This is a genomic window from Methylocystis sp. ATCC 49242 (genome assembly GCF_000188155.2).
Lineage (GTDB): Bacteria > Pseudomonadota > Alphaproteobacteria > Rhizobiales > Beijerinckiaceae > Methylocystis.
Map to the genome: position 1 here is coordinate 662,287 of NZ_KE124774.1, position 222,540 is coordinate 884,826.

The 222,540-nt window shown below is 61.9% G+C and carries 232 protein-coding genes, 8 tRNA genes, 7 pseudogenes and 1 riboswitch (1 of these 248 only partly in view); of the genes and pseudogenes, 92 read left to right on the forward strand and 155 right to left on the reverse strand.

Annotated features, from left to right (window positions below; genetic code table 11):
* Nucleotides 1-158 precede the first annotated feature (158 nt).
* Nucleotides 159-494, reverse strand: a pseudogene (locus tag MET49242_RS05025) (transposase); the annotation flags it as partial.
* Between the two features lie 120 nt (nt 495-614).
* On the opposite strand from MET49242_RS05025, the pseudogene istA (MET49242_RS05030) reads away from it, so the two are divergent.
* Nucleotides 615-1,394 (forward strand): annotated as a pseudogene (istA, locus tag MET49242_RS05030) (IS21 family transposase); the annotation flags it as partial.
* Between the two features lie 17 nt (nt 1,395-1,411).
* Here the strand turns inward: istA (MET49242_RS05030) and MET49242_RS23170 are convergent.
* The 7 genes from MET49242_RS23170 to MET49242_RS05065 form a co-directional block, all read right to left on the reverse strand.
* The gene (locus MET49242_RS23170; RefSeq protein ID WP_144259470.1) at nt 1,412-1,975 is read right to left on the reverse strand and encodes a hypothetical protein; all 564 of its coding nucleotides are present in this window, start codon (nt 1,973-1,975) and stop codon (nt 1,412-1,414) included.
* Between the two features lie 49 nt (nt 1,976-2,024).
* Nucleotides 2,025-2,594, reverse strand: a complete 570-nt coding sequence (locus MET49242_RS05040) for a recombinase family protein (RefSeq protein ID WP_036281133.1) — start codon at nt 2,592-2,594, stop codon at nt 2,025-2,027.
* A 151-nt stretch (nt 2,595-2,745) separates the two neighbouring features.
* A complete protein-coding gene (locus tag MET49242_RS23175) occupies nt 2,746-3,003 on the reverse strand; it encodes a hypothetical protein (RefSeq protein ID WP_192815632.1) in 258 nt (85 codons plus the stop codon).
* Nucleotides 2,963-3,247 (reverse strand): recombinase family protein, encoded by a 285-nt coding sequence (locus tag MET49242_RS26545; RefSeq protein WP_051134016.1) that lies wholly within the window; start codon nt 3,245-3,247, stop codon nt 2,963-2,965. Before MET49242_RS26545 ends, MET49242_RS23175 begins: the two co-directional genes overlap by 41 nt.
* Nucleotides 3,241-4,029, reverse strand: a complete 789-nt coding sequence (locus MET49242_RS05050) for a TonB-dependent receptor plug domain-containing protein (protein WP_244430708.1) — start codon at nt 4,027-4,029, stop codon at nt 3,241-3,243. Before MET49242_RS05050 ends, MET49242_RS26545 begins: the two co-directional genes overlap by 7 nt.
* Nucleotides 4,030-4,398: 369 nt before the next feature.
* On the reverse strand, nt 4,399-5,718 hold the full coding sequence (locus MET49242_RS05060; protein WP_084678895.1) for a PepSY domain-containing protein: 1,320 nt from the start codon (nt 5,716-5,718) through the stop codon (nt 4,399-4,401).
* A gap of 68 nt (nt 5,719-5,786) precedes the next feature.
* The gene (locus tag MET49242_RS05065; RefSeq protein ID WP_084678896.1) at nt 5,787-8,141 is read right to left on the reverse strand and encodes a TonB-dependent siderophore receptor; all 2,355 of its coding nucleotides are present in this window, start codon (nt 8,139-8,141) and stop codon (nt 5,787-5,789) included.
* A gap of 738 nt (nt 8,142-8,879) precedes the next feature.
* Between MET49242_RS05065 and MET49242_RS05070 the strand changes: the two genes are divergently transcribed.
* The 3 genes and pseudogenes from MET49242_RS05070 to istA (MET49242_RS05085) form a co-directional block, all read left to right on the forward strand.
* Nucleotides 8,880-9,560: a response regulator transcription factor gene (locus MET49242_RS05070; RefSeq protein WP_036281137.1), complete on the forward strand. Its 681-nt coding sequence runs from the start codon at nt 8,880-8,882 to the stop codon at nt 9,558-9,560.
* The gene (locus tag MET49242_RS05075; protein WP_036281140.1) at nt 9,554-10,924 is read left to right on the forward strand and encodes a HAMP domain-containing sensor histidine kinase; all 1,371 of its coding nucleotides are present in this window, start codon (nt 9,554-9,556) and stop codon (nt 10,922-10,924) included. The genes MET49242_RS05070 and MET49242_RS05075 overlap by 7 nt, the downstream gene beginning before the upstream one ends.
* Nucleotides 10,925-11,441: 517 nt before the next feature.
* Nucleotides 11,442-12,692, forward strand: a pseudogene (gene istA / locus MET49242_RS05085) (IS21 family transposase); the annotation flags it as partial.
* 144 nt (nt 12,693-12,836) lie between these two features.
* Here istA (MET49242_RS05085) and istB read toward each other — a convergent pair.
* The 9 genes and pseudogenes from istB to MET49242_RS05125 all read right to left on the reverse strand — a co-directional run bounded on the left by istB (nt 12,837) and on the right by MET49242_RS05125 (nt 23,405).
* A complete protein-coding gene (istB, locus tag MET49242_RS05090; RefSeq protein ID WP_036281142.1) occupies nt 12,837-13,679 on the reverse strand; it encodes an IS21-like element helper ATPase IstB in 843 nt (280 codons plus the stop codon).
* Entirely contained in the window at nt 13,676-15,172 is a 1,497-nt protein-coding gene (istA, locus tag MET49242_RS05095) for an IS21 family transposase (RefSeq protein WP_192815616.1), read from the reverse strand. Before istA (MET49242_RS05095) ends, istB begins: the two co-directional genes overlap by 4 nt.
* A 171-nt stretch (nt 15,173-15,343) precedes the next feature.
* A pseudogene (locus tag MET49242_RS05100) lies at nt 15,344-15,496 on the reverse strand (transposase); the annotation flags it as partial.
* A gap of 64 nt (nt 15,497-15,560) precedes the next feature.
* Nucleotides 15,561-15,656: pseudogene (locus MET49242_RS24750) on the reverse strand (IS630 family transposase); the annotation flags it as partial.
* Between the two features lie 99 nt (nt 15,657-15,755).
* Nucleotides 15,756-16,568, reverse strand: coding sequence for an IS5 family transposase (locus tag MET49242_RS05105; RefSeq protein WP_036279258.1), 813 nt, complete (start codon nt 16,566-16,568; stop codon nt 15,756-15,758).
* A 44-nt stretch (nt 16,569-16,612) separates the two neighbouring features.
* Complete coding sequence (locus MET49242_RS05110) at nt 16,613-17,731, reverse strand: IS630 family transposase (RefSeq protein ID WP_036281145.1); 1,119 nt, start codon at nt 17,729-17,731, stop codon at nt 16,613-16,615.
* 343 nt (nt 17,732-18,074) lie between these two features.
* Complete coding sequence (locus MET49242_RS05115; protein ID WP_084678899.1) at nt 18,075-19,949, reverse strand: extracellular solute-binding protein; 1,875 nt, start codon at nt 19,947-19,949, stop codon at nt 18,075-18,077.
* Nucleotides 19,950-19,983: 34 nt separating this feature from the next.
* Nucleotides 19,984-20,889 carry a cation transporter gene (locus MET49242_RS05120; RefSeq protein WP_158497259.1) on the reverse strand — a complete coding sequence of 302 codons (906 nt, stop codon included), beginning with the start codon at nt 20,887-20,889 and terminating at the stop codon, nt 19,984-19,986.
* A gap of 65 nt (nt 20,890-20,954) precedes the next feature.
* The gene (locus MET49242_RS05125; RefSeq protein WP_036281147.1) at nt 20,955-23,405 is read right to left on the reverse strand and encodes a TonB-dependent receptor domain-containing protein; all 2,451 of its coding nucleotides are present in this window, start codon (nt 23,403-23,405) and stop codon (nt 20,955-20,957) included.
* Nucleotides 23,406-23,648: 243 nt separating this feature from the next.
* Here MET49242_RS05125 and MET49242_RS24755 point away from each other — a divergent pair, with 243 nt between their 5' ends.
* From MET49242_RS24755 to MET49242_RS05135, 3 genes are all read left to right on the forward strand, one after another.
* Nucleotides 23,649-23,891, forward strand: a complete 243-nt coding sequence (locus MET49242_RS24755) for a hypothetical protein (RefSeq protein ID WP_144259472.1) — start codon at nt 23,649-23,651, stop codon at nt 23,889-23,891.
* A 157-nt stretch (nt 23,892-24,048) separates the two neighbouring features.
* Entirely contained in the window at nt 24,049-24,726 is a 678-nt protein-coding gene (locus MET49242_RS05130; RefSeq protein WP_036281149.1) for a response regulator transcription factor, read from the forward strand.
* 83 nt (nt 24,727-24,809) lie between these two features.
* Nucleotides 24,810-26,174 (forward strand): HAMP domain-containing sensor histidine kinase, encoded by a 1,365-nt coding sequence (locus tag MET49242_RS05135; protein ID WP_244430710.1) that lies wholly within the window; start codon nt 24,810-24,812, stop codon nt 26,172-26,174.
* Nucleotides 26,175-26,359: 185 nt separating this feature from the next.
* Here MET49242_RS05135 and MET49242_RS05140 read toward each other — a convergent pair.
* A pseudogene (locus MET49242_RS05140) lies at nt 26,360-27,547 on the reverse strand (IS3 family transposase).
* Nucleotides 27,548-27,653: 106 nt separating this feature from the next.
* Between MET49242_RS05140 and MET49242_RS05150 the strand changes: the two are divergent.
* A complete protein-coding gene (locus MET49242_RS05150; RefSeq protein WP_051134020.1) occupies nt 27,654-28,826 on the forward strand; it encodes a hypothetical protein in 1,173 nt (390 codons plus the stop codon).
* Nucleotides 28,827-28,860: 34 nt separating this feature from the next.
* Here the strand turns inward: MET49242_RS05150 and MET49242_RS05155 are convergent, their stop codons facing one another.
* Nucleotides 28,861-29,583, reverse strand: coding sequence for a DUF3142 domain-containing protein (locus MET49242_RS05155; protein WP_244430712.1), 723 nt, complete (start codon nt 29,581-29,583; stop codon nt 28,861-28,863).
* The gene (locus MET49242_RS05160; RefSeq protein ID WP_244430713.1) at nt 29,580-31,007 is read right to left on the reverse strand and encodes a hypothetical protein; all 1,428 of its coding nucleotides are present in this window, start codon (nt 31,005-31,007) and stop codon (nt 29,580-29,582) included. The genes MET49242_RS05155 and MET49242_RS05160 overlap by 4 nt, the downstream gene beginning before the upstream one ends.
* 174 nt (nt 31,008-31,181) lie before the next feature.
* On the opposite strand from MET49242_RS05160, the gene MET49242_RS26080 reads away from it, so the two are divergent.
* The gene (locus MET49242_RS26080) at nt 31,182-31,430 is read left to right on the forward strand and encodes a hypothetical protein (RefSeq protein ID WP_244430715.1); all 249 of its coding nucleotides are present in this window, start codon (nt 31,182-31,184) and stop codon (nt 31,428-31,430) included.
* Nucleotides 31,431-31,840: 410 nt separating this feature from the next.
* On the opposite strand, the gene MET49242_RS05165 is transcribed toward MET49242_RS26080, so the two are convergent.
* Nucleotides 31,841-32,350, reverse strand: coding sequence for a hypothetical protein (locus MET49242_RS05165; RefSeq protein ID WP_144259473.1), 510 nt, complete (start codon nt 32,348-32,350; stop codon nt 31,841-31,843).
* 846 nt (nt 32,351-33,196) lie between these two features.
* Here MET49242_RS05165 and MET49242_RS26550 point away from each other — a divergent pair.
* A complete protein-coding gene (locus MET49242_RS26550; RefSeq protein WP_371212541.1) occupies nt 33,197-33,481 on the forward strand; it encodes an integrase core domain-containing protein in 285 nt (94 codons plus the stop codon).
* 392 nt (nt 33,482-33,873) lie between these two features.
* Here MET49242_RS26550 and MET49242_RS05175 read toward each other — a convergent pair whose 3' ends face one another.
* From MET49242_RS05175 to ubiG, 10 genes are all read right to left on the reverse strand, one after another.
* Nucleotides 33,874-34,209, reverse strand: coding sequence for a hypothetical protein (locus MET49242_RS05175; RefSeq protein WP_036281155.1), 336 nt, complete (start codon nt 34,207-34,209; stop codon nt 33,874-33,876).
* 17 nt (nt 34,210-34,226) lie between these two features.
* The gene (locus MET49242_RS05180) at nt 34,227-35,486 is read right to left on the reverse strand and encodes a site-specific integrase (protein WP_051134021.1); all 1,260 of its coding nucleotides are present in this window, start codon (nt 35,484-35,486) and stop codon (nt 34,227-34,229) included.
* Nucleotides 35,487-35,572: 86 nt separating this feature from the next.
* On the reverse strand, nt 35,573-35,908 hold the full coding sequence (locus MET49242_RS25460; protein WP_036281157.1) for a hypothetical protein: 336 nt from the start codon (nt 35,906-35,908) through the stop codon (nt 35,573-35,575).
* Between the two features lie 154 nt (nt 35,909-36,062).
* A tRNA-Thr gene (locus tag MET49242_RS05190) sits at nt 36,063-36,138 on the reverse strand.
* A gap of 37 nt (nt 36,139-36,175) precedes the next feature.
* Complete coding sequence (rlmB, locus tag MET49242_RS05195) at nt 36,176-37,012, reverse strand: 23S rRNA (guanosine(2251)-2'-O)-methyltransferase RlmB (protein ID WP_036287020.1); 837 nt, start codon at nt 37,010-37,012, stop codon at nt 36,176-36,178.
* Entirely contained in the window at nt 37,009-37,875 is an 867-nt protein-coding gene (locus MET49242_RS05200; protein WP_036281160.1) for a 4-(cytidine 5'-diphospho)-2-C-methyl-D-erythritol kinase, read from the reverse strand. The genes rlmB and MET49242_RS05200 overlap by 4 nt, the downstream gene beginning before the upstream one ends.
* Before the next feature lie 40 nt (nt 37,876-37,915).
* A tRNA-Gly gene (locus tag MET49242_RS05205) sits at nt 37,916-37,990 on the reverse strand.
* A gap of 160 nt (nt 37,991-38,150) precedes the next feature.
* Nucleotides 38,151-38,318: a hypothetical protein gene (locus MET49242_RS25710; protein ID WP_192815573.1), complete on the reverse strand. Its 168-nt coding sequence runs from the start codon at nt 38,316-38,318 to the stop codon at nt 38,151-38,153.
* A gap of 549 nt (nt 38,319-38,867) precedes the next feature.
* Entirely contained in the window at nt 38,868-39,554 is a 687-nt protein-coding gene (locus MET49242_RS05215) for an invasion associated locus B family protein (protein WP_051134022.1), read from the reverse strand.
* A 50-nt stretch (nt 39,555-39,604) separates the two neighbouring features.
* Nucleotides 39,605-40,378 (reverse strand): bifunctional 2-polyprenyl-6-hydroxyphenol methylase/3-demethylubiquinol 3-O-methyltransferase UbiG, encoded by a 774-nt coding sequence (ubiG, locus tag MET49242_RS05220; RefSeq protein ID WP_036281164.1) that lies wholly within the window; start codon nt 40,376-40,378, stop codon nt 39,605-39,607.
* Between the two features lie 180 nt (nt 40,379-40,558).
* Between ubiG and MET49242_RS05225 the strand changes: the two genes are divergently transcribed.
* Together MET49242_RS05225 and MET49242_RS05230 are read left to right on the forward strand one after the other, a co-directional pair.
* Complete coding sequence (locus tag MET49242_RS05225) at nt 40,559-41,791, forward strand: aspartate kinase (RefSeq protein ID WP_036281166.1); 1,233 nt, start codon at nt 40,559-40,561, stop codon at nt 41,789-41,791.
* 91 nt (nt 41,792-41,882) lie between these two features.
* A complete protein-coding gene (locus MET49242_RS05230) occupies nt 41,883-42,314 on the forward strand; it encodes a hypothetical protein (RefSeq protein WP_036281168.1) in 432 nt (143 codons plus the stop codon).
* A gap of 39 nt (nt 42,315-42,353) precedes the next feature.
* On the opposite strand, the gene MET49242_RS05235 is transcribed toward MET49242_RS05230, so the two are convergent.
* The gene (locus MET49242_RS05235; protein ID WP_036287026.1) at nt 42,354-43,358 is read right to left on the reverse strand and encodes a DUF4424 domain-containing protein; all 1,005 of its coding nucleotides are present in this window, start codon (nt 43,356-43,358) and stop codon (nt 42,354-42,356) included.
* A gap of 144 nt (nt 43,359-43,502) precedes the next feature.
* On the opposite strand from MET49242_RS05235, the gene MET49242_RS05240 reads away from it, so the two are divergent.
* Nucleotides 43,503-43,886 (forward strand): hypothetical protein, encoded by a 384-nt coding sequence (locus tag MET49242_RS05240; protein WP_036281170.1) that lies wholly within the window; start codon nt 43,503-43,505, stop codon nt 43,884-43,886.
* A 6-nt stretch (nt 43,887-43,892) separates the two neighbouring features.
* Here the strand turns inward: MET49242_RS05240 and murJ are convergent, their stop codons facing one another.
* Nucleotides 43,893-45,428 (reverse strand): murein biosynthesis integral membrane protein MurJ, encoded by a 1,536-nt coding sequence (murJ, locus tag MET49242_RS05245; protein WP_036281172.1) that lies wholly within the window; start codon nt 45,426-45,428, stop codon nt 43,893-43,895.
* Nucleotides 45,429-45,596: 168 nt separating this feature from the next.
* Between murJ and MET49242_RS05250 the strand changes: the two genes are divergently transcribed.
* Nucleotides 45,597-45,947 carry a DUF2845 domain-containing protein gene (locus tag MET49242_RS05250; RefSeq protein ID WP_158497260.1) on the forward strand — a complete coding sequence of 117 codons (351 nt, stop codon included), beginning with the start codon at nt 45,597-45,599 and terminating at the stop codon, nt 45,945-45,947.
* Between the two features lie 4 nt (nt 45,948-45,951).
* Here the strand turns inward: MET49242_RS05250 and MET49242_RS05255 are convergent, their stop codons facing one another.
* The gene (locus MET49242_RS05255) at nt 45,952-46,365 is read right to left on the reverse strand and encodes a hypothetical protein (protein WP_051134024.1); all 414 of its coding nucleotides are present in this window, start codon (nt 46,363-46,365) and stop codon (nt 45,952-45,954) included.
* Nucleotides 46,366-46,429: 64 nt separating this feature from the next.
* Entirely contained in the window at nt 46,430-47,413 is a 984-nt protein-coding gene (locus MET49242_RS05260) for a glycosyltransferase family 2 protein (RefSeq protein ID WP_036281176.1), read from the reverse strand.
* Between the two features lie 68 nt (nt 47,414-47,481).
* Between MET49242_RS05260 and MET49242_RS05265 the strand changes: the two genes are divergently transcribed.
* Nucleotides 47,482-48,345 carry a ChbG/HpnK family deacetylase gene (locus MET49242_RS05265; protein WP_036281178.1) on the forward strand — a complete coding sequence of 288 codons (864 nt, stop codon included), beginning with the start codon at nt 47,482-47,484 and terminating at the stop codon, nt 48,343-48,345.
* 22 nt (nt 48,346-48,367) lie between these two features.
* Here MET49242_RS05265 and nadC read toward each other — a convergent pair whose 3' ends face one another.
* The 4 genes from nadC to nadA all read right to left on the reverse strand — a co-directional run bounded on the left by nadC (nt 48,368) and on the right by nadA (nt 52,515).
* Nucleotides 48,368-49,219 carry a carboxylating nicotinate-nucleotide diphosphorylase gene (nadC, locus tag MET49242_RS05270; RefSeq protein WP_036281180.1) on the reverse strand — a complete coding sequence of 284 codons (852 nt, stop codon included), beginning with the start codon at nt 49,217-49,219 and terminating at the stop codon, nt 48,368-48,370.
* Nucleotides 49,219-50,760 carry an L-aspartate oxidase gene (locus MET49242_RS05275; RefSeq protein WP_036281182.1) on the reverse strand — a complete coding sequence of 514 codons (1,542 nt, stop codon included), beginning with the start codon at nt 50,758-50,760 and terminating at the stop codon, nt 49,219-49,221. Before MET49242_RS05275 ends, nadC begins: the two co-directional genes overlap by 1 nt.
* Before the next feature lie 3 nt (nt 50,761-50,763).
* Complete coding sequence (locus MET49242_RS05280) at nt 50,764-51,384, reverse strand: DUF4202 domain-containing protein (RefSeq protein WP_036281184.1); 621 nt, start codon at nt 51,382-51,384, stop codon at nt 50,764-50,766.
* Nucleotides 51,385-51,450: 66 nt separating this feature from the next.
* Nucleotides 51,451-52,515 carry a quinolinate synthase NadA gene (gene nadA, locus MET49242_RS05285; protein WP_051134025.1) on the reverse strand — a complete coding sequence of 355 codons (1,065 nt, stop codon included), beginning with the start codon at nt 52,513-52,515 and terminating at the stop codon, nt 51,451-51,453.
* 421 nt (nt 52,516-52,936) lie between these two features.
* On the opposite strand from nadA, the gene MET49242_RS23180 reads away from it, so the two are divergent.
* From MET49242_RS23180 to MET49242_RS05300, 3 genes are read left to right on the forward strand one after another with little or no spacing between them, the layout of a single operon-like run.
* On the forward strand, nt 52,937-54,988 hold the full coding sequence (locus MET49242_RS23180) for a bifunctional diguanylate cyclase/phosphodiesterase (RefSeq protein ID WP_158497261.1): 2,052 nt from the start codon (nt 52,937-52,939) through the stop codon (nt 54,986-54,988).
* Between the two features lie 57 nt (nt 54,989-55,045).
* Nucleotides 55,046-55,996: an aspartate carbamoyltransferase catalytic subunit gene (locus MET49242_RS05295; protein ID WP_036281188.1), complete on the forward strand. Its 951-nt coding sequence runs from the start codon at nt 55,046-55,048 to the stop codon at nt 55,994-55,996.
* A gap of 41 nt (nt 55,997-56,037) precedes the next feature.
* Nucleotides 56,038-56,382, forward strand: coding sequence for a hypothetical protein (locus MET49242_RS05300; RefSeq protein ID WP_036281190.1), 345 nt, complete (start codon nt 56,038-56,040; stop codon nt 56,380-56,382).
* Between the two features lie 51 nt (nt 56,383-56,433).
* Here the strand turns inward: MET49242_RS05300 and cysK are convergent, their stop codons facing one another.
* Nucleotides 56,434-57,414 (reverse strand): cysteine synthase A, encoded by a 981-nt coding sequence (gene cysK, locus MET49242_RS05305; protein WP_036281192.1) that lies wholly within the window; start codon nt 57,412-57,414, stop codon nt 56,434-56,436.
* Between the two features lie 26 nt (nt 57,415-57,440).
* Entirely contained in the window at nt 57,441-58,244 is an 804-nt protein-coding gene (locus MET49242_RS05310; protein WP_036287035.1) for a sulfite exporter TauE/SafE family protein, read from the reverse strand.
* Nucleotides 58,245-58,545: 301 nt separating this feature from the next.
* On the opposite strand from MET49242_RS05310, the gene MET49242_RS05315 reads away from it, so the two are divergent.
* The 5 genes from MET49242_RS05315 (at nt 58,546) to MET49242_RS05335 (ending at nt 62,634) form a co-directional block, all read left to right on the forward strand.
* Nucleotides 58,546-59,019, forward strand: coding sequence for an Rrf2 family transcriptional regulator (locus MET49242_RS05315; RefSeq protein ID WP_036281194.1), 474 nt, complete (start codon nt 58,546-58,548; stop codon nt 59,017-59,019).
* A 65-nt stretch (nt 59,020-59,084) separates the two neighbouring features.
* On the forward strand, nt 59,085-59,801 hold the full coding sequence (locus tag MET49242_RS05320) for a protein-L-isoaspartate O-methyltransferase (RefSeq protein WP_051134027.1): 717 nt from the start codon (nt 59,085-59,087) through the stop codon (nt 59,799-59,801).
* A 127-nt stretch (nt 59,802-59,928) separates the two neighbouring features.
* A complete protein-coding gene (locus MET49242_RS05325) occupies nt 59,929-61,383 on the forward strand; it encodes a TolC family outer membrane protein (RefSeq protein ID WP_036281196.1) in 1,455 nt (484 codons plus the stop codon).
* 138 nt (nt 61,384-61,521) lie between these two features.
* On the forward strand, nt 61,522-62,232 hold the full coding sequence (locus MET49242_RS05330; protein WP_036281199.1) for a PopZ family protein: 711 nt from the start codon (nt 61,522-61,524) through the stop codon (nt 62,230-62,232).
* A gap of 69 nt (nt 62,233-62,301) precedes the next feature.
* Entirely contained in the window at nt 62,302-62,634 is a 333-nt protein-coding gene (locus tag MET49242_RS05335) for a septum formation initiator family protein (RefSeq protein ID WP_036281200.1), read from the forward strand.
* Between the two features lie 6 nt (nt 62,635-62,640).
* Here the strand turns inward: MET49242_RS05335 and MET49242_RS05340 are convergent, their stop codons facing one another.
* The 11 genes from MET49242_RS05340 to MET49242_RS05390 all read right to left on the reverse strand — a co-directional run bounded on the left by MET49242_RS05340 (nt 62,641) and on the right by MET49242_RS05390 (nt 74,979).
* The gene (locus MET49242_RS05340) at nt 62,641-63,525 is read right to left on the reverse strand and encodes an MBL fold metallo-hydrolase (protein ID WP_036281201.1); all 885 of its coding nucleotides are present in this window, start codon (nt 63,523-63,525) and stop codon (nt 62,641-62,643) included.
* A gap of 115 nt (nt 63,526-63,640) precedes the next feature.
* The gene (locus tag MET49242_RS05345) at nt 63,641-64,135 is read right to left on the reverse strand and encodes an SH3 domain-containing protein (protein WP_244430717.1); all 495 of its coding nucleotides are present in this window, start codon (nt 64,133-64,135) and stop codon (nt 63,641-63,643) included.
* Nucleotides 64,136-64,261: 126 nt separating this feature from the next.
* Complete coding sequence (locus tag MET49242_RS05350) at nt 64,262-67,486, reverse strand: error-prone DNA polymerase (RefSeq protein ID WP_084678903.1); 3,225 nt, start codon at nt 67,484-67,486, stop codon at nt 64,262-64,264.
* Nucleotides 67,487-67,680: 194 nt separating this feature from the next.
* Nucleotides 67,681-67,881: a hypothetical protein gene (locus tag MET49242_RS05355; RefSeq protein WP_036281202.1), complete on the reverse strand. Its 201-nt coding sequence runs from the start codon at nt 67,879-67,881 to the stop codon at nt 67,681-67,683.
* 161 nt (nt 67,882-68,042) lie between these two features.
* The gene (locus MET49242_RS05360; protein ID WP_084678904.1) at nt 68,043-69,740 is read right to left on the reverse strand and encodes a methyl-accepting chemotaxis protein; all 1,698 of its coding nucleotides are present in this window, start codon (nt 69,738-69,740) and stop codon (nt 68,043-68,045) included.
* Nucleotides 69,741-69,956: 216 nt separating this feature from the next.
* The gene (locus MET49242_RS05365) at nt 69,957-70,499 is read right to left on the reverse strand and encodes a hypothetical protein (RefSeq protein ID WP_144259476.1); all 543 of its coding nucleotides are present in this window, start codon (nt 70,497-70,499) and stop codon (nt 69,957-69,959) included.
* A 184-nt stretch (nt 70,500-70,683) separates the two neighbouring features.
* Nucleotides 70,684-70,759 (reverse strand) — tRNA-Ala (locus MET49242_RS05370).
* Between the two features lie 230 nt (nt 70,760-70,989).
* Nucleotides 70,990-71,559, reverse strand: a complete 570-nt coding sequence (locus tag MET49242_RS05375) for a nucleoside deaminase (RefSeq protein WP_244430718.1) — start codon at nt 71,557-71,559, stop codon at nt 70,990-70,992.
* Between the two features lie 160 nt (nt 71,560-71,719).
* On the reverse strand, nt 71,720-73,057 hold the full coding sequence (gene clcA / locus MET49242_RS05380; protein ID WP_036281203.1) for a H(+)/Cl(-) exchange transporter ClcA: 1,338 nt from the start codon (nt 73,055-73,057) through the stop codon (nt 71,720-71,722).
* 68 nt (nt 73,058-73,125) lie between these two features.
* A complete protein-coding gene (locus tag MET49242_RS05385) occupies nt 73,126-74,400 on the reverse strand; it encodes a cation:proton antiporter (protein WP_051134031.1) in 1,275 nt (424 codons plus the stop codon).
* 147 nt (nt 74,401-74,547) lie between these two features.
* A complete protein-coding gene (locus tag MET49242_RS05390) occupies nt 74,548-74,979 on the reverse strand; it encodes a hypothetical protein (protein WP_051134464.1) in 432 nt (143 codons plus the stop codon).
* A gap of 643 nt (nt 74,980-75,622) precedes the next feature.
* On the opposite strand from MET49242_RS05390, the gene MET49242_RS05395 reads away from it, so the two are divergent.
* Nucleotides 75,623-76,042, forward strand: a complete 420-nt coding sequence (locus MET49242_RS05395; protein WP_144259477.1) for a hypothetical protein — start codon at nt 75,623-75,625, stop codon at nt 76,040-76,042.
* A 206-nt stretch (nt 76,043-76,248) separates the two neighbouring features.
* On the opposite strand, the gene MET49242_RS05400 is transcribed toward MET49242_RS05395, so the two are convergent.
* Nucleotides 76,249-76,324: transfer RNA gene (locus tag MET49242_RS05400), tRNA-Ala, on the reverse strand.
* A gap of 156 nt (nt 76,325-76,480) precedes the next feature.
* Here MET49242_RS05400 and MET49242_RS05405 point away from each other — a divergent pair.
* From MET49242_RS05405 to MET49242_RS05425, 5 genes are all read left to right on the forward strand, one after another.
* Nucleotides 76,481-76,777, forward strand: a complete 297-nt coding sequence (locus MET49242_RS05405) for a YggT family protein (protein ID WP_036281205.1) — start codon at nt 76,481-76,483, stop codon at nt 76,775-76,777.
* On the forward strand, nt 76,764-77,096 hold the full coding sequence (locus tag MET49242_RS05410) for a DUF167 family protein (RefSeq protein WP_036281208.1): 333 nt from the start codon (nt 76,764-76,766) through the stop codon (nt 77,094-77,096). The genes MET49242_RS05405 and MET49242_RS05410 overlap by 14 nt, the downstream gene beginning before the upstream one ends.
* 3 nt (nt 77,097-77,099) lie before the next feature.
* Complete coding sequence (locus tag MET49242_RS05415) at nt 77,100-78,158, forward strand: MaoC family dehydratase (protein ID WP_036281210.1); 1,059 nt, start codon at nt 77,100-77,102, stop codon at nt 78,156-78,158.
* Nucleotides 78,159-78,201: 43 nt separating this feature from the next.
* Nucleotides 78,202-78,618, forward strand: a complete 417-nt coding sequence (locus MET49242_RS05420; RefSeq protein ID WP_036281212.1) for a PRC-barrel domain-containing protein — start codon at nt 78,202-78,204, stop codon at nt 78,616-78,618.
* A gap of 200 nt (nt 78,619-78,818) precedes the next feature.
* Nucleotides 78,819-79,766: an IS630 family transposase gene (locus MET49242_RS05425; RefSeq protein ID WP_036281214.1), complete on the forward strand. Its 948-nt coding sequence runs from the start codon at nt 78,819-78,821 to the stop codon at nt 79,764-79,766.
* Between the two features lie 99 nt (nt 79,767-79,865).
* Here MET49242_RS05425 and MET49242_RS05430 read toward each other — a convergent pair whose 3' ends face one another.
* The 5 genes from MET49242_RS05430 to MET49242_RS05450 form a co-directional block, all read right to left on the reverse strand.
* Nucleotides 79,866-81,377 (reverse strand): replicative DNA helicase, encoded by a 1,512-nt coding sequence (locus MET49242_RS05430; protein ID WP_036281216.1) that lies wholly within the window; start codon nt 81,375-81,377, stop codon nt 79,866-79,868.
* A gap of 288 nt (nt 81,378-81,665) precedes the next feature.
* Complete coding sequence (rplI, locus tag MET49242_RS05435; protein WP_036281218.1) at nt 81,666-82,229, reverse strand: 50S ribosomal protein L9; 564 nt, start codon at nt 82,227-82,229, stop codon at nt 81,666-81,668.
* A gap of 49 nt (nt 82,230-82,278) precedes the next feature.
* Nucleotides 82,279-83,286: a DUF2232 domain-containing protein gene (locus MET49242_RS05440; protein ID WP_084678905.1), complete on the reverse strand. Its 1,008-nt coding sequence runs from the start codon at nt 83,284-83,286 to the stop codon at nt 82,279-82,281.
* 185 nt (nt 83,287-83,471) lie between these two features.
* Nucleotides 83,472-86,030, reverse strand: a complete 2,559-nt coding sequence (locus tag MET49242_RS05445) for an ABC transporter permease (RefSeq protein ID WP_036281220.1) — start codon at nt 86,028-86,030, stop codon at nt 83,472-83,474.
* A complete protein-coding gene (locus MET49242_RS05450; protein WP_036281222.1) occupies nt 86,030-86,707 on the reverse strand; it encodes an ABC transporter ATP-binding protein in 678 nt (225 codons plus the stop codon). Before MET49242_RS05450 ends, MET49242_RS05445 begins: the two co-directional genes overlap by 1 nt.
* Before the next feature lie 102 nt (nt 86,708-86,809).
* On the opposite strand from MET49242_RS05450, the gene MET49242_RS05455 reads away from it, so the two are divergent.
* Both MET49242_RS05455 and thpR read left to right on the forward strand, forming a co-directional pair.
* The gene (locus MET49242_RS05455; RefSeq protein WP_192815574.1) at nt 86,810-87,418 is read left to right on the forward strand and encodes an arylesterase; all 609 of its coding nucleotides are present in this window, start codon (nt 86,810-86,812) and stop codon (nt 87,416-87,418) included.
* Between the two features lie 32 nt (nt 87,419-87,450).
* Nucleotides 87,451-88,020 carry an RNA 2',3'-cyclic phosphodiesterase gene (gene thpR / locus MET49242_RS05460; RefSeq protein WP_036281223.1) on the forward strand — a complete coding sequence of 190 codons (570 nt, stop codon included), beginning with the start codon at nt 87,451-87,453 and terminating at the stop codon, nt 88,018-88,020.
* 83 nt (nt 88,021-88,103) lie between these two features.
* Here the strand turns inward: thpR and MET49242_RS05465 are convergent, their stop codons facing one another.
* From MET49242_RS05465 to ftsE, 4 genes are all read right to left on the reverse strand, one after another.
* Nucleotides 88,104-88,880: a 1-acyl-sn-glycerol-3-phosphate acyltransferase gene (locus MET49242_RS05465; RefSeq protein WP_036281225.1), complete on the reverse strand. Its 777-nt coding sequence runs from the start codon at nt 88,878-88,880 to the stop codon at nt 88,104-88,106.
* Between the two features lie 67 nt (nt 88,881-88,947).
* Nucleotides 88,948-89,625 (reverse strand): YdcF family protein, encoded by a 678-nt coding sequence (locus MET49242_RS05470; RefSeq protein ID WP_244430721.1) that lies wholly within the window; start codon nt 89,623-89,625, stop codon nt 88,948-88,950.
* A 111-nt stretch (nt 89,626-89,736) separates the two neighbouring features.
* A complete protein-coding gene (locus MET49242_RS05475) occupies nt 89,737-90,705 on the reverse strand; it encodes an ABC transporter permease (RefSeq protein WP_051134032.1) in 969 nt (322 codons plus the stop codon).
* A 5-nt stretch (nt 90,706-90,710) separates the two neighbouring features.
* Nucleotides 90,711-91,373 carry a cell division ATP-binding protein FtsE gene (gene ftsE, locus MET49242_RS05480; protein ID WP_036281226.1) on the reverse strand — a complete coding sequence of 221 codons (663 nt, stop codon included), beginning with the start codon at nt 91,371-91,373 and terminating at the stop codon, nt 90,711-90,713.
* Nucleotides 91,374-91,550: 177 nt separating this feature from the next.
* Between ftsE and MET49242_RS05485 the strand changes: the two genes are divergently transcribed.
* From MET49242_RS05485 to MET49242_RS05495, 3 genes are all read left to right on the forward strand, one after another.
* Complete coding sequence (locus tag MET49242_RS05485; RefSeq protein WP_036281228.1) at nt 91,551-92,174, forward strand: hypothetical protein; 624 nt, start codon at nt 91,551-91,553, stop codon at nt 92,172-92,174.
* A gap of 68 nt (nt 92,175-92,242) precedes the next feature.
* Nucleotides 92,243-93,547, forward strand: a complete 1,305-nt coding sequence (pyrC, locus tag MET49242_RS05490; protein WP_036281230.1) for a dihydroorotase — start codon at nt 92,243-92,245, stop codon at nt 93,545-93,547.
* Between the two features lie 181 nt (nt 93,548-93,728).
* Nucleotides 93,729-93,923 (forward strand): hypothetical protein, encoded by a 195-nt coding sequence (locus MET49242_RS05495; RefSeq protein ID WP_036281232.1) that lies wholly within the window; start codon nt 93,729-93,731, stop codon nt 93,921-93,923.
* 26 nt (nt 93,924-93,949) lie between these two features.
* Here MET49242_RS05495 and MET49242_RS25465 read toward each other — a convergent pair whose 3' ends face one another.
* The gene (locus tag MET49242_RS25465; protein WP_051134033.1) at nt 93,950-95,074 is read right to left on the reverse strand and encodes a DUF3611 family protein; all 1,125 of its coding nucleotides are present in this window, start codon (nt 95,072-95,074) and stop codon (nt 93,950-93,952) included.
* Nucleotides 95,075-95,278: 204 nt separating this feature from the next.
* On the opposite strand from MET49242_RS25465, the gene MET49242_RS25470 reads away from it, so the two are divergent.
* Nucleotides 95,279-95,626 carry a hypothetical protein gene (locus MET49242_RS25470; protein WP_036281234.1) on the forward strand — a complete coding sequence of 116 codons (348 nt, stop codon included), beginning with the start codon at nt 95,279-95,281 and terminating at the stop codon, nt 95,624-95,626.
* Between the two features lie 133 nt (nt 95,627-95,759).
* Nucleotides 95,760-96,950: an elongation factor Tu gene (gene tuf, locus MET49242_RS05510; RefSeq protein WP_036281236.1), complete on the forward strand. Its 1,191-nt coding sequence runs from the start codon at nt 95,760-95,762 to the stop codon at nt 96,948-96,950.
* Nucleotides 96,951-97,004: 54 nt separating this feature from the next.
* On the opposite strand, the gene MET49242_RS05515 is transcribed toward tuf, so the two are convergent.
* The 3 genes from MET49242_RS05515 to MET49242_RS05525 form a co-directional block, all read right to left on the reverse strand.
* A complete protein-coding gene (locus tag MET49242_RS05515) occupies nt 97,005-97,280 on the reverse strand; it encodes a TonB-dependent receptor plug domain-containing protein (RefSeq protein WP_051134467.1) in 276 nt (91 codons plus the stop codon).
* Between the two features lie 71 nt (nt 97,281-97,351).
* Complete coding sequence (locus MET49242_RS05520; protein WP_036281240.1) at nt 97,352-98,248, reverse strand: metallophosphoesterase; 897 nt, start codon at nt 98,246-98,248, stop codon at nt 97,352-97,354.
* Nucleotides 98,249-98,302: 54 nt separating this feature from the next.
* Nucleotides 98,303-98,515, reverse strand: a complete 213-nt coding sequence (locus MET49242_RS05525) for a hypothetical protein (RefSeq protein ID WP_036281242.1) — start codon at nt 98,513-98,515, stop codon at nt 98,303-98,305.
* A gap of 223 nt (nt 98,516-98,738) precedes the next feature.
* Here MET49242_RS05525 and MET49242_RS05530 point away from each other — a divergent pair, with 223 nt between their 5' ends.
* The 6 genes from MET49242_RS05530 (at nt 98,739) to MET49242_RS05550 (ending at nt 104,390) form a co-directional block, all read left to right on the forward strand.
* Nucleotides 98,739-99,518, forward strand: coding sequence for a DUF1499 domain-containing protein (locus tag MET49242_RS05530; RefSeq protein ID WP_036281244.1), 780 nt, complete (start codon nt 98,739-98,741; stop codon nt 99,516-99,518).
* Between the two features lie 96 nt (nt 99,519-99,614).
* The gene (gene pdhA, locus MET49242_RS05535) at nt 99,615-100,616 is read left to right on the forward strand and encodes a pyruvate dehydrogenase (acetyl-transferring) E1 component subunit alpha (RefSeq protein ID WP_036281246.1); all 1,002 of its coding nucleotides are present in this window, start codon (nt 99,615-99,617) and stop codon (nt 100,614-100,616) included.
* Nucleotides 100,617-100,628: 12 nt separating this feature from the next.
* Nucleotides 100,629-102,023, forward strand: a complete 1,395-nt coding sequence (locus tag MET49242_RS05540) for a pyruvate dehydrogenase complex E1 component subunit beta (protein WP_036281248.1) — start codon at nt 100,629-100,631, stop codon at nt 102,021-102,023.
* Nucleotides 102,024-102,025: 2 nt separating this feature from the next.
* Nucleotides 102,026-102,979 carry a 2-oxo acid dehydrogenase subunit E2 gene (locus MET49242_RS05545; protein ID WP_051134034.1) on the forward strand — a complete coding sequence of 318 codons (954 nt, stop codon included), beginning with the start codon at nt 102,026-102,028 and terminating at the stop codon, nt 102,977-102,979.
* Nucleotides 102,976-103,188 (forward strand): GDCCVxC domain-containing (seleno)protein, encoded by a 213-nt coding sequence (locus MET49242_RS23940; RefSeq protein ID WP_084678907.1) that lies wholly within the window; start codon nt 102,976-102,978, stop codon nt 103,186-103,188. The genes MET49242_RS05545 and MET49242_RS23940 overlap by 4 nt, the downstream gene beginning before the upstream one ends.
* A 77-nt stretch (nt 103,189-103,265) precedes the next feature.
* Complete coding sequence (locus MET49242_RS05550) at nt 103,266-104,390, forward strand: Mrp/NBP35 family ATP-binding protein (RefSeq protein WP_036281250.1); 1,125 nt, start codon at nt 103,266-103,268, stop codon at nt 104,388-104,390.
* 78 nt (nt 104,391-104,468) lie between these two features.
* Here MET49242_RS05550 and MET49242_RS05555 read toward each other — a convergent pair whose 3' ends face one another.
* From MET49242_RS05555 to MET49242_RS05570, 4 genes are all read right to left on the reverse strand, one after another.
* Nucleotides 104,469-105,809, reverse strand: a complete 1,341-nt coding sequence (locus tag MET49242_RS05555) for an OmpP1/FadL family transporter (protein WP_036281252.1) — start codon at nt 105,807-105,809, stop codon at nt 104,469-104,471.
* A 191-nt stretch (nt 105,810-106,000) separates the two neighbouring features.
* Nucleotides 106,001-106,228 (reverse strand): sulfurtransferase TusA family protein, encoded by a 228-nt coding sequence (locus MET49242_RS05560; protein WP_036281254.1) that lies wholly within the window; start codon nt 106,226-106,228, stop codon nt 106,001-106,003.
* Between the two features lie 11 nt (nt 106,229-106,239).
* Complete coding sequence (locus tag MET49242_RS05565; protein WP_036287072.1) at nt 106,240-106,743, reverse strand: DsrE/DsrF/DrsH-like family protein; 504 nt, start codon at nt 106,741-106,743, stop codon at nt 106,240-106,242.
* A gap of 23 nt (nt 106,744-106,766) precedes the next feature.
* Nucleotides 106,767-109,253: a cation-translocating P-type ATPase gene (locus tag MET49242_RS05570; protein ID WP_036281256.1), complete on the reverse strand. Its 2,487-nt coding sequence runs from the start codon at nt 109,251-109,253 to the stop codon at nt 106,767-106,769.
* 233 nt (nt 109,254-109,486) lie between these two features.
* Nucleotides 109,487-109,580, forward strand: a riboswitch (TPP riboswitch).
* A gap of 86 nt (nt 109,581-109,666) precedes the next feature.
* Between MET49242_RS05570 and thiC the strand changes: the two genes are divergently transcribed.
* Complete coding sequence (thiC, locus tag MET49242_RS05575) at nt 109,667-111,493, forward strand: phosphomethylpyrimidine synthase ThiC (protein WP_036287074.1); 1,827 nt, start codon at nt 109,667-109,669, stop codon at nt 111,491-111,493.
* 269 nt (nt 111,494-111,762) lie between these two features.
* On the forward strand, nt 111,763-111,990 hold the full coding sequence (locus tag MET49242_RS05580) for a hypothetical protein (protein WP_144259479.1): 228 nt from the start codon (nt 111,763-111,765) through the stop codon (nt 111,988-111,990).
* A gap of 89 nt (nt 111,991-112,079) precedes the next feature.
* On the opposite strand, the gene MET49242_RS05585 is transcribed toward MET49242_RS05580, so the two are convergent.
* Nucleotides 112,080-112,742 (reverse strand): carbonic anhydrase, encoded by a 663-nt coding sequence (locus MET49242_RS05585; protein ID WP_051134035.1) that lies wholly within the window; start codon nt 112,740-112,742, stop codon nt 112,080-112,082.
* A 573-nt stretch (nt 112,743-113,315) separates the two neighbouring features.
* Here MET49242_RS05585 and MET49242_RS05590 point away from each other — a divergent pair.
* From MET49242_RS05590 to MET49242_RS05635, 10 genes are all read left to right on the forward strand, one after another.
* The gene (locus MET49242_RS05590; RefSeq protein ID WP_051134036.1) at nt 113,316-115,001 is read left to right on the forward strand and encodes a SulP family inorganic anion transporter; all 1,686 of its coding nucleotides are present in this window, start codon (nt 113,316-113,318) and stop codon (nt 114,999-115,001) included.
* A gap of 66 nt (nt 115,002-115,067) precedes the next feature.
* Entirely contained in the window at nt 115,068-115,613 is a 546-nt protein-coding gene (mog, locus tag MET49242_RS05595) for a molybdopterin adenylyltransferase (protein WP_036281260.1), read from the forward strand.
* A 143-nt stretch (nt 115,614-115,756) separates the two neighbouring features.
* Nucleotides 115,757-116,572, forward strand: a complete 816-nt coding sequence (gene dapB, locus MET49242_RS05600; RefSeq protein WP_036281262.1) for a 4-hydroxy-tetrahydrodipicolinate reductase — start codon at nt 115,757-115,759, stop codon at nt 116,570-116,572.
* A 16-nt stretch (nt 116,573-116,588) separates the two neighbouring features.
* A complete protein-coding gene (locus tag MET49242_RS05605) occupies nt 116,589-117,215 on the forward strand; it encodes a 2,3-bisphosphoglycerate-dependent phosphoglycerate mutase (RefSeq protein WP_036281264.1) in 627 nt (208 codons plus the stop codon).
* A gap of 169 nt (nt 117,216-117,384) precedes the next feature.
* Nucleotides 117,385-118,422 (forward strand): hypothetical protein, encoded by a 1,038-nt coding sequence (locus MET49242_RS05610; RefSeq protein WP_036281266.1) that lies wholly within the window; start codon nt 117,385-117,387, stop codon nt 118,420-118,422.
* An 84-nt stretch (nt 118,423-118,506) separates the two neighbouring features.
* Complete coding sequence (locus tag MET49242_RS05615) at nt 118,507-119,130, forward strand: alpha-ketoglutarate-dependent dioxygenase AlkB (RefSeq protein ID WP_036287084.1); 624 nt, start codon at nt 118,507-118,509, stop codon at nt 119,128-119,130.
* A 219-nt stretch (nt 119,131-119,349) separates the two neighbouring features.
* Nucleotides 119,350-119,748, forward strand: coding sequence for a cytochrome c-554 (locus MET49242_RS05620; RefSeq protein ID WP_036281268.1), 399 nt, complete (start codon nt 119,350-119,352; stop codon nt 119,746-119,748).
* A gap of 296 nt (nt 119,749-120,044) precedes the next feature.
* Nucleotides 120,045-122,492 (forward strand): TonB-dependent siderophore receptor, encoded by a 2,448-nt coding sequence (locus MET49242_RS05625; RefSeq protein ID WP_084678908.1) that lies wholly within the window; start codon nt 120,045-120,047, stop codon nt 122,490-122,492.
* 186 nt (nt 122,493-122,678) lie between these two features.
* Nucleotides 122,679-124,088 (forward strand): siroheme synthase CysG, encoded by a 1,410-nt coding sequence (cysG, locus tag MET49242_RS05630; RefSeq protein WP_036281271.1) that lies wholly within the window; start codon nt 122,679-122,681, stop codon nt 124,086-124,088.
* A gap of 45 nt (nt 124,089-124,133) precedes the next feature.
* A complete protein-coding gene (locus MET49242_RS05635) occupies nt 124,134-125,684 on the forward strand; it encodes a serine hydrolase (protein WP_036287089.1) in 1,551 nt (516 codons plus the stop codon).
* On the opposite strand, the gene MET49242_RS05640 is transcribed toward MET49242_RS05635, so the two are convergent.
* Together MET49242_RS05640 and hemC are read right to left on the reverse strand one after the other, a co-directional pair.
* Nucleotides 125,681-126,379 carry a uroporphyrinogen-III synthase gene (locus MET49242_RS05640; RefSeq protein ID WP_036281273.1) on the reverse strand — a complete coding sequence of 233 codons (699 nt, stop codon included), beginning with the start codon at nt 126,377-126,379 and terminating at the stop codon, nt 125,681-125,683. The genes MET49242_RS05635 and MET49242_RS05640 overlap by 4 nt on opposite strands.
* Entirely contained in the window at nt 126,376-127,302 is a 927-nt protein-coding gene (gene hemC / locus MET49242_RS05645; protein WP_036281275.1) for a hydroxymethylbilane synthase, read from the reverse strand. The genes MET49242_RS05640 and hemC overlap by 4 nt, the downstream gene beginning before the upstream one ends.
* 80 nt (nt 127,303-127,382) lie before the next feature.
* Between hemC and MET49242_RS05650 the strand changes: the two genes are divergently transcribed.
* Nucleotides 127,383-128,603: an MFS transporter gene (locus MET49242_RS05650; RefSeq protein WP_036281277.1), complete on the forward strand. Its 1,221-nt coding sequence runs from the start codon at nt 127,383-127,385 to the stop codon at nt 128,601-128,603.
* On the opposite strand, the gene MET49242_RS05655 is transcribed toward MET49242_RS05650, so the two are convergent.
* A complete protein-coding gene (locus tag MET49242_RS05655; RefSeq protein WP_036281280.1) occupies nt 128,575-128,814 on the reverse strand; it encodes a hypothetical protein in 240 nt (79 codons plus the stop codon). The genes MET49242_RS05650 and MET49242_RS05655 overlap by 29 nt on opposite strands.
* Nucleotides 128,815-128,936: 122 nt before the next feature.
* Here MET49242_RS05655 and MET49242_RS05660 point away from each other — a divergent pair, with 122 nt between their 5' ends.
* Both MET49242_RS05660 and metG read left to right on the forward strand, forming a co-directional pair.
* Nucleotides 128,937-129,383 (forward strand): hypothetical protein, encoded by a 447-nt coding sequence (locus tag MET49242_RS05660; RefSeq protein WP_036281282.1) that lies wholly within the window; start codon nt 128,937-128,939, stop codon nt 129,381-129,383.
* A gap of 56 nt (nt 129,384-129,439) precedes the next feature.
* A complete protein-coding gene (gene metG, locus MET49242_RS05665) occupies nt 129,440-131,002 on the forward strand; it encodes a methionine--tRNA ligase (RefSeq protein ID WP_084678910.1) in 1,563 nt (520 codons plus the stop codon).
* A gap of 3 nt (nt 131,003-131,005) precedes the next feature.
* Here the strand turns inward: metG and MET49242_RS05670 are convergent, their stop codons facing one another.
* A complete protein-coding gene (locus MET49242_RS05670) occupies nt 131,006-131,374 on the reverse strand; it encodes a VOC family protein (protein WP_036281287.1) in 369 nt (122 codons plus the stop codon).
* A gap of 204 nt (nt 131,375-131,578) precedes the next feature.
* Between MET49242_RS05670 and MET49242_RS05675 the strand changes: the two genes are divergently transcribed.
* From MET49242_RS05675 to MET49242_RS05710, 8 genes are all read left to right on the forward strand, one after another.
* Nucleotides 131,579-132,124, forward strand: a complete 546-nt coding sequence (locus tag MET49242_RS05675) for a hypothetical protein (protein WP_036281290.1) — start codon at nt 131,579-131,581, stop codon at nt 132,122-132,124.
* A 100-nt stretch (nt 132,125-132,224) separates the two neighbouring features.
* Complete coding sequence (locus MET49242_RS05680) at nt 132,225-133,034, forward strand: class I SAM-dependent methyltransferase (RefSeq protein WP_036281292.1); 810 nt, start codon at nt 132,225-132,227, stop codon at nt 133,032-133,034.
* Nucleotides 133,031-133,510, forward strand: a complete 480-nt coding sequence (locus MET49242_RS05685) for a hypothetical protein (protein WP_036281294.1) — start codon at nt 133,031-133,033, stop codon at nt 133,508-133,510. The genes MET49242_RS05680 and MET49242_RS05685 overlap by 4 nt, the downstream gene beginning before the upstream one ends.
* 140 nt (nt 133,511-133,650) lie before the next feature.
* Nucleotides 133,651-134,442: a TatD family hydrolase gene (locus MET49242_RS05690; RefSeq protein WP_036287091.1), complete on the forward strand. Its 792-nt coding sequence runs from the start codon at nt 133,651-133,653 to the stop codon at nt 134,440-134,442.
* Entirely contained in the window at nt 134,439-135,233 is a 795-nt protein-coding gene (locus MET49242_RS05695; protein ID WP_036281296.1) for an MBL fold metallo-hydrolase, read from the forward strand. The genes MET49242_RS05690 and MET49242_RS05695 overlap by 4 nt, the downstream gene beginning before the upstream one ends.
* Before the next feature lie 586 nt (nt 135,234-135,819).
* The gene (locus MET49242_RS05700; RefSeq protein WP_036281299.1) at nt 135,820-136,494 is read left to right on the forward strand and encodes a cold-shock protein; all 675 of its coding nucleotides are present in this window, start codon (nt 135,820-135,822) and stop codon (nt 136,492-136,494) included.
* 128 nt (nt 136,495-136,622) lie between these two features.
* Nucleotides 136,623-137,453, forward strand: a complete 831-nt coding sequence (gene mazG, locus MET49242_RS05705; protein ID WP_036281302.1) for a nucleoside triphosphate pyrophosphohydrolase — start codon at nt 136,623-136,625, stop codon at nt 137,451-137,453.
* Between the two features lie 74 nt (nt 137,454-137,527).
* Nucleotides 137,528-138,106, forward strand: a complete 579-nt coding sequence (locus tag MET49242_RS05710; protein WP_036281305.1) for a cytochrome b — start codon at nt 137,528-137,530, stop codon at nt 138,104-138,106.
* Here MET49242_RS05710 and MET49242_RS05715 read toward each other — a convergent pair.
* The 5 genes from MET49242_RS05715 to MET49242_RS05735 form a co-directional block, all read right to left on the reverse strand.
* On the reverse strand, nt 138,084-138,404 hold the full coding sequence (locus MET49242_RS05715) for a multidrug efflux SMR transporter (protein ID WP_036281307.1): 321 nt from the start codon (nt 138,402-138,404) through the stop codon (nt 138,084-138,086). The two genes, MET49242_RS05710 and MET49242_RS05715, sit on opposite strands and share 23 nt — an antisense overlap.
* 19 nt (nt 138,405-138,423) lie before the next feature.
* The gene (gene hflX, locus MET49242_RS05720) at nt 138,424-139,758 is read right to left on the reverse strand and encodes a GTPase HflX (RefSeq protein ID WP_036281308.1); all 1,335 of its coding nucleotides are present in this window, start codon (nt 139,756-139,758) and stop codon (nt 138,424-138,426) included.
* A 5-nt stretch (nt 139,759-139,763) separates the two neighbouring features.
* Nucleotides 139,764-140,027 carry an RNA chaperone Hfq gene (hfq, locus tag MET49242_RS05725; protein WP_036281310.1) on the reverse strand — a complete coding sequence of 88 codons (264 nt, stop codon included), beginning with the start codon at nt 140,025-140,027 and terminating at the stop codon, nt 139,764-139,766.
* Between the two features lie 249 nt (nt 140,028-140,276).
* A complete protein-coding gene (locus tag MET49242_RS05730; RefSeq protein WP_036281312.1) occupies nt 140,277-141,641 on the reverse strand; it encodes a sigma-54 dependent transcriptional regulator in 1,365 nt (454 codons plus the stop codon).
* On the reverse strand, nt 141,641-143,917 hold the full coding sequence (locus MET49242_RS05735) for a PAS domain-containing sensor histidine kinase (protein WP_036281315.1): 2,277 nt from the start codon (nt 143,915-143,917) through the stop codon (nt 141,641-141,643). Before MET49242_RS05735 ends, MET49242_RS05730 begins: the two co-directional genes overlap by 1 nt.
* A 257-nt stretch (nt 143,918-144,174) precedes the next feature.
* Here MET49242_RS05735 and MET49242_RS05740 point away from each other — a divergent pair, with 257 nt between their 5' ends.
* Nucleotides 144,175-146,034, forward strand: a complete 1,860-nt coding sequence (locus tag MET49242_RS05740; protein ID WP_036281317.1) for a DUF563 domain-containing protein — start codon at nt 144,175-144,177, stop codon at nt 146,032-146,034.
* 38 nt (nt 146,035-146,072) lie between these two features.
* Here MET49242_RS05740 and ntrC read toward each other — a convergent pair whose 3' ends face one another.
* From ntrC to dusB, 3 genes are read right to left on the reverse strand one after another with little or no spacing between them, the layout of a single operon-like run.
* Nucleotides 146,073-147,551 carry a nitrogen regulation protein NR(I) gene (gene ntrC / locus MET49242_RS05745; RefSeq protein ID WP_036281320.1) on the reverse strand — a complete coding sequence of 493 codons (1,479 nt, stop codon included), beginning with the start codon at nt 147,549-147,551 and terminating at the stop codon, nt 146,073-146,075.
* Nucleotides 147,552-147,579: 28 nt separating this feature from the next.
* Nucleotides 147,580-148,752 (reverse strand): nitrogen regulation protein NR(II), encoded by a 1,173-nt coding sequence (locus MET49242_RS05750; protein WP_036281323.1) that lies wholly within the window; start codon nt 148,750-148,752, stop codon nt 147,580-147,582.
* Nucleotides 148,749-149,783, reverse strand: coding sequence for a tRNA dihydrouridine synthase DusB (gene dusB, locus MET49242_RS05755; protein WP_036281325.1), 1,035 nt, complete (start codon nt 149,781-149,783; stop codon nt 148,749-148,751). The genes MET49242_RS05750 and dusB overlap by 4 nt, the downstream gene beginning before the upstream one ends.
* Before the next feature lie 103 nt (nt 149,784-149,886).
* On the opposite strand from dusB, the gene MET49242_RS05760 reads away from it, so the two are divergent.
* From MET49242_RS05760 to MET49242_RS05775, 4 genes are all read left to right on the forward strand, one after another.
* A complete protein-coding gene (locus MET49242_RS05760; RefSeq protein WP_036281328.1) occupies nt 149,887-151,101 on the forward strand; it encodes a bifunctional 2-C-methyl-D-erythritol 4-phosphate cytidylyltransferase/2-C-methyl-D-erythritol 2,4-cyclodiphosphate synthase in 1,215 nt (404 codons plus the stop codon).
* A gap of 343 nt (nt 151,102-151,444) precedes the next feature.
* Nucleotides 151,445-152,548, forward strand: a complete 1,104-nt coding sequence (locus tag MET49242_RS05765) for an acyltransferase family protein (protein WP_244430726.1) — start codon at nt 151,445-151,447, stop codon at nt 152,546-152,548.
* An 88-nt stretch (nt 152,549-152,636) separates the two neighbouring features.
* Nucleotides 152,637-153,059, forward strand: a complete 423-nt coding sequence (arfB, locus tag MET49242_RS05770) for an alternative ribosome rescue aminoacyl-tRNA hydrolase ArfB (RefSeq protein WP_036281331.1) — start codon at nt 152,637-152,639, stop codon at nt 153,057-153,059.
* Nucleotides 153,060-153,077: 18 nt separating this feature from the next.
* Nucleotides 153,078-153,560 (forward strand): CinA family protein, encoded by a 483-nt coding sequence (locus tag MET49242_RS05775; protein ID WP_371212542.1) that lies wholly within the window; start codon nt 153,078-153,080, stop codon nt 153,558-153,560.
* A gap of 1 nt (nt 153,561) precedes the next feature.
* Here the strand turns inward: MET49242_RS05775 and MET49242_RS05780 are convergent, their stop codons facing one another.
* Entirely contained in the window at nt 153,562-154,032 is a 471-nt protein-coding gene (locus tag MET49242_RS05780; protein WP_036281334.1) for a ubiquinone-binding protein, read from the reverse strand.
* 144 nt (nt 154,033-154,176) lie between these two features.
* On the opposite strand from MET49242_RS05780, the gene MET49242_RS05785 reads away from it, so the two are divergent.
* Entirely contained in the window at nt 154,177-154,671 is a 495-nt protein-coding gene (locus MET49242_RS05785) for a hypothetical protein (protein ID WP_036281335.1), read from the forward strand.
* A 94-nt stretch (nt 154,672-154,765) separates the two neighbouring features.
* Here the strand turns inward: MET49242_RS05785 and MET49242_RS23945 are convergent, their stop codons facing one another.
* The 5 genes from MET49242_RS23945 to MET49242_RS05805 form a co-directional block, all read right to left on the reverse strand.
* Nucleotides 154,766-154,930: a Flp family type IVb pilin gene (locus tag MET49242_RS23945; RefSeq protein ID WP_084678912.1), complete on the reverse strand. Its 165-nt coding sequence runs from the start codon at nt 154,928-154,930 to the stop codon at nt 154,766-154,768.
* Between the two features lie 283 nt (nt 154,931-155,213).
* Nucleotides 155,214-156,206: a lipoyl synthase gene (lipA, locus tag MET49242_RS05790; protein ID WP_036281337.1), complete on the reverse strand. Its 993-nt coding sequence runs from the start codon at nt 156,204-156,206 to the stop codon at nt 155,214-155,216.
* Between the two features lie 23 nt (nt 156,207-156,229).
* Complete coding sequence (locus MET49242_RS05795) at nt 156,230-156,559, reverse strand: hypothetical protein (RefSeq protein WP_036281339.1); 330 nt, start codon at nt 156,557-156,559, stop codon at nt 156,230-156,232.
* A gap of 433 nt (nt 156,560-156,992) precedes the next feature.
* Complete coding sequence (gene dnaE / locus MET49242_RS05800; RefSeq protein WP_036287097.1) at nt 156,993-160,454, reverse strand: DNA polymerase III subunit alpha; 3,462 nt, start codon at nt 160,452-160,454, stop codon at nt 156,993-156,995.
* Between the two features lie 230 nt (nt 160,455-160,684).
* Nucleotides 160,685-161,023, reverse strand: a complete 339-nt coding sequence (locus tag MET49242_RS05805) for a phasin family protein (RefSeq protein ID WP_036281340.1) — start codon at nt 161,021-161,023, stop codon at nt 160,685-160,687.
* Between the two features lie 266 nt (nt 161,024-161,289).
* On the opposite strand from MET49242_RS05805, the gene MET49242_RS05810 reads away from it, so the two are divergent.
* Entirely contained in the window at nt 161,290-163,068 is a 1,779-nt protein-coding gene (locus MET49242_RS05810) for a serine hydrolase (protein ID WP_036281341.1), read from the forward strand.
* A 60-nt stretch (nt 163,069-163,128) separates the two neighbouring features.
* Here MET49242_RS05810 and MET49242_RS05815 read toward each other — a convergent pair whose 3' ends face one another.
* Both MET49242_RS05815 and MET49242_RS05820 read right to left on the reverse strand, forming a co-directional pair.
* Nucleotides 163,129-163,845 carry a DnaJ domain-containing protein gene (locus MET49242_RS05815; protein WP_036281342.1) on the reverse strand — a complete coding sequence of 239 codons (717 nt, stop codon included), beginning with the start codon at nt 163,843-163,845 and terminating at the stop codon, nt 163,129-163,131.
* A gap of 3 nt (nt 163,846-163,848) precedes the next feature.
* Nucleotides 163,849-164,562 (reverse strand): hypothetical protein, encoded by a 714-nt coding sequence (locus MET49242_RS05820; protein WP_036281343.1) that lies wholly within the window; start codon nt 164,560-164,562, stop codon nt 163,849-163,851.
* Between the two features lie 163 nt (nt 164,563-164,725).
* Between MET49242_RS05820 and MET49242_RS05825 the strand changes: the two genes are divergently transcribed.
* Entirely contained in the window at nt 164,726-165,256 is a 531-nt protein-coding gene (locus MET49242_RS05825; protein ID WP_036287099.1) for a DUF2478 domain-containing protein, read from the forward strand.
* A 133-nt stretch (nt 165,257-165,389) separates the two neighbouring features.
* Nucleotides 165,390-166,265: a hypothetical protein gene (locus MET49242_RS05830; RefSeq protein ID WP_036281344.1), complete on the forward strand. Its 876-nt coding sequence runs from the start codon at nt 165,390-165,392 to the stop codon at nt 166,263-166,265.
* A gap of 130 nt (nt 166,266-166,395) precedes the next feature.
* On the opposite strand, the gene MET49242_RS05835 is transcribed toward MET49242_RS05830, so the two are convergent.
* On the reverse strand, nt 166,396-167,433 hold the full coding sequence (locus MET49242_RS05835; RefSeq protein WP_036281346.1) for a transporter substrate-binding domain-containing protein: 1,038 nt from the start codon (nt 167,431-167,433) through the stop codon (nt 166,396-166,398).
* A gap of 87 nt (nt 167,434-167,520) precedes the next feature.
* Between MET49242_RS05835 and metC the strand changes: the two genes are divergently transcribed.
* Nucleotides 167,521-168,702, forward strand: a complete 1,182-nt coding sequence (gene metC / locus MET49242_RS05840) for a cystathionine beta-lyase (RefSeq protein ID WP_036287102.1) — start codon at nt 167,521-167,523, stop codon at nt 168,700-168,702.
* On the opposite strand, the gene MET49242_RS05845 is transcribed toward metC, so the two are convergent.
* The 52 genes and pseudogenes from MET49242_RS05845 to MET49242_RS06105 all read right to left on the reverse strand — a co-directional run bounded on the left by MET49242_RS05845 (nt 168,699) and on the right by MET49242_RS06105 (nt 197,907).
* Nucleotides 168,699-169,169 carry an NUDIX hydrolase gene (locus MET49242_RS05845; protein WP_036281347.1) on the reverse strand — a complete coding sequence of 157 codons (471 nt, stop codon included), beginning with the start codon at nt 169,167-169,169 and terminating at the stop codon, nt 168,699-168,701. The genes metC and MET49242_RS05845 overlap by 4 nt on opposite strands.
* Nucleotides 169,166-170,164 carry an inorganic phosphate transporter gene (locus tag MET49242_RS05850; RefSeq protein WP_036281348.1) on the reverse strand — a complete coding sequence of 333 codons (999 nt, stop codon included), beginning with the start codon at nt 170,162-170,164 and terminating at the stop codon, nt 169,166-169,168. Before MET49242_RS05850 ends, MET49242_RS05845 begins: the two co-directional genes overlap by 4 nt.
* Nucleotides 170,165-170,174: 10 nt before the next feature.
* Complete coding sequence (locus MET49242_RS05855) at nt 170,175-170,819, reverse strand: DUF47 domain-containing protein (protein ID WP_036281349.1); 645 nt, start codon at nt 170,817-170,819, stop codon at nt 170,175-170,177.
* Nucleotides 170,820-170,924: 105 nt separating this feature from the next.
* Nucleotides 170,925-171,722, reverse strand: a complete 798-nt coding sequence (locus MET49242_RS23950) for a DUF2865 domain-containing protein (protein ID WP_084678913.1) — start codon at nt 171,720-171,722, stop codon at nt 170,925-170,927.
* 14 nt (nt 171,723-171,736) lie between these two features.
* Nucleotides 171,737-171,813 (reverse strand) — tRNA-Arg (locus MET49242_RS05865).
* 197 nt (nt 171,814-172,010) lie between these two features.
* Nucleotides 172,011-172,087: transfer RNA gene (locus MET49242_RS05870), tRNA-Arg, on the reverse strand.
* 21 nt (nt 172,088-172,108) lie between these two features.
* Nucleotides 172,109-172,420, reverse strand: coding sequence for an ETC complex I subunit (locus MET49242_RS05875; RefSeq protein WP_036281350.1), 312 nt, complete (start codon nt 172,418-172,420; stop codon nt 172,109-172,111).
* 359 nt (nt 172,421-172,779) lie between these two features.
* Nucleotides 172,780-172,856, reverse strand: a tRNA-Pro gene (locus MET49242_RS05880).
* Nucleotides 172,857-172,892: 36 nt separating this feature from the next.
* A complete protein-coding gene (locus tag MET49242_RS05885; protein ID WP_036281351.1) occupies nt 172,893-173,960 on the reverse strand; it encodes a site-specific integrase in 1,068 nt (355 codons plus the stop codon).
* A 26-nt stretch (nt 173,961-173,986) separates the two neighbouring features.
* A pseudogene (locus tag MET49242_RS26555) lies at nt 173,987-174,142 on the reverse strand (hypothetical protein); the annotation flags it as partial.
* A 124-nt stretch (nt 174,143-174,266) separates the two neighbouring features.
* On the reverse strand, nt 174,267-174,479 hold the full coding sequence (locus MET49242_RS05890; RefSeq protein WP_036281353.1) for a hypothetical protein: 213 nt from the start codon (nt 174,477-174,479) through the stop codon (nt 174,267-174,269).
* 1,122 nt (nt 174,480-175,601) lie between these two features.
* Nucleotides 175,602-175,769, reverse strand: a complete 168-nt coding sequence (locus tag MET49242_RS25475; RefSeq protein WP_158497262.1) for a hypothetical protein — start codon at nt 175,767-175,769, stop codon at nt 175,602-175,604.
* Nucleotides 175,766-176,092 carry a hypothetical protein gene (locus MET49242_RS05895; protein WP_036281355.1) on the reverse strand — a complete coding sequence of 109 codons (327 nt, stop codon included), beginning with the start codon at nt 176,090-176,092 and terminating at the stop codon, nt 175,766-175,768. The genes MET49242_RS25475 and MET49242_RS05895 overlap by 4 nt, the downstream gene beginning before the upstream one ends.
* A complete protein-coding gene (locus tag MET49242_RS05900; RefSeq protein WP_036281358.1) occupies nt 176,092-176,586 on the reverse strand; it encodes a hypothetical protein in 495 nt (164 codons plus the stop codon). Before MET49242_RS05900 ends, MET49242_RS05895 begins: the two co-directional genes overlap by 1 nt.
* A 1-nt stretch (nt 176,587) precedes the next feature.
* Entirely contained in the window at nt 176,588-176,884 is a 297-nt protein-coding gene (locus tag MET49242_RS05905; RefSeq protein WP_036281360.1) for a hypothetical protein, read from the reverse strand.
* A 98-nt stretch (nt 176,885-176,982) separates the two neighbouring features.
* Nucleotides 176,983-177,357 carry a hypothetical protein gene (locus MET49242_RS05910; RefSeq protein WP_036281363.1) on the reverse strand — a complete coding sequence of 125 codons (375 nt, stop codon included), beginning with the start codon at nt 177,355-177,357 and terminating at the stop codon, nt 176,983-176,985.
* 17 nt (nt 177,358-177,374) lie between these two features.
* Nucleotides 177,375-178,184, reverse strand: a complete 810-nt coding sequence (locus tag MET49242_RS23190) for a hypothetical protein (RefSeq protein ID WP_051134038.1) — start codon at nt 178,182-178,184, stop codon at nt 177,375-177,377.
* Nucleotides 178,184-180,304: an ATP-binding protein gene (locus tag MET49242_RS05920; RefSeq protein WP_036281365.1), complete on the reverse strand. Its 2,121-nt coding sequence runs from the start codon at nt 180,302-180,304 to the stop codon at nt 178,184-178,186. Before MET49242_RS05920 ends, MET49242_RS23190 begins: the two co-directional genes overlap by 1 nt.
* Before the next feature lie 65 nt (nt 180,305-180,369).
* Nucleotides 180,370-180,714, reverse strand: coding sequence for a hypothetical protein (locus MET49242_RS05925; RefSeq protein ID WP_144259481.1), 345 nt, complete (start codon nt 180,712-180,714; stop codon nt 180,370-180,372).
* A 13-nt stretch (nt 180,715-180,727) separates the two neighbouring features.
* Nucleotides 180,728-181,210, reverse strand: a complete 483-nt coding sequence (locus tag MET49242_RS24765; protein ID WP_036281370.1) for a metallophosphoesterase — start codon at nt 181,208-181,210, stop codon at nt 180,728-180,730.
* Nucleotides 181,211-181,660: 450 nt separating this feature from the next.
* On the reverse strand, nt 181,661-182,116 hold the full coding sequence (locus MET49242_RS05935) for a hypothetical protein (RefSeq protein ID WP_036281372.1): 456 nt from the start codon (nt 182,114-182,116) through the stop codon (nt 181,661-181,663).
* An 81-nt stretch (nt 182,117-182,197) separates the two neighbouring features.
* Entirely contained in the window at nt 182,198-182,458 is a 261-nt protein-coding gene (locus MET49242_RS05940) for a hypothetical protein (protein ID WP_144259482.1), read from the reverse strand.
* Complete coding sequence (locus MET49242_RS24770; protein WP_144259483.1) at nt 182,424-182,624, reverse strand: hypothetical protein; 201 nt, start codon at nt 182,622-182,624, stop codon at nt 182,424-182,426. The genes MET49242_RS05940 and MET49242_RS24770 overlap by 35 nt, the downstream gene beginning before the upstream one ends.
* Complete coding sequence (locus tag MET49242_RS05945) at nt 182,621-182,809, reverse strand: hypothetical protein (protein WP_036281377.1); 189 nt, start codon at nt 182,807-182,809, stop codon at nt 182,621-182,623. The genes MET49242_RS24770 and MET49242_RS05945 overlap by 4 nt, the downstream gene beginning before the upstream one ends.
* Nucleotides 182,793-183,041, reverse strand: coding sequence for a hypothetical protein (locus MET49242_RS05950; protein ID WP_051134040.1), 249 nt, complete (start codon nt 183,039-183,041; stop codon nt 182,793-182,795). Before MET49242_RS05950 ends, MET49242_RS05945 begins: the two co-directional genes overlap by 17 nt.
* Before the next feature lie 2 nt (nt 183,042-183,043).
* The gene (locus tag MET49242_RS05955) at nt 183,044-183,313 is read right to left on the reverse strand and encodes a hypothetical protein (protein WP_036281381.1); all 270 of its coding nucleotides are present in this window, start codon (nt 183,311-183,313) and stop codon (nt 183,044-183,046) included.
* A gap of 3 nt (nt 183,314-183,316) precedes the next feature.
* Nucleotides 183,317-183,694 carry a DUF6876 family protein gene (locus tag MET49242_RS05960; protein WP_036281383.1) on the reverse strand — a complete coding sequence of 126 codons (378 nt, stop codon included), beginning with the start codon at nt 183,692-183,694 and terminating at the stop codon, nt 183,317-183,319.
* Nucleotides 183,691-183,864, reverse strand: a complete 174-nt coding sequence (locus MET49242_RS25480) for a hypothetical protein (RefSeq protein ID WP_158497263.1) — start codon at nt 183,862-183,864, stop codon at nt 183,691-183,693. The genes MET49242_RS05960 and MET49242_RS25480 overlap by 4 nt, the downstream gene beginning before the upstream one ends.
* A gap of 267 nt (nt 183,865-184,131) precedes the next feature.
* The gene (locus tag MET49242_RS05970; RefSeq protein ID WP_036281387.1) at nt 184,132-184,317 is read right to left on the reverse strand and encodes a DpnD/PcfM family protein; all 186 of its coding nucleotides are present in this window, start codon (nt 184,315-184,317) and stop codon (nt 184,132-184,134) included.
* Complete coding sequence (locus MET49242_RS05975; RefSeq protein ID WP_036281389.1) at nt 184,314-184,697, reverse strand: hypothetical protein; 384 nt, start codon at nt 184,695-184,697, stop codon at nt 184,314-184,316. The genes MET49242_RS05970 and MET49242_RS05975 overlap by 4 nt, the downstream gene beginning before the upstream one ends.
* Nucleotides 184,694-185,503 (reverse strand): hypothetical protein, encoded by an 810-nt coding sequence (locus MET49242_RS05980; protein ID WP_036281392.1) that lies wholly within the window; start codon nt 185,501-185,503, stop codon nt 184,694-184,696. Before MET49242_RS05980 ends, MET49242_RS05975 begins: the two co-directional genes overlap by 4 nt.
* A 78-nt stretch (nt 185,504-185,581) precedes the next feature.
* Complete coding sequence (locus tag MET49242_RS05985) at nt 185,582-185,785, reverse strand: hypothetical protein (RefSeq protein WP_036281394.1); 204 nt, start codon at nt 185,783-185,785, stop codon at nt 185,582-185,584.
* Nucleotides 185,782-186,030: a hypothetical protein gene (locus tag MET49242_RS05990; protein WP_036281396.1), complete on the reverse strand. Its 249-nt coding sequence runs from the start codon at nt 186,028-186,030 to the stop codon at nt 185,782-185,784. Before MET49242_RS05990 ends, MET49242_RS05985 begins: the two co-directional genes overlap by 4 nt.
* 465 nt (nt 186,031-186,495) lie before the next feature.
* Nucleotides 186,496-186,831, reverse strand: coding sequence for a hypothetical protein (locus tag MET49242_RS26560; RefSeq protein ID WP_051134041.1), 336 nt, complete (start codon nt 186,829-186,831; stop codon nt 186,496-186,498).
* A gap of 246 nt (nt 186,832-187,077) precedes the next feature.
* Entirely contained in the window at nt 187,078-187,314 is a 237-nt protein-coding gene (locus MET49242_RS06010; protein WP_036281399.1) for a hypothetical protein, read from the reverse strand.
* A gap of 10 nt (nt 187,315-187,324) precedes the next feature.
* Nucleotides 187,325-187,528, reverse strand: coding sequence for a hypothetical protein (locus MET49242_RS06015; protein ID WP_036281401.1), 204 nt, complete (start codon nt 187,526-187,528; stop codon nt 187,325-187,327).
* Nucleotides 187,525-187,782 (reverse strand): hypothetical protein, encoded by a 258-nt coding sequence (locus MET49242_RS06020; RefSeq protein ID WP_036281403.1) that lies wholly within the window; start codon nt 187,780-187,782, stop codon nt 187,525-187,527. The genes MET49242_RS06015 and MET49242_RS06020 overlap by 4 nt, the downstream gene beginning before the upstream one ends.
* Nucleotides 187,783-188,313: 531 nt before the next feature.
* A complete protein-coding gene (locus MET49242_RS06030) occupies nt 188,314-188,691 on the reverse strand; it encodes a ribosomal protein L7/L12 (RefSeq protein ID WP_202804158.1) in 378 nt (125 codons plus the stop codon).
* Nucleotides 188,688-189,131 (reverse strand): hypothetical protein, encoded by a 444-nt coding sequence (locus MET49242_RS06035; protein WP_144259484.1) that lies wholly within the window; start codon nt 189,129-189,131, stop codon nt 188,688-188,690. Before MET49242_RS06035 ends, MET49242_RS06030 begins: the two co-directional genes overlap by 4 nt.
* Nucleotides 189,132-189,228: 97 nt before the next feature.
* Nucleotides 189,229-189,594: a hypothetical protein gene (locus MET49242_RS06040; RefSeq protein WP_036281412.1), complete on the reverse strand. Its 366-nt coding sequence runs from the start codon at nt 189,592-189,594 to the stop codon at nt 189,229-189,231.
* A gap of 39 nt (nt 189,595-189,633) precedes the next feature.
* A complete protein-coding gene (locus tag MET49242_RS06045; RefSeq protein WP_036281414.1) occupies nt 189,634-190,137 on the reverse strand; it encodes a hypothetical protein in 504 nt (167 codons plus the stop codon).
* Nucleotides 190,138-190,252: 115 nt separating this feature from the next.
* Nucleotides 190,253-191,088 (reverse strand): IS5 family transposase gene (locus tag MET49242_RS23955; RefSeq protein WP_144259444.1). Its coding sequence is split into 2 segments (ribosomal slippage): nt 190,253-190,704 and nt 190,704-191,088, totalling 837 coding nucleotides; the frame shifts between segments, so codons are not numbered across the junction.
* A 233-nt stretch (nt 191,089-191,321) separates the two neighbouring features.
* On the reverse strand, nt 191,322-191,510 hold the full coding sequence (locus MET49242_RS06060) for a hypothetical protein (RefSeq protein ID WP_036281417.1): 189 nt from the start codon (nt 191,508-191,510) through the stop codon (nt 191,322-191,324).
* Between the two features lie 65 nt (nt 191,511-191,575).
* The gene (locus MET49242_RS06065; RefSeq protein WP_144259485.1) at nt 191,576-192,160 is read right to left on the reverse strand and encodes a hypothetical protein; all 585 of its coding nucleotides are present in this window, start codon (nt 192,158-192,160) and stop codon (nt 191,576-191,578) included.
* 173 nt (nt 192,161-192,333) lie between these two features.
* Entirely contained in the window at nt 192,334-193,713 is a 1,380-nt protein-coding gene (locus tag MET49242_RS23200) for a hypothetical protein (protein ID WP_051134043.1), read from the reverse strand.
* Nucleotides 193,694-194,221: an HNH endonuclease gene (locus tag MET49242_RS24775; RefSeq protein ID WP_144259486.1), complete on the reverse strand. Its 528-nt coding sequence runs from the start codon at nt 194,219-194,221 to the stop codon at nt 193,694-193,696. Before MET49242_RS24775 ends, MET49242_RS23200 begins: the two co-directional genes overlap by 20 nt.
* Entirely contained in the window at nt 194,218-194,616 is a 399-nt protein-coding gene (locus tag MET49242_RS06080) for a hypothetical protein (RefSeq protein ID WP_036281423.1), read from the reverse strand. Before MET49242_RS06080 ends, MET49242_RS24775 begins: the two co-directional genes overlap by 4 nt.
* Nucleotides 194,617-194,795: 179 nt before the next feature.
* Nucleotides 194,796-195,143, reverse strand: a complete 348-nt coding sequence (locus MET49242_RS06085; protein ID WP_036281426.1) for a hypothetical protein — start codon at nt 195,141-195,143, stop codon at nt 194,796-194,798.
* Nucleotides 195,140-195,691, reverse strand: coding sequence for an HNH endonuclease (locus MET49242_RS23960; RefSeq protein ID WP_084678914.1), 552 nt, complete (start codon nt 195,689-195,691; stop codon nt 195,140-195,142). The genes MET49242_RS06085 and MET49242_RS23960 overlap by 4 nt, the downstream gene beginning before the upstream one ends.
* A gap of 296 nt (nt 195,692-195,987) precedes the next feature.
* Nucleotides 195,988-196,443: a hypothetical protein gene (locus tag MET49242_RS06095; RefSeq protein ID WP_036281429.1), complete on the reverse strand. Its 456-nt coding sequence runs from the start codon at nt 196,441-196,443 to the stop codon at nt 195,988-195,990.
* 352 nt (nt 196,444-196,795) lie between these two features.
* Complete coding sequence (locus tag MET49242_RS06100) at nt 196,796-197,290, reverse strand: DUF192 domain-containing protein (protein ID WP_084678915.1); 495 nt, start codon at nt 197,288-197,290, stop codon at nt 196,796-196,798.
* Nucleotides 197,291-197,319: 29 nt separating this feature from the next.
* Nucleotides 197,320-197,907, reverse strand: a complete 588-nt coding sequence (locus MET49242_RS06105; RefSeq protein ID WP_051134044.1) for a cold-shock protein — start codon at nt 197,905-197,907, stop codon at nt 197,320-197,322.
* A 471-nt stretch (nt 197,908-198,378) separates the two neighbouring features.
* Between MET49242_RS06105 and MET49242_RS06115 the strand changes: the two genes are divergently transcribed.
* The 3 genes from MET49242_RS06115 (at nt 198,379) to MET49242_RS06125 (ending at nt 201,075) form a co-directional block, all read left to right on the forward strand.
* Nucleotides 198,379-199,833 (forward strand): aspartate aminotransferase family protein, encoded by a 1,455-nt coding sequence (locus MET49242_RS06115; protein ID WP_036281436.1) that lies wholly within the window; start codon nt 198,379-198,381, stop codon nt 199,831-199,833.
* Nucleotides 199,834-199,986: 153 nt separating this feature from the next.
* A complete protein-coding gene (locus MET49242_RS23205) occupies nt 199,987-200,562 on the forward strand; it encodes a hypothetical protein (RefSeq protein WP_051134045.1) in 576 nt (191 codons plus the stop codon).
* A 48-nt stretch (nt 200,563-200,610) separates the two neighbouring features.
* Nucleotides 200,611-201,075 (forward strand): hypothetical protein, encoded by a 465-nt coding sequence (locus tag MET49242_RS06125; RefSeq protein WP_144259487.1) that lies wholly within the window; start codon nt 200,611-200,613, stop codon nt 201,073-201,075.
* Nucleotides 201,076-201,123: 48 nt separating this feature from the next.
* Here the strand turns inward: MET49242_RS06125 and MET49242_RS06130 are convergent, their stop codons facing one another.
* A complete protein-coding gene (locus MET49242_RS06130; protein WP_036287130.1) occupies nt 201,124-202,008 on the reverse strand; it encodes a branched-chain amino acid aminotransferase in 885 nt (294 codons plus the stop codon).
* 147 nt (nt 202,009-202,155) lie between these two features.
* On the opposite strand from MET49242_RS06130, the gene MET49242_RS06135 reads away from it, so the two are divergent.
* From MET49242_RS06135 to MET49242_RS06145, 3 genes are read left to right on the forward strand one after another with little or no spacing between them, the layout of a single operon-like run.
* Complete coding sequence (locus MET49242_RS06135) at nt 202,156-202,740, forward strand: MarR family transcriptional regulator (protein WP_036281441.1); 585 nt, start codon at nt 202,156-202,158, stop codon at nt 202,738-202,740.
* Between the two features lie 7 nt (nt 202,741-202,747).
* Nucleotides 202,748-203,518, forward strand: a complete 771-nt coding sequence (locus tag MET49242_RS06140; RefSeq protein WP_084678916.1) for a response regulator — start codon at nt 202,748-202,750, stop codon at nt 203,516-203,518.
* Nucleotides 203,519-203,529: 11 nt separating this feature from the next.
* A complete protein-coding gene (locus MET49242_RS06145) occupies nt 203,530-204,900 on the forward strand; it encodes an ATP-binding protein (RefSeq protein ID WP_036281444.1) in 1,371 nt (456 codons plus the stop codon).
* A 3-nt stretch (nt 204,901-204,903) separates the two neighbouring features.
* Here MET49242_RS06145 and MET49242_RS06150 read toward each other — a convergent pair whose 3' ends face one another.
* From MET49242_RS06150 to MET49242_RS06165, 4 genes are all read right to left on the reverse strand, one after another.
* The gene (locus tag MET49242_RS06150; RefSeq protein ID WP_036281446.1) at nt 204,904-205,566 is read right to left on the reverse strand and encodes a TetR/AcrR family transcriptional regulator; all 663 of its coding nucleotides are present in this window, start codon (nt 205,564-205,566) and stop codon (nt 204,904-204,906) included.
* Nucleotides 205,567-205,648: 82 nt separating this feature from the next.
* Entirely contained in the window at nt 205,649-206,482 is an 834-nt protein-coding gene (gene proC, locus MET49242_RS06155; RefSeq protein ID WP_036281449.1) for a pyrroline-5-carboxylate reductase, read from the reverse strand.
* Entirely contained in the window at nt 206,479-206,982 is a 504-nt protein-coding gene (locus MET49242_RS06160) for a YbjN domain-containing protein (RefSeq protein WP_036281452.1), read from the reverse strand. The genes proC and MET49242_RS06160 overlap by 4 nt, the downstream gene beginning before the upstream one ends.
* A 432-nt stretch (nt 206,983-207,414) precedes the next feature.
* Nucleotides 207,415-207,978, reverse strand: coding sequence for a L,D-transpeptidase (locus tag MET49242_RS06165; RefSeq protein WP_051134046.1), 564 nt, complete (start codon nt 207,976-207,978; stop codon nt 207,415-207,417).
* Nucleotides 207,979-208,224: 246 nt separating this feature from the next.
* Between MET49242_RS06165 and MET49242_RS06170 the strand changes: the two genes are divergently transcribed.
* From MET49242_RS06170 to MET49242_RS06185, 5 genes are all read left to right on the forward strand, one after another.
* On the forward strand, nt 208,225-209,094 hold the full coding sequence (locus MET49242_RS06170) for a methyltransferase domain-containing protein (protein ID WP_036287139.1): 870 nt from the start codon (nt 208,225-208,227) through the stop codon (nt 209,092-209,094).
* A 245-nt stretch (nt 209,095-209,339) separates the two neighbouring features.
* Nucleotides 209,340-209,552, forward strand: a complete 213-nt coding sequence (locus MET49242_RS06175; protein WP_036281454.1) for a cold-shock protein — start codon at nt 209,340-209,342, stop codon at nt 209,550-209,552.
* A gap of 148 nt (nt 209,553-209,700) precedes the next feature.
* A complete protein-coding gene (locus MET49242_RS25715; RefSeq protein ID WP_192815575.1) occupies nt 209,701-209,847 on the forward strand; it encodes a hypothetical protein in 147 nt (48 codons plus the stop codon).
* A 75-nt stretch (nt 209,848-209,922) separates the two neighbouring features.
* Nucleotides 209,923-210,165, forward strand: a complete 243-nt coding sequence (locus tag MET49242_RS06180) for a hypothetical protein (protein WP_036281456.1) — start codon at nt 209,923-209,925, stop codon at nt 210,163-210,165.
* 32 nt (nt 210,166-210,197) lie between these two features.
* On the forward strand, nt 210,198-210,449 hold the full coding sequence (locus tag MET49242_RS06185; protein ID WP_036281459.1) for a hypothetical protein: 252 nt from the start codon (nt 210,198-210,200) through the stop codon (nt 210,447-210,449).
* A 25-nt stretch (nt 210,450-210,474) separates the two neighbouring features.
* On the opposite strand, the gene MET49242_RS06190 is transcribed toward MET49242_RS06185, so the two are convergent.
* Complete coding sequence (locus MET49242_RS06190) at nt 210,475-210,834, reverse strand: protease inhibitor I42 family protein (RefSeq protein WP_144259488.1); 360 nt, start codon at nt 210,832-210,834, stop codon at nt 210,475-210,477.
* Nucleotides 210,831-212,138, reverse strand: a complete 1,308-nt coding sequence (locus tag MET49242_RS06195; RefSeq protein WP_036281463.1) for a glycosyltransferase — start codon at nt 212,136-212,138, stop codon at nt 210,831-210,833. The genes MET49242_RS06190 and MET49242_RS06195 overlap by 4 nt, the downstream gene beginning before the upstream one ends.
* 118 nt (nt 212,139-212,256) lie before the next feature.
* On the opposite strand from MET49242_RS06195, the gene rlmN reads away from it, so the two are divergent.
* Both rlmN and MET49242_RS06205 read left to right on the forward strand, forming a co-directional pair.
* Nucleotides 212,257-213,435 (forward strand): 23S rRNA (adenine(2503)-C(2))-methyltransferase RlmN, encoded by a 1,179-nt coding sequence (gene rlmN / locus MET49242_RS06200; protein ID WP_036287142.1) that lies wholly within the window; start codon nt 212,257-212,259, stop codon nt 213,433-213,435.
* Nucleotides 213,436-213,510: 75 nt separating this feature from the next.
* Nucleotides 213,511-214,128: a hypothetical protein gene (locus MET49242_RS06205; protein WP_036281465.1), complete on the forward strand. Its 618-nt coding sequence runs from the start codon at nt 213,511-213,513 to the stop codon at nt 214,126-214,128.
* A 21-nt stretch (nt 214,129-214,149) separates the two neighbouring features.
* Here the strand turns inward: MET49242_RS06205 and MET49242_RS06210 are convergent, their stop codons facing one another.
* Both MET49242_RS06210 and MET49242_RS06215 read right to left on the reverse strand, forming a co-directional pair.
* Entirely contained in the window at nt 214,150-214,656 is a 507-nt protein-coding gene (locus MET49242_RS06210) for a disulfide bond formation protein B (protein WP_036281467.1), read from the reverse strand.
* Nucleotide 214,657: 1 nt separating this feature from the next.
* Nucleotides 214,658-215,236, reverse strand: a complete 579-nt coding sequence (locus MET49242_RS06215) for a YqaA family protein (protein ID WP_036281470.1) — start codon at nt 215,234-215,236, stop codon at nt 214,658-214,660.
* A 150-nt stretch (nt 215,237-215,386) separates the two neighbouring features.
* Here MET49242_RS06215 and MET49242_RS06220 point away from each other — a divergent pair.
* From MET49242_RS06220 to MET49242_RS06235, 4 genes are all read left to right on the forward strand, one after another.
* Nucleotides 215,387-215,471: transfer RNA gene (locus tag MET49242_RS06220), tRNA-Leu, on the forward strand.
* Between the two features lie 282 nt (nt 215,472-215,753).
* A complete protein-coding gene (locus tag MET49242_RS06225; RefSeq protein WP_036281472.1) occupies nt 215,754-216,965 on the forward strand; it encodes a serine protease in 1,212 nt (403 codons plus the stop codon).
* 323 nt (nt 216,966-217,288) lie between these two features.
* Entirely contained in the window at nt 217,289-218,314 is a 1,026-nt protein-coding gene (locus MET49242_RS06230) for an AraC family transcriptional regulator (protein WP_036281476.1), read from the forward strand.
* 220 nt (nt 218,315-218,534) lie between these two features.
* Nucleotides 218,535-219,557, forward strand: coding sequence for an AraC family transcriptional regulator (locus tag MET49242_RS06235; RefSeq protein ID WP_158497264.1), 1,023 nt, complete (start codon nt 218,535-218,537; stop codon nt 219,555-219,557).
* Nucleotides 219,558-219,575: 18 nt separating this feature from the next.
* Here the strand turns inward: MET49242_RS06235 and MET49242_RS23210 are convergent, their stop codons facing one another.
* On the reverse strand, nt 219,576-219,959 hold the full coding sequence (locus MET49242_RS23210; RefSeq protein ID WP_210162334.1) for a response regulator: 384 nt from the start codon (nt 219,957-219,959) through the stop codon (nt 219,576-219,578).
* 26 nt (nt 219,960-219,985) lie between these two features.
* On the reverse strand, nt 219,986-222,540 hold the 3' portion of the coding sequence (locus tag MET49242_RS23215) for a PAS domain-containing protein (RefSeq protein WP_244430729.1). It continues 76 nt past the right edge of the window; the window shows 2,555 of its 2,631 coding nt (coding positions 77-2,631); the start codon falls outside the window, past its right edge; it ends in the stop codon at nt 219,986-219,988.

Consider the following 222,540-nt stretch of genomic DNA (forward strand, 5'->3'; position numbering starts at 1 on the left):
ACCCGATATGAGCCCAGTCGCGCATGCCGATTGACGTGATCGTTTCGGGCTGTGCGGTAAGCCTTCGCCATGCGTCGTAAGCGGCGTCGATAATCGCATCGTAATTGTCGAAGACCCGGTTGGAGAGCCAGTTCTGGGTAAGCGTCCGCCGCGCCCCGTCAGCCTCGAGAGAAATTCCATGGCAGGAGCGCGTCGATATTTTTGTTTGGCCAGCCCGCGGCGATACGCTCCAGAGTTTGCGTGAGCCACGCGTTGGGATCGACGTCGTTGAGGCGCGCAGTCGCAAGGAGAGAGGCGATCGTCGCCCAGGTCTGGCCGCCTGCTTCGGATCCTGCGAACAGCGCGTTTTTCCGGGTGATCGTCTGGGGCCGGATGGCGCGTTCGACGCTGTTGTTGTCGAGTTCGACGCGCCCGTCTTCGAGGAAGCGGCGGAACTCGGCCTTTCGCGACAGGCCATATCGGATCGCCTCGGCGAGTTTGGATTTACTATGAACATCGGCGCCAAAGTGTACCACTGAACCGGCTTTGGGGGCTGCTTTGACGGCGGCGCAAAAGTGTACCGGTCCTGATAGGCCGAACTCGATGTCATCGACTGGCATGGAGAGGCCGAAAGGATGTTCACAGTGGAACTCTATGCCCGGGTGAGACGCGCGGTGATGGCGGAAGGGCTGAGCCGGCGGGAAGCGGCCAGGCGCTTCGGCGTGCACCGCAATACGATCACGAAGATGCTTCAATATTCGGTTCCGCCGGGGTATCGGCGTCGGGAGCGGCCGATCTCGAAGAAGCTGGGGCCGTATATGGCGTGGATCGACAAGGTCCTGGCGGATGATCGGCTTGTTCACGCCAAGCAGCGTCATACGGCACGGCGGATATTCGAACGGCTGCGGGACGAAGAAGGGTTTTCGGGCGGCTACACGATCGTCCGGGAATATGTCGCGCAGGCGCAGTTGCGGTCGCGCGAGATGTTTATTCCACTCAGCCATCGACCGGGGCATGCGCAGGCGGATTTTGGCGAGGCGGACGCCTACATCGCCGGCAAGAAGGTCCGCTTTCATTATTTTTGCCTGGACCTGCCGCATTCGGACGGCTGCTTCGTCAAGGCCTATCCGGCGGAGACGGCGGAAGCCTTCTGCGACGGCTATGTCGCGGCCTTCGCTTTTTTCGGCGGCGTGCCGCAATCGATCTTGTATGACAATACGCGACTTGCCGTGGCCAAGATTGTGAATGGCGGGCAGCGCCTGCGTTCGCAGATGTTTGCGGAGCTTCAGAGCCACTACCTTTTTGCCGATCGCTTTGGCCGGCCCGGCAAGGGGAACGACAAGGGCAAGGTCGAGGAGCTTGTCGGCTATGTCCGGCGCAACTTCATGACGCCACAGGCGGCGGCGGGGCTTTTCAACAATATAGGTCAAAATCAGCTGCTCGCGGGCGGGCCTTGTACGCGTTGACGCCTCGCCTTATGAACGACCGTTCGCCACAGCTGCGCCCACAAGAGCGCGTCGACGTGGGCGCGGTGGCGACGATTTTGTTCGGCTTCATCCCGGGCGTCACGGTATCGCCGAACATCGAAATTCCGCTCGGCGACCGCTTTCTCGAGCAAATGATCGGCGCTAGTCTGGCGCACGGTGAATGAGGGTTCGATGCCGGCGCCTTCGAATATCTGCACTAGCCAACTCTCATCAAACGGGCTGTCGGAATATAGTTCGCGCCCGGCGAGGGCGTGGTTCATGGCGTTGGCGATGTCGTGGACTGGAACCCCTCGCGCATAAAGGTCGGCAAGCGAAATCCCGTGCAGCTCCCCGGCGTTTTCGTCCCAAGAGGTCTCGATCCGCCACTCAGACAGGGGGCGCACCAAATACGAGGCCGAGACAATTTGCCCATTGCTCGGATTGACGAATGCCCAGCCGATTTCGATCACAAACCCGTCGAGACCGGACGCCTCGCAATCGTAGAACACGGGCACGGAACTGCTGATCAAGATGGCTTCTCCCCTTGACCGTCGCGGCGGGGCGCGCGCCTTTGCCGACTCAGGAGTCGACGCCTTGGGCCGAGCGCTCGCCGGCAAGGACTCGATACACGTGCATACGTGAGCAGCCCATTGCCTTTGCAATGGCGGCCGGGCCATGGCCCTTCGCGGCCAGTTCCGTTAGCTGATTGCGGTCGATGCGACGCTTGCCGCCCCGATAAACGCCCTCCGCCTTGGCCTTTTCGATGCCCTCGCGCTGACGCTCTTTGATGAAGCGCCGTTCCAATTGCGCCACCATGCCGAGCACCGTCATGACAATTCGGCCGGTTTCGCCACGCGTGGTCACGTGTGGGTCGAGAACGGTTACGAACGCCTGCCGTTGGTCGCATTCGTGGACAATATTGAGGACGTCGCGAGTGTCCCGACCCAGACGGTCAAGGCGTGTGACGATCAGTTCGTCACCGGGCCGCAGGAATTCAATAATCGTCATCAGTTCAGCGCGACCTTCGCGGCTGCCGCCAGAAGCTTTTTCCGAGCGAATGACGCCACAACCTTCAGCTTTGAGCCGGGCTAGCTGGGTGTCGAGGTCCTGATCAATCGTGCTGACGCGGGCGTAACCAATGCGGGCCATGGCTGTCACCTCAGGGTTTTAGGCCCGACCCTACATTGTCACAAATAGTCGCTGTCAACCCAGATGTTACAAGGGGGTAGCAGCCCTCGGTTACGTCGCATCAGGGTATGCCCTGATATGACTCAGGTTGCGTCAGCTAGCTTGTACGTGATCAAAATGTGAATTTATCCGTGGCCGGGTAGCGCGCCTGTGGAATTTTCATCGTTCCATAAGGCCGTCGGGCCTTCTTTCGCCCCCTTTTTTCGCCGCGCACTAACGCGGCGAAAAAGGGGGCTTGGGTGCACTCCCGGATGAACTCGCGGTCGAAATCGGCAAAGACCCCGTGATCGAATATCGAATAGAGCAACTGCCCCTCGGGGGTGGTGGTGTCAATCGAGAGCACGAGACAGCGGAGCCCGATACCAGGCATGCCCAAATCCCCCCAGCACCAGCACCAACTGATTGAGGGACCGCGCCAGGCGGTCCAGCTTTCTCACTACCATTGCCTCGCCCTTGCGGGCGTGGTCTAGCAACCGAGCGGGATCCGGCCGGTCTTCCTTCGCGCCGGACGCCTTTACCTCAAAGATTCGCTCGTGACCGGCCGCCTTCAGGGCACCGAGCTGCAAGGCCAAGTCCTGGTCAGTGGTCGAGACGCGAACGTATCCGATCAGCATTGTCCGAAAAATGCAGCACAATCGTTCTTTCTGTGCAATGGATATTCGGACGCGTTTTTGAACAAAGAAAGGTTAGGTAGGAAGAGCGGCATTTCATGTTCATTGGCGGGAAGGCCGGCGTAGAACTCGCTCGGAATATGTAGAAAGGCCGGATCCACGGGAACTCCATCGCGCCAAACGAGCCTTCCACCGTTATGTTCGGCGCGTAGGCTGAGGCGATCTCCGTTATCGGCGTTAAAGGCTAGCATAGGCGCGACGTCGAAACTGCGCGCGCGCACGAAGTTGACAAAGCTGCCGGAACTCTGCACCGATCCAGTCATTCGAAAGAGCAGGCTTTTCTCATCGTCAAGTGGGGCGTTGACGTCGACGGTTAGGCGGCGCACGCTGAAACTGGCGAGCGTCGAAACCGCGCGTGCGAAAGCTTCCCGCGTGGGGCTCTTTCTGATGTAATTAGCCGCGCCTCCATAGCCCCCGAGCGCCTTGCCCAATAGCATGGCGCTCGGTCCCTTGTAGAACTCGACATGATCGACGGTGGAGAGATCGACGTCCTGTGCGGTGAAGCCATGCGAGGCACCGTCGAAGAGCGTCACTCCGGTAGGAAAGCCGCGCATGACGAAGGTAGGCGAATAAGCGGTATTAGCCGCTGGCGCGTTTACATAGACGCCGCTTTGGTCGCGCCCGAGCGTCTGCGCATTCGGGGCCGCCGCGGCGTGCTGTTCGATTTCTCGCCGCTCTTTGGCGGGAGCTATGTCTTTGCTGTGTCGCTTGCCGCTGTTCTTCAATCCGTCCCTGCGCCCGCCTTCCCGCGCCTCCTCGGCGAGAGCCTGGACGGCTCCGAAGCAGGCAAAAAGCAAGGCGAGCGCAATCCTCATGGCGCTCCCGGAGCCGCTGTCTCTCCCCGGCGCCCGGGGCGCAACCGGTCTATTAAATACCGGCGGTCGAGCGCGACCTGCGCGAGCGGTGCAATGAAGCCGGAGGCTTCTTCATTATTAGCGACGGAGAAACGGCACATCAGGCCGCCCGCCGCGCCTGCGTCGAAAACGTTGAGAATGACAAGCCTCGGCGAACCATGCCCAACGATGCCGCGTTCGCGCAAAAACGCGGTGAGTTTCGGCCTGGGACGCGCCGAAAGCGGCAACGCGCGGCACAGACTATGGATGAGACTTATTCGCGTGACCCGATCGTGATCCATTTGTCGCCTCGTCAGTTGAAAATGCAAGCGCGTCAGAATCAATCGCTCGCCCGTTTGGCCGACGCAGTCTGCGCCATGCTCTCCCGACATGTTGGCTTCTCGCCGAACGCTTTTTCCACCAAATATAGACGCCGGTGCCGGAAAGCATCACAATGAGAAACCCTAGCCCGCAGACGAAGACGCGGTACGGAAGACCGAACAGATTGGCCATATGAAGTTCGATCAACCACGTCGTAATCGAATTCCCTGGCCGATGACCGGTTGGGAGAATCACATTCTGCAGGGCTCCGGTGTAAGCATCAAAAAAAATGGAGGTCTGGCCTGTGATCATGCCGATATCGCGCGACGAGCGCACGCGATATTCGGCGTATCCGTCATCGGGTAGGATATAGAGCGCGAGTTCTCGCTCCACCGTGAACTTATGTCGATCCGCTTCTTCAGCCATCAACTTGCGCCCAATCGCTTGGGCGTCATCCCAGGTGAGAGGCAGCTTTCCTTCCACTGCATGCTGCGGCGGCGGCAGCGCCCAGGCGGGCGGCTGATACTCGAACAACATTTGCATTGTCGTGCGATATAGAGTTGGCAGTTTGAAACTGACGCTCGACCACGCAAAGATGAGTAAAGGAATCCATAACCATAGACCGCCTGCGCGGTGGAGATCGAAGTTGACGCGAAAAAAAGATGATCGAAACTTAATCGACCAAGCGCACTTCCATCTCGTGAAAAAATTGCTTAAGCCAAAGGCACCCGCCGGCAGCGTAAGATAAAGCGCGACAAAACAATCGAGCGTCCAAATCAGCGCAAAAATCCCGAGAATCCATGCGCCCACATTCCCCAGCGCGAGTGTCATATGCAGATCGTAGATGAAAGGCATAATTGCGCTTAGAGTCGTGGGGAAGACGCCGAACAACGCAGTCGGGGGTCCGCCAGATTTTATGCGTCCTAATTCGCGCCCATCGGTTGGGTCCAGAAAAAGGGTGTCGAAATCGAGGGGCGCCGCGCCTGGCCGAGGACCCATTCCTATGAGGGCCGTACCCGGATAGCCAATGTATACCGTCTTGGCTCGACCTTGCGGCGCGAGGGTTTCGGCGCGATGGGCCAGTGCGGCGGGCTCGATGAGCGGCCCGGGACGCGGTTCGGGATAGAGTTCAGGCGTCAGCCAATGATTCAGTTCTTGCTGGAAGGCGAGCAAACTGCCGGTCGTTCCGGCAAGTATCAGGAAACCCGCCATAGCGAGGCCGGCCCACCGATGCAGCCTCACAAAGAATGAACGGTTCATTGTCTAGATCCACAGTGGATTGGTTTGTGAAAGGGTTAGGGCGGCCTGCCGCCGCCCAGCCCAAGCGGTCAAAAATCCACCCTGATTGTGCCGAGAGCTGTAAACGGCTTGGCCGGAATTAGAGGCGGCGGTGGCACAGGGCCTGGTTGGAAAAAGTTATCGGCCCCCTCAAAGTACTGTACGTTATTGAGATTACGCAGATTGAGCTGCGCGGTCAGTTTGCGGCCTTCTATCAACGTCGCGTAACTCGTCATGACGTCGAGTCGCGCCCATCCGGGCTGCAAGATCGTGTTCCAAATATCGCCCCAGGCGCGGGTCGACGCGGTTACGCCCCCACCAACTCGCCAGCCAAGTCCGTTGTCACCAAAATCGTATGTCGCGAAAATTTTACCGGAATGGCGGGGGACGTTATCGAGGTGGTTGCCATAAAGTCCGCTCGCTCCGTTGAAATTGAAGGGATCGAACGGGTCCCTGAGATTGTCGGCGATCACCTTCGCGTCGATATAGGCATAATTGGCGATGAGGCTCAGACGGTCCGTGATACGGCCAACGACATCGAGTTCAATGCCGCGACTGCGTTGAACGCCGGCAAGCTTCACTGCGCCTGGCAAAGCGAAATCCTGTATCGGAACGTTCGATTTCGTGATTTGAAAGAATGCGAGGGTCGCGGACAGGCCTTCGAACGCCTGCGCCTTTAAACCCGCCTCCCATTGCAGAGCTCTTTGCGCAGGAAGCACGTCTCCGTTGGCGGTCAGTCCGTTATTCGCGCCAAATGAACGAGAATAGCTGGCATAAGCGCTCACTTCGGATGTGAGATCGACGACCACGCCGGCGCGCGGAGTCCATCCGCTATCGACGCGTTCTCGGGCTTGCAAGCGATCGGCGATCGCGCATTCCTTGCTTGCGCTAAAGTCATTGGCGAAACCAAAGCTGGAACACTGTCCTCCGACGACGCTTGCAATATCATATCTTGCTCCAATCAGCAGGTGCAGTCGATCAAACCACGTCGCATGCTCCTGAACGTAAAGCCCTCTTTGGCGAGTCAAAAAAGATGTGTGCTGTTTGAAAGTCGATCCTGCTTGAGCGTCCCAGAAGGCAAATTGCGGCACCGTGCCGTAGACTGGCGCATACAAATTGATGGGATGGACATCTCCCACGCCCAGAAAATAGTTGTAATTACTATTTAGATAATCGAGCCCCATCAAAAAGTCGTGCTTTGCGCCGAGCGCGTGAAATTTCCCCTCAATGTTTAGATTAGTTGAGACTACTCTCGCATCGATGTTTTGCGCATTGGTGATCCGGTCGTAAATGACGTTGTTTTGTTCGACGCCTGCATTGATAATGTTTCGCTTGTTGAACCAGCCTTGGCTGTAAAGGAAATTGTTCGTAAATTTCCAGTCCTCGTTGAGATTTTGCTTGAACACATAGCTTATATTGTAATTGCTCGCGCTATCCCGCGGATCGTTGGGCTCCTGATAGGAACGACTCAATGGGATGGGTGCCGGGAGCGGTCCAAATGGTCCAGAGGCGGGCACTCCCGCGTCGCTCTGCGCCCGTGTTCCCAGAAACTGCGTGTCGACGGTAAACTCTGTCCACGCAGAAGGCTTATAGGTGACGACAGGCGCGACCAGCAGCCGCTCCCCGCCTTGGAACCTCCGGAAAGAGCCGTTGTTCTGATAGGCGCCTGAGACACGATATGCGAGACCTGGAACCTCTTTGATGGGTGCGGTCAGATCCCATTCCGTTCGATAGTGGTCGTAGGATCCGAACTGTTGTTCAACCCGATATAGTTCGCGATCCAGAGGCCGTTTGGTGACGAAATTAATGAGTCCTCCGGGCTCCATGCGGCCATAAAGTACAGAAGCGGGCCCTTTGAGGACCTCGATGCGTTCCATATTCGCGGTGTCGAAGGTCGACGTGCCCGAATCGCTCAACGCAAGGCCATTTCGAAAAATGACTAGGCTCTGAAATCCACGAATCTTGAAGTTGTAGCCCTCTAACTCGTTATTGTTCGAACGTACGCCCGACACGTTTTCCAGCGTATCTTTCAGTTGCGTGTCTTGCTGGTCTTGGATCACTTGCCTTGGAACAACGGCAATGGAGGCCGGCGTTTCCCTGATGGGTACATCAGTTCGGGTAGCCGTCGTTGCGTCGGTGACGACATAGCCCTCGGCTGGCGTTTTTGGATCGCGGGTTTCATGAACGCCCTGCGACGAAGAGCCGGGAGCATGGCCGGAATTGGTTGACGTTGGGCCAGTGCCGCCCGGAGTTTGCGATCCATTGCCGGACGCGTGTCGGGTCGCCGCTCGTCGAGCGGAACCGACTTCAATTGTCGGCAGCGACTGCTGCGCTTCGGCGGCCATTGAGAATAGGACGAGCGTAATCGCCCCGCCAGAGGCGGCGTGGAGCTTGATAGGTAACATAGTGCCTGTCTCCCGGCGCGACTCTACCGTCACGCTCGAACAAGGTCGGGTTGAAGTTGCGGCCTAAGGCCGTTTCCCAATCGAGTTAGGAGACATAGGGAGGCGCGCGAGGAGATCGTGACAAAATCTGCGCAGTCGCGCTTTTCGAAGCAGGTATAGAAAACGTGTAAACTAAAGTTAAATCTGGATTTTGATCAGGAAATGACAATATCCTTGTAGGCGTATTGGTATAATGCGACAGATCTTCATCGACTCTGTTAGAAGAGCATAATCCACAACATTTCGGATGAGAGGATCTTCTTTCAGTAGGCACCTGGCCATTAATCTCAGCGCTACAAAACACTTTTGCGATTAGCGTGGTGGCTTCAAAGTGGCGCTTTCCGCCCTCCGTCGGTCCCGTGGCAAGCACCAGGCTCTGCAACATGAATAGGCATGCGACCACAACGGCGAGCGCCTTCCTCGCCCCAGCTTTTTGATTTGCCCACCTGCTTATCATGCCGCTTCGATACGTTCCGATGCCAGCCCTATGCTCACTTGCTCGCACGCTTACGGTCACGCGAATGTTTCCTAGCGGCGCCGCTTTTAAATTTCCAGCCCTGTGGCGTTTCTGCAACAGGTCAGCGCCTCGATTTTAGTTGTCCTTGCGCTTTATGAGGGCTGACGAAATATTGGTCCGGCCCGACGACCAAGTGGTCGATCGGTCGGGGATACCGATGCGAGTGGCGAGGAGCGGCGCCTATGCGAATTCTGTTGGTCGAAGATCATGAGGAGTTGGCGTCGCAGATTGCGAAGCAAATCAAGGGAGCAGGCTTTATCGTCGATCGCGTTGACTCAATTGAGAAAGCTGAGCTCGCGCTATCCGATTATACCTATTCGGTCACGCTGCTGGATCGAAGATTGCCCGACGGGGACGGATTGTCGTTGGTTCCGAAAATCCGCAGGCGTCAGCCGGATAGCCGCGTCCTGATGCTAACTGCACTCGACGCCATCGATCAAAGGATTGAGGGGCTTGATGCCGGAGCTGACGATTATCTCACAAAGCCGTTCAATCTCCATGAATTGATGGCGCGCATCCGCGCGAACCTGAGGCGACACGAGGGAGACCCAAGTCCTCCGGTCGAGATTGCTTCCCTCTCATTCGATTTCAATACGCATGTTGTGACCGTCGCCGGTCAACCCGTAATGCTCCATCGACGGGAGCTGTCGCTTCTCGCCGCGCTGATGCGGCGAGCGGGTCGAGTCGTTAAGCGCCAAACGCTGATGGCCGAAATTTACAGCATCGACGAAGAAATTCAGCCGCACGCACTAACGATCCTGGTTTCACGCTTACGGACCCACCTCGACGAGGTAGAAGCAGGCGTCGATATCCACTCGGCAAGAGGGGTTGGTTATGTTATCGCGAAGCGCCATCCGTGCTAAAAATTCGTTCGCTGACAAACAAGCTTCTTGTCTACCTACTGCTATCGCAAGCAGTGGCATTCCTTGTAACCTGGGTAGCGATCCAGATACTTATTGCGATCGGCGCGGCATTTGTATTCGATTTTCAGAAAGATGACTTCGCGTATTTCGAAGCAAGCGATCTGGTGGTGCAATCGCTCGTCAAAGAGTCTGATGGAAAGCTCGTGATCGCGCCATCCCCGTCGTTGCAGGCGCTTGCGGATGAAATACCCACTTTTAGGTATGCGGCGATCGCGCCTGAAGATAGTCGAGCATTGCCTGGTTCGTCGCCCGAGCTTGTCGACGCGCTATCTGATATGGGCAAAGTGAGATCTAGATATATGGAATTCAGCATCGACGGAGGCTCACGCTCGTCGCTGCGAGGAATAAAGGAAAAACAAAGAACGCCATTCGGATTGCTGTATATCGTCGTCTACGGCTACCAATTTCGACCAGCCTCTCTCTTTTATTTCTTAAAAGATGAGCTGATCAGGCCTGGGACATTTTTTCTCGGAATGTTTTTCGCATCCGTGGCGGCAGCTTGGATTTCCATTCGCCAGGGTTTGAAGCCACTAAACGTAATTGCCCGGCAAGCGGCGCGGATCGATTTGGATTCTCTTGGCCAATCCATCGTCGCGGCACATGTCTCAAAAGAGGTGGAGCCTTTGATCGACTCGATTAACGGCGCGCTGCGCAGATTAGACGCAAGCACTACGCGCATGCGCCGATTTATTGCCAACGCCGCACACGAATTGCGAACGCCGGTGGCGATAATGCGTGCACGGCTCGAGAATACGAGGGAGCCTACGTTCGACAACGATCTATTGCGAGACGTTAGCCATCTGCAATCGCTCGTTGAGCAACTGCTCATCGCGTCTCGCATCGCCGAAAGGCAATCAGAGCTTGAGCAAGATCTCGATTTGGGCGAGACGATTTGGCAGGTTGTGGCGGATTATATGCCCCTCGTCGCCGCTGGCGGAAGAAAAATCGAACTAGAGAGTGGAGATTCGGTAGTTCGAGTGCGCGGCAATGAACGCGCCATCCAGTGTGTCGTCGCAAATTTGCTTGACAATGCATTGCGTGCTGAGCCGCTGGGAGGGACTGTTCGGGTTCGCGTCGAAGACGATGGCATCGTGGAGATCGCGGATCATGGCGAGGGCATTGCCGCAGAGGATATGGAGAAGATATTCGAGCCGTTTTGGCGCAAGAGCGAACGAACGCCGGGAACCGGTCTTGGTCTTGCGATTGCGAGGGAATTGATAGGGAAGCTCGGGGGCCGAATATGGGTGGAACATACCCCCGGAGGAGGCGCCACTTTCAAGGTGCGCTTTCCCGTCCAAGTATGATCGTCTCCCGCGGAGCCGACTTTTCCGTTCTCAGTAGCCAAAGATGGCAAGCTGATATCTGGGTGGGGTGGGGCACATCCAGTTCGTCCGGTGACGGATCGCGTCTTACCGATATGATACCCGCACTATGTACGCGTTATTGTTTAGGCTCAGCATGGTTCATCCATTCCGCTAACATAGTGCTACCTATTTGCTGCCTAGCGCATATTGGCTGGTGTCAATTTTTGCCATAACTATTTGATTTTATTGGTGCCGGTTGAGGGATTCGAACCCCCGACCTACTGATTACAAATCAGCGGTCATACCCTGACACAGCCGGACGCGAGGCGACAATCGTTGCGACCGATCCGACTGTTTATACTTGCAAAATTTGGCGTTGTCCATCATTGTTATGAACAGCGGCGGCAAAGTGTACCACTGAAGCGGCTTTGCGGGCTGCTTTGACGGCGGCGCAAAAGTGTACCGGTCCTGATAGGCCGAACTCGATGTCATCGACTGGCATGGAGAGGCCGAAAGGATGTTCACAGTGGAACTCTATGCCCGGGTGAGACGCGCGGTGATGGCGGAAGGGCTGAGCCGGCGGGAAGCGGCCAGGCGCTTCGGCGTGCACCGCAATACGATCACGAAGATGCTTCAATATTCGGTTCCGCCGGGGTATCGGCGTCGGGAGCGGCCGATCTCGAAGAAGCTGGGGCCGTATATGGCCTGGATCGACAAGGTCCTGGCGGATGATCGGCTTGTTCACGCCAAGCAGCGTCATACGGCACAGCGGATATTCGAACGGCTGCGGGACGAAGAAGGGTTTTCCGGCGGTTACACGATCGTCCGGGAATATGTCGCGCAGGCGCAGTTGCGGTCGCGCGAGATGTTTATTCCACTCAGCCATCGACCGGGGAATGCGCAGGCGGATTTTGGCGAGGCGGACGCCTATATCGCCGGCAGGAAGGTCCGCTTTCATTATTTTTGCATGGACCTGCCGCATTCGGACGGCTGCTTCGTCAAGGCCTATCCGGCGGAGACGGCGGAAGCCTTCTGCGACGGCCATGTCGCGGCCTTCGCCTTCTTTGGCGGCGTCCCCCAGTCCATTCTTTACGACAATACGCGTCTCGCGGTCGCCAGGATCGTGAAGGGTGGAGAGCGTCTGCGTTCGCAAATGTTTGCGGAACTCCAGAGCCATTACCTTTTTGCTGATCGCTTTGGCCGGCCCGGCAAGGGGAATGACAAGGGCAAGGTCGAGGGGCTTGTCGGCTATGTCCGGCGCAACTTCATGACGCCACTGCCCGTGGCGGAGAGTTTCGAGGCGCTGAACGCGAGGTTCCTGGACGCCTGCACGAAACGACGGCGGGCGATCCTGCGCGGCCAGTCGACGCCGATCGGCGAACGCATGCAGGCGGATATGGCGGCATTCCTGCCGGCGCCGCCGGCTCCCTATGACGCCTGTCACAAGGTCGCGACGCGCGTGTCGTCGATGGCGCTGGTGCGCTACCGCAACAACGATTACTCGGTCCCGACGCGCTTCGGCCATCGGGAGGCGCTGGCCAAGGGCTATGTCGATCGGGTCGAGATTGTCTGCGGCGGGGAGACCATCGCCGTGCATGCGCGCAGCTACGGCAAGGCCGAGTTCATCTACAACCCGCTGCATTATCTCGCCCTGCTCGAACACAAGAGCCGCGCGCTCGATCAGGCCGCGCCGCTCGACGACTGGCGGCTTGCCGACTGCGTGCATCGTCTGCGGCGGCTGATGGAGGCGCGCATGGGTGTCAATGGCGGGGACAAAATGTGCATGAAGGCGGGGTAAAAGTGTACCGGTCTGGTTTCGAGAAAAGGGCCGCACGGCCCTTGTAGTTTAGTTGACGCGGGCGTTGAGGCGCGCGGAGCGTAGCGCAGCGCGGTTCAACGCGCGCGACGGCGATCAGTTCGTCGTGTCGGCGCCTCCTTTGTCGATTGCGGGCGCGTCGGGGAGATCGCGGTTTCGCCGTTGCACTTTCTTTGCGGTCGAGAGCCGATAGCTCTCGCCGTTCATTTCCAGAATGTGGACATGATGGGTGAGCCGGTCGAGCAATGCGCCGGTGAGACGCTCGGAGCCAAACACCGACGTCCATTCATCAAAGGGCAGATTGCTGGTCACCAGCGTCGCACCGCGTTCATAGCGCTGGCTGAAGACCTCGAAGAGCAGCTCTGAGCCGACCGCCGTGAACGGCGCATAGCCCAGTTCGTCGACGATCAGCAGTTTGACGGTGTTGAGATGCTTTTGCAGCGCGCGCAGGCGGCGCTCGTCGCGAGCCTCCATCAGTTCGTGCACAAGAGCCGCGGCGGTCGTGAACGCGACGCTGAACCCCTTCTGGCAGGCGGCGAGCCCCAGGGCGAGCGCGACGTGGGTCTTCCCCGTTCCGCTTGGCCCAAGGGCGATGCAGTTCTGTCGCTTCTCGATCCATTCGCACCGCGCCAGCTCCAGCACGAGCGGCTTGTTGAGTGAAGGCTGGGCGGTAAAGTCAAATGTGTCGAGGCTTTTGACCTGCGTAAAGCGCGCCAGCCGGATGCGGCGCTCGACATTGCGCCGCTCGCGATCAATGCGCTCCAGTTCGCACAGGCGTAGCAGATAGCGCGGGTAATCGGCGCGGTCCTGCGCCGACTCCAGCGCCACCTTCTCATATTCGCGCGCGAAGGTGGGAAGCTTCAGCGCCTTGAGATGATTACCCAGCAGCACCTGCGGCGCGACGATCGTCTGCGAACCTGGCTCATGCGAGGTGGTCATGCCGGACCTCCCGCGGTCGTCTCCATGACGCCCGCGATGACGCTCGCGCCGGCGACGAGCCCGAGATAGGCGCGCGGATCCGTCGCGCCGACCGTAGCCGCCGGCAGGTAGGGGTAGAATGTCAGATCGAGCCGCGCGGGCCGGTTCTCCAGCCTGGCCAGCAGCAGCATCTTCACTGCGTCAAAGCTGATCGCGCCAAGACGCAGCGCCTCCGCGACCGCCTGTTCGACCTGATGCTGATGAAAGTCCTCCATCAGCCGCAGCACTTGGATGAACTCGCGGCGCCCGCTATTCCCCATGCGCGCCTCCATCAGCCGCCGCAGACGATGCACGCAGTCGGCAAGCCGCCAGTCGTCGAGCGGCGCGGCCTGATCGAGCGCGCGGCTCTTGTGTTCGAGTAGGGCGAGATAATGCAGCGGGTTGTAGATGAACTCGGCCTTGCCGTAGCTGCGCGCATGCACGGCGATGGTCTCCCCGCCGCAGACAATCTCGACCCGATCGACATAGCCCTTGGCCAGCACCTCCCGATGGCCGAAGCGCGTCGGGACCGAGTAATCGTTGTTGCGGTAGCGCACCAGCGCCATCGACGACACGCGCGTCGCGACCTTGTGACAGGCGTCATAGGGAGCCGGCGGCGCCGGCAGGAATGCCGCCATATCCGCCTGCATGCGTTCGCCGATCGGCGTCGACTGGCCGCGCAGGATCGCCCGCCGTCGTTTCGTGCAGGCGTCCAGGAACCTCGCGTTCAGCGCCTCGAAACTCTCCGCCACGGGCAGTGGCGTCATGAAGTTGCGCCGGACATAGCCGACAAGCCCCTCGACCTTGCCCTTGTCATTCCCCTTGCCGGGCCGGCCAAAGCGATCAGCAAAAAGGTAATGGCTCTGGAGTTCCGCAAACATTTGCGAACGCAGACGCTCTCCACCCTTCACGATCCTGGCGACCGCGAGACGCGTATTGTCGTAAAGAATGGACTGGGGGACGCCGCCAAAGAAGGCGAAGGCCGCGACATGGCCGTCGCAGAAGGCTTCCGCCGTCTCCGCCGGATAGGCCTTGACGAAGCAGCCGTCCGAATGCGGCAGGTCCATGCAAAAATAATGAAAGCGGACCTTCCTGCCGGCGATATAGGCGTCCGCCTCGCCAAAATCCGCCTGCGCATTCCCCGGTCGATGGCTGAGTGGAATAAACATCTCGCGCGACCGCAACTGCGCCTGCGCGACATATTCCCGGACGATCGTGTAACCGCCGGAAAACCCTTCTTCGTCCCGCAGCCGTTCGAATATCCGCTGTGCCGTATGACGCTGCTTGGCGTGAACAAGCCGATCATCCGCCAGGACCTTGTCGATCCAGGCCATATACGGCCCCAGCTTCTTCGAGATCGGCCGCTCCCGACGCCGATACCCCGGCGGAACCGAATATTGAAGCATCTTCGTGATCGTATTGCGGTGCACGCCGAAGCGCCTGGCCGCTTCCCGCCGGCTCAGCCCTTCCGCCATCACCGCGCGTCTCACCCGGGCATAGAGTTCCACTGTGAAACATCCTTTCGGCCTCTCCATGCCAGTCGATGACATCGAGTTCGGCCTATCAGGACCGGTACACTTTTGCGCCGCCGTCAAAGCAGCCCCCAAAGCCGCTTCAGTGGTACACTTTGCCGCCGCTGTTCATACGGAGACGTCCATGCCGCCATATTTGGCCTTCCAGTTGTAAAGCGTCGTCTCCGACACAGCATATTTGCGAGCCAGATCCGCCGCCTTCGCGCCCGCCTCGTGCTCCCGCAAAATCCCGATGATCTGCTCTTCCGTGAACCGCTTCTTCTTCATCTCGTCCGTCCCGATATGGCCGGACTCTAATCGCATCTGGTCGAGTTTCTCAGGGGCAGGTCACCACGCCAAAGCGCAAAGCCACGGCGCGGCAACTCTCGCCAGCCAAAACCGACGCAACCACACGCTCTCGAAGATCATTGGAGAGAGGTCGAACCATTGGATGCTGGCCTCCGCCCAGCCAGCATCTTGAATCACACTCCTGCTAAAACAGGAATCCCTCCCGATTCAGAAATACAGGGAAATGCTCTAGAGGGTGTTATGCACCTTGGATCATGAAATCTGCTGCGCGCTTGAGCATGAGACATGCGAAGGCGACGACGTGGAGTCCTGCGAGGGTCTGAGCATAGCGCTCGTAGTCTTTGACGAGCCGCCTGCATCGCGTCGCCCAGGCGAATGAACGCTCGACCACCCATCGCTTGGGCAACAGCACGAAGCCCTTCTTCGCTTCGGCAAGTTTGACGACGCACAGTTCGGCGCCTTGCGCCTTCGCCGCCTCGGACGCCTTTTCGCCGGTGTAGCCCTGATCGACATAAACGAGTTCGACGCTTTCGCCTGTCACATCCTGCACGGCTGCGATGAGCTTGCCGACCTCGGCGCGGTCATCGACATTCGCCGGCGTGACATGCAACGCCAGCAAATGGCCCAATGTGTCGACTGCCATGTGCAGCTTCGAGCCGCGCTTTCGCTTCGCGCCGTCATAGCCCGCTCGTGGGCCGCTCTCAGGGGTCGAGCGCAAGGTGCGGCTGTCGATGATCGCCGCCGTCGGCTCCGCCGCCCGCCCGGAAGCGACGCGCAACTGGGCGCGCAGATCCTGCGCAAGCGCCTCGAACACGCCCGCCGACAGCCAGCGCTGCGATTGCTGATACACGGCGAACCATGGCGGCAGATCGTTGGGCATGGCGCGCCAGGCGATGCCGTAGCGCAGCACGTAACGCAGGCCGTTGAACAGCTCGCGCAGCGAATGTTGACGCTGCGGCGCGCCTTCGTCCATGAGCGTCAGATAAGGCGCAACCAGCGACCATTCTTCGTCGCTGACGTCAGACGGATAAGGTTTGCGAATCGGAGACATCCGATTCTACTAAGACAATCAATCACCAAAGTACATAACACCCTCTAGTCACGTGAATCTGAAGTTCGCAGCATAAGGGTCGTCTCCGTCTTCTGGCAGAAGCGTTTGACGGAGGCGAGGATTTCGTCGGCGGATTTGGTCCAACGATACGGCTTCGGGTCTTCGTTGTGTCGCTCGATGAATGCGAGGATGTCCGCTTCGAGCTGCTTCGTTGAGGTATGGACGCCGCGACGGATCTGTTTGCGGGTGAGTTCAGCAAACCAGCGCTCGACTTGGTTTATCCATGACGCGGAGGTCGGCGTGAAGTGCACATGATAGTGAGGCCGTCTCGCCAGCCAGTTTTTTACCAGAGCCGTTTTGTGAGTGGCGTAGTTGTCCATGATAATATGGATATCGAGGCCCTCCGGAACACGCGCATCGATTTGCTTGAGGAAGTCCAGGAACTCCGCGGCTCGGTGGCGCTTGTAACATTTGCCGATCACAAAGCCCGAAGCGATATCCAGAGCCGCGAAAAGCGACATTGTGCCATGGCACACGTAAGAATGGGTCCGGCGCTCTGGAATGCCCGGCATCATCGGCAGGACCGGTTGCTCTCGATCAAGAGCCTGTATCTGGCTCTTTTCGTCGACGCTCAGCACCAGCGCCCGAGTTGGCGGCGATAGATAAAGCCCGACGATGTCGCGCACCTTGTCAACGAACAGCGGGTCGCTTGAAAGCTTGAATGTCTCGGTGCGATGCGGCTGCAAGCCAAAGGCGTTCCAGATCCTTCGGATCGTCGTATGCGAAAAGCCTGTCTGCGTCGCCATCGACCGGATCGACCAATGCGTGGCGTCCTTTGGCGTAGACCGTAGCGTGCGCTCAATGACGGCAGCAACCTGGTCATCGTCGATCGTCCGGGGCCGGCCAGGGCGCGCTTCATCCAGTAGCCCTTCAATTCGGTCCTTCAGAAAGCGTCGCCGCCATTTGCCTACCGTGGGCTCATGCATCCCCAACTCAATCGCAACGGTTTTGCTGCGCACTCCGTCCGCGCATCGCAGGATGACGCGGCAGCGTTCGGAAAAAGACCGTCCAACTCGATGCCGGCGAACCTGCCGTTCAAGGTAGGCGCGTTCTTCCGGACTCAGTATCAAGGGAGCAATCGGACGTCCCGTCGCATTGGCCATAAACTCGCTCCCACTCCCAGCTGGGGAGAGGATATAATGAATCGAACTTCGGTTCCAGATGACAAGCATCGCGCTGGCAGCCGCAAAGAGTGCCGTGAGTGGCCGTCGATGTCGATCTTATAGCCGCTCTGAATGAGTTGGACGTCAGCTCGAAATGCATTCTTCACCGTGCGGAATCGTGTCGGATCGTCGACCATTGTGTTGAAGTGCTTTCGACGTTTTGGCCTCTGTTCGAAAGCAGGCATGACCGCGTAGTGAGATCCCGCTTTTGGCGCGTCGACCGCTTCTCGCCAGTCAGCGCGTCTCATGCATTGAATGTTCCTATGTGTGGGGAAGCAGGCTCCTAGTCGTTACGAATTTCTTCGCTTTTCCACCACCACTGCTCGAGCGTGAAACCGAACGGATACATCGGGTAATGCGGAAGATATGACGGCCGCTCGAGTGTAGCGCTATGAGCGGTCCAAATTTCGTCGACAAAAAACAGCGGAACGAAATAAAAGCCCGAGAGCAACGCCCGATCAAGCGCGCGCGCCGCATCGACATGCTCTTCCGGCGTCTTTGAACCAATGAGCGCCTCGATCAGCGCGTCCAATGCGAGCGATGAGGCGCCAGCGAGATTGGTTCCTTTTTGGTTGTCTAGGCTCGCGGAACTCCATCTTCCTGCCTGCTCGGCTCCTGGAACGGCGGAGGGGAGCCATTGGCCAATCATCATGTCATATTCGAACTTCCGCCGACGTTGCTGATACTGCGTCTCGTCATATAGTCTGGGCTGCGCGTTGATTCCGATGCGCTTCAGTGACGCCGAAAAATTCAAGGCAAGCCGCTCTTCGTCGCGATCGCGGATCATGATCTCGAATGCGACCGGCCGACCGTCCTTCTCCAACCCCTTGTCGGTCAGCTTGTACCCGGACTGCGAGACAAGCCGGATGGCCCGCCTCGCGATTTCGCGATCACGTCCGCTGCCGTCATGAATGGTGGGGCGCCAGCTACCGTCTAGCGCATCCTGTCGAACCGTGTCGGGGAAGCGCGCGAGTAGCGCGCGTTCTCCCTCGCTGGCGGGGCGGCCGAATGAAGAAAAGGGTGACCCTTCGAAATAGCTTGTCGTCCTCTTGTAGAGGCCGCCATAGAAATTGGCGTTGACCCATTCGAAATCGAACATCATCGCCATGGCTTCACGCAGCGCGACGTCTTCGAAAAGCTTGTTACGGAGATTAAAGACGAAGCCGGACATGCCGACCGGCCGTCCCGGGCGCAGCGTATCCTTGACAATCCTTCCGTCTCGCTTGGCGGGAAAATCGTATGCCGTTAGCCAGCGCGCGGCGCTCGATTCTTCGCGATAGTCGATGAGCCCGCCCTTCAATGCTTCAAACAGAGCGCCGCCGTCCCGATACCATGAGACGTCGATCTCATCGAAATTATAGAGTCCGCGTTGGCTCGGGATATCCTTTGCCCAGTAGTCTGAATCTCGCGCGAGAACCAGCCGCTCGCCAGCTTTCGCTTCCTTGACAAGGTAAGGGCCGGATCCGACTGGAATATCCATTCGAACATCGTCGAAATGCGCGCTGTCGACCGCTGTCTTCGAGAGGATTGGCATCGCCGCCAGCAGCAGCGGCAATTCGCGGTCTGCGCCTTTGCCCAAATCAAAGCGGACCGTATGGGTGTCGGCTGCTTCGCTTCTTGTCACGCGCGAGAAGGCGTCGCGTTGGCCGGGGCGGCCTTTCGCCTTCAGGAGCTCGAAGGAGAACAAAACGTCTTCCGCAGTAATTGGCCTGCGGTCGGAAAAGCGCGCGCGTGGATCGAGGCGAAAAATGACGTATTCTCGCTCGGGTCCGAGTTCCACCGACTGTGCAATGAGCGCATACATGCTATAGGGCTCATCCTGCGAGCGAGCCATCAGGCTTTGATAGACATTTCCGATGAGAAGCTGCGGCGCTGCGGCGAATTTGAAATTGAACGGATTGAGGCTCTCGTATCCACCCGCCATTCCGAGCCGCAATTTTCCCCCTTTTGGCGCGCTCGGATTGGCGTAAGGGAGATGATCGAAACTATGGGGAAGCGCAGGTTCTCCATACAGGGCGAGCCCATGCTTCGCCGCTTCGGCGCCGGAGGTCTGCGCAAAAAGCGCGATGAGACAAGTGACGACGAGCGCAAAGGCGGCCGGCGGCCATTTGGAAGGAAGCGCAAGCAAGGCGCCCTTTGGATGACCGCGATGACGCATGGCGTTTCCTTGTTAAAAGGCAGCTTTGCACAGCTTACGCTTTTGACCGACCGAACAGGGCGCGCCAACGGCGCGAAAGACATCCCTGCTGAGGGATGTCGTCGAGTTCCAGTAACTTCAAGCCGTCGACGGCGAGACTTTCGATTTCGCCGCGCGTCAGCGGCCGCCATGGCGTGGCCTGAGGCTCATTCGCTTCTCGCGCAGAGGAAATGACGAGCAGGCGCCCGTCGGGCGCGACCATCGACGCGAGCGCCTTTGCCGCGTCCGCCGTCGATTCGGGTCGAAGTGTCTGCAAAGTGTAGCATTCGTGCACGAGATCGAAAGCGCCGACCCATTCAGGCGGCGGCGCGAAAAGATTGGCGACGCGGTAGTCGACCGCAGTATGGGGGAAACGCTGCTTCGCCCATGCAACGGCGCGGCCAATATAGTCGAAAGCGCTGACGCGAGCCCCGGCGGTAGACAAAGCCTCCGCATTGTCGCCGAGCCCACAACCGACGTCGAGCGCGCGCTTGCCGCCAATATCCTGCTTGGACAGCCAATCCGTAAGCAGGGAGTTCGCAGAGAGCGTCGCCCAGGGAATATTGGCTGCGTCGTCGCCGGCAAGCTCATAGACCTTCGTAAACCATTGATCTCCTTTTGGGTCGCCAGGATCTCCGCCTGGCTGCATGCGCGGGTTGATCGCGTTCAGCCGCTCCCGAGCCATGGTTCGGCGCGCGAAAAAGTCGGCGTCGGTCTCCTGCACGACACGCGCCTTGTATCCGGCCTTGTCGATCGCGCAGAGAAGCGCATGCAAATCAGCAGGGGCGGGATCGATCGACACCTGCTTCGCGGGAAGATCGACGGAAACTCCCGCGTTGGACTTCAGGGCGTGCACGGCCTCGACGACATGCTGCGCGCATCCTTTGCAATGCATATTCTCTACGAACAGGACTATCGGCATTATCCGCTCCATCTGCGCGTGGTCGAACGACCGCCCCGCAATAAGCGAGGCGGTTACGGCGACAATCAGAATTTCAGCTTAACGCCGCCAACCAAGGCCCGCGGCGAGCCAGCAAGAATCCCCGCGCCTTGCGCCGTGGAGAGGAGGAGCGTTGGCGTCTGGATAGGCGTGCCAGCGATCAGCGTGTTGCCCATCACAAATGAACCAGCAATATAGGTGCGATCGAAGACGTTGTTGAGATTGAGATACATCTCTAGATTCTTGATGAAGAAATTCGCGATGTCGCGATTGTAGTGCAGGTTCAGATTGACCAGCCCATAGCCCGGAAGGGATGTGAAGTTGGCGTTGTCGATCGTGTAGCCCGCCTTGAAGACATATTCGGCGTAAGCGCCCAGCCCCTTGAAATCGCCGGTCGACTGATCGTAACCCACGCGCGCCGTCAGCGTATGCGGAGACACGTTGGGGATCCTGTTGCCAGAACGATTATACATAACGAACCGGCCGTTCAAGGCGCCGAGATTGTCCCAGTAGTTCGTGAAGAACTGATCGTTCAGCGTATATGCTGCAAGGAAGCGCCAGCCGTCGAAGGGGCGCCAATCGATATTGGCTTCGAGACCACGATGGATCGAGGCGGGCACGTTAGCCTGATAGCTGACGAGCCCATTCGACAGGGTCAGAATTTCGTTGCGATACCACTCGTTGAAGCCGGTGAGGCTTACAAGCACGTTGTGGCTCGGCGTCCAGTCGATCCCGACATCGACGCCCATATTAGTCTGCGCCTGTAGGCCGGTATTGCTCCCGGCGCCTGTCTGCGTCGACGTCAGATAGAGGAAGGACGGCGTGCCGTAGCCCGCCGCGTAACGCGCCCGGACCTGCCATTCCGGGCTGTAGCGGTAGGTCAGCGACGCTTCCGGCGCAGTGTTCCAATAGTCATTGTCCACACCGACCTGCTGTGGCAGCCTCCATGTCCCGTTCGCGTTGTAATTATAAACGGTATTGACGCCCCAGACGCGATTCCAGTTTGTGCTGAAGCCGATAACGCCGGTCAATTGCGGCGTCAGCGCGATTTCCTCGCGAGCACGAAGTCCGATATTGGACGTGTAGCTGTCGATCTTACCGACGGCTGCGCCAACTGCGCCGTAATTCCAGATGTTGGGGAGCTGGTTGAAGAGGGGATTCGTGGTTTTGACGTTGCTATAGAAGAAGCCCAGATAATGCGTGGCTGGTATGCCAAAAAGCGGGGCGTGGCTGGTGATGTCCGTGCTGGCGTCGATGCCGACGGAAGGTCCGCGGATCGCGACCGGTCCGCCAAGCCCGCCCAGAAAGGCCGGCCCCACTTTCGGCGGCGGCCAGGTGCCGTTGATGTAGTCGAAATGGTTATAAGTGAATTGGCTTCGCCAGGTCGTCGCATTGTCGAAATCATGCTCATAGCGGACGCCGCCGATCATCTGCTGCGAATGCAGATGCGAGCCGAGTTGCCAGACGCTCTGATTGACTAGCGGAGCCAACGCTGAGGTGAAGATCCCGTTCCTCGGCACGTTGAGATTGTTGCAAAACGGCAGATTGGCCGGGGTCGCAATGGCGCAGCCGAAGCTTGTGCCGTATGGGTTCCAATAATACTGATTTTGAGAACTTCGGTTCATGAACGTCGAGAACGAATCGTTGAACAGATACTTAAGCGTGAAGCGATCATTGGGCGTCGGCGCCCATCTCGCAAGAAGGCGCGCCTGGTCACCCGAAAATGCGCTCCGCGCGAGATAGCCATCGCCACGGGCGTCCGAGGCGAAGATCGAGATGTCGAACTCGCCGAGGCTCGCGGTCGCTGCCTTCTTGCCCGCGCGGATGTAATTATTGATGTAGCCGAAACTGCCGAATTCGGACCCGGTGTCCAGTCCGTCGATTTCCGCGCCCGAAAATGTCCGGAAATTGATCGCGCCGCCGAGAGCGTAATTGCCGAAGAGCGCCGATGAGGGGCCGCGATAGACGTCCGTGCCGTTATAGGCGTGCGGGTCGAGGATATCCGTTCGGCCTGTGCCGTCAGCGGTCGTGATCGGAAATCCGTCCTCGTAGAGCATGATGTTGCGGACGCCGAGCGGAAAGCCAACCCCGAATCGGGAACCCGAGCCGCGGATCGAAATGTTGACCTCTCGCGGGGTGTTGCCTTCCTGAATCTGGACGCCGGGGCTGTATTGCAGCATCTCCCGAACGGTGAACATGGGCGTTGGCCTGAGGAACTTGTGATCGACCGTCGTGACCGTTTGCCCCGGCGGCTCTCGATAAATAGGCAGCTTGGCCCGCGGGAGCTGGAAGCCCGGCGCGGCGTTTGTCGATTGTGTCCCATTGGTCCCGATCGCGGGTACGGCGGCGGGCGCGGGGCTCGATGCGCGAGGGGCGGCCCGCCGGGCGACGCCGACTTCAATGGTCGGCAGCGTCTGCTGTGCATCGGCGACTACAGGAACAAAGGCGAGCAAGAGTGACGCGACGGATGCGCCGCGCAATAGGCTTGAGCGTGACATGAATAGCTCCTGGGCGGCCGATCGGCCGCTACCCTAATGGTTTAGCTGGGAGAACAGGCTGTTTGGCCTATGCTGAGATCAGTTTGCCAGAGGCGGTGATCTCGGAGACTGCGATCCAAGCCGATCAAAGGTCCCGAAGGGAGGAACCTGCCAGGAAAGCCCCGCAAGGCGGGCAGGAGGTGGCGGCGAGGGAACCATGAGCGCGTCGTTCGCGCCCAGAACGGGTCTCGGCGCGCCGCCGACATGATCGGTCGCACACGCATCGCAGTGATGCCGCCACAGGTCATTTCGCGGCGCGTTCTCTCCCGCATCCCTGCCCGTGCAATTCACGCCAGTGAAGGCTTTGCCTATGCCCAAGGCGGCTCCGTGCCCGTTCGACGTTCCCGTCGCCGACAGGGTGGCCCCCTGAAGGGTCAGACAGAGCAGGAAAATCCAAAGGGCGCGGAACACGGTTCGACCTCGATCAAAGACTTCCTGATCGATTAGCACTTCAAGGTAACGCGAACGCAACCGCAGGAGCGATACCCAGGGGCCCGAAGTAGAAGGCGTTTTACTGTTGCAATAGCGCAACAATAGCGGATAGCCTGAGGCTTGGAGGCGCGTTCGATTTGTAATCCAAGCGCGAGATGCGGAAAATCCTCCGATGAGAATATTGGTCGTCGAAGACCAGATCGACATGGGCATTCTGATGTCCGACCGACTTGAGCGGTCGGGATATCTCGTCGACCGCGTGGGCAGGATCGCCGACGCGCGGGAGGCGCTGCACGCATTCGACTATCCCATCCTGCTGCTGGATCGACGGCTGCCAGATGGCGACGGCTTGGATTTCCTGCCGGAAATCCGCACTTTGCGGCCAAATATTCGCGTGCTCATGGTCACCGCGCTGCGTTCGCTCGACGATCGGGTCAATGGCCTCGACGCCGGCGCGGACGATTATTTGATCAAGCCCTTCGCGCCTGACGAGCTTCTCGCGCGGATACGCGCCAGCCTGCGTCGGCCCGGCGCCGCCCCGATTCCTCCCGTCGTGCTGGGCCAATTGTCTTTTGACCTCAATCTGCATGAAGCACAGGTGCGGGGCCGAGCGTTGGCGCTCCACAAGCGCGAACTCCTGTTGCTGGAGACGTTGATGCGGCGCGCCGGTCGCGCGGTGACCTATACGGTCCTCATCGACGAAATTTATGGTCTGGACGAGCAGGTTCAAAATGACGCGCTCAAAATGCTGGTGTCGCGCCTTCGCCAGAAGTTGAGAGACGCCGATGCGGGCGTCGAAATCTATGCGACGCGGAGCGTGGGCTACATGATCGTGCAGGCGCGCGCCTGATGCGACCGCGCTCCCTCAAGTCCCGGTTGATCCTGTTTTGGATATTGGGTTCGCTTCTCGCCTATTTTTCGACGCCCATCACCGTGCAAATTCCGCTGGCTTTTTTTTGGGGTCGCGACCATCGCCAGGCGCTCGAAGTCTGGACGACGAAGCACGCGCGAGACGTCGTGATCGACGCGCTCAGACGCGGCGACGACGGCAACCTCTATATCGAGTCGACCCCGCAGTTGCAGAGACATCAAGAACGCAACCCGGATTTTCTCTTCGCCGTTTTTGATCCAGTAGGCGGCGCGTTGCTGCCTGGGTCTTCGCAACGGCTGGCCGCGCATTTCAGACCTCTCCTTGGCGACGTCGAAGTGTTCGGCTCGCTTTTCCATCTGGAGAACGATCCAAATCCGAATGCGCGCGGTTACGTGCGCACGACGCTAACCCGCTTCGGCAAAATCGAGACGATTGTGTATGGCTCGACCTTTCACTGGGACGACGTCTTCTACCAGTTGAACGCCTATCTCGTTGCAGAGAATATTCTCGCGTATCTCCCGCTTTGCGCGATCATCTCGCTGATCGGCTTTTTCGTGGTTCGCAAAAGTTTGGCTCCTTTGAGCGTTGCCGCCCGCAATATCAAGAAGATCAATGTAGATACGCTGAACTGGCGTGCGCCGGACGGTAATCTCCCCTCAGAAATCGCGCCTTTTGTCGAGGAAGTAAACGCCGCCTTCCAACGCGTTCGAGACGGGGTTGCCCGGCAGCGACGTTTCACGGCGAACTCGGCGCATGAACTCCGCACGCCAATCGCAATTCTGTGCGCAAGGCTCGAGAAAATGATCGATTGCCCGCTCAAGGCGGAATTGCAGCGGGACGCGGCTCGAATAAAAACAATTCTAGAGCAACTTCTCGTCTTGGCTCAGATTGAGGAGCGCGCCCAGGAAAAAGAAATGCCGAAGCTCGATCTGCGGGAAGCGATTCTTACAGCAATCGCGGATTTGATGCCCATCGCCTATCATAGTAATCGTCAAATCGAGTTCGAGGCCCCTGATAATCCGGTTCCCGTCTACGCTTTCCGCTGGGCCGTCGAGAGCGTCGTTACAAATCTCATTGAGAATGCCCTGCGCGCGGAGCCGCTCGGGGGCTTCGTTGTCGTTCGCTTATCGCCAGACGGAGTCATCGACGTCATCGACCACGGCCCGGGCATTGCGCCACAGGAGCGCGACATAATTTTTGAGCCGTTTTGGCGAAAGAGCGACGCTACGCCAGGCACTGGACTGGGCTTGGCGATCGCCAGAGAATTGATGGAAAAGCAAGGCGGACGTCTGTGGGTGGCCGAAACGCTTGGTGGCGGGGCAACATTCAGGGTTGCTTTCGCCCGTCCGCTCACCTCCGCTCACCCTCCAGGCCTATATGGAGATCGGCAACGAAAGGAAGCAGGCCGCTTTATCCAAAGCCAATAGGGGATACATTGATCGGCGTGGTCACCATGTAGTCACCAATCCGACATCAGCGTTGCCATCTAGACCCTCAACGCCTTGATTTTATTGGTGGGCGCACAAGGGCTCGAACCTTGGACCCGCTGATTAAGTGTTACCCTGTCCTTGTCGGAAATTAAATCCGGACATATTGACCTGCCCCTGAACTTTCATCCAGCGGCGGGTTGAGTCCTTCCGGTTGATACGCCCGAGGGCGCGAATGGAGCAACAGGCGATCGGCGGAGTTGGTCCGGGTTGCGCAGCCGATCGCCTGTTGCGGTGAGATTGGCCGCGAAGGCGGCGGGCGTCGCATAGCCGAGGGCCGAATGCGGGCGGCGGTGATTGTAGTCCTGGGCCCAGGCGCTGATCTTCTCCCGGGCATGGTCGAGCCCGAAGAACAGCGTCTCGTTCAGCAGTTCGTCGCGCATGCGCCCGTTGAAGCTCTCGCAGAAGCCGTTCTGCATCGGCTTGCCCGGCGCGATATAGCGCCACTCGATCCTGTTCTCGCTCGACCACGACAGCACGGCGTTCGAGGTGAACTCCGTGCCGTTGTCCGAAACGATCATGCCGGGCCTGCCGCGCCATGCGATCAGCGCCGACAGTTCCCGCGCCACGCGTTGGCCCGAGATGGATGTGTCGGGGATCGCCGCGAGGCATTCACGCGTCACGTCGTCGACGATGTTCAGGATGCGGAACCGGCGTCCGCAGGCGAACTGGTCATGCACGAAGTCCAAAGACCAACGCGCATTCGGCCGCGCCTCGACAGGAATGGGCGCCCGCGCGCCCGACAGCCCTTCGGCGGGCGCGCCGCTTTCTCACCGTCAGCCCTCCCTCGCGATAGAGCCGGTAGATGCGGTTCTTGCCCGACGTCTCGCCCTCCTGCCGCAGCAGCACGAACAGCCGCCGATAGCCGAAGCGCCGGCGCTCGTTGGCGAGTTCCCGCAGCCGCTCCCGTAACGGCTTGTCGGTCGGCCGCTTCGAGATGTAGCGGACGGTCGCGCGATCGACGGCGACAATCTGGCAGGCCCGACGCTCCGACAGAGCCATGGCGGCTCGCAGATGCACAACGGCTGCGCGCTTGGCGGCGGGCCCTACCATTTTTTTGACAAAAGCTCCTTCAGCGCCGCGGCTTCCAGCATCTGATCGGCCAGAAGCTTCTTCAGCCGCGCATTCTCTTCTTCGAGCGCTTTCAACCGCTTGGCCTCGGAGACGTCCATGCCGCCATATTTGGCCTTCCAGTTGTAAAGCGTCGTCTCCGACACAGCATATTTGCGAGCCAGATCCGCCGCCTTCGCGCCCGCCTCGTGCTCCCGCAAAATCCCGATGATCTGCTCTTCCGTGAACCGCTTCTTCTTCATCTCGTCCGTCCCGATATGGCCGGACTCTAATCGCATCTGGTCGAGTTTCTCAGGGGCAGGTCAGTCGTCTCATAGTTTCTCTGAAGCAACAAGAGGAGATTTTTCCATGCCGTATTTCAAGCTCAGCCTTTTACCGGTCGTCGCGATCTTCGGAATAGTCTGCGCCGCTGCGCAGGCGAAAGAAATCACGCCAACCGAGAAGTTGATCGAGCGGCAGGGTAAGCTCTGTTTCGCCCGCGTCTATGACGCGGCCCATCTGAAGGCGCATCCCCGCCAAAGGGTCGAGCGCGTTTTCTTCTTGATCGGCAAAGGCAAGGCCGCCTCCTATTGGGAGGACCCCAATCTGCGCCACAGCGAGGAAAGCCCCAACAAACACGCCAATCCGGCCGCCGATGATCCGGAGCGCGACACGACCCGTGTCGTCGCGCTCGTCACCCTGCGCGGCGCGCGAAAACCCGAGTATGTCGCTGGCTGGTGTTCTTCCGAAGCACATCTCGACTCGCAAAGCAAAAAATTGTCCTGCGGCGGCGAATGCGATCACCATATTGGCGCGATCTATTCGGACGAGGCGGCGCATCTCATGCTCGAAGACGTCGAGCAAGCCGTCCTTCTCGACTCCGAAGCCGAGGAGGCCGGCGACAAGTCGCGCCTGCTTGGCCCGGACGACAAGAAGTTCCGGCTCGACGCGCGCCCTCTTTCCGATTGCGTCGCCGAAGCGAACAAGACGAATCCACGCTACGCCGGTCTCGGCGCACCTTTGCGCGAGCGTCTCAAGCCGGACGCACCCTTCTGCTATGGGCGCGATTATTCGACGCAACATCTGACTTCGCATCCACAGCAGCTCACCAATTCGATCCGCGTATCGCGCGACGACGGCCAAATCGCCGTAGATCGCGCCAAGGGGCTGCTCGTCGATTGGCCGGATGGCGTCGGGCTATCCATCTCCGTGACGACGCGCAAGCAACCAAAGCCAGTGCGCCTGCATTATGTTTGCACGCCCCTGGAGGATCAATGGGAGTGCAGCGCGTCCTTTTGTAAGTCCGGGATGGCGAACTGCAGTGAAGCGGAACGCGAGAACGCCAAAGCGACGGCATGCGACAAGGACGATTCGCGCACGGTCTATTTACGGCGCGGCCAGGCCGAGTTCGTGATGCTCGGCAACCCGATCGCTGGCCTGCCGCTCGACGGATCATGCGCGCAGAAGGACAAAACGGCGAGCGACGACAAGGTCTATCGTCTCGACTCCATGCCGCTCGCGGCCTGTGAGAGCCCCGATTGAACAGGCCGGGGTTCAAGTCGTACGGGAGGCAATTCTATAGGGGCGGATTGCGCAAGAAGACGATATAGCCGCGAAAATACGGATGACGCGCAAGGACGGCGGGAGGCGACCAAGCGGCTCCCTCGGCGAGGCCGAGGCGGAAGGGAATGCGCAACCGGCCAAGTCGCCCCAGATAAACGTCGACGTCCCTGACAGTTTCGCGGCCGCGATAGGTCTGGAAGACGAGTTCATCAACGCTTCCCGACAACGCATCTAAGTCCTCCGGCGTCGCCTGCGACGCCCAGTCCATGAGGCCGGTCACGCTGAGGGCGCAATCCTTTGGCAGAGACTGGCGCAAATTGCGCAGGAAAACCGCATAATTCTTCAGGCCGTGGGTCGATGCGTCGAAGTCGATCTGTATCCCTGCCACCGCGCCCGGCTGCGCGCGCCACACGGCCAGTCGGCGGGCGATCCCGGCGACAATTTCCGGCGTCCAATCGAGGCTACGCACGCGATAGGCGAGCCAGATCGTCGCCGCATGAGGGCCGGGCTCCGTTGCGCCCTGCGCCTTCAGTCGGACGGCGCTGCCGCCATCCGGCCCGATTTCGCCCGTGTGCAGATAGATCGTCTTGGCCTTTTCCAATTCCGGACGGCTTCTGACGCCCGCCCAGAGCCAGTAGGCGTCATGATCGGCGGCGCGCACAGTTTGACCGGCGGCGGCCGGAGCCGGCGCGCCAAGCGCGAACAGAATGGGGAGGAGGAGGAGGATCGATCTCACCAGTAATATTTCAGGCTTCGCGCCCAGGCGGTGGCTCCGTAACGGGACTTCAGCATGGTGTGCCACGCCTTGCGTTGTGCCAATTCAACATCCTTTCCGCCGCAGCCGTTGACGCCGCTTGGTTCATAGCACCTGACGGCGCGATAGAGCGCATAGGCCCGGTCGATGTCCGGCGTCGAAGGGGAGTTGATCAGCTTCTTATAGATTTCGCCTCTCGAAAAAGCCTGGCCTGGAAAGATCGGTTTACCCCCGCCCAATTCGTCTGGCGCCGGCGGGTTGCTTTCGAAATCGTCAAGGTACTCGGTGCGGATGAATTCGCCTAGACACAACAATCCGTGTGAGGAGCCGGGATTGGCGGCAAGCTCGCCGATCACCGCCTTCAGTGCGGGACACTGATACGGTTCGCTCGATCCCTCCCACAAAAAGGCTGAGGATTTCAGATAGTCGACCTGCGGCGCCTGGGCATCATCGCCGGTCAGGCCATCAGGCGAATAATCGCGCAAGAAGCCGGCGTACTGGCCGCGCGTCGCTTCCTTGAAGAGCAGGACGAAACGAGCCAATTTCCTTTCGTCCGCCCGTGACTGGGGGTCCGCCACCGCCATGCGCAGAAGAATTGGTCCTGCTGAATGGCGCAGGAGAAGCGCTCGAATGCGCGGCGATGCAATGCGCGTCTCGGGCAAAAACACCTTGTTGAGCGTTCCGGCGCGTTCCCAACTCATGCCGAGGCCGAGCTCGACCGCCTCCCTTTGCCAAGGTTCGGCGGCGAGGGGCAAGAGCGTTTTCCAATGGAGGATCGCCGCTTCGAAACGTCCCGACGCCATCAACGCCTGACCGCGCAAGGTTTCGCGGCTGAAGGCCAGATAGGGCGGCGAGAGGGGGCCGGGGCTGGCCGGGCTGAGCAACTGCAGCGTCTCGACAAAATCGCCATCGGCATAATAGGCGCGCGCCGCTTTCAGGAACGCGAACATCTCCTCGTGACCCACGAAATCGGGCGCCTGGGCCTCGAGCTCAGCGGCAGGGAATTTGGGCCTGACAGGGTCAGACGACCGCAGCCTCATCAAATCCTCAACGGCGATCAGGTTCGGGTCGTGGCTCTCGCCCGCGGCGGCGCCCAGATATTTGGAATCGATCTCCTGCGCCAGCACGGAATTGCCGAGATTGGCCTGGAGAGAGTTGCAATGGGTTATCTGCCAGCCATATTCGGCGGCGAGCCGCGTTTTGTCGCCCCCAAGCCAGTAGATCCGGCGCAGCAGCCCGCGCGCCGAGGCGGCGTATCGCCCCGCGGGATAGTCGGCAAGATATAACTTCAGCTCCGCTTCCGAGGCGCCCAGAGATGTCCTGTCGGTCACTTTCGGTTCCGCGACGCCGTCGAGGGACGCGAACGCTCCAACCTGCGCTTTGTTAAGCAGGGTGCGGCCGATCATGTAGCGTGCGGTCTCGCGTAGCCATCCATCTTGCGCCTTAACTATTTTCTGGAAATGATCGATGGCCTGATCGAAAGCGCCTCCGTAAAAGGCATTGGCTCCCGCCAGATATTCTGCGAATTCGCGCGCAGCGACTGAGGGCTCGGAGATCCCGGCCAAAGGATCCTTCTGAGAATGATCTCCCGTACCCATATTGAGGCAGACGGTCGTTCGATTCCGCGCCTCCACCAGAACATTCCGCTCGGCGGCGGAAAGACCGGACTCGGCCTGAACGGCCGCAATGAACGCAAGCTTCCCTCCCTCGAAGGAAATGCAGCGGGTGCCTTCGCCATCTGCGAAAGTCACAGGCTTTCCACCCACTACACTGCCGCGTTCAGGCGGCGACGCGTTCGCATCGGCGTTGAACGCCGTCTCGATGTCTGATCTCGAAAATAGCACGGGGGAATTGAAGTCGATTTTTGTGTCAGCTTCGAAAATCGAGCCCGCCTTCGAAACCTGTCGAGGATACGCGTCTCTCATCAGGAGCTGAAGATTGATGCGGCTGTCGTTGCCCGGGCTGAGGAAGGGCAAACCGTTGTTGCCGGAATATTCCGTGTGATCCAGAGCCCATCGTCTCGATGGCTCGAGACCGCCACCACAGGCATGGGCCTGATCCGCGGCAAGCAAAACGACGATGCACGCGACGCCAGAGAGAAACGAGCGCATGATGACACCCCGAGCCTGAAAAATGAGTTCACAAAGGATAACGCGTCTACATCTGGCACGAAACCGGGATTATCCGTTCTTGGTCTCTCGCTCCAGCGCGCGCCACCCTTCCGTGCGAGGTCACCCCGTCAACTTGACGGCGCCGCCTGTGAAATCACACAGAAATGTCTCGACAGACGCGCGATTTTCCAGAAGATCCGCGCGGCGATCGGGGCGATGATGATGATCGCAGTGATTTCGCCGGCGAAATCAATTTCCTTGATCCCGAGTCCAAGATGGACCTGCAGAGGCAGAAGCGTCATCGCGAATATTATTGCCGCGCCGAAGCTCACAAGGGCGCGGGTTCGCTTCGAGATCGGCTTTGCCACGCGAGCGATTAGCAGGTTGGCGAGGTAGAAGAAAACTATTGAAGGAAGGCTGATGATTATGCTGACGATCGCCCCGATCATTCCGACGAACAGTAGGAATTTCAGCGCCTCGGGATCCATGCGTGCTAGAGCCGCCAGGAATTGATAATCCCCGCTGATGGTCATTAAACGGATCGCCTCGACGCAGCCTGCGGCGAATGCGCCCGCCACCGAAAAGATAAGTGCCGCTGCGCCTCCGAGAAATAGTCTGGCAAAAGCTTGTTTCGTCACGAGTCTTCCTTTCGAATATCCATTGCTGGCGTGCGCTCCAGGTCAATGAACGTAAGGCGCAATATGGAACCTGAAGCCCGCCTCTCCGGCAGGAGCACATCTATCAAGAACCCCCGTTTCTCGCCCAAAAACGCTGCAAGGAAATGTGCGTTTCGACACGCGTGAAAAATCTGCGAAATTCTCCGGTGTCAGCGCGGCGACATTCTTGAGTATCGGCCCGAAGAAAAGCCGGCGCTCGAAAGCGAGCCTGCGCCGCATGCCGCCGGGGCACGTTTTCCCTCGTGAAAAGATCGGTCAATGCCGAGATTTCGGCATTTGCTTTCTGAGCCCTTCGTCGTGCGCTGGCGCGGGCGGGTCAGGCCCGCGAAGCGCCCCGAAGGGGCCGCCTTGAAGCGGCCGCGACGGCGTAGCCCAACCCTTTGGTAAAGACTCTGGCGGCGGATTTCCGCCGCTTCCGATTCGGACAGTTTTTGTCCCCGTCCTGTGCCAGGATTCCCGAAACGAGACAGCACGCGACGCACACTCCTGGTTCTGTCGCAAATTTTGCTTAAGGCCGAGACGCGCGGCATCAGGGCTCTCGAGGCTTACGCCGCGAGAGCGTAGAACTGCTTCGCTGGGCGCATTTTACCCGTCGTTCCGACCATCAGCTTCGATTTGCTCTGCGCCTTCGTCATTATCCGGCTCGACCGCAGAGCCCTCGTCTGAATCGACGTCACCCGGCATCCGACAGCGGAATGGGTTGCGCGTCAGATCAACGAAGCGTTCCCCTGGAGCGAGGCGCCGCGTTATCTCATTCGTGACCGGGATGGCGTCTTTGGCCCCATCGTCAGGCGTCGCTTGCGCGCTATGGGCATACGAGACAAGCCGATCGCGCCGGCCTCGCCTTGGCAGAATGCCTTCGCTGAACGATTGATCGGATCGATCCGTCGCGAGTGTGTTGACCACCTCATCGTCTTGGGCGAGCCGCATCTGCGGCGGCTTCTGCGATCTTACGCGGGTTATTATAATGAGATCCGCACTCATCGGACGTTAAACAAGGATGCGCCGATCTCTCGCGCCGTTCAGCGGATTGGAGCCATCAAATCTCGCGCGGTCCTCGGCGGACTTCATCACCATTACGCCCGGATGTAATTTTTGGCACACACAGGTATCGTTAGCGATGTGTCGCAGGGCAGACCGACCATTGCAATGTGGCTCATCGCTATCGATACGCAGACGCGCGTTCCATAGTTGCTCATGAACCGTCTCCGGCGCGCGCGATCAAGCCAAAGATTCGCTCAACGAACCATTAACGCGGCAGCACTTTGAAGCCCAGATCGCGGTCGATCCTGAGAACACTCTCGACGACGAAAGGGTTGAACGCCCCCTTGTCGACGAGCTATAGCGCCACGCTGAACGCGCTGGACCGAAACTCGAAGGCTGTGCTGTCAGCGGCGTCGGTCATTCCGCACGCTAATCTTGTACGCGGAACAAGAGAGCGGCTCGAATGCGGATGTAGCGGCGGGGCCGCCTTCGCAACGATGTCAACCGTTGTCGTCATCGGCCGAGCGCTTCCTTTCTCTCGCTCGTTTTTCCATTATCGCGTTCGCGAAGTCGGCGAATGATTCCCCGCCATCCATCACCATCGGATATGACTTCGGCGGTTTGCCGTCGTCATCGGCTTTCGGCGGAAGGTCGCCCGCCGGCTTCGGCCTCAACGGTTTCTTGCGCGCCATTTCGTGGAAATTCTCCAATTCTTTCGGCGTCGCCGGCCGTCCCTTCAACGCCTCGAACATCTTGACAATGCCTTCAAGCGTCGGCTTGGCGATGAATTTCGTCTTCAGCGCCGGCGTGTCGGGCCGGTCGTCGTCGTCAACCATGTGCTCGCTCCCTGTGGTTACGCCCACCGCGACAGCGGGACGATATTTGCGCCGGTCAGCGCCGCGATATGCGCCGCCAGCGCCTGCAACGCGTCGCGCCGTTCGGCGAAATATTCGTGGCGCTGATAAATCGAGACAATGCCGCGAAATGTTCCGCTGGCGTGATTCAACAGCTTCTCGACGACATGCGCGGCGACGCCGAGCGACTGAAGATTGGTCGCCGCCGTCCGTCGCAAATCATGCGGCGTCCAATGCGCAAGCGGCGCGCCGTCAAACCGCGCAATCTCGGCGTCGATACGGTCGCGGATGCGCGAGAATGACGAACGGAACACGCGGCCGTCATCAGTGACGCGCGCGGCGTGCAGCCGTTGCAGGATGCGCAGCGCGGGCGCGGAAAGCGGCGTCACGTGCGCCTTGCGGTTCTTGGCGCGCGCCGCCGGCAAGGTCCAAACGCCGTTGTCCAAATCGACTTCGCGCCATTCGAGGCGGGCGACTTCGCTGAAGCGCGCGGCCGTCAGAATCAAGAGCCGGATGAAATCGCCGTCTTCGCCGTCAAGGCGTTCGGCGGCGCACCACACGCTGGCCAGCTCGCGGCCGTCAAGCACGCGCTCGCGCGGCGTCTCGGCGTGCGGCGGCTCGATTCCGGCGGCGGGATTGCGCGCAATCAATTCTTCGTCGACGGCATGGGCGAACAGGCGGCGCACGGTCGACAACAGCCGATTGGCCATGACCGGCGCGCGTTCGCCGACGCATTCGAGTAACGCGCGCACGTCGGCGCGGGAGACTTCGGCAATCGGCCGCGCGCCCCAAGCGGCGACGACTTCGCGCCGCAACAGGCGCCCGGTTGCGTCGACCGTCTTCGGGCTGGCCTTGCGGGACATGCGCTGAAGGAAACCGTCGACAAGCTCGGCGACCGTCTCGCGCTGGGGTGTCTTGGCCTGTCGCTTCGCCTCCCGTTGTTTGGCGATTTCGGCCTTGGCTTGACGCTTGGCCTCCCGCTTCTCGGCGGCCGGGTCTTTGCCTTGCATTAGCTCCAGCCGCGCCTTAGCGGTGAGCTTTCGCGCCCCGTCGACGCCAATCGAGGCCGGACCGAGCGTCAGATTGCGCGATGCGCCGCCGAAGCGATAGCGTAAGCCGAAGGACTTCGCGCCGGACGGGCGGATGACGACGCGAAGGCCGGACTCGACGGGCAGCTCGTAAGGCCCGGCGCGAGGCGACAGCTTGGCAATGCGCGCATTGGTCAGCGGCTTTGTCTTTGCGGGAGATTGGGCGGACATTGGCGGGCGTCCTTTCGAAAAGTAACGGCGGCGGCGGCACTGCGCCGACGGATCGGGCAAGCTGGCGCGCGGCGCAACGGCGGCGATTAAGTTGCAAGCCCTGAATTGCTTGACGGCGGCCGGCGCGACACGTCGCTGCACATTGTCTGGCGGACAGCGCGCAGTTTCTGCACGGCCTTCTCCACGAAGCTTTCGCCGCCGTCCATGACGAGCGACGGAACGCCGCCGCGCTGCGCCTTCGCCCGCGCCCATGAGAAGGCGAGACAGCGCGACCTGCTCCAGCCGTGCGACGCCATAAGGCGAAGCTGACGATGGGCGTCGGACATGATGGCGGCGCGATCGAATGCGCCGGCGGGCGTGAGAAGGGGACGGCGGGCGGCGAGGGACGCGCCGGGGGGAGGGACGGCTTTGGGCGTGGCCATGGTCAATCCTTTCGAGATTGATCGTCCGCCGAATGCGCGTCGCGAGGGGCTGTGAAGGGCTTCCGAAAATTCCGAGTGTTACGTCAGTGCATACATCAGCTCGGATTTACTTCGGATCAGCAGCCAAAAAACCAACCTAACTCGTTGATTTTATTGGTGCCGGTTGAGGGATTCGAACCCCCGACCTACTGATTACAAATCAGTTGCTCTACCAGCTGAGCTAAACCGGCGTCTGCGCTCTTCTAATCGTCCAAGGGCGCTGCAAGGTCAATCCTGCATCGCAATACGCAGCCGAAAATGCGCGACGCTCAGCGCCGCGGCGCAGGCGTTGGAGACGTTGAGGCTCTTGATCGGACCGGGAAGGTCCAGGCGGGCGATCGCGTCGCAGCGCTCGCGCGTGAGCCGGCGCAGGCCTTTTCCCTCGGCGCCGAGGACCAAAGCCAGCGGCTTCGGCAGCGCGATCGTCTCCAGCGGTTCTGCGCCCTCAGAATCCAGCCCGACGACGCCATAGCCGGCCCCGCGCAACTCGTCGAGCGCGCGGGCGAGGTTGACCACGGAGACGATCGTCACATGCTCCAGCGCGCCGGATGCCGCCTTGGCGAGCACGCCGGTGAACTCGGGGCTGTGCCGCTCCGTAATGATCAGCGCGTCGACTCCGAAGGCGCAGGCGGTGCGCAGAATGGCGCCGACATTGTGCGGATCGGTGATCTGGTCGAGCGCGAGGACGATCCCGCTTTTCGGCTCGATATCGCCGACGCCGGCTTCCGGCAGGGGGCGCGCCTCGAGCAGCAGGCCTTGATGCACGGCCTCGTCGCCGAGATGGCGCGAGAGGTCGCGCCCATCGACAAGACGCGGCTCGACCCCGGCCCCCCGGGCGAGGTCGGCGATTCGGGGCAGGGCGGTCTCGGTGGCGTAGAGCGCCAGCAGCTTGCGGCGGCGCGCCTTCAGCGCCTCACGAACCGCATGGGCGCCGTAGATCGTCACCACCTCCGGCGAGGGGCCGCGAAACGGAACGCGCGAGGGGTCTCCTCGCGGTCGATCCCGGACGGGCCCCGGGCGTTCGCGGCGCGGCTGGCGGTCCTTTGGCGGCGGGCGGCGGCTCATCGCAGCGCCGCCGTCTTCACCCACCATTCGGGGTGCTGGGCGCGAATCGCGCAGGCCGCCCGCGCCGCGGCCCCTGGCGCAGCGAATAGCGCGAAGCAGGTGGCGCCGGAGCCCGACATGCGCGCCAGCTTGCAGCCGCGCGCCGCGCGCAGCACTGCGAGCACATCGACGATGACAGGCGCCTGGAGGCAGGCGGCGTCTTCGAGGTCGTTGCGGCCTTTGGCGAGATTTGACCACAGCTCCCCGGCCGAAGCGCCGCACGCAATTTCAGGATGTGCAGCGCCGCCGAGTCGCTCCCCGGGCTGCAGGCCCAGGCGGGCGAAGACGGGGCGTGTCTCCACCGGGACGCCGGGATTGATGAGCACCGCCGGCAATAGCGGCAGTCGAAGAGCCTCGCCGAGCGTTTCGCCGGCGCCGCGCATCATGCGAGCCCGCGCGCCGAGGCAGACGGGCACATCGGCGCCAGTGGCGCGGGCGGCGTCATGCAGCCGGGGATCGTCGGGGGCAAGGCCATTGGCGCGGGCGAGAAGTCGCAGCGCGGCCGCCGCGTCCGATGAGCCGCCGCCGATTCCGGCCGCTACGGGCAGCCGCTTTTCGAGACGAAAGGCGCCGAGCGTCAGGCCGTCGATTCGGGCAGCGAGATTTCGGGCGGCGCGAAGGACCAGATTGTCGTTGCCGCCGCCAGCGGCAGGGGCGGTCGGACCGGAAATATCCAGCGAGAGCTCTGGGCCGGGGAGGAGCGTCAGCGTGTCCCCCGCGCCGGTGAAAGCGACGAGGCTTTCAAGCTCATGATAGCCGTCGCCCCGACGGCCGAGAATGTGGAGAGTGAGATTTATCTTCGCGGGGCAGCGCGCAACCAGCATTTACCCCGACCTCCGCTTTGGGTTATCGCGGAGCTTCATTTGGAGCGGGCGAAGGGATTCGAACCCTCGACCCCAACCTTGGCAAGGTTGTGCTCTACCCCTGAGCTACACCCGCATCCGTTTACGACGTCGTGTGTCCGTCGCGGCGTCCTTATGGCTCAAACCGATTTGGTTTGCAACAGCCTTCGGCGCTTTTTTTCAAACGAGTTCAGCGCCGTCAAAAAACAGCAACGTCCCGGGAGGGACGGCTCCCGGGACGTCGCTGTCAACCAGGATCAGTTGATCATACGAGCCGTGGAGCCCGTGTTGCCGGTGATGTTGGCGCTGTCCGGCGAAATCCACTCCGGCACCCAGGTCAACGCGACAACGACGAAGGCCGCGAAGCCCGCGACGTAGAGCAGGATTTTGCCGAGCTCGGCCGCACCGTGAACATTGTGAGCCATGTGTTCCTCCCTTTGCTTTTTTGCTGAACACAGCCCGGCTTTCGTAGCCCAGCGCTCAAAATAACGCAAATAAAAAATTGCTAATGGCGCCAAATTGTCCTGATATTTTTTGATCTGGTCTCATATTTATTCTGAAATATAAATAAACTGGACTTATTATGCTGAACAGCAAAAGCATTATATGAATTTATATACCATAAAATACGTATAGGTATTCCGCCGTCATGGAACGGCAGAGCACAAATACGAAAATAATACGGGCGACGCCGGCGGACAGCTTGGCCTCTGCCACGCCGCCGTCGCTCTCCATGATAGCAACAGGGGGAAGCCATCGTGGATGTACGGGAAATGCCGGTACGAGCCATGATCCTCAAGGACCACTGGCGCTCAAATCGGTGGTAATTTGTTTGGTCTTATGAAATTTATACTGACTGGTCCGAAGATTTGACTGCGCGCAAGACCACTGAATGCGCGGATTGATCGCGCATTGGTCCTGCGAGCGGAAGCTTGACCGGGGAGAATCGAATCGTAAAGGCGACGTGATCGCGCCTATTTACACTCCTGCGCCACGCGAGCGAGGGCGTCGGAAAGGCCCTTGAGGGAGTAGGTGTCGGTCGTCGAAGTGCCTTTGGCCGAGGAGGCCTTTACGACGAGCTTCGAGCCGCCGCGCAACGCGCCGACAAACTCTTTCTCTTTCGACTGGTCCTTGATCCAGGCGTTGTTGCCCTTGGTGATCAGCTCCCAGCCGTCGCCGTCGATGTCGGCGGAGGCTGCGGAGCCATCCTTGGTGGCGTAGCCGAGATCGATCGCAACTTCGTTGCGGACTCCTTCGCCGGGTCGGGTGGATATGAAGATGTGTGCAGCCGTGTCCTTGAGCTTGGCTTTCGGCTGCCGCTCTTTGGGTTGACCGAGGGCGTAGCAGGTCTTGTCCTTGCTGCCTTCCGCCGCATAGGCGCCCCAATCGCCATAGGAGCCGAGCTGTTCGGGCTTGGCGGCGCCCTTGTCGCCCGATTTGTCGGCCTTGCCGTTCTTACCCTTCTGGTCTTTCTTGTCGGTCTTATCCTTGGACGCGTCGGTTGCGGCTTCCTCGGTCTGCGCGGGCGCAGCCTTGGATTTGGACTCGGTCTTCGATTTCGCGAAAGCCGGGTGCGGCGCCGTGGAAAGGCTCGCGCAGGCCGCGAAGACCGCGGCGAGGGCGAAAAGGGAAAAGCGGTAGGACGACGATTCGTTGCGCATCGGCCAGAAGTTTACTGTTGACCTCCAGCGTGAACAAGACGCTTCGCGCGTCACCCCTGCTTTTTGGCGGCCATCAGGTAATTGACGTCCGTGTCGTGGCTCTTGCGCCAGCTTCGCGTGAGCGGCTGGAAGCTCATGCCCGCGCGGTCGATCTCCCGCATTCCGGCGCGGCGCAGCCAGGCGGACAATTCGTCCGGACGGATGAACTTGTTGTGGTCATGTGTGCCTTTTGGCACCCAGCCGAGCACATATTCCGCCCCGAGAATGGCGAACACGTAACTCTTCATCGTCCGGTCGATGGTGGCGAGGAACAGCAGGCCGCCCGGCCGCACCAGCCGTCCCAGCATGCCGATGAAATCCGCGGGGCCTTCGACATGCTCGATCACTTCCAGCGCGGCGACGGCGTCAAACTGCTCGCCCGTTTCGGCGAGCGCCTCAGCGGTGATGTTGCGATAGTCGATGTCCAGGCCGGATTTCTCGGCGTGACGGCTCGCGACGGCGATATTGTTCGGGGCCGGGTCGATTCCCGTCACCCGGGCGCCGAGCTCGGCCAGCGATTCGCTGAGGATCCCGCCGCCGCAGCCGATGTCGGCGATGCGCACGCCTTCGAGGGGCCGCTCGCCGGATTCATTCAGGGCCTTCGGATCATTGAGCAGGAGCCGGCGAATGTGGTCGCGGATGTAGGTCACGCGGATGGGGTTGATGTCATGCAAAATCCCCATCTTTCCGGACTTGTCCCACCACAGCTCGCCGAGGCGGTTGAACCGCGCGACATCCTCGGGATTGACGCTGGCGGAGTGGGGGGACGACGCCTCTGTAGACACGGGAACCTCTTCGAGAGCGGGAGTTTCAACTGCCCGTATAGGATAGGGCGGGCGCCGCCGTTGACAGGGGCGCGGGCGCGGTCACATATACGCCCGCTTTCAACGAATGGCGAATGACGATTAGGGCTTCTCCTCGTCAATCGCCATGCGTAATTCGCCTCCCCGTTTGTAGCGGTTCACATGTCACGCCTGGTCATGAAATTCGGCGGCACGTCCGTCGCCAATGTCGAGCGCATCCATAATGTGGCGCGCCATGTGAAGCGCGAGGTCGAGGCCGGGCGCCAGGTCGCCGTCGTCGTCTCCGCCATGGCCGGCAAGACCAATGAGCTGGTCGCGTGGTGCAAGGAGGCGTCCCCGCTCTACGACCAGCGCGAATATGACGCCGTGGTCGCCTCGGGCGAGCAGGTGACTGCGGGACTTCTCGCCATCGCCCTTCAGAAGATCGGGATACCAGCGCGCTCCTGGCAGGGCTGGCAGACGCCGATCTGCACCAACGGGACGCATGGCTCGGCGCGCATCGAATCGATCGACGGCGCGGGGATCATCGACGGATTCTCGCGCGGCGAGGTCGCCGTGGTCGCCGGCTTCCAGGGCGTCCACAAGGAGACCGGCCGCATCACCACGCTCGGCCGCGGCGGCTCGGACACGAGCGCCGTGGCGCTTGCGGCGGCCATCCACGCCGACCGCTGCGACATTTATACGGACGTCGACGGCGTCTACACGACCGACCCCCGCGTGGTGCCTAAGGCGCGTCGAATGGACCGCGTGGCCTTCGAGGAAATGCTGGAGATGGCGTCGCTCGGCGCCAAGGTTTTGCAGGTTCGCTCGGTCGAGGTGGCGATGGTGCACAAGGTGCCGACCTATGTGCGCTCCAGCTTCGACGATCCCGACAGCCCGGGCGAGGGGACGCTGATCTGCAACGAGGAGGATATTGTGGAAGCCCAGGTCGTCACAGGCATCGCCTTCTCGCGCGACGAGGCGCAGATCACATTGCGCCGCGTGGCCGACAAGCCCGGCGTCGCCGCCGCAGTCTTCATGCCGCTGGCCGAGGCGGGCATAAACGTCGACATGATCGTGCAGGTGGTCTCGGAGGACGGTATGACCGACATGACCTTCACTGTCGGCACGGCGGATTACGAACGCGCCTTCGCCATCCTCGAGAAGATCAAGGACGACATCGGCTTTTCCAGCATGGCGGGCGAGAAGGAAGTCGCCAAGGTTTCCGCCATCGGCATCGGCATGCGCAGCCATGCCGGCGTCGCCGCCCGCGCCTTCCGCGCGCTGTCGGAAAAGGGCGTGAACATCCGCGCGATCACTACCTCGGAAATCAAATTCTCCGTGCTGATCGACGAAGCCTATACCGAACTCGCCGTGCGCACGCTGCACACGCTCTACGGGCTGGACGCGGCTTAGTTAACATTAATTAGCGTGGGCGATGGTTGAAGTCGTCGCTGGCTCTCACATGTAACCGCTCCAGAGAGGCTCTCTCCTGGAGGGTTGCCACATGGAAGAGTTAGCAAGGCGCGTTGTCTATACGACGACGCTTGAACCAGCAGTCGCCAAGGCCGCCATCGGCCACGTGCTGTTGTTTCTTAGAGACGAGGTTCCCGGCGGTCACGTCGGTGAATTCATCGACAAGACGCCGCTTGCGCAGGAGTTCGTCATAGCGGCGCGCGCTTCCGGCGACGGCGGCGTGACTCAGGTAATCGAGGGCCTGACGAGCTTCATGGGCCGCGGCCGGGCCGACCTCAACATCCTCGTCGGAAAGCTGGAAAATCTCGGTCTCAAGGACGCGCAGATTGAAGGGCTGATCAAAGAGATCGTCGCGCGTTCCGATGTCCTCATCGGCGCAGAGGGCGCGGCAAAAATCCGGGAAATCCTGCCCGCGATGAGTGAGCGAATGCCCACAATGGAAGAGATGCGGCGCAGCGCCTGACCACGGTGACGCGGAAACTGACGCGGCCGAAGGGCCGCGTCATTTCCTGTTCCACCAGTCTATGATCAGAATGTCGAGGTCGCGGTCGGGCGTGAAATTCTTGCGGCGCACCTCGAAGCGAGTGGGCGAAATTTTCTTCACGCCGTCCATGCAAAAACTTACAAGCGAGTCGGCTTTACCCTTGTCGACGACAAGCCGGAAATCGCCTATCGGGCCTTTCCAGTTTGCGCCGGTCTTCAACACATAGCCAAGCCAGACCTCCGAATAGGCGCCCATATCCGTGCGCTTTGTCTTTTCGATGCGGTCGAAGCTCGCGAGCCACTCCTTGTCGATGCAATATCTGCTCAGCGTCTGGTTGAATTCTTTTTCGAGTTCCTTGTCCTTGCGCCGCCACGCGTCGAGATTGCCGCCGACGCTGCCGCCCGCGAGCGGCTTGTATTCATGCTCCACCGTCACGGTCGCATTCGCCGGGAAGGTCTGATGTCGCGTGATGGTGGTGCGCAGCGACCAGTTCGCCACCCAATTGGGGTATTCCTCGGAGCCCGTGTTTTCCATGAGGCCATCGGCGACAAGTTTCGCGACTTCCGCTTTCGGGACTTTTTTCAGCGCGTCCTCGAAATCCTTCGCGAGGCGATTGAGCGGAAGTTTCAGCGCCGTCAGTCGCGCGCTGACGTCCTTGTCCTTGAAGATCGCCTGCTCGACGGTTTCGAAGTCGATCGGCTTTCCATCAATCTTCGTCTTGAATTTTATGCCGCCTTTTTCGCTCCAGTAGCTGGTGTTTTCCGCGTCGGTCGGGGGAATGTCGGGCAGGGGGAAGGCGACGAGCGTTTCGATCGGCGCGTCGCTTTTGTTGGTAAAGCGATATTTCACGCGCACAAGGTCGCGCGAGATGAACAGGTCTTCGCTGTCCATCGAAATCGAATCGGATTTGACGAGAGTGAGACCACCCACCGCCGTCTCCGCCTCCGAGTCATTGGCGCAGGCAGGTTGGGCGCCGACGAGAGCGAAGAAAATGGCGAATGTCGTATAACATTGAGGTCGCATTGCCTGTTTCCAGATAATTCCGGCGAGGACAGTCGCCGCGATCACACATAGCTTACCGGACGTAGGGACCGGGCGCTTGATTTTCAATTTTTCCGCGGCGACAGTCGCAAAGCTCAAGAGAACAGGACCACAGGGGAGAATCACATGGATGAATTGATCGAGCGCGTTTCCGCCGCGATCGGGGTCGACGCCGAAGTCGCCAAAAGCGCGATCGGCCATGTGCTCGCCTTCCTGCAAAAGGAGCTTCCCGACGGACCGGTGGCCGAGTTCCTCGATAAGGTCGCAGGAGCGCGTGACGCCGCCAACGCGGCGACGGCGGACAGCGAGAGCGGCGGCGGCGGTTTGCTCGGCGGTCTTTTGAGCGGGGGCCTCATGGGTCTGGCCGGCAAGCTCAACGCCCTCGGGCTGGACATGGGCCAGATCCAGAAGCTCGGCCACGAAATTTTCGGCTATGCGGAGACGGTCGTCGGCAAGGAGAAAGTCCAGCAGATCGCAAATTCGATTCCGGGGCTGTCACAGTTTCTGTGACCCGGATCATCGTCGGCGTCTGAGGTTTCCAAGCCTGACGCCGACGACATGAAGGACCCCGACCAGCGCCGCGCCGTAAACAATTGCGCCTGCGCCGCCCAGCGCGATCAGCGCGACGAGATTGGCCAGCGAACCGAAATGCAGCCCCAGCGCAAGGGCCGGCGCACGGCCGTAGACGGCGACAAGGGTCAGGACCGCGCTCGCCACGAGGGTCGCCAGCAGCGTCTTGCCGAAGACCTCGTCGAAATCCATCGCGTCCCGGGCGATGGCCAGCGCGACGAGCGCGCCGAGATTGATCCACAGGCCAACCGAGGTCGCCGTCGCGAGCCCCACCGCCCCCAGCGGGCGGAACAACGCGACTTTCAGCGCGACATTCGCCGTCAGCGCGATCAGCGCGATGGTCATGGGCGTCCTGGTGTCGCCGCGCGCCTGAAAGCTCGCGCGCGCGGAGGCGATCAGCACCAGCGCCATCAGCCCGCCGCCATAGGCCGCGAGCACGTCGCCGGCGGCATAGGCGTCGGCGGCCGTGAACTTGCCGCGCATGAAAAGCCCGCTGACGATCAGCTCCGGAATCGTGTCGAAGGCGATGAAAAAGGGCGCCGCGAGCGCGATCGTGAGCGCCATGGTGCGGCTCTGCGCGCGATGGGCGCCTTCGACGTCACCGGCGGCGAGGCGGCGGCTCATCTCGGGCAGGAGCACCGTGCCCGCCGCGATGCCGATGACGCCGACGGGCAACTGGTAAAGGCGCTCGGCGTATGAAATCGACGACACGCCCCCGTCCGCGAGCATTGACGAGAGGATGGTGTCAGCAAAGACGGCGATTTGCGGACTGGCTGATCCGATCACAGCGGGGCCGAGCTTGATGAAAAAATCGCGGACCCGGCTCCAATGCGGCTTGCGTAGCCCCCTCAAGACGCCGATGCGCCGTGCGTCCCACATCAGAAGCCCCAGCTCCAGCGCGCCGGAAACGGTGACGCCCCAGCTCGCCGCATAGCCGGCGTTGGGAAACAGAAACGCCACCGCGAGCGCCGCCATGACCGTCAGATTCATCAGATTTGGCGCGAAGGCGGGAAGCGCGAAGCGCCCGCGCGCGTTGAGCGCGCCCATGTGCAGCGCGAAGAGCGTCATGAACAGAAGGTATGGGAATGTGATCCGCGTAAGATTGACCGCCAGCGCGAATTTCTCCGGGCGGTCGTCGAGGCCCGGCGCGAGCAGCATGACAAACTGTGGGGTGAAGACCCAGACGATCACCAGCAGCACGATCTGCGAGGCGAGCAGCAGCGTGTAGATCTGGCCGGCCAGTTCCTCCGCCGACTCGTCGCCCTCCTGCTCGATCGCCATGGAGTAGGACGGCACGAAAGCGGCGTTGAACGCGCCTTCGCCGAAGATGGCGCGAAAGCTGTTCGGCAGGCGCTGTGCGATGAAGAAAGCGTCCGAGACGACTCCGGCGCCCATGATCGCCGACTGCATCGCGAGCGAGAGGAAGCCCGTCACGCGCGAGAGCAGGGTGAAGCCGCCGACCGAGAGGAGATTTCGAATCATGAGGACGCTTCTAGCAAGTTAGGGTTTAATTTCTGTCGGCGAATTGTGAAGGCGCAGCTATCCAGTCGTTGCGTGTGGCCGAGGCCGGGCATAATCTCGGTTTGACTGGTTACGTCATTTCAGAGCCGAGCCATGCGGCGAGAGCGCGGCGTGTCACGGATAGGCGCCATGAAAGCCGGATTTTTTCTCGCTGCGACGCTTTTGGTTTTTCCGGGCGACGTCGCTTTTGCGATGCGGTGCGGCACGTCCCTCGTGATCGAAGGGCAATCCAAATACGAGGTGCTGCGGCTGTGCGGCGAGCCGGCGTACGCCGACAGCCGCGTCGAATATCGCTGGGCGCCGAACTGGACTGGCCCCAGACCGCTCGACGGGCCGGCGAACCATTATCCTTCGCCGGCGGTTCGGCGGCTCGTCTATGACGAATGGGTCTATAATTTCGGATACACGCAGCTGATGCCGTCGCTCATTTTCGAGAACGGCCGCCTCATCGAGATCCGGTCCCTCGGCTATGGACGATGAAGGCCTAATGTTGCGGGCAGTGCTGATAATAGCCGCCGGAGATTTCGCTCACATGTCCCGCGGCGTCGGCTGACCAGCGCACATTGCCGCTGCGTCGGCATTTGTCCCTGATGCCGGCCTGGCGGTCGTAGGTGGCCACGCGCTCGCCCGCCCGGCCCATTTTGAACCCCTGTTCGAGAAGCGCCGCCGAGACCTCTGCCTCCGTCGTGCCGGCGGGAAAACGGGCGCGAAGGCGCGTCAGGAACGCTTGCTGATCCGCTTCGTTTAGCGAATCCGGCAGGTTCTGCAGAAGCTCCGGCAGGGGAGCCTCGGCGCTCAACCAGAAGAGCCGCAGGCCAAAGGCGAGGAACAGGAAAGCGACTGCAGCGAAGGCGAAAACGAGCGCAATTCTCGTGGCGGCGGAGTTTCGCTGTGTCATGATGTGAAGCGCCCTCGATCGGTTATGGCCGTTCACCGCCATTTCGAGCCTTACGGGGCCTTTATCACCCGTCGTCGCGCGGCTCAATCGTCCCGCTCGCGCCAGTCTCGCCGCCGCCGACTTCCTCCGCCACCAGATAGAGCGGTCGCCCTTTCACCTCGTTGAAGATGCGGGCGATATACTCGCCGAGCACGCCTAGCGAAATGAGCTGTACCCCCGAGAAGAACGCAATCGACACGATGAGGGACGGGAAGCCGGGCGTGTCGACGCCGAAAAGCATGGTGCGCACGAAGTAATAGGCCGCCATCGTCAGCGCGAAGCCGGAAATCGCGAGACCAACCCATGTCCATACTTTCAGCGGGATGGAGGAGAAGGACATCAGCCCGTCCAGCGCGAAACGCACGAGCCGCGCGAAGTTGAATTTCGATTGGCCGCTGGCTCGGCTTTCCACCTCGAAAGGCACGCCGATCGATTTGAAGCCGATCCAGGCGTAAAGGCCCTTGTTGAAGCGCGCCCGTTCGCGCATCGAGAGCAGCGCGTCGACCGCCTGCCGGTCGAGCAATCGGAAGTCGCCCGCGCCGGACGGCAGGGAGACGTCGCCGAACTTCTCGAGGACATGGTAGAAAAGCTCGGTGAAAACGGTGCGCATCTTCGGGTCGGTCGCGCGATCGGCGCGCTGTCCGTAGACATTTTTGTAACCCTCGCGCCATTTCTCGACGAATTGCGCAATGACCTCCGGAGGATGCTGCAGGTCGGAGTCCATGATGACCGCCGCACGCCCGCGCGCATGGTCGAGACCTGCCGCGATCGCCACCTCCTTGCCGAAATTGCGGGAGAAGGAGAGGGCGCGGAAACGCGGTTCGGCGGCGCAGAGGGCGCGCAGTTCATCAAGGCTCTCGTCATGGGAGCCGTCATCGACGAAGATGGCCTCGAAAGTCACGCCTGCGCCTTCCAGCGCCGGGACTAGCCGCGCCCCCAGGGGGCGCAGGTTGGCGGCCTCGTTGAACACGGGAATGACGACCGATATATCGGGGCTGCGAATTGTCATAAGACTGCTTCAAACCAGAATTTCCGGGCGGAGCATAGGCGAAAACAGGGTGTGAGGAGACGGACGGCATGGCGAAAGAGCGGATCGTCGCGATCTGCGCGGACGATTACGGGCTGTCGCATGGCGTCAGCGTCGGCATTCTGAAGGCGCTGGACGCCGGCCGCCTGACGGCGGTCTCGGCGCTGGTCAACGGCCCCCGCTGGCCGGCGATGGGCCGAGAACTGGCGCGGCGCGGCCATTCGGCCGACCTCGGCCTGCATTTCAATCTCACGCTCGGCCGCCCGCTCGGGTCAATGCCGAATTTCGCGCCGACGGGAACCTTCCCGCCGGTGTCGCGGGTTATCCGCATGGCGCTGCGCGGCAAATTGCCGATGGAGGAAATCCGCGCCGAAATCGACCGGCAGTTCGACCGTTTCGAGGCTGTGCTGGAGCGCCGGCCCGACCATGTCGACGGCCATCAGCATGTGCATGTGCTTCCCGGAATACGACAGGCGCTGCTCGAAGCCATGGCGGCTCGCAAGCTCGACGGTCGAGCCTGGCTGCGCGACGCGGGCGACAGCCTGCACCGCATCGCCGCACGCGGAGCCCATGCGCGCAAGGCCCTGGCGGTCCGGACGCTGTCGGCAGGTTTCCGCCGGGCGGCGCAACGCCGAGGGTTTTCGGTGAACGAGGGTTTTGCGGGTTTCTCTGATTTCCATCCGGGCCATGATTACGCGGCGGCGTTCGAGACCTATCTGCGGGCGCCGGGGCGTCGGCATCTGATCATGTGCCATCCGGGCCACGTCGACGATGAATTGAAAGCGCAGGATCCGGTGACCATCACGCGCGAGCAGGAACTCGCCTTCCTGCTCTCGCCGCGCCTACCCCAGATGTTGGAGAAACGGCGGATGAAGCTCGGGCGGCTGAGCGAGGCGGGCAATGCGAGGGCGTGAGACTCCCGCCTCGGCGCCCTTCTCAGCTGATTTCGATATCGAGTCCCAGATCCAGCACCGGCGCTGAGTGAGTGAGGGCGCCGACGGAGATGAGGTCGACGCCTGTTTCCGCAATCGCCGCCACGGTGTACAGATTGACTCCGCCCGACGCCTCGCAGATCATGCATCCGTCGACGAGCGTTACCGCCTTACGTAAATCGTCAGCGCTCATATTGTCGAGCAGCACGGCGTCGGCGCCTTCCTGCAGCACCTCCTGCAACTGATCGAGCGTATCTACCTCGATTTCGATCTTGACCAGATGTCCGACATGCGCCTTGGCGGCGCGCAACGCCTCGACGACGCCGCCCGCGACCACGATATGATTGTCCTTTATCAGCACCGCGTCATCGAGACCAAAACGGTGATTGGCGCCTCCGCCGCAACGCACGGCGTATTTCTCGAAAGCGCGAAGAAGGGGCGTCGTCTTGCGCGTGTCGCAGATGCGGGCATTCGTGTGGGAGATACGCTTTACGTAATTCGCCGTGAGCGACGCGACGCCGGAGAGGCGTCCCAGATAATTGAGCGCCACGCGTTCTGCAGAGAGGATCGCGCGCGCGGGCCCCTCGATCCGGGCGATCACATCGCCGCGCGCGACAGTCGCCCCGTCATCGACCCATCTCTCGAATCCGACGGCGTCGTCCATCAGGCGGAAGGCCATGCGCGCGAGCGGGAGTCCAGCGATCACGCCCGCTTCGCGCGCGGCGATGAGGGCGCGAGCGCCGGCCTTGGCGGGGATCGTCGCCTGTGTCGTGACATCGCCGGCGCGGCCGAGATCCTCGGCCAGCGCGGCGCGCACGGCGTCCTCTATGAGGAGAGGCGAGAGCTCGGGCATCATCACGCGGCCTCGTCGGCAATTTTGATCGCGGCGGAGAGCGTCATTTGCGAGCGATGCGCGAATGCGGTCTCGGGCTCGGGATAGTCCGAACGGAAATGCGCGCCGCGACTCTCTCGCCGCTCCAGCGCGGCGGCGGCGATCATCACCGATGTCGTGAGCATGTTGTGAATCTCGATGTCGTTCGTGCGCGCGTTCATGCGTCGCAAAGCCTTCAACGCCCCGGTGAGCCCGGCTGCGTCGCGGATGACGCCGACATTGGCCGACATCAGATCGCGCAACTCCTCGACGATTGCGAAGTCGCGTTCGCGCGGCGCAATATCGTCGCGCTCCAAGGCGACGCGCTGGTCCAGATCGGGCAATGGCGCCGCCAGGATGTCGGCCGCGACGCGGGCGCCGAACACGATGGCCTCCAGCAATGAATTGGAGGCGAGACGGTTCGCGCCATGAACGCCCGTGGAGGCGACTTCGCCGATCGCCCAGAGGCCGTCGAGACTCGTGCGGCCGCGTGCGTCCGTCCACACGCCGCCCATGTGGTAATGGGCGGCGGGCGCGATCGGTATGGGCATGGCGACGGGGTCGATCCCGGCCGATTTACAGCTCGCGTAAACCGTGGGGAAACGCTTCGGAAAGGCCGCGCCAACGGCCGCCCGCGCATCGAGAAAGGCGCCGCGTCCCGCCCTGATGCTGGCGAAGACGCCGCGCGCCACAATATCGCGGGGCGCGAGCTCGCCGGCCGGATTTACGTCCAGCATAAAACGCCGCCCCTCGTGATCGATGATGGTCGCGCCCTCGCCGCGGAGCGCTTCCGTCGCGAGCGGCGCGGGGTCTGCGTCGATATCGATGGCGGTCGGGTGGAATTGCACGAATTCCGCGTCCGAGATCAGGGCGCCCGCGCGCGCCGCCATCGCGACGCCGACCCCGCGCGCCTCCAACGGATTCGTGGTCAGGCGGTAAAGATGGCCAAGGCCGCCGGTCGCGAGCACGAGAGCCGCGCAGGGAATGTCGCAGATGCGTCCCGAGGCGTGGCGCGCGCGCACGCCGACGATGCGGCCATTGCGGGTGATGATCTCTTGCGCGGCGTAGCCGTCGACGACCTGAATTGAAGGCGTCTTGGCGACCTGCTTTTCGAGCGTCTCCATGATGGCGCGACCCGCCGTGTCGCCCATGACCCGAACGATGCGATGACGCGAATGTGCGGCTTCCCGCGAGGGCGCAAAGGCGCCGCCTTCCTTGCGGTCGAAGGGCGTTCCCATGGCCGCGAGGTCTTCGACGCGCGCGCGGGCCTCGCGCGCCATGCCGAGCGCGATGTCGCGATCGACAATGCCGGCGCCGGCGGCGACCGTGTCATCGGCGTGGTGCTCCGGCGTGTCGCCTTCCTCGACCGCGGCCGCGATTCCGCCTTGAGCCCAGTAGGAGGAGCCGCTCGAACCTACCGGCGTCGGCGCGAGAATGGCGACGGGCGTCGGTGCGAGCTTTAGCGCGCAGAAGACGCCGGCGAGGCCGCCGCCGACGATCACGATGGGAGGAAGCTTCCCCGGCATGCGTCAGTCGATCGCGACCGCGGCGAGGCGTTCGAGCGCCGCCGCCTCGCGCGCCACCGCCGCGCCCACGAGCTTGCGCGCGCGTTCGGGCAGGGGCAGGGCAAGCGCCGCCGCGTGTCCCCTGGGCGACATTTTGCAAAGCGTCTTGCCGAGGATGTCGACGATCTTCTCGTCGTCATAGCCGTCATATTTGGCGAGGAACTCGTCGAAGTAATGTTCGAGGAAGACGACGGCCGCAACATTCTCCAGCGCCTGCGACTCGGGGTCTTTCTTCAATTGCTCCTTGCGGATGAGCGCGCCGACATGCGCGATCGCGGCGTCGTCGTATCCCTGCGCGCGCATGATGTCGCCGACGAGATTCGCGTGATGGACGCGGCAGGCGCGGCGCCAGTCGTTATAGCCGCGACGTCCTTCTGGATAATCCGAGCGCGGGACTTCCCATCGTCGCAGATGCTGGGCGCGGGCGGCGATCTTCAGCAGATCCGAGGCGTCGGGGTAGATGGCGGCGAGGCGTTCGCTCATACGTTCGGCGTAAAGGCTCTCGAACGCGCGCCCGTCCACGCGGCGTGGGTCTTCGGCATTGGCGGCGTCGATCGCCGCAATCGTCGCATCGAGCGCCGGCATGTCTGAACCCTCTCACCCGAGCCGCTGTTCGGGGCTCCCCTCTTGCAGAGAAGAGGGGATCGCTGATTACCCCAGATCGATCATGCGCTGCACGCTGCGGCGCGCGCGCTCGGCGATCGCCGGATCGACCGTCACTTCTTCGCGGATATAAAGCAGGCTGTCGAGGATCTTCGGCAGTGTGATCCGCTTCATGTGCGGGCAGAAGTTGCATGGTCTGATGAACTGCGTGCCGACCGTCTCCGCGGCGATATTGTCGGCCATGGAGCATTCGGTGACGAGCAGGACTCGCGCCGGATGCTTCGTGCGAACATAGTCGATCATCGCCGCGGTGGAGCCGGAGAAGTCCGAGACTTCCACGACCTCGCGCGGACACTCGGGATGCGCGATGACCTTCAGCCCCGGATGGTCCGCCTTGTAGTTCTGGATTTCCTCGGCCGTGAAGCGCTCATGCACTTCGCAGGCGCCTTCCCAGGCGATGATCTTCACTTTCGTCTGCGCTGCGACATTCTGCGCGAGGAATCGATCCGGAACCATGATGACGCGATCGACGCCCAGGCTCTCGACGACTTTGACCGCGTTGGACGAGGTGCAGCAGATGTCGACTTCCGCCTTCACCTCGGCGGAGGTGTTCACGTAAGCGACGATCGGCACGCCGGGATATTTCGCTCGCAGCGCGCGAACGTCGGCGCCGGTGATGGAGGCGGCGAGCGAGCAGCCGGCGTCGGCGTCGGGGATCAGCACCACCTTGTCGGGGTTCAGGATCTTGGATGTTTCGGCCATGAAGTAGACGCCGCCCTGAACGATCACGTCGGCTTCCGACTTCGCGGCGAGCTTGGCGAGTTGGAGGCTGTCGCCGATGTAATCCGAGACGCAGTGATAGATCTCCGGCGTCATGTAATTGTGCGCGAGGATCACCGCATTGCGCGTCTTCTTGATGTCATTTATCGCCTTCACGTAGGGCGCGACGAAGGGCCATTCGACGGGCGGTATGACCCTGGAGACGCGCTCGTAGAGATGCGCGGTCGCGGCCTCTACTTCCGGCGTCCATTGGAGGTCGGGACGGGGCAGGACGGGAAATCGGCCATTCGGTCCGACGCCGAGGGCGGCCGGCGGTGTGGGCGCCAGCGCCATTGCGCCGCTGCGGTCGATGGTCCGGATCGTCATCGTGGGGCCCTTTCGCTTTATGTTCAGGCCGCTTTTGATCTTATGCTCGATTTGAGCATAAGTTGGTCATATAAAATCTCCGAGGCGGATCGCCGCCCGGAGCGCTCATTTAGCTGAAGATTAACGGGGCCTTATCCAGTCCGCAACCCCAGCCTCCTGGGGGACAGATGTGCTCGCACTGAGCATATGTCAAGCGTCCAGAGTGTGTACATTATTTACGCTGTTGGCGCCGGACGTTGAACCGGCCGATTTTCAGAAGCTTGGCTTTATGAAAAAGCAATTTTTGGCGTGGGATATTTCGAGCGCATTGGCGTGCAGATTCTGCGGCAAAACGCGATTTACCGGTCCGGTCGGACGAACACACACGGGGAAGGCGGCGATAAGCTCCATGGCGATTTCATCGGTCGGATCGGGACTGCTCGCTGGTCTCAAGGAGAGGGGTCGGCGATCGGCGGAGGACGGCGCGCTCTCCCGGCTTCGCCGCTTTTTCGAGGGCGATCCTCTGGCCTTCGACCACCGCACGGTTTCTCCCGCGGTGCGCGCCAGATTTCGCGCCGAGCAGCTGAGCGATCTCGAGAAAAGCACGCCCGGCGCAATGCTGGCGTCCTGCTTCAGCGCCCTCACCTTCGCCATGTCGATGTGGGCGACGCCACAGGCCGACGAGGCTCGCGCCTGGGCCGCGTCGATCTTCATTTTGGGCGGCGTGATCTATGCTCGCCGCATGAGCGCGCCGCAAACACATCGGCGAGCGGCCTCGACGAACGGCGTCTGGCGCGCGACGGCAAACGCTCTGATGCACGCATCCCTCTGGGGCACGTTGCCGATCTTCTTCTTCGCGGAAGCGAGCCCGCCGCAGCAGTTCCTGATCGCCTGCTTCTGCTTCACGACGCTTTTCGGCGGCGGGTTTGCGCTGTCGATGATCCCTGTCTCGATGTTCGCGCACATCATTCCGATCGTCGCCGGTCTGCTCGTCGCGGTCGTCAATGCGCATAATCCGATCTTCGACGTCGCCGCCGGAGTCGTCGCAATCTACGCCGTCGTCATCATCAATGCGGCGATCAACCGCGCCGCGATGGCGGCACGTCGTTGCGCCGCAGAGGCCGCTGCCGAAGAGGGCGCGCTGCGCGACGAGCTGACGAAACTCCCGAACCGCGTGGCCTTCCGGGAGGAGCTGACCCGCGCCTTTGCGCGACACGCGCGCGTCAACGAGCGCTTCGCGCTGATGTGCTTCGATCTTGACGGATTCAAGAGCGTCAATGACAGCATGGGCCATGAGACCGGCGACGCCGTTCTCATCGAGGCCGCGCGCCGTGTCCGCGTTTCGACGCGGGAGAGCGACCTGATCGCGCGGCTGGGCGGCGACGAATTTGCGCTGATTGCGGTCGACATCCGCTCGGTGGAGGACGCCGTCTCGATCGCCGAGCGCATCCTCAACGCGTTCCGGGCTCCCTTCGAGGTCGGGGGCCGCAGCTTTTCCATCTCGGTCAGCATCGGGGTCGCCATCGCGCCGAGCGACGGCGTCGATCCGGAAAGTCTGCTGCGCAACGCGGACAACGCGATGTACGCGACGAAACAGGCGGGGCGCTGCGGCTACACATTGTTCCGCGATCGCTTCGGCTTTGTCGCCGAGCGAAATACGCTCGACGCTGAACTGGATCGCGCCTTCGCGAAAAAAGAGCTGTTCATGGTGTTCCAGCCCTTTGTGGACACCGAGACGCTCGAGACTACCGGATTTGAAGCGCTGCTGCGCTGGCGCCATCCCGCGCGCGGCGTATTGAGCGCCGGCGAAATCATTCCGCTCTTCGAGCGAGCGGGACAGATCGACATGGTCGGCGCATGGGCGCTCGAAGAATCGATGGCCATCGCCGCAACCTGGCCCGACCATCTGCGCGTCGCCGTCAATATTTCGGCGCTTCAGCTTCGCAAGCCCAATTTCGAGCAAACCGTGCTCTCCGCGCTCGCCAGGAGCGGCCTCGATCCGCGCCGGCTCGAACTGGAGCTGACGGAGACGGCGATGATCCTCGATGGCGAGAGGGCGTTCGAGATGCTCGCCTCGCTGCGGCGCCTCGGGATTCGCACGGCGCTCGACGATCTCGGCACGGGTTATTCCTCCCTCGCCAATCTCGTCGGCCTGCCGCTCGATCGCGTGAAGATCGACCGTTCATTCGTCGCCAATCTCGAAACCAATCCGATGTGCGCGTCGGTCACCAAGCTTTCGGTGGAGCTGGGGCGTTCCCTGTCGCTTGCCGTCACGGCCGAGGGCGTGGAGGACCGGCGCCAATTGGAAATGCTGCGCGCATTCGGCTGCCGCGAGGCGCAGGGCTATCTGTTCAGTCAGCCGCGGCCGGCGAGCCAGATCGCGCATCTTTTCGAGTCGTGCAGGATCACGGAGGCCCCCGCCCGAACGCCGGAGGAGCCGGTCGTGGCGCTCGCCGGCTAATCGCCGCCGCCAAATTCGAGGCTCGCGGCGGCGGGCAAAGCTGCTATAGACGGGCCCATGCAAGGCGACGCCAAACAAGTCATCTTCCCGCACCGGCATCTGCTCGGAATCGAGGGATTGTCGCGACCCGAAATCGAGACGCTGCTCGACATGGCCGAGCAGGCAGTCGAAGTCTCACGCCAGGTCGAGAAGAAGCGCTCCAATCTTCGCGGACGCACGCAGATCAACCTATTCTACGAGGCTTCGACACGCACGCAGGCGTCATTTGAAATTGCCGGGAAGCGCCTCGGCGCCGACGTCATGAACATGTCCGTCGCCCGCTCCTCGGAGTCCAAGGGCGAAACGCTTCTGGACACAGCCGTCACTCTCAACGCGATGCGGCCGGACATCATCGTCGTGCGCCACGCGCAGGCGGGGGCGGCGCATCTTCTCGCGCGCAAGGTGGACTGCTCGGTTGTCAACGCCGGCGACGGCGCGCATGAGCATCCGACGCAGGCGCTGCTGGATGCTCTCACCATCCGTCGAAACAAGGGGCGTATCGAGGGCCTGACGGTCGCGATCTGCGGCGACATACTCCATTCGCGCGTCGCGCGCTCGAACATCCTGCTGCTCTCGGCTCTGGGCGCGCGGCTACGGGTCGTCGGTCCCTCGACGCTCGCGCCCGACAGCCTGTCGCGTCTCGGCGTCGAGGTATTCCACGACATGCGCCGGGGGTTGGACAGCGTCGACATCGTCATGATGCTGCGCCTGCAACGCGAGCGCATGGCCGGCGCGCTGGCGCCGAGCGCGCGCGAATATTTCCATTTCTTCGGTCTCGACGAAGAGAAATTGCGCTACGCCGCGCCGGACGCGCTGGTCATGCATCCGGGGCCAATGAACCGCGGCGTCGAGATTGATTCCGTCGTGGCCGACAGTACGCGGTCGCTCATTCGCGAGCAGGTCGAAATGGGCGTCGCGGTGCGCATGGCTGTTCTGGAGGCTCTCGCGCAGCACCTCCCGAACGTGTAAGATCGTCGAAAAACCGGTCTTAGACCTTCAAGGGGTGTGGAATGCTCAAACTGATCCGCTTCATCGGACTCGTCTCCCAGTCGATCTTCATTCAGTTCGTCCACTTTTTCGGGCTGGTGGCCTTCCTGACCGCGGCGGCGACCGGATACTTCCGCCTGCCGTCATGGACCGTGCCGATCAACGCTGTTGTCTTTGGGGTGCTGGCTGACAAGTTCATCGACGAAAGCGCCGTGACGAGCCTGCTCGAAAAGGCCGCATCGGCCAATCAGCGCGGCGGATTTCTGATCGTCGTCTATTTCGTGATCACCGCCGTCGGCTACATCGTCGGCGCCTACGGACGCTACTATCTTCGCAACAAATCTCCGGTCGCGGCCGGGAAAAAATAATCGCGTTGAAAACATCGGCCGGGCCGCCTTATGGCCCGGCCGTAATTTGTTTCACAAACCTTCGAACAGCGCCGTCGACAGATAGCGCTCGGCGAAGGACGGAATGATCAGAACGATATTTTTTCCTTCCGCCTCGGGCCGCGCCGCGATCTCGAGCGCCGCCGCGACCGCCGCGCCGGACGAAATGCCGACCGGAATGCCTTCGATTCTCGCGAGAAGGCGGGCCGTGTCGAACGCTGTCTGATTCCCGATTGTCACGATTTCGTCGATCACGCCGCGGTCCAGCACGGGCGGCACGAAGCCCGCGCCGATGCCCTGAATCTTGTGCGGTCCCGGCGGACGCCCGGACAGCACCGCAGAATCTTCCGGCTCGACCGCGACGACGCGCAGGCCCGGCTTGCGCTGTTTCAGCACCTGGCCAACGCCCGTGATGGTGCCGCCGGTGCCGACGCCCGAGACGAAATAATCGACCTTGCCCTCGGTGTCGTTCCAGATTTCCTCGGCCGTGGTCAGGCGGTGGATTTCCGGATTGGCGGGGTTCTCGAATTGCTGTGGAATGATCGCGCCGGGAGTCTCGCCGGCAAGTTCGGACGCCTTTGCCAAGGCGCCCTTCATGCCTTGAGAGGCGGGGGTCAGGACCAGTTCGGCGCCCAGAAGCGCCAGCATCTTGCGGCGCTCGATGGACATGGATTCGGGCATGACCAGAATCAGCCGGTAGCCCCGCGCCGCCGCGACAAAGGCCAGCGCGATGCCGGTATTGCCGGAAGTGGGTTCAATCAGCACCGTCTTGCCGGGCGCAATCTTGCCGCTCTTTTCGAGCGACTCGATCATGCTGACGCCGATGCGGTCCTTGACGCTGGAAATCGGATTGAAGAATTCGAGCTTGGCGAGGAGATTGGCCTTGACGCCTTTCTCTTTCGCCAGCCGGTCGAGCCGGACAATCGGCGTGTCGCCAATGGTCTGGGTAATGGAGTTATATATGCGGCCGCGCCCGGGTTTGGCGGGCGGCGTGAAACTGGTCTCGTTCGACATGAGTCGCTCCTCCGGCTTGCGCCGTCTTATATCGACAGTTTGAGTCCGACCACAGCCATCATGGTCGCAAGCACGGGGCGCAGGAAGCGGTCGGGAACTCTTGCAGCCAGATGGCTGCCGATGGCGATGCCCGGCAGAGATCCGATCAGCAGCGAAAACAGCAAAAGCCAGTTGACGCCGCCCATCATCCAGTGGCCGAAGCCAGCGACAAGCGTCAGCGGCACGGCATGGGCAATGTCCGATCCCACCAACCGGACGGTCTGCACGCGCGGATAGAGCGCCAGGAGCACCGTCATGCCCAGCGCGCCGGCGCCGACGGACGAGATCGAGACGATGACGCCGAGAAAGGCGCCAAGAGCGATGGTCAGCCAGCAGGTCTGGAGATCGCTGAGCCCGTCGGTGTGGCGGGCGATGTGATCGAGAATCCAGCGGCGGAACAGGATCGCGACGGCCGTCAGCAGAAGGGCGAAGCCGAGCGCCGAGGTGATGAGGCCGTTGGCGGCGTGGCCGGCGCTCTTGCCCATCCAGGCGAGAGTGAGCAGCGTGACGATCGTCGCGGGAATGCTGCCATAGGCGAGACGCCGCGTGATGCGCCAGTCGACCGTGCCGTTCAGGGCGTGAACGAGCGTGCCGTTGCTCTTGGTGATCGCCGCATAAAGGAGATCAGTGCCGACGGCGGTGGCCGGCGCGATGCCGAAGAAGAGCATCAGGATCGGGGTCATCAGAGCCCCGCCGCCGACGCCTGTGAAACCCACCAGGGCCCCGACGACAAATCCCGAAAGAGAATAGAGGGGATTGAAGGTGTGCAGCGCATCGAAAATTGAGGTCATGTGCTGAACTCCATCCGTGCCCGTATCCAGATCAGCGCCGCAACGCGACGAGGCGCGCTCTTTAAACGCCATCCGATAATCACCAAGTCTATTAAAATAGTCAACTACCCAGGGCTGGCGATGTCCCCGGCCGCCGCCCGCCGGGCGGATCCAGGCGGGAGGCGGCCGCTCGATCCTGTGGAAAAACCGCCCTATCTGAGTTAATCGAACATGCCAATGGAGTTGATGGATTAGGTTCTCGTAGCCGAATCGACGAAATTCTCCTCCTGCGCGCCCGACTTTTCGGAAGGTTCTCGAGCGGATGCTCACCAAGAAAGCCAAATACGGCCTGAAAGCGATGGTGCATCTTGCGGGCGTCGAGCCCGGGCAGACGGCGCTCGTCGCCGACATCGCCACAGCCAACCAGATCCCCAAGAAATTCCTCGATGCGATTCTCGGGGAACTGCGCAACGCCGGTTTCGTTCATTCCAAGAAAGGCAAGGGCGGGGGCTACATGCTGGCGCGCCTGCCCTCTGAAATCAGCGTCGGCAATCTCGTGCGGGCGCTTGATGGCCCCCTTGCGCCGATCCAATGCGCGAGCAAGACGATTTACCGCCGTTGCGACGACTGCGTCGACGAGAAGCATTGCTCGGTGCGCCTCGTCATGATGGAGGCGCGCGACGCCATCGCCAAGGTGCTCGACAACACCTCACTCGAACGGATGCGCCTGCTCGGTCAGGCCGGTCAGGCGATCGTGCTCGCGGGCGATGGACATGGCGTGACCGCGAACCTATAAAGCGCCGGCCGGCTCTTGCGCCGGAGAATTCCCGAAAAGAAGGCCGGCGCGACGCCGGAAAGCGAATGTCCGAAGCAGCGGTGGCGCCGGCGCGGCGCGAGGCGGAGCAGGGGGTAGCGACGGCGGAGTTGCGCCGCACGATGGTCGATCGGCAGCTGCGCCCCTACGACGTGACCGACGTTCCGCTCATCGAGCAATTCCTTGCCGTCCCGCGCGAATTGTTCCTGCCCGAGAGCCAGTCTGCGCTGGCCTACTCCGACCTCGCCGTGACGGTGAAGGGCGCGGGCGGCCGCAAGCGCAGCCTTTTGCCGCCGCTGGTGCTCGCCCGCCTGCTTCAGGGCGCTGCGCCCCGGCCGGGCGAGAAGGCGCTCGACATCGGCGGCGCCGGCTATTCCGCGGCGATTCTGTCCGGCCTCGTCGGCGAGGTGGTGGCGCTCGAGAGCGATCCGGAACTTGCCGCCCGCGCCCGCGCCGGCCTTTCGGCGCTCGGCGCCGGCAATGTTCGGGTTGAGACCAGCCCGCTCGAAAAAGGCGTTCCGGCGGCGGGGCCTTTCGATATGATATTCGTCCACGGACGGGTCGAAAGCGGTCTCGACGCGCTCTTCGCTCAGTTGACGCCGAACGGCCGCCTGCTCGCGATCGTGACGCCTGAGCCGGGCGCCGGCCAGCAGATCGTTCGATTCGAGCGGCAGGACGGGCGCGCCGCCGGCCAGCTCCCGCTCCTCAGCGCCAATGCGCCAGTCCTCGAAGGTTTCGAAAAGGCGCCGGCTTTCGCATTCTGACGCCGCCTTTTCGCCAAATCGCGTTCCTAGCGTTCTGTATCTGCGTGATCGTTTCGATTCGCCGTTCCGTGCGGCGTTCGAGTTTTCGTGCGACGCCTCGCGTCGGAACGACGGAGGGACATCGGATATGGACTGGGCGGCCTCGAGGCGGCGTGCGGCCGGTCTTTTGTCCACGACTCGCATTTTCGCTCTCGCGCTCGCCTTTTCGGGCGCGAGCATTTGTCCTGCGTTTGCGGAGAGCCTTCTTTCCGCTCTGGCGCGGGCCTATGACGGCAATCCGGATCTGAATCAGAGCCGCGCCAGCGTCCGGGTGCGGGACGAGGACGCGCCCAAGGCGCTCGCGGGGCTTCGGCCGAAAGCCAGCATCACCGCCTCGGCGGGGCCGCAGCATGCGCGGATCAAGATCCCCTTCGGCGCCGACAATCAGCAGGCGGGGGCCTCCGGCGGCGGCAATTTCAGCGACGTCTACACCGGCTATCCGCGCGGCGCGACGCTGAACGTCTCGCAGACCGTGTTCGACGGCGGCCGCACGGAAAATTCGGTGCGGCAGGCGGAGTCCGGCGTCTTCTCCGCGCGCGCGACAATGCGGCTCACCGAGCAGGCGATCCTTCAGAACGGCGCCACGGCATACATGAATGTGCTGCGCGACACGGCGGTTCTGGCGCTGCGCAAGAGCAATATCGCGGTGCTCGAGGAGCAGCTGAAGCAGACCCGCGACCGCTTCCAGGTGGGGGAGGTCACGCGCACCGACGTGGCGCAGGCGGAGGCTTCGCTCGCGCAGGCGCGTTCGGAGTTTTACGGGGCGCAGGCGCTGCTGAAGACGAGCGTCGCCAATTATCGCCAGATCATCGGCAATGAGCCGAAGAATCTGGAGCCCGGCCGCTCGCTGGAGCCGCTGCTGCCGAAGTCGCTCAACGACGCCATCACGATTGCGCTCGCCGAACATCCGGGCGTGGCGGCGGCGCTGCATCAGGTGGATGTGGCGGAGCTCGCGGTGAAGGTGGCGGAGGGGGCGCTGGCGCCGTCGCTGTCGGTGAACGCGCAGCTGTCGAACCAGTATGATTCGTTTCTTGGCCTGCCGGGATCGCGGCAGTTCTCGGCCGCGGCGAGCGGGCAATTGAACATCCCGCTCTATCAGGGCGGGGCCGAATACGCCTCGATCCGTCAGGCGAAGGAGCAGCTGGGCCAGGCGCGGCTCAACGCCGATCTGCAGCGCGACAGCGTGCGGGCGAGCGTGGTGTCGAGCTATGGCCTGCTGGAGACGGCGAAGGCGTCGATCATCTCGGGACAGGCGGCGGTGAAGGCGGCGGAGACGGCGCTCGCCGGCGTGCGCGAGGAGGCGAAGGTCGGGCAGCGGACGACGCTCGACGTGCTGAACGCGCAGCAGGCGTTGCTGAACGCGCGGGTGCAGCTGGTGACGTCGCAGCGCGACCGGGTGGTGGCGTCCTATGCGGCGCTGGGCGCGATCGGCAGATTGTCGGCGCGCGAGCTCAATCTCAATGTCGCGCTCTACGACCCCGGAGTCCATTTCGAGCAGGTCAAGACAAAATGGTTCGGAACCCAGACCCCGGACGGGCGGTAGCCGTATTCGATGGATGACATCGACCTGCGAAAGGTGTGGAATTCGGCTTGGGCGAGTTGATTCGCATCAGATGCGCGGTCACACATGAGGCGTTAGCCAGGACATGACCGTCGGCGCAAACCAGAAGAAGACCAATCCATGAGCGCAGCGAACGCTACTGCACCTTCTCCCTCTCTCGAAGAAGAGATGCGCGCGCACGAGCCCTCCATGGAGGAAATCCTCGCGTCGATTCGTCGGATCATCGCCGACGACGACAGCCTGCCGGGAGTGCGTCGCGAGAGGGAAAGCCCGCGCCGCGTCCGCGAGCCTGAAGAAGCTGCGCCGGCCGTCGAGCCGCCGTCGGCCCAGAGCGCCTATCCCGCTCCGGCGCTCGATCGGCGTGAGGCGCAGGTCGCCACGCCCGTCGCGGAGCCCCACGCCGAGGAGGCGGCGGCGATCGAGGAGCCCGTCGAACGCGAGGCCACGCCCGTCGCCGAGATTCGTCAGCTGCGGGTCAATCGCGTGACGGAGGAGGCGCCCGTCGCCGACTACGACGCTGCCGAGCCGGAAGAAGACTACGACAATTCGCCCGAGGTCGGGGAGACTTACGCGCGGTCGGCTGACGAGACCTACGTCGTCGCGGAGAATGACGCGCCGCTCATGTCGCCCGACGCAGCCTCGTCGATCGCGTCGCATTTTCAGGCGCTGGCGGCGAGCATGGTCATCAATGACAGCGGGCTTCTGCACAAATATGCGCAGGAAATGCTTCGGCCGATGCTCAAGCAATGGCTCGACGACAATCTGCCTGTGATTGTCGAACGTCTCGTCCGCGCCGAGATCGAGCGGGTTGCGCGCGGCGGTCGCCGCTGATCTCCAGAAATTGCGCGCTTTCACAGCTCGTTAACGCCGCCTACACCAAGTCGGCGTTATTTTACGACAATGCACCGTTTGCGCGTTCTTCTTCGCTCGCTGGTCCTGCCGTTCACGCTTTATTGCGTGGCGGGAACTGTGGCCGGCTATTTCGTTTGGCACGGCGTCCACGGCCAGCGCGGCCTGAAGACCGGCGAGGAATATGAGCAGAAGCTCGCGCAGCTGCGACTCGAACGGGACATTCTGAAACTGCAGCGGATGCAGTGGGAAAGCCGCCTAGCGCTGATCAAGGGCGAGAATATCGACGCCGACATTCTCGACGAGGAAACCCGCAAGCGGCTGGGGCGCGTTCACCGGAACGAAGTCGTGATTCTGCTGCCCTCCGAGAGCGACAAGCGCTGACAGGTCTCACCGCCGCACGTAGCGCGCGGTCAAGGTCGCCGGGCCGTCGCTCTCCGCAAGCCCGCGAGCGATCAGATCTTCCATATGCGCGAAGACGGTCATCGCCGCCGCGCCGTGCAGCCGGCGGTCGACGCCCTCGTAAATTCGCGCGACGATCGCAGCGATGGTTTCGTCGCCGGCCTCCAGCCTCTGCAGGATCGCGGCTTCGCGCGCGCGGCGATGGTGGACAAGGGCGCGCAAGTAGCGTTGCGGGTCGCGCACCGGATCGCCATGGCCGGGCCAATAGATGTCGTCGTCCCGTTCGCGCATCCGCTCGATCGATTCCATATAGTCGCGCATCGAGCCGTCGGGCGGGGCGATTACCGTCGTCGCCCAGCCCATCACGTGATCGCCGGTGAACAGCGCTTTTTCTTCGCGCAACGCAAAACAGAGATGGTTCGTCGTGTGGCCGGGGGTCTCGAGCGCCTCGACCGTCACGCCGGCAAGGTCGAGCCGGTCGCCTTCCGCGAGGATCTCGTCGGGCGCGTAGCCCGTATCATGCGAGGCGTCGAGGCCGGGGCCGGTGACACCGATATCCTCCGGCGGCGAATAGGGCGCGCAGCCGGTAATGATCGCTCCAGTCGCCTCCTTAAGGGCTCTGGCGGCGGGGGAATGATCGCGATGTGTATGGGTGACGAGCACATGGCGCAGGCGCTCGCCGCGGATCGCTTCGAGCATCGCGGCGATGTGTCGGGGATTGGCGGGACCGGGATCGACAATCGCAACGTCGCCTTCGCCGACGATGTAGGCGCATGTCCCCTTGAATGTGAATGGACCGGGATTGGGCGCGACGATGCGTCTGACGAGCGGTGCGACTCGTTCTACGTCGGGCTGGGTGCTGGACTGGTGGATTTTGTGACGCCTTGCGCAACCGGTTACGGCGGATGGCTTAGCATAATTTTCAGGACGCGGGGAGAAACGGGTTCAAGGCGAATGGCGTTGCGGCGCCATTCGCCTCGTGTCTCAGTTACATCGGGAAGAAGGCGCCCTGACGGCTGAGCAGTCCTTCCATCATATAGCCGACCCGGCCGTTGTAATGGACCTGGCACCAGTTGGTCTGCCAACCAGCGACGCATGTGCCCTTGTTTACGGTCGCGCCGCCCGGCACCGCCATGATGACCTTGTAATTGGTGCCGGGACCCTTGTACATATTGCCCAGCTCGTTCGTCACGACCGGCGCGACGACCACATTGTTTCTGCCGGAGGCGGCGAGCACGCCGGCGGAGACGAAGCCGGTGACGCCATTATAATTGACTTGGCACCAGTCGCGCCGCCAGCCGCCATAGCAGTTCATCACCTGGACATCGGCGCCGGCGGGAATGACGGCGATTGCCGGCAATTTCGCATTCGGCCCCGAGCGCATATAGGCGGGGCTGATGATGGACTCGGCAAAGGCCGAGGAGGTCAAGGCGCAAGCAAAAAATGTTGTCATCAGACGCAAAGTCGTTTTCGAGGCGTGCATAAATCTCTCCCTTTTCGATTTTCGGATTGTGCTTGCGAAACTGCGCAAGGACAACGATTTCATAGCGCAATGGTTCCTTTTTTCTAACGTAAACGTCCAAGGGTCTGCTTGGACGTGACTTTTGTTTCAGTGAAAATTGCGCGCCTTCGGCATCGCCTCGCGCTTGGCGGCGCGCATCGTCTCCAGGAGGCGCAGATCGGCGGAGAGATCGTCGAGCCGCTGCGCCACGACATGGATGACGCCCTCCGCCTTCTGCAAATTGCCGGTGACGGCGACATAGCGCGCGCCAATCACCTCGGCGCGCTGGCGCTCCAGCAGCTTCGGCCAGACGATGATATTGGCGGCGCCGGTTTCGTCCTCGATGGTCATGAAGACGACGCCCTTGGCCGTGCCCGGCCGCTGGCGCAGCAGCACGAGTCCAGCGACCGTGACCCGGCGGCCGTCGCTTTCCCGCCCCAGCGCTTCGCAGGGGATGATGTGTCGTGCGAGCCGGGGGCGCAGGAAGGCGACGGGGTGGCCTTTCAGCGACAGCGACAGAAAGCGATAGTCCTCGACAACCTCCTCGCCCGGCGGCATGGGCGGCAGATGCGCGTCGGGCTCGAGCGGCGCGAAGGCGAGGTCGCGCAGGAGGGGCAGGTCGTCCTTGTCGCCGACTCGGTTCAAACCCGCCGCCGCCCAGAGCGCGTCGCGGCGCGACAGGCCGAGCGAGGCGAAGGCGTCGGCCTCGGCAAGGCGGGTGAGCGTCGCGGGCGACAACTCCGCGCGCAGCCAGACGTCGCGCACGGAATCATAGCCCTTGCCGCGCCGTGCGACGAGGCGGCGCATGTCTTCCTCGGCAAGCCCCTTGATCTGCCGGAAGCCGAGGCGGATCGCGCAATCGCCGAGAATGTCGCCGGCCATTTCGGCGTGGTGGGGGTGCAGGGGGAGGCGTTTGTCGCCCACTGGTCGAGACTCCGGCGGTCGAGATGTTCGCGTTTCTTTTTCTTCCAGCGTGCAGTCCCAATCGGAGGCGTTGATGTCCGCCTCGCGCGTTTCGATCCCGTGCTCGCGCGCGTCGCGCACGATCTGCGCCGGGGCGTAAAAGCCCATGGGCTGGGAGTTCAGCAATGCGCAGGCGAAGACGTCCGGATAGCGGCATTTCATCCAGGCCGAGGCGTAGACGAGCAGGGCGAAGGACGCAGCATGGCTTTCGGGAAAGCCATAGGTGCCGAAGCCTTCGATCTGGCTGAAACAGCGCTCGGCGAACTCTCGCGCATAGCCCTTGCGGGTCATGCCGAGGATCATCTTGTCGCGAAAGCCGCCGATGAGTCCGGCGCGCTTGAAGGTCGCCATGGCGCGGCGCAGCTGATCGGCCTCCGAGGGCGTGAAACCCGCCGCGACGATGGCGATGCGCATCGCCTGTTCCTGAAAGAGCGGCACCCCATAGGTTCTGCCGAGCACCTGCTCCAGCTCCTTCGAGGGGTAGGAGACCGGCTCCTTGCCGCTGCGACGGCGCAGATAGGGATGCACCATATCGCCCTGGATCGGGCCGGGACGCACGATCGCGACCTCGATGACGAGATCGTAGAAGCAGTTGGGCTTGAGCCGCGGCAACATCGACATTTGCGCGCGGCTCTCGATCTGGAAGACGCCGACCGTGTCGGCGCGCGAGATCATGGCGTATACGCGCTGGTCTTCGGCAGGGATCGACGAGAGGCGGTGGACGATCCCGTAATGTTGCGCGAGCAGATCCAGTCCTTTGCGCAGGCATGTGAGCATGCCGAGCGCGAGCACGTCGATTTTCAGAAGGCCCAGCGCGTCGAGATCGTCCTTGTCCCATTCGATCGTCGTTCGACCTTCCATTGCCGCGGGTGAGACGGGAACGACCTCGTCGAGCCGGTCGCGGGTGATGACGAAGCCGCCGGAATGTTGCGTGAGATGACGCGGGAATCCTTCGATTTCCGCCGCCAGCGCCAGCGCCTTGGCGAAACGGAGTTCGCTGGCGTCGAGGCCGAGCCGCGCAATGTCCCGGGCGCGCGAGCCGTCGCTGCCGCGCCCGAAGGCGGCTGACGAGAGGCGCCCGAGCAGATCGTTCGACAAGCCGAAAGCCTTGCCGATTTCGCGAATGGCGCTCTTGCCGCGATAGGTGGTGACGGCCGCGGCGAGTCCCGCGCGTTCGCGGCCGAAGCGCGTATAGATATACTGGATCACCTCCTCGCGCCGCTCATGCTCGAAATCGACGTCGATGTCGGGCGGCTCGTTGCGCTCGGCGGAGATGAAGCGCTCGAAGAGAAGATCGTGCTTCGTGGGATCGACTTCCGTAATGCCGAGGCAGAAGCAGATGACGGAATTGGCCGCCGAGCCGCGCCCCTGCGCGAGGATTCCCTGTTCGCGCGCAAAGCGCACGATGTCGTGCACGGTGAGAAAATAGGCGGCGTATTTCAGCTCGGCGACGAGCTGCAATTCGCGTTCGAGCAGCTTTTCGACATCTTGCGGCGCGCCTTTCGGATAGCGCGTCATCGCGCCCGCGCGTGACAGCGCTTCGAGCGCCTCCTGTTCGCTGGCGTAGCCTTCGCGCAATTCGCTCGGGTATTCGTAGGCGAGGTCGGTAAGGCGAAAGTCGAGCGCGTCGATGAAACGCGCGCTTTCCTCGACCGCCCGCGGCGCGAGCCTGAAAAGCCGCGCCATTTCCTCCCCGCTCTTGAGATGCCTCTCGGCGTTGGCGGAGAGGAGGAAGCCCGCTTCATCCAGCGTCGTCTTTTCGCGGATGCAGGTCAGCGCGTCGGCGAGCGGACGACGGTCCGCCACGTGCATATGCGCGTCATTGACGGCGACGAGCGGCAGGCGGAGCGTTTGTGCGAGTTCGACGCGGCCCGCGAGGCGCGCGCGCGGGCGTGGACCGTAAAGCGCGGTCGCGGCGAGCCACAGGCGGCCGTGCAGCGCCTCCATGAGGGCAGGGGGCGGCGCGCCATTTTCCATCAGTATGACATGCTGGCCCTCGCCGAATTCGATGAGGTCGTCGAGAAAGAGCGCGCAGTCGCCCTTCTGCGTGCGTGAATTGCCGCGCGTCAGCAGGCGGCACAGGCGGCCATAGGCGGCGCGATCTTTCGGGTAGCAGAGAATGTCGGGCGTCCCGTCCCGAAAGACGAGCCGCGCGCCGACGGCCAGACGAAAATCCCCGACGCTTTCCCTGTGCGCGCGCAGATAGGAGAAGGCGCGCACCACGCCCGCGAGCGAATTGCGGTCTGCGATCCCGATGCCGGAATGACCCAGAGCCAGCGCCGTCGCCGCCATCTCCTCCGGGTGTGACGCGCCGCGCAGGAAAGAGAAGTTGGTAGTGGTCGCAAGCTCTGCGTAGCGGGGCGTCGGCATGGGCGGAACGGAATGCTTGTTCTCTTATTGTTCCGTTTTTCGCCCCTGCGTCAAGCGGTGTGATTCTGAAGGCAAAAAGAGGCCCCGTTGGAAAGGACGAGGCCTCAGTTGGCCGGGCGAAGACAGACGCGCCGGCGACAACGATGTAGAGAGCAGATACGCGCTCGAAAGCTTTACCTGAAAACTTCGACTTCTCAGTCGAAGACCGCGCCGAGCGCCACGCCAAGCAAGCCCACCACGACCGCCGTGGGGAAGATGGCGTAGCCGCCCATCAGAAGCGCGCCGATGGCGCCGCCAATCACCGCGGCGACGGCGCCGCCGACGATTTTTCCGTTGTTGCCTTCTTTCTTTTCCGCCGCGACGTCGCCGGCGTTCTGCATCGTCTCTTTCGACATGACATTTCCCCGGGAAGCAGACCAAATCGCCGCATCGGAGACATCCGTAGCGTTGTCATGTGAGAGTGTGATGAGAGTTTCGTGAAAGACGCGTCACGCCGACGTTGTCTATCCTTCACATGAACGCCGGAAGCGACGCGCGCTCCGGCCGCGCTGTCGCCCTATGCCGCCATGTCCGGCCGATCCGCCGACTCTTCGCGCGCCGGGCGATCCGAGAATCTGAAATGACTCAAAAGCTCGGAGAGTCTCTTGACCTGATCGCCAAGGCTGTGGCTCGCGGCGGTCGTCTCCTCGACCATGGCGGCGTTTTGCTGCGTATTCTGGTCGATGGCGCTGACTGCGGTGTTGACCTGCTGGAGCGACAACGCCTGCCTATGTGTGGCCTCCGCGATCGCCGACACATTCCTGTCGAGCTCCTGCATCTCGGCGACGATTGCGGTCAGCGCCTCGCCGGTGTCGCCGACCAGCGCCACGCCGGCTTCGACCTGATCGCTCGATTGGTTGATGAGGCCCTTGATTTCCTTCGCCGCATCGGCGGAGCGCTGAGCGAGCGCGCGCACTTCCGAGGCGACGACCGCGAAGCCGCGTCCTGCTTCGCCCGCGCGCGCGGCCTCGACGCCTGCGTTCAACGCGAGAAGATTGGTCTGGAAGGCGATCTCGTCGATGATTCCGATGATGTTCGAAATCTGATCGGACGAATTCTTTATCTGTCCCATCGCCGCGACTGCGTCCCGCACGATGTCGCCCGACCTCTCGGCGTTGGCTTTTGTCTTGCCGACGAGGGCGCCGGCGCTCTGCGCGCTCCTGGCTGAATCCCTGACCGTGGCCGTGATCTCCGCCACGGTCGCGGCCGTCTCCTCGAGCGCGGCCGCCTGTTGTTCGCTGCGTGTCGCGAGATCGTCGGCTGCAGCGCGGATTTCCGCCGCGCCCACGTTGATCGTCTCGCCGCTCTCGCCGACGCGCCGCAATGTCTCCTGCATTTCTTCGACGGAATGATTGAAGTCGATGCGCAGCTTGTCGAACGCCGGGACGAACGGGCGCTCGATTCTTTGCGTGAGATCGCCCTTTGCAAGCCGTTCGAGACCGCCGCCGATCTCGCTTACCGCCCGCACGCGATCGGTCACGTCCGTCGCGAATTTGACGATCTTGATCACATTATTGTTGAAATCGAAGATTGGATTGAACGAGGCCTGAATCCAGACCTCCCTGCCGCCCTTGCCGCATCGCCTGAATTCTTCCGCAATATACTCACCGCGGTTGAGCCGCGCCCAGAGTTCCCGATATTCGGCCGATTGACCATAGGCCGGCTCGACGAACATGCGATGGTGCTTGCCCTGAATCTCGTGGAGTTCATATCCGAGCGTGCGCAGGAAATTCTCGTTGGCGGTAAGAATGATTCCGTCGACAGAGAATTCGATGACGCCCTGCGCGCGCGAAATTGCTTGGAGGATACCCTGATTTTCCGCGGCCTTGAGCTTTTCAGACGTGATGTCCGCCGCGACCTTAACGATCTTGACGACATCGCCTCTCGAATTGACGACGGGATTGTACGAGGCCTGAATCCAGACGTCGCGCCCGCCTTTTCCTATGCGGTGATACTCGCCGGCGTCGAATTCCCCGCGGCCGAGTTTGGTCCAGAAGGCGCGATATTCCGGGCTATTTGCGTGATCCCGCGAGATAAACATGCTGTGATGCTTGTCTTGAATCTCCGAGAGTTCGTAGCCGAGCGTCTTGCAGAAATTTTCGTTCGCGAAAAGGACGACGCCGTTCGGGTCGAATTCAATGATCCCCAGCGATCGGCTGATCGCGTCGAGGTCGGCCCTGGCGTTGGATCGGGAGGCTAATCTGGAGAAAAACATATATGCGGCTCACCCTGCCTTACTGATTGAGCATATGATTCAGGCTCAACCGTTGCGAGTAAGCTCGGTCTTTGCAATTAAGATTTTGTAACGAGAGGCAACGTCGCGCAGGAATTTTTCAGTGCGCAACCAGCGCGGGCATGGTCGGCAAATAGCGGAGAGTGTTGATTTAACGCCAACGGCGACCCTCGCTGAGGGTCGCCGCTATCGTCTCGATTATTGGGCCGGTTCCTCAACCGGAATGCCGGTGGGCTCGGCCGGCTTGGCTTTCGGCTTAGCCTTCGGCTTGGGCTTCGGCTTGGGCTTCGGCTTAGCGGGCGCCGGCTTGGGCTCCTCGGCGGCCGGCGCGGGCTCTGCGGCCGGCGGAGCGGCTTCTGGCGCCGGGGCCGGCGGCGGCTCTTCGGCGGCGGGAGCGGGGGGCGGCGGGGGCTCTTCAGCCTTCGGCGCCTCGGCTGGCGGGGTCTCTGTCGGCGCGGCGCTCGTTTCAGCCGGCGGCGTCTCCGGCATGGTTGGCTCCGCCTCGGTCTTCGGCGCTTCCGCCTCGGCGGGAGCCGGCGTCGCGGGCGCTTCCGTCGCTGGAGCCTCGGCAGGCGCTTCAGGCTTCCGGTTCATCTTCTCCTTGAGAGAGTCTATCCGCGACTCGATCGCGGCCCGGAGGCCAGCGACCCCTTCGGTCGGCGCCGTATAGACGCCTAGTCCATAGCCGATCGCCCCTGCGACCACGGCCGTGACAAGAGTCGAAATTCCACTTCGGGCCATTCTATGCCTTCCTCCAAAAGAAGAAGCCCGCGCATCGACTCAGGCGGGCTCCCTGTTGAACGCATTACCGGATAAAGTCACACGGGAGAAATTAATTATCGGACAGAACAAACGGCAAGCTGACTTTGATCCGGTTGCATAAAGCTTTCGCTCATAAAGATGTTTGTAAAAAGGCTGGGGCGACTGGTGGAGCTGGGGGGATTCGAACCCCCGACCTCTGCAGTGCGATTGCAGCGCTCTCCCATCTGAGCTACAGCCCCGTTCCGAACCGGGTGATCTCAATCTCCTGAAAAATCAGGATTAAATACAATTTACAGTCTGTTCACTTTAACGATCTGAATCTCGCTATTCAAGCAGCCTGCCTATTTTTCGAACCCGGACGAAGCAATCTCTCGAAAAGGGAAGGACGTTCAGATCGCCTTTTGATCGGACGATTGTGGCGGCAATGGATCGTCGCGCGTCTCGCGTCGGACCCAACGAATCTCCGCGGCTATTCGGGCACTGGCGGCGGAAACAGCGCCAGCGCTTCCTTCGCGAAAACGCCGCCGGTTATGTCGATATTCGCGAATGACGCTGCGGCGGCCACGGTTTCGCTCGTAACCATGATCTGCCCGAGGCGAGTCGAAAGCTCCTGAATGGACGCCGCAAAGACGACGCGCCTGAAGCCGCACCAGATGATCGCGCCCATGCACATGGGACAAGGTTCGCCGGTGGTGTAGATCGTCGCGCCATTGAGCTCGGCCGACGGATGGCTCTTGATGAAGTTGCGGATCGCGACCATCTCGCCATGGGCCGTCGGGTCATTTGTCGATTTGCCGCTATTGTGACCGGTCGCGAGCACGCGCCCGCCTTTCTCGATCACGGCGCCGAATGGAAAATCTCCGCGCGCGGCCTCGTCGAGGGCAATGCGCATGTAGCGCTCGTCATCTGCCCGAACGGGTGTCTGCGTCGCGCGCGCCCAGGCGCCGGTCGAAGCTGCGGCGAATGCCGAGAGAAGAAGACCGCTCGTCACGCGGCGTCTATCCATGTCGCAATGACAACGGCATGATGGTTTGATCATTCCTAACTCTCCTTCGTCACGCCGCTCACGCTTGCGACGAGGAGCCTAAATCACGCCTCTTGGCGTGACAAATCGAGTTGTAATCGAGGGGGCGACGCGCAAGGCGTAGCAATCTGAGCTTGGGCGTTGATAATCTCTTGGTGAAGCGCGAAACGCTTTTTTATGTTTTCGTGTTTTGCTGCAAGGCTCGCTCGCGGCGCAGCGTGCCTGTGCGAAGCGATTCATATATGGGCGCATCGCGCAGCAGCGTCGGCGCAAGCATGGCGGCGAAACAGGCGCCCAGCATCGGCAGGAGCATGATCGTATTGGCGGTCATCTCGGTGACGAGGACGATGCCTGTCAAAGGCGCGCGCACGACGCCGGTGAAAAGCGCCGTCATGCCGACGAGCGCGAAAGCCTGCGGCTGAATGTCGGCTCCCGGGAAGAGATATTGGCAAATCGCGCCGAAGAACCAGCCGAACAGCGCGCCGAGCGCCAGCAGCGGCGCAAACAATCCGCCGGGCGCGCCGGCCGAATAGGAGACATGGCCTAGCGCGAATCTGAGCAGCAAAATCATTGGCGCCGCTGAAAAAATCTCGGTGCCCATCAGCGCGCGCTGCGTGATTCCGTCGCCCCCGCCAACCATCGAAGGCGCATACCAAGCCAGCGCCCCGACGCCCGCGCCGATCACGCCCGCGCGCAACTCGATCGGCGCGAACTTCAGCCCTTCGGCCGCAGCAATCGTTGCAAGCAATGCGCGGTTATAGACGATCGCGAAGAGTCCGGCGACGCCGCCAAGGATGAAAAACAGCGGCTGCTGCGTGGCGGGAGGATAATGGAGCGCGCCGACATCGAAATCCGGCGTATCGCCGAGGATCATCCGCGCCACGGCGATCGCCGTTGCGGAGGACGCGAGCGCGGCGATGGCGATGCGATGCTCGAACTTCTGAACCAGCTCCTCGAGCACAAAAGCCGCTCCCGCGATCGGCGCATTGAAGGCCGTAGCGAGACCCGCCCCGGCGCCGGCGGCGATAAGCACGCGACAATCGGGCCAGCTCCGGCGCGACGCCCACCCGAACCAATGACCGATGACCGCCCCCATCTGCACGCTCGGCCCCTCCCGGCCAAGCGCCAGACCGGCGCCGATCGCCAGCGCGCCGCCAAGGAATTTCACGGCGAGCAGACGAAAGGGCGCCGGCGGGACAAGTCCATGCAGCACGGCTTCGACATGCGGAATGCCGCTGCCCGATGCGTGCAAGGAAAAACACCGAACCATCCAGGCCGCGAGGAAGGTCGCCACGCCGCAAAGCGTCACGAAGAAGATGAACCCGTACGCATTGTCCCGATGCGCGACGATGATCAGCGCATCGCGCAACCGCTCGGCCCACTCGAGAGCGAGTCGGAATGCGGCGCCGACGAGTCCCGCCGCCGCCCCTGCGACAAGGGAGAGCAGCGCGAGAACCAGCAGGCCGCCTTCGTTTTCAATGGGCGCCGACTCGTGGTTTGGGTCTGTTTGCATATGACGGGCGACGGAGACAGCAGTTTGCAGATTTCCTGTCTAGCCGAGTCGGCGCGACGGCTGAAGGATCACTTTTTCAAATTCAGGCTCTCGGGCATCAAGGTGAGGAAGCGGGAGGCCATCGCTGAAAACCAGTCCGCGACGCTGCGCGATACAGCGAAAATGGCGCCGTCCGGATGCGTTCGCTCCGGATTGGTCCGAAGCCAGAAGGCCAGGGCCGGGTAGACGGTCACCGTGACAATGGCGGCGCCGACGAGCGCCGTTGCATTTTCAGGCGCCATCTGGCTCGACCTCACGCCGAGATAGGTGATGGCGACGACGAGCGGGAGCGTGGTCGACGATAACAGCGCCAGCGCTGGCAGATCGCGTTCTGCAAGCGCCTTTTTGTACAAATTCAGCGGCGCGAGGCGAATGACGAGAAGAACGAGTGAAAATAGCGCGAAACGCGCAAGGCTCGCGGGGCTTGTTACGAGGGCGGGCAGATCGAAGGCCACGCCGCTGGCTACGAAAAACAGCGGGATGAAAAAGCCGGAGCCGATCGTGGTCAATCGATCCTCCAGCACTTCCGCCTTTGTGCCGCGAACCAGCATGGCCACCGCCATTCCAGCCGTATAGGCTCCGACGACGGTCTCGACGCCGAAACTGTTGGCCAACGCGACGAAGCCCAGAAGTATTAGCAGCGAAACGCGAACGGGAAGAATCTCGCTGTCGCCGAGCCAGTTCACGATTTTTTCGGACAAGCGCTCGGACCGCATGGTCGTCAGGAAAAAAATCGTTCCAACCGCGATCGCAAGAAACAGGATGCTCAGGATCGTTTGATGGATGTGGTGTTTTTCCTGCGCCAGCGCGATCGAGGCCAGAATGAGCGGAGCAAGTTCGCCCATAGCGGCCGAGCCAAGAACATAATGTCCGAAATCACTGTCGAGATCGCCTGACTGCCGAAGGACCGGAATGAGAATGCCAAAGGCCGTCGTCGGCAGGACGAGCGCGACGAGCAGAGGCGCGCGGACGAGGCCAGCGAAATAGAGCGCCCCGACGAAAACAATGGCGAGGCCGAACGAGGCAAGCCAGGCAAGCGCGCCGAGGCGAAGCGGCGCCAGACCGATTTCATTCTGCTTGAACTCGAAACCGGCCTGAAAGAATAGGAAGACGAGACCCAGTTCGCCAAGAAACTTTATTGTCTCATCACTCGTAACAAGCCCAATAACGCTGGGGCCCACGAGGACGCCGAGCATCAGTTCGAGCGCCACCACGGGCATTAGCGCGAGCGCGGGAAGCCGAACGAGGAGCGGCGCAAGAACGGCGATGCAGGAGATGATGAATACGCCATAGAAATCGTTCATGAACGAAACATCCTCTGGATCGGGGCGTCTCAGACGGCGCTCTGCCGCCCGGGCAAATTTGCTATTTCATATTCAGACTGTCTACCGGATCTGGAGGCGCTTATTAAACCGGATTGACGTGCGTAGGCATGTCACAGCCGCGTCTTGTCAACTCCGGCGCACGGGTCGGATTTCGGCGATTGCTCCGAAAAGAAACGCCGTCGTCAGACCGAAAAGGATCAGGCCGTTCATCGCCTCGATCGCGCCGAGGAGTCGCCAATTGTCTCTCAGGCCTATGTTGGCGTGACCGTAGCTCGTTATCGCGCCCAGGGAATAGAGCAGCGCGGTTTGCAGATCCGCCGCCGCGCCCAGCCAGGTGTATACAAGCGCCCAGACGCCGGCCTCGATTGAATGCATGCCCGCAGCGACAAGCGCGATCATCGCGACCATGATGATGAAATAGGGGATTGTTCGAGGGGTCTTCCGTCGCCGCTCCTGGAAGATCAGCGCCCATTCCATCAGGACGAGACCGCAAACGTGCCCGACGATCGTGACGACGAGAAGCGGTATTCCCCATATCCAATCCGAAGCCCAATACATCGCTTCTCCCTGGTTCTGGACGACTTTCGCATTTTCGTTGCTTGAACGGTCCGTTTTGGACGGCGGCGGGTGCCTCGTCCCGTCTTGCAGGATGAAGAGTATATTTCCCGGAGCGGCGCGGCAATGCTTGCGCGATCCCGCAACCGGCGGGCTGTCGAACGCGATTGTCACCAAAGCCTCCGTTCATTATTTCATAAACAAGCGATGCACGCGCTTCGATATTGCGCGTCAGCATTGTCGGCCGGGCGACGACGCGGGAGCTATCGGCGCGCGCAGGTCGTGAACCGCGCGGCGCAAATGAAGCGGCAAAAAGTGAAGCTGCCGCCGGAAATCGCGATGCGAGTCGCGTGAGCGATTGCGAACCGGCTCCGGTGATTTCCGCATATGTTTTCCATGCAATGTGTCGCATGTGACCGGTTGTCGCTTGGCTTATCGAGAACGAAGCACAATTATATACATCCGCGGGGTGCGGCGTTTGACGTCATCTGCGGCGTCACATCCGGTGCGGCCGCGCGAGCGGAGGGGGGGGGATTCTCGGGATAGTTTTGTTGACGTCGAAAGCCTCCGCGCGGCGGCAATGCGGGCGACCCGAAGCGAGCCGCCCCGGTTTTGGCCCTCGGAATTGGGAAGTCGGGAGGATTACATGCGTAAATTTCTTGTCTCTTTGAGCGCTCTCTTGCTTGCGGCCAGCTCCGCCCATGCGTTGTGCGTGAAGCCCGCGGGGAAATACACAGGCTCGGCGGCGGGTCAGCATGTCAATAGAACTAATCGAACAGTCATCGACTGGGTCGCTTTCGAAACGAGCGTTTCAATATCGCCCGCCGGCGATGGCCTGATGTATCAGGTCGGAGAGGCGGCCGGGGCCGGCGTCTTCAGCGCGACCTATTCGTTCACGGCGTTCGCGAATGTTTTCAACCCCGCTTCCTGCACGGGCGCCATCACGACCAATATCGGGCGGCGTTATCACTATGCGTCATCCGCGAACGGGAACGTCGTCACCCTGACCGACACGACCGGCGACGCCGTCGTGGCCGTCTACAACATTCGTCTCGAGAGGCAATGATGTCTTCGGCTAATCCCTGAGGTCGACCTTGTCGGCGCAGGGGCGCGGTCCGTTCGAGACTGTCGGAGAGCGAGCTGATCCGGACGGAGACGCTGGATCGGCCCGCAGTGCGCAACGCGCCGGGCGTTGCGGCGATCAGCGCGCGCCGACAGTCTCCTCGCGGCGCCGCCGCGATTGGAACTCTCTCACCAAGTTTTTGATTTCTTTGGTGGAGCTGGGGGGATTCGAACCCCCGACCTCTGCAGTGCGATTGCAGCGCTCTCCCATCTGAGCTACAGCCCCGTTCCGAGGGCGGTGGGTACACGGCGCGTCTTTTCCTGTCAATCGCCTCACGCATTTTTTGATCGCGTTCGGCGCGCATCTTTTTAGAAAGGATTGCCGCGCCGGGGCAGGGAGGCTAGACAATCCGCCGTCTTCCATATTCGCCGGGCCTCCAAGATGTCTTACGCAGTGGTCAATCTTCTCGTCACGATCATCAACCTCTACTGGTGGGTCGTGATCGCCATGGCCGTCATGTCCTGGCTCATCGCATTCGACGTGGTGAACATGCGCTCGCAGGCGGCCTATTCGATCTGGAAGGCGCTCAACGCGCTGACGGAGCCTCTTCTGCGGCCGATTCGCTCGGTGCTGCCGAGCCTCGGGGGGCTCGACATTTCTCCGATCATCCTGCTGCTTGGTCTGCAGTTCCTTGCCGATCTGGTGAGCGGCGCCGGCGGCGGACTTGTCCTCAGATAAGCCGGCGCCCTGGTCGCCCGAGACCGGGGGCGTCGCGGTCTGGCTGCGGCTGACTCCCAAGGGCGGCCGGGACGCCATCGAGGGCGTCGAGACGCTCTCGGACGGCCGCGCCGTGCTGAAGGCGCGGGTGCGGGCCGCGCCCGAAGACGGTCGCGCCAATGCGGCGTTGATCGAACTGATCGCGAAGGCGCTGCGCGCGCCAAAAAACGCGGTGTCGATTCGCTCCGGCGAGACGAGCCGCGTGAAGAAGATTTTCATTGCGGGCGATTCCGCGACCTACCTCGACGCGCTGGCGAAGCTGGCGCCAACAAGTGGCTGAGAGATGAGCAAGTCCAAGATCAACGTCGGCAATTTCTTCGAGGATTTCAAAATCGGTCAGGTGCTGCGCCACGCTGCGCCGCGTACCGTGACGACGGGCGAAGTCGCCTTTTACACTGCGCTTTATCTGCCGCGTTTCGCCGTGCAGTCCTCCAAGGCTTTCGCGCAGGCGATCGGCTATCAGGATGCGCCCATCGACGACATGCTGGTGTTTCACCTCGTGCTCGGCAAGACCGTGCCGGACGTGTCGCTCAACGCCATCGCCAATCTCGGCTACGCGGATTTCAAATTTCTTACGCCCGTCTACCCCGGCGACACGCTCGACGCGACCTCGGAGGTCATTGGCCTCAAGGAGAACTCCAACAAGGAGACCGGCGTCGTCTATGTGCGCACGACTGGCAAGAATCAGCGCGGCGAGACCGTGCTCTCCTACGCCCGCTGGGTGATGGTGAAGAAGCGCGACAAGAACGCGCCCGTCGGCCCCGAAGTGATCCCCGATCTGCCCAAGGCCGTTGCGCCGTCCGAGCTCGGCAAGGCCGTGCCGGCGATCAATGTCGCGGCTTACGACAAGGCGCTCGCCGGCTCGCCGTTCTTCTGGGGCGATTACGAGAAGGGTGAGAAGATCGACCACATCGACGGCATGACGGTGGAGGAAGCCGAGCATCAGCTCGCCACGCGCCTCTACCAGAACAACTCGAAGGTCCACTTCAACCAGTATTACGAGGCGCAGGGACGTTTCGGAAAGCGCATTATCTACGGCGGCCATGTGATTTCCCTGGCGCGCGCTCTCTCCTTCAATGGCCTCGAGAACGTCTTCCACATCTCGGCGGTGAATGGCGGCCGGCACGTCAATCCGCTGTTCGCCGGCGGCACCGTCTTCGCCTGGAGCGAGGTGCTGGACAAGGCGGAAATACCCGGCCGCAGCGACATCGGCGCGCTGCGCATGCGTCTCGTCGCGACCAAGGACAAGCCCTGCGCCGATTTCCCGCTGAACGGCGCCGACGGCAAGCCGGACCCGGCCGTGCTGCTTGACCTCGATTACTGGGCGGTGTTGCCTAGGTAAGCCCCGACGCGCGCGCATCGCGGCGTAATTTGAGGAGGATTGTATGTTCAAGGCTTCTCTCGTCGCCGTAATGCTCGCGTTTTCCGTCGCGACCGCGCAGCCTGTCCGGGCCGAGGTACAGTCGATCGACGTCCTCGTCGTGCCGCTGGATAAATTGCCGAGCTACGGCTCGGTCGTGTCGGCCTGGTATGGCAAGCCGGTCTATGACCCGTCGGAAAAGAAGGTTGGCGCGATCACCGACATGCTGTTCGACGCGAATGGTTCGATCAACGCCGTGATGCTGAATGTCGGCGGCTTCCTCGGCGTGGGGGCGAAACATGTCGCCGTGCCGGTGACTGCCATCACTTTCACGGCGAAGAACAACAAGTCGTGGCTGACCATCAACACGACGAAGGACATTTTGAAAAAGGCTGTCGGCTACAAGTTCGACAAGCAGATGGGCGTGTGGAATCCGGAGTGATTTGAGTCGCTTGCGACATGAGGCGCGAGGAGGCCCGCACCCGCGCGCCAAATTGAAACCGCCCGCGCCGCCAGTCTTCGCCGGGATGCTAGGCGCAAGCCGAAAAGCTAGAGCATTTCCCTGTATTTCTGAATCGGGAGGGATTCCTGTTTTAGCAGGAGTGTGATTCAAGATGCTGGCTGGGCGGAGGCCAGCATCCAATGGTTCGACCTCTCTCCAATGATCTTCGAGAGCGTGTGGTTGCGTCGGTTTTGGCTGGCGAGAGTTGCCGCGCCGTGGCTTTGCGCTTTGGCGTGGCCGTGTCATCGGTCGTGAAGTGGTCGCAGCGCCAGCGCGAGACGGGCTCGGTCGCGCCGGCAAAAATGGGCGGCTATCGCAAGCGCGTGCTGGAGCCGCATCGCGCTTTCATTGTCGAGCGTCTGGCGCAGACGCCGCATTTGACGTTGCATGGCCTCAAGGACGAGCTGCTGGCGCGCGGGGTCAAGGTTTCGCACAACGCCATTTGGATGTTCCTGCGCCGCGAGGGGCTGCGGTTCAAAAAAACGCTGCTGGCGCTCGAACAAGGCCGCGCTGACATTGCGCGACGGCGCAAGCGCTGGCAATCGCTGCAAGCGCGCCTCGATCCCAGGCGGCTGGTCTTCATCGACGAGACCTGGATCAAGACGAACATGACGCCGCTGCGCGGCTGGGGCCCCAAGGGCAAGCGCTTGCGCGGCCTCGCGCCGCACGGCCATTGGCGCACGTTGACCTTTCTCGGCGCGCTGCGCTGCGATCGTCTCGACGCGCCCTGCGTCTTCGACGGGCCAATCAACGGCGCGTGTTTCCGCGCCTATGTCGAACAACAACTCGTCCCCGCGCTTAAGCAGGGCGATATTGTCATTATGGACAATCTCGGCAGTCACAAGGGCGAGGCGGTGCGACGCGCGATCCGCGCCGCCGGAGCCAGACTGTGGTTTCTGCCGCCCTATTCGCCCGACCTCAATCCAATCGAACAGACCTTTTCCAAGCTCAAACACTGGATGCGACAGGCGCAGCAGCGAACCATCGATGAAACCTGGCGACAGATCGGACGCCTCGCAAAAGACATCCAACCACAAGAATGCAGCAACTACTTCACAAACGCAGGATACGCTTCCGTCAAAATATGAAACGCTCTAAATCGCAAATTTACGCTCTGCGGGGTTGGCGCCCCGATCGAGTCGATGGCCGGGACAAGCCCGGCCATTGCGTCTCAGGATCGAGCGTCGTCAATCCCCCATCCGCGCCGGCAGCTTGTCCTCGTCCGCGAGATTGGAGAATCGCGTCACCTCGGCCTCGAAGGCGAGCGGCACCGTGCCCGTGGGGCCGTGGCGCTGCTTGCCGATGATGGCCTCGGCCCGGCCATGGGCGCGCTCCATCTCGGCCATCCAGTTGATGTGCTCTTCCGTGCCCTCGCGCGGTTCGCGGTTACGCAGGTAGTATTCCTCGCGATAAACGAAGAGCACCACGTCGGCGTCCTGTTCGATCGAGCCGGATTCGCGAAGGTCCGAGAGCTGCGGGCGCTTGTCGTCGCGCGCCTCCACCTGACGCGAAAGCTGGGACAGCGCGATCACCGGGACATTCAGCTCTTTCGCCAAAGCTTTCAGGCCCGTCGTGATTTCGGTGAGCTCCTGCACGCGATTGGCGTCGCGCGACTTCGATCCGGCGAGAAGCTGGAGGTAATCCACCACCAGCAGGTCGAGTCCCTTCTGGCGTTTCAGGCGCCGCGCTCTCGCGGTGAGCTGCGCGATGGAAATGCCGCCGCTCTGGTCGATGTAGAAGGGAATGCTCTGCATCTCGCGCGCGGCGTCGGTGATGCGGCGGAAATCGTCCTCATTGATGTCGCCGCGGCGGATCTTGTAGCTCGGCACGCCGGATTGTTCGGCGATCACGCGGGTCGCCAATTGCTCGGCGGACATTTCGAGCGAGAAAAAGCCGACAATGCCGCCGTTGATCGTCTTGTGCGAACCGTCGGGCTCGGTCTCGTATTGATAGGCCTTGGCGATGTTGAAGGCGATGTTGGTTGCGAGCGCCGTTTTGCCCATGCCGGGACGGCCCGCGACGATGATGAGATCGGATTTTTGTAACCCGCCCATCTTCTCGTCGAGATCGATCAGCCCCGTCGCAATGCCGGAAAGATGGCCGTCGCGCATATAGGCGCTGTTGGCCATGTCGATGGCGATGACGAGCGCATCCGAAAAGCGCTGAAAGCCGCCGTCGTAACGGCCGGTCTCGGCGATCGAATAGAGCTTGCGCTCGGCCTCCTCGATCTGCGCGCGCGGGGTGGCGTCGATCGGCGAATCATATGCCGTGTTGACGATGTCCTCGCCGATGGCGATCAGGTCGCGCCGCGTCGCGAGATCGTGGACGATGCGGCCATAGTCTTCGGCGTTGATGATCGTCGTCGCCTCGGCGGCGAGTCGCGCTAGATAGGCCTGAATCGTCACGCCGGCCGGCAGTTCGATTTCCGCGAGGAAGGTTTTCAGCGTGACGACGGTCGCGAGCTTGCCGGCGCGGATGAGCTGCCCCGCGACCTCGAAGATGCGACGATGCAGCTCCTCGGAGAAATGCTCGGGCCGCAGGAAATCCGACACTCGGTCGAAGGCGTCATTGTTGACGAGGATGGCGCCAAGCAGCGCCTGTTCCGCCTCGATATTGTGGGGCGGCGTGCGATAGGCGGGCGTCTCGGGCTGCGCGACCTGAAAAGCGCGCCGACCCGCCAATTGTTCGATTGGAGGCATGGTTCTCGATTCTAGCGAGTTGTTCTTCCTCGGCTTTCAGACGCGACGCGGAAGCCGTCCGGAATGGGTCAACCATCGCATGAGTCCGACCCTCCGCGCCAGACTTGACTTAACGCTTCGTTCCCTTGCCCCGACTTGCGAGTCTTTTCCACATGGCGGGAAAAGAATCTCGGTGCCTATGACGAATCGCTCTTGCATCGTACGCCGAATCGAAGCGCGCGAGCCAAAAAAGAAAACCCGGCGGTCGCACGACCGCCGGGCCAGAATTGTCGAGGATTTCTAAAGCTCTTACAGCTCGACGTCGCCGGCTTCGGCCAGGGCGGCGCCGACTTCGAGGCCGAGATCGTCCATCGAGGTCTCTTCACGGGTCGTGATCGACTCGCCGCGCGCCTGACGCTCGGCCTCTTCTTCCGAACGCGCGACGTTGATCATGATCTTGACGTCGACTTCCGGATGCAGATGCACCGGAACCGCATGCAGGCCAAGCGCCTTGATCGGATGCGTCAGAACGATCTGATTGCGGTTCAGCGAGAAGCCGCCAGCCGTCGCGGCGTCGGCGATGTCGCGCGTGGCGACCGAGCCATAGAGATGGCCACTCTCGCCAGCCTGGCGGATGATGATGAAGCTCTGGCCGTCGAGCTTCTCGGCGACGGCTTCAGCTTCCTTCTTGGCTTCGAGATTGCGGGCCTCGATCTGGGCGCGCTGCGTCTCGAATTGCTTCTTGTTGCCTTCGGTGGCGCGCAGAGCCTTGCCCCGGGCGAGAAGGAAATTGCGGGCGTAGCCGTCGCGCACGCGCACCGTGTCGCCCATCTGGCCAAGCTTGGCCACGCGTTCCAGCAGAATGACTTCCATGTTCTTGTCTCCGAAGGTTGTGCGCTTTGTCAGGAAAATCGGGACGAAGTCAATCCGATTTTTCCGCCGGTTTTTGCGGCTGAGCCGGCGCAGCGGCCGTTTTCCGGTCGCGATAGTTGAAAAAGAGGTCGGCGGCCCCGAGCGCCGCCAGCGGCACGATCGGCCATCCGAGCAGGCCGAGCATGAAGTAGATGATCGAGAGCACCAGCGCGCTCGACCGGGAGCCGCGAACCATAATATGGACGACGGCAAGACCCTGAAGCGCCAGCAGCAGGCCCATGGTCATGGCGAGCACGAGCCCCATTGCGCCGGACGGACCGCTGAACAGCGTCATCACGAGGCCGCTCAGAAAGACGCCGCCCACCGCGCGGGGCAGGTGAAAATCCGTCGCGATGTCCGGCCAGGGGCGGGTCAGGAGGCTGGACGCCTGCGCCAGCCGGGCGGCGATCCAGAGATTCGCGATGTGAATGAGCAGGCCATAGGCTGCGAGGAAGGCCGGCACGGCGCGGGCGACTGACCCTGAAAGCTCCGTGGGATTGATCTTGTCGGAGAGCTCCTTCTCCCTGACCATCGCGTCGAGGAGGATGAAGGCGCGCGCGCGGATCGGGTTCAGCGCCTCGTCGATGGAGCCGAAGCTGATAGTCGCGACGATGATCCAGAGCAAAATGGCGGTCGCAAGGACGGTGGCGGGGGCAAGCGAGGCCCAGCTCGAAACATGCGCGGTGACCAGATCGCGGCGGCCGCGCGGGGCGCCCGCGGCGACATAGGCGGCGAACCAGCCGGGGCCGGCGACCAGGAGCGCATAGGCCATGCCGATGACGGGATGCAGCCAGATGGACAGGATCACCGTCGCGACGATCGCGGCGGAGAAGCCGTGGCGCACGCCGAAGCCGAGCGCGACGATCATCAGGGGCAGCGGCGCGAGATGCGCGAAGAGCAGTCCGCCAAATCCGCCGCGCGCGACCACTGCGAAAATCGCGGCCGCCGCGATTCCGCCGAGGATCGAAATCCCGATATTCTGCCAGGAGAACACGCTTTTGTCGGGCACGGACGTCATTTTCCGGGTTTCGAGGCGCCCCCGCAATGAAGCGCGGGAAAGCCAAAAAGCGCCGGGACGACCCTTCGGCCGGCGGCGCGCATCAGCTTTTATGCCGGAGCGAGGCGAAGGGCAAGGGCGCGGATGACCTTCTTGCCTGCGCGGCGGTTCCGGATTTCAAATTTCGTCTTGCCGATGCTCGAGCATCACAATTCGCGCAATTCCGGGCCCGGGCGCCGCGAGAGAACGCGCCATGTGCCCGCCAAACCAAGCCCGATCGTGACCGCCAGCGTCGCAGCCGTCGTCAGCGCGATCGTTCCCGGCAGGAAGACGAAGTCGAATTTCATCAGGAAGGTTGTCATCACATAGGCCGCTGCGGCGCCGGCGGCGAGCGCGATGAACGAGGCGACGAGTCCGACAAGTCCGAACTCCAGCCCATAGGCCGCGGCGAGCCAGCCGCGCGTCGCGCCAAGCGTCTTCAGCACCACTGCGTCGTGCAGGCGGGCGCGCTGGCCGCTTGCGACCGCGCTGGCGAGCGCGAGAATCGCCGTCACGATGGCGAGCCCCGCCGCCGCGCGGGCGGCGAGCGCCAGCTGTCCGGCAATCTTGTCGATGGCGGCGATCGCCTCCTTGACCCTGACCGAGACGATCATCGGAAAGCGCTTCGCCGTCTCGCGGGCAATTTTCGCGTCCATGGCGTCGCGCGCCGCGATGGACGGCGCGCCATAGGCGATGGTGAACAGCTCGGTGTAGGGCGCGCCGGCGAAGACGTTGGGCGAGAACACCATCACGAAATTGATTCCATAGCTGCGCCAGTCCACCTTGCGCAGGCTTGCGACTTTCGCGATTGTTTCACGGCCGAGGACATTCACCTTTATGTCGTCGCCAATGCCGAGGCTCATCCCTTCTGCGATCTTCGCCTCGAGCGATACGAGTGGCGGTCCGGCGTAGTCGGCCGGCCACCATTCGCCGGCGACGATCTGGGAATTTTCCGGAAGCCTCGCCGAGAAGGTCACACCGCGGTCGCCTTCCAGCGCCCATTTCGCCTCGTCGTTCACGGCGAGTTTTTCGACGGGGACGCCCTTCACCGCGACGATGCGGCCGCGCATCATCGGCACATGCGCGATATGCGCCGCCGGCGCCTGTTCGGCGAGGAAGGCGCGGAATTCCGCCGCCTGCGCCTTCGGCGCGTCTATGAAGAAGAAATTCGGAATTTCGCCCGCGTCCGCGCGGGCGAGTTCATTGTGGATCGCGCCCTCGACCAAAGCGAGCGCGATGAGCAACGTTTGCGTAAGTCCGATGGAGACGATCAGAGCGGGCGTGAGACTTTTCGGCCGCCAAATATTGGCGAGCGCGAGCCGCAACCTGGCGTCGCGCGGGCGGGGCAGGGCGCGGGCGATCCGCATGGTGAGCCACGCCGCGCCGCGCAGCAGGCCGAAGGCGATGATCGCCGCGCCGAGATAGAAGACGCCGAGCTTGAGGTCCGAGGCGGAAAGAATCACCAGCGCGGTCAGGGCGACGCCGGCGGCCCAGGCGCCCACGCGGTAACGCGTGAGCTTCGCGCCGCGCGGGTCGTCGCGCAAAAGCGCGGCGACGGGAATTTCATGTGCGCGGCCCAACGGGACGAGCGAGAAGATCAGCGTCACCAGCAGCCCGTAAAGCGCGCCGAACGCCGCGCCGCGCGCGTCGAGCGCAGCGGACACCGGGAGCTCCGCGACCTGCCGCAATCCCTCCGACGCCGCCCATGGGATCACTGCGCCGACCGCGAGGCCGAGAATGATCGCGAAGGAGGCCGCCGCCAGCACTTGCGCCAGCGCGATGGCGAAGACGCGCGAACCCGTCGCGCCCAGCGCCTTCAGGACGGCGAATTGGGTCCGCTTGCGCTCCACGAAACCATGCACGGCGTTGGCTACGCCGGCGCCGCCCGCAACCAGCGCCGTCAACGCAACGAGCGTCAACAATTGCGTGAAGCGTTCGAGATTGCGGGTGAATTGCGGGGAGACGGCGTCGCGCGTTCTCGTCTCCCAGCCCGCCTGAGGAAAGGCGGTTTCGACTTCCGTCCTGAAAGCCTTTACCGCCTCGTCGCTTGCGTTACCGATCAGGGTCACGCGCGTGACATTGCGGACAACCGAACCGGCCGTGACCAGCCCGGCGTCGACGAGCGCGCGTCTCGACATCAGCACGCGTGGTCCGAGGCCGACGCCGCCCGCGAGCTTGTCGGGTTCGCTCACGAGCTTAGCGCGCAGCTGCACGCGCGAATTGCCGATCATCAGCGTGTCGCCGAGCCTCGCGTCGAGGCGCGCGAGAAGCATCGGATCGACGATTATCCCGGCGACGCCATCGCGTTCCGCCAGCGCTTCGGCGAGCGGGAGAGCAGGCTCCGTCTCGACCGCCCCGAAGGCGGGGTAGCTCGCCGGGTCTATGGCCTTGATCTCGACCATCGCCGCTTCGCCGTCGTCGCGCCGCGCCATGGCGCGCATGAGAGAGATTTCGGAAAGACGTCCGCGCGCCGCGAAATAGGCGCGCTGCTCGGGAGAAGGCTCCCGCGCCACGAGGCTGAAGGAGACGTCGCCGCCGAGGATCGTGCGGCCCTCGCGGGCGAGCCCCTGCGCCAGCGAGCGCGAGAGGCCCGAGACGCCCGAAATCGCCCCAACCCCGATCACGATGCAGGCGATGAAGATCCCGAAGCCGCGCGGGTCGCCCAGAAGGTCGCGCAGGGCGAAGCGCAGGCCGAAGGGCAGGGAGCGGAAACCAGAGGCGCGCATCAGGCTTCGTCCGCTTCGATGCGACCGGAGCGTAGCCGCACGCGGCGGCCGCAGCGGGCGGCGAGGCTCGGATCGTGCGTCACCAGCACCAGCGTCGCCCCGCGCCGCTTCTGCTGGGCGAAGATCAGGTCGATGACCGCCGCGCCCGTCTCGGAATCGAGATTGCCGGTGGGCTCGTCTGCGGCGAGGATCAGCGGGTCCGGCGCCAGCGCGCGGGCCAGAGCCACGCGCTGCTGCTCGCCGCCCGAGAGCTGGGCGGGGTAATGCGAAAGGCGCCCGCCGAGACCCACCGCCGCCAGCTCCGCCTCGGCGCGGGCGAAAGCGTCTGCTTTTCCGGCGAGTTCGAGCGGGACCGCGACATTTTCCAGCGCCGTCATGGTGGGGATCAACTGGAAAGACTGGAACACCACGCCTATGTTCTGGCCACGGAAACGCGCCAGCGCGTCCTCCGACATGGCGCCGAGGTCGCGCCCGTCGATCCTGACGGCGCCGGCGTCGGGGCGCTCCAGACCGGCGAGGGTCATGAGCAGGGTCGATTTGCCCGAGCCGGAGGGGCCGAGGAGACTGACGGTCTCTCCCGGGGCTATGGTCAGGCTCACGCCTTTCAGTACATGGACTCGAGCGGCGCCTTCGCCCAGCGTGAGGTCGACGTCGGCGAGTTCGATAACGGGTTGCACGGAGGTTTGTCCTTGAACAATGCGCCTTCAAAGACGCCTGGATTTTATCAGTCTTATCGCCTGTTCCGGCGCGGGCTCCAAATTCTGGCGGCGGCCACGCTCATGGTCGTGAGCGCGAGCGCGCAGGCCGGGCAATTGCGAATCCTCGCCTTCGGCGACAGCCTCACGGCCGGCGCGGGCGTCACGGCGGAAGATTCGCTGCCGGCCCAGCTCAAGCGACGGCTCGTCGCCGACGGCTTCGACATCGAGATGATCAATGCGGGCGTCTCCGGCGACACTACGGCCGGGGGCCTCGCGCGGCTCGATTACACGCTCTCGGCGGGGCCGGTGGACATGGCCATCGTGGAGCTGGGCGCCAATGACATGCTGACCGGCGTCGACCCCAAAAAGTCACGCGCCAATCTGGACCAGATCATCTCGACGTTGCGGTCGAAAGGTGTGACTGTGATGCTCGCCGCCATGGTGTCGAGCGCCAATTGGGGGCAAGCTTACAAACAGGATTTCGATTCGATTTATCCCGATCTGGCGAAGAAGCATGGGGTTACGATGATTCCCTTCTTCCTCGAAGGCATCTGGGGCCATCCCGCGCTGCTCGTCGACGGCGTTCATCCGAATGCGGCCGGCGTCGCCAGGATCGTCTCGAAGATCGCGCCCCAGATCGAGAAGGTTCTGACATCCATGGGCGCCACGAGATTGGCGAGCCCGAAATAGCGCGCGATTCGTAACGGACAGGGGAGGAGCTCATGCCCAGACTGTTCACGGCCCTCGAAGTTCCTCCCCACGTCGCGGAGAGCCTCTCGCGGCTGCGCGGCGGCCTTTCCGGGGCGCGCTGGATCGACGTCGAGAACTATCACATCACCCTGCGCTTCCTCGGCGATGTCGATGACGCTTTCGCGCGGGACGTCGCCAATGCGCTCTCCTTCATCCAGCGGCCCGAAGTGACGGTTACGCTCGACCAGCTCGATTCCTTCGGCGGCGACAAGCCGCGCGCCATCGTTGCGCGCGCGCGCGCCGATCAGGCGCTGCTGGAGATGCAGGCCGAGCAGGAACGGCTGCTTCGCCGGCTCGGCGCGCCGCCGGAGCCGCGCAAGTTCGTCCCGCATGTCACGCTGGCGCGTCTGCGCTACTCGAGCTCGGCGGCCGTCGCCGCCTATCTCGGCGCGCGCGGCTATTTCCCGCCGATCAAATTCACGGCAGAGCGCTTCGTGCTCTATTCCTCGCGGGATTCGGTCGGCGGCGGGCCTTACATCGTCGAAGCGGAATATCCGCTTCTCGAGCCGCGGCCGGCGCTGACGCGCGCGATGGGCGCATAGAGCGCGCCAAGGAAAAGAGCAGGCAGTTTTCCGTTCGAACGCGCGACAAGATATGACGCGAGAGCAAATTCGGCGAATGCGCTCTATGCCTTCTCCGCCGCCTTCGCACGATTGCGCTCAAGTCTCGCCGCCACTGTCGGGTCCTTCGCGACCGCTTCATCGATGAGGCGGTTGGACGCCGTCTCGATCTCGTTTTGCAAAAGCCGGAAGAATTCGCGCGGCGGCAGGCCCGGCGGGATGACGGGCAGGAATTCGATCACCGCCGTTCCCGGATAGATCAGGAAGGAGCGGCGCGGCCAGAACAGGCCGGCATTAAGCGCGACAGGCAGGACCGGGACGTTCGTCGCGTCATAGAGGTGTGCGATCCCGACCTTATATTGCGGCGGGGCGCCGACCGGACGGCGCGTTCCTTCCGGAAAGATGAAGAGCTGACGTCCCTGCGCGAAAATCTTCTTCGATTTCTCGATCAGCTGGGGCAGGAGCTTGCCGCCTTTGGCCCGGTCGATTGCAACCTGCTCGGCGGCAAGAAGATACCAGCCGAAGAATGGCAGCCAGATGAGCTCATGCTTCAAGATGTAGCTGAAATCGGGAAACTTGATCGGAAGAACGAAAGTGTCCCAGGTCGACTGATGCTTGCAGGCCACGATCACCGCGCCTGAAGTAATGTTCTCCAGCCCGCGCCACTCGATCTTCGTGCCGCAAATCTTGTCGAGCAGCCACAGCGAAGTTCGGCCCCATGTTCGGCCGAGCTCCTGCGACACCTGCCGCCGCATGAAGAGGCCCGGCAGCCAGATGAGCATCAGGGCGATGGTGTTGGCAAAGAACACGATCTGGAAGACGAGCGAGCGCAGGAAGAGCATGTCGGTTTTCGCTTGGCTGTTGGCATGCGCGTTTTACGCCGCCGGCGGCCAATAAAACAAGGCGGAGTTAATCGGGCGAGGCGCTGCTTCTGAGGGGGGCGGTCGCCAGGTCGTCCTCGCGGAGGCTGAGCCTCGTTCGCAGAAGCGCGCCGAGAAATTTGACGTATTCGCTGCCGACGAGCCGCGCGACGCCGAGGTCGGTCGCCCAGTCGGCGACGTCGACATGCTCGCTGACCACGGGGAATGGGTAAAGTTTGATGTCCGGCAGCGCCGCGGAGAGCTCCACCAGCGCGCGGGGCATGTGATAGTTCGAGGTCACGACAATGAGCGAGCGCGTGATGTTGCGCGACTGCGCCCATTCCCGCGTCTCGCGGGCGTTGCCGGCCGTGTCCATCGCCTGATAGCCGAGGTCGACGCAGCAATTGAAGAGATCGCGCGACACCGGCAGGATTCTGGCGAGGACGGAGCTGCGGGTGGCGCGGTTGACGCCGGTGATGAGCATTCGCTTCGCCTGCCCGCGGGCGAGGAAATCCGCAGCGTCAAGCACGCGGTCCGATCCGCCGGTGAGCGCCACGACGGCCTCCGCCTCGACCTTGAGAATCGGCTCCTGGCGGGCAAGCGAAAGCGCAAAGGCGACATAGCCGGCGACGAAAGCGGCCAATGTAGCGGCGAGGAGCCAAAGCGTTCCGCGGACAATCGCGCGTCCAACGCCGGCCGCAGCCTTCTCGGGCGCGATCCCCGTCACCTTGTCGCTCCTCCAGCCCATGTTTTTCAGACGATCGCGCGTCGAGGCCCGATTCGATTGAACATATAGAGTCATAATGCGGCGAATGGCACGGTCTCCGCGAATATGTGATCAGCCGAGTCGCCGCAAATGGCGAAACACGGTTACCTGAGACAGATAGCCGGTCAGCACCGCAATGGCGCCCGCGAGGATGAGGATGACGGCGAAGCCGCCGGCCCCAAGCGCGAAATCGCCGAACATCGCCTGCATTTGATCGGCGCTCGCCGTTGCGCGCCAGTTGCGCGCCGCCATCTGCGCGAGCGCGAAGAAGGCGATGGCGGCGGCGCCGCCGATCAATGCGCCCTTGAGGCCCAGCGCCAGAAACCGGCGCTGGAATTCTTGCGCGATGAAATTGTCCGCGGCGCCGACGATGTGCAAAACCTCGACGATCTCGCGGTTCGTCGCAACCGCAGCGCGGGTGGCAGAGGCTACCGCAATGCCCATCGTCACGAGGATGAGGATGAAGATCATCACCGCGACCGCAACGGCGGCGCGGGACATGTCGCCGAGACGTTCGACGAAAATATGGTGGTCGTCAAGAACGGCGCTCGGGATGGCGAAGTTCAGCTCGGTGCGCAGGCTTTCAAGGTCCGGACGGCTCTTGGGATCGAGCTTGACCACGATCATGCGCGGCGTCGGTAACTCCGTCAGATCGAGACCTTTCCCGAGCCAGGGTGTGAGCAGCGCCTCGGACTCGGCCTTGGTGTAAACCTGTGCTTCACGCACGCCGGGGGTTTTCTGCAGGATTTCGGCGGCGCTCTTGAGATCGGCCTCGATGTCCCGGCCCGGCGTCGGACGCACCTGCACGCTCGCCTCGCTGCCTGCTTCCCTGCGCCATTCCGCGCTGGCGTCGGCGACGAGCAGGGCGGCGCCAGCGGCAAGCGCGGCGAGGAAGGTCATGATGGCGATGACGATGACAAGCGAGCGCCCCGCCACCGAGTCAGCCGGCACCAGCGGCGTCGGCAGGTTAGGCACGTCGTCCTCGGAGTTCGTCGACGCGGTCGCGCGTGTGAGGACTCGCTTTCTGATGAGCAGGGCCATCGCGCTTACTCGAACACATGCAGGCGGCCGTCGGCCAGCACGAGGCGCCGCGCGTCGTCATATTGGTCCATCAGGCTCAGATCATGGGTGGCGATGACGACAGCGGTGCCGGATTTGTGCAGCTCTACGAATAGTCGCAGGATGCGGCGCGCCAGCGTCGGATCGACGTTGCCCGTGGGCTCGTCGGCCAGTAGCAGTTTTGGCCGCGAGATGAGCGCGCGCGCGATGGCGGCGCGTTGCTTTTCTCCGCCGGAGAGCACATTCGGCAAGCTGTGCTTGCGCTCGCCGAGACCGACCCAGCGCAGCAGCTCCGTCACTTCCGAGCGGTAACTCGACTCCTCGCGGCCGAGCACGCGCAGCGGAAGCGCGACATTTTCATAAAGCGAAAGGTGGTCGAGCAGGCGGAAATCCTGGAAAACGATGCCGATCTGCCGCCGCGTCTCCGTGATCTCGTCCTTGTCGAGAGTCGCGGCGTCGCGGCCGAAGATGTTGATCAGTCCCCGCGTGGGCTTCAACGCCATGATGATGAGGCGCATCAGCGTCGTCTTGCCGGCGCCGGAAGGCCCGGTGAGAAACTGGAACGAGCGCGGCGCTATCTGGAAATTCACGTCGCGAAGGGTCTCCGGGCCGACGCCATAGCGCAGGCCGACATTCTCGAAGCTCAACATCGTGGGCTCGCTCCGGATGTTGGCGCCGCGCGGCGAGCGGCGGCCGGGGGTGAAGGACGATCTGGCGAACGCCAGAGTTGCGGAGAATAGCAGTTCACCACTTCTTAACCATAATTGGGGTTAATGATTTCTTGTCTGCGCGTTTTTTCAGAGACTTCCGGGGAGCGGGCGCGTCGCATGAGACTTGGCTTCGACAGAGATTTCGATTCGGTCCTCCCAGCTCGCGAAATCGCGGCCGAAGCGTCGAGCGAATTTCTTCGAGCGCCAACTTACGAAGAAATGTGGGGGCGCCAGCCCCGATGGGCGAAACCGGAACCGGCGGCGACCAAGCACGACCGCTGGCCGGTTTTCGCCTCGATGATCGCCGTGGCGATTGGCGCCACGGCGCTGATCGGCATGCGCGAACGCATCGTCCGCCTCCTGCCGCAGACGGCGGCCGCCTATCGCGCCGTCGGGTTGCCGGTCAATCTCGCCGGGCTGGAGCTTCGCGACGTGCATTCGCGCATCGTGATGGACGGCATGCGCCGCGTGCTGACCATCGAGGGCGAGATCGTCAACATCCGCCGTGAGCAGAATCGCGTGCCGCCGGTGACGCTGGCTGTCCGGGGCGATAACGGCCTCGACCGATACGCATGGACTTCCCCGGCGCCGAAGTCACGCCTCGAGGCGGGCGAGAAGATCGCCTTCCGCGCACGGCTGGCGTCGCCGCCGGAGGACGGCTCGCAGGTGGTGGTGAGATTCGCGAAGCTCGACGAGGCGAAGGAGGCGGCGACGGCGTTCAAGGGAAGCGTCAGGAAGTAGCGCTGTCGCTCCCGCCGCGACGACGGCTCCACATTCCCAACCCGCCGAAAATGCCCTAAGCAGGCGCCATGTCGCTTCATCGCCGGTCCGCGCCGCTCCTCTTCGTCAACGCCCGCCTGATCGACCCCGCCTCGGGGGCCGAGACTCGCGGCGGCCTTCTTGCCCGGGATGGGCGGATTGCCGATCTCGGCCCGCATCTCACCCGCGACACCGCGCCCGACGGCGCCCGCGTCGTCGACTGCGGGGGCGAGGTGATCGCGCCGGGCCTCATCGACATGCAGGCCTTTGTCGGCGAGCCGGGGGCGGAGCACCGCGAGACCATCGCCAGCGCCACAATGGCGGCGGCGGCCGGCGGCGTGACGACGCTCGTCGCCACCTCCGCCACCGATCCCGCCGTGGACGACCCCGCAGTCGTGGATTTCGTGCTGCGCCGCGCTCGCGACACGGGCCGCGTGCGGGTGCTTCCCATGGCGGCGCTCACCAAGGCGCGTGAGGGCAAGGAAATCGCCGAACTCGGCCTGCTGCAGCAGGCGGGCGCGGTTGCCTTTTACGACGGCGCGCGCTCGGTGAAGAACGCGCTCGTCATGCGCCGCGCGATGGCCTACGCCCGCGACTTCGATGCGCTGGTCGTGCATTTCGCGCAGGACGCCGATCTCGCCGGCGGCGTGATGAACGAAGGCGATTTCGCGCTTCGGCTTGGTCTTTCGGGCGTGCCGCGCGAGGCTGAAGCCATCATGCTCGACCGCGACCTGCGGCTCGCCGCGCTCACCGGCGCGCGCTACCACTCCGCGATCGTCACGACCACGCTGTCGCTCGATGCGCTTCGCGCCGCGAAGGACTCGGGGCTGACCGTCACCTGCGGAACGTCGATCAATCATCTCACGCTCAACGAGAACGACATCGGCGATTATCGCAGCTTCCTGAAACTGCGCCCGCCGCTGCGTCACGAGGAAGAACGCAAGGCGCTGGTCGCCGCGCTCGCCGAGGGCCTCGTCGACGTCATCGTCTCGGACCATGATCCGCAGGACGTCGAGACGAAGCGCCTGCCATTCGCCGAGGCCGAATATGGCGCTATCGGCGTCGAGACAATGCTCGCCGCCGGCATGCGGCTGGTGCATTCCGGAGATGTGACGCTGCCGCGCCTGCTGGCGGCAATGTCGTCGCGCCCTGCGGAAATCCTCGGGCTGGAACAAGGGCGCCTGCAGAAAGGGGCGCCCGCAGATCTCATCCGCTTCGACCCCGACGCGCCCTTCGTCGTCGATCCCGCCAAACTTCACTCACGCTGCCGCAACACGCCCTTCGACGGCGCGCTGCTGCAAGGGGTCGTGAACATGACGGTCGTCGACGGAGAGATTGTTCACGAGGCCGTTTGAGGCGAGCCTCTGACCCGTATTCGCGCGGCGCACCGTGACGCCGCATGGGGGATTGGCGAGAAACAAGCCGGATTCGTCGCCTTTCCGCGCTTGCCGCCCGGTCCGACGGCTGCATCTCTATGGGAAGTGTAATTTTTCGCGCCTGAGGCAAGGGCTCGGCGTCAACTCGAGGGCAGGCCGCATGCTGGTCATCCTCTACATTTGTTCGATTTCGATCGCGCGGGAGAACTGCAACGACGCGACTGCGCGCGCCGTGATCCGGCAGAGGGTCGAAAGCGTCATGTGCGGCGTCCCGAGCCAATATGCGGCGCTGCTTGCCGGCGAGACCGGCGTGAAGGAAGGCGAATATGCGCGCGTGCGGTGCGAGATGCGGTAGGCGCGTCCGCCTCGATCGCTAAAGCCTTACTTCCCCGCTTCCGTGGCGACGACGTATTGATGGCGAGATTTCAGCGCGCTGATCATCAGCCAGGCGGCGACGCCGAGGCCAACGAAATGAGCGAACAGCAGGCTGAAATTCACCAGCAGGACGAAGACGTCGAGCGCGCGGATGATCTTCACCGGATCAGTGATCGCTATGCCCGGCGGTTGCGACACCGTCTTGCCAATGAGAAGGGCGACGCTCAGTCCGACGCCCACAAAGGACGCGAGCGCGCCGAGGACATTGAAGAAGCCGCCGCTGCCGACGAACCAGAAGGACATGCCTCTCTGGTGGGAGAGGTAATGTTCCGGCCGGTTCCTTATCCGCGCCGCCGTCTTCATGTAATAAAATGAAAAAATCGTCGTCAGCGCCAGAAGCCCAATGGCCGCCGTCGCCCAGTAGATCGCATCCCCGAAACCGGAGGCGTCGGGACTGACCGTATGTCCGACATATCCGAAGACAAGAAGCACGGCTGAAACGACGCCGAGCAATAGCTGCAACCAGAAGGCTGTGGCGCCGAAGAAGCCGAAGCTGTGCGACAGACCGTCCGCGATCATGGCGGCGATGGTCGTCGGAGCGGGAACCTCGACCGCCCGCGAGCCGGCAGGAGCCGCGGGGGCGAACCGGTCGAAGAGGGTGAAGGCGATATAGGCGATGATCAGGCCGGCCAGCGCATAGGCCGCGTAGCCATGAACGGTCTTCAGCAGATCCGCCAGCAACCGGTCGCCGCCATTCCAGTAGGGCAGGGGATAAGCCCAAAAGAAGATCTGTTCTCCGCGATAGGCCAGGGCGAGCGCTCCAGAAATCACCAGCGCGAGGAATGCGACATAAATCAGCCGACGCAGCCAGAGCGCCACGGTCTGCCGTCCGCTGCGAATCTCGAATGCGCCAGCGAGCAGGAGCGCCGCGCCGAGCAGAAACTGCGCAAGAAGCAGAATCGCCGCCGAGAGGCCGAGCGACACATGCAGGTCCGCAAGATAGACGCGGGTTTGGTCCTCGGCGGGGAGATTGTTCAGACTCCATCCGACGCCGAGGACGCCGACGCAAAGGACGAGAAAAATCCAGAAAAGCGCGATTGCCGCGATATTGCGCCTCGGATTGGAGTCCATTGGACAATCCCCTTTCAAAAAATCGCCTGACCGAATTCGAGGTCTCGCGCTGCTGCATTGCAAACTGTTGTAGACGATAGGGCGCAAGCGCGCCCGGCGCCAGCGGAGATGATCTCGACGATGACGGAGTTGCCCCACGCGTCGAAGACGCTGCATGCGTTGACGATCATCGGAATTTTCAATTGCATCAAGGGCGTTTGAGACGTGAAAACCTTTGCCGTCGCAGTCGTCTGCGCCGCCGCGCTCGCTCTGGTTCCTGTCGCCATGGCCAAGGCTCCGGCAGGCGTCCCTCACAGCGGGTCCTATTCCGCAGCGCGCAAATTTTTGTTGAAGGGCGGCTGGAAGCCGGTTCATCAGCCGGACCCAGGCTTCAAATGCCCGCCCGGCGACCAACGCTGCGAAGGGCGTCCGGAGACAGTGGATTGCGCGGGCACGGGTCTGGGAAATTGCATCTTCCGCTGGAAGCGGAAGGGGGTCGTCGTCGATGTGATGACCGCAGGCGAAACTGATCCACAAATCAATGGCGTGCGCTGCAAGAAGGGATGCAGGTAGCCTCTTTCCGCGCATTGCCCGCCAGGCGGGGTTTCCTGAAAGTGGGCGATGCCCCTTGCGGATTCTCTCCATCCGCCTTAAAGGCTCGCCGCGCTGAAGCGTCTGAGACTTCGCGTCTAACCGGAACGGGACCATGGCCAAGGAAAAATTCTCGCGCACGAAGCCGCACTGCAACATCGGGACGATTGGACACGTCGACCATGGCAAGACGTCGTTGACGGCGGCGATCACGAAGGTTCTTGCGGAGACGGGCGGCGCGACGTTTACGGCCTACGACCAGATCGACAAGGCTCCGGAAGAGAAGGCTCGCGGCATCACGATTTCGACGGCGCATGTCGAATATGAGACGCAGAACCGCCATTACGCGCACGTCGACTGCCCCGGCCACGCCGACTATGTGAAGAACATGATCACCGGCGCGGCGCAGATGGACGGCGCGATCCTCGTGGTTTCGGCGGCCGACGGCCCGATGCCGCAGACGCGCGAGCACATCCTTCTGGCCCGCCAGGTCGGCGTTCCGGCGCTTGTGGTGTTCCTGAACAAGGTCGACATGGTCGACGATCCGGAGCTTCTGGAGCTCGTCGAGCTCGAGGTCCGCGAGCTTCTGTCGAAGTATGACTTCCCCGGCGACGACATTCCGATCGTGAAGGGCTCGGCGCTTTGCGCTCTGGAGTCGAAGAACCCGGAGATCGGCCACGACGCGATCCTGAAGCTGATGCAGGAAGTCGATCGCTACATTCCGCAGCCGGAGCGTCCGAAGGATCAGCCGTTCCTGATGCCGGTCGAGGACGTGTTCTCGATTTCGGGCCGCGGCACGGTTGTGACGGGCCGTATCGAGCGCGGCGTGATCAAGGTCGGCGAGGAAGTGGAGATCGTCGGCATCCGTCCGACGGTGAAGTCGACGGTGACGGGCGTGGAGATGTTCCGCAAGCTGCTCGATCAGGGCGAGGCTGGCGACAACGTGGGCTGCCTGCTGCGCGGCACGAAGCGCGAGGACGTTGAGCGCGGCCAGGTGCTGTGCAAGCCGGGTTCGGTCAAGCCGCATACGAAATTCAAGGCCGAGGCGTACATCCTGACGAAGGAAGAGGGCGGCCGTCATACGCCGTTCTTCACGAACTATCGTCCGCAGTTCTACTTCCGCACGACGGACGTGACGGGCATCGTGACGCTTCCCGAGGGCGTCGAGATGGTCATGCCGGGCGACAATGTGACGATGGAAGTCGCGCTGATCGTTCCGATCGCGATGGAAGAGAAGCTGCGCTTCGCCATCCGCGAAGGCGGCCGCACCGTCGGCGCCGGCGTCGTGGCCAGCATCATCGAGTGATCGGCTCCCACACATGCAATTTGGAAGAAGCGCGGTTCGCCGCGCTTTTTTTCTTTACCAGCAACCCGAGACGGTTACCCCCGGCGCGTAACGCAGCGCATCGCAGATATTTCGGGCGTTGATGTCGTCCATCATCTTGCGCGTGATGACAGTCGCCGAGCCGGGGTAATCCATGATGGGAGTTCTGGTCCCGCCCGGCCCGGTGAGATAATTCGAGAAATAGCCGTCATCCGCCGGACCGGCGGGCGCGATCCGCCCCGCCTGCGCCTGACCGCGATAGAGGCGCTTCTGGCTCGCAAAAGCTTCGTCGATCGCGAGGGAAGCGCTCATCAGGGCGCATATCATCACTATTTCGCGCATGGCCGTCGTCCTGTCACGCGCTTCATATAGGGCGTCGACGCTCAGGCCGCCTCCACCGTCACTTCCACGATTTCCGGCGGGCGCATGAAGCGCACGGGCAGGATCGACTCGCCGAGCCCGCCCGAGATCACCAAATGGCGGTCGTCCTCGATGAAATGCCCGTAGATGTTCTTGGTGCGCCAGCGCAGTTCGGCGACGATCGGCCCCGCGAAAGGCAGGTTGACCTGCCCGCCATGCGTATGGCCGCAGAGCGTCAGCGCCACACGCTTCGGCGTGCGGGAGAAAATGAAGGGTTCATGCGCCAGCATGATCGCGGGCGCGTCGTCCGTAAGCAGGCCGAGCGTCGCGTCGAGATTGTCGTGGCCTTTCCAGCCGATCTTCCCGCCCAGATAAAACGCCATCTGGTCGCCGAGGCCGAGCAACCAGAACGGTTGACCATCCTTTGTGAGGCGCAGCGCATCGTTCTCGTAGACGCGCGCGCCCATCTGCTTCAGCGCGCGACGAACGCTTTCGGCTTCGTCGGGTCGATCGCTCGGCAACGGCCCATGCCACCAGTCGTGATTGCCGAGCACGGCATGGACGCCCAGCGGCGCCTTCAGTTCAGAGAGCGCTTCGCCCCACTGCTGGGGCGTGACGGGCCCTGTCGTCAAATGCGTGCCGGCGGCGAAATCGCCGAGCAGCGCGACAAGGTCTGGCGAAAGCGCGTTGGCGACCCGTGCGATCTCGCGAATGCGCGAGACGGGCATCCATGGCTCGCAGGCGTGGAGGTCGGTGATGACCGCGATGCGCAGCCGCAGCCCATGCGGCCAACCCTTGGGCGTGACGCGGTAGCGCGTCACGTCGAGCATGAAGCCCGGTTCGATGAGGACCGAGTAGGCTCCCAACCCGGCGAGCGCAAGCCCGCCTGGCCAGCGCAGGAAATCGCGTCGGCTGATCATGTCCCATCCCTGGCCGGCGCGGCCTGTGCCGTGCGCGGGGCAGGAGGCGTTCTATCAGGCGGCGAGATGATCGCCCAGCAGAACCGGCGGAACGCGGCGATCGTCGAGGCTGACCGGCTCTTCAACCGGCTTTTGAGGAAATTGCGAGACTTCGAGCGCGGCCGCGACGGCGGAGATGCCGATTTCGCGATAGAGGCGCGCGAGGAGATCGTGGGGGTGGCCGCCCGACGGGGACTGGTCGAACTCTACTGAAAACTGGTCGGTCATGGCTGCCTCTGTTACTCGTGACGGATAACGCGGAGCGAATGTTTCAGGCGAATTTGTCCTTATCGCGTTAATGATGTGCTAATCGCGCCAAATGCGTTACCGCTTTGTTCTCCCGATTTTTGGCGGCCGCGCTCCGGCGTTGCAATTCCTCCCGCATTTGCGAAAAATGCGGGCCGGCGTCGCGCAAAAGCGCGGCGCTCGAGCTTCCCGAGGCTTTTGACGAATGCGCCGACAACTTCCGCAGGAGCCATGGTCGCAGGCCGCGCTGTGGAGCCGCAGCGTCGCCATTTTCGCGGCGACGGTGGCGGTTATGTCGATCATCCTCGCGCGCCTGCACGTCATCGAGCCGCCCTCGGCGCTCGCGGCGCTTGGGTCGGCGATGGCGCTGGCGCTCATCTCGCTGCTGCTGTTCTGCGCGGCCTGCTACGTCATCTGGCGAACCGGGCGCCGAGGGGTCGGGGCCGCTGTCGGCGCGGCCTTCATCGCCTGCCTGACGCTCGCTTATCCCGCCTATCTCGCCGTCGAGGCGATGCGTCTGCCGGTGCTGTCGGATATTTCGACCGACATCGCCAATCCACCCTATTTCTCGCTGTCGCGTGCGGCCTATCAGGCGCGGAAGGGCTTTCAGCCGCAGGGCCTGCCGGCGAAGGCGCGCGAGGCCCAGCGCTCCGCCTATCCGGACGTCGAACCGATCGTCGTCGATCTCGACTCAGACGAGGCGTTCGCGCTGGTGCAAAAGACCGCCAAGGCGGTGGGCTGGAAACCCATCGACCAGCGCGCCGCGGGTGGCCGGACTGGCGAGGGGCATCTCGACTTTCTCGACCGAACGCTTGTCCTGGGTTTCGACGAGGATATTACGGTGCGCCTGAAACCCCTGCCGGGCGGGCAGACGCGCATCGACATTCGCTCCGCCTCCCGCTATGGCCGACATGATTTCGGCGCGAACGCGCGGCGGATTACCGCCTTCGCAGAAGAATTGCAGTCGCAGCTCGACAGCCGCTGAGCATTAAAGATTAGCGGGCGCACTCGTGTTCAATGCGGAACTTTGGTATTGTCGTGGCCGATCTCGAAGCGACGGACGGGAGGCCCGAAACAGCCGATGGCGAACGATAGCAACGGCGCTAGCGCACCCGAGCCAATACCGGATTTCACGCGCGACGAGGAACTCGCGGCGTTTCGCGAAATGCTGCTCATCCGCCGATTCGAGGAGAAGGCCGGCCAGCTTTACGGCATGGGCGTCATCGCAGGCTTCTGCCATTTGTACATCGGACAGGAGGCGGTCGTCGTCGGCGTGAAGATGGCTGCGCGCGAGGGCGACCAGTTCACCACGAGCTATCGCGACCACGGACACATGCTTGCGAGCGGCATGGACCCCAAGGGCGTCATGGCGGAGCTCGCCGGCAAACGCGGCGGCTACTCCAAGGGCAAGGGCGGCTCCATGCACATGTTCTCGCTGGAGAAGAATTTCTTCGGCGGGCATGGCATCGTCGGCGCGCCCGCGCCGATTGGCGCGGGGATCGCCTTCGCCAACGCCTATCGCGGAGAAGACAGGGTTTCGTTGACATTCTTTGGAGAGGGCGCCGCCAATCAGGGGCAGGTTTACGAAACCTTCAATATGGCGGCGCTGTGGAAGCTTCCCGTTCTCTTCATCGTCGAAAACAATCGCTACGCCATGGGCACCTCGATCGCCCGCGCTTCGGCGCAGAAGGACTTTTCGAGGCGCGGCGCCGCCTTCGCAATTCCCGGAAAGCAGATCGACGGCATGGACGTGCGCGTCGTGCGAGCGGCGGCCGCGGAAGCGCTCGACTGGTGCCGTAAGGGCAACGGCCCCTATCTTCTGGAGGTGCAGACATACCGCTATCGCGGCCACTCCATGTCGGATCCGGCGAAATATCGCTCCAAGGAAGAAGTCCAGAAAATGCGCGAGGAGCACGATCCGATCGAGCAGGTGCGCATTCGCCTCCTGGCCGACGGCGTGAGCGAGGACGAATTGAAGAAGATCGACGCCGCGGTTCGCAAGATCGTCGCAGAGGCGGCGGATTTTGCCGTGAGCGACAAAGAGCCAGATCCCGGTGAGCTCTGGACCGATGTGGTGGCGTGAGGAAGTGATCGGATGACTGTCAACGTGCTCATGCCCGCCCTCTCGCCCACGATGGAGCAGGGCAAGCTCGCGAAATGGCTGAAGAGCGAAGGCGACGAGGTTAAAGCCGGCGACGTTATCGCCGAGATCGAGACCGACAAGGCGACAATGGAGGTCGAGGCGGTCGATGAAGGCGTGCTCGCGCGCATCCTCGTGCCGGGCGGGACGGAGAACGTCGCCGTCAACACGCCGATCGCGGTGATCGCGGGCGAGGGCGAGGACGCGTCGACCGTCGAAGCGCCCGCGCCGCCGCCACCCGGCGAGGAGGACAAGGCGCAGCGCAAGGAGGAAGCCGAGGCCGCCGCGCCGCCGAAGCCGGCGCAGACCACGATCGCGCCCTCGCCGAAAGTGAGCGGCGAGCCGGAGGTTCCCGCGGGCACGACGATGATCGCCATGACGATGCGCGAAGCGCTGCGCGACGCCATGGCGGAAGAGATGCGCCGGGATCCCAATGTGTTCGTTATGGGCGAGGAGGTTGCCGAATATCAGGGCGCCTACAAGGTCACCCAAGGCCTCTTGCAGGAGTTCGGCCCCAGGCGCGTCGTAGATACGCCGATCACCGAATATGGCTTCGCCGGCATCGGCGTCGGCGCCGCATTCGCTGGGCTGCGGCCGATCGTCGAATTCATGACCTTCAATTTCTCGATGCAGGCCATCGATCACATCGTCAATTCGGCGGCCAAGACTCTCTATATGTCGGGCGGGCAAATACGCTCCCCGATCGTGTTTCGCGGCCCAAATGGCGCGGCGGCGCGAGTTGGAGCGCAGCACAGTCAGGACTATTCGGCCTGGTATTCGCAAGTGCCGGGGCTGATCGTCATCGCGCCGTCCAACGCCAGCGACGCCAAGGGCCTGCTGAAGGCTGCGATCCGCAGCGACAATCCGGTCGTGTTCCTCGAGAACGAGATTTTATACGGCAAATCTTTCGACGTGCCCGCGATCGAGGACTTCGTCCTGCCGATCGGCAAGGCCCGCGTCGCGCGCGCGGGCAAGGACGTGACCCTCGTCTCTTTCTCCATCGGCATGACCTACGCGCTCGCCGCCGCCGATGAACTCGCCAAGGATGGGATCGAGGCGGAGGTCATCGACCTGCGGACGTTGCGCCCGATGGATAGCGCGACAGTCATAGAATCCGTGAAGAAGACCGGGCGCTGCGTTGCGATCGAGGAGGGATGGTCGCAGTGCGGCGTCTCGGCGGAGATCGCCATGCGGGTGCAGGAGGAGGCGTTCGATTATCTCGACGCGCCGGTCATGCGCGTCACCGGAAAAGACGTGCCCATGCCTTACGCCGCCAATCTCGAAAAGCTTGCGCTGCCCAGCGCGGCGGAAGTAATCGCGGCGGCGAAGACGGTTCTTTACAGGACATGACGATGGCGCTCGTAACACCCGACAGCGGCGCGCCGAGGATCTTCGCGTCGCCCCTGGCGCGCCGTCTGGCGAAGGAGGCGGGGCTCGATATTGCGGGGCTGCAAGGCTCCGGTCCGCACGGCCGCATCATCGAGCGCGACGTGAAGGACGCGATTGCCGGCGGCGGCGCCCGAAAGGCTCCGTCAACCACTCCGGCGGCTCCGCTCGCCGCGCCGCCCTCCGCCGGGACGACGCGCAAATTTTACGAGATCGACTCCTACGAGGAAATTCCGCACGACTCGATGCGCAAGGCCATCGCGCGGCGGCTGACGGAGTCGATCCAGACCGTTCCGCATTTCTTTCTCGAGGTCGATTGCGAGATCGACGCGCTGTTGCGGTTGCGCGAGGAGTTCAACGCCGCCGCGCCCAAGGGCGCCGATGGCGCGCCGGAATGGAAGACGTCCGTCAACGATTACGTGATCAAGGCGCTGGCGCTGGCGCTGCAGCGCGTGCCTGAGGCCAACGTCACCTTCACGCCCGACTTGATGCTCAAGCACAAAGCCTCCGACATCGGCGTGGCGGTGGCGATCCCTGGTGGGCTGATTACGCCCATCGTGCGCAATGCTCAGGCGAAGACGGTGCGCGAGATTTCCGAAGAGGTGAAGGAACTCGCTGCGCGCGCGAGAGAACGCAAGCTCAAGCCGCATGAGTATGAGGGCGGGGTCTCGGCGGTCTCCAATCTTGGCATGTACGGTATTCGCAACTTTTCCGCCGTGATCAACCCGCCGCAATCGACGATCCTCGCGGTGGGGAAGGGCGAGCAGCGCATGGTCGTTCGCGACGGCGCGGCGGCGGTAGCAAATATCATGAGCGTGACGCTGTCCTGTGACCATCGCGCCATCGACGGCGCGCTCGGGGCCGAGCTGCTGGCGGAGTTCAAGCGGCTGATCGAACATCCGATGGCGCTGTTCGCGTGAAGCTGCAATCCACGCTTACCTGCCCCCACTGCGGCGCCTCGGAAATCCTGACCATGCCGCAGGACGCCTGCGTCGTCGTGCATGAGTGCCCGTCCTGCCGCGCTCGGCTCACCCCGAAGACGGGCGACTGCTGTGTGTTCTGTTCATACGGCGACGTTCCGTGTCCGCCGGTGCAGACGGAAGGGCGCTGCTGTTCGGCGTCCAAATAGCCGTTTCCCATGGACGCGGGACGCGAATAGCGGCATATCCTTGTCTAGAATAACTCTAAATTGACAAGGAGCGGCCGGTGGCGACTGAAGCGGACATCCTCAAAGCTCTTGAAAATCTTTACGGGCCCGGCGGCGCGCCGCTCGCGGGCGCGGTTAGCGGGATCACCTTGTCGGGCGCAAAAGCGTTTGTCTCGCTGGCCGGCGACCCGGCGCAGGGCGCGGCCTGGGAGGCTGCGCGCAAGGCCGCCGAAACAGCGGTGAAGGCCATTGCGGGCGTCGAGGCGGCCGTCGTGACGCTCACGGCCGAACGCGCCCCGCGCGCCGCTGGCCACAGCCACGCCCATGACCACCACGGCCATTCTCACGGAGCGCCCGCCGCGCCGCCCCCGCGCAAGGGCCTTGCGCCGGCGCTGGAGAAGATCCGCTTCATCATCGCCGTCGCCTCGGGGAAGGGCGGGGTCGGCAAATCCACCACCTCCGCCAATCTGGCGCTCGGCCTCGCGGCGCAGGGCTGGCGCGTCGGCCTGCTCGACGCCGACATTTACGGCCCCTCCATGCCGCGCCTCTTCGGCCTTTCGCAAAAACCGGCGGTCGAGGGCGGAAAGCTCGTGCCGCTCGAAGCCTACGGGATCAAGATCATGTCGATGGGCCTGCTCGTCGACGAGAATGTGCCCATGGTCTGGCGCGGGCCAATGGTGACGCAGGCGCTGACGCAGATGCTCGGCGAGGTGAAGTGGGGCGAACTCGATGCGCTCGTCGTCGACATGCCGCCGGGCACCGGCGATGTGCAGTTGACGCTCGCCCAGCAGGTGCCGCTCGCTGGCGCGGTGATCGTCTCGACGCCGCAGGACCTGGCGCTGATCGACGCCCGCCGCGCCGTCGCCATGTTCCAGAAGGTCGAAGCCCCTGTCCTCGGCATCATCGAGAACATGAGCTATTTCCTGTGCCCGCATTGCGGCGGCCGGTCGGAGATTTTCGCACATGGCGGCGCGCGTCACGACGCCGAAAAGATGGGCGTTCCCTTCCTCGGCGAGGCGCCGCTGGACATCAAGATTCGCGAGACTTCGGATTCCGGTCGCCCTGTGGTCGGCGCCGAGCCGAACAGCCCGCAGGCGGCGGTCTATCTCAATCTTGCGGCCAAGGTGAAAACGCTGCTCGAGACGCAAAAGCAGCGCGCGGCCCCCAATATCGTCGTCGGCTGAAAAAACAGGCGCGCCTCCAGTTGCTGAAGGCGCGCCCAGTCAGACGTCCACATCGGTCGTCGGGGAGCTGTCACAACGCTAGAAATGGGTGGGGATCAGCGAATGATCACCCGCATCCCATTTATAATTATAGCCTAATGTGAACTCCATACCCTGCACCCAGGGTGAAATTGTCGCACGTGGGTTCGGCGCGCCGAAGGGCAGGCCCGGCTGCGCCGGAATCCACTCGATGCCGGTGAAGGAGTTCTTGAAGGCGTAGACGAAGGCGAAATCCACGGATGAATTCGGCGTGACGACATAGTTCGCGCCGACGCTCGCATGATGGCGATTAATGATCGGCGACAGGGCGTTGACCGTCACGGAGCGCCAGCGCAGCGGATTGGTGCTGTAGTGATAGCCGGTGCGCAACGTCAGCGCCGGAGAATAGCGCCACTCGACGCCGATGGCGCCGGAGTCGACGTCCGTCCAGTCGAAGCCCGGACCCGAGCCCGTGCCGAGCGAACGATAGAGCGTGGGATTCGTCGGGTTCCCGAGCGCCGGCACGGCCGAGTAGAAAATATGTCGCCAGTCCATCATGACCGTGAGGTTCGGCAGGACGTCATAGGCAAGGCCCGCCTGCATGTTGGCGGGAATGTCGAAGCGACCGGCGTCCGCGAAGAGGCCGGCGTATTTGTCGAAGCGCGACATCCACATCGGCGTCGAGCCAGAGAAGCCGAAGCGGAATTTGTCGGTGATGCTCCACAGAAGACCCGCATGCACGCCGCCGCCCCATGACCAGTCGAAGGCCATGTCCGACATTTCCCAGGGGTTGGAGGAAAGGGGCGACAACATTTTGAGGCCCTGCACATTGATCATCTGCACGGCGATGGTCGGCGCGAAGCCGATGGAGATCGCGCCGAGGGGCGTGGCGAAGCGTCGAGCGTAGCCGACGCTCATGAAGCCCTGATGCAGATCGACGCCCGCGAAGCCGCCGCCGAGCGGACCGCCGAAGGGCGCACGGTAATGACCCCAGTCATAGGCGGTGTTGATGCCGCCATTGGCGTAGCTGACGATGCTCCATGCGGAATTGGCGTCGATCGGCTGGACGTAGCCGCTGTTCGGCACCGGGAACCAGGGGCGGCCGCTCTGCACTTCGCCGGGCGCGAGCACGCGCGGCGTTCCGGTCGTCTTGTAGCCGCGATCGGCGACGATGCCGGTCAGGCCGAGCTGGAACTGGCGCTCCAGACCGACGATGCTCGCTGGGTTGGTCGACAGCGCCATGGCGTCACGCTGATCGGCGGCGCCGGCGCCGCCCAGCGCTTTTGCGCGTGGTCCATAGCCGATCAGGAAATAACCGTCGGCCGCATGGGCCGCCGAGACGGCTCCGAGGACGATCGCGGACACGGCGAATGCGAATCGGCGCGAATAAGATTTGGTCATCTGGAGCGGCCTGGTCTGGTCTCGAAAATCGCGTCGCAGCGCTGAAACGCTTTTGCGATATTCGAAAAATTAACAGACTTGCCTTGTCGCAGGCAGGCTAAGGCAGCGCTCAAGTTAAAAATTCGGGTGGACGTTACGTTATTGCAACAGTCGTTATGTGGGCGACTGAGGCAATCATCGGCTTTTACACGCTACGCCGTACGTCGGATAACATACCGGTAATGCTCGGCTTCCCGCTCCGATGTCACGAGTTCGTTACCGGTCTGGCGGGCGAAGGCGGCGAAATCCGCGACCGAGCCGGGGTCCGTCGTCAGGACTTCGAGCGCGCCGCCGACAGGCACTTCGGCCAGCGCCTTCTTGGCGCGAAGGATCGGGAGCGGGCAGTTCAGCCCGCGCGCGTCGACAGTTTTATCAGCCATGATTCGTCCGTTCAGATGAAAAGGTTCACGTCGGCCTTGACAGCCTGTTCGAGATAGGTCGCGGCTCCGCCGAAGGAGACGCCGTCGATCATGTCCTCCTTTTTGAACTCGAAGAGGTCCATGGTCATCTGGCAGGCGACGAGCTTCACGCCGCTTTCGAGCGCGACGTCGCGCAGTTCCTCAATACTCGCCACGCCCTTCTTCTCGATCATGTTCTTCATCATCGCCGTCGCGCCCGCGGTGACGCCGGGCAGGGCGGCGACGAGATTGGGCATGCCGAGATGCATGCCGGCCATCGGCATTTTCATCGCCGGATTTCCGAGCGGAGAAACCTCGAGGTCGAGCTTCTTCTTCAAGAGCCCGAGGCCATAGAAGGTGAAGAACAGCGTCGCGTCGATGTCCATCGCAGCGGCGGTCGTCGCCAGAATGAAAGGCGGATAGGCCCAGTCGAGCGTGCCTTTCGACACGATGATCGCCATGGACTTGCGGTTATCAACGCCGGAAGCGTCGGTCATGAAGGCTCCTACGATGCGCGCGCTCAGAAGTCGATAAGGCGGCGCCACATCCCATACCAGCCGCCCGCGCTCAGGGCGAGCAGCGTTGCAAACGCCAGTCTGATGCCGTCTGGCGGCTCAAAGCGCAAGAGCCCCGCCAGCGGCGGAAAGAAAAGCCCCGCTGCTAGGATGGACAGAGCGGCCGCCGCGACCACCCAGAAAATAATGTTCTCGCGGGCGAAGGGCGATACGCCCTTTGGCAAGGCGTTCGAAAGCGCAAGCGTGAGATTGCCGACAATGAGCGTGGCAAAGGCGAGGCCGCGCGCCTCGGGCTCGGGCACGCCGAAGCCATTGTCGATGACGTAGACGCTCATCACGGCCAGGAACACGATGAAGCCCTGTACAGCGCCTAGAGTCAGGTCGCGCGTTCCGAAGAGGGGCTCGTTGCGCGGGCGCGGAGGCCTCAGCATGGCGTCGGTTTCGCCGGGCTCGGCCTCGAAGACGAGCGAGCAGGTGGGATCGATGATCAGTTCCATCAGCACCACATGCGGCGGCAGCAGGAGCGGCGGCAGTCCCATCAGGATTGGCGCCAGCGCGAGACCGGCTATCGGCACATGGATTGCGGTGACGTAGGTGAGCGCCTTGCGCAGATTGGTGAATATGCGGCGTCCGAGCTGAACGCCCGCGACGATGGAAGCGAATCTGTCGTCGAGCAGCACAATATGCGCCGCCTCGCGCGCGACGTCCGAGCCGCGCTGGCCCATGGCGATGCCGATATGCGCGGCGGCGAGCGCCGGACCGTCGTTTACGCCGTCGCCTGTCATCGCGACGATATGGCCGTCATCCTTGAACGCCTCGACCAGCGCGAGCTTGCTCGTCGGCGTCACGCGCGCGAAGACGCGAATGTCGCGGATCTTGTCGGGCAGTTGCTCGGGCGGTGTGTCGGCGATGTCGACGCCGGTGAGAAAGCCGGCTTGCGCGTCGATTCCTGCCTCACGGGCGATGGCGAGAGCGGTCGCGGGATAGTCGCCGGTGATCATCGCCACGGTCACGCCTGCGCGCCGCGCCGCGGCGACGGCGTGAGGAACATCGTCGCGAACGGGGTCTTCGAAGGCCAGAAGGCCGAGAACGGCGAAGCTTGCCTCTTCGAGGCGGTCCTCGGGCGCGGGTTGCGTTTGCGCGACCGCGAGGACCCGCAGGCCGCGTCTCGCCATCTCCTCGACGACGGTCTTGTAACGGGCGCGCTCGTCGTCCGTTGAATGAGCCAGACGGAGTATTGCCTCCGGCGCCCCCTTCGCGGCCTTCGTCACACCATCCTCGACCCGCCAGGATTGAATGAAGGCCAGAAGCTCCGGCCTGATCGGGAAGCTCTCGATCGGCGTTCCTGCGGTTGTTACGCCGAGTTTCGCCGCGAGCGCATGGACCGCGCGATCCATCGGATCGACCGGGTTCTGCGAGCACGCGCGCAGCGCCGCGCGCAACAAGCGATGTTCGTCCGCGGACGGAGCTTCCGGAACGGGATTTATTCCGTGGCCCGTGGAAAGGGCCGTGATGGTCATGCGGTTTTGCGTGAGCGTGCCGGTCTTGTCGACGCAGAGGATCGAAGTCGATCCCAGCGTCTCCGTCACCGAGGAACGACGGACGAGCACGTTGCGGCCCGCGAGGCGAAAGGCGCCGAGCGCGAGGAATATCGCGAGCACCATCGGAAACTCTTCGGGAAGCAGACCAATCGCCAGCGTGATCCCGGCAATGGCGCCCTCGAACCAGTCGCCATGCACGAGCCCGTAGGCGACGATGACGACCCCACAGAAAATCAGGGCGAACACGCCGAGTTTCGCAACCAGTTCGCCGGTGCGGCGTTGCAGGGGGCTCGGCTCTCCCTGTATCGCCGCGAGCGAGGCGCCGAGTCCGCCAACCGCCGTGCGCGCCCCCGTGCGCGCGACTTCCGCGACGCCGGAGCCGCGAACGATCATCGAGCCGGCATAGAGAAAGGGCGTGTAATCGCCGCCGGGATCGGGAAACGCCAGCTCCGCGCCGTCGCCAGCGAGCGTCTTGGTCACGGGCGCCGACTCGCCCGTGAGGATCGACTCGTCGATGACGAGGGCGTCTCCCGAAAGCAGGACGCCGTCGGCCGGAAGCCGCTCGCCCTCGCCGACGAGAATGACGTCTCCCGGCACGAGGTCGCGCGCCGGGATCCGCCGTTGCTCGCCGTCGCGCAGACAATGCGCCATTGGCTCGGCGAGCCGCTGCAAAGCCTTCAGCGCGCGCTCGCTGCGCAACTCCTGCACGACGACCAGCGAAATCGACGCAGCCGCGCCGGCCACCATGAACAGGCCCTCGCCAAGGTCTCCGACGAAGAGATAAAGCGCCGCCGCCGCCATGAGCAGCGCGAACATCGGCTCTTTCAGCGTGCGAAGCGCGATGGCGAAGAAACCGAGCGGCGGCGCCTCGGGCGGGGCGTTGGGTCCGAACTGCGCAAGGCGGCGAGCGGCTTCCCCGGAGGTGAGACCCTGGAAGTTTCGCGGCGTCATGCGGTATCCGGATTGGAGTGGATCATCCTAAATGTAAAGCAGCTTACCCCATCAGGGGAAAGCCCCGGGATTTCATTCCGGACATTCAACATTTGCCGCCCTTTTTCAGGCGCTGGACCTGCGCGCCCTCGTCGGGATCTCTTGCGACATCGAGCGCTTCCGCGCGTCGATGTTGTGAACTGCCCGACTTGGGCGGCGATCTTGCGAGGAAAGGGCTAACACGCTACCTTCCTTCCAATGGCGAGGGGCGCCGCGTTCGCGGCTGAGAAGCACCCGTCGAACCTGATCCGGGTCATGCCGGCGGAGGGAATGCCAGGTTCAGGGCCGCTTCGGTCCTCTAGCCCGTATTCCGCGCTTCGTGCCCCGGCCCACACGTCCGCTCCCCTTTAAGGAGCGCGATGAAGGAGCGCGACATGAACATCCACGACAAACGCACGCCCGCGAGCGTCACCACCGGCCCGATCGGCAAGTCGCGCAAGATCTATTCCTCGCCCCCGGGTCGCGACGACATTCGCGTTCCCTGTCGCGAAATCACGCTGGACCCGTCCGCGGGCGAGCCGCCGCTGCGCGTATATGACCCGTCGGGGCCATATACATGCGAGGCCTTTACGCCTGACCTCTTGGCGGGCCTTCCTTCGGCGCGCCCGTGGCTCGCAACGCGCACGGGGCTCGAGACCTATCAGGGCCGCGCGATCAAGCCAGAGGACAATGGCTTCGCCGAGGGCGACCGTCTCGTGCCGCCGTGCCCGGCCGAGCGCAAGCTCTATCGCGCCGCCGGATCGGCGCCCGTCACGCAACTCGAATTTGCCCGCGCCGGCGTCGTCACGGAAGAAATGATCTATGTCGCGCATCGCGAGAACCTCTGCCGCGAGCGCGCCTTCGACGCCGCAAAAGAGCGCATCGCCGACGGCGAGAGCTTCGGCGCGGCGATACCCGAATTCGTGACGCCCGAATTCGTGCGCGACGAGATCGCGCGCGGCCGCGCGATCATTCCGGCGAACATCAATCACCCGGAGCTGGAGCCGGTCATCATCGGCCGCAACTTCCTCGTGAAGGTGAACGCCAACATCGGCAATTCAGCCGTGACCTCATCCGTGGCGGAAGAAGTCGAGAAGATGGTCTGGGCGATCCGCTGGGGCGCCGACACGGTCATGGACCTCTCGACCGGCCGCAACATTCACAACATCCGCGACTGGATCATCCGAAACGCCTCCGTGCCAATCGGCACTGTTCCGATCTATCAGGCGCTCGAGAAGGTCGGCGGCGACGCGCTCAAGCTCGACTGGGAAGTGTTCAAGGACACGCTCGTCGAGCAGGCGGAGCAGGGGGTGGATTACTTCACCATCCACGCTGGCGTGCGTCTCGCTTACGTGCCGCTCACCGCCAATCGCGTCACGGGCATCGTGTCGCGCGGCGGCTCGATCATGGCGCGCTGGTGTCTCTCCAAGCACAAGGAGAGCTTCCTCTACGAGCGCTTCGACGAGATCTGCGACATCATGCGAAAGTATGACGTCTCCTTCTCGCTCGGCGACGGACTGCGTCCCGGCTCCAACGCCGACGCCAACGACGCCGCGCAATTTGCGGAATTGGAGACGCTGGGCGAATTGACGAAGATCGCCTGGGACAAGGGCTGTCAGGTCATGATCGAGGGCCCCGGCCATGTGCCGATGCACAAGATCAAGGCGAATATGGACAAGCAGCTCGCGGCCTGCGGCGAGGCGCCTTTCTACACGCTCGGCCCGCTCGTCACCGACATTGCGCCGGGCTACGACCACATTACGTCAGGCATTGGCGCGGCGATGATCGGCTGGTTCGGCACGGCGATGCTCTGCTACGTCACGCCGAAGGAGCACCTCGGCCTGCCTGACCGCGACGACGTTAAGACGGGCGTCATCACCTATCGCATCGCCGCCCACGCCGCCGATCTCGCCAAGGGTCACCCGGCCGCGCGCGAGCGCGACGACGCGATGAGCCGCGCGCGCTTCGATTTCCGCTGGAACGATCAGTTCGACATCGGCCTCGATCCCGACACGGCGCGGGAATATCACGACGAGACCATGCCCAAAGAGGCGCACAAGGTCGCGCATTTCTGCTCGATGTGCGGGCCGAAGTTCTGCTCCATGCAGATCACGCGCGACCTGCGGGAGGAGGCCGCCGCCATCGCTGAACGTGAGAAGGGGATGGCCGAAAAGAGCGCGGAGTTTCTCGAGAAGGGCGCGAAGATTTACGTGGAGGGCTGAACTCTCCAAAGCGAGCCTCGGAAGGCCTCCAGCCGGTCGCGGAAATGCGACCGGCTTTTTTCGTCCGACAGGGGCCAGGCGCCGAAGCCGACGTTTCCGGCAGCTCCAGCGTCGCTTTGTTCGAGTCACTTTGGCGAGGAACGGCCCCCTTTTGACCACAAACAGTCTATTCGGACCCCATCCACAGGACCACCTTACTCTCCGTAGTTTTCGTCGCTCCGCCCTTTGAAATCCGCCCGTGGAGCGCGCGTCCCGAAGGAGGATCCAATATGTCCAGCAGCGACTCGAACATGGACAAGCCCGGCATGCCGAAGGACAAATACACCGGCATGCGTTCCTTTGATTTCGCCATGACGCCGAACGTCTATATCTGCGGCGCGGCGGGAGCGGTCCTCGGTCTTATCCTCGCCATGTGGGGCACGAACGACGTCGGCATCGTCACCGCGACCGTCATCGTCTTCGCCATTCTTTCCGGCATCTTCGGAATGTTCGTCTGAGCTTCGGACCTCTCACCCGAGGTTCAGTCACGCGCCCGGCTTCGGCCGGGCGTTTCTGTTCAGCGGATGCGCCTCGACGCCGTTCCGCGTCAGCCCACCGGGACGGGCGTCTTGCGCACACGCTTCTGCTTGAAGATTACGTCGATGTCGCTACCCGGCGGCAATGTGATGAGCGGCTGAAGTATGCCGTCGCTGATGCTGTAGACCCAACCGTGGATCGTCGGGCTTCTGTCCTTTTCCCAAGCGTCCTGCACGATCGACAGATGCGACAGGTTGTAGACCTGATGGATAACATTCAGCTCCACGAGACGCTCAAGTTGCTCCTTCTTGGTCGGCAGCGCGTCGATTTCTTCACGGTGTAGCTTGTACAGATCCTTGATGTGCATCAGCCATTTGTTGGCGAGCAAAAGTTCCGGGTCCTGAGGCGACATCGCGGCTTTGACGCCCCCGCAATTGTAATGGCCGCACACGATCACGTCCCGCACTTTCAGCACCTGGACCGCATATTGAATCACGCTCAGACAATTGAAGTCCGTTGCGATGATCTGATTGGCGATGTTGCGCTGGACGAAGATTTCACCGGGCCTGAGGTTCATGATCGTGACCGCGGACACGCGGCTGTCCGAACAGCCGATCCAGAGAAACTCGGGGCTCTGGTTCTGCGCCATTTCCTTGAAGTAGTTCGGGTCTCGCTGCTTTGTTTCCGCCGCCCAAACCTTGTTCTCGAGTAGAAGTCTTTCTATCGATTGCATCGCTGTCCGCCGCTTGTTTCATTCCTCGCAGCAATTCGCCGGAAAGACCCGGATTTCGCTATCGGACGACTAAAGCCGCCAGAAACAAAAGAGCAAAGCTCCAGAAATATTTTTTGTCATGGGACCAAGACTCACGAATATCTCGCGCCTCCCAATGGCGCCACTCTATCCCCGCGGCGGGGCGAAATCCCCGCTCTCGGCGAGTTCACATTGGCTTTAGCGATATTTGTTAGTGTGGAGCTATGAAATTACGATATTGATGCTTAATTGGAGACACATTCGGGAAAGAATCCGGAAACATCCCGGAAGGGCTCCGAATACGCGCCGCGGGGCGGGCTATCGCGTCAACGGGCGAGATCGAATTCTCGCGGAAGCCCCGCTTCGGATGAACGCGTTCCGGAAACTCGATGACGAGCAACCGTTCCGGTCGAGCACGGAAGAACGTTGCGTCCCTTTGCTACGCAGCGAAAACCCGCCCGGCGCGCGCGCTCGAGATCAGGGAGATCAGAATTGTCCGTTCCAACTATCGCAAGAACACGGCAGTCCGAACGCAGCGGTCTCGCGGAACTTTACATGCCGAAGCTGTTGACGGTGCTGAGGGAGGGCTATGGCCTCGCGCAGCTGCGGGCAGACGCGATCGCGGGTCTGACGGTCGCCATTGTCGCGCTGCCGTTGTCGATGGCGATCGCGATCGCTTCCGGCGCGAGCCCCGCGCAAGGGCTTTTCACGGCGATCGTGGGCGGTTTTCTCGTTTCCGCGCTCGGCGGATCGCGTTTTCAGATCGGCGGGCCCGCCGGCGCCTTTATCGTTCTGGTGGCGACGACCGTCGCTACGCATGGAATGGACGGCCTGATCCTCGCGACATTCCTCTCCGGCGTGATCATGGCCGCAATCGGGTTCCTGCGGCTAGGAACCTTCATCAAATTCATCCCGTTTCCGGTCACGGTCGGCTTCACCGCCGGCATCGCTGTCATCATTTTCGCCAGCCAGATCAGGGAACTCCTTGGGCTAACGCTTCCTGCGGGCGGAGAGCCCGGGGAACTCCTCGAAAAACTGCCCGTGCTGTGGTCGGCGCTTCCGACGCTCACGCCTGCCGCAATGGGACTTTCGTTTGCGACGGTCGCGGTCATCGTCGGCCTCAAGCAGGTGCGCCCCCATTGGCCGGGAATGCTCATCGCCGTCGTTGCGACTGCGGCGGTCACGGCGGCCCTCGGGCTTCCGGTGACGACGATCGGCTCGAAATTCGGCGGCATCCCCAATGTTCTGCCCGCGCCGAGCCTGCCTGATTTCTCCATCGAAAAAATTCGGGCGGTTTTTCCGGCGGCGGTTTCCTTCGCGCTGCTGGGCTCCATCGAGTCGCTTCTCTCGGCGGTCGTTGCGGACGGCATGACCGGCCGGCGTCATCGGTCGAATTGTGAACTGGTCGCGGAGGGCGCGGCGAACATCGGCGCCGCGCTTTTCGGGGGATTCTGCGTGACCGGCACGATCGCGAGAACGGCGACCAATGTTCGCGCCGGCGCGCATGGTCCAGTCGCGGGCATACTGCATGCGGTTTTCCTGCTCCTTTTCATGCTGCTTGCCGCGCCACTCGCCTCTTTCATTCCTCTGGCGGCGCTCGCGGGAGTGCTCGCAATCGTCGCGTGGAACATGATCGAGCGGCCCGCCATTGCGGTCCTGCTGAGATCGGGCTGGGGTGACGCCGCCGTTCTGGCCGCGACCTTCTTCCTCACCATCTTCCGCGACCTGACGGAGGCCATCACCGTCGGCTTCGCTCTGGGTTCTGTTCTGTTCATTCACAGAATGTCGCAGGCGACCGAGGTCGAAACCCATATGCCCTACGTCGGCGAGGACGCGCCGGACGACGAGGCGGGTTACGACGAGGCCCGCTCGGCGGATCCCGAAGTCGTCATCTACCGGATCACCGGCGCGTTCTTCTTCGGCGCGGCGGCGTCGATCGGCTCCGTGCTGGATCGAATCTCCGATACGCACCGGGGGCTGATAATCGATTTTTCGGCGGTGCCTTTCCTCGATTCGACCGGCGGCAATGTCATGGAAGGGCTTGCGCACAAGACGCATCACAGGGGTGTGGAGCTTTTCATATCGGGCGCCAATGCGGATATTCGGCGCGCGCTGCTCGCCCATGGCGTGCGTCCGCCGCAGGTGCATTTCGCCGCCACGATCGACGACGCCATGGCCCAATACAACGAAATCTGGCCGAGCCATGCCGCAAGGGCAGGGACTGTAGCGGAGCCGGCGTAGAGCGCCGGCGCCGCACGGGCTGACAAATCCGCCGCGAGGCGCCAAACAGGCGGCGGGAGAAATCACATGACCGACACGAAACGCGACGCCGTCATCGGCGTCGTCACCGCCTCCGACCGGGCCAGCGCCGGCGTCTACAAGGACGAGAGCGGCCCGGCGATCGAGGCCTATCTTTCCTCCGTGCTCACGACGCCGTTCCGCATCGAGCGGCGCGTTATTCCCGATGGTTTCGAGAGCGTGCGCGACACGCTGATCGACCTGGCCGACAATGTCGGCTGCGATCTCGTCGTCACCACCGGCGGCACGGGGCCGAGCCCGCGCGACCTGACGCCCGAGGCCACGCTCGCCGCCTGTCCGCGCGAACTGCCAGGTTTCGGGGAACTCATGCGCAGCGTCTCGCTGGCCCAGACGCCGACCGCGATCCTGTCGCGCCAGCTGGCGGCGCACAGAGGCAAATGCCTCGTCATCAATCTGCCGGGCAAGCCGGCGGCGATAGAGCTTTGCCTTGACGCCGTCATGCCGGCGGTGCCCTATTGCCTCGATCTCATCGGCGCCGCCTATATCGAGACCGATCCGGCGCGCGTGAAAGCCTTCCGCCCCAAGCCGAAATAACTACCCGTTCGGGTGGGTTTCCATCGCCCAAGGCGACAATCCGCCCGCTTCTCATCCTGCCCCGCCGCCTGTATAGGGAGAGCGCGTTTGAGGGGACGAGTCGTCGCAAACGCGTCTCGAATTGCGGGCGGGGGCTTCCAAAGATGAACGATTTGCGTCTGGTCGTTGTGGGCGCCGCGGGCCGTATGGGCCGTATGCTAACGCAGGTCATCCCCGATACTCTGGGCGTCCGCCTCGTCGCGGCGCTCGAGGCCGAAGGCGCAGCGACAATCGGCGCCGACAGCGGCGCCGCCTTCGGCCAGGGGCCGAATGGCGTTCCGGTGACCAGCGATGTCGCCGCAGCTCTCGCCGGGGCCGACGCCGTCGTCGATTTTTCCTGTCCCGCCGCCACTGTCGCCATGGCGAAGGCCGCGGCCGGGGCGGGCGTCGCCCATGTCATCGGCACGACCGGACTGTCGGCGGAAGACCTCGACGCTATCGCCGCGGCGGCGCGGGAGACGGCGGTCGTGCGCTCCGGCAACATGAGCCTCGGCGTCAATCTGCTCGCTGTTCTCGTGGAGCGCGCGGCGCAGGCGCTCGGGCCGGCATGGGACGCGGAAATCGTCGAGATGCATCATCGGCTGAAGGTCGACGCTCCGTCGGGCACGGCGCTGCTGCTCGGCGAGGCTTTGGCGCGGGGCAGGGGGATCGACCTTTCCGAACACAGCGCGCGCGGCCGCGACGGCATGACGGGCGCGCGCAAGGGCGGCGACATCGGCTTCGCGAGCCTGCGCGGCGGAACGGTCATCGGCGATCATACAGTGTATTTCGCCGGGGCCGGCGAGCGCATCGAGCTGTCGCATCGGGCCGAGGACCGCGGCATCTTCGCCCGCGGCGCGCTGGCGGCCGCGCTCTGGACGCGCGGCAAGGCGCCGGGGCTCTACTCCATGGCCGACGTGCTGGGCCTTTCCGGCCACTGACCTTCACGAGACCCCAATGAGCATGCATCGCACACTCGTCCTCGTCCGGCATGGCCAGAGCGAATGGAACGCCAAGAACCTTTTCACGGGCTGGAAGAATCCCGACCTGACGCCGCTCGGGATAGAGGAAGCGCGTCGCGCGGGGCAGGAGCTCAAGAAGCTCGACCTGCTGTTCAGCATTGGCTTTACTTCGGCGTTGATCCGCGCGCAGCACACGCTGGAGCTGATCTTCGAGGAGCTGGGTCAGTCCGGCGTGCCGACCGTTAAGGACCGCGCGCTGAACGAACGTCATTACGGCGATCTTTCTGGCCTCAACAAGGACGAGGCGCGCGAGAAATGGGGCGAGGAGCAGGTGCATCTCTGGCGGCGCTCCTATGACGTGCCGCCGCCCGGCGGCGAAAGCCTGAAGGACACGGTGGCGCGCGTTCTGCCTTTCTATTGCCAGCGCATTCTGCCGCCGGTGATGCGCGGCGAGCGCGTGCTGGTCGCGGCGCATGGCAATTCATTGCGCGCGCTCGCGATGGTGCTCGACCAGCTGACGCCCGAGAGCGTGACGAAGCTGGAGCTCGCGACAGGCGTGCCGATCATATACCGGCTCAACGCCGACTCGACCGTGGCGTCGAAGACGGTGCTGGAGCATTGAAAATTCTGCAGCGACGCCTCGAGGAGGCGCCGTTGCAGCGTGTCATGATCGCAACACTGCCCGATATTCGTTTTATTGCGTTTCTTTGCAGGTTGCGCGGCCGCCGCGAATCCTAACAAATTGTATACAATGTTTCTCGTTTTCGATTTTATTGCAGAGGGCGTTTCACATGCGCGATTCAAAGTCGCATCCATTCAAGTTCATCGCTTGTATAGCCGCGATCAGCGTCATGGCGTCGGGTCTTGCCGGATGCATTGTTCCGGAGGCGGGCGCGCTGCTCGGTCACGAACGGAAAAAGCGAATACTTTATGACGTCATCCGCGGCGTTCAGTGCGAAATACGCAGGGCGGTAAGAGTTCAGCTCTTCGGCGACGGCCGGACGCGGGTCGGCGACCGGTTTGGAGAGAACGGCAAGAGAAAACTCCAATGGTTCGAGAAATGGAACTCCCTGATTACGCTCACATTGCGTATTGACGACAGTATAGAGTTCAATCCCGGCGTCTCGATCAAGACACCGAACATGGTAAATAATTATGTCGGGATAAACGACTTTTGGGACCCCGTGCGCGTTGTCAGTCAGGATTACAGCTTCGGATTCGGCGGCGGAATCAAATATGACACCAGCCGGGAAGACATCGTGACATTCGCCTATCCCTTCAGCCAGTTCGTCGACGAGGAAGACGAAGACCTCAATAAGCCCTGCTACACTATCGGCGGGATCACGATTGAAGCGGACCTGAAGATAGACGATTGGCTCGACGATGTTCTGGAGCCGATAAAGAAATGCGCGTTCCTTGGCCGAGCCGCGCGCGAGCAAGAAACTTCCCTGCCGTTTTCCACCGAAACGATAGCGGCCGACCCTCGCTGCCGTAATACGGAGTTTCCCACCGATCCGATAACGGCGATTACGCATGAAATCGACTTTATCCTTTCCTTCAACGCCAACGCGACGCCGACATGGAATCTCGTGCGCGTATCGACGACGAGTGGAAAGCTGTTCGCCGCCAGCAGAACGGACACCAGTCGCCTGCTGATCTCCTTTGGTCCTCCGAAGGACGGCGTCAGCGGGCTTGCCAAAGTCGGCGCGTCGAGGGCGGGGAAAATGGCGGCTTCCGGCCGGTTGGCGAGCACGATCTCGCCCGAGATGATGTATCTGCACAACGCGATCGTCACCGGCAACGCCGTGAGCGATTCCCTGAGGCGCTGACGGTTCCGCCGCGATCCTCTTCGAATCCGCGGCGCGAAGGCGTATGAAGCGGTCAATGATGACCCTCGTCAAAACTTGGCGCTGATGCCCGAAATCGCTCCCGGCGCGTTCCATTATCCCGGCTTTCTCGATGGCCGGGCGCAGGAGGCCCTTGCGCGGGAGATCGCGGAGGTCATCGCGCAGGCGCCGCTCTTCGTGTCGCTAATGCCGAAGAGCGGCCTGCCGATGTCGGTGCGCATGACCAATTGCGGGCCGCTCGGCTGGATGAGCGACAAGGACAAGGGCTATCGCTACGAGCCGCGCCATCCCGAGACGAGCGAGCCCTGGCCCCCGATGCCGCAAATGCTGCTCGATACTTGGGACGCGTTGACGGGCTATCCGAAGCCGCCCGAGGCCTGCCTCGTCAACGTCTATTCGGACGACGCGAAAATGGGTCTGCATCAGGACCGCGACGAAGCGGACTTCGACGCGCCGATACTCTCCCTGTCGCTCGGCGCCGATTGCCGCTTCCGGCTGAGCGGTCCGCGCCGGGCCGACAAGTCGATCGCCTTCGTGCTTGCCGCCGGCGACGCGCTCGTTCTCTCCGGCCCGTCACGCCGCTCTTTTCATGGCGTCGACCGCATCCTGCCGACTGTCCACGCCGAATTGCCGGCGCCGCTCGCAGGGGTGGGCGCGCGGGTCAACCTCACTTTGCGTCGTGTTACATGAGCGCCGACCGCGGATCGCGGTTCAGCTTCGGTTCACTGCGCACGGGATAATCTCCCAACCGTTCGAGAGTCGGGGTCTGGCGTATTGTCTCGGGGCGCACCTTCGTTGTAGTTTCGAAGTCGTCTAAAGAGCGCCACAGAGGCGCCAACTTTTGGCCAGGCGCGTTTCAAGAAAAGGGCGGACGCTGAAGTGGACGCCGAGATGAGGAAAGGAACAAGGATGAAGACGATTTCCCTGCTGACGTTCGCTGCGAGCGTCGCTTTCGCCGCTTCCGCCGGCCAGGCTTTCGCTGGCGGCGACGCCGCGGCGGGCGAGAAGGTCTTCGCCAAGTGCAAAGCCTGCCATCAGGTTGGCGAAGGCGCCAAGAACGCCGTCGCGCCGCAGCTCAACGGCATCGACGGCCGCAAGGCTGGCTCGGTTGAGGGCTACAACTATTCCGAGCCGATGAAGGCCTCCGGCATCGCGTGGGACGAGGCGTCCTTCAAGGAGTTCATCAAGAACCCGAAGGCCAAGGTCCCCGGCACGAAGATGATCTTCCAGGGTCTCGCTTCCGACGGCGACCAGGAGAACGTCTGGGCCTACATCGCCCAGTTCGGCGCCGACGGAAAGAAGAAGTAAGAATCAGGATCTTTCGCGATCCAGAGAAGCGGCCCTCCGGGGCCGTTTTTTTTTGGCGCGCCGCCAGCGCTGTATCGAATTTGCCACAGTCAAGAACAATTACTTTTGTAGGCAATGAAACAATTCCAACAAAGGCGTTTTGACTGCTTTGCGCCAATAGACGGCATCTTTTTACAAGACTTCCAACATCAGCTGGCGCGCGTTGACGGAAATCATATCCTAAGAATACTTGAGAAACAGACCGCAGCTTGAGTCCTGTCACGACTCTTGCGCCAGTTGTTCCTTTGGAGCCCGCCATGACGCCTGTTTCCTTGCCCGCGAAGCGTATTCGTCGCCCCTTGGTCAGCCTCTGCGCGCTCAGCGCCGCATTGGCGATTTATAACGACGCTGCGCGGGCCCAACAGGTTTTGCCCGGTATCGACGTCGGCGGACGCCGTCAGGTTTCAAGGTCGGGAACGCCGCGCGCGGCGGCGCCCAGAACTTCGGCTCCCGCAGTCGCCGCTTCCTCCGGGCCTGCGGTTCCCGGTCCCGCCTCGGGCCCGGCTCCCTTCGTGCCGCCAGGCCAGCATATCTGGCGCGGGCCGACCGGCGTCGTCGGCTATCTGGCGCGCGGCACCTCGACCGCGACCAAGACCGACACGCCGATCATGGACATTCCGCAGTCCATCACGATCATCACGCAGCAGCAGCTTCAGGACCGCAACAGCCTGACGCTGAATCAGGCGCTGACCTATGTGCCGGGCGTGACCGTTGCGCAGGGCGAGGGCCAGCGCGACCAGATCACCATTCGCGGACAACCGACCACCGCCGACTTCTACACGGACGGCGTGCGCGACGACGCGGAATATTATCGCGACCTCTACAACATGCAGGCCGTCGAGGTCCTCAAGGGTCCGAGCGCGCTGATCTTCGGCCGCGGCGGCGGCGGCGGCGTCGTCAACCGCGTGACGAAGAAGGCTGATGGCGAGACGCTGCGCAACGTGCAGGTGAGCACGGGCAGCTTCGGCCGCAAGCGCGTGACCGTGGATGTGGGTCAGGCCATTTCAGACACGCTGGCCTTCCGCATCAATGGGCTCTACGAGCAGTCATACAGCTACCGCAACTTCTTCGACATGCAGCGGTACGGAATCAATCCGACCTTCACCTGGAAGCCGCTCGACAAGACCTTCGTGACGCTCAGCTACGAGCATTACCACGACGACCGTTTCCTCGACCGCGGCATTCCTTCAGCGAATTTCAATCAGGCGCAGCCGATTCTGGATATCCAGAAACTCGGCTTCACCAACATCTTCCAGGGATATCCGGCTCCGACGAACAGCTGGACCTTCTTCGGCAATCCCGACGCCAATTACGCCAAGGTCGACGTTGATCGCGCTGCCCTCATGCTCGACCACACCACGGATTTCGGCGTCAACATCAAGAACCAGACAGTCTTCGCGAATTACGCGAAGTTCTATCAGAACACCTTCGCCAACTCTGCTGTCCAGTTCACGGGCGGCGGCTGCGGCGGAACGGTTCCGCCCTGCGTGAACATCTCGGGTTACAACAACGAAACGCCGCGGCAGAACATCTTCAATCAGACCGACATTACTTATAAATTCCAGATGACCCCGGAGATCCGGCACACATTCCTTGCGGGCATGGAGTTCGGCAACCAGAAGTCCGACTCGAACCGCAACAATGCGCGGTTCAACAACTTCTTCACTGGCTCCAGCTCGATCAACACTTTCTATGGCTTCCCGACGATCTGGAATCCGGTTGTCTTCAACAATCCCAAGTTCCGCCGTCACACGGATCTCGATCTCGCGGCCGGCTACGTGCAGGACCAGATCGCGGTCACGAAATATTTCGACGTGATCGCCGGCGTTCGCTACGACAGCTTCAATCTCAAATTCGTCAACAATCTTCCGAACGCCAAGCCGACCTTCGACAACTACTGGGGCCAGACGATTTACAGCAACAGCAATCGCTGGTCGCCGCGCTTTGGTCTGGTGTTCAAGCCCTTCGAGCAGCTCTCGCTTTACGGCAGCTACTCGCGCTCGTTCCTGCCCGCCTCCGGCGATCAGTTCACCACGATATCTGTCTCCTCGTCGACGTTGCAGCCGCAGGGCTTTGAAAATATCGAAGCGGGCTTCAAGGCCGAGATCACGCCGCGACTGCTGTTCACGGGCGCGATCTACCAGCTCAACCGCACCAACCAGCCGATCAACATCAACGCCTTCTACAATGTGCTCACCAACACGCAGACCAACGGCGGCGAACTGGCGCTCGTCGGCTATGTGACGGACCAGTGGGAGGTGTCGGTCGGCTACGGCAATCAGGGCGCCTATGTCACGAGTTCCGACAGAAATGCGGTCCTATCTCAAATCATCACCGGCAGCAGCAGCGCGCCGTTCTTTACCGAAAAGGGCAAGGTCGTTCCGTCGGTTCCCAAGAACACTTTCACCTTCTGGAACAAATACGACGTGTCCTCGATCTTCGGCCTCAATCCGGGCATGCTCGGACTTGGCGGCGGCATGATCTACAACGACAAGTTCTATGCGTCGCTGGACAACGCCGTGATCATCCCGGGCTACGCCCGCTTCGACGGCGCCGTCTATGTGAAGATCAACGAGAATATTTCCGGACAGGTGAATATCGAAAATATTCTCGGCGCGAACTACTACGCCTCGGCGCACAACAACAACAACATCATGCCCGGCGCGCCGCGGTCGGCCTTCGTGACGATCAACGCGAAGTTCTAGGAAGCGCGCATGATGCTGGTTGAACCCTCAACGGGTTCTCCAGCATCTCGCGCCACCAGGAGAGCGGCGCTGGCGTCTCGCTTCCCGTCTTGGGATGGACTATAGGAGCGGCGTCAGTCACATCCGTAAACGCGGAGCAGGCGAGGCGATCGGCCTCCCGCGCCGCGCGACGGCTACAAGAGCGCCATGACCCGCCGACCCGACGAAGTATCATCCGACCTCATGCAGCCCCTCGAGACGCTGCCGGTGTTCTATCCGCTTGCCGGCAAGCGGGTCATCGTCATCGGCGGCGGGGAGGGGGCCGCCTGGAAGGTCGATCTCGCCGCCGCCACCGGGGCGCAGGTCGACGTATTTGCGCTGGAGCCATGCGAAAAACTGCGTGAGATCGCCGCCGGACGGGACAATGTCGCATTGCATGCGCGACCGGCCGAAGCCGCCGATTTTACCGGCGTGGCTCTCGCTTTCGGCTCGACCTTCGACGACGCCGAGGCGGAGGCCGCCCGCGCCGCGGCGACTGCGGCTGGCGTGCCGCTGAATCTGGCCGACCGGCCGTCGATGAGCGATTTCATCATGGGCGCCATCGTCAACCGCTCGCCCCTCGTGATTGGGGTTTCGACCGGCGGCGCGTCGCCCGTATTCGCGCAGGCCGTTCGCGGGCGGATCGAGTCGCTCGTGCCGGCGACTTTCGCCGCCTGGGCGAAGGCGGCGCAGGCGTGGCGCCCGCAGGTGCTGGCCTCGGGCCTGGACTTTCTCGCGCGGCGGGACTTCTGGCGTCGCTTCACGCGCCTCGCTTTCCGCGACATCGAGCGGGCGCCGACCGACCACGACCGCGACGCCCTGCTGGCCGAGGCGCGCGCTGCCGGCGACGACGCCGCGCGGGGCCGCGTGACTCTCGTCGGTGCGGGGCCGGGCGATCCCGAACTGGTCACGCTCAAGGGCATGCGAGCGCTGGCGGGCGCAGACGTCGTCCTTTTCGACGATCTCGTGCCGGCGAGCATTCTCGATTTTGCCCGCCGCGAGGCGACGCGCATCAACGTGGGCAAGCGGGGCTATGCCCCATCGGTGCGACAGGAGGAGATCACTTCCCTCCTCGTCGAGCTGGCCCGCGCGGGCAAGAATGTCGTGCGACTGAAGGGCGGCGACCCGTTGATATTCGGCCGCGCCAATGAGGAAATCGCCGCGCTGCGCGAGGCGGGTTTCACCATCGAGATCGTGCCGGGCGTCACGGCCGCCTGCGCCGGGGCCGCAGCTCTTGGGGCGTCGCTGACGAGCCGCGAGACCGCCCGCCGCGTGCAGTTCATCACCGCTCATACAAAGGACGGCGAATTCCCCGAGGATTTCGACTGGGGCGCGCTCGCCGACAAGCGCGCCACGACGGCGGTCTATATGGGCAATCGCACATTGCCCACCCTCTCGCGAAGGCTTCTGCAGGAAGGCATGGCGCATGACACGCCGGCCTTTGTGATCGAGCGGGCCTCGACGCCCGACGAGCGGATCATCAAGGGCACGATCGCCGATCTTCCGGAGAAGGTTGCGGGAGAGTCGCTCGTCGGGCCGGTGATGGTGCTGATCGGTTGGGCTTTGGTGGAAAACTAATTCGGTTCTAGTGTGGCGCCTGGCTTTTATCAGGCGGAGCGCGGGATGCCGATTTCGAGACGCGATATATTGCTGTCGTCAGGCTTTGGCTTGCTGGCGCCGGGCTTTGCCCATGCGCGCGTCAGACCGACGGCGCCGCGTGACGCCGTCGAACGTCATCTTCCCGCTCTCGATCGTCTCGTCGCCGACACGATGAAAAAGACCGGCGTCCCCGGAATGTCCGTCGCGGTCGTCAGTCATAATCGCGTCGTTTATCTCAAGGGCTTCGGCGTGCGGCGGGCAGGGAGCCCGGAGCCAGTCGACGCCGACACGGTCTTTGCGCTGGCGTCGCTCTCCAAGCCGCTGGCGACGACGGTCGTCGCCGGACTCGTGGGCGACGGCGTCGTGTCGTGGGACGACAAGATCGTGCGGCATGATCCGGGTTTCGCGATGAGCGATGCTTGGGTGACGCGCGAAATCACGCTGCGGGACATGTTCTGCCATCGCAGCGGCCTGCCGGACCACGCCGGCGACCTGCTGGAAGACATCGGCTATGATCGCGGCGAAATCCTGCATCGTCTGAGATTTGTCAAACCGGCGGGAGCTTTTCGCGCGTCCTACGCCTACAACAATTTCGGGTTTACGGCGGCGGCGGTGGCCGCGGCCAGGGCGACAGGGAAATCGTGGGAGGAGCTTTCCGCCGAGCGCCTGTATCGCCCTCTCGGCATGTCCAGCACGAGTTCGCGTCATGCGGATTTTACCGCGCGCGCAAACAGGGCTTTTGGCCATGTTCGCAGGAATGGCGCATGGGTCGTTGGCGAGCAACGCAATCCCGACGCGCAATCGCCGGCGGGCGGCGTGAGTTCATCGGCCCGCGACATGGCTGCCTGGCTTCGGCTGCAACTTGGCCGGGGAGTCGTCGAGGGGCGTGAGATCGTGAAGGCAGGGGCGCTCGACGCAAGCCATCGTCCGCAGGTCGTCAGCAAGCCGGCGGCGGATCCGATGACGACCGCTCCGGGATTTTACGGGCTCGGTTGGGACATCGGTTATAACGAACATCCGTTAGTACGGTGGGGTCATTCCGGCGCTTTTGCGCTCGGCGCCGCGACCTGCGTCAGCGTCTCGCCCTCGGAAAAGCTCGGCATCGTGGTGCTGAGCAACTCCTCGCCCGTTGGCGCGCCCGAGGCGATTTGCCGGAGCTTCTTCAATCTGGTCTTTGCGGGGAAGGTTGAAAGGGACTGGCTGACGCTCTTTGGCGGCGTCTTCGCGAAGATGATGCAGCCTGCGTATGGCCGCGACGCCGATTATGCAAAGCCGCCCATCGGCGCCGCGCCGCCCGCCGCGCTGTCGGCCTATCTCGGAAAATACAACAACGACCTCTATGGGCCGATCGCCATTACGCAAGACGTAAACGATCTCGCTGTCAGGATCGGACCACGACTTATGCCTTACGTTATGCGTCATTATGATAGGAACATCTTTACATTCCAACCTCCCGGCGAGAACGCCGGCGGCCCCAGCGCTGTGAGATTTACGCTGGACGGAAGTGATAAAGCGACGTCCGTGACGATCGATTATTTCAATGAAGACGGTCAGGGCGTTTTCGTGCGCGCCTAAACCTGTCGCAACAGCGCGAGCAGCCGCTCTTCATTTGGCTTTTGCGCGACCCGAGGCTCGAGCGCGATGGCTCGAAGCGGCGTGGCGACGTCATCCGACAGAGCGAGATGCGTGACGCCCCCGAGGCGGGGCGTCAGCCCGACCGCTTCGGCGAGCGCGAGGAAAATTTCGACGCTGCGGCGTGAATAGTGCAGCGCAATGTCTATGTCGCCCGCTGCGAGGGCGCGGCGCGCGTCTTCCCCAAGCGCAGTGGCGGCGCGGGCTGCATATACATCGACCGCCGTGACGCGATGCCCCGCCGCGCGCAACCCGGCTTCCAGCGCGGCCTGCCGGTCGCGGCCGGCGAGGTAAAGGAAATGCGCCGGTTGAGCATATCGCGCAAGGAGCAGCGGAAGGATCGCCTCGGCGTTGCCCGCGACGATATCGGGCCGCCAGCCCCGCGTCTCGGCGGCCTTCGCCGTCTTGGCGCCAACGGCGTGGAAGGGCAGGCGCAGCAGTGCCGATATATTCCCTGCGCATTCGACGCCCTTGGCGCTCGACGCCAGCACGGCGTCAAATTCGCCTGACGGAATCGCGGCGCCCGTCGCGACGATCTCCAGCACCGGCGAGAGCACGGACTCAAACCCGAGCGCACGCAATTTTTCCGATGTGCGCGCAGCGTCTTCCCGCGCGCGCAGCACGAGCACGCGCTTCACATCAACCCCGCGACGCCATGCGGTAGCTTCAGCACGATCTCATTGCCGGCGTCGGCGCCGATCATCGCGGCGTCGATGGCGCGGCCGTGGCGGCGCACGATCCAGACCTCGCTTCCGTCGGCCTTGAGCACCTCGCCATAAAAGGTGAGGTCGCCGTCCTTCACGGTTGCATGGCCCGCGATGGGCGTGCGGCACGAGCCGTCGAGCGCGGCGAGGAACGCGCGCTCGGCGAGGAGGGCGAGGGCGGTCGCTTCGTCGAGCAGCGGCGCCAGCGCGGCGCGCGTCTCGGGGTCATTGGCGCGGGAGGTGATCCCGATGGCGCCCTGTCCGACAGCCGGCGGAAAATCGTCGAGCGGCAGAAGCGCCGTCGCGCGGTCGGCGAGACCGAGGCGCTTCAGCCCTGCGAGCGCGAGGAGCGTTGCGTCGATTTCGCCGCGCTCGACCTTGTTGAGCCGCGTATGGACGTTGCCGCGCAGGAGAGTGGTCTGCACGTCAGGACGGAGGCGCTTCACCTGCGCCGCGCGGCGCAGCGAGGCGGTGCCGACAACGGCGCCGGCGGGAAGCTGATCGAGCGTCACGCCATTGCGGCCGATCCATGCGTCGCGGGCGTCCTCGCGCGGCAGATAGCCGGCGATGACGATCTCGGCCGGCAGATGCGTCGGCAGGTCTTTCGAGGAATGAACCGCGAGGTCGATGTCCCCGGCGATGAGGGCCGAGTCCAGCTCCTTGGTGAAAAGGCCCTTGCCGCCCGACTCCGAAAGCGGCCGGTCCTGAATCTGGTCTCCGGTCGTCTTGATGATCTCGATCGCGAAATGATCCTCGGCGACGCCATGCGCTTGTGCAAGCGCGGCCCGGATCATATGGGTCTGCGCGAGCGCAAGCGGGCTGCCGCGCGTGCCGATGCGTAGGCTTCTGACCGTCATGAACTTTCCTGTGTAACGAGTTGCGCGGGACTATAGGGGCGCGGGCGGGAAGGGCAAGCCGCAGACGCGGGGAGATATCTGTGACCACAAGCGCCGCCGACGAACGCCAGAGCGCCTACCGCTGGGCCGTGCTGGCCCTCGCGACCCTCGCGCAGACGGGCGGGTGCTTTCTGGTGCAGGGGCTCGGCGCTCTGGGCCCGGCCCTGCAGGCGGCCTTCGGTCTGGACGCGGCGCAGGTGGGGCTGACCATGTCCGCCGCGCAGACCACGCCGATTGTGGGGCTGCTCGTCGCCGGACTGCTGCTCGACCGGTTCAGCGAGCGGATCATCGTCGGCGTTGGCGCGACAATGGTCGCGGCTTCGCTCTTCGGCGCCGGACGCGCGCAAAGTTTCAGCGACGTCCTGGCCTGGCTCGTGGTGGCCAGCATCGGCTATTGCACCGTGCAGCCGGGCGGCGGGAAGGTGGTCGCCGCTTGGTTTTTACCCGCCACGCGCGGCTTCGCCATGGGGATCAGGCAGGCGGGCCTGCCGCTCGGCGCGGCGCTGGCGGCGCTGATCCTGCCTGCGGCTGCGGCGCGACATGGCTGGCGGGCGGCCTTCGAACTCGGGGCCCTCGCCGCGCTCGCGAGCGGCTGGTTGTTCGCGTTTCTCTATCGCCCGCCGCCGGACCCCTTGCGGGAGCGCAAGCGAAGCCACGGTCACTGGCGGGAGCGGCTCGCGGAACTCGCGCCGCGACTGCCGCGGATCGTAACGCCCGGCGTTGCGCTTGTGACTGTGCAGTTCTGCATAACCGTCTACCTGCCGCTGGATTTGCGCGACCGTTTCGGCATTCCAGCCGAGACCGGAACGAAACTGCTTTTCGTCGCGCAATTCGCAGGCGCGATCGCCCGCATAATCCTCGCCGCGTGGAGCGACCGCAGCCGCCGCGGGCGCTTCTTCCCGCTGGCGATGAGCATGGGCGCGATTGTCGTCGGAATAGCGGCCTATATCGCAGCGCCGGGCGCGCCTTTGTGGCTCGTGGCGGCGCTTGCGGCGTGGCTCGGCTTCTTCGGCTTCGGCTGGTACGGGCCATGGATCGCGCTCGTAAGCGAGGCCGCGCCACGCGGCGGAGTCGGTTTCACGATCGGCTTCGCGATGGCGATCAATCAGGTCTTCGTGGTGCTGGCGCCGCCGGCCTTCGGCGCGCTGCGCGATGCGACGGGGACTTTCGCCTATGGCTGGGCGGCCATCGCCATCGCCGTGCTGATCGCGCTGCTGAGCCAGGCGCGGGTCTTCAGTCGGCGCTCGGAAGGCGGCGGATGACGAATTCTATACGTCCGTCGTCGAGTTCGCGCCAGAATTCGATCTCGGTCATATAGGCGGCCTTGGGGTAGCGCTCGAACCACTCACGCGCCTTGGCGCGGGCGTCCAGACGCGGGAGCGTGAAGGTCTCGCGCCGCCAGCCGTCGCCGCGCGCGCGGCTTCTTTCGCCGAGCCGACGGGCGATGTCCCGGGGGGCTTTCATTACGCTCATACCGACGCTCCCTGCGCAGTTAGGATAACGCGCGACGAGCGGGAAGGGGAGTCGATTCGCGCTCTTTCGCCGCTTTCGCCAAGCCGTTATTCTTCCGTGCATATTTCAGGGAGATTAACTTGATGCGACTTGTATCCGCTGCGATCTTCCTCCTCGCCGCCGGCCTGTCGCCGGCTTGCGCGACCGCCAATCTCGTCTGCGAGATCGCCGACAAATCTTTGAATGGCCATCTCGGCGCGCTCATGGGGACCCTTCCGGGACTGATGCAGGTCAAGGGCGAGTTCGAGATCGTCGCCAAAGGCGTCCCCGAAGACTTTCGGAAGGTCAGGCTGACCGGCGAGAATCTGCCGCATTCATGGGCGCATGGCCGGGAATTGAAGCTCCACGCCTACATGGAGCGCGACAAGGGACATTTCGCGAGTTTCGAACTGGTCATCGATACGAAGGCGACCAGCGCGGGGAGCTATCGCGGCCCCTATGAGCTGAAAGTGAGCTTCACGCCAGGCGAAGGCGCCGGCGAAAACAGGGTCATCACGCTCAGGGGCAAGGCTTCCTGTTCGCTGGGGTAAAATAACAGTCGGGGCGACGCTTCCCCGCATCGCAAAAGCGCGCTATCTCGCAGCCCATGTCTGAGCGCCCCACCTATATGATCTCCACGGCCATTCCTTACGCGAATGGCGCGCCCCACATCGGCCATGCCTATGAGCGCATCGCCACGGACGCCTTCGCGCGTTTCAAGCGGCTCGACGGCTATGACGTTCTCTTCGTCACCGGAATGGACGAGCACGGCCAGAAGATGCAGCGCACGGCCGAAAAGGAGGGGTTGACGCCGCAGGGGCTCGCCGACCGCACCGCCGCGCAGTTCGCGCGCATGGGAGAGGCGCTGAACGCCCGGGCCGACGACATCGTCCGCACGACGCAGGAGCGCCACAAGGAGACGGTTCTCGAAATCTGGCGGCGCATGGAGGCCAATGGCGACATCTATCTGTCGAAATATTCCGGCTGGTATTCCGTCCGCGACGAGGCCTATTACGACGAAAGCGAACTCACGGAGCGAGAGGGCAAGAAATTCGCGCCGACCGGCACGCCGGTGGAATGGGTCGAGGAAGAAAGCTGGTTCTTCAGGCTCTCGGCATATGCCGGGAAGCTGCTGGCCCATTATGAGGCCAATCCCGATTTCATCACGCCCGAGCATTACAGGAACGAGATCATCGCCTTCGTGAAGCGCGGCCTCTCGGATCTCTCCGTTTCGCGCACCACATTCGACTGGGGCATCCCGATACCGCCGAGTCCGCAGACCACAGCCAACCACGTGATGTACGTCTGGGTGGACGCGCTGACCAATTACATCACCGCGACGGGCTGGCTGACGGGGAAAGGCGAGCGCGCCCGCTTCTGGCCCGCCGACGCCCACGTCATCGGCAAGGACATCACGCGCTTTCACGCGATCTACTGGCCGTCATTCCTGCTCTCGGCCGGCGCGCCGCTGCCGAAACAGATCGTGGTGCATGGCTTCCTGTTCTCGCGCGGCGAGAAGATGTCGAAGTCGCTCGGCAATGTCGTCGATCCGCTGGAGCTCGCGGAGCGCTATGGCGTCGATCAGCTGCGTTACTTCTTCCTGCGCGAAATACCCTTTGGTCAGGACGGCAATTATTCGCACGAAGCGATCGTGAACCGCATCAATGCGGACCTCGCCAATGATCTCGGCAATCTGGCGCAGCGCTCTCTGTCGATGATTGGGAAGAATTGCGCCGGCGCGGTTCCGAAGAAGGGCGAACTGACGGACGCGGACAGGGACATTCTCGCCCAAGCCGCCATCGCGCTCGACAAGGCCCGCACGGCGATGAACGACTATGCCCCGCATCACGCGCTGGCGGAAATCTTCCGCGTCGTGGCCGAGGCGAATCGCTACTTCGCCGGCGAAGAGCCGTGGTCGAAGAAGAAGACCGACCCGGCGCGGATGGAGACGATCCTCTACGTGACGGCGGAGACCCTGCGGCGCCTCGCGATCCCGTTGCAGCCGTTCATTCCGGATGCGGCGGGCAAACTGCTGGACCTCCTCGGCGTCGGCCCGGACGAACGCGATTTCGCGCATGCCGACCCAGCGAACGCCCTTCAGGAAGGCGCGCCGCTGCCGCCCCCGGCGCCGGTGTTTCCGCGCTTTGTGGAGGAAGAGGCGCAGGCATAGCGCTCACTGAGCGACAGTCATCAATTCCAGCACATGGCCGTCGGGGCTCTTGAAATAGACGCCCCGGCCGCCGTTCCAGTCGTTGAGCTTGCCATCGTCGAAATGGCCCGGCCCGCTGCCGAAGGGCAGCCCCGCCGCCTTCACGCGCCCGAAAATCGCGTCGAATTCCGCGTCGCTGACATGGAAGGCGTAGTGGCGCGAGTCGAATGAAGGATGATCGTCGAAAAGCAGCGTCAGCGTGTCGTTGACGCGGACCGGCGCGAAATGAGCCTTTGTCGGCTCGCAGGTCAGTCCGAAGATCTGCGCAAACCAGCGCGCCGCCTCCTGCTTGTTGTGCGACGACACAATCGTGTGATTGAGGATAATCGTCATCGTCGCTCTCCCGACGCCGTATGACGGTCATATGGGCCGGGGGGCCGGTATTATCACGAGCCCGGCCGTACACGCCGACGCCTCCCAAGCGACCCAATAATTGACATTCCTTCGAGGCGCCGGGTTCGGCTATCCACAGCCGGGACCCCGGACTGACAGGAGTGATCTACAAATGCGAAAAATTCCGCTGCTGGCTCTCGTTACGTGCGTCATCGCCAGTCCCGCCGCCCTCGCGCAAACGAACCTGTCACGGGCGACGGCAGGGTCGCTGGACTGGAGCTGGCTGAAGAACACCTACTGGATCGTTCCGCCGCAAATCTTCCGTCGCTCCTGTTCAACCCGTCGAGCAATGTCCTGCTGCCGGCGGCCGATCAGACCGTGTACCATATCACCGATTACCGGGGCGGCTATTTCTGGGGGAAGAACGTAACGAAGGTGGGGCGGTTGCCCGTTGCCTGCTCCTCGCTCGTCGGCTCGGTCACGCCGACCGGCCGCGTGCTTTTGAGTTTCACTTCGGTGAAAAGCGACGGCTCCGAGTCCGTGCAGCAAGGCTTCGGCGAGATGGTTCTGCAGGGCCATGCGTGGACCATGCTCAACCAGACCTCGACCTCGAGTTTTGCCCATTGGGCGTATATGGTTCAGTCGAAGCCGGGCGACGCCAGCTGGCGCTCTCTGCCGGGCGTTCGCCAGTCCGTCCCCGATTTCCTTGCGCAATGCCCTGGCTCCGGTCCCCAAATCGGGGTCAGGTAGCCGGCGATCCGCCAGGAGAATTTGCGCCTCCGGCGGATTGGGGCGAAAATTCCTTTCGTCGGGCTCGATATCGCCGGACCGGAGGAAGGAGAGCGGAGTCATGACCGCAGATACGGCCCGCTTCGTCGGCGATATTCCGCTTCATTACGACCGCGGTCTCGGGCCTGTGATCTTCGAGGATTACGCCGCCGACATCGCGTGGCGAGCCGCCCTGAGGGGGCCGCGCGAGGTGCTCGAGATCGCCGCCGGCACGGGCATCGTCACACGCAAGCTGCGAGATGCGCTGCCGGCCGATGCGCGACTGATCGCGACCGATCTCAACGCGCCGATGCTGGAGGTCGCGCAGGCGAAGTTCCGTCCGGGCGAGGGGGTGACCTTCGACGTTGCCGACGCCCTCGTGCTGCCCTTCGCGGACAGCGCCTTCGACGCCGTCGTCTGCCAGTTCGGCCTGATGTTCTTTCCGGACAAGGACGCCGCCCATCGAGAGGCGCGGCGAGTGCTGAAGGCCGGCGGGCGCTATCTTTTCAGCGTCTGGGATTCGCCGCGCCACAATCCCTTCTCGCGCCTCGGCCTCGAAGTCGTGGAGAGATTCTTCCCGGACAATCCGCCTCAGTTTCTCAAGACGCCCTTCTCCTGCCCGGAGATCGATCCGATCAAGGAATCGCTGATCGGGGCAGGGTTCACGAGGATCGTCGCATCGGTGCTGCCGCGCGTGCATGAAACCGGGGATGTGACCGCTTTCGCGAATGGCCTCGTTTTCGGCAGCCCTCTGATCGACCAGATCCGCGCGCGGGGCGACGTGGCGCCGGAAGCGATCGTCGCCGCGCTCGTGGAGCGGTTCGAGCAGGAATTCGGGGCGCCGACCCGAATGCCGATGCAGGCGATTTTCTTCGAGGCGGAGCGGGCATGACGGTCCACCGCGCCGCATTGCTGGCGTTTGCGCTCATCAGCGCATCGAGCGCCTCCGCCGAGACATGGCGCGCCTATCGCAATGAGCGATTCGGGACGGCGGCCGACGTTCCCGTAGGGTGGCGCATGGAGCCGCCGCCGGAGAACGACGACGGGCGGGTCTTCGCCTCGCCGGACGAGCAGGCCGAGATCATCGTGTCGGGAAGCCACGTCGTCCTGTCCCGCGACGAGGAATTCGGCGTCAGAGGCGGGGCGCTGGACGGTGAGACAATCCGTTACAAGCGGCAGGGCCGCGACTGGATCGTTGTCTCGGGTGTGAAAGGCGAGAGGATTTTCTACCGAAAATCGCTGCTCTCCTGTGGCGATACGGTCTGGAACAGCGTCTCCCTCGAATATCCTGCCGCGGAAAAGAAGAAATACGACGCTCTCGTCGCCCATGTGGCCGGATCACTTCGCGGCGCCGACAAATGCAGGTGACGCGGGGCCGCGAACAGCGCTAATTATCGTCCTCAAACTTGACGATCTTCTTGTCCGCGCTTGTCGCGGGCGTCCACGCGCCCAAATTCGCGGGGGACGGCCGAGACAGGTTGCGCCGCGACGGAATGAACCGGGACAGCATGCTCATCGACACTCACTGCCACCTCGACTTCCCCGATTTCGCGCCGGAGCAGGCGGAAATCATCGCGCGCGCTAAGGCGCGCGGCGTCGGGCGAATGATCACCATTTCCACCCATCTCTCGCGATTCGACCGCGTGAAGGCGGTTGCGGAGGCTTATCCCGACGTTTTCTGCACCGTCGGCACCCATCCGCACCATTCCCATGAAGAGGCTGAACCGACGGTCGAAGAGCTGGTGAAGCTCTCGCAACATCCGAAATGCGTGGGTCTGGGCGAGGCGGGGCTCGACTACCACTACGATCGCGCGCCTCGCGAAGTGTCGCAGCGCGTGTTCCGCACCCATATCGCCGCTGCCCGGGAGACAGGGCTTCCGCTCGTGATCCACACGCGCGACGCCGACGAGGATTGCGCCGCGATCCTTCGGGAAGAAATGGGGAAGGGGGCCTTCCCGGCCCTGCTCCATTGCTTCACTTCGTCGCGTGCGTTGGCGGAGACCGCCGTGGATCTGGGTCTCTACATCTCTTTCTCCGGCGTCGTGACCTTCAAGAACTCCGCCGAACTGCGCGAGACCGCCAAAGCCGTGCCGCTCGAGCGGATGCTCGTCGAGACCGACGCGCCCTTCCTTGCGCCCGTCCCGCACCGGGGCAAACGCAACGAGCCCGCTTTCGTTGTCGATACGGCGCGCGTCCTTGCCGAGGTCAAGGGCGTAAGTGAGGCCGAATTGGCCCGCGTGACGACGGAAAACGCGCTGCGACTCTTCACAAAGATGCCGCCGATGGAGGCCGCCGCGTGACTTTGACGGTCACGATTCTTGGGTGTGGTTCGTCGGGCGGCGTGCCGCGGGTCGGGCAGGGTTGGGGAAAATGCAATCCCGCCAATCCGAAGAATCGCCGCCGCCGATGCTCGATCCTCGTCGCCAAGGGTTCGGCCGAATCGGCGACGCAAATTCTGGTCGACACCGGCCCTGACCTCCGCGAGCAGCTCATCGCCGCGGATGTGAAGCGGCTCGACGCCATTCTCTACACCCATCCGCACGCCGACCACACGCATGGCGTCGACGACGTGCGTGGTCTCGTGATCATGAGCGGCCGTCGCATACCCGCCTATATGGATGAGCCGACATCACGCCAGATCACCAATAAGTTCGACTATATTTTCGAGACGCCGCCCGGCAGCTTCTATCCGCCGCTGCTCACCGAGCACCGGCTGCGGCCCGGCCGGCCGGTGACGATCGAGGGCCCCGGAGGCGAGATGGACGTGACGCCTTTCCGCCTCGACCACGGAGACATGGACGCCCTCGGCTTTCGGTTCGGGAACATCGCCTACACGCCGGACCTGCACGCCATTCCGTCCGAGAGCGCGCAGTTTTTGGAGGGACTCGATCTCTGGATCATTGACGCGCTGCGCTACCAGCGCCACGGCACGCATCTTTCCGTCGAGCAGGCGCTGGCATTCGTGGCGCAGTTCAAGGCGAAGCGAGCCATCCTGACCGATCTCCACGTCGATCTGGACTATGACGCGCTTGCCGCGATGCTGCCGGAGAATGTGGCGCCGGCCTATGATGGGCTGCGGATCGAGGTCTGAACCGCGCAGTCGTTAGCCGCGGATTTTCCATGTTCCCAGAAATCGCCGCCGGCCGTGCCGCGGGGTGATAGCTTCTTCGGCGTTCGCGTTTCCCACCTAGGGTGCCGAAGGTCGCGCGCCACCCGATTCCCCGGCCGAATATGGGCTTCGGTTCCATAATATCGATTATGCGAATCGTTGATATCCGCTCCCCTTGTTTTTGCTGCGTCTTCCAGGCGCCTCGACTGTCTCGCTCCTTCTGAACGACCTCCGGGCCCATTTATCGCCTCGCATCTGCGCGGGAAACGTCGCGCGCCATAGGCTCGACGGGCAAAGTCGTTGAAAAGCAACAATGCGGGATTGCTTGGCCGCTGCCGGCGACGCTTCAACTGCTGCGTTTATTGGGATTTTTCGATGAGGCCACGAAATTTTCTGGCCATGACAGGCAAAAATCTGCTAAAAGACTTGCCGCGCGGGACTATATGGCATTCAACAGGCAAATCTCATCGTCTCCCAACGGTCGCTATTTGCGCCCGAGCGGGATCGTATGGGCGCACGCGTTTGACATAGGGGTCTTGCCGTTTTTGGCGGAGACGAGCAGGTAGACATGAGCAAAGGTAGAGACTTCCGGGGCCCGCGCAAGCGCGGATTCGACGATGACGCCCCGTATGGCTATGACGCGCCGCGGCAGAGCCGCCCGCCGCGTTCGCAGTTCGGAGGCGGCTTTCCCGACGCGCCTCCGCCGTCGATGAACGAGCCGGCCGTTGACGCCATCGTCAAGTGGTTCAAGACCGACAAGGGGTTCGGCTTCGTCGAACTCGCCAATGGCACGGGCGACGCCTTCCTTCATATCGGAGCCGTGCAGGCGGCGGGATATGACACATTGCCGCCGGGCGCCAAATTGCAGGTGCAGGTGACGAGCTCGGTCAAGGGTCAGCAGGTCGCGCGCATTCTCGACGTCGACCTTGCAGGCGCCGCGGAGCGCGCCCCGCCGCCGCCGCCGCGTGGTGGTGGATTTGGCGGTGGTTACGACAGCCCCCGGCCCCGTCGCCAGGCTCCGGATCCGTCGACCGCTGTTCCGGTTTCGGGCAAGGTCAAGTGGTTCGATGAGACCAAGGGCTTCGGCTTCGTCCAGTCCAACGATGGCGGCAAGGACGTCTTCGTCCACATTTCGATCCTCGGCCCCTCCGGCGTCAGCCGGCTTGTCGAAGGCCAGCCGGTGACGATGCAGGTCGTCGACACCGCGAAGGGTCGTGAAGCGCTGTCCATCAGCGTCGACTGATTTCATTTCGTGTCGGCGCGAGGCCCTTCCGCTTCGCGCCGGCGCTTTTCATGCGAGCCTGAAGGCTTGCGGCGCCGGCCGCTCCGGACCGCAAGCCTTCAGGCTCGCTGCGTTTTGCGAGTTCGATCATGTCGGAAAAAATCGCGCGCCTCATCGAGATCATGGCGGCGCTTCGGACGCCGGGGACCGGCTGCCCCTGGGATCTGGAGCAGGATTTCCGCTCAATCGCGCCCTACACGATCGAGGAAGCCTATGAGGTCGCCGACGCCATCGAAGGCGGCGATCTGAACGAACTCAAGGATGAACTCGGCGATCTGCTTCTCCAGGTCGTGTTCCACGCGCGCATGGCGCAGGAGATCGGAGCCTTCGCTTTCGATGACGTCGTCCTCGCGATTTGCGACAAGCTCGTCCGGCGCCACCCGCATGTCTTTGGCGGAGGCGGGTCGCTGACCGCGGAAGGCGTCACGACGCAATGGAGCGAGATAAAGGCCCAAGAGAAAGCCGGGAAACAGAAAGTCGGCAAGGGCGCGGCGGCCCCTGCGAGCCTTCTCGACGGCGTTCCGCTCGCCCTGCCCGCGCTGACCCGCGCCGTAAAGCTTCAACAGAAGGCGTCCCGGGTCGGGTTCGACTGGGATGACGCTCTGCATGTGATGGGCAAGATTCGCGAGGAGACCGAGGAGGTCGCGGCCGAACTCGCTCAACCCGGCGCAACCGCTTCGCCTGCTCTCGAGGAAGAAATCGGCGATCTGCTTTTCGTCGTCTCTAACCTCGCACGCCACGCCCGGGTCGATCCGGAGCAGGCGTTGCGCGGCGCCAACGCCAAATTCGAACGGCGTTTCCATCACATCGAGCGCCGGCTCGCCGAGATGGGCACAACGCCCGCAGCCGCCTCGCTCGACGAGATGGAGGCGCTGTGGGCAGAGGCGAAAAAGATGGAAAAGGCTCGTAATTGCGACTGATTCTTGCTGGATGGGAGCGATGTGATCGCCGCGCGAGCGGCGCCCATCAGTAGGCGCCCATCAGGAGGCCATGCATGTCCGTAAGCAGCGCAAATTTCCGCTACAGCCCCGCCTCTCAGTTATTTCACTGGGCCTCGGTCCTGTTCGTCGGCGCCGCCTGGGGGCTTGGTCTGCTCGGCGACGAATTGCCCAAGGGTTCGATCAGGCACATGGGCGAATTCGCGCATATCATTCTGGGCGAAATGGTCGTTCTGCTGCTTGTCCTTCGCCTCGTCTGGCGTTTCGTCGATCCTGCGCCGCGCCCCGAGCCCTCGGGTTTTGGCCCGCTTGTCGACATCGCCGCCAAACTAGCGCATCTCACGCTCTACGGCTTGCTTCTGGCCGTTCCGGCCGTCGGGCTCGTGACCCTGTTTCAGGGTGGAGAGTCCCTCTCGCTCTTCGGGTTTTACGACATTCCCTCGCCTTGGCCCAAAAACCGCGAGCTGAAACATTACGCCAAGGAATTTCACGAGTTTCTGGCGCATGGGTTGATTGCGCTGGCGGCCCTGCACGCAGCCGCTGCATTGGTCCATGACCGCATTCTGCGTGACCGGACGCTGATGCGGATGCTGCCGGCGTTCGTCGAGAATCTCAGTGACCGCCGCCAAATTTGAGTATCACGACCCCTACGCAGATCAGCGCGATGCCGAATAACTCGACCGAGCTGAGCGCCTGCTGGTAAAGCTGCCAGCCCGCGATCGAGATGAGCGCGACGCCCACGCCCGACCATATGGCGTAGGCGACGCCCATTGGAATCGACTCCAGCGTCAGAGACAGAAAATAGAAGGACGTTCCATAGCCAACCGCGACGACAAGCGTCGGCAGAGGGTTACGAAACCCTTCGGCGGCACGTAGCGCTGTGGTGCCGACAACCTCCGAGAGGATCGCGATAGAAAGATAGAGCCAGGGCATGCGGGCCTATTGGTTTCGTTCAGACGGGACGGGCGAAGCGGCGGCTGACCTCTTCCACCCGCTCGGACGCGACGCGCACCGTCAGCCGCGAGCCGCCGTCCTCCCGGGCTTCACGGGTCAGCACCTCGGCGTGGGCATGGAGCCAGGCGAGACCCTGCCCGTCTTCAGGCTCCAGCTCCAGCGCGAGCGTGACGCGGCTGGCGGCAAGAATCGTCTCGATACGCGCCAGAAGCTCGTCGAGCCCCTGCCCGGTCAGCGCGGACGCCAGCACCGGACGCCTCTGAGGGTCGAAGCCGCGCGCGGTCTGACGCAGCGCTTCCTGTCGTTCGGGGTCGAGCGCGTCGATCTTGTTCCAGACCTCGAGAATCCGGCCTTCCGCCTCGCCTTTCAGGCCGAGTTCGTCGAGGATCGTCTCCACGTCCCGCGCCTGCGCCTCCGAGTCCTCATGTGACACGTCCCGCACATGCAGGATCACGTCTGCGAGGGTCACCTCCTCGAGCGTCGCGCGGAAGGCGGAGACGAGCATGGTCGGCAGGTCGGAGATGAAACCCACCGTGTCCGATAGCAGCACACGGGCGCCATGGGGCAGCCGGATTTGCCTCAACGTCGGGTCGAGCGTGGCGAACAGCATGTCCTGCGCCAAGACCTCGGCCTTGGTGAGCCGATTGAAGAGCGTTGATTTTCCGGCGTTTGTATAGCCGACGAGCGCCACTACGGGGTAAGGAACCTCGCGTCGCGTCTTGCGATGCAGGCCGCGTGTGCGCTTGACCTTGTCGAGATCCTGCTCGATACGGCGCATCCGCTCCTCGATGAGGCGCCGGTCGGTTTCAATCTGTGTTTCGCCGGGGCCGCCGAGGAAGCCGAAGCCGCCGCGCTGACGCTCCAGATGGGTCCAGGAGCGCACGAGGCGGGACTTCTGGTAGGCGAGATGTGCGAGTTCGACCTGTAGCGCGCCCTCTTTCGTGCGCGCGCGCTGGCCGAAAATCTCCAGTATCAGCCCTGTGCGGTCGATGACCTTCGCGCCCCAGGCCTTTTCCAGATTGCGTTGCTGCACCGGCGAGAGCTGGCAGTCCATGCTGACGAGGCCGGCCTCGCGCTCCTTCACGGTTTCCGCAATCTCGTCGACCTTGCCCTTGCCGAGATAGGTGGCCGGCCTAACTTCATTGAGGGAAACAGATATGTCGCCCACAATGTCGAGGTCGATGGCTTGCGCGAGGCCAACGGCCTCGGAGAGGCGGGCGTGAGGGTCGCGCGACAGGGCAGCGGCCCCGCGCGAGAGGTAAGGGCCGACGACGAGCGCGCGCGTGCGCCCGTCTTTGGACGCGCGATAGCCCTCTTTTTGATCAGTGTTCAAAATGCCTACCGTTTATTCTCCCCAAGCGCCTCGTCGTCGCTCGGCTCGAACATCTGGATGGGATGTCCGGGCATGATGGTCGAGATGGCGTGCTTGTAGACGAGCTGCGAATGCCCGTCCCTGCGCAACAGGAGGCAAAAATTGTCAAACCAGGTGACAATGCCCTGCAACTTCACGCCGTTGACGAGGAAGATTGTGAGCGGGACTTTGTTTTTCCTGACAAAATTCAGAAAAGTATCCTGCAGATTCTGCGTACGCTCCGACGACATCGGCTGTCCTGTTCTATTTTTGTTGAGCCGAGCGGTTTGACGCCGCCCCCCGGGGAATCTTTTTCTACTTTTGGCCGCCGCGCTGCGCATTAGAACCCTTCAAATGACGAAGCGCAAGGCGGAACTCGCGCCAAGCTCCACTCGGCGAGCGGATTTCATTTGATCGGACGGGCGCGTTTCGAGGCCGCAAAACGGCGGATCGAAAGTTAATGCATCGCATGAAGTTTAATTGATACAGCGTTGCAATTACTATTCTATCGCCAGTGACTTCAACTTCCGGTGCAAGGCCGAACGCTCCATGCCGATGAACTCGGCCGTGCGCGAGATATTGCCCGAGAAGCGGTTGAGCTGGGCGACGAGGTATTCGCGTTCGAAAACCTCGCGCGCCTCCCGCAGCGGGAGACTCATCAGCTTTTCGCCCCTCACGCCCGCCGGCGTCGCGGGCACGAGTTCGCCGACGTCGGCCGGCAGCATATCGGCGGTGATCGAGGCGCCCGGCTCTCCCGCGGTCAGGATCATCAGGCGCTCTACATTGTTCTTCAGCTGACGGATGTTCCCCGGCCAGTCATGCAGCTGCAGCACGGCGAGGGCGTCGTCGGCGATCTGCCGACGCGGCATGCCGGAAGCGAGCGACATATTCTCCATGAAGTATTCGATCAGCGCCGGAATATCCTCGCGCCTCTCCGCGAGGGACGGCACGCGTATCGGCACGACGGCGAGGCGGTGGAACAGGTCCTCCCTCAGCGCGCCCTCCTCGATGGCCGACGCGAGATCGCGGGCGGAAGACGAGATGATTCTCACGTCCACATGCACCTTTGTAGCGCCGCCCACGCGCTGGAAGGTCTGGTCCACGAGGACTCGCAGGATTTTCGCCTGGGTGTCCTTCGGCATGTCGGCGATCTCATCGAGGAAGAGGGTGCCGCCATGGGCCTCCTCCAGCGCGCCGATCTTGCGTTCCCCGTCCGCCCCCTCGCGGCCGAAGAGCTCGATCTCCATGTTTTCGGGCGTGATCGTCGCGGAATTGATGACGACGAAAGGTCCGCCGGCGCGGCTCGAGGCGTCGTGAATGCAGCGGGCGGCGAGCTCTTTGCCGGAGCCCGGCGCGCCGGTGATGAGCACGCGGGAATTCACCGGGGCCACCCGCGCGATCAGCTGCTGCAACTGGTGGGCGGCCGGCGACGAGCCCACGATGCGGTCGAAGGCCCCCGCACGTTGCCGCAGCGCCGACAACTCGCGCTTGAGCTGATAGGCCTCGAGCGCGCGTTCGGCGACGAGCACGAGCCGGTCCGCCTTGAACGGCTTCTCGATGAAGTCGTATGCGCCGATCTTGATGGCGCTGACCGCCGTCTCGATATTGCCGTGGCCGGAGATCATCACGACCGGCAGGCCCTTGTGCTGCTTCTGGATGACTTCCAGCACCTGCAGGCCGTCGAGCCGCGAGCCCTGCAGCCAGATATCGAGGAAAACGAGATGCGGCCGGCGCGCTGAAATTGCCGCCAGCGCATCGTCGGCGTCTTTCGCCGTGCGCGTTCCGTGGCCCTCGTCGCTCAAAATGCCCGCGACCAACTCCCGGATGTCTTCTTCGTCGTCGACGATGAGAATATCGCTCGCCATCACGCCCCGCTTTGTTGTCCGGAATGTTCCAACGCCGCCGCCTGTTCTTCAGCCCCCTGAGGTTGCTGCGTTTCCTGTTCGGCCGCCATCGGCAGGATCAGACGCACACAGGCGCCCCGCCCCGTCGGCGCGTCCAGCAGCTCCAGCCGGCCGCCGTGGTCCTCGATGATCTTGGCGACGATCGGCAGGCCGAGCCCCGTGCCGTCCGATCGGGTGGTCATGTATGGCTCGAGGAGACGCTGGCGGTTCATCGCCGGGAACCCCTTGCCATTGTCGATTACGTCGATCTCGACCATGTGGTCGCGCGTCGCCAGACGGATCTCGACCCTGCCCTTTTCGGCCGCGTCCGCTTCCTCGCGCGCGGCAATGCCCTCGATCGCGTTCTTGACGATGTTTGTGAGCGCCTGCGACAGCAAGCGACGATCGAATTGCGCATAGATCGCCGCATCCGGCAGCGCTTCGACAATGTCGACGTCGGCGTTCCCGACCCGCATCAGAAAGGCGACCTGACGGACGCATTCATTGAGGTCGTCTCGCTCGGGCCGCGCCTTCGGCATGCGCGCGAAGGAGGAGAACTCATCCACCATCCGCTTGATGTCGTCGACCTGCCGCACAATCGTGTCGGTGCATTGGTCGAATATGTCCTTGTCCTCCTGAATCAGCCGGCCGTATTTGCGCTTCAGGCGTTCGGCCGAAAGCTGGATCGGGGTCAGCGGATTCTTGATTTCATGAGCGATGCGCCGCGCGACGTCAGCCCAGGCGGAAGTGCGCTGCGCGGTCACGAGATCCGTGATGTCGTCGAGCGTGACGACGAAATTCGGATGCGCCTGGTCGGCGCGCGACGAGGTGACGCGTATGTTGAACGTCCGTTCCGCCACGCCGCGTTTGATGGTGATCTGGCTCTGCACGGAGCGTGGGAAAAGCTCGACCGCGTCGGAAAGTATGGGCGCCAGCTCCGGCATCACGTCCGCGATGCTGGCCCCGACGGTCGCCTGCCCCTTCGCGTCGTTGAGCGACAGCTCCTCGGCGGAGCGATTGAGGATGGTGACGATTCCGTATGCGTCGACGCCGATCACCGCCGCCGGCACGCCCGCCAGCACGGCCTCGGTAAACTCACGGCGCTCGTCGTTGATGCGATTGGCTTCCAGCAGGCGGCGCTGCTGGAGGTTCAGCTCGGTCGTCATGTTGTTGAATACGTCGCCAAGGCGCGCCAATTCGCCGTGCGAGCGATCCACTTTCACGCGCACATCGAGGTTGCCGGTGGAGACTTCGTCCGTCGCCGCGATCAGCGTACGGATCGGCGTCACCAGACGATCGGCGAAATCGAGACCGAACCAGATCGACGACAGCAGCATGATCGTCGTCAACAGCGAGTACATCAGAACGAAGGCTCGCTGGACGGCGCCGCGATAGGCGTCGAAGGCGTCATAATTGCTGATGAGCGTCTGCGTCTGCTTGGGAAAATCGACTGCGAAAGGGTCGACCGGCCGGGTGACATAGAGGAACGTGTCCTCGAACTTGCTCAGCGAGCGAAGCGCGACGAAGCTCTTGCCGTCGTCGATCACGAGGCAGAGCGGCTCGCCCCGCCGGGCGTTCTCGAACTCCGACTCCGGCGGAGCGATGATGATCGAGGCCGTGTTCCGCGCGACGTCGACCCGGTCGAGAATCTGGCCGTTGGATTTGACGAGCGCCGCGACCGAAAAGCCGAGAAACTGGGCGCGCGACGCGAAAATCTGATGGAAAAAGGTTCGATCGGCGTCGAACATCACCTTGGCGCGGTCGAGATCGGAGGCGGTAAGCTGCGCCTCCTGCAAAAGCGCCTGGCACTGGCTCGACTGAAACGCCTCCGCGGCCTTGGCGGTGTTGTGGACGAAAATCTTGACGCTGGACATGAAGGCCGGGTTGAGCGCCCGCTCCAGCGTCAGCGATCCCGCGATCGCCAGAAGGATCGCCGGGATGAGGGCGATGACCGCGAAAATGCCGACGATGCGCACATGCAGCCGGGCGGCCGCCTCGCCGCGCCGCCAGACTCGATAAAGCCGCCACGCTTTGACGACGACCATGATCGCCAGCACGCCCAGCAGCACGCCATTGGCGATGAAGAGCGGGAGCAGCCGGTCGTCGGTTGGCGAAAGAATGCGGAATTCCGTGACAACCAGGAAGGTGGCCAAAGCGCACCCCGCGGCGCCGATCGCTATGATCGGGCCGAACCAGGCGCGACGCGAGGATGGTTCTTTCTCGCTTCGCGGCGGAGCGTTTTCTCCCGTAAGGGCCATGTCGCCTCTATAGGCTCCGAATGCGGCTGTTGCAAATCTGCAACGGTTGCATGAAGATGGTCCTCCGGCTCAAAGCAAAGACTTAGCTATTTGATTCTTCGTTTCTTATTGCGCCGATCAACGAAAGATTCACCGAAATTGCCATTCCGCGGGAGAGGCGCCATGACATTCTTTGCTTGTCCCCTGATCCATGTTTTCAATCGCCATGTCATTTTCGCGGCCCGGCCGGCGCCCCGGCAGCCGGACGCACATTGACCATGGCTCTCTCCAGCTTGCAGAAGGCGTTCGCAGGCCTGCGCCGACGAAGAACGATCGTTCAGCCTCCCTCCCCCGCGGCTGTCGCGACGCATATTCGCCAGATCGTAGAAAAGCCCGCCGCGGACGCTGATCTCGGATCGTTCGCGCTGAGCGCGAAAGACGTCGACACGGTCCTCGACCATGTTTCCCGTGTTCGCGCCGCGCTTGCGCTGAATCTCCTGTTTCTGCGCGCAAAAGGCGACATCCGTGCGCTGGCTTCGCTGCAGGCGTTCATTCGCGAGGCTTTCGACAGGCCGGACGGCGTCGTCGATTTCGAACGGCTGATGGAGGACGTCGAGGCGTCGTTACGACGGCGAGCCGTCTCTGCGATAACGGCGCGCAACCCCATTCTTGCGCGAGCGGTCAATCGAATGATCGGCGCCTCCGAGCTGTTCGCCGAGCTGAAGCGCGTCATGGACGGCGCCTTCGGTTGCACCGAACTGGCGACCCGGGAGTCATTTGACGAACAGGCCTATCTCGCGGCGAATCCGGACGTGGCCGCGGCGGTCGCGAATGGCGAAATCCGCTCGGGGCGCGCGCATTTTCTCAAGCATGGAGAGCGGGAAGCACGCGTTCAATGGAGGTTCGATCCGGATACCAGCGAATCGGGCATGGACCTGATCTATCCAATCGCGCTCTGCCGCCATGACGCCTCAGGCTGCGGGGTGGGATCGTTGCTCGAGGGCGCGCCGGTCAATCGCGATGCGCTGCTCTCCGCGCCCCTGGACGGAACGTTCTCGATTTCGGTCGTCGCCGACCGGGAATCACATGACGCGTCGCCCTCCTTCATTCGGGAGATTTCGATCGGCGCCGACCTGACGAAATTCCGCGACCTGCTGAAAAGCCTCGCCTGGACCGCGCCGCCGATCTATCTCGCCGCCTTCCGCGACGCCTGCGCCGACATCGAAAACGGCGTCGTGATGTTCGATGGCGGCAAGGCCTGGGGCGATTCCAGCTTCACTACCATTTTGTCGCCGGGTGGCCGACGCCGCGCGGCGGACATATTCCCGCTCGCCGGGCGATACGCGAGGGTTCGCCGCGCCGGCGAGGAAGTGGTTTTGCATGCCGACGTCCCGCTCATGCTATGCACGTCGTGGGCGAGCCGCTGCAATTACGGCCATTGGCTGATGAATTCGCTGCTCTCGGTCTATCTCGTTCTCGATGAGCTGAAAGCCGGTCGTCTCAAGCTGCTTTGCCCGCCGCTCACCGACCGGCAGCGCGCGGAAATCCTAGCGCTGGGCGCGCCCGCCGCCTGCATCGTCGAAAGCGGCGCGCGCTATGTGCGAAGCGAGCGGCTGATCTATCCCTCTCCGCTCGCGACCTTTGCAAATATGGCTCCTTCCGGCTTGTCGGTCGATTTCCTCGACCGTCTCAAGGAACTCGCCCTGCCGGCGGAGGAAGGTTCGGGTCCCGAGCGCCTGTTCCTGAGCAGGATGGGTTTTCCGTCTTCGCGTCGCATGAGCAACGAGGAAGTGTTGGCCGCGGCGCTGGAAAAGATCGGCGTTCGCACGGTTTTCACCCACCGCATGACGCTCGGGGAACAAATCCGCCTCATGTCCGGGGCGAAACTGGTCGTCGGGCAGTTCGGCGCCGCTCTCTGGAACGCGCCCTTCCTGCCCCCCGGCGCACATGTCGTCGAAATCTCCACCAGCAATTATGCCTCGAATGAATACCTCTACATATCGCACCTTTGCAGGCTGAAATTCTCGCGGGTAATGATCGAATCGTCCCTGCCGGAAAGGAACGCCCGCGCCGGGGAAGACTTCGACTTCGAAGCGCCGGTCGACAAGATAGCGGCTCTTGTCCGCTCGCTGATATAGCGTCTGCGGGCGCCGCGACAGCGCCCGCCCGCAGAGGCTTATCGCGGCGACCGCATCAGGCGGATATCGAGATCGTTGACTTTCTTGCGAAGCGTGTTGCGATTTAGGCCCAGAAGCTCCGCGGCCTTGATCTGGTTGCCGCGCGTCGCCGCCAGGGCCGCGGAGATCAGGGGGATCTCGATCTCGCGGATGACGCGGTGATAGAGGCCCGGCGGCGGCAGGCCGTCGCCGCAATCGCGAAATAGCTTGGCGAGATGCTGCTCGACCGATGTCGCCAGCGTCTGTCCGTGCTCCAGCTCGCGCGGCGGCAGAGCGCCCCCCGAGGCCGCCGCCTTCTCGCCATTCGTCGCCTGCCGCAACTCGTGATCGAGTTCGACCTCGACCAGCGCTTCCGAGATCATCTCCTGCGGATGCAGCGCGGCGAGCCGGCGGATGAGATTTTCCAGCTCCCGGATGTTGCCCGGCCAGCGATATTTCTTCATGCGGTCGAGCGCCGCCTGCTCGATGTATTTTTGCGGCAGACCTTCGTTCACCGCCACCTTGAAGAAGTGGTTCACGAGATCGGGAATGTCCTCTGTGCGCTCGCGCAGCGGCGGCAGGCGCAGCGGCACCACGTTGAGGCGGAAGTACAGATCCTCGCGGAACAGGCCCTGCTGGATCAGGATCCGCAAATCCTTGTTGGTCGCGGCGATGATGCGGACATTCGTCTTGATCGGCGTGCGGCCGCCGACCGTCGTATATTCGCCCTGCTGCAGCACGCGCAGCAGACGTGTCTGCGCCTCCATCGGCATGTCGCCGATTTCGTCGAGGAACAGCGTGCCGCCCTCCGCCTGTTCGAATCGGCCGGCCGAGCGCTGGTTTGCGCCCGTAAAGGCTCCCTTCTCATGGCCGAACAGCTCGCTCTCGATAAGGTCGCGAGGGATTGCGGCCATATTGACGGCGACGAAGGGCCCCTTTTTACGCTTTCCGTAATCGTGAAGCGCGCGCGCGACGAGCTCCTTGCCGGTGCCGGATTCGCCGTTGATCATTACTGTAAGGTCGGTCTGCATCAGGCGGGCGAGAGAGCGGTAGATTTCCTGCATCGCCGGGGAGCGGCCGACGAGCGGCATCCCCTCGATCTCTTCAGGCGGGTGGTCTTCGCCGTTCTTTCGCGGCTCCGCCATGGCGCGGCCCACGATGCCGACGAGCTCCTTCAGGTCGAAAGGCTTCGGCAGATAGTCGTAGGCTCCCCTTTCCGAGGCGCGTATCGCCGTCATGAAGGTGTTCTGCGCGCTCATGACGATGATCGGAAGCTCCGGCCGCAGCTTCTTGATGCGCGGCAGAAGTTCGAAAGCGTTTTCGTCCGGCATGACGACATCCGTCACGACGAGGTCGCCCTCGCCGGACTGCACCCAGCGCCACAGCGTCGCCGCCGTGCCGGTGGTGCGCACTTCATAGCCGGCGCGCGACAGCGCCTGAGCGACGACCGTCCGGATGGCGGAGTCGTCGTCGGCGACAAGGATTTCCCCACGGTTCATCGATGCGTTCTCCCGCGGTGGCGAAGCGTCACGAGCGACGCTCCTCCTGTTTGTTCGACTGCTTGACTCGGTACATGGGCATCAAAATTCGAAAGGTCGTGCGTCGGGGAAGGGATTCGCATTCAATAATGCCGCCGTGGTCGTTGACGATCTTCGCAACCAGTGCAAGACCGAGGCCAGTCCCCGAAGACTTCGTTGTGACAAAGGGGTCGAAGAGATGCGCGGCGATGTCGTCGGGCACGCCGGGACCGTTGTCGCGCACACAGAATTCCAGCGGCAGGCCAACGGGGCTCTTTTCCCCCATGGCGCGCAGACTTACGCCCGGCCTGAAGGCCGTGGAAAGCTCGATCTCTCCGTCGACCGCGTCTCCAATCGCTTCCGCCGCGTTTTTCACGAGATTGAGAAAGGCCTGCACCAGTTGGTCGCGGTTGGCGTAGACCGGCGGCAGCGAGGGGTCGTAGTTCTCGACGAAACGCACCCGCCGCGCGAAGCCGCTCTGCGCCACCTGCTTCACATGGTCGAGCACGGAATGGATATTTACCTGCTCGCGCTTCAGCGGCCGCGCGTCGGAGAAGACCTCCATGCGGTCGACGAGCCGGACGATGCGGTCCGTTTCCTCGCAGATCAGCCGCGTCAGCGCCCGGTCGGCGTCGCCGAGGCCTGGCTCCAGCAATTGTGCGGCGCCACGAATTCCCGATAAAGGGTTCTTGATTTCATGCGCCAGCATCGAGGCGAGCCCCGAAACAGAGCGAACTGCCCCGCGATGACTAAGCTGTCTGTCTATTTTATCGGCAATTGTACGTTCTTGCAGCACGACGAGCACAAGTCCGTCGCCATCCGGCAATGGCGCGCAGTGGACGTCGACGCGGCGTTCGCTGTCCTGACCCGGGCGGCCGACGTCGACCTTGTATTCATTGATCGTCGCGCCGCGCTCGCGCACCTGCTGGATCAGCGTGATCAGCGGCGAGCCGAAGGGCAGCAGCTTGTCGATGTTCTGGCCGATGAGCAGCGGCTTGCCGAGTTCGAAAAAGGCTTCCGCCGCGGCGTTGGCGTCCTCGATCGTCCCATCTCGGGCGACGGTCAGGATCGCGTTCGGCAACGCCTCCAGCACGGCTGCGCGACTCTGTCCGTCGAGCATCTTGAGCGGCGCGATCCCTTTTCGCGTCAGGCCGTCCCCGCCGAAACGATCGGAAATGCTCATGCAGCGGCCTCGCTCTCCTGCGTGGCGAAAATCGCGTCGATCAGACGCCCCGCCTCTTCCGGCGAGTTTGTGGTGACGAGCGCGCGGCGAAGTTGGGAGACCTGCTCGCAGGCGCCGCCGAAAGCTTCGTCGACATAGGCGGCAAGATGCTTGCGCGCGTGGCGCAGGCCGGCCTGCCCCATTTGCGACAGCAACCCTTCGAGATGTTCGCGCGCAATTGCGCCGCGCTCTTTCGATGAAGGCTGCGGACGCAGCCGGCCGGTGGCCAGATAATGCGAGATGTCGCCTACGAGCCACGGACGGCCCTGCGCCGCGCGGCCGACCATCACGGCGTCGGCGCCGGATGCGCGCAGCATCTCCGCGGCGTCCCCGGCGCTCGCGCAATCGCCGTTGGCGACCACCGGGATTTTGACCGCCTGCTTCACGGCGGCGATCGCCGCCCAGTCCGCGCGGCCCGTGTAGAATTGCTGGCGGGTTCTTCCGTGCACCGTGACAAGCGCCGCGCCCTCGCCCTCCGCGCGACGTGCCAGTTCGGGTGCGTTACGCGACGCGTCATCCCATCCAAGGCGCATTTTTATGCTTAACGGAATGCGTATGGCGGCCCGGGCGGCGGCGATCAGCGACGTGGCCTGATCGAGATCGCGCATCAACGCGGCGCCGGCGAGTCCGCCCGTGACGCGCTTGCAGGGACAGCCCATGTTAATGTCGACCCATTGAGCCCCCGCCGCTTCGGCGTGGCGGGCGGCGGCGGCGATCTCCGTCGCGTCTCGGGCCGCGATCTGAATCACGCGCGGCGCCGAATTTGCCTCATCGTTGGAGCCGCTCAACCGCAGCGCCGTTTCCCGGTCGCCGCGCGCGACGCCGGCGGCGGTGATCATCTCGCTGATCGTCACCGAGGCGCCATAACGTTCGGCGATACGGCGCATGGCCGGGTCGGTGACGCCCGCCATCGGCGCCAGAAAAGCGCGGCCGGAGAGCGTTACGCCCCCCACGCGGAGGGGCTCCGCGCCTATTTTTTCGGCAGTATACATCCTGCCCACACTATAAGCAGCCTTCTTCGCACTTGCAATATCCCACTTCGTCGCGGGAAGGCGCGTATTTGACGCCGGGCCTGAAAACCGACACACAACGCGGATGCTCGCCAGGACCCGATCTCCATCGATCGCAATTCTCGTCGTAGCCGGCGGACGCGGCTCGCGCGCCGGCGAAGGCTTGCCGAAACAATACAGAACGCTCGAAGGCCGGACGGTGCTTGCACGCACGCTTCGCGCCATGCGAGCCGGCGCGCCGGACGCTTCGCTGAAGGTCGTTATCCACCCCGACGACCGAGAGCTTTACGCACAATCCGTCGCGGAACTGGACGCCGCCGATCGCGCCGCCCTGTCGGAGGCCGCGCTTGGCGGCGCTACCCGGCAGGAGAGCGTCAGCAACGGGCTGGAGGCGATCGCCCGCGAGGGCGCGCCGGAGATCGTGCTGATTCACGACGCCGCCCGCCCCTTCGCGGACCCTGCCCTCATCGCTCGCGCGATCGAGGCGGCTCGCGCCCATGGCGCGGCCGTGCCGGGCGTGCCGCTCGCCGACACGGTGAAGGAGATCGACGCGAACGGCTTCGTGGTCGCGACGCCCGACCGCGCGAGGCTGCGCGCCGTGCAGACCCCGCAATCCTTCCGTTTCGATCTCATCGTCGCAGCGCATCGGGCCGCCGCGGCCGGCGGGCGGGAATATACCGACGACGCCATGATCGCCGAGGCGGCCGGCCACGCCGTCCATGTCTTTCCGGGCGATGCGGCCAATTTCAAGCTCACTACGCCAGAGGATTTCGCCCGCGCCATGGACCAGCTGAAACAGCCTTCCCTCGCCAGCCTGCCGGACGTCCGGACAGGTCAGGGCTATGACGTCCACGCCTTTGCCGAAGGCGACAAGGTGTGGCTGGGCGGCGTCGCGATTCCGCATTCGCACGCCCTCGCCGGCCATTCCGACGCCGACGTTCTGATGCACGCCATCACCGACGCCGTGCTCGGGGCGATCGCGGAGGGCGACATCGGCGCGCATTTCCCACCTTCCGACCCGCAATGGAAAGGCGCTGCTTCGTCCATCTTCCTCGCCCACGCCTGCAAGCTCGTGCGTGATCGCGGCGGCGCGATCGCGCATATCGATGCGACAGTGGTCTGCGAGGCGCCGAAGGTCGGTCCGCACCGCGACGCCATCCGCGAAAGCCTCGCGAGGATAATGGGAATGGACGTCGGCCGGGTGGCGATCAAGGCGACGACGACGGAGAAGCTGGGATTTACAGGGCGTCGCGAGGGCATCGCGGCGCTGGCGATCGCGACGGTGCGGCTGCCGGAGTAGTTTTCGGCAATGGTGGAAGCATTCTTGCCCGTTTGCAGGAGGAAGGCGCCCCGCTCGCGCGGGCGACTCCGATGGAGACGAACGTCCTGACGCCTTCGACGCCAGATTATGAATCGGCTCGTTCCTCAGTTCTTAACGCGCGCGGGCGTCACCGAGAATGGATGTATCGAAATTCCCTTTCCGCGCAATCCCTTGCGCGCCACTCAAATTCCTAACGACGTAAAATCGGTTAACTTTACCCTCTTGCGGCAAAGTTGAAGACAATTGCGCTGATCCCGCGCATGTTTGGCGCAGATGGGGCGCGCGGCTGATGCGTCGAAATACTTTTGCGGAGAGCGCGGCAATGCAGTCTCGATCGGGCGCGCAGGAGCGTGTGGATTGGGTCGATTACGCCAAGGGCTGGTGCATCATTCTCGTCGTGATGATGCATTCGACCCTCGGCGTCGAGGAATCGCTGGGCCGCGAGAGCTGGCTCAATGATTTCATCGACTGGGCGCGGCCGTTCCGCATGCCGGATTTCTTCCTCGTCGGCGGGCTTTTCCTGTCGCGAACGATCGACAGACCGTGGTGCGATTACCTCGACCGCAAGGTTCTCCACTTCGTTTATTTCTTCATGCTGTGGACGCTCATACAGGGCGCGCCCAAGCTCCTTTTCACGGAGGGCGCCGATCCGCTGGCGATCCTCCATGGTCTCGCCTTCGCGATGGTGGAGCCGTTCGGCACCCTGTGGTTCATCTATCTGCTGCCGATCTTCTTCGTCGTCACGAAGGCGCTACGCCGCGCCGAGGTCGACGTGGTGCTTTTCCTTGCCGCGATGGCTCAGATCGCGGGAATCGAGACGCCCTCGACGGTCGTCGACGAATTCGCGTCCCGCTATGTCTATTTTTACGCAGGCTACGCCTTTGCGCCCCAGATATTCGCATTTGCGGAGCGGGCGCGCGCAAATGTGCGCAAGACGATCGCAGCGCTGTTCCTCTGGGGCGTCGTGAACGGGCTTGCAGTGCGTTACGGCCTCGCTCCCCTGCCCGGCGTTTCGCTTGTTCTCGGCTTTGTCGGCGCCGCCGCGGTCGTCGCCTTCTCGGCGCTGCTCGCGCAGGCGCGCATCCTTCCCGTTCTGCCGGCGCTCGGCGCGCGCTCCATCGTTGTCTACCTCGCCTTTTTCCTGCCGATGGCGATGACGCGCGTCGCGCTCGTAAAAAGCGGGCTGAACATGGACGCCGGTTTGATGGCGCTGATCGTGACCGCAAGCGCGATCAGCGTCCCGCTGGCGATGCGCCGTTTCACGCAGGGAACGCGGTTAGAATTTCTGTTCGAACGGCCTGCGTTCTTTCGCCTGCCCCGCGAGCCGCAGAGGCAGCCGCTGTACCTGAAGAGCGGTGACGAAAGCGAGAGGCGCGGCGACGCCTGGCCGTTCCGCCGGGACTGGGAGCACTCGACCCGGTTCTGAAGCAACGCTCTGGCAAGTGCGCCTTGACAAGCGCCGCCGCCCTTTGCCGATAGTGCCGGCGCGCCTTTTGCGCTCCGAGCGCTGAAAAATGATCCGTATCACGCCGACGATATTTCTCGACGACTCCGAGCTCACGGAGGAATTCCTGCGCGCCTCGGGGCCCGGCGGCCAGAATGTGCAGAAGGTCGAAACGGCGGTGCGCCTCCGTTTCGACGCGCGCCGCTCCCCCAACCTGCCCGAATTCGTGCGCCTGCGGCTCGAGCGCCTCGCGGGAAAGCGGCTCACTAAGGACGGCGTGATCGTGATCGAGGCGCAGCGCTATCGCACGCAGGAGCGCAATCGCGCCGACGCGCTCGAGCGTCTCGTCGATCTGATCCGCGAAGCCGCCGCGCCCCCGCCTCCGCCACGGCGGAAGACCAAGCCGACATTGGGCTCGAAGATCCGGCGCCTCGAAGGCAAGAAGCTGCGCGGCGACGTGAAGGCGCTGCGCTCGAAACCGTCGCAGGATTGAGGATTTCCCATGGAAAATATGATTTACGTAAAGGCTAATATGCTTGTCGTAAAAGCTAAAAGCGGCCGTTTACGCATCGCGACCGCCGAATCCTGCACCGGCGGACTGGTCGCGGCGGCGATCACCGACGTTCCCGGCGCCTCGGAGGCGTTCGACCGCGGCTTCGTGACCTATTCCAACGCCGCGAAACACGACATGCTGGGTGTTGATGAGCGAATCATCGAGGCGCATGGCGCCGTGAGCGCCGAAACTGCGCGGGCGATGGCTCAGGGCGCGCTGGACCACTCCCTTGCCGACCTTGCGGTGGCGATTACGGGCGTCGCTGGCCCCGGCGGCGGATCAGCGGAAAAGCCGGTCGGGCTCGTGCATTTCGCCTGCGCGCGACGTGGCGAGGGCGTTACGCATGTGGAGCGGCGCTTCGGCCCCCTCTCCCGTCGGGAGATTCGGGACGCAGCGGTCGTTCAGGCGCTGGATTTGCTGATCGAGGCGGCGGCCGACTGATTTACCTCCGGCCGTAGACTTCGTCGGCGCGCTTCGCGAAGGCGTCGGCATATTTCTGAAAGGCCTTGTCGAACATCGCGCCCATGACCAGACCAAGGGCCATGCTCTTGAATTCATAAGCAATAAAGAAATCCACCAGAGAGCGCGGCCTGCCGTCCGGACCCGGAGCCTCCTCCCGGAAGGTCCACCGGTTGTCCAGCTTCCGGAACGGGCCGTCTATATAGTCGACCCTGACTTCGAGCTTGTTTGCGTCGCAGGTCACACGGCTCGAATAGCGCTCGCATATCGCCTTGAAGCCGACCTGCATCTCCGCGACAAGTTCTTCGACGCCCGGCGCCGTCTGCTTGCGACTGCGCACCCGCATGCCTTCACAGAGCGGCACGAACTGCGGATAGGCCTCCACGTTGCAGACCAGTCTGAACATGTCGGCGGCGCTGTGCGCGACGTGGCGGCGGTTTCGAAAGCTCTTCATGAAGCGATGCTCTTAAAGCATTTGGGCGGGCGATGAAAAGCGCGGCGCGGCGAAGCTTGCCGACCGGGGACGGAGCTATAATTTCCAATGGTTGCTGAAAACGCGAACTTAGGTCGCTCCTCACGAATCCGATGGGAGAGAAACATGGCGAACAAGTCCAATTTCACGGCGGATGAATGGAAAAAGATTTTGGAAGCCCCGCTCCTTGCGGGGTTCGCGGTCAGTGCGGGCGATCCGAGCGGGTTCATCGGCACGCTTCAGGAGGGATTGGCCAGCGCCAAGGCGCTCGCGGCCGCCAAGGCCGACCCCGGCGCGGACGAACTCATCAAGGCCGTGGTCGAGGATTTGCTCACGCCAGAAGGGCGCACGGCGGCCAGAGACGGCGTCAAGGAACTCATCCAGGGCGCGCAGCTCGGCGAGATCAAGACGCGCGCGCTGGCCGAACTCGGCCGCACCGCCGCAATCCTGAATTCGAAGACCCCCAACGAGGCCAAGGCTTTCAAGAACTGGCTCAATCACATCGCCAATATGGTGGCCGAGGCGGGCACCGAGGGGGGCTTCCTCGGCTTCGGCGGCGTGAAGGTCACCGACTCCGAACGCGCTACGCTCGCCGAAATCGCTTCGGCCCTCGGCGCGTAGCGACAAAAAATTGGCGGCGCAGTCGAAAAGACGCGCCGCCGGGATGATTGTCAGCTCTTCCCGCCGGCCGCTCCGCCGGCGATGCGAGCAGCTCTCAGGCGAGGTTACCAGAGACCTTCGCGAAGGTGCCCGACAGATTGGTGCCGAGCGCGCGGACGCCAGCAATGATGGCGACGCCGATCAGCGAGGCGATGAGGCCATATTCGATCGCGGTGGCGCCGGACTCGTCGCGGATGAAGGTCTTGAGATACTTCGTCATGGAGCTGCTCCTCTTGCGTGTTTCAAATCAGGCGGGCTGCTTTCCAGAACAGTCGGCCGCTCACCTGCGTGAATGGATACAGCCAAGCTTGCGAAGCATTGGTTAATGCGTGAGCGCGGTTTCCCCGGGTCGACGCAATAACTGTTCCGATTTCGCTTTATGATTTCCGATTGGTTGCCGGGATTGCGTGTGGCTGGAAGCTCTCGGCGCCGGGAGCAAGGGCAAAAGCGCTTTACGCCGGCGTCTTTGCTGACGCCTGTTCGCCCGCCGATCAAACGGCGGATCAGGGCTGACTGGCGCCTTCCGCTGTAGTCCGCGAAGCGCGCAACGCCCGAAGCCGCTCGAAATCCTCGCCCGCGTGATGGGAGGAGCGGGTGAGCGGAGACGCCGCCACATAGGTGAACCCTTTGGCGTAAGCCATTGTTTTATAGGCTTCGAACTCCTCGGGCGTCACGTAACGGGCGACCGGATGGTGTTTGCGGGTCGGCTGCAGATATTGACCGAGCGTGATGAAATCGACATCCGCCGAGCGCATGTCGTCCATCACCTGCATGACCTCGTTCCGGGTCTCGCCCAGCCCGAGCATCATGCCTGATTTCGTGAACAGCTCCGGATTAAGCTCCTTGGCCCGCTGGAGGAGGCGCAGCGAGTGAAAGTAGCGCGCCCCCGGGCGCACGGTCACATAGAGCGAGGGCACGGTCTCGAGGTTGTGGTTGAAGACGTCTGGCGCGGCCTCGACAACCTGCTCCAGCGCGCCCGGCTTTCGCAGGAAGTCGGGGGTCAGAACCTCTATCGTCGTTTCCGGACAGGTCTCGCGGATCGCCATGATGGTCCGCGCGAAATGCGCAGCGCCACCGTCCGGGAGGTCGTCGCGGTCGACCGATGTGACGACCACGTGAGAGAGACCGAGCGCGCGAGTGGCCAGCGCCACCCTGCCCGGCTCGCTGGCGTCCAGCGGCGCCGGCAGGCCGGTCGCGACATTGCAGAAGGCGCAGGCGCGGGTGCAGACCTCGCCCATGATCATGAAAGTGGCGTGCTTCTTTTCCCAGCACTCGCCGATATTCGGACAGGCCGCCTCCTGGCAGACGGTCGCCAGCCCTGAGCCTTTCAGCAGCGCGCTGGTTTCGCCCCAGGCGGCCGAGCCCGGCGCCTTGACCCTTATCCACGGAGGCTTGCGCAAGACCGGCTGGTCTGGCCGGGCGGCCTTCTCGGGGTGGCGCAATTCCGCCGGGGTCTTTCGGCGCGGATCGTTGTTCAGCAGATCTAGGACGGTCACGGCAATCCCCCGTGCGCCATAACTTAGGCGCGCGGGCGGTGAACCGCAATGTGATCGTCTTCCTCCGGCCGCGGATGGAGCCGACGCCAAACGTGTGCCATGAGCGCCGCCCCGGCCATGGCCGCCAAAAGCTGCCCCGGGCCGCCACGCGGCTCCTGCCCGAGAAGGTGGGTCGCTTCGGCGCCCAGCCAGGCGCCCCAGACGCCGACCATCGCGATTGTCGCAAGCCAGCAACTGAACGCGCAAGGTCGCGCCATCAACCAGCCGACAATCGAGCCCAGCAGCGCGAGTGCGATGAATTGAACATTCGCGGATATGTTCGTGCCGAACGCCGCGGTGAGGATCGAGTCCATGGCTGCCTCTTAAGACCGACTCCCAAGGCCCTCTCTTCCGCCGGCATGAATGCCGACGGACGATAATGGTTAACGCATGAAGTGTGCGACTGTTCCTGTCTGGCCCAAAAATATATACAGGAATAATCACCTATTCAGAAGCTGCGGCCGCTTTTGCTTCCAGCTAGCGAGGTCGGCGGTCATTTATTCTCGCTGCTGGGTCATCGCCCGGACGATGCCGGTTCTCGACCAGATGATCGAGCGGGCGCGCCGCGTCCTAACGACGTCGCCATCGCTTTCAGCTGGGGGACATTGCAGCGAGAGGACGCCGTCAATCACCTGTTAAAGCACATGAAGAACTCTAAAAATGCAAAACATGAGATTTGAAAACATTGAAAATCAATATATTGCTACTTAAAGTTCCAGTTGAAGATCAGGAGAGCAAGGCGCTGGGTCAAAGGTGTTCGACGTCGACAACGCCGGGGATCGCGCGCAGGGCGCTCGCCACCTGGGCGTTCACCGGGTAGCTTCCCGGGAGGCGGATCTCGATTTCCTCGGGCGCGACGTCGCGCTTGATGAGCAGCGAAACTTCGCCTTCGCCCTTTCCAGTAAGCTTGTTTTTAATCCTGTCCAACGGACTTTGATCTCTTACGACTATCCGCAATCCCTTCTGGGCGCGCGCCGCGGCATTGGCCAGAGGCTCGACCGCGACGATCCGGGCACGCACGTCTTCGCCCTCGACGCTCGCCGAAAGGGTCACCAGCACCGCCGCGCCCTTCTCCAGCACGTCGCGATACTGGTTGAGCGCCTCCTGAAAAAGTATGGCTTCATACTGGCCAGTCGTATCCGACAATTGCACGATGCCCATCTTGGAGCCGGACTTCGTCCTGCGCTCCGCGCGATCCAGAACGACCGCCGCGAGCCGCCCCGCGGTCGCCCCGCCCTTCACGTCAGCGACGAATTTGGACCATCGCGATACCCTCAATTTGGGTAGGAGACCGGCATAGGCGTCGAGCGGATGACCAGACAGGAAGAAGCCCGCCGCGTCATACTCCCGCTGCAGCCTCTCGGCCGCATTCCAGGGAGTGACCCTGGGCAGAACCAGATCATCAGCCTCCGCCTCGCCGAACAACGCGTTCTGTCCGGCCTTGCGATCTTCGGTGTGGCGATTGGCTGCGGCCAGCACCGGTTCGACGGCCGCGAAAGCGGTCGCGCGATCGGGTTGAAGCTCGTCGAAGGCGCCGCAGGCGGCGAGGTTCTCGAGCACCTTCTTGTTCACTTCGCGCGGATTGATCCGGCGGGCGAAGTCCGAGAGACTCTTGAACGGCAGGTCGCCGCGGGCGCGAACGATCGACTCGGCCTGCCCCTCCCCGACGCCCTTGATCGCCGAAAGCGCATATCGGATGGCGAGCTTGCCGTCGGACCCCGGCGCTACGTCGAAGTCCACCCCCGAACGGCGGATCGAGGGCGGCTCGACGGCGATCCCCAGACGCCGCGCCTCGTCGCGGAACTCGGCCAGCTTGTCGGTCTGGCTCTTGTCGAAAGTCATTGATGCGGCAAGGAATTCCGCCGGGTAATGCGCCTTGAACCAGGCTGTCTGATAGGCGATCAGAGCATAGGCGGCCGCGTGCGACTTGTTGAAGCCATAGTCGGCGAACTTCGCCAGCAGGTCGAAGATGAAGTTGGCGAGATCGGCCTTCACCTCGCGCTCGATCGCGCCCTTCACGAAGCGCTCGCGCTGGGCGTCCATCTCGGCCTTGATCTTCTTGCCCATGGCGCGACGCAGCATGTCGGCCTCGCCCAGCGTATAGCCGGAGAGCACCTGGGCGATCTGCATCACCTGTTCCTGGTAGATGATGACGCCGAAGGTCTCTTTCAGAATGGGCTCGATCTTCGGGTGATAGTAGTCGGCCTCCTCGTCCCCGAGTTTCACCGCGCAATAGGTGGGGATATTCGCCATCGGGCCCGGCCGGTAGAGAGCCACGAGCGCGATGATGTCCTCGAAACGGTCGGCGTGCATTTCGACCAGCGCCTTCCGCATGCCGGCGCTTTCGAGCTGGAACACGCCGACGGTCTCGCCGCGCCCGAGCATGGCGTATGTCTCGGGATCGTCGAGCGGCACCTTGGCGAGATCGAAATCCGGGTCGCGGCGTCGGGCCAGATCGCCCGCCATGGCGAGCACGGTCAGGGTCTTGAGGCCCAGAAAGTCGAATTTGATCAGGCCGGCAGGTTCAACCCACTTCATGTTGAACTGGGTCGCCGGCATGTCGGACTTGGGGTCACGGTAGAGCGGCGTCACCTCATGGAGCGGCCGGTCACCGATGACCACGCCAGCGGCGTGAGTGGAGGCGTTTGAGTAAAGGCCCTCGAGCGCTCCCGCGACCTTGAAGAGCCGCGCGACGCGCTCATCCTCCGCGGCGGCCTCGCGCAATTTCTGCTCGCCAGCCAGCGCCTCGGCCAGAGTCACGGGCTTCGCGGGGTTCTGCGGCACGAGCTTCGCGAGCTTGTCCACCTGCCCCAGCGGCATCTCAAGCACGCGGCCGACGCTACGGAGCACCCCGCGCGCAAGGAAGGAGCCGAAGGTGATGATCTGAGCGACCCGGTCCGCGCCGTAGCGGTCGCGGACATATTCGATGACTTCCCCGCGCCTCGTCTGGCAGAAGTCGATGTCGAAATCCGGCATCGACACGCGCTCGGGGTTGAGGAAGCGCTCGAAAAACAGGCCGAAGCGGAGCGGGTCGAGATCCGTAATGGTCAGGGCGTAGGCGACAAGCGAGCCTGCGCCGGAGCCACGCCCCGGTCCCACCGGAATTCCTTTTGATTTCGCATATTTGATAAAATCCGAAACGATCAGGAAGTAGCCGGGAAAGCCCATCTTCTCGATGGTGCTCAACTCGAAGTCGAGTCGGGCGAAATAGTCCTCCCGCGCGTGTCCTTCCGCCGGTCCGTGCGCGGCAAGGCGCGCTTCGAGGCCCTCCGTCGCCTGTCGTCGAAGCTCTTCCGCCTCCACCTCGTTGAGCGGCCGGTCATCGGGCGTGTCGCGCATGAAACGCGGCATGATCGGCTTTCGGGTCTTTGGCCGGAAGCTGACGCGGCGGGCGATTTCCACCGTATTGGCGGTCGCTTCCGGGAGGTCGGCGAAGAGCGCCCGCATGTCGGCCCGGGTTTTGAACCAGTGCTCCGGCGACACGCGGCGGCGTTCGCTCACGCTTGTAACCGTGCCCTCGGCGATGCAGAGCAAGGCGTCATGCGCCTCGAAGTCTCCAAGGGAGGCGAAATAAGGCTCATTGGTAGCGACCAGCGGCAGGCCGCGACGATAGGCTATGTCGAGCAGCTGAGGTTCAACTTCAAGCTCAAGTTTAAGTTTATGTCTTTGAATTTCAATATAAAGTCTGTTATTGAACATTCGCTCGAGCACGTCCAGCCGGGCGCGGGCCTGCTCCGGCCGGCCCGCGGCGAAAGCGCGATCGAGCGCGCCGTCGGGTCCGCCGGTGAGCGCGATCAGTTCCTCGGCGTCCGCGGAGAGCGCGGCGAGAGTCACGTGCGGGGCGTCGCCTTGCTCGGTTTCGAGATAGGCGCGCGAGGCGAGCCGCATCAGATTGCGATAGCCGGCCTCAGTCTTGGCGAGGAGCACGAGATTGGCGAGACGCTCATCCTGTCCCGCGAGTCCCCCCGACTTGCCGTCGCCGAAGTCGACGCAAAGCTGCACGCCGGCGATGGGTTGGAGGCCGGCCTTCGCCGCCTTCTCGGAAAACTCCAGCGCGGCGAAAAGGTTGTTCGTGTCAGTGACGGCCAGCGCCGGCTGCTCGTCTCGCACCGCGAGATCTATGAGCTTGCCGATGGATAATGCGCCCTCGCGCAGCGAGAAGGCGGTGTGGACATGGAGATGGACGAAACCGGGGTCGGCTTTGGTCATGTGCGGACTGCCGGGATATTGCGCGCTCACGCAGGACGCGCAGACATTTACTCGGATATGTAAGTCTACCGACTGATAATGGCCGCAGGAACAGGCAATTGCGCTTCGTCCACAGCGCAACCGTTGATTAACCAAAAAAGCAAAGCCCGGTGGAGGCGGACCTCACCGGGCTCGGGATATTCGGGGCTGCGTCCCGGACGAACATGCGGCGCAGCCGTGTTCGCGCCGGATTACTCCGCGGAGGTAAAAGTCTTCGTCACCGACTCCATCGGCTTGAAGGCTTCCTTGGCCATGGAGGAGTAGAGTTCGCCGATCTTCGTAGCCTCGGCGACGAAATCCTCATAAGCGCTCTTGGCGAAGTCGGTCTGAAGCTGGAAAGCCTCGTCGATCTTCTTCACAGAGATGAGCTTCTCCGCGAGGAGGCGGCTCTTTTCAAACGACTTCTTCGAGTAATCCGTGGTCTCGGCGGCAATGCTCTGCCAGCCTTTGGTGACCGCCGCGGCGGCTGCGGAAACAGCCTCGAACTGCTCTTTTCCGATCTGCTGCACGCTTTCGAAATTGGCGACCATTGGGCTCGTCCTTCTCTTGGCGGCTGACTCGCAATCGCCGCCCTCCTGGCGGCGCGGCGTGCGCGCCTGCTAACAGATTTCTATATATGCGCTGCACAAAAGTTCGTCAATAAAAATGTTGCGTCGCAAAATCAGCCAAAAAAATTCATGTGCCGCTTAACCGCCGGGTAACCGCGTTCTTCTAGCCTGATCAACTGTGGCGTTTTGGCGACGCTGCCTCCCCGGGCGTTCCGCCAGTTCAAACGCCAGTAGTTGAGGCGAGTAAAATGTTGAAACCGAGTCTATTGGACCGCCTGGCGCAGCCACGCTCCCTGGCGGCAATCTTCACGGTCATTATGGCCTTCGTGGCGATTTCGGCGATCCCCGCGGAGGCGCGTCGTCATGGCTACCGCCAGCATTACGCCTATCGCCACACCTATCACCATTATTTCGCGCAGCACCGCGGCTATGCGCGTCATGCACGCAGTTATCGCATCGAGCGGGCGCGGTATTCGGGCGGCGACGGCGGAATTGTCGGCGAGCATCGCGGCTTTGCCGCCATCGTGGTCGATGGCAACAGCGGCAAGACGCTCTATGCGCGCAACGAGCACGAGCTCCGACACCCCGCTTCCGTCACCAAGGTGATGACGCTCTATCTGCTTTTCGAGCAACTCGAGAAAGGCAAGCTGCGTCTCGACTCCCCGCTGATGATCTCCTCCCATGCCGCCGCGCAGGCGCCGTCGAAACTCGGCCTGCGGCCCGGCGAGACGATCAGCGTCGAAAACGCCATCAAGGCCGTGGTCACCAAATCCGCCAACGACATCGCCTGCGCGATCGCGGAAAACATCGGCGGCGACGAGCACACATTCGCGCAGATGATGACGCGCAAGGCTCATGCTCTCGGAATGCGCAACACGCATTACGAAAACGCGTCGGGCCTGCCCGATCCCGGCCAGATCACGACCGCTTATGACCTCGCGGTGCTCGGCCGCGCCATTCAGGATCGCTTCCCGCGCTACTACCGCTATTTCTCGACGCACAGCTTCGCCTACAATGGCGCGCTGCACCGCAACCACAACCATCTCCTCGGTCAGGTCGAGGGCATGGACGGCATCAAGACCGGCTATACGCGCGCCTCCGGCTTCAACCTGCTGACATCGGTCCGTCGCGGCAATCATCACATCGTCGCCGTCGTCATGGGCGGCGCCACCGCCGGCGGTCGCGACCGGATCATGGCGGGGCTGATCGAGGACAATATCGGCGGCGGAGCGTCGATCCGCACCGCGGCGGCAATTACCGAGGACTCCGCCGCAGAGCAGCTCGCGGAGGAGTCGCCGGTTGACCGCGTCCAGGAGCGCCAGCCCGAGCGTTTCGCCGAGCGTGAGGTAGAACGCCCGGTCGATCGTCAGGTTGAGCGCGTCGCTTATGCGGAAGAGCCGTCGGTCGAGTCCGACGAGGTCGCGTCCATCCCGGAGCCCCGCGTCCTGCGTCGTCCAGCCGCGCCCGCCCCCGCCGCCCAGATCGTTCCGCCCGCTCCGATCCCCGGCCGTGAGAAGGCCGAGAAGATCGAGAAGGCCGAAAAGCCCGCCCAAGTTCGCCCGGCCTTCGTCTCCGGCGTGCAGAAGCGCGTCGCGGAGGAAAGCCCGGACAAGAAAAAGAGCGCCAAAAACCAGGCCAAGAATGACATAGCCGCCATCATCGACGGCTCCACGACGAGCCGCGTCGCCAGGTCCCGCGAGGTCACGGTAGCGACGACGACGCCCTCCGCGATCCGTTCCACCAACTCGCAGGTCGCCAAGGCCGATCCGGCGCGGCCGTCCCGCCCCGGCTGGATGATCCAGATCGGCGCGGCCGAGAATCCGGACAAAGCCAATCAGCTCCTGTCGCGCGCTCGCAGCCAGTTGCAGGGCTTCCCGGTCAACGCCCGGGCATTCACGGAAAAGGTGCAGAAGGGCAATGAGACGCTCTATCGCGCACGCTTCGCCGGTCTTGAGGAACAGAGCGCCGAATCCGCCTGCAAGGCGCTGAAACGCTCCGGCTTCTCCTGCTTCACCACCAAGAACTAAGAGGGGCGCGCCGCTATGTCCGCCAGCTGGGATCAGAACTTCGGCTCTGGTCGGCGCCCCTCAATGATGTCGCCGCATCAGGACATCCTTGGCTTCATTCACCCGGGCCGCCAGAGCCGTCGTCCCGCCAAGGTCTGGATGAAATTTCTTCATCAGATCGCGGTGCGCCCGCGCGATTTCGTCGGCCGCCGCGCCTTTTTTCAGCCCGAGGATTTCATAGGCTTCGTCCTCGGAAATCGTGCCCGCTCGGCGAGCGCGCGCCTCGCCCGCGCCGAAGCCCCCCGCGTTCTGGTTCGCATCGCCTGCCGCACGCCATCCGGGAAAGCGGCGATCCAGATACGCCTCTAGCAGGCGCGCTCCGTCGGGATCGTCCCGCTGGCAGATCGCGTAAAGTTCGAGGAGCGCGGGACGGGCGAGAGAAGAAAGACGTTTCCCCTCATCCTTTCCCGCAAGGATGACTCCGCTGATCGCGCCGGTGGAGTGATCGAGCTCCATCTCGATCATCGCGGAACGGACGCGGGATACGCCAGCGCCCCCTGCCCCAGCGTTACGCAATCCCCGGGGGACCGAAAAACCCATCAGCCAGAAGCCGAACCCTCCGAGCGCCAGCCCGAGGTCGAGCCGCCCGCGCAGCAGTAGCAGCCCGCCGAGCGCCATGAGCGCGAAGCCGCCGCCCCGCCGGATGATCTGCGCCAGCGCCGCGGGCGAGGCTTTGGTGTAGGCCTTCAACGCGACCAGCGTAAGAACGAGCGCGAAAAATCCGAGAAGGACAGGCATGGCTTATCTTGCCCCCATCTGCGACAGAAGCAGGCGCGCGGCTCCCTCGCCCCGCTCCGCCCGACGCTCCAGCTCCATCATCCCGCCGACGGCGTAGGCCGCCGCCGCGCCTAGCAGTTCCGCGAGGCGACGCGGGGCCGACGAGTCGAAGGCCACATGGGCGCCGCCCGTGAGGCGAGCGATTTCGCGATAGGCGCGCTGCGTCTCCAGGTCGGCCCCCTCCTGAAACATGAAGGCTTTGAGCCCCAGCAATCCGAGTTCTCCGGCGGTCGACGCGAGAGCGTCGGGGTTTTCCTCCATCGCGTCGCCGATATAGACCAGAGCGCCCACGCGCTGTGCGCGGGTTTCATCGAGCGCATGGCTCAGCACCCTGCCGATCTGGGTCTTGCCGCCGCGACAGGAAATCTTCGCCATCAGGGCGCCAAGCCCCTCGCCGCCCGAGACGAAACGTGAAGCGCGGCATTCTCCGAACCCTCGAAAATAAACCAGCTGAACATCCAGTCCGCCATGCGCGGCGGTCGTGCGGAACATTTCGCCCTGTATCGACTGCGCCAGATCCCAGGTGGGCTGTCGGCTCATCGTGGCGTCGAGCGCGAAAATCAGGCGTCCCCGCGAGGCGCGCGAATCCGTGACGCTTCTCGCCTTTTCGAGAAATGCGTCGATCGCACTATTCTGTGCGGGTCGCGTCGCCGGCGTCTTGTTCAGGTCATCGCCCACGGCAGTTCACGTCGCTTGATGGTAACGCTATATAAAATCGGGCGTCGCCTCTTGCAAAACAAGTGGCCGCAGAGGGGGCGAAGCGGCTTGCGCGCGCCCACGCCGAAGATTGCTCGCCTGGCTTTCGCGAAAACGGCGAGCGACGCAGCCGACGAGGCGTCAAGTGATCCGCAACGAGCTTCCTCCCACGCCCATCGCCGCCTTGCCGGCGCAAGACAGCGAAAATGTGCAAAGTCTCATGCGCCGATTCGCGGAAGAGCTGGCCGCGGCCGGCGTGCGTATCGCGGGGGTGACGCAGACGCGCGTCGCCGACCCGGATGGAAAGACGCGCATCATGCTGCGCGATCTGTCCTGCGGCGCGCATTATCCGATCTCGCAGGATCTCGGCCGCGGCTCGGTCGCTTGCAATCTCGACACGGGCGAACTCGCCATGGCCTGCGCCGCCGTGGAGCGCGCCGCGCGCGCAGGCGCCGACCTGATCGTGATCAGTAAATTCGCAAAGCAGGAGGCGAGCCGCGGCGGCCTTTGCGACGCCTTCCGCGCCGCCATGACCGCGCGCATTCCGGTGATCGCGGCGGTGTCGCCGCATTTCCGCGAGGAGTGGAGCGTCTTTGCGGGCCCGCTCGCCGAGGATGTCGCGCCGGATCGCGAGGCTCTTTCCCGCTGGTGGACGCGGGTGAGAAATCCGAATTGAAACGACGAGCACGACGACGCAATCTGTGACATGTTTGATGTCGCGAGGGGCACGCTCAAGCGCGATAGCGGATGCGCCGCCGGGTCTGACCGACGTGGCGAGGCGGGCTTTGGAAGCGAGGGGGGAAACGCGGATGAGACGATACAAGTCGCTACTGCTGGCCATCGGCGCAATTCTGGCTTCAGCCGTTCTGCCTTGCGCGGGACAGGCGGAAGAGGCCTCCGGACGAAGCGCCAATGCGTATGGCTACAACAATTTCGATCCATACACGCCAATATTCACCAGATTCCAGGTCAAGGACGTAATGACGAGCGATAGCCGGTTCACATACCTGCTCCTCGCCGACGCAATAAACTACGAACCGCTTCTGGTGGCGCGCGGAACCCAGGTGCATATGGGCTTCTGGTCCGGCTGGGGCAATCACGGGAGCCTTGTGCGGCTTCTGGACAATATCAATGAAGGCCAGAACCCCGGTTACGACAGAAAGAAATGCAGCTCGGACTCGACCGAGCGAAATTGCGCCATCTGGGACGAGGGGCAGACCACATCCTTGCAATATCCGTCTTATGTGAGGATGTTGGTGGAGCACTGGTATGACCGCGGCAACGCAGGACCAAGCGCCTGGACGGTGCCAATTTATGGGCGAATTTACAGAAACATAAATCCGCTGACCTTCGAGCAGGCCGACGTCATTTGGGGCAAATATTCGCAACGATATGCGGACATGGCGCAGGAATTCTATCTTAGAACCGGCAAACCTGTGAAAGTCTGGTGTTTTGTCGAAGGCGCCCGGAAGAACCGCATTTTCTACGCTTACGAATATCCTGAGCTGCAAAGACTCGAACGCGCCGGCGTCGTGCGGGTCTATTGCGCGAAGAATCAAAACGCGAAATGGACGAATCCGAACGATTGGACCGTCGGGTTGGGCTCAGCCAGTTGCAACAAGGACTCTGCGCCTGTCGCTCCGCGCGTTCCCGGCGAAATCATCAACGTGAGCAACAGAAAGTAAGATCGGTCGCCCGGTCAGGGAACTGCGGAGGATCGGGTTTCTTCGCCGCCGCCTAAAAGGAGACGCCGCGTCATTCGACAAGGCGTCTTCATTTGTAACGGAAACCAATAAAAGTTTGCGCCGCCCCCCGTCACCGGACTGGCGGCGCATACATCAGCCCGCCGTTGCTCCACAGGGCGTTGATCCGCCGGTCCATCGCCATAGGGGTCGCCGGCCCCAGATTGCGATCGAACATGTCGCCGTAATTGCCGATGTGCTTGATGATCCGAAAGGCCCAGTTCTTCGCGAGACCGAGACCCGCCCCGAGATCTCCGTCCACCCCCACCAGCCGGCGAATGTCGGGATTTTCCGACTTCAGCGCGAGATCGGCGTTGAGGATCGAAACCTGCAGCTCCTCCGCGTTGATCATGGCGTAGAGCGTCCAGCGCACGATGTTGAGCCATTGGTCGTCGCCTTGCCGCACGACAGGCCCGCGCGGCGCCTTCGACAGCATGTCCGGCAGGACGGCGTGGTCGGCCGGCGAGGCGAATTTCGCGCGCGCCGCATAGAGCATGGAGGCGTCGGCCGTCAGCGCGTCGCACTTCCCGGCCTCATAGCCGGCGGCCGCCTCCTCGAAGGTCTCGAAGGCGCGCGGCTCATAGGGAGCCTTGCGCACATTGAAGAAATCGGCGAGCGTCAGCTCATAGGACGTGCCACGCTGCACGCAGACCGAGACGCCCGATAGGTCCCGCGCCGAGGCGAAGCTGCGCTGCCGCCGCACCAGAAAGGTCTGGCCGTCATATAATGAGACCCCCGCATAGATGATGCGCTGGCCGGTGTCTCGCGACTGCGTCCAGGGCGCGCCGCTGGCAAGAAGATCAACCCAATTGCCCTGTAACGACGCAGCGCGCTCCTTCGCCGGGAGCGCCGAATACATCACTTTTGTCGGATCGTCGAAAATCGCCGAGGCAAGGGCGCGGCAAATATCGACGTCGAATCCGCGCCATTCGTTTCCGTCGAGCGGCTCGGCGAAGCCGTCCGCTTCGGTCATGCCGCAGATGACAAAGCCGCGTTTGAGGATTTCACTGAGCGTCGGACCAATCTCGATTTGCGCCTCCGCATCCTGCGCGGCGGCCAGCGCGCACATAACCGCCAGAGCGACGGCGAGGAAAAAGCGTCGGGCGATCATGGACGGGCTCGGATTCGGTTGGTCGGTATATTAGTTTGGCGCCGGCCCGGCGCAAGCTGGGGGCCCATGGGCGCGCCGGGGAATAGCATGAGCACTGATAATCGGAAAAAGCGGCGGAAAATGCGCATGGACACATTGGTGACCCAGGCCGGCCGCGCGCCATTCGATCATTTCGGCTTCGTCAATCCGCCGATCTATCGCGGCTCCACGGTGCTTTTCCCCACGCTCGCCGATCTCGAAGCGCTGCGGCAGCCCTACACCTACGGCACCAAGGGCACGCCAACGACGCGCGCGCTGGAGGACGCCTGGAGCGAAATCGCCGGCGCTGCGGACACAGTGCTGGTCCCCTCCGGCCTTGCGGCCATCGCCCTCGCCTTGCTCACTGCGACGCACGCCGGCGCCCACGTACTTGTCGTCGATTCGGCCTATCAGCCGACACGGAGTTTCTGTGACGGTTTTCTGAAGCGCTTCGGGGTAACGACGGAATATTACGATCCGCGGATCGGCGCCGAAATCGCCGCGCTGATAAGGCCCGAGACGACGGCGGTGCTGCTCGAATCGCCCGGCTCGCAGAGCATGGAGATACAGGACGTTCCCGCCATCGCCGCGGCGGCGCGGGAGAGAGGCGCTTGCGTCATCATCGACAATACCTGGGCGACGCCGCTTTACTTCCCGCCGCACGAACGCGGCTGCGATCTCGCAATCGAGGCCGGAACCAAATATCTCTCCGGTCATTCAGACTTGCTGCTCGGCCTCATTTCCGCAAACGCCAAATGGGCGAAGCGTCTGCGCGCAACCTTCAACATGTTCGCAATGGGCGCCGGGCCTGACGACGCCTCGCTCGCTCTGCGCGGTTTGCGCACCATGGCGCTGCGCTTGCGCGAACAGGAGCGAGCGGCGCTCGAAATCGCCCGCTGGCTTTCGGCGCGTCCGGAGGTGTCCCGCGTGCTGCACCCCGCCCTGCCCGACCATCCGGGCCACGCCCTCTGGAAGCGCGATTTCTCGGGCGCCTCGGGCGTGTTTTCGGTCATTCTGAAACCTGTGTCGAAACAGGCCGTCGCCGCCTTTGTCGACGGACTCGAGCTCTTCGGAATCGGCTTTTCCTGGGGCGGCTACGAGAGCCTCGTGATCCCCTTCGACTGCTCGTCCTATCGCACGGCGACCCGCTGGGTTGCGGAAGGCCCCGCCCTGCGTTTTTCGATCGGGCTGGAGGATGTCGCGGATCTCGAGGAGGATCTGGAAGCGGGCTTTGCGCGCCTAAACGCCTAAGCCTTCAGCGCCGCGCCGAAAGCCAGGATGATCTCGCGCAATTGCAGCTCGTCCACCTGTTCGGCGGCGATCCTGTAGGGAAACCAGTGCGTGACGCGCTGGCCCTTTTCCGGCCATTTCTTGCGCTGACGCTCGACACGCAGGGAAAACACCTCCACGCGACAGGTGACGGAAGCGCCGCCTTTCATGCGCTTGTCATACTCGTAGTCGCCGAGCTTGGTCTTCTCGATCTTGCCGTGCAGACCCGCTTCCTGCGTGGCCTCGATGGCGGCGGCGATATGGGGCTTGCGGCCCTTCATCGGCCAGCCCTTGGGGATCACCCAGCGCTTCGTGTCGCGCGAGGTTGCGAGAAGGATCTCGACGCCCTCCTCCTCGCTAATGCGCCATGGCAGGGCCGCATATTGAACCCGGGTCGCGGCGCCGTCAGCTTTCTTCCTGGCCTTCGGCGCCTTTTTGGCAGCCTTCATCCGGCTAGCCTCGCCAACGTGTAAAACATTGCCGCGATGAAGGCCGCCATCGGCATGGTGATGATCCATGCGACGACAATATCCTTGGCGATGTTCCAGCGAACGGCCGACGCCCGTCTTGCGGCCCCGACGCCGACTATGGCGCCGGTGATCGTATGCGTCGTCGAAACCGGAATGCCGAAACCCGTAGCCAGAAACAGGGTGATCGCCCCGCCCGTCTCGGCGCAGAAGCCCTGCATGGGCGTGAGTCGCGTGATCTTCGAGCCCATGGTGTGGACGATCCGCCAGCCGCCGAAGAGGGTGCCAAGGCCCATCGCGGCCTGACAGGTCAGCACCACCCAGAAGGGCACATGAAACTCGCCGCCATAGACGCCATGCGAGTAAAGCAGCACCGCAATGATGCCCATCGTCTTCTGCGCATCATTGCCGCCATGGCCGAGGGAGTAAAGCGAAGCAGAAACAAATTGCAATGTGCGGAAAAGCCTGTCGACCGCGGCAGGACTCCTGCGCACGAAAATCCACGACACCGCCAGCACCAGCATGAGCGCCAGCACGAAACCCAGCGCCGGGGAGAGCACAATTGCGGAGCCGGTCTTCAACAGGCCGCTCCAGACGATGGCTCCGGTTCCGATCTTGGCCACGCCGGCGCCGACGAGGCCGCCGACGAGCGCATGCGAACTCGACGACGGAATGCCCAGCGCCCAGGTGACGAGATTCCAGACGATGGCGCCCATCAGCGCGCCGAAGATCACTTTGTCGTCAATGATTTCCGGCGAGATGATGCCGGTGCCGATGGTCTGCGCAACATGCAGGCCAAAGAAAAGGAAGGCGATGAAATTGAACGCCGCCGCCCAGAAGACCGCATATTGCGGGCGCAGCACGCGCGTCGATACGATCGTGGCGATGGAGTTGGCGGCGTCGTGCAGACCATTGAGGAAGTCGAAAGCCAGCGCCACGGCGATGAGGCCATAAAGAAGGAACGCGGAATCGGCCACGCGTATCCCCTCAGTTGTGCTCGATGACGATGCCCGTCACCCGATTCGCCACATCCTCGAAACCATCGACGACCTTCTCCAGATGGCCGTAGATCTCGGCTCCGACCACGAAAGCCATCGGATCACTGTGGCGATGCGCGCGGAACAGCTCCTTCAGCCCCTGGTCGTGGATCCCGTCGGCCTCTTCCTCGATGCGGGAGATTTCCTCGCTGAAGCTGTTCAGTTTGCCGGCGTTCTGATGCATCGCGCGCAGCAGCGGAATCGCCGCGCGGGTCAGATCCGCGGCCTGCACGATGATGTCCCCCATCCGACGCATTTGCGGATCGAACTCCCGCGTCTCATAGAGAAGCGTCGCCTTGGCTGTCTGATGCATCTGATCGATCGTATCGTCCATCGCGGTGATCAGATCACGGATGTCGCTGCGGTCGAATGGCGTGATGAAGGTGCGCCGCACGGCGAGCAGCGTGTCGCGCGTGATCGCGTCAGCCTCGTGTTCCTGACGGCGAATTTCCTGGCTGCATGGAAAGACGTTGTCACCGCCCTCCAGAAGCGTCCGCAACCCCTTCGATCCCGCGACAAGCGTCTCCGCGTGCTTCTCGAAGAGGTCGAAGAAACGCTCCTCTCTGGGCATGAGCGCCTGAAACCAAGACAGCATCGTCGCCTCCGCCGGTTCGCCGCTGTCACAAATCTGTCACAAACGACAGCGGCACTTAGCCGGCCTGGCGGCCCGCTGTAAAGCGCTAAAGCGACCGCGATGCGACTAACGCGTTGTGGTTCCGGTCCGATCGGCCTTGCTTAGCTCGACCGCCTGTTCTTGCGGCGTCAAAATCTCGGATAGCGACGGGTTCCTCGCCGGAGCGCGATTCAGGACCATCCGGAGACGCTGGCGAACCTGCGACGGCACGAAAGATGCGCGGTTGAGCGGCACCAGTGTCGTTCCACTGTAAACGAAGGCGCCGTTGGCCTCGACGACGATGTCGCCGGAGTGCAGCGTGGGGTCCGTGAGCGCGGTGCGCTCGAAAAATGCCGCCGAGGATTTCGGGTCATTGCAGGAGCAGTTGACAGACGCCTTGTCGCGGAAGGCGAAGGCTGTCTTGAGCGCCGTATAGCGTTCGCCCTTGTAATTGCGCGCCGTCTCTATGCTCCCGCCGTCGTAGATCTCCATCGGCGCGGAAGGACAGGCGAATTCGCAGGATTGCTGCCGCGTGGCGCGGGTCGATTTTATCAAGGGGAAATAATAGCCGTCGCAGATGCGCACACAGTAGCCGCCCGTCGACGGCTCGCCCTGTCCCGGCCCCCCTTCTCCAGGCTTGGCGAAACGCAACTCGCCGACGGCGCCTTTATGGGCGCTCGCGCGGCGGCTCGACGCCGAATCGCGGGGCGCGCGCGGCGGCGGAGCCGAAGGCCTGGCCGGCGTCGGGTCCGGACCGAAGAGAAATTCGAGCAGGCCCTCGGCCTGCCCTTCCGCGGGAGCCAACAGAAATGCCGCTGCAAGGCCCGCGGCGATCGCTGCAAATATTGGACGGATGCGCCGCATTGCTTCTGTTTCCGTTTTCATTTCCCGCGTCGCGCTGGTGACCCCGGCAGGATTCGAACCTGCGACCCACTGCTTCGAAGGCAGTTGCTCTATCCAGCTGAGCTACGGAGCCCGAGCTACGCGAACGCAAGCTGCTACCAAAATATGTCGTTTCTGGCGACGCTCATAAGAATCGTCTCAATGGCGGACAAGCCTATATCAGACTTCGCCGTAAACTGTGCACTGGCTCACACGCGCCACTGGAATAGCGGCGAATTCGGGGAATGTCTCGGCGGGCTGCATCCGATGATTTTCGCCGCAAAACGCGGCTGGCGACCCCGGCAGGATTCGAACCTGCGACCTACTGCTTAGAAGGCAGTTGCTCTATCCAGCTGAGCTACGGGGCCGTGAGGACGGCAAATCTCCTGTCAATGTGTCCAGAGACCGATGCGGCTGGTCTTGAAATTATCCGAATAGGAAGCTGTGCGCCGCGCCGCAAGGTTCTCCTTGGGCTCCTCGACGCGATAAGGAATGCCGTTGCGCTCTGCGTAGGCGATCGCCTCTTCCTTGGTGTCGAATCGCAGGCGCACCTGCTGCTTCATGTCGCCGGAGCTGGTCCAGCCCATCAGCGGGTCGATCGTGCGCGGCGATTCCGGATCGAAATCGAGCCGCCACGGTTTGACGGCTCCCGGACCTGATTGGGTGGCGCTCGGCGCCGGACGATAGATTCGGGCGGTCATTTCAACCTCACGATTTAGAAGGCGGGGAAAACCACCGCTGCGCCGGCTCGGCTTCCGCCCATCGGACGCCGACGCCAGCCGCTCGACGTTCTTCGTAATGGGCCGACAATTTTTTGCAACCTCATCTTCGCGGCCGGGGGAGAACTTTCCGGGTCGCGGGCTTTCCGGCTTTCAAATTCCTGTGCCCGCCTTGGCGCCCGCCAGCAGTCGCCTGCACCCAGGCAAGCATCGATGGCCGGGAAATCCGTGGACCACAGACAGGCGATCACGCTGGGGATAGCCGCGAAAAAACAGTCAATAACGGACTTTGCCGCAATCTGTCGATTTTGCAAAGACAGCGGGGTTCGCGTCGGGCGGTCTGGTCGGGGCAGCAGGATTCGAACCTGCGACCTGAAGTACCCAAAACTTCCGCGCTACCAGGCTGCGCTATACCCCGACGTTGATTTTACTCAGTTTCTTCCCACGGCTTACCTTACAACTCCTGCTCCTGTGAGAGCAATGTGCTGGGACTGTGTTTGTTGATCGACACTAGGAGTGTCTCAATCGATCCGTTTGCATATCCTCCGTGCGTTGTGTCGTCCAGATGCCCGAGGACGTCTTTTCGGTCTTCGCGCGACATTCCTGACTGCCTCGTCCAAGACGCAAATGTATGACGCAGATCATGAATGCGCGCTTTTGGAACCCCTGCTCTCAGCCTCAACCTTCGCCATCCAGCGCCGATCGATTTGTATCGATCTCCAGTCCTGTGGTTAACGAAGACATAAGGACAAGCTGTGAGTCGGGAAAGGTGTGTGAGTGTGTGTAGAGCTGTGTTTGACAGTGGGATGATGCGACCTCTCTTGGCCTTCTCTCGCTCCCATCCAAGGGTGATAATCTTCCTGTCAAGGTCAACCTCTGACCATGGAAGGCCGAGAGCTTCCTCGTGCCTCATCCCGGTCTCGAGGATCAGGGTGATGAATGGATGCCAGAAGCGGTCGCCCTTGGCAGCGTCGAGCAGCTTTCGGACTTCCGGCAGCTTGAGCCACCGTGGTTTCTTGACAGGCTGCGCCAGTCCTTTCTTCCGGTAGTGGTGGCAGGGGTTCTCTTTTGGGGCCCCTTCCATCTCCCGATCGATGGCGAACTCGATGACCGAGGAGAGAGCGGTCAACTCTCTCCTGATCTGGATGTCGGTGGTTGCCTCCCGGCGCAGACGAACGAAGTCACGCACCCAATCCACGGTCAGGTCGCAGAGCGCCGGCCGGATGGGCGTCGCCTTGAGGATCTTCGTAAGCTTCAGCGCGTAGTGCCGCCGCGTGGAGGCCTTCAACCATTTGGTTGAGGCATCGAGGAACTCGAACGACGCCTGCTCGAGCGAAACGCTCAGCCTACGGGCGCCCTGTTCCTTGAGCTCCTGCTCTTTCTGAAGGGCTACTTCAAGAGCCCTCTTCTGAGTAGCTCGGCCTCTGGGGATATTGGTTGATACTCTTTTGATCTTACCGTCGTGATTTGTGATTTCAGCATACCAGTAGGGGCTGTCTGGACGTTCGTAGAGCTTCGGCATGATACCTCTGAGGTTCGATTGGCAATCCACTCATTAAGAATATGTGGATCAACCAGCCAAGTCCTGTTGAGGTTGACAGCCTCAGGCAAGAGCCCGTGCCGTGCCCAGTAATATACTACCCTCTTACTAACTCCCAGTTGGTTATATACCTTTGAGAGTCTAACTAGATTACGAACGTCCATGATTCTCAATCTGTAGTGTTAGAGTGGAGGTGGTTTGGAACCCACCTCTCACTTAACACCTCACCTCAAGAAGTTAAACCTCCTTAAAGGTTTATTGACATTAGGACTTTGTAATATCTAATATTTAATGCTGAGCTTTCTTGAAGATCCTGATCACCTCACTAACAGTGAATGGGACGGGAACACCCTCCTGAGTTAAAGCATCACTGGCCCGTATCAGCCGAACCAGTGATTTGTCCAAATGGACATAATCCTCTTCATCAAACCCGGAATATAGCTCGAGAGCTAGATCCTCGCTAACATCGGCAAGGATCTCAAGGATTTCACGTTTCTCCACACATAACTCCTACTCGAAAATTGCTGATCAATATTTTTCTTACGAGACCCATGAGCTGGGAACCCGATGATAGTGCCTCCCACGCGTGGTTTCGAACACGCCTGGCAGTGAGCACAATCCGTCTTGAGGTATGTAGCTGGACATATTGCAACCCGGTTTCCACCCTGGGTTGTAAAGCGCAGCCTACCTCCGATACGATCACGATATTCGCGTAGAGTTTCATCTTTATACTTACCCTGATCTGAGGGTAACACGACTACCACAGGTAGTCCTGTCTTGTACAACTCGTCTGCCTCTTCGATGGTAGAAGCCGACAAGTTAACATGCATACCATGTTTTGAGAGTGTCCGATATAGCTCGAAGTCTCGTTTATGGGTGTAAACGATTGATTTTGTATGAGACGAAGCCTTTGCCAGAGTAATCACCTCTGCCTCATCATTTGGCAGATCACCAGCTTGTCCATAGCGCCAGAGTGTTCCTCTTGGGAGGTTCTTGATGTTCTGGATCAGAGTAGTGAACGAAACACCACTTTCTGTGGTGCTATCCCAGACCCAGGAGATAGGCCCAAGCTCTGCGTAGCACCCCTTCCCCATCAGCGGACAGTCAGTCGGACAGGTGTCTCTTGACGATGTAACGACCGGGATCGGGCCTGTCTTTGGATTACGGGAGATGGGGGTGAAAAGATATCTCGACATGGATGTTGGGGTTCCTTTAGGCAAAGAAAAAGCCCGCCCCTTTCAGGGGCGGGCTCTGTTAGAACAGATGTTATGACGGTTTACGCTTTACGTATCTCGTGGATGGATAATGAACCGGCCATCGTTGAACTCAGTCTCCGGTCGCGCCCACAACCTCCCATCAACGGGAGATCGATAAACAACGATCTTCGTCCCCTCAGATATGGGAAAGGCTGTTTGAAGCTCACCTACTCCCATCACATCGTAGGTTGAGGGTGATCTTCCCCTCACATGAGTGGCAGTCCCCTCATAAGGTTGCAGAGCCCACCCATCGTATTGGAGGAAATTGAGGAAGCCATTGATGGCTCGCTCGACATCCTCCGCTGATACATTTTCCCCAATACAGGCCCAGGCGACACGCTTGGCTCGCTTAAGCGAGGAGTCGAAGTCAGCCAAGATGATCCTCCACCCAGTCATAGATCCGACGACAGGTTCGTGCTGTGATAGTTGAAAGACCCCACAGCAAAGCAAAACCGATGAGGGATAGGAGAGCCCAGGCCAGGATCTGGAACACCCAGTCGATGACCACCGTGAGGATGGCGACGATCGTGATCATGCGGCGATGTCCTCCTCGACGGGACGACGGAGCTCAGAAGGAGGGACCGGTGTGTAGTAACCACCTTCGCTCTTGATAAGGGCCACATCCTCGTTGATGAACACCACGGTCCAGAGGTTGTCTTCGTCAGCCACCGTCACCTTATCCCCAACAAGGATCATTGGTTTCTCAACGTGGATGAGATTCTTCTCTTTGATGTAGATTGTATCATACTCCCTTCCTTCTACGACAACCGCGAGATTGTCATCCTCATTAGTATTGGTATCATATTTCATGACCATACGAACAGCGACCACATCGCCCTTGCGATATTTGATTGCCATTAGAGGTGTTCCTCTTCCAGAATGTCGTTGATGATGTCGACCGTGCTCTTCCCGCGGATCTTGTCCTTGGTGATCACATGGGCGGCTCCACCAAAGTCGTGAGGCCGCATCTTGTCGCAGTAGAAGGCTGAAACCACCGTGATGTAGGTGAGCGTCTCGGAGCGCTTCACGATGTCCTGCAGGATCTCGAAATAAGTCTGCCCCGGGGTGGTGAGGTTGATGTCGAAGTCCTCGTCGATCTCAGTTGAGAGCAGAAGATCCTCGACCAGCTTGTTGAGGAAGCTATCCCTATCGTTCGACGTTGCGAGAGCATCGGCCAGTTCCTCGCGAGATATATAGACAACGTCGTTGGATGCTTCCTCCGCGAAGAAGTAAGCCTTGTCTCCGTCGACCACAGATGTGAAGACCGTGTGGAGGATCAGGAACTCAAGGTCCGTCATGTCCTTGAGCGGGATGTTGGGCTGGATGATGGTGGGGAAGTAGTTGTTGGCCATGTTACAGCCTCTCCCCTGCGAACGTCTCGCGACCGAGAGGTGCCTCGGGTTCATCCGGCGCCGTCGCTGGTGCTGGTGCTTTGAACTGCACCTGCTCCAAGGCCAGATCCAATGCCAGCTGGAAGGCTCGATGCGTGACCGAGTTCGTGTCGCCGCGCATCAGTTCGGCGATCACGTTGGAGTGAAAACGATCTTCCAGCAGGCGGAAGTCGTGCTGCTTCGCCTCGACCTCAGTTGCGAAGAACTTGTTGACGAGGATCCGGGATTGATAGGCAAGAACCTGAGGGTAGTAGACCATGTTGTGTTGCCCCGTTCATTAGGCAAAGAAAAACCCGCACACATGCCTGAGATCATGTGTGCGGGTCTGGAAGCCTCCTGGGAGGGAGGATGGAGTATTTACGCGGCGAGCTTCACGTAGAGCGTCTGCGTCTCTTCGTCGATGCGGGCTTCCGGATGGTAGGTGTTGACCTTCTCGGTCGTGCCTGCCGGCTTCAGGGCCGAGCTCGCATAGACGCCGACGCCGTTCGGCTGGATCTTCAGCTTCGCACGATGCTTCGCATCGGTCGGCGTCAGAGCGAACCAGCCGGCGTCTTCATCCGTGCCGACCGCGATGTCGAGACACGTATCGGCCTGCCAGCCCAGCACCTTCACGAGCTCGACCGGCATCTTCAGACGACCGGTCAGATCGTTCGGCGTCTTCACGACGGCATAACGGAGCTCGGTGACGAGAGCCGCACGACGCGGCTCGCGGGAGATCTTTTCAAACGCCATAGAAAGTGTTCCTCACATCAGTTGTAATCGTAGTGGTCGTAGTTGTCGTCACCAAAACCGTCATCGGTGTTGTCGTCGACAGTGACTACAATCTGATTATTTCGGATGAAATCGTCAACGTAGTTTCTATCCAAGACAGACAGTGACTCATACTCACAGACACGAATTTTTGTCTGCAAGTCCTGAGGAACTGCGACGACATCATGCGGCCAGAAGGCGACGAGGATGATCTTGTCGCTGTGGCTATTTCCATAGCTGGCGACATATTCCCACGAGCCCACATGAAGCCCGGGAGCACAATGCACATTGGGATCATCGCTGATCAGGCTTCGATCCATACGGCACACCTTGCCCGGGGTGTTGTCGAACTTGCCCTCCCACTTGTCCATGAAATCGTGACGCACGGCCTTGAGGCCAGTCAGGCGCCCATCAGGCAGGAACCCAAGCTGGTTGTGCTCCTGGAACAGAGGGAGTCGCTCACGAGCCATGTAGGAGGGGTTGCGCTGCAGGCTCTCGAGTGCGGAGACGAGCGGGTCGATCGGCAAGCCCTCGGAGAGGAAGCCAAGGAGTTTCTCCGTCCACACGTTGTGCAGTGGGGCGCCGTTGTAGAAGACTTCACGGCCCTCACGGACCTCGATCTTGCCGGCCGTGAACATGTGGATCGCAGTCGGGATGTCGGCGAGGTCGACGAGCTCCTGCGGATCGTGGTTCCCGGTGAGGAGCTTTTCACGGATGGTCGTGAAGTTCATGTGGTCGCGGCCGACGTGGTAGGGTCGGCCGTTGACGAAGAAGATGACGTTGTGGTCGGCGATGTTGAACGGGATCATCAGGCAGCTTCCTTCTGGGTGTGATTAGCGAGAAGTGTGAAGTAGTGGTTGATCTCTGCAACACCCTTGGGTTTCACCTCCCAGTAGTAGGAGATGTAGGACGACAGTAGATGAAGCAGAGGATACTTGATCTCGAGGGCCATTCTCTGGTCCTTGAGGATAGTGTTGAGAGTTTTTCTCTCCGTCCTGGATTGGGAGCAGTATTGAATGTAGGCAGTATAAAGCCCGTCATCGACGAATTTGAGATTGAAGGCTTCATCAACCTGCTTGCAGAAATCAAGAAGATCCTGCGGAACAACAGTGGTGTCGAGATGAGGAAGGCACTTGCTCCACCGCTGAAGTTCGCCTTCAAGTCCCTTGCGATCCTGGAACCGGATCAGTTCCTTGTCGTCGATGAGAGGGGTGAGCTGAGCATCGATGTAATCCCCGAGAAGCACCCAGTCATCAGTCTGGGGAACTTCATCAGGCAGGAAGCACCAGATGTGTTTCTGATCGATCAGCTTTCGATCAGTCAGGAAGTTGGTGATATTCCTGACCTCATACCCACCAACAACATTCTTGAACGGAGACCTGAGAAAGAACTTCTCACGACGATGGTGGGGACGATGATGCAGCACCACGAATACACCACCCTGTGACAGGTCACACGGCAGCTTGGCATCTGCCCTACCATTCGAGTTGATGAAGTAGACAGGCTTGACGTTCGGATCACGCTTCTGTGCAGGTTTCACAACCCGCTTCGGGAGTTTGACCTCATCAATGTTCTGGCAAGGCAGATCATCGAGGCCCAGATTGAGAAGGGCTTCGTTGATCGACATGTTCTTGGGGCGAACCCACAGGAACGGAGTTTCTGGGTTGAGATGCTTCAGCTTCAGGAGCGTCAGGAGCATCAGGGACGACTTAGTGTTGTAGACGACGCTCTTGATGCGGGACATGTTACAAGCGCTGATGCTCCAGCTGGAAGCTCGGCGATCATGGACCCCATCAGCTTCGAACTTGTCGATATTGGACAGATCATCAACGACCATCACTCGGCACTCTAGAAGTCTGGTCGAGAAAGATGTGCGGAGGTTCTTACCCTTGAAGTTCAAGAGATTATTGCTGAGAAGATGACCGACTCCCTGATGGGTTTGGTAGAGACTTTCAACGATGCTGCACGCCTCGACGTAAGTCTTGGCGCTGTCGATCTTGGATTGCAGCTTGGCTGCGTAGTCCACCTCGAATGAACGAAGGAGCTCGTTGATCTGCTTCTTCGTCGGTTCGTCGTAACCAAGTTCCTCACGCGAAGTCGTGAAGCTCAGAGATCCGATCGGTGCGTCGAAAACGATATTGGCATGGCTCCAAGGCCAGTTGCGTTGACCAATTGTCTCGAAGTTGATCGGATAGGCCACGCATCCCATGCGGACGTGAGGATATTTGAAGGGAGGGTTGTTGAAGGAAGTGTTGCTGTTATACAGCGTCCAATTGGACCCCTTCTCGAGCTCCGATCCAGTCCACTCAATTACAGATGAGGGGGTGATGTTGGGACGAACCGGGAAGTGCCAGTAGATCTCCTTCGCCGCGTTGGTGAACTCCGCGATATCCTCCTTATCGACCGTGAAGGAGACCTCGAGTCCTGAAGGTTCATTGGTGGGGGTTGATCCGAAGTAATGACACTCAGGCATTCCCTCGGGAGAAAGAGCCATGACGTAGGTATGAACTTCACCGTTCTGGAACGACTGCACCGTGAAGGAGGCACCTCCCTGCCCTTTCGAGATCAGATAAGCAATCGGGCTCTTGCAGCCATATCCTAGACCGCCGACCTGATCGTTCGTGTGCCGCTTTCCGGAACCACCGAAGGTCGTGTAGAGTGTCATCATGGCATGGTGGCTGAGACCGGAGCCGTTGTCCCGAACCTTGAACGTCGGGTCAAACATCGTGGGGAGCTGAACGTGGAACGGCTGCGAGGGGTTCGCGTCGTAGGCGTTGGTCCCGACCTCGCGGACAGGATAGCGGATCTTATCTTTGGCGATGCCCGACATCAGGGCATAGGCCATCGTGGCGTCGAAGTTGATGCAGAACTCGGTTGTGGCGAGAGCACCGTTGGAGACGGACGTGAAGTCCTTGTGGATGATTTTCATGTTTCGTTCCTCGATTAGGCAAAGAAAAAGCCGCCCAGAGTTGGGGCGGCTGTTTTCGGTAGGTATCAGTGACTGGTGGTCATCACCCTTTCTCTTATCTTGTTGAATAGATCAGGATGTTCAGTTCGAATGATCGAGATGAACCTCTGATCCAGGGACTCACGATACATGCGCTTGAGGGCCGAGCGCTTTCTCTGCACGATTACTAGCCCCACCTTTTTGAGCATCAGAGCCCTGTTGGCTTTGTGGATCCAAGAGGGATCATCATCATATTGGTAGGGTTGCTCGAGCTGGAGTTTGATAGTCGCTATCTGCTCGTCGAGGATCGACTCTGCCTCATCGCAACCCTCGAGAGTAGTAATGTCGTCGGTCGTGAAATTTTCATCGATAACTATGGGTCTGTGTTTCACTATTTGATGCCTCCTATTTAAGAACCTCATGAAGAGCGAGTGGGCGATACCCAGGAACCGCGTCCACACCAACATCCCGTTTGCGAGGAGTTGCCGGAATGGTGTTGTGGGTGTGGCCGTGGAGGTGGATGTCGCCAAGGAAGTGATCCTTGGGGTGATGAGCCAGGAACAGGGACTTCCCACTGATGCCAACAGCGCAGGTTTGATAGACAGCATACCAACCCGGTGATTTTCGGGTGGCTTCATGATCGTGATTGCCGACCACAAGGATCTTCTGTCCATTGAGCTTGGAGAGAAGGGCCGTCACCTCACGCTTGTTGCGATAGAAGGCGAAGTCCCCGAGGTGGTAGACGACGCCATCGGGTGGGATGGTCTCGTTCCATTTGGTGATGAGGTAGTCGTCCATTTCGTCGACTGACGAGAACGGACGGTTGCAGTATTTGATGATGTTGGCGTGGCCGAAGTGGGTGTCCGAGGTGAAGTAGATGTGTTTCATCGTGAGGGAAGCATCCTCGGTGCGTTGGGGTTCATGTTTCTTTATCCTGAGTAGAGATAAGCCTGTATGTCGTCTCAGATCGTCGGGCTCCTCCCATCTTTCCAGGAGATCGAGTAGTCTCTCTCGATATGAGACCCTGTTTGATGAGCCCCGTCATAACTGCTGAAAAAGAGTTCTCCTTTATTCCGGTTGCTTCCAATAGGTCGGTTCCAGTCATTGGATGACCTACCTGTTTAAGAACCTCGAGGATTTCTTGCTGCTGAGGACTTATTGTTGATGACGTCCCAGGAGAATCTGGGCGTGGAGAGGAGGCTCGTGAAGAACCACTTTCAAAGGTCAACACACCAGTTTGTGAAAGTCGTTCAAGAGTAGCGAGGGCACCCGCGGCGCTCGCCAAATCCTCAAGAGACAGCTTGTCTAAATCAACTCTGCCTCTGAAATAACGAAGGCTCATCGGGCTATAATCCTGACGTCGAAGATCTGACCGTTGTCGAGGTGGATAACAGGGTTGGGGGCGTCGCCTACATCGACGAAGGTGACCCTCTCGGTAAGACGAGTGGAGATCACTTCACAGTCGCGTTGCTCGAAGTGTTCTATGATCACGTCTTCGAGAAGATCCCGGATAGCGATGCCGATGTCGAAGGTGGTGAACTTTATGTTGAAGGTGTCGATCGCCCACCATATGCCTGCAACTCTCTCCCGATAGTCACAGACTTCGGAGCTGGTCTCCGCGAGTTGCTGAAGAGCTTCGGCGGCGTCGAAGAGCATCTTGTGCTGTAGGGTGCCCTTTTTGAAGGAGCGTGCGGCATTTGACATTTTGTTTGCGAGCCACGCTCGTGCCTCGCTGATGTCGGTGAAGTTTCGCACCGGGTGGTTGTTCCAACTGACCTTAATTGTCGCGGGCATGTTCAGCTTCCTTCATATATGAAAAAGGCCACGTGTTGTGGGCGTGGCCGTGTCGTTGGGTATCGGTGGGTGTGGGCGGGATCAGTCACCCCATTCGTCAGGGTCGAAGTGCTTGAGGACTTCGGGACATTCCTGTCCTGGTTCCTTTGGATAGAAGGGAACCAGTATTCCTCCTGGGTAGTCGAAGTGTGCCAGATCAACGTCGACGTTCAGGTGAAGGCAGAGCCGTTCAGCCAGTTGGTTGGCGACTGCTTCAATGATGTCCACGAAGATGTTGGCTCCGTCCATCTTGGACAGGCGAGCAGCCTCAAGCATTTCGTCGATGGTGAGTAGTTTTGCCAAGAGGAACCTCCTTGAGCCCATCATCACCTTCCCAGCCACAGTCGTCGCACCATGCGTTGTCGAAGATGCCCGAGACTTCGTATGCCTGGGTGTCGACGCTCCAGCGGACGGTGGCGTCGTGTCCTACGTTGTCGGAGCCGCAGTTGGGGCAGACCATCTTGATCATTCTTCAATCTCCTGCGTGTCGTATGGGGCGCCGACTGCCTCGAGCCATTCCTTGTGCGTGTTGAGCTCCTTCATCCGGCGCTCGAGGGCGGCGCGGAGCATTTCCGGAGTGAGGTCGTCGCCGGTTGGGTGGTTGGAGATGACCGTGAAGGCGATGGTGAGGGCGTGGTCATACTTGGTGGTCATCGGCGTTCTCTTCCTTGACGAGCTGATCAAATGTCCACTCCTGACCATCTTCATCGAGGAAAAGAGTCTTCCCATCACGGGTTTCAGGATGCTGTGCATCCCAATAGAGTTTCGTCTCGCCAACATACTCTGGCTCGCCCGTTTCGCTGATGCCGTAGATCAGAGCGATACCTGGGATGATCTCACTGGTTCCAATTATGAGAGAACCTGTTGGGCTTTTGTAGGTTGCCATGATTATTCTTCCTCAATGAGGTCGATGTGGCGATCGATCGACGTGAAGATAACTTCACCACTCATGATCTTGGCGAAGGCATCAGCCTGTTTCTGGGTGGAGAATGCAGCGGCGTAGAGGGTTGTTTCGTAGTCGTAGTGGTAGACAACTAGGAAGACATCCTTTCCCTGCGCTACCTGTTGTTCGAGCTTGTCGATGTGGTCAGCAGCCTTATTGAAGCCTCGCTGCTTATCGAAGCGACCTTCCCGGAGAAGTCTGGTGAAGTAGCTCACTGATCAATACTCCGAAGGCAGCATGAGGGTGTTGTCGACGAGGAAGAACTTGATCTCCTCGAGTGGGAAATCCATGTAGCGAATATCCTTCGTGTAGAGGACATTCCCGTTCCCATCGTCGGTGGTGAGGATTGCGGTGTTTTTGGTGAGATCGGTCTTCAGGGTCCAGGTCTGGAAAGCTTCGTTGAGGAGCTTGTGAAATTTGGGGTCCTTGTGGGAGAAGGCGTTGGACAGGACGATTTCGTCGATCAACCAGTATGCACGGCCGTTGATGGCGACGTATTGGACGCCATCGGTGTAGATGTAGTTGGGGAAGAGGTTGTGGCGGTAGGCATAGAAGCTGCCGGTGAACTGGGCGAGATCTGAGGGTTTGAGGGTCATTTCAGAAGCTCCCTTGCTTGGATGATGAACTCCCACAGGACCTGGGCTTCATCGAGGGTTTCGTCACCGCCCATTTCGGCGATCTCTTCTTCGGCTTCCTCTTGGGTGTTGCCGTCGTAGGGGGTGGTGAGGTTGGCGAGTTTGTGAACGAAATCTTGGTATTTACTCACGATGGGTCTCCGCAAACAGATTTGCCTCTTCCTCGGTGTCGAAGAAGTAAGCCTGATAATCAGGTTCATATTCAGCTGTGGGAGGGGAGATGAGGACTCTCCATCGTTCCTTTGGTCTCTTTGGTGTCCTATGGATCAGGATCGTGAGGTCCTCGGAGAGGTGGGGCTCGATCTCAGCTCCGCAGACTGGGCATTCGTCGTTGGATTGGGACGAGTGTTCGTCATCCCAATCAGTGTCGCAATGGGTGTAGTGATTGCGGAACCATGTCATTTGGTGACCTCCCACGAGTCCCAGACTTCGACACCTTCTCCGAAGCCGTTGAAGTCCTTGGTTGGATCCGTGGAGTCAGCCCATTTGTCTTTGGCAAGTTCCTCAGCTTCCTCGAGGGTGTTGGCCTTGACAGTCATGGAGTATCTGACTGTCTCGACGAGACGGACTTTGTAGGTGTTCATGTGTTGTATCCATACGCCAGCTTGTAGTGAGCAACCGCCGACTCGATCGTAGGCGTCGGGAACCCACCGTCCTTGCGATACATGTGATCAGCGTTTTTCCAGTATGGACGGAGTTGGTCGAGCAAGCGGGGAACGACCTCGAAGTCGAAGGGCTCGTAGTATTTGAGATCCTCAGGGAGTGCGAGCCAGACGGATTGAGCCCACATGCCGATGTCGATGGCGTCGAGGCGCATCTGGGCGGTGCCATAGTTGTCCCAGTAGGTGTTGAGCTCGGGATACTTGTCGGGTTGCAGGCGGCGGGTGATGATCTCATCCCAGACGCACAGGATGGCGTCGACTTCTTCAGGGTTGTAGAGGTCGTCGTGGAGGGTGATGGTCATTTTTCGCTCTTGATCTCGTGAGGGAAGGGAAAGCCAGAGATAGCTGCGGCGAACTTGGGAGACACAGGTGTTCGCCACCCGAAGCAGAACTTCTGGGTGCAGTCGTAGTAGATCACGTTCTCGGTGTTGATGTTGTTGTCGAGGAGCCACAGGAAGCCGTCGCGTTCGCGGAGAGCGCTCTCGGTCTTCTTGATGTAGGTCTCGTGGACTTTGGATCGTTTGGCAGCAGCGCGCTTGCTGTTGAGTTGGGTCTGCGCGTCGGTGTAGAGGAGGTTGAGGTAGGAGTGCTCTTCCTCGGTAAGCTTCGGGCGGTCAGTAGGGTCGTCGATGCGTCTGAAGCGCAGGAGGTGCAGATCTTCTTTCTTGAGATATGCATTGTTCAGACAGTGATGGCAGAAGACCGGAGTTGAGGGGATGAGGGTAATGGGTTCTTGACGCCCGCAGTATCCACACGCGACGGTGTTGTGCCGGATGTTACGCATGGCTGGGGTGATGATGAGGTAGTGACCTCGTTTGATGGAGTCTGAGAAGTTGATTGGGTAGTCCTCAGCCCAATCGAAGACGCGGAGCCCCTTGTCGGAGATGCCGGGTATGGGTGTGGTGTTCCATTGGTTGTTGAAGATGAATTTGGTTTCCAGCTCGATCTCGGTCGGAGTTTCGAACTGCGGGAAATAATGGGAACTTCCACCCCAGGTTCGGAAGCATTGGGTGTTTAGGGCGGAAAACTTTTCGACGAGCTGCTTGTAGGCAGCGGCGTCTTTGGGGTCGTCGGTGTAGAAGCGGTAAGATTGGATTATAGTTTTCATTGGGTTGATTACCTTTCGGCAATAAAAAAGCCCCGTTGAGGGGGCTGAGAGCGGAAGAGGTGTGGAGGTGGCTGTGAGCTACATTGACATTGGGTTCCACTCAGGGCCGTAGCACTCCTCACATTCGAGGCGGGTGAAGTTGCAGCCGGCGTCGGCCGCGTCTGCGAGAGTGTGATAACGAGCCATGTCGAGGTGAGAGGGTTTGGCGTCGAGGAGTGCGAGGTCAGTGAGCTTTCCGCAGCAGTGACATGCGACGAGCTCTCCCGAAAGGTAGTAGGTCATGGCTTCACCTCCATCTTGGTGATCCAGACGTCGAAGTCGTCGGAGTCGTAGAAGTCCCTGATCATCTCGAGAACGGCTTGGTGGGTTTCAGGTGTGGCCAGAGGGATTTGGTTGGTGAGGGCAACATCTGCGAGGATGATGTTGACCAGTTGGGAGGCGGCTTTGTCCGCGGACTCTTGCGACTTGAAGAGTTGGATGATGTGGCCTGGGTGTGCGGGGTGGGTTCCTTGGACGACGTAGATCATGAGTGTGTTTCCCACTCGAGAACGATGAGGTGCTCGTTGTTGATCTCAAGTTGGGTGTCGCTCCAGTCCCCTCCCCCAGGGATACGGACGGAGACCTTGATTGTGTGAGGTGGGACATCCTTGATGAAGGGTTGGAGGAAGTTGAGGATATCTTCTCTGTTGAGATAAACTCGGTTGGTTGTGTGGGTTGTGGTGTGTGTAGAGATTTCAGGCATGGTGGTCCTGGTGGTGAGGGGAGTGTGGATTAGATCCTGAAAGATCCATAAATCATGAAGCTTAAGGTGAAACTGGTTCCCATGACACTAAGGATAGTGATCAGGTCAGAGGGTCCAAAAATGCCTATCAAGATGAGTTGGAAGATCAGGGTGAGTCCGTAGAACAGGAGGATGAACAAGAGCGTCGAGAAAAAACTGATAATCAGGAGTTTGAGAAACCATTGGATGGCGTTGAGAATGTTGAGAATGTTCATGTGCGTATTGCCCCTTCGAGATGGTGGGGGTTGAGGCGGTATAGCTTGCCGTTGGTGAGGGATCGAAAGACCAGTTTGTGTCTTGGTTTGTAAGTGGGGTTGAGGTTGGCGACCGCCTGGAATGTCTGGTGACTGGTGCTGTCGTGGAACTTGAGGGGAGTTGGAAGGGTGAGAGTGTCGCCGGGTTTGAGGGAGGCGAGGAAGCGTTTGTGAGCTATCGCCTGTCTGCATCGGTCACGCCATTGGAGGGCGTAGGGGTTGGTTGTGGGGGACAGGAGGTCGAGGAACTTGGAGGACAGGATGACGGCGTAAGGTCCTGTGGACTCGTCCATGTCCTTGTAGGAGAAGTTGTAATGTTCTTTGTTGTTGAGACGTGTCAGGAAGATGAGGGCGGTAGTGGGGCCGTTTGGGGTTTTGATCGCAAACGCGTGGGTTGAGGAGTTGGCCGTGTGAGCGACGATGGTGGGTCGTTCTTCGGGTGGGAGGTGGTTCCACGTCAGTTCCTTGAGGAGTGTCTGGTGGACGGTTTGATGAGGGGGGGGGGTTATGGAAGGATGTCCAGCCCATGGGAGGTATCCTTATTCTTCAGGGGAGTCGTCCATGTCGTCCATGTCGTAGATGAGACTGATTTCTCCCACCCTGTTTCCGTTTATGTCCCTGATCGAGTGAGGACCAAATTTGAAATCAGACAGTCCATCCTGAAGAATAACATGTGACAGATACTGGAGGATGCGGGAGACCTCCGGCCTGGGGTCAGGCTGGAAGGCATCGTTGATGGTGTCGATTTTGATTGTGATTTTGAGCTCATCAATCATTGAGGTGTCCTTAGTTTTCGAGGGGAAATGGAATGAGCTCATCTGGGGTGACGACGCCGCGCCAGTTGGTGGTGAGCGACTGGATTGTCACGACGTTCAGGTAAGGACGTTCGTGGATGATCTCGACGTAGTCCCCTGCGTGGTCGAAGTAATCTCGGGGGATTTTGGGGAACAGGTCGGAGGGCTTGGGGTGGAAGATGTAGGTGTTGGTCATTTGGATTTGTTCCGGCTCTCGCATTCATCCATGAGCTGGTGATAGAGCTCGGGATCGTTTTCGATATGGTAGACATTGAGGAGGTAGGCCAGCTGGTGTGCGATCAGCCGGACTGGAGGATCGTTGCGTTGCGGGACGCCTTCGGCGATGCATTCCTTGCAGGCGTTGTGGAGACTGAGAGCGATGCCTGAGGGGTTGCAGGCGCCTTGCTGGATGAAGATCGCGTCTTGGAAACGACGTTGTGAGGTGGACATGGTTGGGTTCTCCAAAAGAAAACCCCACCTGTTGTGGCAGGTGAGGCTGGTAGATGTGAGTGATGTGAGTGATGTGGTGAGGTTACACCCTTGCCTCCTATGTTGCGGTCACGACCTAATAAATATTTGTGATGGATCTCAAGTCCAACGGGGGGTGCGGTCGTGAGCGTGTGGGACGGGGCCATGGACGTGGCCGTGGATTAGAGAATTACTCGTAGTAAGGGCGAGATGAGGGGAATGACTTGGGGTTTCCCTCAGTGATGCGGGCGTCATAGACGCCATTGGAAAGGACTGATGAGAGAGGACGTCGGCCTTTGTTGAGTTTGGAGATAAGGTGCCGATCGAGACGGTGGCGGTAGATACTGGCGGCTTTTCTCGTGCGGAAGCCACGGGTGAAGCGTGAGAAGTCGTCGTCGGGGTAGCCCGTAGTATACCACCAGCCGCCCTCCTCCGGTCCCCCATAGGATTGGTCGATCATGTAGATCGCGACGGTGAAATTTGATGGGGATGATTTCATTTGGAGAAGCTCTATTAGAAGGCAATGTGGGAGTTATCATCCCAAAGGTCGGAAGTTCTCTTCTTCACGTTCTTGGCGTAAAGCGTTGTGGGTTTGGAGTTAATGTCCCCCTCAGCATCCACCACCCACAGATAACTTGTTCCGTTGGGAGTATCGTAGGTGCCAAGGACCTTGTAGCAGGAGCTACTGAGGCCGATCACAATGTCACCAATCCGGATCGGGGTGACGAAGTTGTTCTCGATGTAGTCCTTCGACTCCTTGAGACCCCAGCCAGTGATGCTGCGGATCAACCTGATCGCTGTGATCTTGTGACCAGCGAGGGTGAGCACCTTCACAGTCTCGATGATGATGCGGGGGTTGATGTCGGCATTGATGTTGATGTTGGTGTTCATTTGGAAGGGCTCCATGGTTTGGTTTTGCTGAGGGTTGATGAGAGAGAAGGAAGCGAGGGAGGGTTGGCTTCGTAATAGTCAGCCAGCTTGTTGGCTTCATCGAGGATGTTGGTCTTGGTGAGTGACCAAGAGTGGTCAGCGATCACGTCGTGGCCGTCGTTGCCGTAGACGAGGAAGACCCAGCCGATTGGTTTAGCTTCGTTTGTGTAGATGTAGAGCGTATCTTCGTCCGTGGAGGCGAGGTTTTGGACGAGATCGTTGAGGTTGTTGGAATGTTGGATTGCGAAGTCTTCTCCGTCGTGGATGGAAACGACGTAGTCTAGCGAGAGAGCGGAACGGATGATCGCAGTTGCGATTTCGAGTTCGATTTTCTGACGGTGTTGCATGGTTGAAATTTCAACCTCTGAATTTGGACATGGGTGTCCTGTTAGGATGTTCACGATGTGTTCGTGAATGTGGCCGAGACACACGCCCTCGTTCCCGATCGTGAAGACGATCGGGTTCAGGAATGTGGGCGTGTGTGGGGGCGTGGAGGAGTTAGACGTCCAACTGATATTTGTAGGTGACCCCGTGGGGTCCCTCACTGGCCAACATCACGACTGATGTGTCGCGTAGTGCCTGGGACTTTGGTAAGTCAGCAGTGGGAATAATTCCCCACCGAATACCAGTGATGTCAGTTAGTTCGATGAGTGTTGCCTTATAGCCCAGAATGGTTCTGGAAGCATCAAACAGGTCTTTTAGGGTGTCAAAGACACCCACATAAGTTGATCTGTTATTCACTACTGGACCAGTGTGGGTGAGAGGGTGGATAGCCTCCTCAGAGAGGGTGACAGCGATAGTATATGACTCAGGGGACTGGCTTGGACGGCTGGTGTTATACTGAATAAACAGTTTGTAGGTCATTGAAGCCTCCAAGGAGAAGGAGAAGGGGTGGGGGTTGCCTCACATTGAGAGCCAGTCTTGGGCGGCGTCAAGCGGTGCGCCCGTCATTTCGGCCAGCTGTTCGGGTGTGAAGCTGGTGGCGTCGGGGATGGTCTCGAATATGGACGACCAGTCGATGGTTGCGGGGTTGAGAGCCACTGTGAGCGTAGAGGCTTGGAGGTTGGCTCCTAAGTTCTGGGTGTGGAGTGGATTGACGCAGGCTGGGTTTCCACAGGTTGCCTTCAATCGCGGGGTCTCTTCGTTGAAGAGGTTTTGATGGAAGGCAAACAAGAGGTGGCGAGGGTTGACGAGCTTGCCGAGGAGTTTGGCTTCAGGCTGCTCAAAACCCGATCGTTTGTTCGGCTTGCCGTTGACGTAGGTGTAACCCTGGGGGGCTGGTCGCACGTAGCCAGTCCAAAGCCAGCATTTGTCTCTGGGCGGCTCGTCCGGAAAGCCGGTGGGGTCCTCGATGAGGCTGGTCCAGCGGTTCTTGATTACCTGTTGGAGGAAACGCTTCACGTTCATTTGGAGAGAGCCTCCATGATGATCTGGACCTTGACGGTTACAGTTTTAATGGAAACTGATCCCAGGGCCATGACGGATGGGAGTGAAGGTATTAAGAGTCCGTCCCAGAAGTTAGTCAACAATTGCAGAGCTTTCGTAGCATGAGCCGAATCGACGCGAAACGCAGGAACACGAGCGCTGTGATATTGAGGTTTTCCCAATCCTTGGCCAGTCTTCTACAGCGGTTTAGCCAGGCGATTGATCTTTCGACGATCCAGCGCATGGGCAATTTCACGAAGCCCTTCGCCTGATCGGATCGTTTTATAATCTCGATTTTGAGACACGGTAGGATTTTGCCCGTTGCGTCGGCGAAGATCGGTCCCTGATAGGCGCTGTCAGCCAACAGCTTTTCAAGAAAGGGAAACCGCCCATGCAACGTCGAAAGCAGCAAGACGCCGCCGTCTCGGTCCTGAATGTCGGCGCCGTGAACGACGGCGCCCATCAACAAACCTTGCGTATCGACGAGTACGTGGCGTTTCTTGCCTTTGATCTTTTTGCCGGCGTCATAGCCATGCGGATCAATGCGCGCCCCCCTTTTTCCGCGCTCTTCACGCTCTGACTATCGATGATCGCCGCGGTGGGGCTCGCCTCTCGTTCCGCTCGTTCGCGACACATGACGTAGAGCGCGTCGTGCATGCGATCCAGAACGCCGCACCAGGCCCAATCGCAAAAATAACGATACACTGTGCTCTTCGGGGGAAAATCCTTGGGAATGTACCGCCATTGGCATCCCGTGCTCAGCACATACATGATGGCGTTGAACACCGCCCGCATGTCCACTTCACGCTTGCGCCCGCCACGCTTGGCCGGAGGAATAAGCGGCGCCACATGCCCCCACTCCTCGTCCGTCACATCACTCGGATAACGTAACCTGTCGCGATTGTATTTCGCCCGGTTTGCCTTCGTCCACATCGACGGCCTCCTACGAATCAGACCGCCTCCCATCCATCACAACAGATTCATTCGATTCAACATCTTTCAGGACGGACACTTATATTCAGGGAGGATCCTCTGACGGGTTGCCTTAGCTCCAGGAGGATCCCAGACCCATATTTGGGCCTCTCCATTGCACATCAATGCTTCATTGATGATGGTGCGAGGGGCTCTGCCCGACACGTCTTTCTCGAAGACGCGTCGGACATAATTCATTCCATCCACAATCCGCATGATTTGATGACCGTAATGATGAAGACGAGGAGGAAGGCAGCGATGACATGACGGAACATTGGGTGCTTCTCACACTCTTTAAGACCAAGCTGGTCTATCCAGACCCACAGAAGCAGACCGTAGGCGGTGTCGAGTGCAATGAATGGGAGGGCTTCGACAGGAGGCATTTACGTGCTCCGTAAGACATAAAAATAGCTACGCGGCCGAAGCCGCGTAGCTATCAGAGACGTGATTACTCGATCTCGGTGGCCGAGATCACACCCCACTTGTTCTGGCCCTTCTGGCGCTGAACGTGCTCCAGACGGACCTTCACCGTGGCGCCGGCGCCGTGCTTCTTGAACATGTCGCGGGCGAACTTCATGATCGGGTCGTAACCCGTCCGGGAAGTCGTGTGCCCCAGACGCTGGCCGATCACGGGAGGCGTCACCTCCTTCTTGCCGCCGACCTTCGTGACCTCCTTCGTGAGGGAGATCGTGTATTCGACAGCCTCGTAGACGTCAGCGCCCTGATCGATGCGCTTGGCCTCGTCGAGAGCCTGACCCCACGACTTGCCCGTCTTGACCTCACGCACACCGTCGTAGGTGCGCAGATAGTCATGGGTGCCGGCGCGGGTGTAGCGGCAGACGCTCGGGAACTTCAGATCGTCGAGCTTCATCTCGCCCTCGATCTCCTTGATGATCCCGTCATCCTCGATGTGCATTCCGTAATAGTCGACTTTGATGAACAGCTCGGGACGTTCGACGAAGGTCTCCACCGCATCAGCGAGCGTCTTGACGCGACCGACGCCCATGGGGGCGAGAGGGGCCGGAGGCGTCATGGGAGCGAGCGGAGGCGGCGCGACGTTGTCAGCGACGTTACGGGCAGCAGCGATAGCAGCTTGAACAGCATCCATAGTGTGTATCCTCAATTTGTCAGGTGTTGACGAAGTTGAAATTAAAAAACCCCTTGGTTTTATCCAAGGGGTATTGAAGTAGACATAGGTAGTGTCTCCTACAATTCCAGAATAGTTCTCGAAGGATCGACCTTTTGTGCATCTCGTGACTTCTTATTCACAAGGTATGCAATTCGGTCGTCGAGTGAGTTCCTGTATTTTAGGATGGTGAGTCGTAGTGCGGACTCTCGCTTCCCTCTAAGGAAGCGACCATAAGACTGAACAAACGAGGTGTCTCTGAAGTCTAGCGACGCATAGATAGCATGTGATACTTCCTTACCCCCACTGAACTGCCAATTGAAACCGGCGTCAGCAACGAGAGGACTACAAACGAGCCCATCAAGGGCACCAGTTTCGAAGGCCTTACTTATCTGAGAGCTCTCAGCATGAGAGACCTCACCATTCAGGATCTCGAAACGAAGTCCATGTTCTCGGGAAAGTTCAAGGATTTGTCGTTCTTGTGGAATGAGAGAGGCAAACACCACCAAGGGTTGTTTGTTCGCAGCATGGTTCTCGAAATGCAGGTCGAGCAGCTCTAGCTTACCAGGGCGTCTTTCAGGGATGATATCGACAGTCGTTCCTGGCATAGTAAGATCAGGAAAGTAATTTGGATGCTCGAGGATCTGCCGGCATCTAATAAAAGCAACACCCGGGAGAGTCCCATCGACGAAGAAGCGCTCGAGTTCGAGTATTGCCTCATCTTTTAATGTGTCATAGAGCCTCCGCTGCTCAGGCTCCATATCCACAATTTCCTTGTGGAGAACTATGTTCACATCTCCATGAATGTCTCGCCACAAGCGTCGTCGACCATGTTTGGTCAGCAGCTTCTGGAGATGGTCAAGGTTTCGATAGTCAGTAACCTTGCCCGTCCACAGGTCGATGACATGATGAAAATTCTTGAAACCGTCGTAGTTTCCATAATAGCGAGGTTCGATGATTGACAGAGCACTGTAACAAGTGTCAGGCTTTCCGTTATATAAAGTGCCTGTCATAGGGAGATAGTGAGTCCCTCTCGTCCACATAAATTGGTTCATTGCATTCGTTTGTCCAGAATTAACACCTCCGAAGCCCTTATGATGTTCATCAATATGAAGAGCAGTAACGTAAGACGGTAGTTTCTCCCAAGACATCCGGAAACGGGCAAAAGTCATGATGAAGACCTTGGCTGGTTTCTCAAGATCCTTTTCCGACTCGACAATCACAACATCATCTGAACTAGGCCATTGTCCGAAGAGCATGGCTTCTTCTTTATTCTTGACCATCAGTTTTGATGGCATAGTCCAGACAGTTCCTATCTGGTGTTCAGTCCAAAGCCATCGTTGGAGCACACAGACTACGGGGGTCTTTCCCGTCCCCGGCTCAGATAAGAAGAGAGCCTTGGGGTTGGCCATAAAGTAGGCAAGATCAGATATCTGATCTTCACGCAGCTGAAACTTCATCAAGCAGTCCTAGATTAGCGTTGGTTGGGAAGTCAGGACCAAGGTTCTCGATAACAGCCCGGTCATAAGCTCGAGCAGCTTCCTGTGGAGTGGCGAAGAACCCAAGGGTTCTAAGTTTTCCATTTAGTCTGATCTGTGAATAATAAGGTCTTGATATTCTATCTTTACAGTAGTAAACCCCACGAAAGCCCAACGCATTATTCTTAACTTGGTTTCGTATCTGATCAGAACGAGTTGCCTCACGGAAATTTGAAATAGAATTATCCATCCTTATTCTATTTCTATGGTCTACTTCTAAATGTGGCCATTTATTATGGTATATTGCGTAGATAATGTTGTGAACCATATGTGGTTTTCCATCAACCGTGACCCTTAAATAACCCTTAATAGTGATTGTTCCGGCCTCCGAACCAGCTTTTACTGGTCCCTTACTAACCCTCCAATACAACTTCCCCGTCTCCTCGTCGTAACGGAAAAGCTCCTTCAACCTTTCAACCGATGGTTTCATGCCGCCCTCGCCTTCTCGACGGTTTCAATCACATGTGCATGCAGCGCCGCCGCGCCGGCCGCGCGCCAGTTGATGTTGGGGAGCTCCCCACCTTTCAGGGGCGTCGTCCCCGGGGGGCGCAGGACGCCGCAGAACAGGATCGTCCGGACCCGCGGCAGCTCGAGCAGCTTGGCGATCGATCGCAGGTGCTTTGCCTCCGCGCTGACGAGGATAAGAGGCGCGATATTGGTCAGGTTCAGCTGCGGGATCAGGTCAGTCGCCGAGTGCGCCCACATTGGGAAGATCGTCGGAGAGCTCGGCGAGCACATTTTCGCCGCCTCGAAGACAAGCGGCCGGTCCTGCAGCGGCGCCCAATAGGCGCCGCCGTTCGGGACCGGCCTCAGCACGTCGATCACAGGGTCGCTCGGGGGAAGCTCCCCGGGCGATGGAGTGATGTGGTGCGGACACCGTGGGCCGCGCCTGGGTGGCGCGGCGAAGGGGCTGGGGAGAGCCCCCAACCCCGGCGTCAGGCAAACCGAGCCTTCCTGCTGGTGCAGGAAGACCAAGTCTCCGTCCGTGTGCAGACCGTAGTGGGTCACGCGGCCAGTCCCACTTCGACGCTGGGCTTGCGCGCCACCGTGATCTTGTCCTCGACCACAACGACGCCGGCCTTCGCCAGTTCCTGTTTCACCTTCGGGGGAAGGCGCTCGTAGGCCTTGGGGTCGAACTTGGCGACGGTGCCATCCTTCTCTCCACCCTTGCTTCCACGCTTCGTCTTCACGAAGCCAAGCGAGGAGCTGAAGACCAGAGGCTGGTCGGCGGTTTCCGTCGCCTGACGGAGGAAGCTCTTTCCTTCCTCGATCGCCTCCAGGTCCGGACGGATCTTGAGGCTGCGAGCAAGGATGTCATCAGCGATTGACTGCAGGTCGTTGCGGAGGGTCATGACGTTTTGTCTCCTTCTTTAAGATGAGTTATGCTTTCCAGAAGCCCTAAATTGGCATTTGTTGGATAGGTATTCCCAAAATGCCTTAAGACTTCAGCATCATAAGCAAGAGCTGCTTCATATGCTGAATTAAAATATCCAAGTCTTACTCTTTTACCATGTAATTTTATGTAGGCTATATAACGAGGAGCCTTCTTTCTATAATCAACATCAACTCCTCTGAAACCAGTTCTTTTACTTATTCTAATAATATTTCTTGCATTATCTGATCTACTTACCTCTCTAAGATTCGAAGGCCTATTATCAGTTTTAATCCTATTAATGTGATCAATATGGGAAGAAAGATACCTACCATGAACTAATGCAAATATGACTATATGGACCTTTAATTCAGTATTATCTATACCAACCTTTAGATATCCTTTATCGGTTAATGTTCCTGCCTCATTACCAGATATACCATTGGTTCTATTAACTCTCCAATATAACTTTCCAGTTATTTCATCACATCGAAATAGATATCTAAGCCTATCAATTGTTGGTCTCATAAGGAACTCCTATCTTATAGATTGTGATGTAAGATAGGAGTTCCTTATGAGACCAACAATTGAATCACTACCTGTGTCATAATTGAAAAGGGCCTCAAACTAGAGGCCCTTTTCACTAATCTAACCCAAGACGTTTCAACTCTTTATCAATGAAGAGTCGCAACCCTCTTCTTGTGTCAGAGCTAAAACTTGGATGTTCTGACAAAATAAAAAGTCGCCCACGGATGTCGGCGACTTTTTGATCTAAGGTTTTCATTGTTCTATATATCCGAAGAAGTCGGAATAGCTCCCTCAGATCAAGCAGCATACACATTCTTGATGAATGGTTTCACCAGCTCCTCCACAGGTATCTCGATGATAGACGCTATACGCTGGAGTTCTGTCAGTGAAAAATCATACTGACCTAACTCCATCTGACGGATACGGATATGATTTGCGAAAGAATACTTCTTGCAAAACTCGGCCGGCTGCAAATCTTGTTTGGTCTGACGAAAAGTGTTCAGCCTCACACCTACAGAAAGGTGTGCTTGGCTAATGGCAGGGGTGTTACCAAGTGGTTTGAACCCTCCACCTCGACGGCGGGGTGGAGGCAGGAACTCAATGCCCTCTTCTCTGAGGGCAATGGTAATTTCCTTGATCAGGTTCCTACAAACATCGGGTTTCATCCGATCCTTGTATCGTTCCTGGATCTCAGAAATGCTTAGCTTATCCTCGACCAGTAGCTTTTTGATTGCTTCGTAGTGCGGCCTCATGCTGTCCCCAACCAGTGTGTGGGAACTGTGTGGAACAAAACGACCACACAGTGCCCAAAAAGTATTTTCTGATTGGGAAGTTTGCTGAGTTACATCAGCGGGTTAGTAGGCGCGTTTGGTAATTACCCAAAACTTCCGCGCTACCAGGCTGCGCTATACCCCGCCGGAGCCCGACGCCGCATGACGCGGCGTCCGCCTTCATCAACCTTCGCTACCATGCGGCGCCGCGCGTCACAAGAAGGCTCTGACCGACGTCGAGCATTCGGGATATGCGTCCGAGGCTTTCCTCCCGAACGCGGCGCGAACATGAAAGACCAGCAATTTCGGCGTCGCCAAGTGCGCCGAACTGGCGCTAGCGGAAGGTCGAATGCTTCACCACATCGCCGGGCGCAACGCCGATCTTGCGCGCAACGCCGGCGTTGAGCTCAATCACCGCATAGGCGGGCGGCCCGGACGGGATCACCCGCTCCGATAAAGGCTCCGCGTCGGTTGCGACGCCGGTCACAACGCCCTTCCGCGAGACGAAGATCATGTCGAGAGGGATGTAAGTGTTTTTCATCCACATCGCCACGGGCTCCTCGATCTTGAAGTCGAAGAGCATGCCCTGATCCTGCGGCATCGAGCGACGAAACATCAGGCCGCGCGCGCGCTCTGTTGAGGTTCGCGCGACTTCGACCTTGAAATCATGCGCCCCGCTCGCGGTGACAATCTGAATGTGCTCGAGAGCGCCCTCGGCCCTGGCGCTGACGGACAGTGACAGCGCGAACGCAACGGAAAGGATGCGGAAAAGCAAGACAAGGAGCGGCGGCGTCGAACGGCTCGTTTTGACGGGCGTCTGAAGCAACATGGACACGCGCCTCCGCGACGCTTGCAGGATCAGTGCGACGGAACGCTCTTGGCTTCCAGCGGACGCACTTCGGCGGCCATCAGTCCTTTGGGGCCGTCTCCGTAGCGAACGAGCACGCTGTCGCCCGGCTTGAGTTCGGTCATGCCATAGCGGCGCACGGTCTCCATGTGCAGGAAAATATCTTCCGTGCCCTCGCCGCGCGTGAGAAAACCGAATCCCTTGACGCGGTTGAACCATTTGACGATGGCGATCTCATAGCCGCTCGTGGGCTTCACCTGAACATGGGTGCGACCGGCCGCGGATTGCGCCGGGTGCACCGCCGTCGTTTCATCCATGGCGATGACGCGAAACACCTGCATACCCTTCGCGCGCTTCTGCGCCTCGCAGACGACGCGGGCCCCCTCGAAGGCCGTCTGCAAGCCGCTGCGGCGCAGGATCGTCACGTGCAGAAGAATGTCGGGAGAGCCGTCGTCGGGAACAACGAAGCCGTAGCCTTTTGCAACGTCGAACCATTTGATGCGGCCGGCGATCTCTACAAGATCGAGACCGGCTTCATCGCCTTCTGCGGCGCCGGACGCGGAGCCCAAATCATCCTGAAAAGTCACTTTAGCTCCCAACTGACCAACTCCCCATGCTGATCCAGAGCGTTCGACCAGCGCGCGCATGCGTGCGAATTACGTAACTCTCGAATCGCCGCGCGGCTCCTGAATCACTTTGGTTAAGATACCATCAGCGGCGTCGCGTCCAACCGGCAATTTCGCCGAAACGGCGAATGGCTGTGGAAACGCAGAGGCCTTTTGACCCGCCCCGCTGCGGCGATTTTTCCGCACCGTTCAGGCTGTTTTTTCAAAAGGGTTTGAATTTTATGGCCCCGCCGATGTCACCATGCTAAGAGGCGGCGTATATGGAGCCGCTCGCTCCTCGCGGGACGCGGCGACAGCTTTACGCAAGTTTCGCGCCCGCGCGTGGTCGCCCCGCGACGCGGGGTTTGACAAAATCGCGCCGCGCGCGCAATCGAAACGGGCGCGGATCGGCGAACATTCGGACGAACCGCGACGCCTTTCAATGAAAAATCTGGAGTCGCCGCAATGACCGACCTGTCGACCGCGTCAACGAGCGTTTCGGCTGCGGATGGCGCCGACCGGCGCAAGTCGCCCTATGACCTCGCCGCGCGCGTCGCCGAACGCGAAGGCGAACGCTACGTCTTGCATTCCAAGCACCTGAACGAGATGTGGGTGCGAGTGCTCAAGACGATCGGCTATGATGTCGGTTTCACGCGCGGCCTGGGCCCATATCTGTGGGACCGGAAGGGCGACCGCTATCTCGATCTCCTCAGCGGCTGGGGCGTTTTCGCTGTCGGCCGTAATCATCCTGCGGTGCGCGACGCGCTGGTCAGCGTGCTCGACGGCGAATTGGCCAATCTGGTCCAGCTCGACGTCTCGGTTCTCGCCGGCATTCTCGCCGAAATGCTGCTCGAGCGCGCGCCCTGGCTCGAAAAGGTCTTCTTCGCCAATTCTGGCGCCGAGTCGATCGAGGCCGCGATCAAGTTCGCGCGCGCCGCGACGGGACGTCCCGGGATCGTGCATTGCGCCCATTCCTTCCACGGCCTGACCTATGGCTCGCTGTCGATGAACGGCGACGAGATCTTCAAGAAGGGTTTCGGGCCGCTTCTGCCGAATGCGCAGGAGATCCCCTTCGACGATCTCGAGGCGCTGGAGCGCGCCCTCGCCTCCCGCGAGGTCGCCGCCTTCTTCGTCGAGCCGATCCAGGGCAAGGGCGTCAACATCCCGAAGGACGATTATCTCATCGGCGCACAGGCGCTCTGCCGGAAATATGGAACGCTGTTCGTCGCCGATGAAATCCAGACCGGCATCGGCCGCACGGGGCGGTTCTTCGCCGTCGACCATTACGAGGGGCTCGAGCCCGACATGGTCGTGGTCGCCAAGGCGCTCTCCGGCGGGCATGTGCCGGTCGGGGCGGTGCTCACGCGCAAATGGGTCTTCGACAAGGTCTTCGACCGTATGGATCGCGCGGTCGTCCATGGCTCGACCTTCAGCAAGACCGATCTGGCCATGGCGGCCGGCATTGCGACCCTCGATGTGTTGAAGAACGAGCGCGTCGTGGAGAACGCGGCGGCGAAGGGCGAACGGCTCCTCGCCTCCTTCCGCAAGATGGCGGAGGGCTATGAGCTCGTCGCTGACATTCGCGGCAAAGGGCTCATGATCGGCGTCGAATTCGGGCCGCCGAAGTCCTTCAAGCTGAAGGCGGCGTGGAATCTTGTCGAGACGGTTAATTCCGGCCTCTTCTGCCAGTTGATCTCGATCCCGCTGTTCCGCGACCACAAAGTGCTAACGCAGGTTGCCGGGCATGGAAATCACACCATCAAGTTGTTGCCGCCATTGACGATTTCGGACGCCGATTGTGACTGGATCGAGTCGTCTTTCGACGCCGTGATCGCCGATGCGCACAATGCGCCCTCGGCCGTGTGGTCCCTTGGCAAAACCCTCGCGGGCCACGCGATCAAGGCTAGAATGAGCGGCTGAGGCCCGCCGCGCAGGACGGCTCCAGCTTGGCTTTATAGACAGGAACGCTAATTGCCCTGAGTATCCGGGTCGCCGCGCGGGCGTCCCGAAATCGTACGGTTCGGCCCTCTCGCGCGGGCAACCGGTTCGATACGATACGAAAGGGCGTCAGTCATGCGTTTCATTGCGGGATTCCGGGCGGCCAGTCTGGCGGGCGCGACGGTCATGCTGCTTGCCGGGGGCGGCGCGTTTGCTCAGGGGTTCGGCGGCGGCGGCTTTCACGGCGGCGGGGCGCCGGCCGTGGGCGCGGGCGTTGGCGTCGGCGCCTATGGACCGGGACAAGGCCCCGTTGGCGCGCGCGGTTTCTATGGCGGCGGCTTCCGCGGCTATCAGCCGGTCGTCGGCTTCCTTGGCGGCTGGGGATACGGCGGTTACGGCGGAGGCTACGACGGCGGCGACAGCTATGTCGCGCCGGGCGGCAACGCAGCCGTCTACAATTATTATTATCACGACGCCCGGCGCAATGACGGCGGCTTTTACGGCGGCGGCGGCGTATTCTACGCCGACGACGGCTATAGTCGTCTGCACGCCGTGCGCCGCCCGGCCGCGCGCCATCACGACGAATACGCTGACGATGCGCCGGAATACCTTCCCGCGCCAGTTTATCGTCCCTCGCAACACATCTTTTACCTGCCGACGAACTACCACCGCGGAGCCCGTAGGCATAACCGTCACATCACGCAATATTGAGCTAAAGCTTCACTGGCGCGGCGAGGCCGCAAGTAGGGGGTAAGTGTCATGAGTTTGGTTTGGAAAATCCGTTCTCTCGCCGTGGCTGGATTGGCCGTCGGCATTCTCACGGCGGGCGGCGCGTCGGCGCAGGGCTTCGGTTATGGCTACGGCGGCGGCGGATATGTGGGAGTCGGCGTGGGAGTCGGTTACGGCGGCTACGGCTATGGCGGCGGCGCCGTTGGTTATGACGAAGGCTATTACGGCGGCGGCGCAATCCAGGCGCTCGTCGGCGGTTATGGCGGCGGCCCCTATCGCCGTTCGGCCTATAGCGCGGCGGACGTTTATGTCGGCGGCGGCTATGGCCAGACCTATGAAAGCAGCTACGTCGTTCCGACGACCGTCTATCAGCCGGTGGTGCGCACGCATTATGTGCCGGTGACGACCTATCGCGCCTACAACACCGTGGGCTATCAGCCGGTTACGCAATATCGCGTGATGCGCAAGCGCTGCCACTGCGAGACGTTCTACTGATCCGAAGGCTGCGGCGGCTCCCGGGCGGCCGCAGCTTTTTTCGTCGGGTCAGCCAGCCTTGCCGCCGTTGACCTCGCGCTCATAGTCCTCGACCATCGCGCGCGAAACGTCACCCGGCGTAAATTTGTGCGGACCGATCTCCGCCACCGGCGTCACTTCCGCGCCCGTGCCGCAGATGAAACATTCCGAGAAATCGCTCAATTCGTCGGGCATGATGCGACGCTCGACAACCTCGATCCCGCGCCGGTTCGCGAGCTCGACCACCGTCCGCCGCGTAATGCCATCGAGGAAACAATCGGCGATCGGCGTATGCAGCGCCCCGTCCTTCACGAAGAAGATGTTGGCCCCGGTGCATTCCGCCACCCGGCCCTGCCAGTCGTACATCAGCGCGTCGGCGTAGCCGCGTCGTTCGGCGCGATGTTTCGAGATGGTGCAGATCATGTAGAGGCCGGCGGCCTTCGCCATCGACGGCGCCGTTCGCGGATCCGGCCGGCAGTAGTCCGCGATGTCGAGCTTGATGCCCTTCATCTTCGTCGAGATGTCGAACATGCTCGGCCAGTCCCAGACCGCAATGGCGACATTGATCGTCGAATTCTGCGCCGCGACCGCCATCATCTCGCTGCCGCGCCAGGCGACGGGGCGAACATAGCAGTTTTTCAGCCCATTGGCCTTGACGGTCGCGTCCTTGGCCGCATCCAATTCCTCGACGCTGTAGGGAATCTCGAAATCGAGCACCTGGGCGGAACGCTTGAAGCGCTCCGAATGTTCGCGAGACTTGAAGATGACGCCGCCATAGGCGCGCTCGCCCTCGAACACGCAGGAGCCGTAGTGAAGGCCGTGCGAAAGCACATGCAGCTTGGCGTCGCGCCACGGGACAAGAGCGCCGTTGTGCCAGATGAATCCGTCGCGCTGATCGAAGGGCGGAAGCGACATTTCAAGCTCCGGGAAAGCGGCGTCCGTGAGGGCCGAGCGGCCGGCGCCGAACATGATCATGCACTAGCCATCGGCCAGAAATATGTCAATATAGCTGACGTATAAACGCGCTCGCATGCGCAGGGACATTGACGGGACCAGGCGGCGTTGAGCGAACTTCTCCAGCGAAAGACGGCAGCTTCACCGCCCGTCGCGGCGTCGCCTGTCCCCTCGCCTGACTGGCGCCGCGCCCCGACCGGCGACATGGCGCGCGACGACGACGCCGCCGTTCTCGATCTCGTCGAACTGTTCTTCTTCGCCTATCGCGATTTCGTCGGCGACGCCGACCGTCTGTTGGAAAATTACGGCTTTGGCCGCGCCCATCACCGCGTGTTGCATTTCGTGCTTCGCCGGCCCGGACTGACCATCGCCGCCCTGCTCGACATTCTGAAAATCACCAAGCAGAGCCTCAACCGCGTCCTGAAGCAGCTGCTCGACGCGGGCCTGGTCGAAGCGCGCGCGGGCGCGGTCGACCGTCGCCAGCGCCTGCTCTATCTCACGCCTCAGGGGGCGAAGCTCGCGCGCGAGCTGACGGCTTTGCAGTCGAAGCGATTCCGGCGCGTTCTGGACGATTTGCCGCCGTCGGCGCGGGGCGCGGCGGCGGAGTTTCTCTTCGCCATGATCGACTCCGAGGAACGTCTCCGCGTGCGCGATCACCTCGCCCGCGCGCGTCGCGGGAACGAGAGGAAATGAGAGCGCCATGAGCCTGTCGCCGCGCCTCCACGCGCCGCAAAAGCCTGCGCCGATGGGGTGCAAGGGCGCGCACATCCTCGTTGTCGACGACGACAAGCGAATTCGCACCCTGCTCTCCCGCTACCTCGCCAACGAAGGTTATCTGGTCAGCTCCGCCGCCAATGCGCAGGAGGCGAGCGAAAGGCTACGCGATCTCGCCTTCGATCTCATCGTCCTCGACGTGATGATGCCGGGAGAAAGCGGCAAGCAGTTCGCCGCAAGGCTGCGCGAGAGTGGCGAGCCGCAGGCCTCCGCGCCGATCCTGATGCTTACGGCTCTTGCCGAAACCGCCGACCGCGTAGAGGGGCTGGAGGCCGGGGTCGATGATTATCTCGCCAAGCCATTCGATCCGCGCGAATTATCGCTGCGTATCGCCAGCATCCTGCGTCGGTCGCGGCGCCATGAGCCCTCCGACGGACTCGCACGGTTTGGCGCGTTTGTTTTCGATCCGGCACGCGGCGAATTGCTGCGAGACGGCGAGCCGGTGAAACTGACGACGCGGGAGCGCGATCTCATGCGCGCGCTTGTCGAACATGCGGGCGCCATCGTTTCGCGCCAGACTCTCGCTCAACGCGCGTCGGAGCAGAATGCGTCGGAGCGCAGCGTCGACGTCGAGATCGCCCGCCTGCGCCGCAAGATCGAAACCGACCCCAATGCGCCGCGGCATCTGCAAACCGTGCGCGGCCATGGCTACCGGCTGCTCGTCGAGCCGCCGCACGCCAAACTTATGCAAAGCTAGAGACGTCTCTCATGACCGCCGTCATCAACGAAGTTCTCTCCGCCCCGCGCCAGCTCTGGCGCGGATTCACGGACTGGCTGCACGCGCGCATGCCCAAGGGCCTTTACGCGCGCGCACTGCTGATCGTGATCCTGCCGGTGGTGCTGCTACAGTCGGCCGTGGCCTATGTTTTCATGGAGAGGCACTGGGAGGTCGTGACTTACCGCCTGTCCGCCGGCGCGGCGCGCCAGGTGGCGACGATTGTCGATATTTACCGGACTTTCCCCACAGACGCCGACCATAAGCAGCTTCAGCGAATCGCCGCCATGGACATGACCATGGAGCTGACGATTCTCCCCAAGGAGCCCCTGCCCGAACCGATCCGGAAGAAATCGCTCTTCTCACTGCTCGACAAGGCGCTGACGAAGGAATTGTCGCGCCGCGTCACGCAACCCTTCTGGATCGACACTGGCGTGCCGGGCAATCTCTTCGAGGTTCGCGTCGCGATGGACGACGCAACGCTGCGGATACGCGCGTCCCGCAACCAGGCTTACGCCTCCAACTCCTATATTTTCTTCATGTGGATGGCGATCGCCTCCATCATCATCCTCGCCATCGCCACCTCCTTCCTGCGAAACCAGATCCGGCCGATCCTGCGGCTCGCGCGCGCGGCGGAGGAGTTCGGCAAGGGACGCGACGTGCAATTCAGCCCGCGCGGCGCGCGCGAGGTGCGTCAGGCGGGCGCGGCCTTTCTGGAAATGAAGCGGCGCGTGGAGCGCGCCATCGAACAGCGCACGACCATGCTCAACGGCGTCTCCCACGATCTGCGCACCATCATCACGCGCTTCAAGCTGTCGCTCGCGCTGATGGGCGAGTCGAGCGAAGCCGCCGAGATGCGCAAGGACGTCGACGAGATGGAGCGCATGGTCGAAGCCTATCTCGCCTTTGCGCGTGGCGACGGCGGCGAGCCCTCCGCTGCGACGGACATCGGCGCAATTCTCGAGGAGCTGAAGGCCGACACCGAAAGACGCGGCCTGACCGCCGCGACAACGACCGAAGGAGAGCCGTGGATCGTGGGCCGTTCAGCGGCGATCAAGCGGCTTCTCGCCAATCTCGTCGGCAACGCCCAGCGCTATGGCAAGCGCATCGAGCTTTCGGCGATCAACACGGGCGCGTCGATGGTGATCCATATCGACGACGACGGGCCGGGCATCCCCGTCGAGCGGCGGGAGGACGCCTTCCGGCCATTCTACAGGCTCGACGAGTCGCGCAATCAGGACAATGGGAATTCAGGCCTCGGCCTCGCCATTGCGCGCGACATTGCGCGCTCTCATGGCGGCGACATTACGTTGGACCGCAGCCCGCTGGGCGGACTGCGGGCCACGGTGACACTGCCACTCTAACCTTCAGGCGTGGGGGTGCGGAAAGTCGTCGTCGGCCGTCTGGCGGCTGCGGAGCCCGCTCATGTCGAAGAACCGCGAGGCGAGGTCGCGCAACGGCTTCGTCATGCGCGAAAGCTCCTCGGCATGCTCGACATAGCGCTCGCCGCGAGCGATTTCCGTGTCCAGCGCGGAAAGGCCGTCGGTGAAATCGCCCTTGAACCACGCGTCGAGCACGCGGTCCCAGGCGAAGGCCAGTCCCTGCAGCTTGAGCGCGCCGACGGGGCCGTCGCAATCGATGTCCGCGGCTTCGAGCATGAAGCGCATGGAGTTGACGGTCTCACGATTGAGGGCGGTCCGCATCAGCGGGTCGCGGGACGCCCAGCGGGCAATGCTCGCCAGGGCGTCGCGATAGGGCTCCAGCGCTTCGAGACGCCGGCGCAAAACGTCGTATAGCCGGTCACGGGCGGCGTCGGTCGACGGATGATCCGCGACCGCGTCGAGCACCTTCCGGTCGATGCGGCGGGAGAAACCGCCGAGGATCGCGCCCTTCGACGGGAAAAGGTCGCGCAGATCGGCGAGCGATAACCCCGCCTCATGCGCAATGTCCGTCAGGCTGACGTCGCCGAAGTCGCGGCGGGCCGCAAGGCTCAGCGTCGCGTCGACCACCCGGTCACGGGGATTGGTCATATCGATCTCCGAAAAAGCGTTACCGTTGACGACAGATTATCCGCCCGCCACAGACTTCAGCAACGCGATAGCTCGCCAATCGTCAACCGGAAAGTTCGCCGGCCCGGCTTTTTGCGGCCGCCACGGCGCGCGCCAGGAGCTGCGCAAGACCGTCGGAGGCCATCAGCACGTCCAGCGCGGCGGCGGTCGTTCCGCCCGGCGAGGTCACGCGCTGGCGCAGGGTCTCGGCGGCAGTGTCTTGCTGTTGATGCAGCAGCTCCCCCGCGCCCTCCACCGTCGCCCGGGCGAGCCGCGCCGCGAGATCGGCGGGAAGTCCGGCCTCGACGCCGGCGGCGGCGAGACATTCCACGAGATAGAACACATAGGCGGGGCCGGAGCCCGAGACGGCCGTCACCGCGTCGATCAGCGCCTCGCTCTCGACCCACTCGACCTGCCCCACGGCCGACAGCAGCACATGCGCCAGGACGCGCTGGGCTTCACTCGTCGCCTCATTCGCGAACGCCCCGGTCATGCCACGGCCGATCGCCGCCGGCGTGTTGGGCATGGCGCGGACGACGGCCTTCGCGGCCGGCAGGCGCGCTGCAATGTCGGCGATCCGCTTGCCAGCGAGGATCGAAACGACCATGGAGCCGGCGCTGACGAACGGGGCCGCCGACGCCGCTCCCGCCTCGAGCAGCTGCGGCTTGACGGCCAATACGACCGCCTGCCGGGGTTCGTCAGCGCTATCTCCTTCCGCCAGCCTGAAGCCTCTCACGGCGCAGAGATCGCGGAGACGCTGGGAAGGATTGGGCTCCGCCACAACGACCTGGTCGCCCGCAAGACCTTGCGCCGCCCAGCCTTCGAGCATCGCAAGACCCATGTTGCCGGCGCCGATCAGGGCTATGGAGACGCCGCTCCAGTCAAACGGCGCGCTCACGCCTCGCCCTTCGTCTCGAAATTGGCGGTTTCGAGCGCCTCTCTTGCGGATTTGCCCGCCCAGAGCACAAACTGGAACGCCTGATAGTAACGCTCGCAGGCTGTGAGCGCATTGTCGAGCAAGGCCGCGCATTGCGTGGCGGAAGGCTGCGCGCCCCCGGTGAGAATCAGGCCATGACGGTGCATCGCCACGCCCTCCTGCGGCCAGAAATCAAAATGCCCGATCCACATTTGCTCATTGATCGCGCTGACGAGCGACATCACCTCGGCGCGGCGACGTTCCGGCGCCTTCAGGTCGAAAGCGCAGCTGACATGCAGGGTTTCGAGATGCGGAAGCCAGGTGAAGGCGACATGATATTCGGTCCAGGCGCCCGCGACGGAAATGGAGATCTCGTCGTCGTCCTCGCGGTCGAAGGACCAGTCGTTGGTGGCGGCCAGTTGCTCCACAACATCCACCGGATGTTCGGCGCGCTCTGTTTCTTTTTCTGATGCGATCAGCATGAGCCAACCTTTTTCGGGTGTCAGCAGGACGCGGCGACAAATAAAACCAGACAGCGACGCATCACGAGACTTTGAATGGACGCCTTCCTTTCGAGCAGTGGATCCAGTGCAACGACTACAAGAGATCGAATCATCTCTTTCGTTCACTATACTCTAACTGCAAGAAACGCGTGACGGTTCATACGCGAAGCGACTGTCAAACTGCGCGCACACTGCTGGATTCGCCATGTGTCGTCTATGGGCGCGCCGCTGCCGTCCACAAAAAGACGCAGGCGCCGCCGTGAAAAAAGCTTTGGAGAAAAAGCGCTTTTCGTTACTGCCAAGCTCGACGTCGCGCACGGCCGCGCCGCCGGTCGATTCGTAAAAGAACCCCGCCCTGCTGCGACGTCAAGGCGGGATTCAATCGCTGCGGGAAAGTCTGTTTCTGTCGCCCTACGGCGCCATCACCACCGGCGCGCCGACGCTCACACGTCCGTAAAGATCGGCGACGTCTTCGTTAAGCATGCGGATGCAACCATAGGAGGCGGCCGTGCCGATCGACGCGCGCATCTTGCTCGTCGTGCCATGGATGGCGACCTCGCCGCGATCGAGCGTCAGGGCGGCCACCCCCATCGGATTGCGGGGCGAGCCGCCCGGAATGAGATTCGGTAATTCCGGGTGATCGGCCTTCACGGCCGCCGGCGGCGTCCAGTCGGGATTGACATATTTGCCGTCGACAGAAGTGACTCCCGACCATTCCTTGCCGCGCTTGGGAACGGCGACCGGATAGCTGATGGCGACGCCCGGACCCACGACATAGAAGAGCCGGCGCTGATGGGCGCTGATGACGATCGTCCCGGGCTGCACGTCCGGCGAGAAGGCGACCATGTTGCGCGCCGAAGCGGTTTGCGGAGCCGCCGCAATACCCAGCGCGACGACGGCGCCGAGGAGCAGGCTGTGGAGGCTGCGCCGTCCGATGCGACGCAGGACGCAGGAAAGGGTAAGCGAACTACGCATTGTATTTCACCTTGTGACTTTGCGCCGGGAAGGAAGCTTTCGATGTGATCATTCTATCTTTCGCCACGATCTTGTCGAAGTGTTCCTTGGCTTGCGGTTAGTGTTTAACGTTAAGATTTCTCAGGATGTTGCCGCTTTGCAACACCTGCTCTTTCCGAGATGCCGCCATAATTTGGCCGTCGGAGCTCCAAAATCTATGCGCTATCGCACTTGCCGGTTCGGACGCCGCGCGCGATACAAAAGGCGATGCCTCCTACCAACACCCCACCCCGTATTTTCGACCGCTCCCTGCTGCATTTGCGGCTGCGCCGCGCGCTTGCCAGAGGCGCTCCCGATTTCCTTCTGACGCGCGCAGCCGACGATCTTCTCGACCGTTTGCTGACCGTGAAGCGCGAGTTCCCGCGATCGCTCGCGATCGGCCTGCCGACGGATCATTTCGCCCGGGCGATCATCGCCAGCGGGCGCGCCGCGCCCTTGCGCGCAAGTCGTTTCGGCGGCGATGTGATTGCAGACGAGGAGGCCCTGCCCTTTGCACAGGGGTCCTTCGATCTGGTCGTCAGCGGCATGGCGCTGCAGTGGGTTAACGACCTGCCGGGCGTGTTAACGCAGATCCGGCGTGCCCTGGCGCCCGACGGGCTGTTCATCGCCTGCCTGCCGGGCGGAACGAGCCTCATCGAGCTGCGCGCGGCACTTGCGCAGGCCGAGGAGGAGATCACCGGCGGCGCCAGTCCGCGCGTGTCGCCTTTCGTCGACGTGCGCGACATGGGCGGGCTTCTTCAACGCGCGGGATTCGCCCTGCCCGTCTCCGACGTCGACAGCTTCACGCTTCGTTACGATTCGCTTCTGGCGCTCATGGCCGATTTACGCGCGATGGGCGCTGCGAATGTGCTGGTGAAGCGCGCCTCGCGATCGATGCGGCGCGACGTTCTCGCCCGCGCGGCGCAGATTTACGCCGAGCGCTTCTCCGATCCGGACGGGCGCGTGCGCGCGAGCTTCGAGATCGTCTGGCTTTCCGGCTGGGCGCCGCATGAAAGCCAGCAGAAGCCCGCCAAACCCGGCTCGGCGACGGTACGGCTGGAGGATGCGATGAAGGCGACGCGACGCGAAGAAAAATAGTTACCAGTCGAGCGACCAATTTCTATCGATGCGTCAAGACGCCGCTTCAAAGTTGAAAAACTATTCGGGGCGGCGAGATTGTATTCCTGGCAGATCGTTCTATATCATAGTTATCGGGTTTCGGCCGAATGATCTTGCTCTATCGCCTTTGGCGCCTCGGCTCGTGACTTTCTATCCAGAACTTCGATCCACGGACGGCCGCGCTTCTGCGTCCGGCCAACTCATGTTTCTGGAAAGGAAGCATCATGCAAATTGGCGTCGTTAAATGGTTCAATGCAAACAAGGGCTTCGGATTCATCCAGCCGGACGCTGGCGGAGCTGACGTTTTTGTCCATATCAGCGCGTTGGAGCGCGCCGGTCTCCATGGCTTGGCCGAGGGGCAGAAGGTCGGCTACGAGCTCGTCGTCGACAAGCGAAGCGGCAAGTTCTCGGCCGACGCATTGCAGCTTCAGGGCTGATTGATTTCTCCTGCGCCTCTTGCCGACCGCGGATGTACCGGCGGCGAGGCGTACGAAACACCCAAGACCGGCGGGCGCGCGAGACGACGACCGCCGCTCTTGCGGCGATGTCCCGGCAAGACGCTCTCTGTAACGAGGAGTGAGTGACATGGCCAAAGGACAACGACGCGGCAATCGCGAAGTAAAAAAACCCAAAAAAGAAAAATCAGCGGGCGGCGCGGCGCCGGTCGGCTCGGCATGGCTCACCGTCGAAAAGCTGAAAGCACGCGAAGACCTGATGCGTGGCAAGAAATAAGTCGCGCCTGCGGTTCTTCGCGCGAACTTCGCCGTGAGGCGAATGAACCCGTTTGAACTCAAAGAGGCGTAGCACGTGACCGATTACATCAATTCACGCGAACGTTTTCGCAACGCCAAGGTGAGAGCGATCGCGACCCATAAATTCGCGGTGGGCGCTCATGTCGTGCACCAGGCCAGCGTCAGATCCGGGAGGGAATCCTTCAAGGTCACGCGTCACCTGCCAGACGGCGGACAGGGCTTGCAATACCGCATCCGCGCCGATCGAGACGGACAAGAGCGTGTTGTCGTCGAATCGGCCCTCGAGCGCGCAACCTGAAACGCAACTCGACACAACTCAAGGAGGCGGCGATGGACGCAACAGACTATCGGATGGAAGCCTCTCTCTACTACGCCAAAGGCGGAAACACGAAGCGGAAATCGCTGGTGTTCAGGCGCTTCCCCAAGGCCGCCGAGGCCATTCGCTTCGCAGTGGAGGAACTTGCTCCCCGAGTGCTGGACAGTTGCTCGCTCGAAGTGAATGAAACCCACTATTTCGGACGCCAGATTCGGCCGCTTTACGAGAGCGGCGACTTTCCCTTGCGACGGCGGCAGAAGAAATAGACAGCCGATCGGCGGCGGATAACCCTTATCGCGCTATTTCGATACCCACGCGCCGCGTCTCGACGGGCGACGGCTCCCACGGTCGCAGATAGACGAACTGGATTGCAGCGTGACCGCGCCTGACGGCCCGGATCGTCCAGCGATGCGTTCCGGGCGCGCCGGGCAAGGCGGCTCCGCGCCTGTGGCCATCATCGGTGATGGCGATGTTTTCCAGACCGTCGCTCGCGTCTCGATCGATCCGCCACGTATAGCCGGTCGAGGGATTCTCCGGCAGTTCTATCTTCGCGGCTTCGCCGGGTGAGAGGCGCATGGAGTCCCCGGCAAAGGCGCTGGCCGGGAGGCAGATCGCCGCCACCGCCACAATTGCGTGGATAGTAAAGTTCACGATTGCGCACCCCGTTCAATGACGGCAGCGATCCGCCGCGCCGCCGCGCCCGCGCCATCCTCCCGCCGCACGGTCGCGGATAGCGTCTCCGCCCGCGCAGCGTACTGGTCCTGCTTCAGCACAATGTCCAGCTCGCGCGCGAGCGCATTGGCCGTCATTGTCTCGCCATCGACGCTACGCGCCACGCCGAGCCGTCGCAGACGTCCGGCGTTGTCGGGCTGATCGCCAAGGAAGGGCGTGACGATCTGCGGCCGTCCGGCGCGCATGGCCTGCCCCGTCGTGCCGATGCCGCCATGGTGCACCACGGCGCAGGCGCGCGGAAAAATCAGCGAATGCGGCGCATAGGCCGCGACATGGACATCCGCCGGCAGCTCCTCGCGCAACGCCGCGACGTCGTCCTCATGCGCCAGCAGCAGCGCGCGCCGCCCCACCTGTCGGGCGGCGGCCGCGAAGACCCGATAATGGTCGTTGCGCGACCGCGCGACGAAGCTCCCGAGCGTGAAGACGACGGGCGGCGGCCCTTGTTCGAGAAAAGCCTCGATGTCGGCGGAGAGCGCTTCCGCGCCGAGAAATCGGTCGTGGAACGTATGGCCGGCGATCAGCATGTTCGGCGCGTGATCGGGCTGCGGCGGCGCCAAAGTCGGGCTGAAAAGGCCGATGGTCGCATCGCTCGATTTCGCGCCAAGCAGCAGGTCGAGGCCGTAGCGCCGCCGCAGGCCGAGGTCGCGTCGCAGACGCCGTAGCGGCCGGGCCGAGAATGCGATCGCGTGCGACAAACCCCACAGCAGAAAGCGGTTGAGCATGAGCTCCGGCGCCGAGCCCGGCGAGGGCCGGAAGGGCGCGCGCGAGCCGATGGGCGGATCATAGGCGGAATAGACCTTCATCGGCGACAGCAGGACCGTCACGAGAGGCAATCCGAGGGCCTCCGCCGCAATGCGTCCCGCAAAGGCGAGACTGTGCGCCACAATGGCGACGGCGCCGTCGCTGGCGGCGACAAGATCGTCGTAGCTTTCCCGCAAATGCGGGAAAATCAGATCCTTGAACAGGAATGTGTCGTCCTGCGCCATGCGGCGGGCGATCTCGCCCATATCGATCCCGAGCCGGGCGGTCAGATCGTCGGCGTCCGGCCGAATCGGCGCAAAATTCAGCCCCTCGCCCGCGATATATTCGGCATAGGCGGCGCTCGTGGCGATCACCGGAGCGAAGCCCTCCCGCTCGAGCGCATGGGCCAGCGCGACGAAGGGGTGCAGGTCGCCGAGCGAGCCGAAGGTTGCGATGAGGATTTTGCGTGCTGCAGAGCTCAAGTCGGGATTTTCCCTGTAAAAGGCGTTAAAGGGCTGAATGAAAGCTTATCGTGAATGAACGGGCGGCCGACTGCGCCACGGCATGTGCTATAATCCGGGCCTTGTCCAGAGGTTGATGATGACTGCGACTGAAATGGAGCGCCCCGCGCTCGCCGAAAAGCCCTCTCTCGCCGGAATGACCCGCGCCGAGATTGCAGACACGCTGCGCGCGTTCGGACTTCCCGAGCGCGAAATCCGCATGCGCGTATCGCAACTCTGGCATTGGATCTATTTCCGCGGAGCGCGCGATTTCGGCGAGATGCTGAACATCTCCAAATCGCTGCGTCTTACGCTCGACGGGGCTTTCGGTTTACGCCATCCGGAAATCGTCGAGGAGCAGGTTTCGGTTGACGGAACGCGTAAATGGCTGCTGCGCCTCGCGCCTGTCGATGCGCAGGACAAGGGCGCGGAAGTCGAGTGCGTCTATATTCCGGAAAGCGACCGCGGCACGCTTTGCGTCTCCTCGCAGGTCGGCTGCACGCTGAATTGCAGCTTCTGCCACACGGGCACGCAGAAGCTCGTGCGCAATCTCACGAGCGCGGAAATCATCGGGCAGTTGCTCGTCGCGCGCCAGAGACTCGGCGACTTCCCGGACCGCGAGCGGCCAACCGACGGGCTCGTGCCGTCGGGCGAAGGCGTGCGCGCCGTGTCCAACATCGTGTTCATGGGCATGGGCGAGCCGCTATACAACATCGACAACGTAATGGCCGCGATCGAGGTCATGGCCGACGGCGACGGCCTCTCCCTAAGCAAGCGCCGCATCACCGTCTCGACCTCCGGCGTTGTGCCGCAGATCGAGCGGCTGGGCGCCGAATGCGGCCCTGCCCTCGCTATTTCGCTTCACGCCGTGCGCGACGATCTGCGCAACGAGCTCGTGCCGCTGAACAGGAAATACCCGATCAAGGAGCTGCTGCAGGCCTGCCGCGACTATCCCGGCGCGAGCAACGCCCGGCGCATCACCTTCGAATATGTGATGCTGAAGGGCGTCAACGACAGCCCCGCCGAGGCCCGCGAACTCGTGCGGCTGCTCAAGGGCGTGCCGGCCAAGATCAATCTGATCCCGTTCAACCCGTGGCCCGGCGCCCCTTACGAATGTTCGGATTGGGAGACGATCGAGCGCTTCTCGGACATTGTCTTCAATGCGGGCTACGCCAGCCCGGTGCGCACACCGCGCGGCCGAGACATCCTCGCCGCCTGCGGACAGTTGAAGAGCGAGACGGAGAAACTGCGCGCGCGGGCGCGGCTGGCGGCGGGGTGAGCCGATAGCATAAGCTAAACGGTAATCATTCACTGTTATTCAGCGCATGGTCACGACGTTTTACGGTGGGACTTCATGCGCAAACCTGAATCGGTGGGCGCGCTCGAGCAGTTTGGACGAGCGCGTCTGTCGCGCAATTTTTTCATGCGGGATTTTCTCTATTCGGAAATTTCCGCGATAAGCGGCATCTCCAATATCCCGGACAATCCAGACCTCGCCATCAAGGCGGGCTCGCGGCTATGCGAGGAATTGCTCGAGCCGCTTCAGGCGACGTTTGGACGCATAGCGATCCGTTCGGCGTTTCGATCCTGCGCGGTGAACTCGTTTGGGAACGAGAACAGATTGAACTGCGCAAAAAACGAGGCCAATTACGCCGGACATATATGGGATCGTCTCGACAGTAATGGCCGCATGGGCGCCACCGCATGCATAGTTGTTCCTTGGTTTATGGATCGCGTTGAGGCGGGCGCCGATTGGCGCTCGCTGGCGTGGTGGATTCACGACCATCTCCCATACTCGACACTCTACTTTTTTCCAAAGCTATGCGCGTTCAATATCTGCTGGCGCGAAGAGCCCGAAAGACGGATCGATAGCTACATAAAACCGGCCGGCTGTCTCACAAAACCCGGCATGCAAAACCACTCGGGCGACCATTCGGAATGGTACGAAGGCTTTCCGAAACTGGTCCGATGAATGTCTCGGAGACGAGCGTCGCTAGAGCCTCGCTCGTCTCGCTCCGGCGAAGGCCACCCCAGCCAGAACCGCCGCAACCACGACATTCCAGTTCGCGAGAGTCAGCCCGAGCACCCATAAGGTCGGCTCGTCGCAGCGCACGACTTTCACGGTCTGAAGCTGCTTCATGAAGTCCATGACCGACCCGGCCGTGGTCAGCGGGCCGGAGCAGTCGGAAGGCCCCGCGAAGATCTTCCACTCGACGCCCGAATGATAGATCGACAGCGCGGCGTTGCCGGCGAAGAGCAGCGCCATCAGCAGGAAGGCGCCGCGCGCCAGCCCCTCTCTCCCGGTCTGCGCGGCAAACGCGGCTAGCGGCGCCAGCGCGAAGGCAGCGTAATAGGGAACCCGTTCCTTGTAGCAGAGCTCGCAGGGCAGATAGCCCAGCGACTCGTAGGTCCACGCGCCACCAATAGCCGCCAGCGAGACGGCCGAAATCAGCAGCGCGAGATTGCGCGGAGTTGCAAACCGCAAGAGCGCCGCCGCCATCTCAGAACATCTTCGCCGCGAAAGCGAAGCCCGCGACGACGATCACCGCCAGCGACCCGATGAACAGGCCGAAATGGCGCTCGAGCTTCAGGCGGATCGTGTCGCCGAAATGATTGATCGCGGCCGCGAGCAGGAAGAAGCGCGCCCCCCGCGTGATGAGCGAGAGCCCGATGAACAGCGGAAAATTATAGGCGAGCAGTCCCGAGACGATAGTGACGAGTTTGTAAGGAATGGGCGTGAGGCCCTTCACCAGAATGAAGATCGCGCCCCATTGCGCATAGAAGGCGCGGAGCGCGTCCATCTTCTCGGCGTAGCCGTAAAGATTGATCAGCCAGAGGCCAATCGTGTCGTAGAACAGCGCGCCGAAAGCATAGCCGAGCGCCCCGCCCGCGACCGACGCAATGGTGCAGAGCGCCGCGAAATACCACGCCTTTTTCGGTTCGGCGAGCGTCATCGGCACGAGAATCACGTCCGGCGGCACGGGGAAGAAAGAGCTCTCCGCGAAGGCGATGGCGCCGAGCGCGAAGGGCGCGTGGCGGCTCTGCGCGAGCGACATGGTCCAGTCATAGAGCTTTTTCATTGTGCCTCGTCGATCATTCCGGCGCCTGGGCGTTTCCCAATTTAGGCGCTTAGCACGAAAAGATTAACCTAAAGATGGCGGACGGCGGGTTGACGGCGCCCCGCGCGTCGCTAATATCCGCGCCGCTCGCCGGACATCCCGCCGGTGCAAGCCCCTGTGGCGGAATTGGTAGACGCGCTCGACTCAAAATCGAGTTCCGCAAGGAGTGCTGGTTCGACTCCGGCCAGGGGCACCATAGCCGAAAATCTGCTCACCTTTCGCCCGCGGGCGACATTCCTGCGCGTCGCGACATACAATCGTCGGACGGCTTGTCGACAGACACGAGCCGCCTGTCGCCATTCGTTGCCAATAGTTTTAGCTTTGCCAATACCTTAGCGCCTGATATAAGCTGGAGCACAACCTCCGGTTGGTGGACTTAGTTTGACTGTGCGAGGAGAGATTGCAACGCCCCGCCGTGGGTCCATCTCGCTTGGGCGGAGCAACAGGGTTCCGGCTGACTTTTATCGAGGGGCAATTCATGAAACGACAGCGTTATGCAGCGCTCTCGCTCGCCATGGCGGCGGCGGGGCTGACCTCCCCCACATGGGCGCAATCCGCCACCGGCGTCGTGCAAAACACCGGCGCTCACGCGAACTACGATTCCGTGAGGGCCAACACCAGAGAGATCGTCAATCCCCTCCCCGCGCCCGACACGACGCGCGTACAGGCCCAGACGTCGAACGCCGTCAGCAATGTGACGCCCGGCGTCTCGCCCGGCTCCGACCCTGTTGCTAGCGGCGTCAATACGCGCGCTTTCGGCAGCTTCGGAATTCCCTACACGTCCACGCGCGTGCAACTGGGCGGGTCGAATAAGACTTCAGCTGTCGGCGCCAGCTATCTGAGCTCGACATACCCCTATCGCGCCATCGGCAAGCTGTTCATCAACGGCGGCCATTGCTCGGCGAGCCTCATTCGCCGAAGCGTGATCGTGACGGCTGCGCATTGCATTCAGAATTTCGGCTCTGGAACCGGCGGCCTCTTTGGCGGATATGTGTTCGTTCCGGGCCATTACGGACCCGGCGCGACCCTAGCGCAGCGCGAGCCCTACGGCCGCTGGGCTTGGCGGGCGCTCAATCGCCCCGTCACCTGGTTGAACGGCACTGATCCGGGCTCGGGCGCGGCGCGCAACAACGACGTCGCCGTCATCATTCTCAACAAGAACGCCTCGAACCAGTTCATCGGCGATCTCACGGGCTGGCTCGGCTATGGCTGGAACAACTATTCCTTCGTCTCCTCGCCGAAGACGGGAAATCTCAAGGTCGCCGCGACATCGACGCTTGGCTATCCGGGCCTGATGGACTCGGGCCGCATCATGCAGCGTGCTGACGGCCCGTCCTATCTGACGACGGTCGGCGCTGCGGCGCAGATCTGGCAGGGCAACAATTTCACCGGCGGCTCCAGCGGCGGCCCGTGGATCGCGAACTTCGTGTCCTTCAACCCCGTGCTCTCGGGCGGCGCTGCGATCGGCTCGGCGCCAAACAGGGCTGTGGTCGGCGTCACCTCCTGGGGTTCAGCCGATCCCAACGCGATCAAGGACAATTATTCCTCGCGCTTTGGACAGAACCCGCAATATCCGAACGCCGCTTACGGCATTTATGGCGCGGGCAATATCGGCGCGCTGCTGCAGCAGGTTTGCAGCCTGCAGGTCACGCCCGGCGTGACCTTCGCTCAGGCTGGATACTGCAACTAAATCCGCCGCCAGAATTGGCGCAAAGCTCCGGCGCGAGGTCTCCTCGCGCCGGTTTTTTTATGAGTTCCGGCGCCTTCACTCGCCCGACGCACATTCTGCGCCGCCCATTGCGAACATCAGCAATGTCGACGAGCTCGACATTCCAGCCCATACCGCAACAGCTCGACGCACATGGGATCGAAAATTGTGATACGCCATCCGCGCGCAAAACCCGATAATGCGGGATTCTTGGGCGAAACCATATAAGTACGGATTTTCCTTCATCAAATTCGGCATTACAGATATTGTGAATTGCAACATTCACAGTGCTGAGTTCTGAACGAATGCCGCCACTAAGGAAAGCCAACCCGCTGCCGCCCCTCGCCTTCGGCGAGGCGCATGCGTTATCGACAACGAACACGAAGGTCGCGGCCGCGCGCGCGGCGCGGACGGTCAACGCCCTCGAATTTTACGAGGCGGCCGACAAAGACGAGCAATTGCATCACAAGGTTGCGGCGGTCTCCATAAACGGCCTCAACCTTACGGCGACCGCTTCAACCTCCCTGCGACTCGGCGTGAAGTCGTCCCGCGACTTTCACCTCTTCATTCCCTTTTTCGGCAGGTGCAGCACCACGGTGGGGCAACGCCAGTTTGAATGGAACGCAAACGAGAACGCCGCATTCTTCACCGAATGCGGGCCGAGACAGGGATTATCCGAAATGCGGTCGCTTTTCGTCGCCGAGCTCGACAAGGCAAGGCTGATCGACACAGCCTGCGCCATGCTGGGAGAGGATTTCCGGCAGGAGTTCTCGCTCGGCGTCGAATTTACGCGCACGCTGCCGCTACAATATGGCCCTGTGAGTTTCACAAACGTCTTCCGGCAGATTTGCGTCCATATCGATGCTCTTTATGACAGGAAATCAGCGCTGGAGCTGCTCGGCGTGGACGATTGGGTCTATCGCCACGCGGCCTGCCTCCTCGAACCCGGGTTGGTTCTGGGCCGACAGCGTGATCGCGACCTTGCCGGATGGCCGTCTCGTAGCCCGGTGGACGCCGTTTGCGACGCAGTCAGGACCAGAGGCCATCGGCCGCTGACGCTGACGGAAATGGAGCAGATCAGCGGCCTCTCCCGCCGCAGCCTGCAATACGCCTTCCGGAAAAGATTCGGTTGCTCCCCGATGGCCTGGCAGCAGCAGGAACGGCTGCATATCGCGCGCGAAAGGCTCATCAGGGGCGCCGAGGCGCTGACAGTCACGCAACTCGCCTATGAGCTGGGCTTTTCCTCGCCTTCCGCTTTCACGGCCTATTATCGCCGCATGTTCGGCGAGACGCCGACAGCCACGATCGCGCGCGCGCAACGTGTGGAATGACCGGCATGCGATCCGAACGCCGCCTTCCGCCACGGCGCCGGTTCCACGAGTGGATAACATTTATCGTGTTGCTGCGGCGCGGCAAATTGCGTAAAATTGAACTCAAGTGGATGGCGCGGAACCGTTTTTCCGTCGGGACGTTGATCGGTTGAAAAAAGACGAGTTTCGACACAAGCTTGGCGTGACGGCAGACGCTGCTGGAGCCCGTCGTAAGATGCAGATGACCGAAAAGAGGCAGGATGGGCTCCCGCGACTGGCCTTCGGCGAAGCGCAGGCCATCCACACGACCAGCGTAAAAGAGGCGGCGGATCGAACCGCCCGAATGATTTCCTCGTTCAATTACCTCGCGCCCATCGCGGGCGAGCAAAAGTTTCATCAAAAGGTCGCCACGATCGACATCAACGGGCTCGTCCTGCAAGCGAATGCGATGACTCCCGTCCGGATGGACGCGGGGTCAAACGAAGAGCTCCATTTTTGCTTTTCCTTCCGCGGCAGGATGCAAGTAGTCGTCGGTGGAAAGACAATTGAATGGAATCCTGGCGCTCAGGCTGTGCTTTACACGAGGCACACGCACCGGGCGGGTGAGGCGGAAATTCGTTCCTGTCTGCTCGCGCGACTTTCGCGCGAGCGACTGATCGCAACGGCGCGCGCGATGCTGGGTGAGGACCAAAATCAGCAACTTCGCCTCGAAGACGGGGTCATGCGGCTCATCGACATGAAGCAAGGCGGCGTCGATTTCGCGACATTGTTCAGCCAAATCTGCCAGCAGATCGACAATCTGTATCTGAACCGCGCGGCCCTCGAGAGGCTGGGCGTCGACGACATGTTTTATCGCCACGTAATATGCCTGCTGAAACCTGAATTGCTGAGCGCCGACGCGCCGGGGCAGAAGGTTCGGGCGGCGTCGACAAACGCGATTGACGCCGTATGCTCGGCTATACAAGACAATAGCGCACGTCGGCTTACCTATACGCAGATGGAGCAGATCAGCGGCCTGTCCGCCCGCAGCCTTCATTACGCCTTTCAGAAAAAGTTTGGCTGCTCGCCGATGGATTGGCAGCAACGCGAGAAGCTTCAGGCCGCGCGCCGAACCCTCATGAAAAGCGGCGGAGAAATCGATCTCCAGCAACTCTCCCGCGACCTCGGCTTTTCAACGCCTTTGAGCTTCGCACACTGCTATTTCCGCATGTTCGGCGAAACGCCGGCGGAGACGCTGTTGCAAAGCTGGTCCCTTACGGATTAGGCGCTGACAGGCGCGGCCTCAACGCGGCAACTCGGCGAGAAGCTTTTTCAGCGCCTCTATTTCTCCGGGCTTCACCATGTGAAGGTCGAAGCCGGCGTCGCGGCCGCGCTGTCGATCCCCTGCCCGCCCCCAGCCGGTCAAGGCCACAAGAAAGGCATCGCGTCCCTCCGGGCGCTCGCGAATCCGCCGCGCCGCTTCAAAACCATCCATGCCCGGCATGCCGATATCCAGCAACACCAGCCGGGGCTGGAAGCCCGCCAATTCGTCCAGCGCCTGCGCGCCGCCGTACACGACGCGGGTCTCGGCCCCGAGACATTGCAACAGCTCGGCGAGGCTGTCGGCGCAATCCTGATCGTCGTCGACGACGAGGACGCGCGGAAGGGACGTTGCGGGAGATTGCATGAAATTCACATTATCCTTTTGGCCGCTCATTGGCGCACCACCAAAGGCAGACGGACGATGAATTCGCTGCCATGGCCGAGACCCGCGCTGCGCGCCTCGATACGGCCGCCGTGCAGTTGAACGATGCCGCGGGCAAGCGCAAGGCCGATGCCGATGCCGCCTCTACCGCTTCGCACTCCGGTTTTGATTTGCGTGAACATATCGAAGATGGACGACGCCATCTCGGGCGGGATGCCTACGCCATTGTCGCGCACCCTGACGATCGCCTCCCCCTCTTCCCGGTCCGCAATCACATCGATACGACCGCCAGCCTCCGTAAACTTTGCGGCGTTATTGAGAAGATTCGCGAAGACCTGCGCGAGGCGGACGGGATCGGCCTCAACCGGCAATGAATGTGAACGAAGCTCTACAATAAGCTGGTGGGGACCGGCTTCGATCTGCGAATGGCTGAGATCGATCGCCTGCGACAGGATCGCCGCGAGCTCGACGGGTTCTTTTCTCAGCTCGATCTTGCCATGGTTGATGCGCGTGACCTCCAGCAGGTCGTCGACCAGTCTCACGAGATGAGTGACTTGCCGCTCCGCGCGCGAGAGCGCCAGGCGTCTTTTCTGTTCGGCGGTCGGATCGTCATGATTCAGCATCTGCAGCAGATGAATCGCGTTCTTGATCGGCGCGAGCGGATTGCGCAGCTCATGCGCCAGCGTCGCAAGAAACTCGTCCTTGCGACGATCGGCCTCGCGAAGCGCCTGCAAATGCTTGCTCTCGGTGACTTCCTCCACCACGACGCTGAAGCCGGCAATCTCGCCATTGGAGTCGAACGTCGGATACCAGCTTTCATCCCAGTATCGCGCGACGCCGGGGTTTGCGGCCGTTTCACCCTCGAGCTCGATGTTTCTGACAGGTTCGCCCGTAGCGATGATCTTATGGGCTAATTGCTCGACCTTCGACGACAGATCGGGAACGACTTCATGCACCGTCCGGCCGATATGCGCTTCGATCGGCAGGCCGTTCATTTCGGCAAGCCGACGGTTGATGCTATGAAAACGCAGATCCTTGTCGAGCGACGCCAAACCGACCGGCGTGTTCTCGTAAATCCACTTCAGTTCGTCGCGCTGTTTACGCGCCTTGGCTTCGCTTCGCCGCAAGGCTTCTTCCGCCCTTTTGCGCTCGGTGATCTCCTCCACGACCACGCTGAAACCGGCAAGCGCTCCCTCTTCGCTGAACGCCGGGTACCAGCTGCTATTGATGTGACGGACGACGCCGGAGTTCGGCGGCATTTCTCCCGAAAACTCCAGGTTCCTGACCGGTTCGCCGGTCGCAAGTATCCATTCCTTGATCATCTTCGCGCCGCGGGCGAATTGCGGGACGACATCGAACACGCTAAGGCCAATATGCTCCTCGACCGGCCGCTGACTGAGATTCGCAAGCCAGTCATTTATGCGCCGATACCGCAAATCGAGGTCGAGATACGCCAGTCCGATCGGCGCGTTCCGATAGATCCAGTCCAGTTCGTCGCGCTGTTTCCGCGCTTCGGATTCACTGTGTCGTAAGGCCTCTTCCGCCAGTTTCCGATCGGTTATTTCTTCAAGCAGCACGCTAAATCCGCTCACCTCGCCATGTTCATCAATTAACGGAAAATAGCTTGCATCCAGAAAGCGAACGGCGTCCGAATTCGGTGAATTTTTTCTGACAATCAAATAATTTTTCAGAGGCTGGCCGGTCGCTACAACCTGACGAACCAGCTGCGCGATCTGATCGCTCGCGTCAGGAGCCATTTCGGAAACACTTCGACCAATGTGGGCCTCCATGGGCGCACCATTGAGTTCAGCCAGCCACCGGTTGACACGCCGATAATGCAAGTTCCGATCAAGTAAACACATGCCAATCGGCGCGTTCTGATAAATCCAGTTCAATTCATCATGCTGACGTCGCGCTTCGGCTTCACTTTCTCTCAGGGCCTCCTCCGCCAACTTCCGTTCCGTGATGTCGTAAACCGCGCCCGCTCCATGGACGGGACGGCCCTCGTCATCGAACGTAAACACACCGCGGCACGAAACCCAGCAGGCGACGCCGGTCTGCGCGTTCACCAGCCGATGCTCGAGCAGGACGCGGCCGTCTCCTGCGAAAGCCGCCTGCACCGCAGAATTGACAATATCGCGCTCCTCCTCAGGCACGCGCCCCACATAATCCGAGTAATGGATTGGAACGCCCTGCGGCAGCCCGAGATATTCCATACCCACATCGTCGAACCACGCAATGTCCGCCTGAACGTCCCAATTCCATGTACCGATATGCGCCGCTGACTGCGCGAGCCTCAGTCGCTCGGACGTTTCCCGCAGCGCTATTTCAACCTGCTTTCGTTCCGTAATGTCGTAGACGACGCCCATCGCGAATATCGGGCGGCCGTCTTTGTCGAATTGAAAACCGCCGCTCGCAGTCATCCATCGAATTGCGCCGTCGTTCGCGCGCACAATGCGGTATTGATCGGCGATGGCCACATCTTTGCCATTCATGGCCGCCCGGGCGTTCTCCTCGACAAGATGTCGATCGTCCGGATGGACAACCGCCATGAAATCGGCGT

Bases quoted from the DNA above. Each gene is read 5' to 3' on its own strand.
- MET49242_RS05910 (WP_036281363.1), bottom strand. From the start codon at position 177,357: ATGGCGTTTGAAAAGATCTCCCGCGAGCCGCGTCGTGCGGCTCTCGTC.
- MET49242_RS23950 (WP_084678913.1), bottom strand. From the start codon at position 171,722: ATGAAAACGGAAACAGAAGCAATGCGGCGCATCCGTCCAATATTTGCA.
- rplI (WP_036281218.1), bottom strand. From the start codon at position 82,229: ATGGAAGTCATTCTGCTGGAACGCGTGGCCAAGCTTGGCCAGATGGGC.
- mazG (WP_036281302.1), top strand. From the start codon at position 136,623: ATGTCGGAAAAAATCGCGCGCCTCATCGAGATCATGGCGGCGCTTCGG.
- MET49242_RS05545 (WP_051134034.1), top strand. From the start codon at position 102,026: ATGGCGCTCGTAACACCCGACAGCGGCGCGCCGAGGATCTTCGCGTCG.
- MET49242_RS05495 (WP_036281232.1), top strand. From the start codon at position 93,729: ATGCTGGTCATCCTCTACATTTGTTCGATTTCGATCGCGCGGGAGAAC.
- MET49242_RS06115 (WP_036281436.1), top strand. From the start codon at position 198,379: ATGACCGACCTGTCGACCGCGTCAACGAGCGTTTCGGCTGCGGATGGC.
- MET49242_RS23205 (WP_051134045.1), top strand. From the start codon at position 199,987: ATGCGTTTCATTGCGGGATTCCGGGCGGCCAGTCTGGCGGGCGCGACG.
- MET49242_RS05920 (WP_036281365.1), bottom strand. From the start codon at position 180,304: ATGAAAATCATCCACAAGGACTTCACGTCCGTCTCCAACGGTGCTCTC.
- MET49242_RS06225 (WP_036281472.1), top strand. From the start codon at position 215,754: ATGAAACGACAGCGTTATGCAGCGCTCTCGCTCGCCATGGCGGCGGCG.
- MET49242_RS05360 (WP_084678904.1), bottom strand. From the start codon at position 69,740: ATGTTTTTCTCCAGATTAGCCTCCCGATCCAACGCCAGGGCCGACCTC.
- ftsE (WP_036281226.1), bottom strand. From the start codon at position 91,373: ATGTTGAGCTTCGAGAATGTCGGCCTGCGCTATGGCGTCGGCCCGGAG.
- MET49242_RS25460 (WP_036281157.1), bottom strand. From the start codon at position 35,908: ATGGCCACGCCCAAAGCCGTCCCTCCCCCCGGCGCGTCCCTCGCCGCC.
- MET49242_RS06130 (WP_036287130.1), bottom strand. From the start codon at position 202,008: ATGTCGCTTCCGCCCTTCGATCAGCGCGACGGATTCATCTGGCACAAC.
- MET49242_RS05160 (WP_244430713.1), bottom strand. From the start codon at position 31,007: ATGATCGGCCGCACCCTGCTTAACAAAGCGCAGGTTGGAGCGTTCGCG.
- MET49242_RS05715 (WP_036281307.1), bottom strand. From the start codon at position 138,404: ATGCCCTGGCTCTATCTTTCTATCGCGATCCTCTCGGAGGTTGTCGGC.
- MET49242_RS05660 (WP_036281282.1), top strand. From the start codon at position 128,937: ATGCGACTTGTATCCGCTGCGATCTTCCTCCTCGCCGCCGGCCTGTCG.
- MET49242_RS05730 (WP_036281312.1), bottom strand. From the start codon at position 141,641: ATGGCGAGCGATATTCTCATCGTCGACGACGAAGAAGACATCCGGGAG.
- MET49242_RS26550 (WP_371212541.1), top strand. From the start codon at position 33,197: ATGGGCATACGAGACAAGCCGATCGCGCCGGCCTCGCCTTGGCAGAAT.
- MET49242_RS05125 (WP_036281147.1), bottom strand. From the start codon at position 23,405: ATGTCACGCTCAAGCCTATTGCGCGGCGCATCCGTCGCGTCACTCTTG.
- MET49242_RS06210 (WP_036281467.1), bottom strand. From the start codon at position 214,656: ATGGCGGCGGCGCTCTTGCGGTTTGCAACTCCGCGCAATCTCGCGCTG.
- MET49242_RS05385 (WP_051134031.1), bottom strand. From the start codon at position 74,400: ATGAACGATTTCTATGGCGTATTCATCATCTCCTGCATCGCCGTTCTT.
- dusB (WP_036281325.1), bottom strand. From the start codon at position 149,783: ATGTATACTGCCGAAAAAATAGGCGCGGAGCCCCTCCGCGTGGGGGGC.
- hfq (WP_036281310.1), bottom strand. From the start codon at position 140,027: ATGTCGTCGGAGCGTACGCAGAATCTGCAGGATACTTTTCTGAATTTT.
- MET49242_RS25710 (WP_192815573.1), bottom strand. From the start codon at position 38,318: ATGGCTCACAATGTTCACGGTGCGGCCGAGCTCGGCAAAATCCTGCTC.
- MET49242_RS06205 (WP_036281465.1), top strand. From the start codon at position 213,511: ATGCGCAAACCTGAATCGGTGGGCGCGCTCGAGCAGTTTGGACGAGCG.
- MET49242_RS05530 (WP_036281244.1), top strand. From the start codon at position 98,739: ATGCGCCGACAACTTCCGCAGGAGCCATGGTCGCAGGCCGCGCTGTGG.
- ntrC (WP_036281320.1), bottom strand. From the start codon at position 147,551: ATGAACCGTGGGGAAATCCTTGTCGCCGACGACGACTCCGCCATCCGG.
- MET49242_RS05580 (WP_144259479.1), top strand. From the start codon at position 111,763: ATGTCCAGCAGCGACTCGAACATGGACAAGCCCGGCATGCCGAAGGAC.
- MET49242_RS05740 (WP_036281317.1), top strand. From the start codon at position 144,175: ATGGCTCTCTCCAGCTTGCAGAAGGCGTTCGCAGGCCTGCGCCGACGA.
- MET49242_RS06060 (WP_036281417.1), bottom strand. From the start codon at position 191,510: ATGCCTCCTGTCGAAGCCCTCCCATTCATTGCACTCGACACCGCCTAC.
- MET49242_RS05240 (WP_036281170.1), top strand. From the start codon at position 43,503: ATGGATGAATTGATCGAGCGCGTTTCCGCCGCGATCGGGGTCGACGCC.
- MET49242_RS05315 (WP_036281194.1), top strand. From the start codon at position 58,546: ATGCTCACCAAGAAAGCCAAATACGGCCTGAAAGCGATGGTGCATCTT.
- MET49242_RS06065 (WP_144259485.1), bottom strand. From the start codon at position 192,160: ATGACGCCTCCGGCCCCTCTCGCCCCCATGGGCGTCGGTCGCGTCAAG.
- MET49242_RS05785 (WP_036281335.1), top strand. From the start codon at position 154,177: ATGGCGAACAAGTCCAATTTCACGGCGGATGAATGGAAAAAGATTTTG.
- MET49242_RS05795 (WP_036281339.1), bottom strand. From the start codon at position 156,559: ATGGACTCGATCCTCACCGCGGCGTTCGGCACGAACATATCCGCGAAT.
- MET49242_RS05235 (WP_036287026.1), bottom strand. From the start codon at position 43,358: ATGCGACCTCAATGTTATACGACATTCGCCATTTTCTTCGCTCTCGTC.
- nadC (WP_036281180.1), bottom strand. From the start codon at position 49,219: ATGATGCCCGAGCTCTCGCCTCTCCTCATAGAGGACGCCGTGCGCGCC.
- MET49242_RS05300 (WP_036281190.1), top strand. From the start codon at position 56,038: ATGCTCAAACTGATCCGCTTCATCGGACTCGTCTCCCAGTCGATCTTC.
- MET49242_RS06145 (WP_036281444.1), top strand. From the start codon at position 203,530: ATGACCGCCGTCATCAACGAAGTTCTCTCCGCCCCGCGCCAGCTCTGG.
- MET49242_RS25715 (WP_192815575.1), top strand. From the start codon at position 209,701: ATGGCCAAAGGACAACGACGCGGCAATCGCGAAGTAAAAAAACCCAAA.
- thpR (WP_036281223.1), top strand. From the start codon at position 87,451: ATGCCCAGACTGTTCACGGCCCTCGAAGTTCCTCCCCACGTCGCGGAG.
- MET49242_RS05115 (WP_084678899.1), bottom strand. From the start codon at position 19,949: ATGCGTCATCGCGGTCATCCAAAGGGCGCCTTGCTTGCGCTTCCTTCC.
- MET49242_RS23210 (WP_210162334.1), bottom strand. From the start codon at position 219,959: ATGCAATCTCCCGCAACGTCCCTTCCGCGCGTCCTCGTCGTCGACGAC.
- MET49242_RS05440 (WP_084678905.1), bottom strand. From the start codon at position 83,286: ATGACGTCCGTGCCCGACAAAAGCGTGTTCTCCTGGCAGAATATCGGG.
- MET49242_RS05620 (WP_036281268.1), top strand. From the start codon at position 119,350: ATGAAGACGATTTCCCTGCTGACGTTCGCTGCGAGCGTCGCTTTCGCC.
- MET49242_RS05815 (WP_036281342.1), bottom strand. From the start codon at position 163,845: ATGCCTGTCCTTCTCGGATTTTTCGCGCTCGTTCTTACGCTGGTCGCG.
- istA (WP_192815616.1), bottom strand. From the start codon at position 15,172: ATGGCGGAAGGGCTGAGCCGGCGGGAAGCGGCCAGGCGCTTCGGCGTG.
- MET49242_RS05765 (WP_244430726.1), top strand. From the start codon at position 151,445: ATGCAGTCTCGATCGGGCGCGCAGGAGCGTGTGGATTGGGTCGATTAC.
- MET49242_RS23960 (WP_084678914.1), bottom strand. From the start codon at position 195,691: ATGAGACCAACAATTGATAGGCTTAGATATCTATTTCGATGTGATGAA.
- metC (WP_036287102.1), top strand. From the start codon at position 167,521: ATGAGCACTGATAATCGGAAAAAGCGGCGGAAAATGCGCATGGACACA.
- MET49242_RS06160 (WP_036281452.1), bottom strand. From the start codon at position 206,982: ATGCTGATCGCATCAGAAAAAGAAACAGAGCGCGCCGAACATCCGGTG.
- MET49242_RS05585 (WP_051134035.1), bottom strand. From the start codon at position 112,742: ATGCAATCGATAGAAAGACTTCTACTCGAGAACAAGGTTTGGGCGGCG.
- MET49242_RS06140 (WP_084678916.1), top strand. From the start codon at position 202,748: ATGAGCCTGTCGCCGCGCCTCCACGCGCCGCAAAAGCCTGCGCCGATG.
- MET49242_RS05280 (WP_036281184.1), bottom strand. From the start codon at position 51,384: ATGCCGGCGCTCGATGCGACGATTGCGGCGATCGACGCCGCCAATGCC.
- nadA (WP_051134025.1), bottom strand. From the start codon at position 52,515: ATGGCGCTGGCGCCCACACCGCCGGCCGCCCTCGGCGTCGGACCGAAT.
- hemC (WP_036281275.1), bottom strand. From the start codon at position 127,302: ATGACGGTCAGAAGCCTACGCATCGGCACGCGCGGCAGCCCGCTTGCG.
- MET49242_RS05405 (WP_036281205.1), top strand. From the start codon at position 76,481: ATGTCTTACGCAGTGGTCAATCTTCTCGTCACGATCATCAACCTCTAC.
- dnaE (WP_036287097.1), bottom strand. From the start codon at position 160,454: ATGACCAAAGCCGACCCCGGTTTCGTCCATCTCCATGTCCACACCGCC.
- MET49242_RS05570 (WP_036281256.1), bottom strand. From the start codon at position 109,253: ATGACGCCGCGAAACTTCCAGGGTCTCACCTCCGGGGAAGCCGCTCGC.
- MET49242_RS05275 (WP_036281182.1), bottom strand. From the start codon at position 50,760: ATGCCGGGGAAGCTTCCTCCCATCGTGATCGTCGGCGGCGGCCTCGCC.
- MET49242_RS05345 (WP_244430717.1), bottom strand. From the start codon at position 64,135: ATGCACGCCTCGAAAACGACTTTGCGTCTGATGACAACATTTTTTGCT.
- MET49242_RS05935 (WP_036281372.1), bottom strand. From the start codon at position 182,116: ATGCCCGCGACAATTAAGGTCAGTTGGAACAACCACCCGGTGCGAAAC.
- murJ (WP_036281172.1), bottom strand. From the start codon at position 45,428: ATGATTCGAAATCTCCTCTCGGTCGGCGGCTTCACCCTGCTCTCGCGC.
- MET49242_RS05485 (WP_036281228.1), top strand. From the start codon at position 91,551: ATGAGACTTGGCTTCGACAGAGATTTCGATTCGGTCCTCCCAGCTCGC.
- MET49242_RS05670 (WP_036281287.1), bottom strand. From the start codon at position 131,374: ATGACGATTATCCTCAATCACACGATTGTGTCGTCGCACAACAAGCAG.
- arfB (WP_036281331.1), top strand. From the start codon at position 152,637: ATGATCCGTATCACGCCGACGATATTTCTCGACGACTCCGAGCTCACG.
- MET49242_RS05330 (WP_036281199.1), top strand. From the start codon at position 61,522: ATGAGCGCAGCGAACGCTACTGCACCTTCTCCCTCTCTCGAAGAAGAG.
- MET49242_RS05700 (WP_036281299.1), top strand. From the start codon at position 135,820: ATGAGCAAAGGTAGAGACTTCCGGGGCCCGCGCAAGCGCGGATTCGAC.
- rlmB (WP_036287020.1), bottom strand. From the start codon at position 37,012: ATGAGCCGCCGCCCGCCGCCAAAGGACCGCCAGCCGCGCCGCGAACGC.
- MET49242_RS05590 (WP_051134036.1), top strand. From the start codon at position 113,316: ATGCCGAAGCTGTTGACGGTGCTGAGGGAGGGCTATGGCCTCGCGCAG.
- MET49242_RS05555 (WP_036281252.1), bottom strand. From the start codon at position 105,809: ATGACCAAATCTTATTCGCGCCGATTCGCATTCGCCGTGTCCGCGATC.
- MET49242_RS05685 (WP_036281294.1), top strand. From the start codon at position 133,031: ATGACGGTCCACCGCGCCGCATTGCTGGCGTTTGCGCTCATCAGCGCA.
- MET49242_RS06020 (WP_036281403.1), bottom strand. From the start codon at position 187,782: ATGTCCACCTCACAACGTCGTTTCCAAGACGCGATCTTCATCCAGCAA.
- mog (WP_036281260.1), top strand. From the start codon at position 115,068: ATGACCGACACGAAACGCGACGCCGTCATCGGCGTCGTCACCGCCTCC.
- MET49242_RS05395 (WP_144259477.1), top strand. From the start codon at position 75,623: ATGCGTAAATTTCTTGTCTCTTTGAGCGCTCTCTTGCTTGCGGCCAGC.
- MET49242_RS06095 (WP_036281429.1), bottom strand. From the start codon at position 196,443: ATGAGGCCGCACTACGAAGCAATCAAAAAGCTACTGGTCGAGGATAAG.
- MET49242_RS05905 (WP_036281360.1), bottom strand. From the start codon at position 176,884: ATGGTCTACTACCCTCAGGTTCTTGCCTATCAATCCCGGATCCTCGTC.
- MET49242_RS23190 (WP_051134038.1), bottom strand. From the start codon at position 178,184: ATGATCCCGTTCAACATCGCCGACCACAACGTCATCTTCTTCGTCAAC.
- MET49242_RS06150 (WP_036281446.1), bottom strand. From the start codon at position 205,566: ATGACCAATCCCCGTGACCGGGTGGTCGACGCGACGCTGAGCCTTGCG.
- MET49242_RS05760 (WP_036281328.1), top strand. From the start codon at position 149,887: ATGCTCGCCAGGACCCGATCTCCATCGATCGCAATTCTCGTCGTAGCC.
- MET49242_RS06215 (WP_036281470.1), bottom strand. From the start codon at position 215,236: ATGAAAAAGCTCTATGACTGGACCATGTCGCTCGCGCAGAGCCGCCAC.
- MET49242_RS05420 (WP_036281212.1), top strand. From the start codon at position 78,202: ATGTTCAAGGCTTCTCTCGTCGCCGTAATGCTCGCGTTTTCCGTCGCG.
- MET49242_RS05250 (WP_158497260.1), top strand. From the start codon at position 45,597: ATGAAAGCCGGATTTTTTCTCGCTGCGACGCTTTTGGTTTTTCCGGGC.
- MET49242_RS05150 (WP_051134020.1), top strand. From the start codon at position 27,654: ATGCCGTATTTCAAGCTCAGCCTTTTACCGGTCGTCGCGATCTTCGGA.
- MET49242_RS05320 (WP_051134027.1), top strand. From the start codon at position 59,085: ATGTCCGAAGCAGCGGTGGCGCCGGCGCGGCGCGAGGCGGAGCAGGGG.
- MET49242_RS06040 (WP_036281412.1), bottom strand. From the start codon at position 189,594: ATGACCTACAAACTGTTTATTCAGTATAACACCAGCCGTCCAAGCCAG.
- MET49242_RS05180 (WP_051134021.1), bottom strand. From the start codon at position 35,486: ATGTCCGCCCAATCTCCCGCAAAGACAAAGCCGCTGACCAATGCGCGC.
- MET49242_RS05610 (WP_036281266.1), top strand. From the start codon at position 117,385: ATGCGCGATTCAAAGTCGCATCCATTCAAGTTCATCGCTTGTATAGCC.
- MET49242_RS05515 (WP_051134467.1), bottom strand. From the start codon at position 97,280: ATGAGCGCTTCCCTCGCGATCGACGAAGCTTTTGCGAGCCAGAAGCGC.
- MET49242_RS05105 (WP_036279258.1), bottom strand. From the start codon at position 16,568: ATGTCTCCGATTCGCAAACCTTATCCGTCTGACGTCAGCGACGAAGAA.
- MET49242_RS05895 (WP_036281355.1), bottom strand. From the start codon at position 176,092: ATGGCAATCAAATATCGCAAGGGCGATGTGGTCGCTGTTCGTATGGTC.
- MET49242_RS05455 (WP_192815574.1), top strand. From the start codon at position 86,810: ATGGTCGTGAGCGCGAGCGCGCAGGCCGGGCAATTGCGAATCCTCGCC.
- MET49242_RS05690 (WP_036287091.1), top strand. From the start codon at position 133,651: ATGCTCATCGACACTCACTGCCACCTCGACTTCCCCGATTTCGCGCCG.
- MET49242_RS05735 (WP_036281315.1), bottom strand. From the start codon at position 143,917: ATGGCCCTTACGGGAGAAAACGCTCCGCCGCGAAGCGAGAAAGAACCA.
- MET49242_RS05565 (WP_036287072.1), bottom strand. From the start codon at position 106,743: ATGACCGACGCTTCCGGCGTTGATAACCGCAAGTCCATGGCGATCATC.
- MET49242_RS05950 (WP_051134040.1), bottom strand. From the start codon at position 183,041: ATGGCAACCTACAAAAGCCCAACAGGTTCTCTCATAATTGGAACCAGT.
- MET49242_RS23180 (WP_158497261.1), top strand. From the start codon at position 52,937: ATGGCGATTTCATCGGTCGGATCGGGACTGCTCGCTGGTCTCAAGGAG.
- MET49242_RS05445 (WP_036281220.1), bottom strand. From the start codon at position 86,030: ATGCGCGCCTCTGGTTTCCGCTCCCTGCCCTTCGGCCTGCGCTTCGCC.
- MET49242_RS05425 (WP_036281214.1), top strand. From the start codon at position 78,819: ATGGTTCGACCTCTCTCCAATGATCTTCGAGAGCGTGTGGTTGCGTCG.
- MET49242_RS05960 (WP_036281383.1), bottom strand. From the start codon at position 183,694: ATGACCCTCAAACCCTCAGATCTCGCCCAGTTCACCGGCAGCTTCTAT.
- MET49242_RS05110 (WP_036281145.1), bottom strand. From the start codon at position 17,731: ATGGCCAATGCGACGGGACGTCCGATTGCTCCCTTGATACTGAGTCCG.
- MET49242_RS05390 (WP_051134464.1), bottom strand. From the start codon at position 74,979: ATGTATTGGGCTTCGGATTGGATATGGGGAATACCGCTTCTCGTCGTC.
- MET49242_RS05415 (WP_036281210.1), top strand. From the start codon at position 77,100: ATGAGCAAGTCCAAGATCAACGTCGGCAATTTCTTCGAGGATTTCAAA.
- MET49242_RS06230 (WP_036281476.1), top strand. From the start codon at position 217,289: ATGCCGCCACTAAGGAAAGCCAACCCGCTGCCGCCCCTCGCCTTCGGC.
- MET49242_RS05830 (WP_036281344.1), top strand. From the start codon at position 165,390: ATGAGACGATACAAGTCGCTACTGCTGGCCATCGGCGCAATTCTGGCT.
- MET49242_RS23945 (WP_084678912.1), bottom strand. From the start codon at position 154,930: ATGACGAAGTATCTCAAGACCTTCATCCGCGACGAGTCCGGCGCCACC.
- MET49242_RS06235 (WP_158497264.1), top strand. From the start codon at position 218,535: ATGACCGAAAAGAGGCAGGATGGGCTCCCGCGACTGGCCTTCGGCGAA.
- cysK (WP_036281192.1), bottom strand. From the start codon at position 57,414: ATGTCGAACGAGACCAGTTTCACGCCGCCCGCCAAACCCGGGCGCGGC.
- MET49242_RS24775 (WP_144259486.1), bottom strand. From the start codon at position 194,221: ATGAAACCATCGGTTGAAAGGTTGAAGGAGCTTTTCCGTTACGACGAG.
- MET49242_RS05605 (WP_036281264.1), top strand. From the start codon at position 116,589: ATGAGCATGCATCGCACACTCGTCCTCGTCCGGCATGGCCAGAGCGAA.
- MET49242_RS24765 (WP_036281370.1), bottom strand. From the start codon at position 181,210: ATGAAACACATCTACTTCACCTCGGACACCCACTTCGGCCACGCCAAC.
- MET49242_RS05855 (WP_036281349.1), bottom strand. From the start codon at position 170,819: ATGCTGTCTTGGTTTCAGGCGCTCATGCCCAGAGAGGAGCGTTTCTTC.
- MET49242_RS05525 (WP_036281242.1), bottom strand. From the start codon at position 98,515: ATGACCGACCAGTTTTCAGTAGAGTTCGACCAGTCCCCGTCGGGCGGC.
- MET49242_RS05990 (WP_036281396.1), bottom strand. From the start codon at position 186,030: ATGATCTACGTCGTCCAAGGAACCCACCCCGCACACCCAGGCCACATC.
- MET49242_RS05175 (WP_036281155.1), bottom strand. From the start codon at position 34,209: ATGGTTGACGACGACGACCGGCCCGACACGCCGGCGCTGAAGACGAAA.
- MET49242_RS05875 (WP_036281350.1), bottom strand. From the start codon at position 172,420: ATGACCGCCCGAATCTATCGTCCGGCGCCGAGCGCCACCCAATCAGGT.
- MET49242_RS05980 (WP_036281392.1), bottom strand. From the start codon at position 185,503: ATGAAAACTATAATCCAATCTTACCGCTTCTACACCGACGACCCCAAA.
- MET49242_RS05260 (WP_036281176.1), bottom strand. From the start codon at position 47,413: ATGACAATTCGCAGCCCCGATATATCGGTCGTCATTCCCGTGTTCAAC.
- MET49242_RS05885 (WP_036281351.1), bottom strand. From the start codon at position 173,960: ATGCCGAAGCTCTACGAACGTCCAGACAGCCCCTACTGGTATGCTGAA.
- MET49242_RS05975 (WP_036281389.1), bottom strand. From the start codon at position 184,697: ATGACCATCACCCTCCACGACGACCTCTACAACCCTGAAGAAGTCGAC.
- cysG (WP_036281271.1), top strand. From the start codon at position 122,679: ATGACCCGCCGACCCGACGAAGTATCATCCGACCTCATGCAGCCCCTC.
- MET49242_RS05295 (WP_036281188.1), top strand. From the start codon at position 55,046: ATGCAAGGCGACGCCAAACAAGTCATCTTCCCGCACCGGCATCTGCTC.
- MET49242_RS05750 (WP_036281323.1), bottom strand. From the start codon at position 148,752: ATGAGCATTTCCGATCGTTTCGGCGGGGACGGCCTGACGCGAAAAGGG.
- istB (WP_036281142.1), bottom strand. From the start codon at position 13,679: ATGACCACCTCGCATGAGCCAGGTTCGCAGACGATCGTCGCGCCGCAG.
- MET49242_RS05335 (WP_036281200.1), top strand. From the start codon at position 62,302: ATGCACCGTTTGCGCGTTCTTCTTCGCTCGCTGGTCCTGCCGTTCACG.
- MET49242_RS05680 (WP_036281292.1), top strand. From the start codon at position 132,225: ATGACCGCAGATACGGCCCGCTTCGTCGGCGATATTCCGCTTCATTAC.
- MET49242_RS05475 (WP_051134032.1), bottom strand. From the start codon at position 90,705: ATGGCCCTGCTCATCAGAAAGCGAGTCCTCACACGCGCGACCGCGTCG.
- MET49242_RS05900 (WP_036281358.1), bottom strand. From the start codon at position 176,586: ATGGCCAACAACTACTTCCCCACCATCATCCAGCCCAACATCCCGCTC.
- MET49242_RS05540 (WP_036281248.1), top strand. From the start codon at position 100,629: ATGACTGTCAACGTGCTCATGCCCGCCCTCTCGCCCACGATGGAGCAG.
- MET49242_RS05265 (WP_036281178.1), top strand. From the start codon at position 47,482: ATGGCGAAAGAGCGGATCGTCGCGATCTGCGCGGACGATTACGGGCTG.
- tuf (WP_036281236.1), top strand. From the start codon at position 95,760: ATGGCCAAGGAAAAATTCTCGCGCACGAAGCCGCACTGCAACATCGGG.
- MET49242_RS05810 (WP_036281341.1), top strand. From the start codon at position 161,290: ATGTTGAAACCGAGTCTATTGGACCGCCTGGCGCAGCCACGCTCCCTG.
- MET49242_RS05355 (WP_036281202.1), bottom strand. From the start codon at position 67,881: ATGTCGAAAGAGACGATGCAGAACGCCGGCGACGTCGCGGCGGAAAAG.
- MET49242_RS05775 (WP_371212542.1), top strand. From the start codon at position 153,078: ATGATTTACGTAAAGGCTAATATGCTTGTCGTAAAAGCTAAAAGCGGC.
- MET49242_RS05430 (WP_036281216.1), bottom strand. From the start codon at position 81,377: ATGCCTCCAATCGAACAATTGGCGGGTCGGCGCGCTTTTCAGGTCGCG.
- MET49242_RS05040 (WP_036281133.1), bottom strand. From the start codon at position 2,594: ATGGCCCGCATTGGTTACGCCCGCGTCAGCACGATTGATCAGGACCTC.
- MET49242_RS05560 (WP_036281254.1), bottom strand. From the start codon at position 106,228: ATGGCTGATAAAACTGTCGACGCGCGCGGGCTGAACTGCCCGCTCCCG.
- MET49242_RS06085 (WP_036281426.1), bottom strand. From the start codon at position 195,143: ATGACCCTCCGCAACGACCTGCAGTCAATCGCTGATGACATCCTTGCT.
- MET49242_RS23200 (WP_051134043.1), bottom strand. From the start codon at position 193,713: ATGAAGTTTCAGCTGCGTGAAGATCAGATATCTGATCTTGCCTACTTT.
- MET49242_RS05780 (WP_036281334.1), bottom strand. From the start codon at position 154,032: ATGAAGAGCTTTCGAAACCGCCGCCACGTCGCGCACAGCGCCGCCGAC.
- MET49242_RS06175 (WP_036281454.1), top strand. From the start codon at position 209,340: ATGCAAATTGGCGTCGTTAAATGGTTCAATGCAAACAAGGGCTTCGGA.
- MET49242_RS05625 (WP_084678908.1), top strand. From the start codon at position 120,045: ATGACGCCTGTTTCCTTGCCCGCGAAGCGTATTCGTCGCCCCTTGGTC.
- MET49242_RS06185 (WP_036281459.1), top strand. From the start codon at position 210,198: ATGGACGCAACAGACTATCGGATGGAAGCCTCTCTCTACTACGCCAAA.
- MET49242_RS05835 (WP_036281346.1), bottom strand. From the start codon at position 167,433: ATGATCGCCCGACGCTTTTTCCTCGCCGTCGCTCTGGCGGTTATGTGC.
- MET49242_RS05200 (WP_036281160.1), bottom strand. From the start codon at position 37,875: ATGCTGGTTGCGCGCTGCCCCGCGAAGATAAATCTCACTCTCCACATT.
- MET49242_RS05465 (WP_036281225.1), bottom strand. From the start codon at position 88,880: ATGCTCTTCCTGCGCTCGCTCGTCTTCCAGATCGTGTTCTTTGCCAAC.
- MET49242_RS05845 (WP_036281347.1), bottom strand. From the start codon at position 169,169: ATGAAGGCTGCCAAAAAGGCGCCGAAGGCCAGGAAGAAAGCTGACGGC.
- MET49242_RS05970 (WP_036281387.1), bottom strand. From the start codon at position 184,317: ATGAACACCTACAAAGTCCGTCTCGTCGAGACAGTCAGATACTCCATG.
- MET49242_RS06015 (WP_036281401.1), bottom strand. From the start codon at position 187,528: ATGACCAACACCTACATCTTCCACCCCAAGCCCTCCGACCTGTTCCCC.
- MET49242_RS05230 (WP_036281168.1), top strand. From the start codon at position 41,883: ATGGAAGAGTTAGCAAGGCGCGTTGTCTATACGACGACGCTTGAACCA.
- MET49242_RS05805 (WP_036281340.1), bottom strand. From the start codon at position 161,023: ATGGTCGCCAATTTCGAAAGCGTGCAGCAGATCGGAAAAGAGCAGTTC.
- thiC (WP_036287074.1), top strand. From the start codon at position 109,667: ATGAACATCCACGACAAACGCACGCCCGCGAGCGTCACCACCGGCCCG.
- rlmN (WP_036287142.1), top strand. From the start codon at position 212,257: ATGACTGCGACTGAAATGGAGCGCCCCGCGCTCGCCGAAAAGCCCTCT.
- MET49242_RS25465 (WP_051134033.1), bottom strand. From the start codon at position 95,074: ATGGACTCCAATCCGAGGCGCAATATCGCGGCAATCGCGCTTTTCTGG.
- MET49242_RS05945 (WP_036281377.1), bottom strand. From the start codon at position 182,809: ATGACCACCAAGTATGACCACGCCCTCACCATCGCCTTCACGGTCATC.
- MET49242_RS05325 (WP_036281196.1), top strand. From the start codon at position 59,929: ATGGACTGGGCGGCCTCGAGGCGGCGTGCGGCCGGTCTTTTGTCCACG.
- MET49242_RS26080 (WP_244430715.1), top strand. From the start codon at position 31,182: ATGATCTCCCGTACCCATATTGAGGCAGACGGTCGTTCGATTCCGCGC.
- MET49242_RS05635 (WP_036287089.1), top strand. From the start codon at position 124,134: ATGCCGATTTCGAGACGCGATATATTGCTGTCGTCAGGCTTTGGCTTG.
- MET49242_RS05215 (WP_051134022.1), bottom strand. From the start codon at position 39,554: ATGCGCAACGAATCGTCGTCCTACCGCTTTTCCCTTTTCGCCCTCGCC.
- MET49242_RS06010 (WP_036281399.1), bottom strand. From the start codon at position 187,314: ATGATTGATGAGCTCAAAATCACAATCAAAATCGACACCATCAACGAT.
- MET49242_RS05365 (WP_144259476.1), bottom strand. From the start codon at position 70,499: ATGGCCCGAAGTGGAATTTCGACTCTTGTCACGGCCGTGGTCGCAGGG.
- MET49242_RS26560 (WP_051134041.1), bottom strand. From the start codon at position 186,831: ATGGACGAGTCCACAGGACCTTACGCCGTCATCCTGTCCTCCAAGTTC.
- MET49242_RS06030 (WP_202804158.1), bottom strand. From the start codon at position 188,691: ATGAACACCAACATCAACATCAATGCCGACATCAACCCCCGCATCATC.
- MET49242_RS06165 (WP_051134046.1), bottom strand. From the start codon at position 207,978: ATGCGTAGTTCGCTTACCCTTTCCTGCGTCCTGCGTCGCATCGGACGG.
- MET49242_RS05060 (WP_084678895.1), bottom strand. From the start codon at position 5,718: ATGAACCGTTCATTCTTTGTGAGGCTGCATCGGTGGGCCGGCCTCGCT.
- pyrC (WP_036281230.1), top strand. From the start codon at position 92,243: ATGTCGCTTCATCGCCGGTCCGCGCCGCTCCTCTTCGTCAACGCCCGC.
- MET49242_RS06170 (WP_036287139.1), top strand. From the start codon at position 208,225: ATGCCTCCTACCAACACCCCACCCCGTATTTTCGACCGCTCCCTGCTG.
- MET49242_RS06125 (WP_144259487.1), top strand. From the start codon at position 200,611: ATGAGTTTGGTTTGGAAAATCCGTTCTCTCGCCGTGGCTGGATTGGCC.
- MET49242_RS24755 (WP_144259472.1), top strand. From the start codon at position 23,649: ATGATCGGTCGCACACGCATCGCAGTGATGCCGCCACAGGTCATTTCG.
- MET49242_RS05655 (WP_036281280.1), bottom strand. From the start codon at position 128,814: ATGAGCGTAATGAAAGCCCCCCGGGACATCGCCCGTCGGCTCGGCGAA.
- clcA (WP_036281203.1), bottom strand. From the start codon at position 73,057: ATGCAAACAGACCCAAACCACGAGTCGGCGCCCATTGAAAACGAAGGC.
- metG (WP_084678910.1), top strand. From the start codon at position 129,440: ATGTCTGAGCGCCCCACCTATATGATCTCCACGGCCATTCCTTACGCG.
- dapB (WP_036281262.1), top strand. From the start codon at position 115,757: ATGAACGATTTGCGTCTGGTCGTTGTGGGCGCCGCGGGCCGTATGGGC.
- MET49242_RS24770 (WP_144259483.1), bottom strand. From the start codon at position 182,624: ATGATCAAGATGGTCTGCCCCAACTGCGGCTCCGACAACGTAGGACAC.
- MET49242_RS05130 (WP_036281149.1), top strand. From the start codon at position 24,049: ATGAGAATATTGGTCGTCGAAGACCAGATCGACATGGGCATTCTGATG.
- MET49242_RS25475 (WP_158497262.1), bottom strand. From the start codon at position 175,769: ATGATCACGATCGTCGCCATCCTCACGGTGGTCATCGACTGGGTGTTC.
- MET49242_RS05310 (WP_036287035.1), bottom strand. From the start codon at position 58,244: ATGACCTCAATTTTCGATGCGCTGCACACCTTCAATCCCCTCTATTCT.
- MET49242_RS05710 (WP_036281305.1), top strand. From the start codon at position 137,528: ATGTCCGTAAGCAGCGCAAATTTCCGCTACAGCCCCGCCTCTCAGTTA.
- MET49242_RS05615 (WP_036287084.1), top strand. From the start codon at position 118,507: ATGCCCGAAATCGCTCCCGGCGCGTTCCATTATCCCGGCTTTCTCGAT.
- pdhA (WP_036281246.1), top strand. From the start codon at position 99,615: ATGGCGAACGATAGCAACGGCGCTAGCGCACCCGAGCCAATACCGGAT.
- MET49242_RS05255 (WP_051134024.1), bottom strand. From the start codon at position 46,365: ATGACACAGCGAAACTCCGCCGCCACGAGAATTGCGCTCGTTTTCGCC.
- MET49242_RS23175 (WP_192815632.1), bottom strand. From the start codon at position 3,003: ATGCCTGGTATCGGGCTCCGCTGTCTCGTGCTCTCGATTGACACCACC.
- MET49242_RS06100 (WP_084678915.1), bottom strand. From the start codon at position 197,290: ATGTTGCTTCAGACGCCCGTCAAAACGAGCCGTTCGACGCCGCCGCTC.
- MET49242_RS05985 (WP_036281394.1), bottom strand. From the start codon at position 185,785: ATGACCTACTACCTTTCGGGAGAGCTCGTCGCATGTCACTGCTGCGGA.
- MET49242_RS05070 (WP_036281137.1), top strand. From the start codon at position 8,880: ATGCGAATTCTGTTGGTCGAAGATCATGAGGAGTTGGCGTCGCAGATT.
- MET49242_RS05120 (WP_158497259.1), bottom strand. From the start codon at position 20,889: ATGCCGATAGTCCTGTTCGTAGAGAATATGCATTGCAAAGGATGCGCG.
- MET49242_RS05520 (WP_036281240.1), bottom strand. From the start codon at position 98,248: ATGATCAGCCGACGCGATTTCCTGCGCTGGCCAGGCGGGCTTGCGCTC.
- MET49242_RS05065 (WP_084678896.1), bottom strand. From the start codon at position 8,141: ATGTTACCTATCAAGCTCCACGCCGCCTCTGGCGGGGCGATTACGCTC.
- MET49242_RS05375 (WP_244430718.1), bottom strand. From the start codon at position 71,559: ATGATCAAACCATCATGCCGTTGTCATTGCGACATGGATAGACGCCGC.
- MET49242_RS06045 (WP_036281414.1), bottom strand. From the start codon at position 190,137: ATGAACGTGAAGCGTTTCCTCCAACAGGTAATCAAGAACCGCTGGACC.
- MET49242_RS26545 (WP_051134016.1), bottom strand. From the start codon at position 3,247: ATGCTGATCGGATACGTTCGCGTCTCGACCACTGACCAGGACTTGGCC.
- MET49242_RS05350 (WP_084678903.1), bottom strand. From the start codon at position 67,486: ATGCCGACGCCCCGCTACGCAGAGCTTGCGACCACTACCAACTTCTCT.
- MET49242_RS05225 (WP_036281166.1), top strand. From the start codon at position 40,559: ATGTCACGCCTGGTCATGAAATTCGGCGGCACGTCCGTCGCCAATGTC.